204 protein-coding genes, 7 tRNA genes, 4 rRNA genes, 1 other RNA gene and 4 pseudogenes (2 of these 220 cut by a window edge) are annotated in these 230,686 nt (G+C 67.8%); 99 read left to right on the top strand and 121 right to left on the bottom strand.

Translation table 11 applies throughout. The features are described 5' to 3' along the window. The 8 genes from IM25_RS08455 to IM25_RS08420 form a co-directional block, all read right to left on the bottom strand. Nucleotides 1-373, bottom strand: a 16S ribosomal RNA gene (locus IM25_RS08455) (it extends 1,149 nt beyond the left edge of the window). Nucleotides 374-869: 496 nt separating this feature from the next. Then, on the bottom strand, nt 870-1,067 hold the full coding sequence (locus IM25_RS08450; RefSeq protein ID WP_006552400.1) for a hypothetical protein: 198 nt from the start codon (nt 1,065-1,067) through the stop codon (nt 870-872). Nucleotides 1,068-1,332: 265 nt separating this feature from the next. Next, nucleotides 1,333-1,408: transfer RNA gene (locus tag IM25_RS08445), tRNA-Thr, on the bottom strand. A 62-nt stretch (nt 1,409-1,470) separates the two neighbouring features. Further along, nucleotides 1,471-2,658: a DNA polymerase III subunit delta' gene (locus IM25_RS08440; protein ID WP_065995953.1), complete on the bottom strand. Its 1,188-nt coding sequence runs from the start codon at nt 2,656-2,658 to the stop codon at nt 1,471-1,473. 53 nt (nt 2,659-2,711) lie between these two features. Next, nucleotides 2,712-3,545, bottom strand: a complete 834-nt coding sequence (locus IM25_RS08435) for a DUF6597 domain-containing transcriptional factor (protein WP_232333427.1) — start codon at nt 3,543-3,545, stop codon at nt 2,712-2,714. Nucleotides 3,546-3,580: 35 nt separating this feature from the next. Beyond that, nucleotides 3,581-6,550, bottom strand: coding sequence for a type I DNA topoisomerase (topA, locus tag IM25_RS08430; RefSeq protein ID WP_065995952.1), 2,970 nt, complete (start codon nt 6,548-6,550; stop codon nt 3,581-3,583). A 93-nt stretch (nt 6,551-6,643) separates the two neighbouring features. Further along, entirely contained in the window at nt 6,644-7,249 is a 606-nt protein-coding gene (locus tag IM25_RS08425; RefSeq protein ID WP_019290213.1) for a hypothetical protein, read from the bottom strand. Between the two features lie 162 nt (nt 7,250-7,411). Next, nucleotides 7,412-7,615, bottom strand: coding sequence for a cold-shock protein (locus IM25_RS08420; protein WP_003935252.1), 204 nt, complete (start codon nt 7,613-7,615; stop codon nt 7,412-7,414). Between the two features lie 435 nt (nt 7,616-8,050). On the opposite strand from IM25_RS08420, the gene IM25_RS08415 reads away from it, so the two are divergent. After that, entirely contained in the window at nt 8,051-10,399 is a 2,349-nt protein-coding gene (locus IM25_RS08415; RefSeq protein WP_065995951.1) for a DEAD/DEAH box helicase, read from the top strand. A 164-nt stretch (nt 10,400-10,563) separates the two neighbouring features. Here the strand turns inward: IM25_RS08415 and IM25_RS08410 are convergent, their stop codons facing one another. From IM25_RS08410 to ssd, 7 genes are read right to left on the bottom strand one after another with little or no spacing between them, the layout of a single operon-like run. Then, nucleotides 10,564-10,923 (bottom strand): Rv3654c family TadE-like protein, encoded by a 360-nt coding sequence (locus IM25_RS08410; protein WP_065995950.1) that lies wholly within the window; start codon nt 10,921-10,923, stop codon nt 10,564-10,566. Next, nucleotides 10,920-11,294: a TadE family type IV pilus minor pilin gene (locus tag IM25_RS08405; protein ID WP_100167921.1), complete on the bottom strand. Its 375-nt coding sequence runs from the start codon at nt 11,292-11,294 to the stop codon at nt 10,920-10,922. Before IM25_RS08405 ends, IM25_RS08410 begins: the two co-directional genes overlap by 4 nt. 9 nt (nt 11,295-11,303) lie before the next feature. Further along, complete coding sequence (locus tag IM25_RS27580) at nt 11,304-11,522, bottom strand: DUF4244 domain-containing protein (RefSeq protein WP_050993523.1); 219 nt, start codon at nt 11,520-11,522, stop codon at nt 11,304-11,306. 46 nt (nt 11,523-11,568) lie between these two features. Next, nucleotides 11,569-12,144: a type II secretion system F family protein gene (locus IM25_RS08395; protein ID WP_033097954.1), complete on the bottom strand. Its 576-nt coding sequence runs from the start codon at nt 12,142-12,144 to the stop codon at nt 11,569-11,571. After that, nucleotides 12,141-12,938, bottom strand: coding sequence for a type II secretion system F family protein (locus IM25_RS08390; RefSeq protein WP_033097903.1), 798 nt, complete (start codon nt 12,936-12,938; stop codon nt 12,141-12,143). The genes IM25_RS08395 and IM25_RS08390 overlap by 4 nt, the downstream gene beginning before the upstream one ends. Further along, nucleotides 12,935-14,107, bottom strand: a complete 1,173-nt coding sequence (locus IM25_RS08385; protein ID WP_019290219.1) for a TadA family conjugal transfer-associated ATPase — start codon at nt 14,105-14,107, stop codon at nt 12,935-12,937. The genes IM25_RS08390 and IM25_RS08385 overlap by 4 nt, the downstream gene beginning before the upstream one ends. After that, nucleotides 14,104-15,174: a septum site-determining protein Ssd gene (gene ssd / locus IM25_RS08380; protein ID WP_065995949.1), complete on the bottom strand. Its 1,071-nt coding sequence runs from the start codon at nt 15,172-15,174 to the stop codon at nt 14,104-14,106. The genes IM25_RS08385 and ssd overlap by 4 nt, the downstream gene beginning before the upstream one ends. Nucleotides 15,175-15,517: 343 nt before the next feature. On the opposite strand from ssd, the gene IM25_RS08375 reads away from it, so the two are divergent. Next, entirely contained in the window at nt 15,518-16,372 is an 855-nt protein-coding gene (locus IM25_RS08375) for an HAD family hydrolase (RefSeq protein ID WP_442971914.1), read from the top strand. A gap of 448 nt (nt 16,373-16,820) precedes the next feature. Here IM25_RS08375 and IM25_RS08370 read toward each other — a convergent pair whose 3' ends face one another. Continuing rightward, nucleotides 16,821-17,570 (bottom strand): oxidoreductase, encoded by a 750-nt coding sequence (locus IM25_RS08370; RefSeq protein WP_065996503.1) that lies wholly within the window; start codon nt 17,568-17,570, stop codon nt 16,821-16,823. Nucleotides 17,571-17,768: 198 nt separating this feature from the next. Here IM25_RS08370 and acs point away from each other — a divergent pair, with 198 nt between their 5' ends. After that, entirely contained in the window at nt 17,769-19,700 is a 1,932-nt protein-coding gene (gene acs, locus IM25_RS08365) for an acetate--CoA ligase (RefSeq protein WP_065995948.1), read from the top strand. 60 nt (nt 19,701-19,760) lie between these two features. On the opposite strand, the gene IM25_RS08360 is transcribed toward acs, so the two are convergent. Further along, nucleotides 19,761-21,131: an MFS transporter gene (locus IM25_RS08360; RefSeq protein ID WP_006552417.1), complete on the bottom strand. Its 1,371-nt coding sequence runs from the start codon at nt 21,129-21,131 to the stop codon at nt 19,761-19,763. Nucleotides 21,132-21,331: 200 nt separating this feature from the next. On the opposite strand from IM25_RS08360, the gene nhaA reads away from it, so the two are divergent. Genes nhaA through IM25_RS08345 form a run of 3 tightly spaced genes read left to right on the top strand, consistent with a single transcriptional unit; the run spans nt 21,332 to nt 24,025 of the window. Continuing rightward, nucleotides 21,332-22,558, top strand: a complete 1,227-nt coding sequence (nhaA, locus tag IM25_RS08355; protein WP_065996502.1) for a Na+/H+ antiporter NhaA — start codon at nt 21,332-21,334, stop codon at nt 22,556-22,558. Next, complete coding sequence (locus IM25_RS08350; RefSeq protein WP_006552419.1) at nt 22,558-23,073, top strand: phage holin family protein; 516 nt, start codon at nt 22,558-22,560, stop codon at nt 23,071-23,073. The genes nhaA and IM25_RS08350 overlap by 1 nt, the downstream gene beginning before the upstream one ends. A gap of 16 nt (nt 23,074-23,089) precedes the next feature. Beyond that, nucleotides 23,090-24,025, top strand: coding sequence for an alpha/beta fold hydrolase (locus tag IM25_RS08345; RefSeq protein ID WP_065996501.1), 936 nt, complete (start codon nt 23,090-23,092; stop codon nt 24,023-24,025). 27 nt (nt 24,026-24,052) lie between these two features. Here the strand turns inward: IM25_RS08345 and IM25_RS08340 are convergent, their stop codons facing one another. From IM25_RS08340 to nth, 4 genes are read right to left on the bottom strand one after another with little or no spacing between them, the layout of a single operon-like run. Then, a complete protein-coding gene (locus tag IM25_RS08340; RefSeq protein ID WP_033097904.1) occupies nt 24,053-25,240 on the bottom strand; it encodes a MarP family serine protease in 1,188 nt (395 codons plus the stop codon). Then, a complete protein-coding gene (locus tag IM25_RS08335) occupies nt 25,237-25,935 on the bottom strand; it encodes an NUDIX hydrolase (protein ID WP_006552422.1) in 699 nt (232 codons plus the stop codon). Before IM25_RS08335 ends, IM25_RS08340 begins: the two co-directional genes overlap by 4 nt. Continuing rightward, on the bottom strand, nt 25,932-26,603 hold the full coding sequence (locus tag IM25_RS08330) for a TlpA family protein disulfide reductase (RefSeq protein ID WP_006552423.1): 672 nt from the start codon (nt 26,601-26,603) through the stop codon (nt 25,932-25,934). The genes IM25_RS08335 and IM25_RS08330 overlap by 4 nt, the downstream gene beginning before the upstream one ends. A gap of 4 nt (nt 26,604-26,607) precedes the next feature. Further along, complete coding sequence (nth, locus tag IM25_RS08325) at nt 26,608-27,402, bottom strand: endonuclease III (RefSeq protein ID WP_033097905.1); 795 nt, start codon at nt 27,400-27,402, stop codon at nt 26,608-26,610. 72 nt (nt 27,403-27,474) lie between these two features. On the opposite strand from nth, the gene IM25_RS26405 reads away from it, so the two are divergent. Together IM25_RS26405 and IM25_RS08315 are read left to right on the top strand one after the other, a co-directional pair. Next, entirely contained in the window at nt 27,475-27,747 is a 273-nt protein-coding gene (locus tag IM25_RS26405) for a hypothetical protein (RefSeq protein ID WP_033097906.1), read from the top strand. 191 nt (nt 27,748-27,938) lie between these two features. Continuing rightward, entirely contained in the window at nt 27,939-28,613 is a 675-nt protein-coding gene (locus IM25_RS08315) for a Crp/Fnr family transcriptional regulator (protein WP_006552426.1), read from the top strand. A 123-nt stretch (nt 28,614-28,736) separates the two neighbouring features. Here the strand turns inward: IM25_RS08315 and IM25_RS08310 are convergent, their stop codons facing one another. From IM25_RS08310 to IM25_RS26045, 3 genes are read right to left on the bottom strand one after another with little or no spacing between them, the layout of a single operon-like run. Next, nucleotides 28,737-29,525, bottom strand: coding sequence for an MBL fold metallo-hydrolase (locus IM25_RS08310; RefSeq protein WP_019290225.1), 789 nt, complete (start codon nt 29,523-29,525; stop codon nt 28,737-28,739). A 57-nt stretch (nt 29,526-29,582) separates the two neighbouring features. Next, entirely contained in the window at nt 29,583-30,047 is a 465-nt protein-coding gene (locus tag IM25_RS08305; protein ID WP_006552428.1) for a RidA family protein, read from the bottom strand. A 3-nt stretch (nt 30,048-30,050) separates the two neighbouring features. Beyond that, on the bottom strand, nt 30,051-30,215 hold the full coding sequence (locus tag IM25_RS26045) for a DUF4177 domain-containing protein (RefSeq protein WP_006552429.1): 165 nt from the start codon (nt 30,213-30,215) through the stop codon (nt 30,051-30,053). A gap of 50 nt (nt 30,216-30,265) precedes the next feature. Between IM25_RS26045 and IM25_RS08300 the strand changes: the two genes are divergently transcribed. Both IM25_RS08300 and IM25_RS08295 read left to right on the top strand, forming a co-directional pair. After that, nucleotides 30,266-31,282 carry an ArsA family ATPase gene (locus tag IM25_RS08300; RefSeq protein ID WP_442971918.1) on the top strand — a complete coding sequence of 339 codons (1,017 nt, stop codon included), beginning with the start codon at nt 30,266-30,268 and terminating at the stop codon, nt 31,280-31,282. Beyond that, nucleotides 31,279-32,409 carry an ArsA family ATPase gene (locus IM25_RS08295; RefSeq protein ID WP_006552431.1) on the top strand — a complete coding sequence of 377 codons (1,131 nt, stop codon included), beginning with the start codon at nt 31,279-31,281 and terminating at the stop codon, nt 32,407-32,409. The genes IM25_RS08300 and IM25_RS08295 overlap by 4 nt, the downstream gene beginning before the upstream one ends. Before the next feature lie 49 nt (nt 32,410-32,458). Here the strand turns inward: IM25_RS08295 and IM25_RS08290 are convergent, their stop codons facing one another. Beyond that, nucleotides 32,459-32,782 carry a WhiB family transcriptional regulator gene (locus IM25_RS08290; RefSeq protein ID WP_006552432.1) on the bottom strand — a complete coding sequence of 108 codons (324 nt, stop codon included), beginning with the start codon at nt 32,780-32,782 and terminating at the stop codon, nt 32,459-32,461. Nucleotides 32,783-33,075: 293 nt separating this feature from the next. On the opposite strand from IM25_RS08290, the gene IM25_RS08285 reads away from it, so the two are divergent. Next, entirely contained in the window at nt 33,076-35,502 is a 2,427-nt protein-coding gene (locus tag IM25_RS08285; protein ID WP_065995946.1) for a penicillin-binding protein, read from the top strand. Between the two features lie 23 nt (nt 35,503-35,525). On the opposite strand, the gene IM25_RS08280 is transcribed toward IM25_RS08285, so the two are convergent. Beyond that, nucleotides 35,526-36,002: a GatB/YqeY domain-containing protein gene (locus IM25_RS08280; RefSeq protein WP_006552434.1), complete on the bottom strand. Its 477-nt coding sequence runs from the start codon at nt 36,000-36,002 to the stop codon at nt 35,526-35,528. Nucleotides 36,003-36,068: 66 nt separating this feature from the next. Between IM25_RS08280 and IM25_RS27410 the strand changes: the two genes are divergently transcribed. The 3 genes from IM25_RS27410 to IM25_RS08265 all read left to right on the top strand — a co-directional run bounded on the left by IM25_RS27410 (nt 36,069) and on the right by IM25_RS08265 (nt 38,003). Then, nucleotides 36,069-37,022 (top strand): metallophosphoesterase, encoded by a 954-nt coding sequence (locus IM25_RS27410; protein ID WP_065995945.1) that lies wholly within the window; start codon nt 36,069-36,071, stop codon nt 37,020-37,022. Nucleotides 37,023-37,076: 54 nt separating this feature from the next. Continuing rightward, nucleotides 37,077-37,150: transfer RNA gene (locus IM25_RS08270), tRNA-Pro, on the top strand. A 331-nt stretch (nt 37,151-37,481) separates the two neighbouring features. After that, a complete protein-coding gene (locus IM25_RS08265) occupies nt 37,482-38,003 on the top strand; it encodes a YdcF family protein (RefSeq protein ID WP_033097908.1) in 522 nt (173 codons plus the stop codon). Nucleotides 38,004-38,012: 9 nt separating this feature from the next. Here IM25_RS08265 and IM25_RS08260 read toward each other — a convergent pair whose 3' ends face one another. Both IM25_RS08260 and IM25_RS08255 read right to left on the bottom strand, forming a co-directional pair. Continuing rightward, the gene (locus IM25_RS08260) at nt 38,013-39,761 is read right to left on the bottom strand and encodes a cholesterol oxidase substrate-binding domain-containing protein (protein ID WP_033097909.1); all 1,749 of its coding nucleotides are present in this window, start codon (nt 39,759-39,761) and stop codon (nt 38,013-38,015) included. 76 nt (nt 39,762-39,837) lie between these two features. Continuing rightward, complete coding sequence (locus IM25_RS08255) at nt 39,838-40,671, bottom strand: metal-dependent hydrolase (RefSeq protein ID WP_024102807.1); 834 nt, start codon at nt 40,669-40,671, stop codon at nt 39,838-39,840. A gap of 160 nt (nt 40,672-40,831) precedes the next feature. On the opposite strand from IM25_RS08255, the gene IM25_RS26040 reads away from it, so the two are divergent. Then, a complete protein-coding gene (locus IM25_RS26040) occupies nt 40,832-40,975 on the top strand; it encodes a hypothetical protein (protein WP_019290230.1) in 144 nt (47 codons plus the stop codon). 27 nt (nt 40,976-41,002) lie between these two features. On the opposite strand, the gene IM25_RS08250 is transcribed toward IM25_RS26040, so the two are convergent. From IM25_RS08250 to IM25_RS08230, 6 genes are all read right to left on the bottom strand, one after another. Then, the gene (locus IM25_RS08250) at nt 41,003-42,463 is read right to left on the bottom strand and encodes a catalase (protein WP_065995944.1); all 1,461 of its coding nucleotides are present in this window, start codon (nt 42,461-42,463) and stop codon (nt 41,003-41,005) included. A gap of 94 nt (nt 42,464-42,557) precedes the next feature. Next, a complete protein-coding gene (locus IM25_RS08245; protein ID WP_024102806.1) occupies nt 42,558-42,992 on the bottom strand; it encodes a Fur family transcriptional regulator in 435 nt (144 codons plus the stop codon). A 163-nt stretch (nt 42,993-43,155) separates the two neighbouring features. Beyond that, a complete protein-coding gene (locus IM25_RS26035) occupies nt 43,156-43,302 on the bottom strand; it encodes a hypothetical protein (protein ID WP_019290233.1) in 147 nt (48 codons plus the stop codon). 111 nt (nt 43,303-43,413) lie between these two features. Beyond that, a complete protein-coding gene (locus IM25_RS08240) occupies nt 43,414-45,363 on the bottom strand; it encodes a hypothetical protein (RefSeq protein WP_065995943.1) in 1,950 nt (649 codons plus the stop codon). Then, nucleotides 45,360-45,935, bottom strand: coding sequence for a signal peptidase I (locus IM25_RS08235; protein WP_050993525.1), 576 nt, complete (start codon nt 45,933-45,935; stop codon nt 45,360-45,362). Before IM25_RS08235 ends, IM25_RS08240 begins: the two co-directional genes overlap by 4 nt. A 108-nt stretch (nt 45,936-46,043) precedes the next feature. After that, on the bottom strand, nt 46,044-46,655 hold the full coding sequence (locus IM25_RS08230) for a SipW-dependent-type signal peptide-containing protein (RefSeq protein ID WP_052040110.1): 612 nt from the start codon (nt 46,653-46,655) through the stop codon (nt 46,044-46,046). 1,328 nt (nt 46,656-47,983) lie between these two features. Here IM25_RS08230 and IM25_RS08225 point away from each other — a divergent pair. Beyond that, nucleotides 47,984-48,169: a hypothetical protein gene (locus IM25_RS08225; RefSeq protein WP_019290238.1), complete on the top strand. Its 186-nt coding sequence runs from the start codon at nt 47,984-47,986 to the stop codon at nt 48,167-48,169. A 1-nt stretch (nt 48,170) separates the two neighbouring features. Here IM25_RS08225 and IM25_RS08220 read toward each other — a convergent pair whose 3' ends face one another. From IM25_RS08220 to IM25_RS27575, 7 genes are all read right to left on the bottom strand, one after another. Then, nucleotides 48,171-48,803 (bottom strand): hypothetical protein, encoded by a 633-nt coding sequence (locus tag IM25_RS08220; RefSeq protein ID WP_033097912.1) that lies wholly within the window; start codon nt 48,801-48,803, stop codon nt 48,171-48,173. After that, nucleotides 48,796-50,508: a GMC family oxidoreductase N-terminal domain-containing protein gene (locus tag IM25_RS08215; protein WP_065996500.1), complete on the bottom strand. Its 1,713-nt coding sequence runs from the start codon at nt 50,506-50,508 to the stop codon at nt 48,796-48,798. Before IM25_RS08215 ends, IM25_RS08220 begins: the two co-directional genes overlap by 8 nt. 26 nt (nt 50,509-50,534) lie before the next feature. Next, on the bottom strand, nt 50,535-52,040 hold the full coding sequence (locus tag IM25_RS08210; protein WP_033097913.1) for a flavin-containing monooxygenase: 1,506 nt from the start codon (nt 52,038-52,040) through the stop codon (nt 50,535-50,537). Then, complete coding sequence (locus IM25_RS08205) at nt 52,037-52,615, bottom strand: TetR/AcrR family transcriptional regulator (protein WP_033097914.1); 579 nt, start codon at nt 52,613-52,615, stop codon at nt 52,037-52,039. The genes IM25_RS08210 and IM25_RS08205 overlap by 4 nt, the downstream gene beginning before the upstream one ends. Nucleotides 52,616-52,758: 143 nt before the next feature. Continuing rightward, complete coding sequence (locus tag IM25_RS08200) at nt 52,759-53,820, bottom strand: aspartate-semialdehyde dehydrogenase (RefSeq protein WP_071936173.1); 1,062 nt, start codon at nt 53,818-53,820, stop codon at nt 52,759-52,761. 2 nt (nt 53,821-53,822) lie between these two features. Then, a complete protein-coding gene (locus IM25_RS08195; protein WP_006552446.1) occupies nt 53,823-55,088 on the bottom strand; it encodes an aspartate kinase in 1,266 nt (421 codons plus the stop codon). Nucleotides 55,089-55,166: 78 nt separating this feature from the next. Further along, the gene (locus tag IM25_RS27575) at nt 55,167-55,664 is read right to left on the bottom strand and encodes a DUF4185 domain-containing protein (RefSeq protein ID WP_442971913.1); all 498 of its coding nucleotides are present in this window, start codon (nt 55,662-55,664) and stop codon (nt 55,167-55,169) included. A gap of 220 nt (nt 55,665-55,884) precedes the next feature. Here IM25_RS27575 and leuA point away from each other — a divergent pair, with 220 nt between their 5' ends. Continuing rightward, nucleotides 55,885-57,696 (top strand): 2-isopropylmalate synthase, encoded by a 1,812-nt coding sequence (gene leuA, locus IM25_RS08185; protein ID WP_024102798.1) that lies wholly within the window; start codon nt 55,885-55,887, stop codon nt 57,694-57,696. Nucleotides 57,697-57,929: 233 nt separating this feature from the next. Continuing rightward, entirely contained in the window at nt 57,930-58,304 is a 375-nt protein-coding gene (locus IM25_RS08180) for an SHOCT domain-containing protein (protein WP_006552449.1), read from the top strand. Between the two features lie 22 nt (nt 58,305-58,326). Here IM25_RS08180 and IM25_RS08175 read toward each other — a convergent pair whose 3' ends face one another. After that, a complete protein-coding gene (locus tag IM25_RS08175; RefSeq protein WP_065995942.1) occupies nt 58,327-59,223 on the bottom strand; it encodes a LysR family transcriptional regulator in 897 nt (298 codons plus the stop codon). Between the two features lie 72 nt (nt 59,224-59,295). Between IM25_RS08175 and IM25_RS08170 the strand changes: the two genes are divergently transcribed. From IM25_RS08170 to IM25_RS26740, 3 genes are read left to right on the top strand one after another with little or no spacing between them, the layout of a single operon-like run. After that, nucleotides 59,296-60,333 carry an EamA family transporter gene (locus IM25_RS08170; RefSeq protein ID WP_033097916.1) on the top strand — a complete coding sequence of 346 codons (1,038 nt, stop codon included), beginning with the start codon at nt 59,296-59,298 and terminating at the stop codon, nt 60,331-60,333. After that, nucleotides 60,228-61,481 carry a Mur ligase family protein gene (locus IM25_RS08165; protein ID WP_024102795.1) on the top strand — a complete coding sequence of 418 codons (1,254 nt, stop codon included), beginning with the start codon at nt 60,228-60,230 and terminating at the stop codon, nt 61,479-61,481. The genes IM25_RS08170 and IM25_RS08165 overlap by 106 nt, the downstream gene beginning before the upstream one ends. Continuing rightward, on the top strand, nt 61,474-62,184 hold the full coding sequence (locus IM25_RS26740) for a type 1 glutamine amidotransferase (protein WP_033097917.1): 711 nt from the start codon (nt 61,474-61,476) through the stop codon (nt 62,182-62,184). The genes IM25_RS08165 and IM25_RS26740 overlap by 8 nt, the downstream gene beginning before the upstream one ends. A 4-nt stretch (nt 62,185-62,188) precedes the next feature. Here the strand turns inward: IM25_RS26740 and IM25_RS27450 are convergent, their stop codons facing one another. The 4 genes and pseudogenes from IM25_RS27450 to IM25_RS08145 all read right to left on the bottom strand — a co-directional run bounded on the left by IM25_RS27450 (nt 62,189) and on the right by IM25_RS08145 (nt 63,982). Continuing rightward, nucleotides 62,189-62,440, bottom strand: a complete 252-nt coding sequence (locus tag IM25_RS27450) for a hypothetical protein (protein ID WP_033097918.1) — start codon at nt 62,438-62,440, stop codon at nt 62,189-62,191. After that, nucleotides 62,332-62,643 (bottom strand): annotated as a pseudogene (locus IM25_RS27445) (alpha/beta fold hydrolase); the annotation flags it as partial. The pseudogene IM25_RS27445 and the gene IM25_RS27450, both read right to left, overlap by 109 nt. Before the next feature lie 203 nt (nt 62,644-62,846). Beyond that, nucleotides 62,847-63,326, bottom strand: coding sequence for a rhodanese-like domain-containing protein (locus IM25_RS08150; RefSeq protein ID WP_006552455.1), 480 nt, complete (start codon nt 63,324-63,326; stop codon nt 62,847-62,849). Continuing rightward, on the bottom strand, nt 63,323-63,982 hold the full coding sequence (locus IM25_RS08145) for a TetR/AcrR family transcriptional regulator (RefSeq protein WP_065995941.1): 660 nt from the start codon (nt 63,980-63,982) through the stop codon (nt 63,323-63,325). Before IM25_RS08145 ends, IM25_RS08150 begins: the two co-directional genes overlap by 4 nt. 233 nt (nt 63,983-64,215) lie before the next feature. On the opposite strand from IM25_RS08145, the gene IM25_RS08140 reads away from it, so the two are divergent. Beyond that, the gene (locus IM25_RS08140; protein WP_006552457.1) at nt 64,216-65,151 is read left to right on the top strand and encodes a metal-dependent hydrolase; all 936 of its coding nucleotides are present in this window, start codon (nt 64,216-64,218) and stop codon (nt 65,149-65,151) included. After that, entirely contained in the window at nt 65,151-66,299 is a 1,149-nt protein-coding gene (locus tag IM25_RS08135; protein ID WP_033097920.1) for a hypothetical protein, read from the top strand. Before IM25_RS08140 ends, IM25_RS08135 begins: the two co-directional genes overlap by 1 nt. A gap of 210 nt (nt 66,300-66,509) precedes the next feature. On the opposite strand, the gene fadD5 is transcribed toward IM25_RS08135, so the two are convergent. From fadD5 to IM25_RS08120, 3 genes are all read right to left on the bottom strand, one after another. After that, nucleotides 66,510-68,108: a fatty-acid--CoA ligase FadD5 gene (fadD5, locus tag IM25_RS08130; RefSeq protein ID WP_065995940.1), complete on the bottom strand. Its 1,599-nt coding sequence runs from the start codon at nt 68,106-68,108 to the stop codon at nt 66,510-66,512. Nucleotides 68,109-68,414: 306 nt separating this feature from the next. Further along, nucleotides 68,415-69,194, bottom strand: coding sequence for an enoyl-CoA hydratase (locus IM25_RS08125; protein WP_006552460.1), 780 nt, complete (start codon nt 69,192-69,194; stop codon nt 68,415-68,417). Continuing rightward, nucleotides 69,191-70,180 carry an NAD(P)H-dependent flavin oxidoreductase gene (locus IM25_RS08120; RefSeq protein WP_006552461.1) on the bottom strand — a complete coding sequence of 330 codons (990 nt, stop codon included), beginning with the start codon at nt 70,178-70,180 and terminating at the stop codon, nt 69,191-69,193. Before IM25_RS08120 ends, IM25_RS08125 begins: the two co-directional genes overlap by 4 nt. A 254-nt stretch (nt 70,181-70,434) precedes the next feature. Here IM25_RS08120 and IM25_RS08115 point away from each other — a divergent pair, with 254 nt between their 5' ends. The 3 genes from IM25_RS08115 to IM25_RS08105 are packed head-to-tail and all read left to right on the top strand — an operon-like array spanning nt 70,435 to nt 72,843. Then, nucleotides 70,435-71,712: a TetR/AcrR family transcriptional regulator gene (locus IM25_RS08115; RefSeq protein WP_033097922.1), complete on the top strand. Its 1,278-nt coding sequence runs from the start codon at nt 70,435-70,437 to the stop codon at nt 71,710-71,712. Next, nucleotides 71,709-72,341, top strand: a complete 633-nt coding sequence (locus IM25_RS08110; RefSeq protein WP_006552463.1) for a zinc-binding dehydrogenase — start codon at nt 71,709-71,711, stop codon at nt 72,339-72,341. Before IM25_RS08115 ends, IM25_RS08110 begins: the two co-directional genes overlap by 4 nt. 25 nt (nt 72,342-72,366) lie before the next feature. Beyond that, nucleotides 72,367-72,843: a DUF4334 domain-containing protein gene (locus IM25_RS08105; RefSeq protein ID WP_006552464.1), complete on the top strand. Its 477-nt coding sequence runs from the start codon at nt 72,367-72,369 to the stop codon at nt 72,841-72,843. A gap of 66 nt (nt 72,844-72,909) precedes the next feature. Here the strand turns inward: IM25_RS08105 and IM25_RS08100 are convergent, their stop codons facing one another. Then, nucleotides 72,910-73,767, bottom strand: a complete 858-nt coding sequence (locus IM25_RS08100; protein WP_065995939.1) for an oxygenase MpaB family protein — start codon at nt 73,765-73,767, stop codon at nt 72,910-72,912. Nucleotides 73,768-73,847: 80 nt separating this feature from the next. Further along, a complete protein-coding gene (locus tag IM25_RS08095; protein ID WP_167414234.1) occupies nt 73,848-74,597 on the bottom strand; it encodes a GntR family transcriptional regulator in 750 nt (249 codons plus the stop codon). 130 nt (nt 74,598-74,727) lie between these two features. Between IM25_RS08095 and IM25_RS08090 the strand changes: the two genes are divergently transcribed. Both IM25_RS08090 and IM25_RS08085 read left to right on the top strand, forming a co-directional pair. Beyond that, nucleotides 74,728-76,263, top strand: coding sequence for an aldehyde dehydrogenase family protein (locus IM25_RS08090; protein WP_033097924.1), 1,536 nt, complete (start codon nt 74,728-74,730; stop codon nt 76,261-76,263). A 4-nt stretch (nt 76,264-76,267) separates the two neighbouring features. After that, nucleotides 76,268-77,233: an oxygenase MpaB family protein gene (locus IM25_RS08085; RefSeq protein WP_006552468.1), complete on the top strand. Its 966-nt coding sequence runs from the start codon at nt 76,268-76,270 to the stop codon at nt 77,231-77,233. 97 nt (nt 77,234-77,330) lie between these two features. Here the strand turns inward: IM25_RS08085 and IM25_RS08080 are convergent, their stop codons facing one another. The 5 genes from IM25_RS08080 to IM25_RS08060 form a co-directional block, all read right to left on the bottom strand. Then, entirely contained in the window at nt 77,331-78,827 is a 1,497-nt protein-coding gene (locus IM25_RS08080) for an MFS transporter (RefSeq protein WP_232333425.1), read from the bottom strand. 96 nt (nt 78,828-78,923) lie between these two features. Beyond that, nucleotides 78,924-79,523 (bottom strand): TetR/AcrR family transcriptional regulator, encoded by a 600-nt coding sequence (locus IM25_RS08075; RefSeq protein ID WP_065995938.1) that lies wholly within the window; start codon nt 79,521-79,523, stop codon nt 78,924-78,926. Then, nucleotides 79,520-80,128 carry a recombination mediator RecR gene (gene recR / locus IM25_RS08070; protein WP_019290261.1) on the bottom strand — a complete coding sequence of 203 codons (609 nt, stop codon included), beginning with the start codon at nt 80,126-80,128 and terminating at the stop codon, nt 79,520-79,522. Before recR ends, IM25_RS08075 begins: the two co-directional genes overlap by 4 nt. Before the next feature lie 9 nt (nt 80,129-80,137). Beyond that, nucleotides 80,138-80,461, bottom strand: coding sequence for a YbaB/EbfC family nucleoid-associated protein (locus IM25_RS08065; protein ID WP_019290262.1), 324 nt, complete (start codon nt 80,459-80,461; stop codon nt 80,138-80,140). A gap of 104 nt (nt 80,462-80,565) precedes the next feature. Continuing rightward, a complete protein-coding gene (locus IM25_RS08060; protein ID WP_006552473.1) occupies nt 80,566-81,000 on the bottom strand; it encodes an SRPBCC family protein in 435 nt (144 codons plus the stop codon). Between the two features lie 148 nt (nt 81,001-81,148). Between IM25_RS08060 and IM25_RS08055 the strand changes: the two genes are divergently transcribed. Together IM25_RS08055 and IM25_RS08050 are read left to right on the top strand one after the other, a co-directional pair. Continuing rightward, nucleotides 81,149-82,609, top strand: a complete 1,461-nt coding sequence (locus tag IM25_RS08055; protein WP_033097925.1) for an FAD-binding oxidoreductase — start codon at nt 81,149-81,151, stop codon at nt 82,607-82,609. Then, a complete protein-coding gene (locus tag IM25_RS08050; protein ID WP_033097926.1) occupies nt 82,606-83,913 on the top strand; it encodes a class I SAM-dependent methyltransferase in 1,308 nt (435 codons plus the stop codon). Before IM25_RS08055 ends, IM25_RS08050 begins: the two co-directional genes overlap by 4 nt. A gap of 93 nt (nt 83,914-84,006) precedes the next feature. Here IM25_RS08050 and IM25_RS08045 read toward each other — a convergent pair whose 3' ends face one another. The 3 genes and pseudogenes from IM25_RS08045 to IM25_RS08030 form a co-directional block, all read right to left on the bottom strand. After that, a complete protein-coding gene (locus IM25_RS08045) occupies nt 84,007-86,154 on the bottom strand; it encodes a 3-hydroxyacyl-CoA dehydrogenase NAD-binding domain-containing protein (RefSeq protein WP_198162548.1) in 2,148 nt (715 codons plus the stop codon). Nucleotides 86,155-86,177: 23 nt separating this feature from the next. After that, nucleotides 86,178-87,392 (bottom strand): acetyl-CoA C-acetyltransferase, encoded by a 1,215-nt coding sequence (locus IM25_RS08040; RefSeq protein ID WP_006552477.1) that lies wholly within the window; start codon nt 87,390-87,392, stop codon nt 86,178-86,180. A gap of 609 nt (nt 87,393-88,001) precedes the next feature. Beyond that, a pseudogene (locus tag IM25_RS08030) lies at nt 88,002-88,995 on the bottom strand (FAD-dependent oxidoreductase); the annotation flags it as partial. 16 nt (nt 88,996-89,011) lie between these two features. On the opposite strand from IM25_RS08030, the gene IM25_RS08025 reads away from it, so the two are divergent. After that, entirely contained in the window at nt 89,012-89,728 is a 717-nt protein-coding gene (locus IM25_RS08025; protein ID WP_033097927.1) for a GntR family transcriptional regulator, read from the top strand. A gap of 8 nt (nt 89,729-89,736) precedes the next feature. Here IM25_RS08025 and IM25_RS08020 read toward each other — a convergent pair whose 3' ends face one another. The 3 genes from IM25_RS08020 to IM25_RS08010 all read right to left on the bottom strand — a co-directional run bounded on the left by IM25_RS08020 (nt 89,737) and on the right by IM25_RS08010 (nt 93,081). Beyond that, the gene (locus IM25_RS08020) at nt 89,737-90,387 is read right to left on the bottom strand and encodes a response regulator (RefSeq protein ID WP_033097928.1); all 651 of its coding nucleotides are present in this window, start codon (nt 90,385-90,387) and stop codon (nt 89,737-89,739) included. Further along, nucleotides 90,384-92,315, bottom strand: a complete 1,932-nt coding sequence (locus tag IM25_RS08015) for a sensor histidine kinase (RefSeq protein WP_065995937.1) — start codon at nt 92,313-92,315, stop codon at nt 90,384-90,386. The genes IM25_RS08020 and IM25_RS08015 overlap by 4 nt, the downstream gene beginning before the upstream one ends. Nucleotides 92,316-92,385: 70 nt before the next feature. Continuing rightward, complete coding sequence (locus IM25_RS08010) at nt 92,386-93,081, bottom strand: hypothetical protein (protein ID WP_052040111.1); 696 nt, start codon at nt 93,079-93,081, stop codon at nt 92,386-92,388. Between the two features lie 623 nt (nt 93,082-93,704). On the opposite strand from IM25_RS08010, the gene IM25_RS08005 reads away from it, so the two are divergent. After that, nucleotides 93,705-95,303, top strand: coding sequence for an FUSC family protein (locus tag IM25_RS08005; protein WP_033097930.1), 1,599 nt, complete (start codon nt 93,705-93,707; stop codon nt 95,301-95,303). Between the two features lie 40 nt (nt 95,304-95,343). Here the strand turns inward: IM25_RS08005 and IM25_RS08000 are convergent, their stop codons facing one another. Then, nucleotides 95,344-96,990 (bottom strand): hypothetical protein, encoded by a 1,647-nt coding sequence (locus IM25_RS08000; RefSeq protein ID WP_033097931.1) that lies wholly within the window; start codon nt 96,988-96,990, stop codon nt 95,344-95,346. Nucleotides 96,991-97,326: 336 nt separating this feature from the next. On the opposite strand from IM25_RS08000, the gene IM25_RS07995 reads away from it, so the two are divergent. Continuing rightward, entirely contained in the window at nt 97,327-98,799 is a 1,473-nt protein-coding gene (locus IM25_RS07995) for an MFS transporter (RefSeq protein ID WP_084294983.1), read from the top strand. Here the strand turns inward: IM25_RS07995 and IM25_RS07990 are convergent. Next, nucleotides 98,786-100,438: a PucR family transcriptional regulator gene (locus IM25_RS07990; RefSeq protein ID WP_065995936.1), complete on the bottom strand. Its 1,653-nt coding sequence runs from the start codon at nt 100,436-100,438 to the stop codon at nt 98,786-98,788. The two genes, IM25_RS07995 and IM25_RS07990, sit on opposite strands and share 14 nt — an antisense overlap. Before the next feature lie 328 nt (nt 100,439-100,766). Here IM25_RS07990 and IM25_RS07985 point away from each other — a divergent pair, with 328 nt between their 5' ends. The 8 genes from IM25_RS07985 to IM25_RS07950 all read left to right on the top strand — a co-directional run bounded on the left by IM25_RS07985 (nt 100,767) and on the right by IM25_RS07950 (nt 107,558). Next, on the top strand, nt 100,767-101,216 hold the full coding sequence (locus tag IM25_RS07985; protein WP_006552488.1) for a GlcG/HbpS family heme-binding protein: 450 nt from the start codon (nt 100,767-100,769) through the stop codon (nt 101,214-101,216). A gap of 41 nt (nt 101,217-101,257) precedes the next feature. Then, the gene (locus IM25_RS07980) at nt 101,258-101,977 is read left to right on the top strand and encodes a TenA family transcriptional regulator (protein WP_006552489.1); all 720 of its coding nucleotides are present in this window, start codon (nt 101,258-101,260) and stop codon (nt 101,975-101,977) included. An 84-nt stretch (nt 101,978-102,061) separates the two neighbouring features. Beyond that, entirely contained in the window at nt 102,062-102,448 is a 387-nt protein-coding gene (locus IM25_RS07975) for a Rieske (2Fe-2S) protein (protein ID WP_065995935.1), read from the top strand. Beyond that, nucleotides 102,445-103,668, top strand: coding sequence for an NAD(P)/FAD-dependent oxidoreductase (locus tag IM25_RS07970; protein ID WP_033097967.1), 1,224 nt, complete (start codon nt 102,445-102,447; stop codon nt 103,666-103,668). The genes IM25_RS07975 and IM25_RS07970 overlap by 4 nt, the downstream gene beginning before the upstream one ends. After that, nucleotides 103,665-105,119, top strand: coding sequence for an aldehyde dehydrogenase family protein (locus tag IM25_RS07965; RefSeq protein ID WP_065995934.1), 1,455 nt, complete (start codon nt 103,665-103,667; stop codon nt 105,117-105,119). The genes IM25_RS07970 and IM25_RS07965 overlap by 4 nt, the downstream gene beginning before the upstream one ends. A gap of 39 nt (nt 105,120-105,158) precedes the next feature. Continuing rightward, nucleotides 105,159-105,515: a Rieske (2Fe-2S) protein gene (locus tag IM25_RS07960; protein ID WP_019290278.1), complete on the top strand. Its 357-nt coding sequence runs from the start codon at nt 105,159-105,161 to the stop codon at nt 105,513-105,515. Then, the gene (locus tag IM25_RS07955) at nt 105,512-107,110 is read left to right on the top strand and encodes a gamma-glutamyltransferase family protein (RefSeq protein ID WP_033097934.1); all 1,599 of its coding nucleotides are present in this window, start codon (nt 105,512-105,514) and stop codon (nt 107,108-107,110) included. The genes IM25_RS07960 and IM25_RS07955 overlap by 4 nt, the downstream gene beginning before the upstream one ends. Nucleotides 107,111-107,138: 28 nt before the next feature. After that, complete coding sequence (locus IM25_RS07950) at nt 107,139-107,558, top strand: RidA family protein (RefSeq protein WP_006552495.1); 420 nt, start codon at nt 107,139-107,141, stop codon at nt 107,556-107,558. Nucleotides 107,559-107,637: 79 nt separating this feature from the next. Here the strand turns inward: IM25_RS07950 and IM25_RS07945 are convergent, their stop codons facing one another. Beyond that, nucleotides 107,638-108,216, bottom strand: coding sequence for a DUF2231 domain-containing protein (locus IM25_RS07945; RefSeq protein ID WP_033097936.1), 579 nt, complete (start codon nt 108,214-108,216; stop codon nt 107,638-107,640). Between the two features lie 130 nt (nt 108,217-108,346). Here IM25_RS07945 and IM25_RS26725 point away from each other — a divergent pair, with 130 nt between their 5' ends. The 3 genes and pseudogenes from IM25_RS26725 (at nt 108,347) to IM25_RS26715 (ending at nt 109,127) form a co-directional block, all read left to right on the top strand. Next, the gene (locus IM25_RS26725) at nt 108,347-108,490 is read left to right on the top strand and encodes a hypothetical protein (RefSeq protein WP_232333424.1); all 144 of its coding nucleotides are present in this window, start codon (nt 108,347-108,349) and stop codon (nt 108,488-108,490) included. Nucleotides 108,491-108,525: 35 nt separating this feature from the next. Beyond that, nucleotides 108,526-108,627, top strand: a pseudogene (locus IM25_RS27440) (PDDEXK nuclease domain-containing protein); the annotation flags it as partial. A gap of 239 nt (nt 108,628-108,866) precedes the next feature. After that, nucleotides 108,867-109,127, top strand: coding sequence for a PDDEXK nuclease domain-containing protein (locus IM25_RS26715; RefSeq protein ID WP_144376968.1), 261 nt, complete (start codon nt 108,867-108,869; stop codon nt 109,125-109,127). A 33-nt stretch (nt 109,128-109,160) separates the two neighbouring features. On the opposite strand, the gene IM25_RS07935 is transcribed toward IM25_RS26715, so the two are convergent. Beyond that, nucleotides 109,161-111,395 (bottom strand): DNA polymerase III subunit gamma and tau, encoded by a 2,235-nt coding sequence (locus tag IM25_RS07935; RefSeq protein ID WP_065996496.1) that lies wholly within the window; start codon nt 111,393-111,395, stop codon nt 109,161-109,163. Between the two features lie 131 nt (nt 111,396-111,526). Here IM25_RS07935 and IM25_RS07930 point away from each other — a divergent pair, with 131 nt between their 5' ends. Then, a complete protein-coding gene (locus tag IM25_RS07930; protein WP_157126943.1) occupies nt 111,527-112,108 on the top strand; it encodes a PadR family transcriptional regulator in 582 nt (193 codons plus the stop codon). A gap of 4 nt (nt 112,109-112,112) precedes the next feature. Here the strand turns inward: IM25_RS07930 and IM25_RS07925 are convergent, their stop codons facing one another. Beyond that, nucleotides 112,113-112,802: a GntR family transcriptional regulator gene (locus IM25_RS07925; protein ID WP_065995933.1), complete on the bottom strand. Its 690-nt coding sequence runs from the start codon at nt 112,800-112,802 to the stop codon at nt 112,113-112,115. A gap of 124 nt (nt 112,803-112,926) precedes the next feature. Here IM25_RS07925 and IM25_RS07920 point away from each other — a divergent pair, with 124 nt between their 5' ends. The 3 genes from IM25_RS07920 to IM25_RS07910 are packed head-to-tail and all read left to right on the top strand — an operon-like array spanning nt 112,927 to nt 115,834. Further along, a complete protein-coding gene (locus IM25_RS07920) occupies nt 112,927-113,823 on the top strand; it encodes a sulfurtransferase (protein WP_033097937.1) in 897 nt (298 codons plus the stop codon). A 59-nt stretch (nt 113,824-113,882) separates the two neighbouring features. After that, complete coding sequence (gene thiM / locus IM25_RS07915) at nt 113,883-114,728, top strand: hydroxyethylthiazole kinase (RefSeq protein ID WP_006552501.1); 846 nt, start codon at nt 113,883-113,885, stop codon at nt 114,726-114,728. Further along, entirely contained in the window at nt 114,728-115,834 is a 1,107-nt protein-coding gene (locus IM25_RS07910) for an LLM class flavin-dependent oxidoreductase (protein WP_065995932.1), read from the top strand. Before thiM ends, IM25_RS07910 begins: the two co-directional genes overlap by 1 nt. A gap of 21 nt (nt 115,835-115,855) precedes the next feature. Here IM25_RS07910 and IM25_RS07905 read toward each other — a convergent pair whose 3' ends face one another. From IM25_RS07905 to ffs, 5 genes are all read right to left on the bottom strand, one after another. After that, nucleotides 115,856-116,632, bottom strand: coding sequence for a trypsin-like peptidase domain-containing protein (locus IM25_RS07905; RefSeq protein WP_006552503.1), 777 nt, complete (start codon nt 116,630-116,632; stop codon nt 115,856-115,858). Next, nucleotides 116,629-117,201, bottom strand: a complete 573-nt coding sequence (locus IM25_RS07900) for an HhH-GPD-type base excision DNA repair protein (protein ID WP_033097970.1) — start codon at nt 117,199-117,201, stop codon at nt 116,629-116,631. Before IM25_RS07900 ends, IM25_RS07905 begins: the two co-directional genes overlap by 4 nt. A 22-nt stretch (nt 117,202-117,223) precedes the next feature. Beyond that, nucleotides 117,224-118,654, bottom strand: a complete 1,431-nt coding sequence (locus IM25_RS07895; RefSeq protein ID WP_065995931.1) for a hypothetical protein — start codon at nt 118,652-118,654, stop codon at nt 117,224-117,226. 309 nt (nt 118,655-118,963) lie between these two features. Next, nucleotides 118,964-120,256 carry an aminotransferase class I/II-fold pyridoxal phosphate-dependent enzyme gene (locus IM25_RS07890; protein ID WP_033097939.1) on the bottom strand — a complete coding sequence of 431 codons (1,293 nt, stop codon included), beginning with the start codon at nt 120,254-120,256 and terminating at the stop codon, nt 118,964-118,966. 47 nt (nt 120,257-120,303) lie between these two features. Further along, nucleotides 120,304-120,398: signal recognition particle sRNA small type (ffs, locus tag IM25_RS07885), an RNA gene on the bottom strand. 117 nt (nt 120,399-120,515) lie between these two features. Between ffs and IM25_RS07880 the strand changes: the two genes are divergently transcribed. Together IM25_RS07880 and IM25_RS07875 are read left to right on the top strand one after the other, a co-directional pair. Next, nucleotides 120,516-120,603, top strand: a tRNA-Ser gene (locus tag IM25_RS07880). An 85-nt stretch (nt 120,604-120,688) separates the two neighbouring features. Next, entirely contained in the window at nt 120,689-120,952 is a 264-nt protein-coding gene (locus tag IM25_RS07875; protein ID WP_006552507.1) for a hypothetical protein, read from the top strand. A 23-nt stretch (nt 120,953-120,975) separates the two neighbouring features. Here the strand turns inward: IM25_RS07875 and IM25_RS07870 are convergent, their stop codons facing one another. Continuing rightward, nucleotides 120,976-122,025 carry a GmrSD restriction endonuclease domain-containing protein gene (locus IM25_RS07870; RefSeq protein WP_033097940.1) on the bottom strand — a complete coding sequence of 350 codons (1,050 nt, stop codon included), beginning with the start codon at nt 122,023-122,025 and terminating at the stop codon, nt 120,976-120,978. Between the two features lie 139 nt (nt 122,026-122,164). On the opposite strand from IM25_RS07870, the gene IM25_RS07865 reads away from it, so the two are divergent. Continuing rightward, nucleotides 122,165-122,830, top strand: a complete 666-nt coding sequence (locus IM25_RS07865; RefSeq protein WP_019290292.1) for a YoaK family protein — start codon at nt 122,165-122,167, stop codon at nt 122,828-122,830. 53 nt (nt 122,831-122,883) lie between these two features. Beyond that, nucleotides 122,884-123,468, top strand: a complete 585-nt coding sequence (locus IM25_RS07860; RefSeq protein ID WP_024102753.1) for a TetR/AcrR family transcriptional regulator — start codon at nt 122,884-122,886, stop codon at nt 123,466-123,468. A gap of 53 nt (nt 123,469-123,521) precedes the next feature. Here IM25_RS07860 and IM25_RS07855 read toward each other — a convergent pair whose 3' ends face one another. Both IM25_RS07855 and IM25_RS07850 read right to left on the bottom strand, forming a co-directional pair. Further along, complete coding sequence (locus tag IM25_RS07855; RefSeq protein ID WP_006552511.1) at nt 123,522-124,259, bottom strand: 3-hydroxybutyrate dehydrogenase; 738 nt, start codon at nt 124,257-124,259, stop codon at nt 123,522-123,524. Further along, the gene (locus IM25_RS07850; RefSeq protein WP_033097941.1) at nt 124,256-125,644 is read right to left on the bottom strand and encodes an MFS transporter; all 1,389 of its coding nucleotides are present in this window, start codon (nt 125,642-125,644) and stop codon (nt 124,256-124,258) included. Before IM25_RS07850 ends, IM25_RS07855 begins: the two co-directional genes overlap by 4 nt. Nucleotides 125,645-125,767: 123 nt before the next feature. On the opposite strand from IM25_RS07850, the gene IM25_RS07845 reads away from it, so the two are divergent. The 5 genes from IM25_RS07845 to IM25_RS07825 all read left to right on the top strand — a co-directional run bounded on the left by IM25_RS07845 (nt 125,768) and on the right by IM25_RS07825 (nt 130,342). After that, nucleotides 125,768-126,667: a LysR family transcriptional regulator gene (locus tag IM25_RS07845; RefSeq protein WP_065996495.1), complete on the top strand. Its 900-nt coding sequence runs from the start codon at nt 125,768-125,770 to the stop codon at nt 126,665-126,667. Between the two features lie 9 nt (nt 126,668-126,676). Continuing rightward, complete coding sequence (gene gluQRS, locus IM25_RS07840) at nt 126,677-127,609, top strand: tRNA glutamyl-Q(34) synthetase GluQRS (RefSeq protein ID WP_033097942.1); 933 nt, start codon at nt 126,677-126,679, stop codon at nt 127,607-127,609. A gap of 86 nt (nt 127,610-127,695) precedes the next feature. Continuing rightward, nucleotides 127,696-128,622, top strand: a complete 927-nt coding sequence (locus IM25_RS07835) for a hypothetical protein (RefSeq protein ID WP_006552514.1) — start codon at nt 127,696-127,698, stop codon at nt 128,620-128,622. A gap of 110 nt (nt 128,623-128,732) precedes the next feature. After that, the gene (locus IM25_RS07830; protein ID WP_065995930.1) at nt 128,733-129,485 is read left to right on the top strand and encodes an RDD family protein; all 753 of its coding nucleotides are present in this window, start codon (nt 128,733-128,735) and stop codon (nt 129,483-129,485) included. 125 nt (nt 129,486-129,610) lie between these two features. Further along, nucleotides 129,611-130,342: a queuosine precursor transporter gene (locus IM25_RS07825; protein WP_033097971.1), complete on the top strand. Its 732-nt coding sequence runs from the start codon at nt 129,611-129,613 to the stop codon at nt 130,340-130,342. 19 nt (nt 130,343-130,361) lie between these two features. Here the strand turns inward: IM25_RS07825 and tgt are convergent, their stop codons facing one another. The 3 genes from tgt to IM25_RS07810 form a co-directional block, all read right to left on the bottom strand. Further along, entirely contained in the window at nt 130,362-131,621 is a 1,260-nt protein-coding gene (tgt, locus tag IM25_RS07820) for a tRNA guanosine(34) transglycosylase Tgt (RefSeq protein ID WP_198162547.1), read from the bottom strand. Continuing rightward, nucleotides 131,618-132,856 (bottom strand): MFS transporter, encoded by a 1,239-nt coding sequence (locus IM25_RS07815; protein WP_033097943.1) that lies wholly within the window; start codon nt 132,854-132,856, stop codon nt 131,618-131,620. The genes tgt and IM25_RS07815 overlap by 4 nt, the downstream gene beginning before the upstream one ends. Before the next feature lie 162 nt (nt 132,857-133,018). Continuing rightward, nucleotides 133,019-135,760: a calcium-translocating P-type ATPase, PMCA-type gene (locus IM25_RS07810; protein ID WP_065996493.1), complete on the bottom strand. Its 2,742-nt coding sequence runs from the start codon at nt 135,758-135,760 to the stop codon at nt 133,019-133,021. 148 nt (nt 135,761-135,908) lie between these two features. Here IM25_RS07810 and IM25_RS07805 point away from each other — a divergent pair, with 148 nt between their 5' ends. Then, nucleotides 135,909-136,328, top strand: coding sequence for a pyridoxamine 5'-phosphate oxidase family protein (locus IM25_RS07805; RefSeq protein WP_006552520.1), 420 nt, complete (start codon nt 135,909-135,911; stop codon nt 136,326-136,328). A 36-nt stretch (nt 136,329-136,364) separates the two neighbouring features. Next, nucleotides 136,365-137,231, top strand: coding sequence for a cation diffusion facilitator family transporter (locus IM25_RS07800; protein WP_170318520.1), 867 nt, complete (start codon nt 136,365-136,367; stop codon nt 137,229-137,231). Between the two features lie 4 nt (nt 137,232-137,235). Here IM25_RS07800 and IM25_RS07795 read toward each other — a convergent pair whose 3' ends face one another. Then, nucleotides 137,236-137,838, bottom strand: a complete 603-nt coding sequence (locus IM25_RS07795) for a LysE/ArgO family amino acid transporter (protein WP_006552522.1) — start codon at nt 137,836-137,838, stop codon at nt 137,236-137,238. Nucleotides 137,839-137,910: 72 nt separating this feature from the next. Here IM25_RS07795 and IM25_RS07790 point away from each other — a divergent pair, with 72 nt between their 5' ends. Then, on the top strand, nt 137,911-138,792 hold the full coding sequence (locus tag IM25_RS07790) for a LysR family transcriptional regulator ArgP (RefSeq protein ID WP_024102747.1): 882 nt from the start codon (nt 137,911-137,913) through the stop codon (nt 138,790-138,792). 80 nt (nt 138,793-138,872) lie between these two features. Here IM25_RS07790 and IM25_RS07785 read toward each other — a convergent pair whose 3' ends face one another. The 6 genes from IM25_RS07785 to IM25_RS07760 all read right to left on the bottom strand — a co-directional run bounded on the left by IM25_RS07785 (nt 138,873) and on the right by IM25_RS07760 (nt 147,320). Next, nucleotides 138,873-139,850 (bottom strand): MarR family transcriptional regulator, encoded by a 978-nt coding sequence (locus IM25_RS07785; RefSeq protein WP_033097944.1) that lies wholly within the window; start codon nt 139,848-139,850, stop codon nt 138,873-138,875. Between the two features lie 203 nt (nt 139,851-140,053). Continuing rightward, nucleotides 140,054-141,943 (bottom strand): ABC transporter ATP-binding protein, encoded by a 1,890-nt coding sequence (locus tag IM25_RS07780; protein ID WP_006552525.1) that lies wholly within the window; start codon nt 141,941-141,943, stop codon nt 140,054-140,056. After that, on the bottom strand, nt 141,940-143,667 hold the full coding sequence (locus IM25_RS07775) for an ABC transporter ATP-binding protein (protein ID WP_065996492.1): 1,728 nt from the start codon (nt 143,665-143,667) through the stop codon (nt 141,940-141,942). Before IM25_RS07775 ends, IM25_RS07780 begins: the two co-directional genes overlap by 4 nt. 94 nt (nt 143,668-143,761) lie before the next feature. Next, nucleotides 143,762-146,098: an MMPL family transporter gene (locus IM25_RS07770; protein ID WP_033097945.1), complete on the bottom strand. Its 2,337-nt coding sequence runs from the start codon at nt 146,096-146,098 to the stop codon at nt 143,762-143,764. A 67-nt stretch (nt 146,099-146,165) separates the two neighbouring features. Continuing rightward, on the bottom strand, nt 146,166-146,759 hold the full coding sequence (locus tag IM25_RS07765; protein ID WP_006552528.1) for an acyl-CoA-like ligand-binding transcription factor: 594 nt from the start codon (nt 146,757-146,759) through the stop codon (nt 146,166-146,168). Between the two features lie 96 nt (nt 146,760-146,855). Beyond that, complete coding sequence (locus tag IM25_RS07760; RefSeq protein WP_065995929.1) at nt 146,856-147,320, bottom strand: RrF2 family transcriptional regulator; 465 nt, start codon at nt 147,318-147,320, stop codon at nt 146,856-146,858. Between the two features lie 197 nt (nt 147,321-147,517). On the opposite strand from IM25_RS07760, the gene IM25_RS07755 reads away from it, so the two are divergent. Beyond that, nucleotides 147,518-148,465 carry a sterol desaturase family protein gene (locus IM25_RS07755; RefSeq protein ID WP_033097946.1) on the top strand — a complete coding sequence of 316 codons (948 nt, stop codon included), beginning with the start codon at nt 147,518-147,520 and terminating at the stop codon, nt 148,463-148,465. On the opposite strand, the gene IM25_RS07750 is transcribed toward IM25_RS07755, so the two are convergent. Continuing rightward, on the bottom strand, nt 148,446-149,132 hold the full coding sequence (locus IM25_RS07750; protein WP_006552531.1) for a YceI family protein: 687 nt from the start codon (nt 149,130-149,132) through the stop codon (nt 148,446-148,448). The genes IM25_RS07755 and IM25_RS07750 overlap by 20 nt on opposite strands. A 9-nt stretch (nt 149,133-149,141) precedes the next feature. Further along, the gene (locus IM25_RS07745; protein ID WP_112319922.1) at nt 149,142-150,686 is read right to left on the bottom strand and encodes an MFS transporter; all 1,545 of its coding nucleotides are present in this window, start codon (nt 150,684-150,686) and stop codon (nt 149,142-149,144) included. Between the two features lie 98 nt (nt 150,687-150,784). Between IM25_RS07745 and IM25_RS07740 the strand changes: the two genes are divergently transcribed. Beyond that, complete coding sequence (locus tag IM25_RS07740; protein WP_033097947.1) at nt 150,785-151,327, top strand: TetR/AcrR family transcriptional regulator; 543 nt, start codon at nt 150,785-150,787, stop codon at nt 151,325-151,327. A gap of 63 nt (nt 151,328-151,390) precedes the next feature. On the opposite strand, the gene IM25_RS07735 is transcribed toward IM25_RS07740, so the two are convergent. Continuing rightward, a complete protein-coding gene (locus IM25_RS07735) occupies nt 151,391-151,885 on the bottom strand; it encodes a metallophosphoesterase family protein (RefSeq protein WP_006552534.1) in 495 nt (164 codons plus the stop codon). A gap of 95 nt (nt 151,886-151,980) precedes the next feature. Here IM25_RS07735 and IM25_RS07730 point away from each other — a divergent pair, with 95 nt between their 5' ends. Next, a complete protein-coding gene (locus IM25_RS07730; protein WP_006552535.1) occupies nt 151,981-152,778 on the top strand; it encodes an SDR family oxidoreductase in 798 nt (265 codons plus the stop codon). A gap of 69 nt (nt 152,779-152,847) precedes the next feature. Continuing rightward, a complete protein-coding gene (locus IM25_RS07725) occupies nt 152,848-153,468 on the top strand; it encodes a hypothetical protein (RefSeq protein ID WP_232333423.1) in 621 nt (206 codons plus the stop codon). On the opposite strand, the gene IM25_RS07720 is transcribed toward IM25_RS07725, so the two are convergent. The 4 genes from IM25_RS07720 to IM25_RS07705 form a co-directional block, all read right to left on the bottom strand. Next, complete coding sequence (locus IM25_RS07720) at nt 153,422-154,225, bottom strand: alpha/beta fold hydrolase (RefSeq protein WP_033097949.1); 804 nt, start codon at nt 154,223-154,225, stop codon at nt 153,422-153,424. The two genes, IM25_RS07725 and IM25_RS07720, sit on opposite strands and share 47 nt — an antisense overlap. 250 nt (nt 154,226-154,475) lie before the next feature. After that, nucleotides 154,476-154,566, bottom strand: a tRNA-Ser gene (locus IM25_RS07715). A gap of 46 nt (nt 154,567-154,612) precedes the next feature. After that, a complete protein-coding gene (locus tag IM25_RS07710) occupies nt 154,613-155,089 on the bottom strand; it encodes a nucleoside deaminase (protein WP_019290311.1) in 477 nt (158 codons plus the stop codon). Beyond that, nucleotides 155,090-155,650 carry a tRNA adenosine deaminase-associated protein gene (locus IM25_RS07705; RefSeq protein WP_024102735.1) on the bottom strand — a complete coding sequence of 187 codons (561 nt, stop codon included), beginning with the start codon at nt 155,648-155,650 and terminating at the stop codon, nt 155,090-155,092. Nucleotides 155,651-155,698: 48 nt separating this feature from the next. On the opposite strand from IM25_RS07705, the gene IM25_RS07700 reads away from it, so the two are divergent. Next, the gene (locus IM25_RS07700; protein WP_065996491.1) at nt 155,699-156,661 is read left to right on the top strand and encodes a prephenate dehydrogenase; all 963 of its coding nucleotides are present in this window, start codon (nt 155,699-155,701) and stop codon (nt 156,659-156,661) included. Then, nucleotides 156,649-157,995 (top strand): amidase, encoded by a 1,347-nt coding sequence (locus IM25_RS07695; RefSeq protein ID WP_065995928.1) that lies wholly within the window; start codon nt 156,649-156,651, stop codon nt 157,993-157,995. Before IM25_RS07700 ends, IM25_RS07695 begins: the two co-directional genes overlap by 13 nt. On the opposite strand, the gene IM25_RS07690 is transcribed toward IM25_RS07695, so the two are convergent. After that, nucleotides 157,992-158,591, bottom strand: coding sequence for a putative glycolipid-binding domain-containing protein (locus IM25_RS07690; RefSeq protein ID WP_084294980.1), 600 nt, complete (start codon nt 158,589-158,591; stop codon nt 157,992-157,994). The genes IM25_RS07695 and IM25_RS07690 overlap by 4 nt on opposite strands. A gap of 86 nt (nt 158,592-158,677) precedes the next feature. Next, nucleotides 158,678-159,697, bottom strand: a complete 1,020-nt coding sequence (locus IM25_RS07685) for a hypothetical protein (protein WP_033097952.1) — start codon at nt 159,695-159,697, stop codon at nt 158,678-158,680. A gap of 157 nt (nt 159,698-159,854) precedes the next feature. Here IM25_RS07685 and IM25_RS07680 point away from each other — a divergent pair, with 157 nt between their 5' ends. Then, complete coding sequence (locus tag IM25_RS07680) at nt 159,855-160,970, top strand: GIY-YIG nuclease family protein (protein ID WP_231413647.1); 1,116 nt, start codon at nt 159,855-159,857, stop codon at nt 160,968-160,970. Between the two features lie 138 nt (nt 160,971-161,108). On the opposite strand, the gene rrf is transcribed toward IM25_RS07680, so the two are convergent. From rrf to IM25_RS07665, 3 genes are all read right to left on the bottom strand, one after another. Further along, nucleotides 161,109-161,225: ribosomal RNA gene (gene rrf / locus IM25_RS07675) — 5S ribosomal RNA — on the bottom strand. A gap of 109 nt (nt 161,226-161,334) precedes the next feature. Next, nucleotides 161,335-164,468 (bottom strand): 23S ribosomal RNA (locus tag IM25_RS07670). Nucleotides 164,469-164,769: 301 nt separating this feature from the next. Continuing rightward, nucleotides 164,770-166,291: ribosomal RNA gene (locus tag IM25_RS07665) — 16S ribosomal RNA — on the bottom strand. Together the 16S, 23S and 5S rRNA genes form the textbook arrangement of a ribosomal RNA operon. A gap of 635 nt (nt 166,292-166,926) precedes the next feature. On the opposite strand from IM25_RS07665, the gene IM25_RS07660 reads away from it, so the two are divergent. Both IM25_RS07660 and IM25_RS07655 read left to right on the top strand, forming a co-directional pair. Next, nucleotides 166,927-168,072 carry a DNA cytosine methyltransferase gene (locus IM25_RS07660; protein WP_033097811.1) on the top strand — a complete coding sequence of 382 codons (1,146 nt, stop codon included), beginning with the start codon at nt 166,927-166,929 and terminating at the stop codon, nt 168,070-168,072. A gap of 11 nt (nt 168,073-168,083) precedes the next feature. Beyond that, nucleotides 168,084-168,533 (top strand): very short patch repair endonuclease, encoded by a 450-nt coding sequence (locus IM25_RS07655; protein ID WP_033097812.1) that lies wholly within the window; start codon nt 168,084-168,086, stop codon nt 168,531-168,533. 30 nt (nt 168,534-168,563) lie between these two features. Here the strand turns inward: IM25_RS07655 and IM25_RS07650 are convergent, their stop codons facing one another. Beyond that, complete coding sequence (locus IM25_RS07650; protein WP_033097813.1) at nt 168,564-169,712, bottom strand: acyl-CoA dehydrogenase family protein; 1,149 nt, start codon at nt 169,710-169,712, stop codon at nt 168,564-168,566. Further along, nucleotides 169,712-170,944, bottom strand: coding sequence for an acyl-CoA dehydrogenase family protein (locus tag IM25_RS07645; RefSeq protein WP_033097814.1), 1,233 nt, complete (start codon nt 170,942-170,944; stop codon nt 169,712-169,714). The genes IM25_RS07650 and IM25_RS07645 overlap by 1 nt, the downstream gene beginning before the upstream one ends. Nucleotides 170,945-171,322: 378 nt before the next feature. On the opposite strand from IM25_RS07645, the gene IM25_RS26710 reads away from it, so the two are divergent. The 3 genes and pseudogenes from IM25_RS26710 (at nt 171,323) to IM25_RS27365 (ending at nt 171,823) form a co-directional block, all read left to right on the top strand. Further along, the gene (locus tag IM25_RS26710; RefSeq protein WP_230826342.1) at nt 171,323-171,562 is read left to right on the top strand and encodes a hypothetical protein; all 240 of its coding nucleotides are present in this window, start codon (nt 171,323-171,325) and stop codon (nt 171,560-171,562) included. Next, a pseudogene (locus tag IM25_RS26705) lies at nt 171,523-171,621 on the top strand (TIGR03619 family F420-dependent LLM class oxidoreductase); the annotation flags it as partial. The gene IM25_RS26710 and the pseudogene IM25_RS26705, both read left to right, overlap by 40 nt. Nucleotides 171,622-171,694: 73 nt before the next feature. Then, on the top strand, nt 171,695-171,823 hold the full coding sequence (locus IM25_RS27365) for a hypothetical protein (protein WP_019290319.1): 129 nt from the start codon (nt 171,695-171,697) through the stop codon (nt 171,821-171,823). A gap of 425 nt (nt 171,824-172,248) precedes the next feature. Here IM25_RS27365 and IM25_RS07635 read toward each other — a convergent pair. Beyond that, nucleotides 172,249-172,321: transfer RNA gene (locus tag IM25_RS07635), tRNA-Arg, on the bottom strand. 37 nt (nt 172,322-172,358) lie between these two features. Continuing rightward, nucleotides 172,359-172,450: transfer RNA gene (locus IM25_RS07630), tRNA-Ser, on the bottom strand. A gap of 148 nt (nt 172,451-172,598) precedes the next feature. On the opposite strand from IM25_RS07630, the gene hisC reads away from it, so the two are divergent. Beyond that, nucleotides 172,599-173,678: a histidinol-phosphate transaminase gene (hisC, locus tag IM25_RS07625; protein WP_065995926.1), complete on the top strand. Its 1,080-nt coding sequence runs from the start codon at nt 172,599-172,601 to the stop codon at nt 173,676-173,678. A gap of 100 nt (nt 173,679-173,778) precedes the next feature. Further along, nucleotides 173,779-175,476, top strand: a complete 1,698-nt coding sequence (locus IM25_RS07620) for a bifunctional metallophosphatase/5'-nucleotidase (RefSeq protein WP_033097816.1) — start codon at nt 173,779-173,781, stop codon at nt 175,474-175,476. Nucleotides 175,477-175,497: 21 nt separating this feature from the next. Here IM25_RS07620 and IM25_RS07615 read toward each other — a convergent pair whose 3' ends face one another. Continuing rightward, nucleotides 175,498-176,496, bottom strand: a complete 999-nt coding sequence (locus IM25_RS07615) for an alpha/beta hydrolase (RefSeq protein ID WP_065995925.1) — start codon at nt 176,494-176,496, stop codon at nt 175,498-175,500. Nucleotides 176,497-176,671: 175 nt separating this feature from the next. Next, on the bottom strand, nt 176,672-178,513 hold the full coding sequence (locus IM25_RS07610; RefSeq protein ID WP_065995924.1) for an NAD(P)/FAD-dependent oxidoreductase: 1,842 nt from the start codon (nt 178,511-178,513) through the stop codon (nt 176,672-176,674). Between the two features lie 147 nt (nt 178,514-178,660). Between IM25_RS07610 and IM25_RS07605 the strand changes: the two genes are divergently transcribed. The 3 genes from IM25_RS07605 to IM25_RS07595 all read left to right on the top strand — a co-directional run bounded on the left by IM25_RS07605 (nt 178,661) and on the right by IM25_RS07595 (nt 181,178). Beyond that, entirely contained in the window at nt 178,661-179,923 is a 1,263-nt protein-coding gene (locus IM25_RS07605; protein ID WP_019290322.1) for a helix-turn-helix domain-containing protein, read from the top strand. A gap of 81 nt (nt 179,924-180,004) precedes the next feature. Beyond that, entirely contained in the window at nt 180,005-180,403 is a 399-nt protein-coding gene (locus IM25_RS07600) for a flavodoxin domain-containing protein (RefSeq protein ID WP_033097819.1), read from the top strand. Between the two features lie 31 nt (nt 180,404-180,434). Continuing rightward, nucleotides 180,435-181,178, top strand: coding sequence for an MBL fold metallo-hydrolase (locus IM25_RS07595; RefSeq protein ID WP_033097820.1), 744 nt, complete (start codon nt 180,435-180,437; stop codon nt 181,176-181,178). A 245-nt stretch (nt 181,179-181,423) separates the two neighbouring features. Here IM25_RS07595 and IM25_RS07590 read toward each other — a convergent pair. Further along, nucleotides 181,424-181,511: transfer RNA gene (locus tag IM25_RS07590), tRNA-Ser, on the bottom strand. A 51-nt stretch (nt 181,512-181,562) separates the two neighbouring features. Then, nucleotides 181,563-182,033, bottom strand: coding sequence for a MarR family winged helix-turn-helix transcriptional regulator (locus IM25_RS07585; RefSeq protein ID WP_033097821.1), 471 nt, complete (start codon nt 182,031-182,033; stop codon nt 181,563-181,565). A 119-nt stretch (nt 182,034-182,152) separates the two neighbouring features. Between IM25_RS07585 and IM25_RS07580 the strand changes: the two genes are divergently transcribed. Beyond that, entirely contained in the window at nt 182,153-183,139 is a 987-nt protein-coding gene (locus tag IM25_RS07580) for an NAD(P)H-quinone oxidoreductase (RefSeq protein WP_065995923.1), read from the top strand. Here IM25_RS07580 and IM25_RS07575 read toward each other — a convergent pair. Beyond that, nucleotides 183,136-184,335, bottom strand: a complete 1,200-nt coding sequence (locus tag IM25_RS07575) for a cysteine desulfurase-like protein (RefSeq protein WP_006553481.1) — start codon at nt 184,333-184,335, stop codon at nt 183,136-183,138. The two genes, IM25_RS07580 and IM25_RS07575, sit on opposite strands and share 4 nt — an antisense overlap. 146 nt (nt 184,336-184,481) lie before the next feature. On the opposite strand from IM25_RS07575, the gene IM25_RS07570 reads away from it, so the two are divergent. The 3 genes from IM25_RS07570 (at nt 184,482) to glfT1 (ending at nt 186,878) form a co-directional block, all read left to right on the top strand. Continuing rightward, nucleotides 184,482-185,066, top strand: coding sequence for a bacterial proteasome activator family protein (locus IM25_RS07570; RefSeq protein WP_033097823.1), 585 nt, complete (start codon nt 184,482-184,484; stop codon nt 185,064-185,066). Between the two features lie 77 nt (nt 185,067-185,143). Further along, nucleotides 185,144-185,995 carry a galactan export ABC transporter ATP-binding subunit Wzt/RfbE gene (wzt, locus tag IM25_RS07565; RefSeq protein ID WP_085989319.1) on the top strand — a complete coding sequence of 284 codons (852 nt, stop codon included), beginning with the start codon at nt 185,144-185,146 and terminating at the stop codon, nt 185,993-185,995. Further along, entirely contained in the window at nt 185,988-186,878 is an 891-nt protein-coding gene (gene glfT1, locus IM25_RS07560; RefSeq protein WP_016692663.1) for a galactofuranosyltransferase GlfT1, read from the top strand. Before wzt ends, glfT1 begins: the two co-directional genes overlap by 8 nt. Before the next feature lie 12 nt (nt 186,879-186,890). On the opposite strand, the gene IM25_RS07555 is transcribed toward glfT1, so the two are convergent. Further along, entirely contained in the window at nt 186,891-187,385 is a 495-nt protein-coding gene (locus tag IM25_RS07555; RefSeq protein WP_033097824.1) for a hypothetical protein, read from the bottom strand. Beyond that, nucleotides 187,382-189,841 carry a molybdopterin oxidoreductase family protein gene (locus IM25_RS07550; RefSeq protein WP_065996490.1) on the bottom strand — a complete coding sequence of 820 codons (2,460 nt, stop codon included), beginning with the start codon at nt 189,839-189,841 and terminating at the stop codon, nt 187,382-187,384. The genes IM25_RS07555 and IM25_RS07550 overlap by 4 nt, the downstream gene beginning before the upstream one ends. A 143-nt stretch (nt 189,842-189,984) precedes the next feature. Between IM25_RS07550 and IM25_RS07545 the strand changes: the two genes are divergently transcribed. Beyond that, nucleotides 189,985-191,763 carry an AMP-dependent synthetase/ligase gene (locus IM25_RS07545; protein ID WP_033097825.1) on the top strand — a complete coding sequence of 593 codons (1,779 nt, stop codon included), beginning with the start codon at nt 189,985-189,987 and terminating at the stop codon, nt 191,761-191,763. Nucleotides 191,764-191,769: 6 nt separating this feature from the next. Here the strand turns inward: IM25_RS07545 and IM25_RS07540 are convergent, their stop codons facing one another. Further along, nucleotides 191,770-194,262 carry a response regulator gene (locus IM25_RS07540; protein ID WP_065995922.1) on the bottom strand — a complete coding sequence of 831 codons (2,493 nt, stop codon included), beginning with the start codon at nt 194,260-194,262 and terminating at the stop codon, nt 191,770-191,772. Nucleotides 194,263-194,650: 388 nt separating this feature from the next. Then, the gene (locus IM25_RS26020) at nt 194,651-194,818 is read right to left on the bottom strand and encodes a hypothetical protein (protein WP_157126942.1); all 168 of its coding nucleotides are present in this window, start codon (nt 194,816-194,818) and stop codon (nt 194,651-194,653) included. A 174-nt stretch (nt 194,819-194,992) separates the two neighbouring features. Here IM25_RS26020 and IM25_RS07535 point away from each other — a divergent pair, with 174 nt between their 5' ends. Next, a complete protein-coding gene (locus IM25_RS07535) occupies nt 194,993-195,406 on the top strand; it encodes a DUF2628 domain-containing protein (RefSeq protein ID WP_033097827.1) in 414 nt (137 codons plus the stop codon). Between the two features lie 129 nt (nt 195,407-195,535). Next, complete coding sequence (gene wzm, locus IM25_RS07530) at nt 195,536-196,384, top strand: galactan export ABC transporter permease subunit Wzm/RfbD (protein ID WP_006553471.1); 849 nt, start codon at nt 195,536-195,538, stop codon at nt 196,382-196,384. On the opposite strand, the gene IM25_RS07525 is transcribed toward wzm, so the two are convergent. The 3 genes from IM25_RS07525 to rfbB form a co-directional block, all read right to left on the bottom strand. After that, entirely contained in the window at nt 196,372-197,877 is a 1,506-nt protein-coding gene (locus IM25_RS07525; protein ID WP_033097828.1) for a glycosyltransferase family 39 protein, read from the bottom strand. The genes wzm and IM25_RS07525 overlap by 13 nt on opposite strands. 3 nt (nt 197,878-197,880) lie before the next feature. Beyond that, on the bottom strand, nt 197,881-199,785 hold the full coding sequence (locus IM25_RS07520) for a glycosyltransferase (protein WP_033097829.1): 1,905 nt from the start codon (nt 199,783-199,785) through the stop codon (nt 197,881-197,883). 143 nt (nt 199,786-199,928) lie between these two features. Next, the gene (gene rfbB / locus IM25_RS07515) at nt 199,929-200,936 is read right to left on the bottom strand and encodes a dTDP-glucose 4,6-dehydratase (protein WP_033097830.1); all 1,008 of its coding nucleotides are present in this window, start codon (nt 200,934-200,936) and stop codon (nt 199,929-199,931) included. A 33-nt stretch (nt 200,937-200,969) separates the two neighbouring features. On the opposite strand from rfbB, the gene rfbA reads away from it, so the two are divergent. From rfbA to IM25_RS07500, 3 genes are all read left to right on the top strand, one after another. Then, nucleotides 200,970-201,845: a glucose-1-phosphate thymidylyltransferase RfbA gene (rfbA, locus tag IM25_RS07510; RefSeq protein ID WP_006553467.1), complete on the top strand. Its 876-nt coding sequence runs from the start codon at nt 200,970-200,972 to the stop codon at nt 201,843-201,845. Further along, complete coding sequence (rfbC, locus tag IM25_RS07505; RefSeq protein WP_033097831.1) at nt 201,846-202,448, top strand: dTDP-4-dehydrorhamnose 3,5-epimerase; 603 nt, start codon at nt 201,846-201,848, stop codon at nt 202,446-202,448. A 71-nt stretch (nt 202,449-202,519) separates the two neighbouring features. Next, nucleotides 202,520-202,963, top strand: a complete 444-nt coding sequence (locus IM25_RS07500; protein WP_065995921.1) for a hypothetical protein — start codon at nt 202,520-202,522, stop codon at nt 202,961-202,963. A 47-nt stretch (nt 202,964-203,010) separates the two neighbouring features. Here the strand turns inward: IM25_RS07500 and IM25_RS07495 are convergent, their stop codons facing one another. Both IM25_RS07495 and IM25_RS07490 read right to left on the bottom strand, forming a co-directional pair. Continuing rightward, nucleotides 203,011-203,859: a DUF559 domain-containing protein gene (locus IM25_RS07495; protein WP_437441101.1), complete on the bottom strand. Its 849-nt coding sequence runs from the start codon at nt 203,857-203,859 to the stop codon at nt 203,011-203,013. 117 nt (nt 203,860-203,976) lie between these two features. Next, nucleotides 203,977-204,510 (bottom strand): GtrA family protein, encoded by a 534-nt coding sequence (locus IM25_RS07490; protein ID WP_232333422.1) that lies wholly within the window; start codon nt 204,508-204,510, stop codon nt 203,977-203,979. Nucleotides 204,511-204,529: 19 nt separating this feature from the next. Here IM25_RS07490 and IM25_RS07485 point away from each other — a divergent pair, with 19 nt between their 5' ends. Both IM25_RS07485 and IM25_RS07480 read left to right on the top strand, forming a co-directional pair. Next, on the top strand, nt 204,530-205,954 hold the full coding sequence (locus IM25_RS07485; protein WP_019290337.1) for an FAD-binding oxidoreductase: 1,425 nt from the start codon (nt 204,530-204,532) through the stop codon (nt 205,952-205,954). Further along, on the top strand, nt 205,954-206,715 hold the full coding sequence (locus IM25_RS07480; RefSeq protein WP_006553461.1) for a decaprenylphospho-beta-D-erythro-pentofuranosid-2-ulose 2-reductase: 762 nt from the start codon (nt 205,954-205,956) through the stop codon (nt 206,713-206,715). Before IM25_RS07485 ends, IM25_RS07480 begins: the two co-directional genes overlap by 1 nt. A gap of 60 nt (nt 206,716-206,775) precedes the next feature. Here IM25_RS07480 and IM25_RS07475 read toward each other — a convergent pair whose 3' ends face one another. Further along, nucleotides 206,776-207,096: a hypothetical protein gene (locus IM25_RS07475; protein WP_024102694.1), complete on the bottom strand. Its 321-nt coding sequence runs from the start codon at nt 207,094-207,096 to the stop codon at nt 206,776-206,778. A 155-nt stretch (nt 207,097-207,251) separates the two neighbouring features. On the opposite strand from IM25_RS07475, the gene IM25_RS07470 reads away from it, so the two are divergent. After that, nucleotides 207,252-209,180: a galactan 5-O-arabinofuranosyltransferase gene (locus IM25_RS07470; protein ID WP_198162546.1), complete on the top strand. Its 1,929-nt coding sequence runs from the start codon at nt 207,252-207,254 to the stop codon at nt 209,178-209,180. Here IM25_RS07470 and IM25_RS07465 read toward each other — a convergent pair. Continuing rightward, nucleotides 209,155-209,595, bottom strand: coding sequence for a DoxX family protein (locus IM25_RS07465; protein ID WP_033097834.1), 441 nt, complete (start codon nt 209,593-209,595; stop codon nt 209,155-209,157). The two genes, IM25_RS07470 and IM25_RS07465, sit on opposite strands and share 26 nt — an antisense overlap. A gap of 128 nt (nt 209,596-209,723) precedes the next feature. Here IM25_RS07465 and IM25_RS07460 point away from each other — a divergent pair, with 128 nt between their 5' ends. Genes IM25_RS07460 through IM25_RS07435 form a run of 6 tightly spaced genes read left to right on the top strand, consistent with a single transcriptional unit; the run spans nt 209,724 to nt 213,435 of the window. Next, the gene (locus tag IM25_RS07460; RefSeq protein WP_006553457.1) at nt 209,724-210,026 is read left to right on the top strand and encodes an SAV_915 family protein; all 303 of its coding nucleotides are present in this window, start codon (nt 209,724-209,726) and stop codon (nt 210,024-210,026) included. After that, nucleotides 210,023-210,298, top strand: coding sequence for a hypothetical protein (locus tag IM25_RS07455; protein ID WP_006553456.1), 276 nt, complete (start codon nt 210,023-210,025; stop codon nt 210,296-210,298). The genes IM25_RS07460 and IM25_RS07455 overlap by 4 nt, the downstream gene beginning before the upstream one ends. Further along, nucleotides 210,295-211,455, top strand: coding sequence for a hypothetical protein (locus IM25_RS07450; RefSeq protein WP_033097835.1), 1,161 nt, complete (start codon nt 210,295-210,297; stop codon nt 211,453-211,455). The genes IM25_RS07455 and IM25_RS07450 overlap by 4 nt, the downstream gene beginning before the upstream one ends. A gap of 32 nt (nt 211,456-211,487) precedes the next feature. Beyond that, nucleotides 211,488-212,123, top strand: a complete 636-nt coding sequence (locus tag IM25_RS07445; protein WP_065996488.1) for a hypothetical protein — start codon at nt 211,488-211,490, stop codon at nt 212,121-212,123. After that, the gene (locus IM25_RS07440; RefSeq protein WP_232333421.1) at nt 212,117-212,779 is read left to right on the top strand and encodes a hypothetical protein; all 663 of its coding nucleotides are present in this window, start codon (nt 212,117-212,119) and stop codon (nt 212,777-212,779) included. The genes IM25_RS07445 and IM25_RS07440 overlap by 7 nt, the downstream gene beginning before the upstream one ends. A 20-nt stretch (nt 212,780-212,799) precedes the next feature. Then, nucleotides 212,800-213,435, top strand: coding sequence for a hypothetical protein (locus IM25_RS07435; protein WP_065996487.1), 636 nt, complete (start codon nt 212,800-212,802; stop codon nt 213,433-213,435). Between the two features lie 14 nt (nt 213,436-213,449). Here IM25_RS07435 and IM25_RS07430 read toward each other — a convergent pair whose 3' ends face one another. Next, nucleotides 213,450-216,227: an FAD-binding and (Fe-S)-binding domain-containing protein gene (locus IM25_RS07430; protein WP_065995918.1), complete on the bottom strand. Its 2,778-nt coding sequence runs from the start codon at nt 216,225-216,227 to the stop codon at nt 213,450-213,452. Between the two features lie 130 nt (nt 216,228-216,357). Between IM25_RS07430 and IM25_RS07425 the strand changes: the two genes are divergently transcribed. From IM25_RS07425 to IM25_RS07415, 3 genes are read left to right on the top strand one after another with little or no spacing between them, the layout of a single operon-like run. Next, the gene (locus IM25_RS07425) at nt 216,358-219,654 is read left to right on the top strand and encodes an arabinosyltransferase domain-containing protein (protein WP_033097839.1); all 3,297 of its coding nucleotides are present in this window, start codon (nt 216,358-216,360) and stop codon (nt 219,652-219,654) included. Between the two features lie 44 nt (nt 219,655-219,698). Next, nucleotides 219,699-223,007 carry an arabinosyltransferase domain-containing protein gene (locus IM25_RS07420; protein ID WP_065995917.1) on the top strand — a complete coding sequence of 1,103 codons (3,309 nt, stop codon included), beginning with the start codon at nt 219,699-219,701 and terminating at the stop codon, nt 223,005-223,007. Nucleotides 223,008-223,057: 50 nt separating this feature from the next. Continuing rightward, entirely contained in the window at nt 223,058-223,492 is a 435-nt protein-coding gene (locus tag IM25_RS07415) for a hypothetical protein (protein ID WP_033097841.1), read from the top strand. An 82-nt stretch (nt 223,493-223,574) separates the two neighbouring features. Here IM25_RS07415 and IM25_RS07410 read toward each other — a convergent pair whose 3' ends face one another. The 3 genes in view from IM25_RS07410 to fadD32 are tightly spaced (at most 53 nt apart) and all read right to left on the bottom strand, a layout consistent with a single transcriptional unit that may run on beyond the window. Continuing rightward, nucleotides 223,575-225,116, bottom strand: a complete 1,542-nt coding sequence (locus tag IM25_RS07410) for an acyl-CoA carboxylase subunit beta (protein ID WP_006553448.1) — start codon at nt 225,114-225,116, stop codon at nt 223,575-223,577. A gap of 8 nt (nt 225,117-225,124) precedes the next feature. Continuing rightward, the gene (pks13, locus tag IM25_RS07405; protein WP_033097842.1) at nt 225,125-230,065 is read right to left on the bottom strand and encodes a polyketide synthase Pks13; all 4,941 of its coding nucleotides are present in this window, start codon (nt 230,063-230,065) and stop codon (nt 225,125-225,127) included. Nucleotides 230,066-230,118: 53 nt separating this feature from the next. Beyond that, nucleotides 230,119-230,686, bottom strand: partial view of a long-chain-fatty-acid--AMP ligase FadD32 gene (gene fadD32, locus IM25_RS07400; protein ID WP_006553446.1) — the final stretch only. Its footprint extends 1,322 nt past the window's final position; only the last 568 of its 1,890 coding nucleotides appear in the window; its start codon lies off the right edge, out of view; the stop codon is at nt 230,119-230,121.

Here is a 230,686-nt window from a genome sequence, read left to right as displayed (position 1 = left end):
CCCATTGTGCAATATTCCCCACTGCTGCCTCCCGTAGGAGTCTGGGCCGTGTCTCAGTCCCAGTGTGGCCGGTCGCCCTCTCAGGCCGGCTACCCGTCGTCGCCTTGGTAGGCCATTACCCCACCAACAAGCTGATAGGCCGCGGGCTCATCCTGCACCGAAAAACTTTCCACCCCAGAACATGCATCCCGAGGTCATATCCGGTATTAGACCCAGTTTCCCAGGCTTATCCCAGAGTGCAGGGCAGATCACCCACGTGTTACTCACCCGTTCGCCACTAATCCACCCAGCAAGCTGGGCTTCATCGTTCGACTTGCATGTGTTAAGCACGCCGCCAGCGTTCGTCCTGAGCCAGGATCAAACTCTCCGTTGAAGACTCACAATCACCCCCAAAAAAGGGGTAATCAGTCAAAGACAAAAGAGTCAAATCACTAGCATAAAAACTCAAACTAGCTCAAACACTGATCATCCCAGACGGAAGAATGAGACGATCAGCAAATACCCACCCCATCGAAACGATGGAGCGGAGTACCAAAAATATTTGGCACTGACATTCATCGGCACACTGTTGAGTTCTCAAAGAACACGCACACACCATCGCTCCCGAACCTTCCGGTTCGTTCACTCCGGGGTGACTGTTCATCCGAGGGCCTTCCGGCTCTCGGGCACGGCTCCAAACCTTACCAGAAGGTTTCGAACCAGTGAAATCTGCAGGCGCCTTCGTCCAACCTCGTTGTCCCGTTCCTCTCGGCCCGGGTCGGTGTCCGTGTCGCTCTGACCTGGAATAAGTTACGCGAACATCTCCGAGAACACCAAATCGCCAGGTCAAAGCTGGTTTATCGACTTACGAAGCGTCGTTGTGAGGGTGTTCAGGGGACCCAGTACTTCGCCGCGAGGTGCTGGACGATCGGATCGTCCTCGCCGGCCTGCTCCAGCATCGCGAGGTCGCTGCGGAGATCCATGAGGCGAGGGTCGTCCCCTTCGGCGTCGCCGATCGGCCGGCCTCCGTCCTCGGCGCGCTGCCGCAGGATCTTCTCCCGAACCCGGTCCTTCAACGACTCAGCCATGAGAGAAGCATGCTGCGCGGTGACGGGGTTGTCGAGGATTTCGGCGCCGTGTCCGAGACCGCTCTCGTGCGCGCCGATAGTCGCGGTCGCTTCGCGTCAACGGTCCTTGTCCCGGAAGACCCGGACGGCCATGGGCAGCACCACGGCGAGAGCACCGATGATCAGGACCAAGGAGAACAGTTCCATCAACATGTCTCCATCATCCGTGCGAATCGCACAGCGCGCAGAAACGTCGAAGGCCCCTCACCGTGGTGAGGGGCCTTCGTGGAGCTGCCTGTCGGAATCGAACCGACGACCTTTTCATTACGAGTGAAATGCTCTACCGACTGAGCTAAGGCAGCGAGCCTTTCGGCGTCCGAAGTCTAGCGGACTACCCCCACCCCGACGCAAACCGGCACTTCGGCTACCGGAACGCCGAGCTCAACCGGGCTGCGAGCGCCGCGAGAGCGAAGCGGGGTTTGACGTTCTGGGCGAGCGCCTCCCGGCAGTCGAGGATGGCCTCGATGCACTCGAGCAGCGACTCCGGCCGGGTCCTCGACGCGAGGTCGACCGCACGATCCGACATGTCCGGATGGTTGAGCGTGACCCGCGATCCGAAGGCGTGCACCAGCGCGTCCCGATACAGACCGGCGAGATCGATAAGCGCTCTGTCCATGATGTCGCGCTCGGTTCGCGTCTTCCGCGACTTCTGAGTGCGTTCGAGTTCCTTGAGGACCCCGGCCGAACCGCGAAGCGCACCCGCAGCCCCCTTGCCGGTACCGCCGGCACCGAGAGCGGTCCTGAGCTCTTCGGTCTCGTGCTCGTCGCGCTCCGCACTGATCTCCTTCGCCTCGGTCTCGGCACTGCGTCCGAGATCGTCGGCTGCGGAGTAGGTGGTGGCGGGGCGCAGGACCGCGCCGGCGACAGCGAGGGCACGTGTCCGGTTGTCGCGGGCGCCCTCGTCGGTGGCCAACCGTCGGGCCCGGCCGACGTGGCCTGCGCTGACGGATGCGGCCCACTGCGCCGTCTTCGGATCGATGCGGTCGGTGGCCTCGAGGACGCGCGCGATGGCGTCGGCGCTGGGAGTGACCAACCCGATGTGACGGCAGCGCGAGCGCAGCGTCACCGAGATGTCCTCTGGATCGACCGACGGCGCACACAGGAGGAAGACCGTTCGCTGCGGAGGTTCCTCGACCACCTTCAGCAGCGCGTTCGCGGCGCCTTCGGTGAGACGGTCGGCGTCCTCGATCACCACGACCTGCCATCGGCCCGTGCTGGGACGCCGCGACGCGACCTGCACGATGTCGCGCATCGACTTGACGCTGATCGTCAGTCCCTCGGGCACGCCCCGCCGTACGTCGCCGTGGGTGCCGGCCATCGTGGTGGTGCAGGCGTGGCATCGCCCGCAGCCGGAAGTTTCCTCGTCGGTGCACTGCAGGGCGGCGGCGAAACACAGCGCCGCGACCGAGCGACCGGACCCGGGAGGACCGGTGAACAGCCACGAGTGCGTCATCGCCGACCCGGTGTCGCCCCGACGGGCAGCTACCGCGGCCGCGACGAGTTCGGTCTCGACATCGCGTTGACCGACGAGACGATCGAAGACCCCGGGCATGCGCTCAGCCTAACGACCGGGTCCGACGGGTCCGGATCACGTGTCCGAAACGTTCAAGACGGCCGCACGTGCTCGGCCTCGACCTGCCCACCGAAGCACCCGAGGTACCGCACTTCGAGGTCACTCTCCCCGGTGGTCTGCGCCTGATGTGGGACACCGTCGAGTCCGTCCGCAGCTTCGATCCGGAGTTCGAGCCGTCGTCCGGAAGCACAGCGGCACTCACCTTCGACTGCGGTTCCCCCGAAGCGGTCGACGCGACACTTGCAGTGCTGGTCGAGGCCGGTGCACTTCGACGAAGACACCCTGGGACGCGTTCTGGGGACAGCGCTACGCGAGCGCGATCGATCCCGACGGAAACGCAGTACCCGCGACAACGTCTTCGGTCCGTATCCGTAGGCCCGGGCCGAGCGACGACGCAGTGTCCTGTCGCTCCAGCCGAGGGTCGCGGCGACTTCCGAGACGGCCGTGCCGGAGGCCAGCGCCAGCGCGAGGGCGGCCATCGGATCGTGTGCGTCGACCGCACCTCGGACGGCGTCGACCAGTGCAGCGACGGGATCGTCCTCGGCTCGAACCGCGAGGAGCCGCACACGACATGACGGCCACAGATCGTCGAGCGGAACCCGTCGATCGGTCAGCTCGCTCGCGTCGACACCGAAGAACCGCGGCCCCAGGCCGGGTTCGAACCGGACGGCCGTCAGCGGTCGATCCGCCATCAGATCGGAGAACTGGGACGTCGTGTCCGGGCCGGCGACGAGGAAGCCGTCGGCGTGCCGAATGAGGTCCATGTAGCCGTCCGGCAGCACGTGGGTTCCGCCCACGCGGGCACCGGACGGCCCGGACCGCCACAGTGTGACGCCGAGGATTCCCGACGGCAGTTCGCGGTACACACCGTGAGGCTATCCGCGTACCCCGACGGGAACCGTCAGTCCGTCGTCTTCTTCGCGGCAGCCTTCTTCGTCGTCTTCTTCGCCGCCGTCTTCTTGGCGGTGGTCTTCTTGGCGGTGGTCTTCTTGGCGGCAGTCTTCTTCGCCGCTGTCTTCTTCGCGGTCTTCTTGGCCGGACCGCGTGCCCGACGGTCGGCGAGCAGTTCGGATGCCCGCTCGTCGGTGATGGACTCGACCTCGTCGCCCTTGCGCAGGCTCGCGTTCGTCTCACCGTCGGTGACGTACGGGCCGAACCGGCCGTCCTTGATCACCATCTGCTTGCCGCTGACCGGGTCGGTGCCCAGCTCGCGCAGCGGCGGCGTGGCGGCGGCCTGCCGGCCGCGGCGCTTCGGCTCCGCGTAGATCTTCAGCGCCTCGTCGAGCGTGATCGTGAAGATCTGCTCCTCGTTGGCGAGCGACCGCGAGTCGCTGCCCTTCTTCAGGTACGGACCGTAGCGGCCGTTCTGGGCGGTGATCTCGTCGCCGGACTCCGGATCGACACCCACCACGCGCGGCAGCGACAGCAGTTTCAGGGCGTCTTCCAGGGTGACCGTGGACAGGTCCATCGTCTTGAACAGCGAACCCGTGCGCGGCTTCGGACCGGTCTTCTTCGCGGGAGCCTTCTTCGCCGCCTTCTTGGCGACGGCCTTCTTGGTGGCGGTCTTCGTGCCGCCCTCTCCCTCCGAGCCGAGTTCATCGACGGGGATGGGCGTGACGTCCGGCTCCGGTTCGGGCTCGGGTTCCGGATCGGGGATCAGCTCGGTCACGTAGGGACCGAAGCGACCCTCCCGCGCGACGATCTCGTAGCCGGTCGACGGATCGACACCGAGGACACGTCCCTCCTGCGGCGTCGAGAAGAGTTTCTCGGCGTACTCGAGGGTGAGCTCGTCCGGCGGCAGGTCGTCGGGCAGGTTCGCGCGCTGCGAGGTCGGCTCGGCGTCGGGGTTGTTCGGGTCGGTGACCATCCGTTCGAGGTACGGACCGAAGCGGCCCACACGCACGTGGATCTCGCGACCCTCGGAGTCGTCGAACAGGCGGATGGAGTTGATCTCGCGGGCGTCGATGTCCTCGAGGTTCTCCCCCACCAGCTTCTTCAGGCCGCCCTTGCGCGCGACCGACTCCTCGTGACCGTCGTCGCTGCCGAAGTAGAACCGCGTCAGCCAGTCGGTGCGCTGCCGGTGACCGGAGGCGATCTCGTCGAGATCGTCCTCCATCCCGGCCGTGAAGTCGTAGTCGACGAGCTGGGCGAAGTGCGCCTCGAGCAGGCCGATGACGGCGAACGCCACCCACGACGGGACGAGCGCGCTGCCACGCTTGTAGACGTAGCCGCGGTCGAGGATGGTCTTGATGATCGACGCGTAGGTCGAGGGCCGGCCGATCCCGAGCTCTTCGAGCGTCTTGATCAGGCTCGCCTCGGTGTACCGGGCCGGCGGGTTGGTGGAGTGACCGTCCGGATCGAGCTTCGTCGCGGTGACCGAGGCACCCTCGGACAGGTTCGGCAGGCGCGACTCCGCGTCGTCCGACTGACCACCGGCTTCCTCGTCGACACTCTCGACGTATGCCTTGAGGAAGCCCGGGAACGTGATGGTGCGGCCCGACGACGAGAAGGTGCACTCCTCGCCGGTGCCCGCGGTGCCGGTGATGCGCAGCGTCAGCGTGGTGCCCCGCGCGTCGGCCATCTGGGAGGCGACGGTGCGCTGCCAGATGAGCTCGTAGAGCTTGAACTCGTCGCCGTCGAGGCGCGCGTGCAGCTCGCCGGGGGTCGCGAAGACGTCGCCGGCGGGACGGATCGCCTCGTGTGCTTCCTGCGCGTTCTTGACCTTGCGGGTGTACTGGCGCGGCGTCGGATGGACGAACTCGGCACCGTACAGTTGGGTGGCCTGTGCGCGGGCCGCCGCGATCGCCGACTCGGACAGCGTCGTCGAGTCGGTACGCATGTAGGTGATGTAGCCGTTCTCGTACAGACGCTGCGCGGTGCGCATGGTGCGCTCGGACGAGAACCGCAGCTTGCGGCCCGCCTCCTGCTGCAGCGTCGACGTCATGAACGGCGCGTAGGGCTTGCGGGTGTACGGCTTGCTCTCGGCCGACGACACCGTCAACGCGACACCGGCGAGTGCCTCCGCGAGGCGGCGGGCGCGGTCCTCGTCGAGGACGACGACACCGTTCGACTTCAGGTTCCCGTCGGGCCCGAAGTCGCGACCCGAGGCGACACGGGAACCGTCGACGTTGACCAGGCGGGCACCGAACGACCGGGGGCTCGCGTCGGCGCCGGCGTCCATCGTGGCCGCGATGTCCCAGTACTCGGCGGACTTGAACGCCATGCGCTCGCGTTCGCGCTGCACGATCACGCGGGTCGCCACCGACTGCACACGCCCCGCCGACAGACGGGGCATGACCTTCTTCCACAGCACGGGGCTGACCTCGTAGCCGTAGAGACGGTCGAGGATGCGGCGGGGCTCCTGCGCGTCGACCAGGTCGTTGTCGAGGTCGCGGGTGTTCTCGGCGGCCGCGCGGATAGCGGGCTCGGTGATCTCGTGGAAGACCATGCGCCGGACCGGCACCTTGGGCTTCAGGGTCTCGAGCAGGTGCCAGGCGATGGCCTCGCCCTCGCGGTCGGGGTCGGTGGCGAGGTAGAGCTCGTCGGCGTCCTTGAGCAGGCTCTTCAGCTCCGAGACCTTGGTCTTCTTGTCGGCGCTGACGACGTAGAGGGGTTCGAAGTCGTGATCGACGTCGACACCGAGGCGCGCCCACGACTCGCCCTTGTACTTGGCGGGGACGTCCGCGGCACCGCGCGGCAGGTCGCGGATGTGACCGACCGATGCCTCGACGACGTAGTCGCGGCCGAGGTAGGGGGCGATCTTCCTCGCCTTGGTCGGGGACTCGACGATCACGAGCCGACGCGTGCCCGACGAACCGCCCGCAGTGCTCTTCTCCCGTGCTGCCACCGTGCCGCCCGCACCTTCCCTCATTGCCGACATGTCGCCTTGTTCGAAGACATGTATACCGACCCGTTCCCCAGACGCGGCCACACACAGGGTCGCACATCCTCGGGGAACGGCTCTTCACAAGTGATGATCACCCGGTTCCACGTGCGGCCAGATCCGTCGTGCCGCGTCGGCGTCCGGAGGTGCACCGATGTTCTCGACGAGCCTCGTCAGACGCCTCCGGCCGGAGATCCTCAACCCCGGTCCACCGGTGCCGTGCGTACCGATCAGGGTCGGTGCGATGCCGGCGCGCATGAGCGCCTGCGCCAGAACTGCATGAGTGTCGGGAGCCGTCGCATCCAGACCGAGAACATACTGTGCTCCCTCGACCTCCATGCGACCGGACGCGAGGAACCACGCCCGCTGGGCCCGCGAGGACGGGACCCAGCCGGTCGGGACCGTCTTGCCGTCGTCGCTGCTCCACTGGGTCGCGAGCGGGACGAGAGCGGGGTCGACGGATGTGCTGACGGTGAACAGCTCGCCGTCGACGGCGATGTCCGCCTCGACTCCCGTGTCGGTCACGAGCTGCCCGATCGCACGGGCGCGCCATTCGGCGTCGACCTCCACGGTCAGCACCGCGCCGTCGTCGGTGAGACGCGCACGGCCGTGTGCCGCGAGCAGGCCGCTCAGGTCGGCCAGGGCCGGCGGCATCGTGTCGGCCCCGAAGAAGGACAGTTGACTCACGGGTCCTCCTCTCCCGGCTCCGTGAGCGCGACGAGGCGGTGAGGTCCCACGACCGGTTCGCGCACACGTCCCGGAAATGCATCGTCCCCCATCACCTGAGGCGACGGGGGACGATCGGGCGAGGTGGTTGACCTTGCCCGGTTGCTCGCTCGAGCGGGTGGATCAGAGTGCGCGCACGCCGGTGGCCTGCGGGCCCTTGGTGCCCTGACCGACCTCGAACTCGACTCGCTGGTTCTCCTCGAGGGTGCGGAAGCCGGAACCCTGGATCTCGGAGTAGTGAACGAACACGTCGGCGGAGCCGTCCTCAGGAGCGATGAAGCCGAAGCCCTTCTCCGCGTTGAACCACTTCACAGTGCCCTGTGCCATGCTTTTCCTTCTCTTTCTAACACCGGATTCGACGAACCGCCGGGTACGCGATCCGCCAGGTCCCGGTTCCGACCGCTGTACTTCTCGAGTCCCCCGTTGGAAGAGCTAAAGCACCGCGCTCGCAACCATCGATCCTGCGAGCGTGCACTTTTCCAAGTCTACGAACACAGAAGCTGCGACCGGGTGTCAGTCAACCACGTTCTGGGCACGCGCAACAGTAGGAATGGGCACAAACGTGCCAATTCCCTGATCTTGTTCATGTCTCGGTAGCATTACCCACGGGTAGCTGTTGCTCCCATGTTACGGGAGGCCACTGTGGCCCCACTCGTCCCGGACCCGGGTCTCCCGCATCCGACACAGCCTCGCCGTATCCGACACATTCCTATCCGACAGACGTTTTCGACAGACACCTCGTCCGACCCAGCGGAGTACTGCGTGACCGGCTCGCCCTTCCTCCACAACGGCGACGCCACCGCCCCCACCTACGGTCGCGCGCTGCTCGACCGGCTGCTCGCCGGCACCCCGACGGGCGAGTCACCGCTGACCCACGTCGCAGAGATCCCGGCCCGGCCCGCCCACCACAGCGACTGGCCGCAGTGGGCGCACGAGGACGTCGTCCGGGCCTTCCGCGACCAGGGCGTCGAGCGTCCCTGGCACCACCAGGCGAGCGCCGCCGACATCGCGGCCGGCGGGGAGAACGTGGTGGTGTCCACCGGCACCGCGTCGGGCAAGTCGGTCGCCTACCAGCTGCCCGTCCTGAGCGCGCTCGCCGACGACCCGCAGGCCACCGCTCTCTACCTGTCGCCCACCAAGGCCCTCGGCGCCGACCAGCTGCGCGCGGTCACCGAACTGACCTCCGACATCGACGGCCTGTCGACCGTGTGCGCGTGTGCCTACGACGGCGACACCTCCACCGAGATCCGGCAGTGGACGCGCCGGCACTCGCGCTGGATCTTCACCAATCCCGACATGCTGCACCTGTCGCTGTTGCCCGCCCACGCACGATGGGCCCGGCTGTGGCGCCGCCTGCGGTACGTAGTCGTCGACGAATGCCACTCCTACCGGGGTGTGTTCGGCTCGCACGTCGCCCTGATCCTGCGTCGGCTCCGGCGCGTGGCCCGCCGGTACGGCGCCGATCCCGTCTTCGTCCTCGCCTCCGCGACGACCGCGGAACCGGGGGCAGCGGCGTCCCGGCTCATCGGAGCACCCTGCCGCGAGATCACCGAGGACGGCTCGCCGCACGGACCCCGCACGGTCGCGATGTGGGAGCCGCCCCTGCTGCGCGAACTCACGGGCGAACACGGCGCCCCGGTGCGGCGGGCCGCCGGGGCCGAGGCCGCGCGCCTTCTCGCCGACCTCGTCGTCGAGGGTGCCCGCACCCTGGCGTTCGTCCGGTCGCGTCACGGCGCCGAGCTCACGGCCATGGGTGCACGTCGGCTTCTCGCCGAGGCGGCACCGGATCTCGTCGACCGGGTGGCGGCCTACCGGGCGGGCTACCTCGCCGAGGACCGGCGCGACCTCGAGGCCGCGCTCTCCGACGGCCGTCTGCTCGGCGTCGCCAGCACCAACGCCCTCGAACTCGGCGTGGACATCGCTGGTCTGGACGCGGTGATCGTCGCCGGATTCCCGGGCACGGTCGCGTCCTTCCGTCAGCAGGGCGGTCGCGCCGGTCGCCGCGGGCAGGGTTCGCTCGTCGTGCTGGTCGCGCGGGACGATCCGCTCGACACCTATCTCGTGCACCATCCGCAGGCACTGCTCGACCGGCCGGTCGAGGCGACGGTCACCGATCCGAACAATCCGTACGTGCTCGGGCCCCAACTTCTCTGCGCCGCATCGGAACTGCCGATCAGCGATGCCGAGGTCGAGGAGTTCGGCGCGCTCGACGTCCTCACGGACCTCGCGGAGCAGGGACTGATCCGCCGCCGCCCGCACGGCTGGTTCGTCACCCCGGGAACGCAACCGCACGGTGATGTCGAGATCCGCGGCGGGATCGGCCGCCAGGTCTCGATCGTCGAGGGTGACACCGGTCGCATGCTCGGCACCGTCGACGCCGCCCGCGCCCCCGCGACCGTCCATCCCGGAGCTGTGCACCTGCACCAGGGTGAGACCGTCGTCGTCGACGAGTTGTATCTCGAGGACGGCATCGCCCTCGTGCACGCCGAGGACCCGGAATGGTCGACGAGCGCACGCGAGATCACCGACATCTGTTGCATCTCCGTCGACGAACACCGCGAGTTCGGACCCGTCACCGTCGCGTCCGTGGGGGTCGAGGTGACGCACCGGGTGGTCGGCTATCTGCGCCGCCTGCCGTCCGGAGAGGTGCTCGACCAGATTCCCCTCGACATGCCCGAGCACACGCTCGACACCCGCGCGGTGATGTACACGATCGACCCCGACCTGCTCGACCGGATCGGGGTGACCCCCGATCGCGTGCCCGGGGCACTCCACGCCGCCGAGCACGCCGCGATCGGCCTGCTCCCCCTGCTCGCGACGTGCGATCGGGGCGACATCGGCGGCGTCTCCACCGATCTGCACCCCGACACCGGGCTGCCCACCGTCTTCGTCTACGACGGACAGCCCGGCGGCGCCGGATTCGCCGAACGCGGATACCACCGGATCACCAAGTGGCTCACCGCGACCCGCGATGCGGTCGCGGCCTGCGAATGTGCCGCCGGATGCCCGTCGTGCGTGTACTCCCCCAAGTGCGGGAACGGCAACGATCCGCTCGACAAGTCCGGGGCGGTCGCCGTCCTCGATGCCGTCCTCGCTGCGATCGAGGGGTGACGGCGATTCAGGCCACCGGCGCGCCTACTCGGCCGGATCCGGGACGGGAACGGCTGCCAGCAGCCGCTTCGTGTACGGGTCGGGCGGCAACCGCTGGATGCGAGCACAGGCAAGCAACGAGCGCGAATGCGCTGGATACGGCCGCGAGCGACCGCCGACGGGCCTCATCGGGCAGGACCGGCTCCCGCGACGGCCGTCGCCTCCTTCCCGCCGAGGAGAGCCGACACCTCAGCGGTGACCTCGACGAGCGCATCCCACTCTTCGATCTCGCAGCGCCGCAATCGTACTCGCATCCGTGTGGTGATCGCCTCGCTCGCCTCGCAAGCCTCCACGACCCCGCGGTCCAGTGCCGAGGCGACCGCCACCGCCGCCAGGTCGGCCGCCGCCTGCGCACGATGACGTGCGACGACGACCGACCCGACGTGCAGCAACGTGGCCGTGATCGCGATGAGTCCGGCCATCACGGCGCAGCCGATCACACTCGCGCTCCCGTCGTCGCCGAGGAGGGACGGGCCCGACCTCATCGCGTTCCTTCCGGCTCGCGCACCGCCACCGCCTCGGCCGTGAGGGTCAGCAACGGGAGCAGCGGACTCTCCGCAGTCACGACCGCCACGATCAGATCTCCTTCCTCGCGTACCGCCACGCGTGCGTCCGGAGGCGCGACTCGCGTGGCCACATCGACCGCCCTCGCTTGATCTCCCCGCGCGGCGAGGCGGGCGGCTTCACGGGCGGCGTCATGGCACCGCACCTGGTACGCGATGCCCAGCACCGCGCCGAGGCACAGCACGAGCACCGTGACCAGGCTTGCGACGGCGAGAGCCGCTTCGACGGTGACCCCGCCTTCGTCCTCACGAACGAAAGCGCGTAACCAGCGTCGTCCGAGCATCTTTCGCATGCGTCGGTATCACACCGCCGTGTTCAGGGCACGCTCGACGATGCCCGTCAGCGCGGACACGATCGAATCGCCGGTCACCACGGTGTACAGCACCGCCCCGAAAGCCGCCGCCGCAATGGTCCCGATCGCATATTCCGCCGTCGACATGCCGTCGTCCTGCACGACGAGCCCGCCGAGGCGACCACGCAGACCGTGTGCGAACGCTTCGGTCACTGTTCGTTTCCCCATCTTCCGTCCCTCCCATCCGAGCGGCGCGGACCGTCCGCGCCGACGTTCACATCAGCCCCGCACCCAGGACGTCCCGCGCCAGGCCGACGACGACCGGCACGATGCCCAGGCACACGAAGGCAGGCAGAAAGCACAGACCGAGCGGCCCGCTCACGAGTACTCCGGCCCGATCGATCTCGGCGGCGACCCGGTCCTCCGTCTCGGCGCGATGCCGGACCGCGAGTTCGGCGACGGTGTCCGACAGGGGCGCACCGGATTTCGCGGATCGTCTTGCCGCGCGGGCGAAATCGTCCAGCGCGTCGACCGCTCCCGAACCTCCCCACGCATCGGCCGGATCGGCTCCGAGCGCCAATCGGTCGGCACCTCTCCGCAACGCCGCCGCGAGGTCGGGTGGAGCGGATTCCGCGACGACCCGCGCCGCAGAACCGGCGGGCATCCCTGCGCGCAGGCACGCCGCGAAGAGATCGAAGGCAGCGGGAAACGCGTGCGGGTCGGTCTCGGGTTTAGTTGTATCCGACTCGGCAGCAAGGGTTCTCGTGGAGAGCAAGCGGGTGGTTCCACGAGGGGTCGGTGCGACGACGAGAGAGGCCGCTCCCAGCAACACCGCCCACGTCGCGCTCATGCCCTCACCCGTGCCGCGATCCGGTCCGTCCACAGCAGACCCGCACAGACCAGCGCAGTGCCGACCACGAGCATGATGCCGCCGAGCCCACCGGCGAGGAGGATACCGAGCGGAGCAGCGCCCATGAGTTGCCCGAGACCCACCCCGAGCACCGGCAGTCCCGCCAGAACCGTCGCCGTGGCCCGAGCACCGGCAAGTCCGGCCTCCGTACGGGCACGGATCCGCATACGCGCGGCCAGATCGATACGCGCGGCCCCGAGCAGTTCGGCGAGGGCGAGACCGTGGCGGTCGGAGACGGCCCACGCATCGGCGACACGACCCAGACTGTCGGCGACACCATTCGAGGATGCTGTGGCCGAACGTAGTCCGTGTGCCGCCGACCCGCCGAGTCGCGCCCGGGCCGCAGCGACCCGGAAGGCATCGGCGACGGACCCGGCCGTCTCCCGGGCCGCCGTCTCGCACGCGTCGGCGGGATGCGTCCCCACCCGCAGATCGGCGATCACGGTGTCGAGTCCCGACAGCAACATCCGTCGTTGCCGATCGAGCTCAGCAGCGCGGCGCCGGGCTCGGCGACGCCACACCGCGGTCGTCGCGACGGTCGCGCCGGCCACAGCCGGTGTGATTCCCGCCCACACCACAACCGTCGCGAGCACGACGACCATCACCCCGACGACTAGGGCGCGCGGTATCGGGCGCGGCGCCGCGTCGGGCACCCCGCGTCGCAGTCGACGGCGGGCCGAGGACGACGGCAGGACGAACAGCGCCGCCGCGAGGCACAGGATCGTCGCGTTCACGGCGCATCCCGTCGACGCAGGATCCGCTCGAGGGCGTCCATGCCGTGCTCGTCGCCCCTGTCGTGGGTCCATGCCGGTGTGACGATCACGCCTGCGACGGGGTCCCGCTCGACCACGCCGATCCCCACGAGACGTCGCGCTCCGTCGCTGCCGCGGTGGACGTGCAGGATCACCTGCACCGCGGCGACGAGCTGGCTGTGCAGCGCCGCTCGATCGAGGCCGCCGAGTGCGGCGAGAGCCTCGAGTCGCGCGGGCACCTCGTCGGGCGAATTGGCGTGCACGGTCCCTGCGCCGCCGTCGTGACCCGTGTTCAGCGCGGTCAGAAGATCGACGACCTCGGCGCCTCTCACCTCGCCGATGACGATGCGGTCCGGTCGCATCCGCAGCGCCTGCCGCACGAGATCGCGGACGGTGACCTCGCCGACGCCCTCCACGTTGGGTGCCCGTGCCACGAGGCGCACCACGTGCGGGTGGGCCGGGACCAGTTCGGCGGCGTCCTCGACACAGACGATGCGTTCGGCCGGATCCACCGCGCCGAGCAGCGCCGCGAGCATCGTCGTCTTGCCCGCACCCGTGCCGCCGACGACGAGGAAGGCCAGGCGCGCGCGGACGATGCGCAGCAGCAACCGATAGGCGACCTCGGAGACCGCACCGCGATCCCGCAGTGCTTCGAGTCCCTGGGTCGTGGGCCGCAGGACCCGCAGTGACAGGCACGTCCCGGCCTGCGCGACCGGGGAGAGCACCGCGTGCAGCCGGACACCGAACTCACCGTGCCCGGGCAACCTGCCGTCGACCCACATCTGGGCGTCGTCGAGCCGACGCCCGGCGAACAGCGCCAATCGCTGCGCGAGTCGTCTGACCGCGGCCTCATCGGGGAAGGTGACCTCGGTCAGGTGCAGCCCGTTGCCACGATCCACCCAGACGCGATCGGGCGCGGTGACGAGCACGTCGGTCACGGCCGGGTCTGCCAGCAGATCCTCGAGCGGGCCCGCACCGGTCAGTTCGGTCTGCAGATGCCGCAGTGCCGCAAGCAGATCGGAGTCTCCGAGTACTCCACCGGATTCCGCGCGCAGGGCTGCGGCGACGCGGGTCGGAGTGAGCTCCCCGGTCTCGTCGGCCAGCCGGTCGCGGACCCGCGAAAGGAGGTCGTCCCCGAGGGTCCCGGTCATGCCGCACGTCCCGGGCCGGCGCGGTCGGCCCCGACGGCCGCCAGCACGTCGTGCGCCGCACCGAGCAACGGCGAGCGTGACCGCAGCCGCAGGCCCCCGCGTTCGAGCATCTCGCTCAAGCCCGGCTCGGGACGCATCGAGGTGAGCACGTCCAGGCCCACCGCGTCGGACACGTCGACGGCTCGCAAGCCACCGGGTGCGGGCCCGCGGACGACGACTCCGGCCGGTTCACCCCGCGCCGCGAGCGTGCGGGCGACCCGGGTAGCGGAGAGCACCGCACCGATCCGGGCCGGCACGACGACGACGGTGAGGTCGGCCAGTGCGATCACCGCGTCGGCGACCGGGTCGAAGCTGCGCCCCACATCGCAGACGACGGTTGCTCCCGCTCCGCGCACCCCGTCGACGACCGACTCTGCGGCGACGGCGGTGAGCCGATCGGTGTTCTCGCGGTCGGTGGACAGGACGCCCACCCCGGATGCCCATACGGGTACGGCGTCGCGCAGGGCACGCGCCGAGACCCGTCCACCGTCGACGGTGAGACCGGACCACCGCACTCCCGGACACTCCTCGAGACCGGTCAGGACGTCGAGTCCCGCGCCGAACGGATCGGCGTCGACGAGCAGGGTGTCGCGTCGTTCGTCGTTCCCCGCGGCCCAGGCGAGTGCGGCGGCGAAGGTCGACGCGCCCGCTCCCCCGCATCCTCCGACGACCGCGAGGACGGTGCCGGCACCCGTCGAGGGCTCGTCAGCGGCCGCGACGATCGAGAGCAGTTCCACCTCCTCGGACGGGAGGGCGAGGACGTGTTCGGCGCCGACGGTCGCGGCGCCCTGCCAGTCCGCCAGGCCGGCCGTCCCGCTGCACACGAGGATCACGCCGGGGCGGCGGGGATATCCGGCCGCGCATGCCGCTGCGGCGGACGCATCGAGGACGACGATCGCCGCGTCGGTCCACGCCCTGCGGGGCACCGGCACGGACATCTCGTGCAGTGTGCGGTCGGCCGCCGCGACCACACGATGGAGGTCGGCGACCAGCGCGGGATCGTCGACCAGTCCGAGGATGTCGTTCATGCCCGACAGGCTGCCCCGCTACGGGGTCGTGAGTGTCGCGGAAACGGCCTCGGAAGCCCCGCCTGTGGATGGATCAGGGGCCTGTGGACAACCCGGCCGTGCGCACCCTCGTCGCACCTGTGCGCAGGTCGGCGGGGGTAGAAGACAGTACGGAGACGTGCGGAAAAGGCCTCGGACAAAGCGACAGCCCTCGCCAGGGGGGAGGAGGCGAGGGCCGTCTGCGTTCAGCCCCGGGGGGTCGGGCTGAACACAACCCGAGTATCGACCCGGGCATTCGCGATAGTACACCGCTAGGCGCGACTGCTTGCAACTTCAAACACCGGCGCGGCGCGCCCCTATTGTGGTGGTCGTGACCGATACGTCCGTGAATCCGTCCCGACCGGCCCCGTCGACGGGGGGCTCACCGGACTCGGCTCGCATCGCAGCGTTCTTCGATCTCGACAAGACCGTCATCGCCAAGTCGAGCGTGCTGGCGTTCACCCGGCCGTTCTTCGAGGAGGGTCTCCTCAGCCGCCGGGCCGTGCTGCAGAGCACCTACGCCCAGCTCCTCTACCTGTTGTCGGCGGCCGATCAGGCCCGGGTGGACCGGATGCGAGAACACATCGCGCACATGTGCAAAGGATGGGATGTCGAGCAGGTCGGATCGATCGTCGAGAAGACCCTGCAGGACGTCGTGACACCGCTCGTCTACGCGGAGGCGAAGGATCTGATCGCCGATCACCGGGCCCGCGGTCACGACGTGATCATCGTGTCCGCATCCGGCCAGGAAGTGGTGACTCCGATCGCCCGGACACTCGGTGCCTCCCACAGCACGGGGAGCCGGATGCGGATCGTCGACGGCCGCTACGCCGGCGAGCTCGAGTTCTACTGCTTCGGGGAGGCGAAGGCGGTCGCGATCCGCGAGCTCGCCGAGGAGTACGGTTACGATCTCTCCCGCAGCTACGCGTCCTCCGATTCGGCCACCGCCCTGCCGATGTTGCTGGAGGTCGGCAATCCGCGCGCGGTCAACCCCGACCGCCCGCTGCGCCGGGAAGCAAACGAAAACGATTGGCCTGTTCTCACTTTCGCCCGGCCCGTACCGCTCGGACGTCGTGCCCGTCCGTCGCCGCGCGCCCTGGCGAAGCTCGCCGCGACCCTCGGAGCGACCGCACTGATACTGGGTGCCACCCGCCGACTGGCCAAGCGCCGGATGCGTTGACACTCAGGGTCACTCGCCGCGAAATCGAGAACAAACATTGCCGTCGGGGGCTTGCCGACATCTCGCGGACGGGGTAGAAAGGAGTTACGGAAGGACGGAAGGCCAAGACCGAATCGGAAGAGAAGATTCGATCTCCCGACTGTTCTTCCCAGCACGGACACCGAGTACCCACGCGAAGCCGATGCCACTATAAGGGCACGAGTGTTGTGGGCCTGCGAGTTCCGGATTTTCGAAGACGAGTACCCCGCACCCGTTGCGAGGACGAATCGACGATACCCGGATCATCGCCGAGGCCGTTGAATCACAACCCATTTCAGCACGCATGGTAACTCGGACCGCCCGTGCTAGCGGGTGGCGGAATCGATCTCGATCGATATGCCACCCGCTTTCGCGTGCAGGGGGTTTCGCGTACAGGCCGCGATTCGGCCGGCGAAGCCCCGCCCGGCACTCAGCCGGCGAACGCCTCGGCGATCGAGCCGGCCTCACGAGCCCCGGCCTCGAGCGACCCACAGCAGAAGAGCACCCAGCCGCCGACGCCCTCCACGGTTCCCGCCCCGAATCCGGCGACCCCGTCGCGGTAGGCCTGCAACCGGCGCATCCAGTGGACCTCCGGTACGCCCAGATTGCGCGTATCGAGTCCGGACGCGACGCACACGAGCCGGGACGCGGCCCGCGCCACGATGCCGTCGGCGACCCCGAAGGGCTTCAGGACGGACAGTTCACCGTGCACGACCGCAGCGAGAACGGGCGCCGGGGCGTTCGTCCCCCCGGTGACGAGTTGCGCGAGCCCGTCGAGACGCTCGGCGACCCCCGGCTCCGTCCGCGGACGACCCAGCTCCTCGGCGTCCTCCACGAGATCCGCGGCAGCGAGAAGGTGCAGGCGGGCCAGTGCCTGAAGCGGGGCACGTCGCCACGTCGCGACCATGTTGTCGAGCGCGTCGCCGTCGAGCGACTGCGCGACCCGCAGCGCTCCGGCCAGGATCGGATCGCCACTCTCCCCCGGCTGCGGAAGTTCCATCGACCCGCCGTCGATCGACGCCGAGGCGCGGGCGGCCCGCACCGATGCCTCCGCGGCGGGGTTCGCCCAACCACGCCGATTGGTTCGATGACGATGCACCTCCGCGAGCGCGTCGCGGGCACGGTCGGCGGCGTCGCGTACGCCCGGAAGGTCGACGAGAGGCTGAAGAGGGTCGGTCACGCCGACGACGGTACCGGCGCGCACGCGGTGGACGGACGAGAGGTTCACCGGTCGTGCCCGAATGCCGTTCGTCGCGCGAATTCGACCGATGAGCGAAAGTGACGGGGTTGCATATCGATGCAACGGTGCGGCGCCGGTCACAGATGATTACGCTCACAAGAGCCCGAATGGAACCATCCCGGAAAGAGGCCCTGCACCATGACGAGCGCAGCCCAGGAGCACGAATCGAGGGCGTCCCCGCCGAGCCCGGAGTTCACCGCCACGGCCAACGCCGGTCCGGAACTGCAGGCCGCGGCCGACGCCGATCGGCTCGGATTCTGGGACGAACAGGCGAAACGACTCGACTGGGCGGAGCCCTGGACGGAAGTGCTCGACTGGTCGAACGCTCCGTTCGCGAAGTGGTTCGTCGGCGGCAAGCTCAACGTCGCCTACAACTGCGTCGACCGGCACGTCGAGGCCGGTAACGGCGATCGGGTCGCCATCCACTTCGAGGGCGAGCCCGGCGACAGCCGGTCGCTGACCTACAACGACCTCCTCGCCGAGGTCTCCCGCGCCGCGAACACCTTCACCGAGCTCGGCCTGGTCGCCGGCGATCGCGTCGCGATCTACATGCCGATGATCCCCGAGGCCATCGTCACCATGCTCGCGTGCGCGCGCCTCGGCCTGACCCACTCGGTGGTGTTCGGCGGCTTCTCGTCGTCGGCGCTGCGCTCGCGCATCGACGATGCGCAGGCCAAGCTGCTCGTCACCGTGGACGGGCAGTGGCGGCGCGGCCAGGCCGCGCCGCTCAAGAACGCCGCCGACGAGGCCGTCGCCGACGCAAAGTCGATCGAGCACGTGCTGGTCGTCGCGCGCACCGGCATCGACGTGGAGTGGACCGAGGGACGAGACCTGTGGTGGCACGAGACCGTCGAGAAGGCCTCCCCCGAGCACGAAGCGCAGCCGTTCGACTCCGAGCACCCGCTGTTCATCCTGTATACCTCGGGCACCACGGGTAAGCCCAAGGGCATCATCCACAGCTCGGGTGGCTACCTGACGCAGGCGTCGTACACCCACCACTACGTCTTCGACCACAAGCCGGGCAAGGACGTCTACTGGTGCACCGCCGACATCGGCTGGGTCACCGGCCACAGCTACATCGTCTACGGCCCGCTGAGCAACGGTGTCACCCAGGTCGTCTACGAGGGCACCCCCAACTCGCCGAACGAGCACCGGCACTTCGAGATCATCGAGAAGTACGGGGTGTCGATCTACTACACCGCCCCGACGCTGATCCGCACGTTCATGAAGTGGGGTCGCGAGATCCCCGACGCCCACGACCTGTCGTCGATCCGTCTGCTCGGCAGCGTCGGGGAGCCGATCAACCCGGAGGCGTGGCGCTGGTACCGCGAGGTCATCGGCGCGGATTCGGCCCCGATCGTCGACACCTGGTGGCAGACCGAGACCGGCGCGATCATGATCTCGCCGCTGCCCGGCATCACCGCCACCAAGCCCGGCTCGGCGATGGCGCCGCTGCCCGGTATCTCGGCGAAGATCGTCGACGACGAGGCCACCCCGCTCGGCGCGGGCGGTAACGGCTACCTGGTGCTCGATCAGCCGTGGCCGGCGATGCTGCGCGGCATCTGGGGCGACGAGCAGCGTTACCGCGAGACCTACTGGTCGCGCTACGCCGAGCAGGGCTGGTACTTCGCCGGCGACGGTGCGCGTTACGACGACGACGGAGCGCTGTGGGTGCTCGGCCGCGTCGACGATGTCATGAACGTCTCCGGTCACCGCATCTCCACCTCGGAGGTCGAGTCGGCGCTCGTGTCGCACCCGTCCATCGCCGAGGCCGCGGTCGTCGGCGCGGCGGACGAGACCACCGGTCAGGGCATCGTCGCGTTCGTGATCCTGCGCGAGCACGTCGAGAACACCGGCGACACGCTCATCAAGGAACTGCGCGATCACGTCGCGGTGGAGATCTCCCCGATCGCCAAGCCCCGTCAGATCACCGTTGTGCCGGAACTGCCGAAGACCCGGTCGGGCAAGATCATGCGCCGCCTGCTGCGCGACGTCGCCGAGGGCCGCGAGCTCGGCGACACCTCGACGCTCGTCGATCCGGCCGTCTTCGACGCGATCCGCGGCAAGTAGCCGAACGACGAAGGCCCCTTCCGGATCGGATCCGGAAGGGGCCTTTCGCGGTCGGTACGACTACACCTCGTCGAGCGACCGGTCGCGGGTCTCCTTGACGACGAGCAGCGCGACGAAGGTCGTCGCCGCGGCGATCAGCAGGTAGATGCCCACCCAGCCGACGCCGTAGCTCGTGGCCAGCCACGTCGCGATGAAGGGGGCCACCGCGGCACCGAGGATGCTCGACACGTTGTACGAGATTCCGGAACCCGTGTAGCGGACGTTGGTCGGGAACAGCTCGGGCAGGATCGCACTCTGCGGCCCGAAAGTCAGACCCATGAGCAGCATGCCGACGATGAGGAAGAACAGCATGCGTCCGGAGCTCATGCCGTCGCTCGACAGCAGGAACTGGAAGCACAGGCCGAACACCATGATCGCGCCCGTGACGACCAGCAGGGTCGAGCGGCGACCGTAGCGGTCGGCGAGCCACCCGGCGACGGGAACCGCCGCGGCGAAGAACAGCACCGCGACCAGCTGCAGCACGAGGAAGTCCGCGTACTGGAAACCGGCACCGTGGCCACCTTCCTCGGGGGTCTTGCCCGTTCCGAAGCTCAAAACCCAGGTGGTCATGATGTAGAAGAGCGTGTACGTCGCGAGCATGACGAAGGTGCCGATGATCAGCTCACGCCAGCTGTTCTTGAACACCTCGGCGAGAGGCGTCTTGACCTTCTTGCCCTCGGCGACGGCCTTGGCGAAGACCGGCGTCTCTTCGAGCTTGAGCCGCACGTACAGCCCGATGATCACCATGATCGCGCTGAGCAGGAACGGAATGCGCCAGCCCCATTCGAGGAAGGCGCTCGACAGGTCGGGGTCGCCGTTGTCGTGGCCGAGCGCCAGCGTGATGATCAGGAACAGGCCGTTGGCGCCGATGAAGCCGATGGGTGCGCCGAGCTGCGGCCACATCGCCGCCCAGGCGCGCTTGCCGGGTTCGGCCGTCTCGGTGGCGAGCAGCGCCGCACCCGACCACTCCCCACCGAGACCCAGGCCCTGGCAGAAGCGCATGAGCGCCAGCAACGCCGGTGCGATGAGCCCGGCCTGGTGATAGGTCGGCAGCAGGCCGATGAGGAAGGTCGCGATGCCCATCGTCAGGAGCGAGCCGACGAGCGTGACCTTGCGGCCGATGCGGTCGCCGAAGTGCCCGAAGACGACGGATCCGACCGGGCGGGCGACGAAAGCGATACCGAAGGTCGCGAGGGAGGCGAGCAGCGCGGTCGTGCTGTTGCCCTGCGGGAAGAACAGGTGCGGGAAGACCGAGACGGCGGCTGTCGCATAGATGTAGAAGTCGTAGAACTCGATGGACGTGCCGACCATGCTGGCGACGACGATGCGCCGGCGCGGAACGCCTGCGACGAGCGAGGAACCCCCGTCCTCGACTCCGACCGATGTGCTCACTGAACCATCCCCACTACTCCACTCACATTCTGAGACCAGATCCCACTTACTAGGAAAGTGAACACCCGAGTTTCCGCCCACCGCAAATCGGACACCCCTACGGACGCCCTCCGTCCGGCGTTAGACTCTTCCCCGGTGTGCCGGGAAGTCTGGTCGGCGACGGTTCGCCCGTGCCCGTATCCGCCCAGCGAAAGACGCCCGTGTCCGACACCTCCTCACCCACCTGGACCGCACCTCTGGGTCGCTTCCTCCGCACCGAGACGGTCGGCGGTTCACTGCTGCTCATCGCCGCAGCGATAGCGCTGATCTGGGTCAACTCCCCCTTCGGCGACTCCTATGTCGCTCTGCGGGACTTCGAGATCGGCCCGGAGTTCCTGCACCTGCACCTCTCGGTCGGCGACTGGGCCAAGGACGGCCTGCTCGCCGTCTTCTTCTTCGTCGCGGGCCTCGAACTCAAGCGCGAACTCGTCACAGGCGAACTCGCCGATCGCAGGAAGGCGATCCTGCCCGTGATCGCCGCATGCGGCGGCGTGATCCTTCCTGCCGTCATCGCAGCCGTCGTGGGCTGGGGTGCGCCGGGAATGGACCGGGGTTGGGCGATCCCCGTCGCGACCGACATCGCCTTCGCTCTCGGCGTGCTCGCCCTCACCGGTTCGCGCATCCCCACCAGCGCCCGGGTGTTCCTGTTGAGCCTGGCGGTCGTCGACGACCTCATCGGCATCGCGCTCATCGCTATCCTGTTCACCTCGGGACTCGCCGTCGCGTGGCTGCTCGCCACAGTGGCCGCAGCGGCGGCGTACTGGTTCGCGCAGCAGAAGCGCATCACCACGCCGTGGTTGTATGTGCCGCTCGCACTGTTCACCTGGTACGCCATGCACAACGCAGGCATCCACGCGACCGTCGCCGGGGTCCTCCTCGGCCTGCTCACCCGTGTCCGCACCGATCCCGGGGAGGACTACGCCCCCGCCGAGCGGCTGGTCCACCACATCCAACCGTGGTCCGCCGGTCTGTGCGTCCCGCTGTTCGCCCTGTTCGCATCCGGTGTACCCATCGGTGCGGAGATGCTCGGCCAGGTGTTCACCGATCCTGTCGGCCAGTCCGTCGTCCTCGGACTGCTCCTCGGCAAGACCGTCGGGATCTTCGGCGCCACCTGGATCTCGATCCGGCTCGGTCTCGCCACCCGCCCGACCGGGCTGATGTGGGGAGACGTGCTCGCGCTCGCCGTGATCGGCGGCATCGGGTTCACGGTGAGCCTGCTCATCGCCGAACTTTCGCTCGGCGACATCCACGGTGGCGAGCCCGCCGAGATCGCCAAGGCCGCCGTGCTGGTGACATCATTGATCGCCTCTGTCCTCGGGTCGGCGCTACTGTTACGGCGTGGGGGCGCCCACCGCCAACGGAACGAACCAACCGAAGGGGTCGAGTAGTGAGCGTGACGAACGCGAATCGTCCGGAGAACGGAGTCCCGTCGAGCATTTCGGGCATCCCGTTGACGAAGGTGGACGCTCCGACACCCCGCGATGCCAGTGTGGGCGAACTGGTACGCGACGCAGCGACACAGCTGTCCACACTGTTCCGCGCCGAAGTCCAGCTCGCCAAGGCCGAGGTGACCGGCGAGGTCAAGAAGGGCGTGCAGGGCAGCCTGTTCTTCATCCTCGCGCTCGCCGTGCTGACCTTCAGTTCGTTCTTCTTCTTCTTCTTTCTCGCCGAACTCCTCGATGTCTGGGTGGCGCGCTGGCTCGCCTTCCTCATCGTCTTCCTGATCATGCTGGTGGTGACGGGCCTGCTGGCCCTGATCGGCTATATGCGGGTCCGGAAGCTGCGCGCACCGAACAAGACCATCGACTCGCTCAAGCAGACCGCGTCGATCCTCCCGAGCAGCCAGGACGGACACGATGCGGACGGCCCGCGCCACGCCGCGCCGCGCCGCGTCACCCGCTGACGAACCGGAACAGCCAGTGCCCGTCCCCGACCCGTCCACGGTCCGGTATCCCGGACCGTGGACGCATCGAGACATTCACGCCAACGGCATCCGCTTCCATGCCGTCGAAGCCGGTCCGCACGACCCGGACACACCTCTCGTGGTGTTCGTGCACGGCTTCGCCGACCTGTGGTGGTCGTGGCGTCACCAGCTCACCGCCTTCGCCGATCTCGGCTACCGGGCGGTCGCGGTGGACCTGCGTGGTTACGGCGACACGGACAAGCCGCCCCGCGGATACGACGGCTGGACGCTCTCGAACGACATCGCGGGACTGATCCGCGCGCTCGGGCACACCGAGGCGGTCCTCGTGGGCCATGCCGACGGGGGCCTCGTGTGCTGGGCGACCGCGGTGATCCATCCGCATGTCGTGCGGGCCATCGCGGTCGTCGACTCCCCGCACCCCATCTCGCTGCGCGACGCGACCCTGCGCGACCGCGCGCAACGCAAGGCTCTGGTGCCGACCTTCCTCGCCTACCAGCTGCCGTGGCGTCCCGAACGGAAGCTGGTTCGCGACAAGGGCCTGGAGATCGAACGGCTGATGCGTGTGCGGTGCGGCCCGGACTGGCGACGCACCGACGAGTTCGCCGATGTCGTCGACCGGCTGCGCACCGCGATCCGCATCCCGGGCACGGCGCACCTGACCCTCGAATACCAGCGCTGGGCGTTCCGCAGCCAGTGGCGTCCCGACGGTCGCCGCTTCATGAAGGCCATGGACGTCGAGCTCCCCCTGCCGATCCTGCAGCTGCACGGCGCGCTGGATCCCTACGTGCTCGCCGCGACCCTCCGACGCTGCGTGCGGCACGCCCCCGGACGGATCCTGAAACTCGTCGACGGGGCCGGCCACTACGCCCATCAGGAGAAGCCCGAAGCGGTGACGGCACTGCTCGCCGACTTCGTCCGCGGACTCGACTGATCTGCCCGTCCGCCGGACGGGCAGACGTCAGACGATGCAGGCGCCGGTCGCAACCGGCTGATTCACCCCGGCCATCTCCAGCTGCCGGCTCACCTCTGCACCGGTGAGAACGAAACCGGTGTCGGTGTTGTCGACCGCCGCGCCGAAGACCATGCCGAGGACATCGCCGGACGGATCGACCAGCGGACCCCCCGAGTTGCCCTGCCGGATCGTGCCGCGCACCGTGTACACCTCGCGTTCGACGGTGCCGCCGCGGTAGATGTCCGGGCCCTGCAGGTCGAGCGTCTCGCGGATCCGCGCCGCGCTCGCCGTGTACGGACCGCCGCCCGGGTAGCCGAGCACGATCGCGTCGTCACCCGACTCCGCCGGCTCCGGGGCGAAATCCAGCGGCTGCGCGGTCAGTCCCGGCACCGCGAGGATCGCGACGTCCACCTCCGGATCGAAGAGCACGACGGTCGCTTCGAGCGGGCCGCTCTCCGTATCGACGGTCACCGCTGCGGTTCCGGCCACGACGTGCGCGTTCGTCATCACCCGTTCAGGGGCCACGACGAAACCGGATCCTTCCAGTGCCTTCTGGCAGCTGGGTGCGACACCGTTGATGCGCAGCACGCTCGTCTGCAGCCGGGCCGGGACCGATCCTTCGAGGAGACCGCCGTCGGGTGCCTCCACCTCGGCGATCGGGGTACGCCCGAACGGCCCGATCACCTCGGGCAGACCCGAGGTGTCGAGCAACGCCGAGAACTCGTTGGGGATCGCACGCATCCAGTCGGGGGCGACGTCGTCGACGGTCCCGAGCACCTGGGATCCCCGCACGGCTGCGGAGACGGCGGGCTGGGTCGTGGCGGTCAGCGGGATGGCGAGCAGCCACGCGGCGACGAGCACCGCGACCGATTGCAGACCGGCACCGACGACGCTGTCGACCGCCCGCGCACCCGGACTGTGGATGCCGCTGCGCGCGGCACGTCCGAGCACCATGCCGGCCACCTCGCCGATCACCACCAGCACCACGATCAGAGCGATGCCGGCGAGGATGCGCATGCGCGCATCGTCGATGTGCACGAGCACGTGCGGGGCGATGAGGATGCCCGCGACCGCACCGAGCAGCACACCCAGGAAGGCCAGCGCCGAGGCGACGGCGCCCTGCCGGAGCCCGGAGGACGCGGCGATCAGGACGATCACCACGATGATCAGATCGATCCAGCCCGATCCGGTCATGATTCGACCACCCCCGTCTCCAGTTCGGCGAGTACGACGTCGAGGTCACGGACGTCGTGGTGATCCCACTCGATCTCCCACCCCGATACCGCGAACAGACCCGCGAGCACACCCGCGGTGAAACCCCAGACCAGCATCCCGTCCACCTGGAAGGCCGGGCCCTGATAGCCCAGACGGTGCCGGACCTGGAAACGGTTGTCGGGGTCGAGCAACTCGTGCAGCGACACCCGGACCACGCGGGTCGCCTCCTTCGGATCGACCACTCCGACCGGGCTCGGGGTCTCCCAGTAGGCGACCACGGGAGTCACGTCGAAGCCGGAAGGCGGGATGAACAGTTCGGGGAGCACGGCGAGCGGCCGGATCCCGGACGGATCCAGGCCGGTCTCCTCCTCCGCTTCACGAAGTGCGGTGTGGATGGCGCCGTAGTCCTCGGGATCGGCGGCGCCTCCGGGAAAGGCCACCTGCCCGCTGTGCTGCCGCAGCGTCGCGGCGCGCTGGGTGAGCAGGACGTCGGCGTCGGCGGGAAGTCCGCCGCGGGCCATCGGATCGGCCTCCGGCGACCCGCCGAACAACACCAGCACCGAGGCCTGCCGCACCCGCGCGTCGCGCGGGGCGCGACGGTTCAGGATCGGGTTGAGACCGTGCGGGTCGGTCGGCGACACCGAGGCGACACGCCGGAGCCATTCGGGGATCATGCGGCCACCCCCAGATGCTCCTCGACGACCGAGGCGACCTCGTCGGCCGACCGGAACGGGATGGGGAGCACGGCGGCGACCGACCCGTCGGCGCGGAGCAGCACCGTCACGGGAAGGACGGCGGGCGCGCCGACCGCGGCCTGTACGCGACCCGAGCCGTCCTGCACACCCGGCAGGTGCACGTCGTAGTCGGCGAGCCTGCCGAGGGCGTTCGACTCGTTCGGGTCGGTGTGGACGGTGACGACGGTGACCTCCTCGCCCACCCGGGCGGCGTAGTCCTGGAGGACCGGCAGTTCCTCGGCGCAGGGAGCGCACCACCAGGCCCACAGGTTCACCACGGCGGGCTTTCCGGCGAGGGCGGCCGCGAGGTCGACGGAGGATCCGTCGCTCACGCACTCGAAGACCAGACCGGCGAGCGGACCGGCGGGAGCGGGCGTGGACCCGCCCGGCTGCGGGCACGGATCGAGTGCGGCGGTCTCCCGCAGCGGAGCGAGGGCCTGCGCGCCGTCCTGGGGCCGGCGGTCCACGGGTGCGGTCGAGGGTGCGGCCGGTCCCGGGCCGGTGGCCGGCGGAGGGTCGCTGCGGTCGCGCGGCCAGATGGCGACGATCAATGCGATGACGACGACGAGAGCTGCCAGGCTCCAGCGGCCTGCTGTGGAAGGACGCACTCCGTCACCGCCCGGCCAGCTCGAGCAGGTGCTCGGTCTCCGGTCCCTTCACCAGCGTGGCCGCGGTCTGCGGATCGGTGGGCCCGGTCCCGTAGGAGGGGCAGTCCTTCGCGAGGACACACACCCCGCATGCCGGCTTGCGTGCGTGGCACACGCGCCGACCGTGGAAGATCACGCGATGGGACAGCAGCGTCCATTCCTTGCGCTCGATGAGCACACCCACCGCGTGCTCGATCTTGACCGGGTCGGTCTCGTCGGTCCATTCCCAGCGACGCACGAGCCGCTGGAAGTGGGTGTCGACCGTGATACCCGGCACATCGAAGGCGTTACCGAGGATGACGTTGGCGGTCTTGCGGCCGATGCCGGGCAGCGCGACGAGATCCTTCAGCCGGGCCGGAACCTCGCCGTCGTGCCGCTCGAGCAGGGCCTGGCCGAGACCGATGAGCGAGTTGGCCTTGTTGCGGTAGAAGCCGGTCGAGCGGATGTACTCCTCGAGCTCGGCGCGGTCCGCCTCCGCGTACGCGCGGGCGTCGGGATACCGGGCGAACAGAGCGGGGGTCACCTGGTTGACCCGCACATCCGTGCACTGCGCCGACAGGATCGTGGCGACGGCGAGCTCGAGCGGATTCGTGAAGTCCAGTTCGCAGTAGACGTGCGGAAAAGCCTCGGCGAGGCGCCGGTTCATCCGTCGCGCGCGACGGACGAGGGCCAGTCGCGACTCCGGTTCGCGAGCCTTTCCGTTCACTCGGCGCGGGGCCGTCTCGGGGCTCTCGGACTGGGAGGCATGCACCTGATCCACTCTACGTAAACACTCTCCCCAGGATCCGGCCCCGTGTCTCTTCCGAGACCTTGCGGGTGTTTACTTCCGGGTATGCAAGCTCTTGCTGTCGTCCTCTTCCCGGTGCTGCTCATGTTGTTCGCACTGTCCATGGAACGTGTCGAAGCGCGCTTGAGCCGGTTGTCCGTCCGTGAGCAGGAAGTGGAAGAGTTCCTCGACAAAGCGGACCAGGCCGATGTCGCGGCACTCGCTCGTGAAGGTTTCCCCGGGGCTTTGGCCCGCTTCCAGCGTCGCCGCCGCCGCGGACCGAGCACCGACGGAGCGGACGATTCGGACGGTCATCTGCGCGCGCGCCGCGCCAGCTGAACGACTACTTGCCGGTAGCCTCGAGGTACCGATGATCGGGTTCGTCGATCGTTTCCGTGGTATCGGTCACTCACTCGTGCAGCGCGCACGATAGACTGGGCGCTCGTACGCCTGACAGGTGACCTGCCCAGGAAGTCCGTCGACGTGCAGACCCGGCAGTAGATGACGAATCATTCCCAAAAGGAGCGCACGTGGACGAGGTCCTGGCCAGAGCAGGCATCTTCCAAGGAGTCGAGCCCTCGGCGGTTGCGGCGCTGATCAAAGAGCTTCAGCCTGTAGATTTCCCGCGCGGCCATGTCATCTTCAACGAGGGTGAGCCCGGCGACCGGCTGTACATCATCGTTTCCGGCAAGGTGAAGCTCGGACGTCGTTCGCCCGACGGTCGCGAGAACCTCCTGACGATCATGGGCCCGTCCGACATGTTCGGCGAGCTGTCGATCTTCGACCCGGGTCCGCGCACCTCCACCGCCACCACCGTCACCGAGGTGCGAGCCGTGAGCATGGACCGCGATGCGCTCAAGGCGTGGATCGACCAGCGCCCCGAGATCGCCGAGCAGCTCCTCCGCGTGCTGGCCCGTCGTCTGCGTCGCACCAACAACAGCCTCGCCGACCTGATCTTCACCGACGTCCCCGGTCGTGTCGCCAAGGCACTGCTCCAGCTCGCCCAGCGTTTCGGCACCCAGGAGGCCGGCGCCCTGCGTGTCACGCACGACCTGACGCAGGAAGAGATCGCGCAGCTCGTCGGCGCGTCCCGCGAGACCGTGAACAAGGCCCTCGCCGACTTCGCGCACCGCGGCTGGCTGCGTCTCGAGGGCAAGAGCGTGCTGATCTCCGACTCGGAGCGTCTGGCGCGTCGCGCTCGCTGACCCACGGACATACGAAAGGCCGGGACGCTCGCCGCGTCCCGGCCTTTCGTATGTGCGTATCCCAGCCGTAGCTGCTTCGACCCAGCCGTAGCTGCTTCGACCCAGCCGTCCGGCTGCTTCGACTCAACCGTGGCTGCGCAGGTACTCCAACTGCACGTTGACGGACTTCTCCGCCGCACCCCACAACGAGGGGTCGACGTCGGCGTAGACGTGCTCGACGACCTGCCGTGCGGTGGCTTCGGCGCCGAGGGTGCGCAGCGCACCGCGCACCTGCTCGAGCCGACCCTCCCGGTGCGCGAGGTACTCCCGCGCGATCGTCTCGAGGTCGGGCAGCTCGGGGCCGTGCCCGGGCAGCACCGTGTAGCCACCGCCGAGACCGATGAGCGACCTCAACGACCGCAGGTAGTCGCCGAGGTCGCCGTCGGAGTCGTCGAGCACGGTCGTGCCGCGGCCGAGGATGGTGTCGGCAGTGAGAACACTGCGGTCCTGCTCGATCACGAACGACAGCGAATCGGCGGTGTGCCCCGGGGTCGCGACGACCCGGATGCGCAGACCCGCCGCCTCGACGACGTCACCGCCGGACAGTTGCTGCCCACCGCCGTGGCGGTGTTCCGGCAGCACTGCGTGCACCGGGCATTCCGCGAGTTGCGAGAAACGCTCGGCACCCTCGGTGTGGTCGAAGTGGCGGTGACTGATGAGGGTCGCCGCCACCGGCACCTGCGCGATCCGCTCGAGATGGCCTTCGTCGAGGGGACCCGGATCGACCACGACGCACTCGTCGCTGCCGGGTGCCCGGAGGATCCAGGTGTTCGTTCCCTCGAGGGACATGATCGAGGGGTTCTCGGCCAGGATCACCGCGGCGTTCTCGGTGACCTGGCGCAGCTGCGCGTAGGCGGGGTGGACCAGCGCCATCACATGTGCCTCTCGTGTCGGATCCGTCGGGAGCCGCCTCCGATCGGGGAGGTGGCGTCAGCGTACTTCCACCATCAGCTCGACCTCGACGGGAGCGCCGAGGGGCAGTTCGGCGACGCCGACGGCCGAGCGGGCGTGCGCGCCGACCTCACCGAAGATCTCCCCGAGCAGTTCCGACGCGCCGTTGATGACGCCGGGCTGTCCGGTGAAGCCCTCGGCGGACGCCACGAAGCCGACGACCTTCACGACGCTCGCGATGTTGTCGAGTCCGACGAGACCGTCGACTGCGGCGAGCGCGTTGAGCGCGGCGGTGCGGGCCGCGGTCTTCGCCTCCTCCGCTGACACCTCGGCACCCACCTTGCCGGTGTGCGTCAGCTTCCCGTCGGCCAGCGGCAGCTGACCGGAGGTGTAGACGACGTCGCCATTGCGGACGGCGGGTACGTAGGCCGCCACCGGGGCGGCGACCGGCGGCAGGGTGATGCCGAGTTCGGTCAGGCGTTCGCTCCAGGTGTTGTGCGACACCGATCAGCCCTTCGGACGCTTGAGGTAGGCGACGTGCTGCTCACCGGTGGGGCCGGGCAGGACGGTGACGAGCTCCCAGCCGTCGGCACCCCACTGGTCGAGGATCTGCTTGGTCGCGTGCGTGAGCAGCGGCACGGTTGCGTATTCCCATGTGGTGGTTTCACTCATATCCTGACCTTATCCGGCACCGTTCACCGTCCACGACTTATAGGCTCGTGATCGTGGCATCTCCGACATCACATTCCGGCGAATGGCCGGCAGGCGCCTCCCAGGCGCGACTGCACTTCGTGTCCGGCAAGGGTGGCACCGGGAAGTCCACCGTGGCCGCGGCGCTCGCACTGGCGCTCGCCGCCGGAGGTCGCAAGGTTCTGCTCGTCGAGACCGAGGGACGTCAGGGCATTGCGCAGCTGTTCGACGTGCCGCCGCCCCCGCCGGTCGAGACGAAAATCGCGACCGCACCGGGTGGCGGTGAGGTCTCGGCTCTCGCGATCGACATCGAGGCGGCCTTCCTCGAGTACCTCGACATGTTCTACAACCTCGGATTCGCAGGTCGCGCGATGCGACGGATGGGAGCGATCGAGTTCGTGACCACGCTCGCGCCGGGTCTGCGCGACGTCATCCTCACCGGCAAGATCAAGGAGACCGTGGTACGGACCGACGCGTCGGGCGCACCCGTCTACGACGCGGTCGTCGTCGACTCCCCGCCCACCGGCCGCATCGGCAGCTTCCTCGACGTCACCAAGGCCATGGCCGATCTCGCGAAGTCCGGTCCGATCCGGTCGCAGAGCGAGGGTGTGGTCCGGCTGCTGCACTCCGACCAGACCGTCGTCCATCTGGTGACCCTACTCGAGGCTCTGCCCGTGCAGGAGACGGCCGACGCGGTGGAGGAGCTCGAGGCCGCCGATCTCCGGATGGGGACGGTCATCGTCAACCGCACCGCTCCCGAGCACCTGCCCGAGGAACTCGTCGACGACGTCGCCGCCGGCCGCATCGCCGGGCCCGCGATCCGGACGACGCTGGAGAAGGTGTCCATCAAGCTCTCCGACGACGATTTCGCCGGCCTGCTGACCGAGACCATCGAGCACGCCGCGGTACTCCAGGCGCAACAGGTGAGCGCCGCTCAACTCGACGAAGTGAAGGTGGCACGCATGTCCCTACCGGCCCTCGCCGACGGTGTCGATCTCGGTGGCCTCTACGAACTCGCCGACGTCCTTGCCGAGCAGGGTGTCCGATGAACGCACCGATCCGGAAGGTCCTCGACGTCGCCCGCATCCTGGACGACCGCTCGTCCCGGGTGATCGTGTGCTGCGGGTCGGGAGGTGTCGGCAAGACGACCACCGCCGCGGCGCTCGCGTTGCGCGCGGCCGAGCGGGGCCGTAGCGTCGTGGTGCTCACGATCGACCCGGCGCGGCGACTGGCACAGGCCCTCGGGGTCGCCTCGCTCGACAATTCACCGCAGAAGGTGGAGCTCGGGCCGGAGGCGAAGGGCGAGCTGCACGCGATGATGCTCAACATGCGTCGCACCTTCGACGACATGGTGCTCGAGCACTCGACGCCGGAGAAGGCCCAGCAGATCCTCGACAACCCCTTCTATCAGACCGTGGCGTCGTCTTTCTCCGGCACGCAGGAGTACATGGCGATGGAGAAGCTCGGTCAGCTCGCGCAGAGCGACGAGTGGGATCTCATCATTGTCGACACCCCGCCGTCCCGGAACGCGCTCGACTTCCTCGACGCTCCCCAGCGGCTCGGGGCCTTCCTCGACGGGCGGATGATCCGGATCTTCACGGCACCCGGGCGTGGCTTCGGCCGCCTGGTGACCGGCGCGATGGGGCTCGCGCTCAAGGCGGTCTCGACGATCGTCGGGAGCCAGATGCTGTCGGATGCGTCGGCCTTCGTGCAGTCGCTGGACTCGATGTTCGGGGGCTTTCGCGAGCGCGCCAACCGCACCTACCGGTTGCTGCAGCAGCCGGGAACCCACTTCATGGTGGTCGCGGCACCCGAACCCGATGCCCTGCGCGAGGCGTCGTTCTTCGTCGAACGACTGTCGGGCGATCGCATGCCGCTGTCGGGCCTGGTGCTCAACCGCACCCATCCGACACTGTCGGCGTTGCCGTCCGATCACGCCCTCGCCGCGGCGGACCAGCTCGCCGAGGAGGAGGGCGTGGACGCGAAGGCCGCTGAGGCCGTTCTCCGCATCCACGCGCACCGGGCCGTGATCGCCAAGCGGGAGCTGCGGTTGCTACGCAACTTCACCGCGGCGAACCCTGCCGTCCCCGTGGTCGGGGTGCCCTCGCTGCCCTTCGAGGTCTCGGATCTCGAGGCGCTGCGGGCGGTGGGCGAGCAATTGACCCGCGAGGCGTGATGTCTCGCGGGTCATGATCTCGGCGGTTCGTGTACCGGTGAGGTGGTGACTAGACCGCGCTCTGGTGCTGTCGCTGCGCCTGGAAGAAATCGGCCCAGGACTCGACCTCGGGATGCTGCTTGAGGAGAGCACGACGCTGCCGCTCCGTCATGCCTCCCCACACGCCGAACTCGACACGGTTGTCGAGGGCGTCCGCCCCGCACTCGAGCATCACCGGGCAGTGCCGGCAGATCACCGCAGCCTTGCGCTGCGCTGCGCCACGCACGAACAGTTCATCTGGATCGACTTCGCGGCAGCGAGCCTTGGAGACCCAAGCGATACGCGCTTCGGCCTGGTCGACGTCGAGTCGGGTCGTCGGGGTGGTCATGTGCATTCAGTTGCCCCTTTACTTTCCGAACGCCGGTTCGCGGTGTTCGAGGTCTGCGCCGTCCGTGTGCCGCAACGGCGCAAAACCTGCCCGTCAAGGTGTTATCTGCGTCACACTGATGTCTCAATCTAGGTAAACTGATGCCCACGCGCAAGGCGAACGAAACCTTTTCTGGTACGCACGTACAAAGTCCCACGTCGGAGGCGTTTTCACCTTGCCCGTCGTGCCACGCCCGCTCCCTGGAAACGGCCGGCCGGTCCCTCGCCACGTAGTGTGTAGGCGTGTCGATCCGAAGAACGGTGGCGAAGCTCGCTGGTTGCACGGCCCTCGGCGGCGTTCTCGTAGCAGGGATGCTCTTCCCGGCCGCGGGTGGTTTCGGGTATGTCTCGAACCGAGCCGCGGACACCGTCGACAACAGTTCCGCCGAGCTCGTCGAAGGTGTCGTCCCAGCCGTGACGACCATGGTCGACAAGGCGGGCGAGCCGATCGCGTGGCTCTACGACCAGCGTCGCTTCGAGGTGCCCAGCGACCAGATCTCCAACGAGATGAAACTGGCGATCGTCTCGATCGAGGACAAGCGGTTCCCCGAGCACCAGGGCGTCGACTGGCAGGGCACCATCCGCGCGTTCCTCACCAACACCACGAGCGGTCAGGTCGAGCAGGGCGCCTCCACGATCGACCAGCAGTACGTCAAGAACTACCTGCTCCACGTGATCGCGAAGACCGACGCCGAACGCCGCGCGGCGATCGAGACGACGCCGGCCCGCAAGATCCGTGAGATCCGCATGGCGCTGACCCTCGACGATCAGCTCACCAAGGACGAGATCCTCACCCGCTATCTGAACCTCGTCCCCTTCGGCAACGGTTCGTTCGGCATCCAGGACGCCGCCCAGACCTACTTCGGCATCGACGCCAAGGACCTGAACATCCCGCAGGCCGCGATGCTCGCGGGCATGGTGCAGTCCAGCTCGGCGCTGAACCCGTACACCAATCCCGACGGCGTGCTCGCCCGTCGCAACATCGTGCTCGACACGATGATCGACAACATCCCGGAGCGCGCCGACGAGATCCGCGCCGCGAAGGAACTGCCGCTCGGCGTGCTGCCCGAGCCCAACACGCTCCCCCGCGGCTGCATCGCTGCCGACGACCGCGGTTACTTCTGCGAGTACGCGCTGCAGTATCTCGAGAACTCGGGCCTGTCGCGCGAGCAGATCGACCGGGGCGGATATCTCATCCGCACGACCCTCGACCCCGAGGTCCAGAACTCCGTCAAAGAGTCGCTCGACCGGTTCACCAGCCCCACCGTCGACGACGTGGCCTCGGTGATGAACGTGATCGAGCCGGGCCAGGATTCGCACAAGGTCCTCGCCATGGGGTCGAGCCGCAAGTTCGGTCTCGACGCCGAGGCCAAGGAGACGGTCCAGCCGCAGCCCTACTCGCTGGCCGGTCACGGCGCCGGGTCGATCTTCAAGATCTTCACCGTCGCCGCCGCCATGGAACAGGGTCTCGGCACCTCCGCCGTGCTCGACGTCCCGTCCCGCTACAACGCCCGCGGTCTGGGCGACGGCGGTGCCCGCGGCTGCCCGGCCAACTACTACTGCGTCGAGAACGCCGCGCCGTATCCGTCGCGACTGTCGGTGACCGACGCGCTGGCACAGTCACCGAACACGGCGTTCGTCAAGCTCATCGAGGCGACCGGCGTCGACGCGGTTGTCGACATGTCGGTGCGCCTGGGTCTGCGGTCGTACCTGCAGCCCCGCACCTCCGGCTTCGGCGACCAGTCGATGGCCGAGATGCAGAAGAACCAGCACCTCGGCTCGTACACGCTCGGCCCGACGTGGATCAACGCGCTGGAGCTGTCGAACGTCGCGGCAACCCTCGCCTCGCACGGCAAGTGGTGCCCGCCCACCCCGATCGAGGGGGTGTTCGACCGCGAGGGCAAGCCCGTGCCGATCACGCAGCAGGCGTGCGAGCAGGCCGTCGAGCCCGGTCTGGCCGACACCCTGACGACGGCGATGAGCAAGGACACCGCCGCCGGCGGTACCGCTTCGGGTGCCGCGGGGTCGGTGGGCTGGAACCTGCCGGTCGCGGCGAAGACCGGTACTACCGAGTCGCACATGTCCTCGGCATTCCTCGGCTTCACCAACCGGTTTGCCGGAGTCGTCTACACCTACGGCGACTCCCCCACTCCCGGCCAGATCTGCTCGGGTCCGGTCCGCCCCTGCTACGACGGCAACCTCTTCGGCGGTACCGAACCGGCGCGGACATGGTTCTCAGCGATGCTGCCGGTGGCGAACAAGTTCGGCTCCATCGAACTGCCCGCCCCCGATCCCCGGTACGTCCGCGGCGCGGGCAACGCCCAGGTTCCGGACGTGACGGGCCTGTCGAAGGACCGCGCGGTGCAGCGACTGCAGGACGCCGGATTCTCGGTCTCGGAGGCGACGATCGCCGGTGAGGAACGCGCCGGAACGGTGACGGGTACGTCCCCGAGCGGCTCGGCCGTCCCGGGATCGACGGTCACGCTGTTCATCAGCGACGGATCGGTCCGCGTCGCTCCCACCACGAGCGCCACCCCGGCCCGCCCGCGCGACCGCGAGGTCCCCGACACGCCCCGCCGGTCGACGCCCGCGCCCATCCCGGGACGTGAGCTCGAGCAGAGCGAGTCGAGTCCGCCGGCGGAGGAGGAGTCCACTCCCACGACGACACCGAGCCGCCCCGACAACTGAGCCGCAGGGCTTCCACGGTCGGTTTACAGGCGTGAACGCACGGCTGCGGACAGGCGCTTGCCGTCGGCCTTGCCTGCCGCGATCTCGGTGGCGGCCTTCATCACCTGGCCCATGTTCTTCGGACCCGGCCGCGTGCCGAGTTCCTCCGCAACGCGCGCGAGGGCGGTGTCGACGACGTCGACTAGTTCGGCATCGGTGAGCGGGGTGGGCAGGTACTCGTCGATGATCCGCGCCTCGGCGTGCTCCTTGGCCGCGAGCTCTCCGCGTCCGTTCTCGGTGTAGACCTCGGCGGCCTCGCCGCGCTTCTTCGATTCCTTCGCGAGGACCTGGAGCACCTCGTCGTCGGACAGCTCACGCGCCTCCTTGCCGGACACCGCCTCGTTCCGGATCGCCGCGAGCAGCATCCTGAGGGTCTCGGTCCGCAGCTTGTCCTTGTCCTTCATCGCTGCGGTCAGGTCGGTCCGCAGCCTGGATTCGAGGGAGGATGTGGTGTCGCTCATGCCGGAAACGCTACGCGGGACAGGCGAACCACGTGCGAGGACCACGCACGGCGGTACGCTGGAGAAGTGCCTGACCTGTCTGCAATTCGCCGCGTAACCCTCGGTGCTGCCGGCGCCGCCGCTCTCGGCCTCGGTTACGCCACGCTGATCGAACGGAACGCGTTCACCCTTCGCGAGGTCACGGTGCCGGTGCTCGCGCCCGGCGCGTCGACACTGCGGGTCCTGCACATCAGCGACCTGCACATGACTCCCAATCAGAAGCTGAAACAGAACTGGTTGCGCGAACTCGACGGCCTCGAGCCCGATCTCGTCGTGAACACGGGCGACAACCTGTCGCACCCGAAGGCCGTTCCGGCCGTCGTCCAGGCCCTCGGCGGACTCCTCGCCCGCCCGGGTCTGTTCGTCTTCGGGAGCAACGACTACTTCGCTCCCGTGCTGAAGAATCCGCTGGCCTACTTCGACAAGGACCACGACCGCGTCTACGGGCCTCCGCTCCCGTGGGGCGACCTGCGTGCGGCGTTCACCGAACGTGGCTGGCAGGACATGACGCACGTGCGCCGCGACATCGAGATCGGCGGCGTGCGCATCGCCGTCGGCGGTGTCGACGACCCGCATCTCGACCGCGACCGGTACGAGACGATCGCAGGTGCGGCCGATCCCTCGGCCGATCTGCGACTGGGCATGACTCACTCCCCCGAGCCGCGGGTGCTCGATCGCTTCGCCGAGGACGGCTACGACCTCGTTCTGGCGGGCCACCCCCACGGCGGCCAGCTGTGCCTGCCGTTCTACGGCGCGCTGGTGACCAACTGCGGGATCGACCGGTCGCGGGTGAAGGGCGCGTCGCGCTGGGGTGCCCACATGCGACTGCACGTCTCCGCGGGTATCGGCACGTCGCCGTTCGCTCCCGCCCGGTTCTTCTGCCGTCCGGAGGCCACCCTGCTGACCCTCGTTCCGGCCTCGCGCGACACCGCGCAGCAGGCCAGCGGTGATTCGGCAGAGCGCGCCGGGTTACGTCGCTGACCAGCCGATTTAATCTTCTGCGGACTCGTGTTGTAAGCTGACCGAGGTTCAATACGGGGTGTGGCGCAGCTTGGTAGCGCGCTTCGTTCGGGACGAAGAGGTCGTGGGTTCGAATCCCGCCACCCCGACTCGTGGAAGAACTCGTCAGGGCACTTTCTCCTCACGGAGAAGGTGCCCTGACCGCATTCCGGGGCACCTTGTTCACCTCTCCGGAAAAGGACGTCCCCTCCCGTCAAAAAAGATTCTTCAAGTCTGTTTTTAGGGATTAAAACAGACTTGAATACCCTAAACTGAAAGGCGGCACCGCACTCGCGAGACGCTCCGACTCCGGTCGGGGGGAACGGAAATCAGCGGATGAGGCGACGACACAGGGCCTCCCAGCAGGGCGCGCCGGAGAACTCCGGAGGTTCCACACTCACCAGGCCACGACCACGGCGACGACGGTGGCTCGCCGTCCTCGTGCTCGTCGCGTGCGCGTTCATCGCCGCGGGAGTGCCCGTCTACGTGGCCCCGCAGATCGAGATCGAGAACCTCAGCCCGTATCGCCGGGCCGATGCGATCTTCGTCCTCGGCGGTGCGATCTACGAGCGCTATCCCTACGCGCTCGAACTCGCACTCGAAGGCTTCGCACCCGAGGTCGTGGTGTCGAATCCCAACGGCACGAAGGACGTCTGGCTGACGGACCTGTGCGACCACCCGCGCTACGAATTCCCCGTCACGTGCTTCGAACCGGACCCGCCGACCACGCGCGGTGAAGCGATGGAACTGCGTCGCCTCGCGGAGCAGCGCGGCTGGAACAGCGTCATCGTCGTGACGTTCGTGCCGCACGTCTCCCGCGCGCGCTTCATCCTCGACCGATGCTTCGACGGCGAGCTCATCATGGCCGCCAGCCCTGCCGACATCGCCCTGTCGTACTGGGCATGGGCGTACGCCTATCAGACCGCCGGCTACATGCGGGCCTTCTCGCACACGGGGTGCTGAAGCGGAACGTCAGGGCAGCAACCGGTCGAGGAACCGGTTGCTGAACACCCGATGCGGGTCGTACTGCTCGAAGGCCGCGAGCGCGGCGTCCCAGCCCTGCCCGGACGGCAATCCGGTGCGGTACATGGCCGGCACTGTGTCCCCGAGGAAACCAGGGTCGCGGTAGCCGCCCTGATCGTCGAACGCCCAGCCCTTCGACCACTCGGACCGGAAGGTTGCATAGTCGCCCGAATAGTGGGCGGCCATCCACTGCTCCATCTCGCGGAAGAAGGCCGGCATCCCGGCCGTTCCGGGGATGGAGACCACGTTCATCCAGATCGCGGTGTCCCAGTCGGGCCGGTCGGGGCGGGGACGCACCGGCGACAGGTCGGGCACACCGGCGGCGTCGACGAGCACCTCGTCGGCGTCGTCGACCTTGCACAGACGTACCTCGAACGGCATGTTCACCGGGTACTGACCGAGCGAGGCGTAATGCGTCATCCGCTCGTGCAACCACGTCGTGAACTCGTTGATGACGCGGGCGATGTTGTCGCGTCTCGTCACGACGACACCGCCACCGGCGACCACGCGCAGGGTCGCGGCGCGCAGGTAGAACAGCAGGTCCTTGGACCAGCCCCACAGATCGTTCGTGCCGGTCGCTGCGAGTCCCGCGGCCACCGCACCGAACTGTGACGCACCGAAGGCCGGTGTGACGCCCTGGGCGCCACGCACGACCTGTCCCAGCAGGTCGGTGAGTTCCTCGGGCAGGCTGTCCGAGAAGTAGTAGTTGTACGGGCCCTGCACCTCACGGGAGGCGGCGGGCTTCTCCGGGGAGACCGACCAGATCTTGAGCCAGGGCGTCTCGGTGAAGGGGAACCAGATCGCCTCGACCCGCCCGTGCTCCTCGACGAAGCGCTCGAAGGTGCGTCCCGGCGAGCCGGGCGGTGCGAACAGTTCGTGCCACGGGATGTCGGTGAAGCTCTGGCAGCGCACCCGGTAGTTCGCTCCGGCCTGCAGCGTCACCGAAGTGACGAAGGTGCGTCCGAGGTGGGCGAGCAGGGGTCTGATCTCCGGTTCGGCGCGGCGGAACTCGCGGAGTTCGTAGGCAGCGGCCGACGGGTTCCACACCACGGCGGTCAGAGCCAGGACGAGATTGGACAGGGAGCCGAACGACTGGCCGGGGATCACCGTCTCCCCCGCCGCCGGGTAGGTGGCTCCGTGGGCACCGATCGACAGTGCCCCCGCGATGGAGATGTCGCCGATGGCGGGCGAGTTGGCCCAGCCCAGTCCGTTCGCTTCGAGCGTGGTGAGGATGGATTCGATGCTCGCGCCCCCTCCGGCCGTCACGCGCGGAGGTGCGGCGTCCGCATCGACGACGACCTGGTTCAGCTGCGACATGGTGTCGACCAGCACGACGTTCTCGATGTCCTGCCCGGCCTCGAGGGTGAGCGGACTCCAGCTGTGCATCGATCCGCGGGGACGGATGCGGAAGCCGTGGGCGTGCGCCCAGTTCGCGAGGCGGACGACGTCGTCGGCGGTGCGCGCGGTCGCGGTCCACACCGCGTCGAACCGGATGGTCTTCGCCCAGTTGACGAACTGTTGCTGCGAGAGCGGGATGTCGGCCGGGAAGTCCGGCGGCGCCGGGATCGTGGCTGCCGGGTCGCCGAGCGGTACCGCACCCGCGAGCGTCCATCCCGTGCCTGCAAGGACGGCTGCTCCGGCGGCTGCTCCGAGAAGACCGCGACGGCTGAGGGTGGGACCAGAGGCTCGAGCGCTCACGAGGGCGGGTTCCGTTCTGTTCTGCGGGCGCGGACTCCGCGAAAATAGAACAAGTTCTCTCTATTCTCCAGTACCGCTACCGGTGTGCGGCACCCTCGCTCCAGAACGACAGACCCGACGCCTCCAACGTGCCGAGGATGTGTTCGGGAGCGCCGTCGACCGACCAGACCGCCATCGCGACCGCCGCCACGGTGAGGGCCGGACCGAGGATGCCGAGCTCGAACGGGCCACCCGCACGGATGGACAACGCCGACGGCAGCTTGATCTCCCACCAGCGCGACCCGCGCCAGGGCACGAACGGAGCGAGGAAGGGGATTCCCTCCTTGGTGATGGCGTCGCCGAGACAGTGCGTCGCGCATCCGAGGGCCACCGCGACCCCCAGGCCCGTCGACGCAACCTCCTGCGGGAACCACGTCCACGACAGGATCGACAGCACTGCCGCGCTCAGGGTGACGACCACCCACCCGCGCTTCTTCGCCCACGACCCGAACAACCCGCGCAGTGCGAGACCGAGAGTGACGAACAGGACCCCGATGATCGCTTCCCTGCCGAAGCTCGCGACGAGTGCCGAGACTCCGGCTCCGAGCAGTGCCGCGAACAGCGCGGTGTGCGTCATGGTGCGGTGCCCGCCGCGCCGCTTCCGGTCGCGGCTGCCCTTGGTGAGCGAGTAGTAGCCGAGCGAGACCGCGTCGATGCCCCTGGCGAAGGTCTGGCTCACGGGCCCGAACGACCTCGCGACCGTCGACTGTGCCGTGTCGAGATCCGGAAGCAGGGCCGCCCCCGAACACACCGCCGCGAAGGCGAAGGTCTCCGCGGTGGACGCGGGTGCACCCCAGTCGGTAGGAAGCAGATCTGCGACGACGAGCCCCACCAGCGCCCCGGATACTGCATGGGTAGGACCCATCACCATGTCGGACAACACCTTTCGACGAACGAGCGCGAACCCGACCCGGCGTGACGACGCCGGCCCCGGATCTCCAACCTAACAACCACAGCCGACACACCTGTCACACGCGTGTTCGAACATCCGATATGTTCGGCAGACGCCGGCAGGGGCGCCCACCGGAGAGGTGGACGGCCCTGGCGTCTGTGCCGGATTCCTCGTTTGCGAGGAAGATGGAGTTGTCGTCGTCGGATGGAGGGAGAGCGACATGGACACCACGCTGATCGTGCTGGCGCTGGCAGCCCTGATCTACTGGTGGGGACTGCTCTGATCCCGCCGCATCTCCCCCGGTGACGGGTCAGGCTCCGGCGCGCCCGCCCGCCTCGACCCGCTTGCCGAGCTCCTCGTCGACGTTGCGCCAGTACTCGAAGATCCGCTCGTAGAGCGCCTCCGAGGTACCGCCGAGGACGTGTCCGACGATGTTGTTCACGAGGCGTTCGCGCTCCGCGTCGTCCATCACGTCGCGGACGAGGGTGCCCGCCTGACCGAAGTCGTCGTCCTCTGGGTGCTGCACGTAGCCCGCGCGCACGGCCTCGGTTCCGAAGTTCCACAGACCTTCGTCGCCGGCCCGCTCGGGATCGGCATGCGGACCACCGAAGCTGTTCGGTGCGTAGACCGGGGTCTGCGGATCGTTGAAGGTGAAGGCCATGTTGCCCTCCTTGCTGTAGGAGTCGACACGGGCGGCCTTCGCGGAGTTCACCGGCAGCTGTGCGTGGTTGACGCCGATGCGGTAGCGGTGGGCGTCGGCGTAGGAGAACACGCGGCCGAGCAGCATCTTGTCGGGCGAGAAACCGATGCCCGGCACGACGTTCGACGGGGCGAACGCGGCCTGCTCGATCTCTGCGAAGAAGTTGCGCGGGTTGCGGTTCAGGGTCATCGTGCCGACCTTGATCAACGGGTAGTCCTTTTGCGACCACACCTTGGTCAGGTCGAACGGGTTGAACCGGTAGTTCTCCGCCTCCGCGACCGGCATGATCTGCACGTGGAGCGTCCAGCTCGGGAACTCGCCACGCTCGATCGCCTTGTAGAGGTCGGCGCGGTGGTAGTCGGGATCCGAGCCGGCGAGGCGGTCGGCCTCGTCCTGGGTGAGGAACTCGATGCCCTGGTCGGTCTTGAGGTGGTATTTCACCCAGAAGCGCTCACCGTCGGCGTTGATCCATTGATAGGTATGCGAACCGAAGCCGTCCATGTGGCGCCACGTGCGCGGCAGGCCACGGTCGCCCATCAGCCAGGTGACCTGGTGTGCGGTCTCGGGGCGCAGGGTCCAGAAGTCCCACTGCATCGTGTGGTCGCGCAGGCCGGAGCCGGGCAGGCGCTTCTGCGAGTGGATGAAGTCGGGGAACTTGATCGGGTCCTTGATGAAGAAGATCGGCGTGTTGTTGCCGACCAGGTCGTAGTTCCCGTCCTCGGTGTAGAACTTCAAAGCGAAACCGCGCGGGTCGCGCCAGGTGTCGGGGCTGCCCTGTTCACCGGCGACCGTCGAGAAGCGTGCCAGCATCTCGGTTTTCACGCCCGGCCGGAACAGCTTGGCCTTCGTGTAGGCGGAGACGTCCTCGGTGACGACGAACTCACCGAACGCGCCGGCGCCCTTGGCGTGCACGACGCGCTCGGGCACCCGCTCGCGGTTGAAGTGCGCGAGCTTCTCGACCAGGTAGTGGTCGTGGAGCAGGATCGGCCCCTGGGTGCCCGCGGTGAGCGACTCGTTGTCGCTGGCGACGGGGATACCGACGTTGTTCGTGGTGTAACGGGCATTCGTCATGGTGACCTCCGTATACGGATGTTCCGGGTCTCGGGACACGAAGCCGGTGGTTCGGCCCGCGGAGGGGCCGGACCACCGGTGAAGCGAGTGGGCGCTAGTCGGCGCGGCAATCGGGGCACAGGCCCCAGAAGGTGACCTCTGCTTCGTCGATGACGAAGCCGTGGTCGTCGGACGGTGTCAGGCAGGGCGCGGCCCCGACCACGCAATCGATGTCGACGACCGTGCCGCATGCGCGGCACACGAGGTGGTGGTGATTGTCGCCGATGCGGGTCTCGTACCGTGCGGGTGATCCGGCCGGTTCGATCCGGCGGAGCAACCCGTTCCCCACGCATGCCTTGAGTACGTCGTACACGGCCTGCGTCGACACCGAGCCGAGTTCGTCGCGCACGTGGGCGGCAATTCCGTCCGCATCGGAATGCGGATGCTCGGCAACGGTTCTCAGTACGGCAACGCGGGGAGCGGTCACCCGCAGACCCACGGAGCGCAGTTGCTCCTTGGGATCGAAGTGATGCTCGTGTCCTTGTTGCATGACACCAAGTATGCCCCTTTTCTGGAACAAGTCAAGAAAAGGGTCGGTGCGGTGCCCGTCACGCCCACTTCGGGTCTCCGATCGGATCAGAGGTCGGCGTGGTCGGCGCCCGCCGGCGCCCGGGATGCGTCGATGTCCGCCTGCAGGGTCTGCCACGCAGAGGTTACTTCGAGGCGAGTTCGGGGCAGCGGGATGCGCCGGAAAGGTCGCCGAGCTCGGATGCGGGGTCCTCGTCGAGTGCGAAGTAGCGGGCGGTCGTGCTCTTCACGGTGTCGACAGCACCTGGGCCGGGTTCGACGTCGATGCTCACCGACGCTGGGTGATCATGTCACTCGGCGTCGTGAGGACCGTGTGCCGCCGCTGTCGTATGCGTGCCCCGGCCCGGAATGTCGGCGAATTACCCGGTGGCACCGTCGAATTCTCACCGGGGTCCCGTAGTCGGATCAGAAGAATCGGTGGGGGCGTGGGGCTGCGGCACTGCTTCGGGGTCGTCGTCCGCCTCGGCCGGCGTCGGGTCCGAATTCGACGGGGCAGGCACACTGTCCGGGTCGTCGGCAGCCGATGATGGGTCGGGCGGTGCCGGCACGGTGGAGGTGGTCGAGACCGGCGGTGTGGCGGGGGCAGGGACCGGGAAGATCCATCCGGCTGTCGCGGGCGGTCGCAGCATCAGCCGTGAGCCGGGGGAGACCGGAGCGAGCAGAATCCATCCACTGGAGGTCGAGTCCGGATCCAGCACCGACGCGACCGCAGGGCCGGGAATGACACAGTGTCCTGCGGGTGCGTCGACCGGGGCGACGGTGCCGTCGGCGAGTATTTCCTGCAGGTCGGATCGGTTCAGCGAGGCCCAGCGGGTAGGTCCGGTGGTCGGGGAGGTCGTCACCTGCAGGTGTACTGCGGTGGCGCATCCGGGATCGGTGCGCACGTCGGTGATGGTGGCGGTACCGAGGTCGGTGCCGTCCTCTGCCAGGACACCGAACGCGGTGCCGAGTCCGACCTCGACCGGCTGTGTCGGACCGGCGGCCGGTGCCGAAGCCGCCGGGGATGACTCTGTCGGTGTCGGGGTGGCCATGTCGGCCGGCGTCGATGTCGTCGGCGTCTCGGTGGTGGGGCTGTCCGGCGCGTCGGGAGCAGTGTCGGTGGGGGTGTCTTCGGGTGTGGTGGGGGCGGTGGTCTTGGGACGAGCGTCGTCCGCGCGATCGCTCTCGTCGACGATGACCGGTGGGTCTTGTCCCTCGTCGGTCCCGGTCGAGGTCGGCTCCTGCGGTCCGGGCAGAGCGTCGAGAACGGTGGGGCCCGGCGTCGTGCACGGCTGGGTGAGCGTAGCGTCCGATTCCACGGCGGGGGCGATTTCAGGAGCCGGGATCGGGAGATCAGCAGGGGCGGGTGACAGCGGTTCGGATGGTGGTGTTGTCGACTCCGAGTCGCTGCTCGCGCTCTTCGGGTCGGGTTCGGTGGGTGCCGTCTCGGGGCAGCCGTCCTCGGCCGTAGTCGGCGGTTCGACAAGCCGGGCGGCGAGCAGACCGGTGGTCATCGCGATGCCGGAGGTGGGGAAGCCCGGTTCGGGGGAGGGGTCACGGAACAGGCCGCATTCGGCGGAGGCGACGAGCATGTCCACCTGCCACTCCAGGGTGCCGGTGAGCGCGCCGACACTGGTAGCGCGCAACCACAATTGGGAGCTGGCGCGATTGTGTTCCTGGATCCGCACATGCCGCAGCGTGCCGGTGTAGCGGAAGGCGGACAGGGTCGGTCGGACGGTGACGGATTGCTCGGTGTTCGCCGCAGGAATCGCCAGAGGGGTCCCGCGCACGGTGAAGGCGTTGCCGGTCAAGGTGGCCACCCCTGTCTGTCCTGGCCGACAGGCCGCAGTGGCCACGATCTCTCCGGCGCCGGAGGACATGAGGGTGCCCAGGCCTCCGAGGACGTTGACCTGCAGATCGGTAGCCCGCGAATCCGCATACGACCGAGGCGCCGGAGCCGGAGCCGACGAGGCGCACTCATTGGGGCTGGCGATCTCGGAGCGGCTACACGAGCGTCCCTGCCCGCCAGCGGTGACCAGGCCGAGCAGACCGCTGTCGCGGCCCTCGGTCCAGCCGCTGTCGGAAAAACGGATCGAGCTGTTGTTGGTAGTGAACGAGCGCACCGGCCCGAAGGTGCTCGGTGCGGTGACCAGCCGGTCGATGCTGCCGTAGGTCGACACCGCGCGGGCATAGGCCTTGTTCGCGGCGGTGCTGGTGCTAAAGACCGAGGTGCCGAGCACCTTGTCGCTCCACGCGGCCATCGTCGACCCGAGTGAACCGGGCATCGCGAGCAGTCCGAGCACGGCGAGGATCCCCACTGCGGCAAGCGCCGTCTGCAGTCGCCTGCGGGTCATGAACGTGTCTCCGGCAAGTCGGTATCGGTGTGAGGTGTGCTCTCGTCGCGGCGGGGCCAGAACGCCCATAGCACCAGCGCCGCGGCGGCGAGGGTGATCGAACCGAGCACGTACGGATTCGACAACCACACAACGACGTACGCGGCACCGGGGATCGACCACAGCACCTGCCGAACCTCCCGCACCCGGTACAGGCCCGGATCGGGGGTCGGGTTGGCATCACCTTGCATCTCGATCAGTGCTTCGCCGGGCAACTGGGGGTGTACGGCGATTACCCGGTGGGTCACCGGTAGCTGCCCGGGCCGGTCGACGGTGACGATGTCGCCGACCGCGATCTCCTCCGCCGAGATCGTCTGCACCACCGCCAGGGAGCCGGCCGGGATCGTCGGGGACATCGAGCCGGTCTTGAACATGATCAGCGAGATGTTCGACACCACGGCAGTGATCACCAGGATCACGCAGAGCACTCCGCCGGCGGCGAGCAGGTTCATCACCGCCCCGGCGAGAACGGATCCGAACGACCGCCGCGGCCGGTGCCGCTGAGCGCGGTGGGATGCGGACGGTGCCGCCATGAACATCTCCTGCACAAAAGAAGTCGTCGGTGAACGGCTCACACGGAAAGGGTTGGTGGCCGAACCTGCCCATGGAGCGGTCCGGCCACCCCCCGGGGGGCGGGAAGATCAGGCGTCGGTGCTGGTAGCGGCGAATTCCCACAGGATCGGCGTCGAGGTCACCGCTGCGGTGGCGGGGGCATTGGCGGCCAGTTCGGCGGAGAAACACAGCCAGCGATAGTCTCCGGCGCCGACGGTGGTGCTCAGCACCTGTGTGGACGCGGCCCCGATCGTGGTGCCGGCACCGAAGGGCGCACCGGCGCCGCACGCCGGGGCGGCGGCGCCGGTGCCGAGCTCGGCCACGCGTACGGTCACCAGGTTCGCCAGCGCCGAGGTGTCGGCGTTGGTTTTGGTCACGGTGATGTCGGCGCCGAAATTGCCTTCGACTTCCTGCAGGCCCACCAGCTGATAGACCGGCTCGGCCGGAACCAGGGCGTTGGCCTGCTGGGTGAAGGTCATCGTCCCGGCCGCGTCAGCGGTGAGGTATTCGGCCCAGGTGCTGCCGCCGTCGAAGGAGCCCTGGATGTTGAACGAGCTACCGCCGGTGCCGAATTCGGAACTTCCCCAGACGGTGTCGCTCCAAGCGGCCAGGGTGACGGCAGCGCCGACCCCCAGGACGAGGCCGGAGGCCAGGACGGCGCGGATCTTACGACGCTTGCGGGTGGAGTCGACAGAGGTCATCTCATCACTTCTCTAGAACGGGAGACAGAAAGTCGGCGGCGATACAGGCCTGCCATAACGACTATGGCAAAACAGACCGGTCTCGTTACAGCTTTCAAAAAATAGGATTATGGCGTGCGCCACGAAAGCGAATATCAAGATCGACAATTCGTCGATGTCGCTTTAGGTGTAAATGTCCACATAAATACGCACGAACCCGTAGGGGCGAACTCTCGCCTGCATCAAAGTTCACGAGAGCACCCCCTCCGGTGACGGTGCCCGACACGTCGGTTCCGCCACTCGCGGCGACGAACCTCTGCGGCGCGCCACCGATCACCACCTGGCCGGCGACGCGGCACTTGGCGCTGTCGGATCGGCTGCTCGACGGTATCGCGATGAGCTGTCCGCACGTGATCCTCATCGGGCATTACAGGGTGAGACGATCCCGACAAACAACTACAGACCTGCTCCGGAAAGTTCGCACAGCGGGCTCGGCACTACACCGGGTCTGCTGTGCCGCCAAGACCGGCCGAGGAAGCATCGTCACCTCCCCTCGACTGGGCAGGCATATCGCCACGCGACATACCGAGGACACGAGTCGGTAACGAACAGGCCGCTTCGGCATCATTCAGGTGTCGAAGGCGACACGGCGGGGATTGCTGGACCAGCCTCCGACACCGAATGCACAATCCGATCCCGAACTGCCCCAGAAGGAAATGCATATGCTTCTCGGATCTCTCGCCCTGACCCTTGGCCGCCTGCCCGCAGGATTGGGCATCGCGCTCTGACCGCCCCTCTACCACGCATCCGCGGTCACCTTTGCGTCCCAACGCCGATGCAGGTCACAGGGGCATAGTTCGAGGAGGTTTCATGGTCTCGCCTCGTCGTCATCCCTCCCCGGAGCTACCGGCCCAAGTGCTGACCATGAGCGATCTCGAAGCAGTACTGTGGCCGTTGACCGGGCTCGCCCCGACCGAGAGCGATCTCGCGGCGGTCGGGTCTCTGCTCGCCCCTGCCACACCCGGGGGCGAGTCCTCATCTGGGGATGCCCCCGGCGACATAGCTACTCGCCGATGACATGCGCGGCGCACCTCACTCGAGGGACGCGTCGCCGACCGGATGAAGTGTTATCGCCGGCGGATGGGTATACGTTCGCGGCGGCCGCACGGGCCCCTGCCGAGTGCGGCCGCCACCACTCACCGTCGATTTTTCGGGTACCCCGAGTTCCCCGACAGGTGAGTGATTCCCTGGCGGGTCGAAGGATGGTCCCCGGCGCCCCGTCGGGGACCATCACCTTTCTGCTGCTGGGCTGTGCGTGCAGCGGACGACACCGTGGCCACTCTCGGCGCGTGGAGGACAGGACGCCAGCCATCGGCGACGCCGCCGATGCGATGACCGACGATGAGCTCGAGATCGCGATTGCGGCGCTGCACGCCCGTGAGCGGGAACTTCTCGTCGCCGTGGACAGCGAGGCGGCGTTCAATCTGATGGGCACGAAGTTCGTTCTGCTGTCCACGTTGGAAGGCACCGGCTGACCTACATACGCGACACGACTCGCGACGCGCCCGTGGACATCCGTCCGGAGGTGATGACGATGCCGTGGTGGGTGCCGGGGCAAAGCCAGCGGCTCAGCGTCGGTCCCTCCGCCGCGACGGTCACCCGCGCGTAACGGAACTTCCCCCGCAGCCGGGCGGTGGCGCGTTCGACGGCGCCGCCGGGGATCGGCTGGGCGAAGGTCAGTCCACCTGTGATCGGCAGTTCCGGGCCCTTCGGCGCGGCCGAGGTGGCCACGCTCCATCGGGCGCCGGTCGCGGAGAAATCGCCGAGGACGTCGCCGTCGAACTTCGCGAGCACCTTCGGCAGCTTCCAGTGTTCGCGACCACCGTGTACCGACGGCTCGGAGTCGACGGCGATGAACGGCACCGCCATCGCCGGGATCAGGTCGCGGCGCAGCACCGGGCTGGCCAGCACCTCGCGGTACGGCCCGACCGGCGAGTCGAGGTAGTCGACCATCATCGCGAGGGTGATGGGCAGGGTCGCGCCGGTCGGCCCGTACTGGGAGGCGTCCGGGGTGCTGCGATGCCACCACAGGGCGGCCCGCACGGAGGCCGGCCATGGCGGTGGCGGCGAGACCGGATAGTCGGTGCGTTCGTCCTCGCTCTCAGGCACTGTCCAGAGCACGGGCGCTCTCCTTCCGAACGGGGGTGATGGGCAGTCGCAGCGCCGCCGGGGCCTCGACGGGCACGACCGGACGCACGGGCTGCACGGGCTGCACGGGTTCGTAGGCCGACCCGAGCGGAGGCCGGTTGTCCTTCTCCCCCTTGTTCGGCCACAGCGCCAGCGCACGTTCGGCCTGCGCGGTGATCGTGAGGGACGGGTTCACGCCGAGGTTGGCGCTCACCGCGGAGCCGTCGACGACGTGCAGACCCTTGTGCCCATAGACACGCAGGTACGGGTCGACGGTGCCGGTACGCGGCGAATCGCCGATCGCGCCCCCGCCGAGGAAGTGCGCGGTCATCGGGATGTCGAACAGGTCGGCGATCGAACCACCGGCGTCGCCGTCGATCTTGTCGGCGACGCGGCGGACCGCTTCGTGGCCCACCGGAATCCACTCGGGCGGCGGAGTGCCCGGCCCCTGCTTGCTGGTCAGGCCCCGGCCGATCGGCGTGCGCCGGGTCGCGAGCTCGAGAGAGTTGTCGTCGGTCTGCATCACGAGAGCGATGACCGTGCGCTCGGACCAGTTCCGGACCGACAGCGAGCGGAGGAAGGCGGCGGGATTCTTCGCGGCGACACCGAAGAACTTCAGCAGTCGCGGCATCCGCGTGCCACCGTCGACGAGCAGCGCCTGGAGCAGACCGATCAGGTTGCTGCCCTTGCCGTACCGCACCGGTTCGATGTGGGTGTGGTCGTCCGGGTGGAAGGACGACGTGATGGCCACGCCCTTCGTGTAGTCGACGACGCGATCCTGCGCGGTCGCGGCGAGCACCGCCTCGGAGTTGGTGCGCACCACGGTGCCGAGGGCCGGAGACAGGTTCGGCAGGTCGCCGGTCTCGCGGCTCGCGAGCAGCAGGCGCGCCGTACCGTAGGTACCGGCCGCGATCACCACCTGGTCGGCGGTGAAGACCTTGCGGCGCTTCCTGATGCCGTTCGTGCTGCGGGTGTGGACCTCATACCCACCACTGGTACGGGGCACCACACGGGTCACCGTCGTGAGGGCGTGGATGTGCGCGCCGGCCTTCTCCGCGAGGTAGAGGTAGTTCTTGACGAGCGTGTTCTTCGCTCCCACACGGCAACCCGTCATGCAGCTGCCGCACTCCGTGCAGCCGGTGCGGTCGGGGCCGGCTCCACCGAAGAACGGGTCGGGCACCGTCCTGCCGGGCTCGTCGAAGAACACACCGACCGGGGTGGTCGTGTAGGTGTGGCCGACACCCATCTCGTCGGCGACCTGGCGCATCACCTCGTCCGCGGGCGTGATGCTGGGATTGGGGCGGACGCCGAGCATCCGTGCCGCCTGGTCGTAGTACGGCGTCAGTTCCGCTTCCCAATCGGTGATGTGACCCCACTGCGGGTCGCGGAAGAAGGGCGTCGGCGGCTTGTACAGGGTGTTGGCGTAGTTCAGCGCCCCGCCGCCCACACCGGCTCCCGCCATGACGAGCACGTTGGGCAGCAGGTGCATGCGCTGTACCCCGTAGCATCCCACCTGCGGCGCCCACAGGTACTTGCGCAGCCGCCAGCTCGTCTCGGGCAGCTCGTCGTCCTCGAAACGCCGTCCGGCCTCGAGAACTCCTATCTTGTATCCCTTCTCGGTGGCGCGCAGTGCTGCGACGCTGCCGCCGAATCCGGATCCGATGACGAGGACGTCGTAATGGGTCATGCGCCCGCTCCTGCCGTCGCTCTGCTTCATGCGCCCGCCCCTGCCGTCGCTCGGTGTTCCGTGTAGCTCTCCGGGTCGAACTGCTTGGTCCGCGCCCGGTACTGCCACGTGAAGGTCGGCCACATCACGGAATTGCGGCCCTTCTCGTCGATGTACCAGCTGCTGCAGCCACCCTGGTTCCAGACCGTGTTGTTCAGCGCCGGGTCGAGATCGGCGGTGTAGCGGCGCACCGCGTCGTCGCGCACCTCCACGGCCGAGATGCCGTGACGCTCCATCGTGCGCAGCGCGTCGGAGATGTAGTTGGCCTGGGATTCGAGCATGTACACGATCGAGCTGTGGCCGAGATTGGTGTTGGGGCCGTACATGAGGAACAGATTGGGGAAGCCGGGCACGGTGATGCCGAGATAGGCCGAGGGGCTGCCGTCCCAGGTCTCGGCGAGGGTGCGGCCGTCGCCACCGCGGATATGGTGCGCGACCGGCGGTTCCGTCGGCGTGAAACCGGTACCGAAGATGATGGTGTCGACCGGGTACTCGGTGCCCTTGTCGTCGACGACACCGTTCTCGGTGACCGCTGCCAGACCGGAGGACACCACGTCCACCTTCGGGCGGGTGATGGCCGGGAACCAGTCGTTGGACAACAGGATCCGCTTGCAGGTGATCGCGAAATCGGGGGTCAGGCGCTTGCGCAGCTCAGGATCGCGCACGTTCTTGCGCAGCACCTGGCGTGCCCGGACCTCGAACAGCGGCAGGAGGTACTTGCGGGCGAAGGGCTTCGTCATGCCGACGACGTAGATCTCCCTGTGCCCGTACACGAATCCGCGCATGAGCTTCTGAGCCAGGGAGAAGCGCCGGTAGAGCGTGCGGACCGACCGCGCGATGACGTGGTCGTGCTTGGGCATCACCCAGGAGGCCGTGCGCTGGAACAGCGTGAGATGTTCGACGCGGTCGACGATCGCCGGCACGAACTGGATGGCCGACGCGCCGGTACCGATGACGGCGACACGCTCACCCGTGAGGTCGTGGTCGTGATCCCACTCGGCCGAATGGAACTTCTTGCCGCGGAACAACTCCAGGCCGGAAACCTTCGGATAGGTGGGTGTGGAGAGGGCGCCGGTCGCGGCGACGAGCACGTCGGCCGTCAGGTCGCCACGGGAGGTGGAGATCCGCCACACGGCACGCTCGGCGTCCCACTGCGCCGCGCGCAGTTCGCACCCGAACATCGTCCGGTCGGTCACGCCCTGCTCACGTGCAACACGGCGGAGGTACGCGTAGATCTCCTCCTGGGTGCCGTACGCTCGCGACCAGTCGGGTTCGGGCGCGAAGGAGAACGAGTACAGCGCGCTCGGAACATCGCATGCGGCACCGGGATAGGTGTTCACGCGCCAGGTTCCGCCGACGTCGTCACCGCGCTCGAGGACGAGGACGTCGGCGTCGGGGTTCTCGCGCAACAGCGTTGCAGTCATACCGATGCCACCGAAGCCCGCGCCGACGACGAGCGTGTGCACGTGATCGGGAAGCAGTGCGAGACTCATTTCATCACCAGCGCCTTCCAGACCGGGAGCAGGCGCTCCCGGAATTCTCGATCGGATTCGGGGGTACGCATCAGGGCCGAGACGGCGAAGCCCCGGGCGATCTCGATGCTGAGGTCGATGTGGTCGGGCGAGACCCGGTCGCCCATGATCTCCAGGCAACCCGTGCGGAGCGCGTCCGACACCTTGTGTTCGAGCGGGATCATCGCCTCGTGCAGGGACGGATCGGTCCGCGCCGCGACCCACAGTTCGAGCGCTGCGGCGAAGAGCGGGCCGGAGAAGGCATCCATGAGCGTTTCGAAGCCGTGCTCCGGATCGGGTCGTGTCTCGAGGATCTCCTGCAGCCGCCTGTCGACGAGGTGCCCGACCGCCGCGACGACAAGGCTCTCCTTCGTCGGGAAGTGGTGGAGCTGGGCGCCTCGCGAGACTCCGGCACGTTTGGCGATGCCCTGCGTGCTGGTTCCCGAATAGCCATGCTCGACGAGCGAGTCGACCGCGGCGTCGAGCAGCTTGGCTCGCGTCGCGGCTGTGCGTTGCGCCTGGGTGCGACCACCGTTCGGCGCAGTGTCCTGGATCACGCATCGCAGCGTAACGGGAAAACAACAAACAGTCCAGACTGCTTGTAAATATTTCTCGGGTATACCGGATCAGGCCCAAAACGCGACGGAGCGGGTGGACCCGAAGAGGTCCACCCGCTCCGTCGAGAAGGCCGGAAGGTCGCCTAGACGAGCAGCTCAGCGATCTGGATGGTGTTGAGAGCAGCACCCTTGCGCAGATTGTCGCCCGAGACGAAGAGCGCGAGACCGCGGCCCTCAGGAGCACCCGGATCCTGACGGATGCGGCCCACGAGCGAGACGTCGTCGCCCGCTGCGGCGAGCGGGGTCGGCACGTCGACGAGGCGGACGCCCGGAGCGTTCGCGAGCAGCTCCTGCGCACGCTCGACCGACAGCGGCCGCTCGAACTCGGCGTTGATCGACAGCGAGTGGCCGGTCACGACGGGAACGCGCACGCACGTGCCCGACACGAGCAGGTCCGGCAGGCCGAGGATCTTGCGCGACTCGTTGCGCAGCTTCTGGTCCTCGTCGGTCTCACCCGTTCCGTCGTCGACGATCGAGCCGGCGAGCGGCACGACGTTGAACGCGATGGGCGCGACGTACTTGTTCGGGGCCGGGAAGTCGACGGCGTCGCCCGCGTGGACGAGCTTGTCGGCCTCGTCGGCGACGGCACGCACCTGGCCGACGAGTTCCTCGACGCCCGCCAGTCCGCTACCGGAGACCGCCTGGTAGCTCGACACGATCAGGCGCTGGAGTCCGGCCTCGTCGTGCAGTGCCTTGAGCACCGGCATCGCGGCCATCGTGGTGCAGTTCGGGTTGGCGATGATGCCCTTCGGTGGGTTCTTCACCTGCTCCGGGTTGACCTCGCTGACGACGAGCGGAACCTCGGGGTCCTTGCGCCATGCCGACGAGTTGTCGACGACGATCGCACCGGCGGCCGCGAAGCGCGGAGCCTGTTCCTTGGAGAGGGTGCCACCGGCCGAGAACAGCGCGATGTCGATGCCCTTCAGATCCTCGTCGGAGGTCGCCGCGACGTCCTCGACCACGATCTCCTCACCGCGGAACGGTAGCTTCTTGCCGGCCGAGCGGGCCGACGCGAAGAACCGAACCGTGTCGGCCGGGAAGTTGCGCTCCTCGAGCAGGGTGCGCATGACGATACCGACCTGCCCCGTGGCGCCTACGACCGCAATGGTCTTGCCCGTCGCTTCGCTCGCCTGATTGGTGGTCACGATTACCGCCCCGTTCCTGCGTGCACGACGGCCTCTTCGTCGCCGCCGAGCTCGAATGCCGCGTGCAGAGCGCGCACGGCGTCGTCGAGTTCGTTGTCATCCACGAGCACGGAGATGCGGATCTCCGACGTCGAGATCAGGTCGATGTTGATGCCGGCGTCGGCGAGAGCCTCGCAGAACTTGGCCGTGACGCCGGGGTGGCTCTTCATGCCGGCACCGACGAGGGAGACCTTGCCGATGTGGTCGTCGAAGAGGACCTGGGTGAAGCCGATGTCGCCCTGCTGCTTGGTGAGGAGCTCGACCGCGCGCGGGCCGTCACTCTTCGGGCAGGTGAAGGTGATGTCGGTCTTGCCGGTCTCGACCTTCGAGATGTTCTGCAGCACCATGTCGATGTTGATCTCGGCGTCGGCGACGGCGCGGAACACCTTGGCGGCGTAACCGGGGGTGTCGGGGATACCGACGACGGTGATCTTCGCTTCGCTGCGATCGTGCGCAACGCCGGTGATCAGGGCCTCTTCCACAGGGATGTCCTCCATCGATCCGGACACCATGGTGCCGGGCTTGGTGGTGTACGACGAACGAACGTGCACGGGCACGTTGTAGCGGCGGGCGTACTCCACGCACCGCAGCATGAGAACCTTCGCGCCGCACGCGGCGAGCTCGAGCATCTCCTCGAAGGAGACCTTCTCGAGGCGCTGCGCGTCCTTGACGATGCGCGGGTCCGCGGAGAACACGCCGTCGACGTCGGTGTAGATCTCGCAGACGTCCGCGTTCAACGCGGCGGCGAGTGCGACGGCGGTCGTGTCCGAACCGCCACGACCGAGAGTCGTGATGTCCTTGCTGTCCTGGCTCACACCCTGGAAGCCGGCGACCAGCACGATGCTGCCCTCGTCGAGGGCGGTGCGCACACGGCCGGGGGTGACGTCGATGATCTTCGCCTTGCCGTGACTGCCCGTGGTGATCACGCCCGCCTGGGAACCGGTGAACGACCGGGCCTCGGCGCCGAGCGAGTGGATCGCCATCGCGACGAGGGAGTTGGAGATGCGCTCACCGGAGGTGAGGAGCATGTCCATTTCGCGGGCCGGCGGGGCCGGGCACACCTGCTGTGCGAGATCGAGGAGTTCGTCGGTCGTGTCTCCCATAGCCGAGACGACGACCACGACGTCGTTGCCCGCCTTCTTGGTCTCGACGATCCTTTCAGCGACGCGCCGGATCCGCTCGGCCGTCGCGACCGAGGATCCTCCGTACTTCTGGACGACGAGTGCCACGCTGGCCAACCTCCGGGTCTCGGGAACAAGTCCAGTGGCCCAGCTTACCGACCCCGGCTTCCATCGACCCGGGGCGTCTCAGGAAAGTGTCGTGCGCAACAGGATGACGTTGTAGTCGCCCCACCGCGAGGCGGTGAAGTAGAGATCCGTATCCGTGGACCACGGGTGGATGAACGGAGCGTAGAGACCACCGATCTCGCGGTGGGGGACCAGCACGCGGGCCTCGCTCCACGGCCCCTCGGGTCTCGCGGACGTCCTCATCTCGATCGTGCCGTTCGCCTCGTTGCCGTAGAGCATGACGAACTCACCGCCCAGGAACTGCACCGACATCTCCCCGACGGCGGGTGGCACGTCCGGTGTGGCAGCTGCTGCACCGTTCGCGGGAGTGCCCCGAGCCGCGGTCCTGATGATCCCGTGCCGGTGATCCCGTGCCGAAGGATCCGGAGCCCGAACCCGAGCCGGGGAGTTCCCGAGTCGCAGGGTTGGGCGTGCGCCGCGGGGGGCGGAGACCGCTATGAGTCCGAGTGCGAGCAGTGCAGGTACCGCTGTCAGGCACGTTCGTATCGATCGGGTCACGACATCACCGCCGCCCGGTCACACGGGACGCATGCGTGTGGGAGGTGCCACTTGGTCGAGGTGGGGTATGGCGCGATACACTGCTGGGCATGCAGCGCGTGCTTCTCCTCGGCCGCCGCGGCGGGATCTGACCAGACCGGCTTCCCGTCGCGGGGTTTCGACGCGCCGGTCGATATTCGATCTGGGCCCACAGGTCCCCTTTTCTCTTTGGAGTTACGTCATGTCACCCGCCGACGCTTTCACCTCCGGCTCGCGCACCATCACGCCGCCGAGCAAGCCGGCCCCGGCCGACCAGCCGTCGTGGAACAAGCAGAAGAACTCGTCGATGCCGACCTACCGGTACCGGCCGTTCGCCGAGGAAGTCGAGTCGATCTCGCTGCCCGACCGCACCTGGCCCGACAAGATCATCGATCGCGCCCCGGCGTGGTGCGCCGTGGACCTGCGCGACGGCAACCAGGCGCTGATCGACCCGATGAGCCCCGCCCGTAAGCGGCGCATGTTCGATTTGCTCGTACGCATGGGCTACAAGGAGATCGAGGTCGGTTTCCCGTCCGCGAGCCAGACCGATTTCGATTTCGTCCGCGAGATCATCGAGGACGGCGCGATTCCCGACGATGTCACCATCCAGGTGCTGACGCAGTCCCGCCCCGAACTGATCAAGCGCACCTTCGAGGCGTGCGCCGGGGCGCAGAACGTGATCGTGCACTTCTACAACTCGACGTCGATCCTGCAACGTCGCGTGGTGTTCCGCGCCGACAAGGAGACCGTCGAGAAGATCGCGACCGACGCCGCGGAGCTGGTGCTCGAAGAGGCGAAGAACCACCCCGACACCAACTGGCGCTGGGAGTACTCCCCCGAGTCGTACACCGGAACCGAGCTGTCGTACGCCAAGGATGTCTGCGACGCGGTCGTCGAGACCTTGGGCGCGACCCCCGAGAACCCGGTGATCATCAACCTGCCTGCCACCGTCGAGATGGCCACCCCCAACGTCTACGCCGACTCGATCGAGTGGATGCACCGCAACCTGGCGAAGCGCGACTCGATCATCCTGTCGCTGCACCCGCACAACGACCGCGGCACGGGTGTCGCCGCGGCCGAGCTGGGCTACCAGGCCGGTGCCGACCGCATCGAGGGCTGCCTCTTCGGCAACGGTGAGCGCACCGGCAACGTCTGCCTGGTGACCCTGGGCATGAATATGTTCAGCCGTGGCGTCGACCCGCAGATCGACTTCTCGAACATCGACGAGATCCGCCGCACGGTCGAGTACTGCAACCAGCTGCCCGTCCACGAGCGCCACCCCTACGGTGGCGACCTGGTCTACACCGCCTTCTCCGGCAGCCACCAGGACGCGATCAACAAGGGCATCGACGCGATGAAGGTCGACGCCGAAGCCGCCGGTGTCGACGTCGACGACCACACCTGGGCCGTGCCCTACCTGCCGATCGACCCGAAGGACGTCGGCCGCACCTACGAGGCCGTGATCCGCGTGAACTCGCAGTCCGGCAAGGGCGGCATCGCGTACATCATGAAGCACGACCACGGCCTGAACCTGCCGCGTCGCCTGCAGATCGAGTTCTCGCAGGCCGTGCAGAAGGTCACCGACGGTGATGGTGGCGAGGTCAGCCCCAAGGAGATGTGGGACATCTTCCACGAGGAGTACCTGGCCCCGGTCTCGCCGCTCGAGCGCATCCGGCAGAAGGTCACCGCGGCCGAGACCGACGACGGTGAGGACAGCATCGCCGCCGTGCTGAAGGTCGACGGCGTGGAGAAGGAGATCTCCGGCAGCGGCAACGGCCCGCTGGCGGCCTTCGTCGACGCCCTCGAGTCGCTGGGTTACCAGGTGGCCGTTCGCGGTTACGCCGAGCACGCCATGTCCGCCGGCGACGACGCCAACGCCGCGGCCTACGTCGAGGCCGACGTCACGCGTCCCGACGGCACGACCGTCCTGGTGTGGGGCGTGGGCATCGCCCCGTCGATCACCACGGCGTCGCTGCGCGCGATGGTCTCCGCGGTGAACCGCTCGCACCGCTGATCCGTCTCCGAACCGAATGCGGTGGACCCATGAGGGTCCACCGCATTCGTCGTTTTCGGGGATTTTCACCCCGACAATTCATCTCGCAAATACCGTTTCGGGCAATTACCGCACTCTCCGGAAAGATACAGTTCCGAATGTTCGACGAGAACGAACCCGTTCACGGGTGATATCCGTCGAATTCCGCAATTTTCGTCCCGCAGAGTCGTTCTGCTCGAACCCGGAGTGTGCGTATGGAGTTCATGGACATCATCTGGTACATCATCGTCTGCTTCGCATTCATCGCGTACCTCATCATGCTGTGGATGATCATCGGGGATCTGTTCCGCAACCGCGAACAGTCCGGCTGGGTCAAGGCGATCTGGATCGTCTTCCTGTTCGTCTTCCCGTGGCTCACGGGCCTGATCTATCTGATCGTCCACGGCACCGGAATGGCAGAGCGCTCCGCGAAGGAGGCCGCGCAGTACAAGGCCGTGCAGGACGACTACATCCGCTCGGTCGCCGGCAAGTCGCCCGCCGAACACATCGCCGACGCGAAGAAGCTGCTCGACGAGGGTGTCATCGACCAGGCCGAGTTCGACGCACTGAAGGCCAAGGCACTCGCCTGATCCCGCGCGACCACCCGTTCGTTCACATCGACAGCTTCCGTGCCGCTGCGGTCCGGAAGCTGTCGAGCACGGCACCCACGGCTGGGCGTCGCGACGCTCCCGGGCGGGTGACGAGCTCGTAGAGCCGCGCCGCACGTACACCGGCCAGCGGCAGGCGCACCAAGGCGGGATGCAGAACCGAGTACCGCGGCAGCAGGGCCACCCCGTGCCCCGCCGCGACGAGTTCCTCGATGACACGGAAGTCGTTGATGCGGTGCACAACCCGAGCACGGATGCCCGTCACCGCCGCGACGGAGAGCAACACGTCGTCGACGGGGAATCCACCCCGCACGCTGATCCAGCGCTCCCCCCCCAGTTCGTCGACCTGCACGCGGTCCTGCGCCGCGAGCCGGTGCCCGGGAGGGAGGACGACATCGATCGGTTCGCGCATGAGCGTCTCGACGTGGACACGCGGACCGGACAGCGGAGCCGAACGCTCGTCGCGGTGGGTGAGCACCACGTCGTAGTCGGCGAGCAGTGCGGGCGCGGCCGAGGCCGGGACGTCCTCGTCACTCACGTCCAACTCGACGCCGATCGCCCCGGCCGCCTCGAGCACGGCCGACAGCAGGAGTGCTGCCCCGGAGGGGAACGACGCCACGCGCACCCGTCCGCGGGGCGACCGCGCATAGGCGGTCATCTCGTCGGCGGCCCGGTCGAGGGCGTCGAGCACCTCGTCGGCGCGCACCACGAGCGCACGACCCGCATCGGTGAACCGCAGGCGTCGGCCGTCGGGTTCGAGCAGGGGCACTCCCGCCTCCCGGGCGAGCACCTTGAGCTGCTGCGAGACGGCTGACGGTGTCATCGACAACGCTGCGGCTGTCGCAGCCACGGTTCCGCGGTCGGCGAGTTCGCGCAGTATTCGCAATCGCACGACATCCATGTAGTAAAACTACACACTTTCTTCAGGAACATTCGCTTGTCCTGATTGTTTCCTGCGCAAAGAATTGACGGCATGTCGTTCCGGGACCGTCTGCTCGCGTTCACCGTCGTGGTGCTCTGGGGATGCAACTTCCTCGCGATCAGACTGGGCCTCGACCACTTCCCGCCGTTCTTCTTCGCCGGACTGCGCTTCGCGATCATCGCCGTCCCGGTCCTGCTGTTCGTCCCGCGCCCCGCCGTTCCCCTGCGCTGGCTCCTGCTCTACGGCGCCGGGTTCGGCTTCGCCCAGTTCGCCTTCCTGTTCTGGGCGATGGAGGCCGGTCTACCCACGGGCCTCGCGTCGCTCGTACTGCAGTCGTCCGCGCCCTTCACGGTCCTGCTCGCCGTACTGTTCCTGCGCGAACGGCTCGACGGTGTCCGCCTCGCCGGTCTCGTCGTCGCCGTGTCCGGCATGGTGATCGTCGCCGTAGGGCAGGGCGCCGCGGACGCGAGCCTGATCCCCATGACCCTCGCCGTGCTCGCCGGTCTGTCGTGGGCGGTCGGCAACATCGCGACCCGCAAGGCGGGCGCTGCCGACCCCATGCGCCTGATGCTGTGGATGTGCGTCGTGCCCGTGCTCCCCTTCTTCGGGATCTCCTGGTTCGCCGAGGGCCCGCATGTCTGGTCCACCCTCGGCACCGCCGTCACCACCGTGGACGGGGGCCTGGCGCTGGCCGGACTCATCTACGTCGTCCTGGCGGGCACGATCGCCGGCACCGGCATCTACGCCTCGCTGCTGTCGCGCTATCCCGCCGGGACCGTCGCGCCGCTCTCCCTCATGGTGCCGGTCGTCGGGTTCACCGTCGCGTGGATCACGCTCGGCGAGCGACCGGCACCGTCCTCCCTGATCGGCGGTGTGATCGTCATCGTCGGAGCCCTCGCCGCCCAGGGCGGACACCGCAGTGTGACGAGCAGGACGCTCCTCCGGCGACACAACGCTCCCGCGCCTGTGGAACACTCGCCGACGTGGGAACCAGCACAGGAATCACCGCACGTGGACGGCTCGCATTGCGCGCAGCCCGAGCCGCCGCGTGGGCGTCCCAGAAGGCCGGACGCGGTAAGGGCTCGATGATCGGAGGGCTCGTCGCCCTGAAGATCGACCCGGCACTGATGAAGCAGCTCGGCCACGGCCGGCAGACCGTGCTCGTCACCGGGACGAACGGCAAGTCCACAACGACCCGTATGACGGCCGCCGCGCTCGAGACGATCGATTCGGTCGTCACCCAGGCGGACGGCGCGAACATGGACGCCGGGATCGTCGCCGCGCTCGCCACCGATCTCCGGGCGCCGCTCGCCGCGATCGAAGTCGACGAACTCCACACCCCGCACGTCGCCGACGCCCTCGAGCCCCGCGCGATCGTGCTGCTCAACCTCACCCGCGACCAGCTCGACCGGGTCGGCGAGATCAACATGATCGAGCGGAAGCTGCGTGAGGGCCTGAAGCGGCATCCCGACGCCGTGATCGTCGCGAACTGCGACGACGTGCTCGTCACGTCCGCCGCCTACGACAACCCGAACGTCGTGTGGGTCGCCGCCGGCGCCGGCTGGGCCAACGACTCGGTGAGCTGCCCGCGCACGGGCGAGCCGATCGCTCGCGAAGGCGACCACTGGTACAGCACCGGCTCCGACTTCGCCCGGCCGACACCGGACTGGTGGGTCGACGACGAGAACCTGTACGGACCGGACGGCCTCGTCCTCCCGCTGAAGCTGACCCTCCCCGGTCGCGCCAACCGGGGCAACGCCGCCCAGGCGGTCGCGGCCGCCGTCGCCCTCGGTGCCGATCCGGCGAAGGCCGTCGCTGCCGCCTCGGTCGTCGAAGAGGTCGCCGGTCGCTACAAGACGGTGCAGGTCGGACCGCATTCGGTGCACATGCTGCTCGCTAAGAACCCCGCCGGCTGGCAGGAGGCCCTGTCGATGATCGACCCGACCGTCGACGGCCTGGTGATCGCCGTCAACGGTCAGGTGCCCGACGGTGAGGACCTGTCGTGGCTGTGGGACGTCCGCTTCGAACACTTCGAAGGCGTGCAGGTGGTGGCAGCCGGAGAACGCGGCACCGATCTCGCCGTCCGCCTGACCTACGCGGGTGTCGAGCACACGCTGGTGCCGGATCCGCTGAAGGCCATCGCCTCGTGCCCTCCCGGCCGCGTGGAGGTGCTCGCCAACTACACCGCGTTCCGCGATCTCAACACCGCCATCGCCAGGAGAGCTGCCCATGTCTGAGTCGACCGTCCGCATCGGACTCGTCCTGCCCGACGTGATGGGCACCTACGGCGACGGAGGCAACGCCCTGGTGCTGCGCCAGCGCCTGCGGATGCGCGGTCACGACGCCGAGATCGTCGAGATCGGACTGAACGATCCCGTCCCCGAGTCCCTCGATCTCTACACCCTCGGTGGTGCCGAGGACGCCGCGCAGCGACTGGCCACGCGGCACCTGCAGCGTTATCCGGGTCTGCAGCGCGCCGCCGAGCGCGGAACGCCCGTGCTGGCCATCTGTGCCGCGATCCAGGTGCTCGGCCACTGGTACGAGACGTCCTCGGGCGAACGCGTCGACGGTGTCGGCATCCTCGACGCGACCACCTCACCGCAGCAGACCCGCGCGATCGGCGAGATCGTCATCCGCCCCACCCTCTCCGGCCTCACCCAGCCGCTGACGGGATTCGAGAACCACCGCGGTGGAACGACTCTCGGGTCCGATGCCACCGGACTCGGCCGCGTCGACCGCGGTGTCGGCAACGGCGTGGGCGACGGACTCGAAGGTGCCGTGCAGGGTTCGGTGATCGGCACCTATCTGCACGGTCCCGTGCTCGCCCGCAATCCCGAGCTCGCCGATCATCTCCTGATGCGCGCTCTGGGAGTCGACTCGCTGCCGCCGCTGGATCTGCCCGAGGTCGATCTGCTGCGGCAGGAACGGTTGCGCGCCTGAGTGATCAACCGTGCGCGGCGATGTGTTCGAGGACCAGCCGCGCGAGCTTCTCCGGCTCCTCGTCGGGAATCCAGTGGCTCGTACCGACGAGCGTTTCCCGTCGGTACGGCCCACTGACGTAGTGGGCCGTCGCGTCGACCCCGGCGGATCCGATCGCCCGCTGGTGAAGAACGAGCGCATGAACGCCGTCGGATGCGGAACGGACACCGCCGTCACGGTGCGGACGAGATCGGGACGATGCGCCGCGAGCACCCACGCGACGGCGGCTCCCCAGTCGTGGCCGACAACGTGCGCGCGACCACCGGGTACCGACTCGATGAGCGCCGCGACGTCGCCGACGAGCAGGTCGAGGCCGTAGTCACGGCGGCGGGGTGGTGGGGCGCCGGGCGAGTAGCCGCGCTGATCCGGGGCGAAGGTGCGAACCCCGCGGCGTGCAAGTGGGGCGCGACCGCCTCCCAGACGCCCTGTGCAACCCCTGCTGCAGTCGCGGCGATCGGCCCCGAAACCTCCCCTGAACAGGGGTTCGGCCCGGTGATTCGCTTTACGCGTTCTCCGGGCCGGATCTCTGCTTCACGAGCTTCTCTCTGTCGTCCGCGGACGTCTCATAAGCTCGATTCGCACCTTCGATGTTAGCTACATCACAGTGCGAACGCAAGCCCTTTTCACGACGCCGGCCGGACCGGGGCGAGGGGGAATCCCAGAGTCGCCCAGTCGTGCAGTCCCCCGCGGTAATAGGCGAGCGCGGACGAGGGATATCCGGCATCGATCAGCTTCCGGATCGCATCGGGCGACTGAGGGCACTGGGGACCGTTGCAGAAGACGATCGTCGTCCGGGCGGGGTCGAGCTCACCCCTCCTCTCGACGATATCCTCGTGCGGGATGTTCACGGCACCGGGGAGGCTCACCCCGCTCCGGGAATCGGGCACCCGCGTGTCCACCAGCGCAGCGCCCCGGTCGAGCAGTTCGATCACCTCGAGTTCACCGACGGTCGCCACGCCCGCCGCCACCTGCATCGGCTGCACCTCGCCCCAGGTCGTCTCCACCACCGTGCGGTCGGCTTCACCCTCCAGCGGGCGGGGAACGTTCTGGGGATCGCCGTCGCGCGTACGATCGGCACGCCTGATCTGCTGCTCGTTCGTCACGAGCCGGACTCTACGGGAGAGCAGTCGCGCTTCGCGAGATTGCCGGAATCCCACTCCCGCTGGGCGAGCATCGCCGTACCCATCCATCGTCGCAGGTAGCGGCGCAGATCGTCGTCGGAGCGTGGCGGGGTTCCCGGCGAGACGAAGAACGACTGCATCGTGCGCAGCACGTACTCGACCAACTCCGCGAGGGAGTCGTCGTCGTAGCCGTGTTCCTCCCAGTCGACGTCGAACCGCTTGATCATCGCCATGCCGAACATCCACGCCTCCTCCGAGGCGATCGCTTCGGGATGCGGGTTCGAATAGGTGCTCGACAGCAGGATGCCGAGATGCGGGGTGCGACGCCCCTCCGCGAGCGTGTAGACCACACCTTCGGTCATGGCCTCGACCGGATCGTCGAGTCCCGCGACCTGCCGGGTGAGTCGTTCCAGGAATCCTTCGACCGAGGCGATGGCGGCCGCACGCATGAGGGCGTCCGCGCTGGGGAAATAGCGGTAGACCGTCTGGCGGATCACCCCGAGGGACTGGGCCACATCGGCGATGTTGATCTCCGCGCCGGTCCGGTCGATCAGGTCGACGGCAGCGGCAACGATCCGCTGCGACGCCTCTTCGTCGTCGGCGGGAGGACTCCCACCCCACCCACGTCTACGTGCCACTTCGCGCTTCCTCGAGCCGTCGCCTGGAGAAGGCCCGACGGTAACACAGCCGACCTCGGTGGATGTGGTGCGAAACGGGCTCCCGCGGGCGAATGGGACACCTATCATACACATGACGCATTTCGTGTATGGTCACGTCGATCGGGGCCTCCCGGCTCGTTAGAGGTCCTCCCGACCGTGTCCCGAAACAGGTCCCCAGCCAGCCCGGCGTCGACGAGACGAGGTACCGCCCCATGACGAACCTGCAGGTCCGCAAGATGCGTTTCGCATTCGCGGATTACGACGTGCCGTTCCTGTGGAACGAGGAGAACCCGGCCTTCTCGAGCATGGCCAACGCCGTCTCGTTCCTCGCGATCGGCTTCGAGAAGATGATCGTCAACATGATCCGCGAGATCACCCCGCGCATCACCGATCCCGAGGTCCTCGAAGAGGCCAACGCCTTCATGTACCAGGAGGGGCAGCACTCCACCGCCCACCGGCAGCACGTGAAGGGACTGATCAAGAGCTATCCGGGGTTGCAGGAGACGCTCGACGACGTCATCGGCGCCTTCGACAAGCTCACCGCCGAGACTTCCCCCGAATACCGCCTCGCGTACACCGCCGATCTCGAGGCGACCTTCACTCCCGTCTTCAAGCTCATGCTCGACAACGACGCGGCGCTCTTCCGCCCCGGCGACGACCGGGTCGCCTCGTTGTTCATCTGGCATTTCGTCGAGGAGGTCGAACACCGCAGTTCGGCGCTCATCATCTTCGACGCGGTGGTCGGCAGCGATCTGTACCGCATGCGGCAGGCCCCCTCGGTGTTCAAGCACGTGCTCGACGTCATCGCCATCGCGTGCGAGGGCTTCAACAAGCATGTGCCGCTGCAGGAACGGAAGATCGACACGATGTCGATGTTCGCGTCGCACCGCCGTAAGCAGAACCTGCGGCGCCGGTTGCCGTTCCTCCAGTACCAGGATCACGGCCCGATGCCGCGCGCCTTCGACGTCCTGCCGCTCGGCGAACAGCTCGTCGCGCTGGTGGGCATCATCCGCAGCCAGATGCCCAAGCACAATCCCGACCACGAGAAGCTGCCGGCCCTCGCCGACGTGTGGTTCCGTCGATTCGACGAAGGCTACGACGTCTCGCACTGGTACACGGCGGAAACCGTGGGCGGGAGGAACAACTGATGTCGGACCTGTGCTCGCCCACCTTCGAGGACCTCTCGACCCGCCTCGGATTCTCGTGCGACGAAGCCGGGGGGATCTTCGAACTGCGCAGTCCGTTCGCGCTGGAGAACTGGACGCTGCCCGTCCTCGAGCTGACCATCGTGCTCGGGGCGGTGCTGATGCTCGTGTACGCGATCGTCCGGTTGCGGCGCACCGGTGACGCCACGAACCTCGTCGTCTGGCTCGGCACCCTCGCGTTCCTGTTCATCATCGAACCGCTGCTGTACTTCCCCGACGCCTTCGGCGTGGAGGACTACCTCGACACGATGTTCGCGCACAACGTGTTCACCGTCGAGTTCATGTGGGGACGCCTGCCGCTGTACATCATCGCGATCTACCCGATGATGGCGACGATCGCGTTCGACATCGTTCGGATGCTCGGGGTGTTCCGGCAGTACGGCACCGTCGTCGGCGCCGTCTGCGTGGGCTTCGTCCACCACGCCTTCTACGAGATCTTCGATCACCTCGGACCGCAGCTGCGGTGGTGGGAGTGGTCGCTCGACAACCCGATCAACCAGCCCTTCTTCGACTCCGTTCCGCTCCCGAGCGTCGTGGTCTTCGCTGCCCTGTGGCCGATGTCGCTCGCATTCTGCGCGCAGTTCTTCGTCGGCCGGCACATCGACGCCGGTCGCACCTTCGGCGGGCTCGAACTGACCTGGCGCACGGTCACCGTCGGACTACTCGCGTCCGTGGGTGTGGTGATCCTCCCTGCGCCGGCGACCGTCATCGGCATGGGCAGCACGACGGTTCGGGCAACGATCTACGCGGCCGAACTCGTGATCCTGTCGATCGTGGCGATCTACGTGCTCTCACGCCAGTGGTCCCGGCTGCGGAGTACACCCACGGATCGGCCCTATTCGAACGACCTCGTCCGCTGGTACGCCGTCGCCTATCTCGTCGTGATGACCGTGCTGTGGATCGGTGCTCTGCCCGACTGGTTCTCCGCCGTCGACGGGGTCACCGAGGCAGGCGACCCGATCGGTAGCCTGTGGTACACAGTCGCATGCTTCGCGGTCGCAATCGCCTGTGTCGCTGCGACCTTCACCGTCCCGCGCAGGGCCGATACGAGCCCGGACGACACCGCGTCGAAGACGCTCACCGAGGCCTGACGAATTCGGTGGTGCCCGACGTTCCGCTACGACGGAAGCCGGCCCGCGCTACCGCGCGTCGGCTCCGTCGAGCAACCACCGGTCGTCGACCCTCTTCAACGTGATGACGAAGCGGGTCGCGTCGGTGCGTCCCTCCGGCACGACGATGAACGAGGACACGGACCGCAGTGGTCCGGTCCCCGTTCGTTCGTACGAGGAGTGAGCCGGGGATCAGCCCTGGGCGACGGCGGGGAGACCGCCGCGGAGTTCACCCTTGACGACCTTGCCGCTCGCGTTGCGCGGCAGGGCGTCGACGATCACGACCTCCTTGGGGTGCTTGTACCGTGCGAGGTGCTCGTCCAGGTACGGCTGGAGCTCGTCGAGGGGGAGGTCGTCGTTGCCGGGCTTCAGCGCGACGACGGCGACGGGCACCTCGCCCCACTTCGCGTCGGGGCGACCGATGACCGCGGCCTCGAGCACCTTGGGGTGCCCGAACAGGACGTTCTCCACCTCGGCGCAGTAGATGTTCTCGCCACCCGAGATGATCATGTCCTTCTTGCGGTCGACGACGTAGACGAAGCCCTCCTCGTCGACGCGCACGAGGTCGCCGGAATGGAACCATCCGCCGTAGAATGCCTCGCTGGTAGCGGTGGGGTTGTTCCAGTACTCGCGCATCATGGTGGGACCGCGGTAGACGATCTCGCCGACCTCACCGGGAGCGACGTCGTTCATCTCGTCGTCGACCACACGCGCCTGGATTGTGGGGATGACCCTGCCCACGGAGCCGAGTTTGCGGATGGCGTCGTCGCCGTCGAGCACGCAGGTGATGGGCGACATCTCGGTCTGGCCGAAGACCGCCACGTTGAAGGCATCGGGGAAGGTCTCCGCCATGGCCCGCAGGATCGTGTCGGAGCTCGGCGCCGCACCCCAGGAGATGTTGCGCAGCTTCAACTTCCGCGGCTCGGCCTGCTGCGCGGCGCACATCGCCTGCCACTGCACCGGCACGAGAAACAGGCTGGTGACGTTCTCGGCCTCGAGCACGTCGAGCAGTTCCTCCGGGTCGAAGGCGCCGACCGGGTGGATGACGGTGGGCGTGCCGAGCATCAGGCTCGGCGCGATCGAGCCGAGGGCCGCGATGTGGAACATCGGCGACGCGCAGAAACCGATGCCCGATTCGTCGAACAGACGGAAGGCCCGGATGCAGGTGAGCGACTGCGCTTCGAGATTGGAGTGGGTGAGCACGGCGCCCTTGGGCCGGCCCGTCGTGCCCGAGGTGTACATGATGAGCGCGGGCGTGTCGTTCGGGATCTCCACCGGCGGGTGGGGTTCGCCCTCTTCGGCGACGAGTGCCTCGTAGGAGAGCGAGTCGCCTTCCGGCTCGACTCCGACCGTGATGGACAGTTCGATGCCCTCCGCCTGGCCACGCGCGGCGGCGGCGAGCGGGACGAGCGGCCCCTCCGCGACGATCGCCGTGGCGCCGGAATCGCCCACGAGGAAGGCGACCTCGGGTGCGGTGAGGCGGAAGTTCACCGGCACGGCGATGGCACCGAGGGCGTTGGCCGCGAGCACGATCTCGACGTACTCCGGACGGTTGAGCATGAGGATGATGATGCGGTCGCCGAAGCCGATGCCGCGACGCGAGAGTGCATCGGCGAGCTTCTCGACACGCGCGTCCAGCTGCGACCAGGTGATGGTCTCGCCGCGGAATCGGAAGGCCGTGCGATGGGGAATCATCAGGGCGTGGCGCGCCACCTGATTGTTCCAGTTGTTGCTACGGAAGCGGGTGGCGTCGGAGCCGACCGCTTCGGAAACGACAGAGGGGGGAACCATCGATGATCCTCTCGTGACGTGGCGGGAGGGCGGGCACGGCCTGTTCCGAGCCGTCGATGTGTGAGGCACATTACAGACCCGGAACGGTTTGGGCCAGAGCTTTTGTTAACGGAGATTCCACGAATGCGGACCGCCTCGCTCCAGGCGTCGTCGCCGAGCGAGAACGTGTGAAAGAGGCAGAAAACACTGGTCGAGCGTTGGTTTCACCGGACGGGAGCGGGTGTTCGACGAGCACGTCGGTCCCTGCTCCCGTCCGGAAAGTTCCTTGTCGATCCTCCTAGAACCATGCCGGGAAGGATCGTCCCGTCAGGCGAAGCGAGCGGGACGCTTGTCCAGCATCGCCATGGCACCCTCCGCGAAGTCGGCTGAGCCGAGGAGCTCGACCTGACCGTCCTTCTCCCGCGCGAGCACCGCGTCGAGCTCGCCGAGCGTCGAGGCGTTGAGGGCCCGCTTCGTCAGTTCCAGGGCACGTCGCGGACCGGATGCGGTCCGCGAGGCGACGGCGTCGACGTGCGCGGCGAGTTCGGCGTCGGGCAGGGTGCGGGCGACCAACCCGAACCGGTCGGCGTCCTGCGCGGACACCCGCTCGCCGAGCAGTGCCATCTCGGCGGCCCGGGCCCGCCCGATCGCGGCCGGAACCAACAGGCTCGCGCCGCCGTCGGGCATCAGTCCGATGTTGACGAAGGCGAGCAGGAAGTACGCGCTCTCGGCCGCGTAGGTGAGATCGGCCGCGAGGGCGATCGAGACCCCGACGCCCGCCGCGGGACCGTTGACCGCCGCGACGACGGGCACCGGGACGGATGCGATCGTCCGGACCAGTTCGTTGGCGGTGTCCATGACGACACCGGGGTCCTGCGGATCCGCCGCTCCCGCAGCCAGGTCCGCGCCCGTGCAGAACGCCGATCCCTCACCGGTGACGACGATCGTACGGACGCGTTCGTCGTCGCCGGCCGCCTTCACCGCGTCGCTCAGCGTCTTCATCGTGGTCAGGTCGATCGCGTTCATCCGGCGCGGACGCGTGATGGTCAGTCGCAGGATGCCGTCGGCGAGTTCGGACCGCAGGCTCTCGGTGGTGGTCGAGGTCATGCGCGCACCGCCCGATCTGCACCGGCGATGTCGTTCAGGCGACCCGTGATGATGGCCTCCGCCTCGGCGACCATGCGGTCGACCAGTTCTCCGACGGTGGGGATGTCGTGGATGAGCCCCTGGCTCTGCCCGGCCGTCCAGATGCCGGCGTCGAGTTCGCCGTCCTCGAAGACCTTGCGGCCTCGGGCGCCGGCGACCAGGTGGGCGATGTCGCCGAATTCGGCTCCGCGCGATTCGATCTCGACAACCTCTTCGCTCACCGCGTTGGTGGCGACACGAGCGGTGTTGCGCAGCGTGCGGAAGATGAGCTTCGTGTCGAGTTCGGTGTTGCGGACGATCTGCTCCTTGACCTCGTGGGCCACGGGCGATTCGACCGTGCACATGAAGCGGGTGCCCATGTTGACACCGTCGGCGCCGAGCGCGAGTGCCGCCACGAGCCCGCGGGAATCGGCGATGCCGCCCGACGCGATCACGGGAATACTGAGCTTGCTCGTCGCGGCGGGGATGAGGATCAGGCCCGGAACGTCGTCCTCGCCCGGGTGCCCGGCGCACTCGAAGCCGTCGATGCTCACGGCGTCCACGCCGATGCGCTCGGCCTTGACCGCGTGCCGCACGCTCGTGCACTTGTGGATCACCTTGATGCCGGCATCCTTGAAGTGCGGCAGGTGGTCGGCCGGGTTGAAGCCGGCGGTCTCGACGATCTTCACGCCCGAGTCGATGATCGCCTGGCGGTACTCGGCGTACGGCGGCGGATCGATCGACGGCAGGATGGTGAGGTTGACACCGAACGGCTTGTCGGTGAGTTCGCGTGTCCGTTCGATCTCGCGGACGAGATCCTCCGGGGTGGGCTGGGTCAGTGCAGTGATGAAGCCGAGCGCTCCCGCCTCCGCCACGGCGGCCACGAGTTCGGCGCGGCCGACCCACATCATGCCTCCCTGGACGATGGGATGCTCCACCCCGAAAATCTCGGTGAATCGGGTTCTCACGAGTCCTCCTCGGTCCTTCGAAAAGTGCCGCTGTCGTGACGGTTCCGTATGCGCCCAGCGGTGACGCAGCTGAAGAATTGGTGCTAACTTTGCGGTCTGGGTGCTGGCTTGTCAATACGTTCTGCCCTGCAGTTTTGGCCATTCTTACCCAAAAGTAGTGTTTCTCCGCAGGGGGTTCGACTGTTACCTTTGAGGCCGACGAACATTCACCGCGACATCGCGGCCGGCAACAGGATCCACGACGAGGAGGCAGGGTGCCCGAACAAGCGCAGGCCGGGGCACGCACAGCCGCCAAGACCGGCACCCCGACCCCCACCGTGCGGCGCCGGCCGAAGAACCGCAAAGCACAGATCGCCACGGTCGCGGCCGAGGCGTTCAGCGAACGCGGCTACCACGGCGTGAGCATCGACGAGATCGCCACTGCCGTCGGCATCTCCGGCCCCGCCCTGTACCGGCACTTCCCGAACAAGTACGCCCTGTTCCACCACGCCGTGGTCACCCTCGCCGACGCCCTCGGTGCCGCCCTCGCGGAGTTCGACGAGCAGAGCGGAGCGAACGCCACCGGACTCGCCGCCGCCGAGGAGCTCGAACGCAAACTCCTCGCGCTCATCCGCACCACGATCGAGAACCGCCGGACGGGCGGGTTGTACCGCTGGGAACGCCGCTACCTCACGGGTGAGGACCACAGCGAGATCCGCTCGAAGACGCGGGCACTCAACCGCCATCTCGCCCGCACGGCCGCGCGGCTGCGGCCCGATCTCACCGACGACGACTACGTGCTGCTCAGCAGCGCGATGCTCAGCGTCATCGGCTCCATCACCACTCACCGCGTTCCACTGTCCAACCAGCGCCTGCAGCAGCTGCTGCTCGACGCGTGCACAGCGGTCGCGGCAACCGACCTGGTGCCCGACATCGACGAACCCGCACCGACTCCCGAGCCGGGCGGGTTGTCCGTGGCGAACAAGCGCGAGGTCCTCCTGCACGAGGCCGTGCTGCTCTTCGACGCCCGGGGCTATCACGAGGTGAGCATCGAGGAGATCGGTGCTGCGGCAGGTATCAACGCGTCCGGCGTCTACCGTCACTTCGCGAGCAAGGCCGATCTGCTCGCCGCCGCCTTCCACCGGGCCGGTGATCGCGTCGCGATGATCATCGGCGAAACGCTCACCGACTCGACGACCTCCGCGCAGGCCCTCGACGTCCTCACCGAGGCGTACGTCCGGATGTCGTTCGAGAACAGCGAACTGATGTCGGTGTACTTCGCCGAGATCGGCAACCTGCCCGCGCACCATCGCAGCGACCTGCGGAACATCCAGCGGCTCAACATCGAGGAATGGGCCCGTCTGGTCGGGGAGCTCCGCCCCGAGCTGCCCGCCGTCGAATGCCGTTTCCTCGTGCACGCCGCGCTCAACCTCGTGCTCGACACCGGCAACCTCGTGCACTTCCTGCCCACCCCCTCCCGGCAGCGCAGGGTGCAGCAACTGATGCTCTCGGTACTGCTCGGCGACACCGGTTCGCCGGAGGCGGTGGGATGACCCGCACCAGGGCCGCAGCGGTACTCCGCGAGTACGGTGCACCGCTGAGGCTCGAGACCGTGACCGTGCCCGAACTGCGCGACGACGAAGTGCTCGTACAGATCCACGGGGTCGGGATCTGCCACACCGACCTCACCGCCGCCACGGGAGGCGTTCCCGTCCCGAGGCCCGTCGTACCGGGACACGAGGGTGCCGGAGTCGTCACGGAACAGGGTTCGACGATCGTCGTCTTCGATCTCGGCGCCGTCGGCACGGCCGCGGTGATGACAGAACGGATTTCCTTGTGCGAGAACATCATCGTCGTCGCCCCCGATCCACGACGGCACGGGCTCGCGCGATCGCTCGGGGCCACCGAGGTCCTCTCCCCCGACGATCACGACGACCTCGGACGCCATCTGCGTCGCCTCACCGGCGGTGGAGCCGGCGATGCGGTGGAGTCCGTGGGCGCCCAATCCGTGATCCGGCAGGCACTGTCGTCGCTGACCAGCCCCGGTGTCTCGTTCCCGAGCTGGCCGCGCCGTGGCGCGACGGGCACTTTCCACTCGACGAACTCGTGCAGACCTTCGATTTCACGAAACTCGACGACGCTCTCGCCGCTGTCGCCTCCGGCGAGATCATCAGAGCCGTAATCACCTTCGACATCCGGGGGAACACATGAACGTCGTCCAGCGACTCGAGGAACTGCGCGCCCGCACCGACCGGATCGATCCTCGCGAACTCGATGCCCTCTGGGAGCATCTCGCTCCGGCACGACTCGACGATCTCGTCGGATACCGGTGGAAGGGTTACAGTTTCGACACCGGGCACCGCACCCACACACTGCTCGGCAGGTCGCGGTGGTACGGAAAGACGTTCGCGTCGGTGTCCGAGGTCCAGCCGCTCGTGTGCTACGGCGAGGACGGCGAGTTGTTCTCCGACACGAAGACCGGACGCGGCGAAGCGAGCCTGTGGGAGATCGTCTTCCGCGGTGAGGTGACGGCGACGATGGTCTACGACGGCATGCCGGTCTTCGACCACTTCAAGAAGGTCGACGACGACACCGTCGTCGGGGTGATGAACGGCAAGGGCTCGCTGGTGTTCGACGACGGCGAGCACTACTGGTTCGGTCTCGAACGCGACACCGCCGTGTGATCGTCGGACGGGAAACGCACAGTGGCCGGACGCGCGTCCGGCCACTCGGCGTTCTCGGCGGAGAGCTCAGATGACGTGTCCGTGCGCCTTCATCCGGCGGCGCATGTCGTTGAGGTAGTAGGTGGCCGACAGCTGTCGGATCGGCCTGGGCACCGCGCGGTAGATCGGCGGGGCCACCTTCCAGAACAGGTCGAAGCGCCGCTGGTCGCGCGGGCTCCACGGCAGCGCGAATTCGTCGCGCATGCGTTGCGGGAGAAGACCGATCGTCATGAAGCGCTGCAGCGGCACGAGGGCGCGAACGGGAAGCGGGGCGTCACCGCCGGTGAGGAGATCGCGGGTGAACGAACGCACCTTCCGGTCGACCTCGAAGGTCGCGATCATCTCGTCCCAGTACCTGTCGAACTCCTCCCGCGTCTTCGGCCACATGTCGGCCTCGACCTGCAGGGCCGTGCCGTAGACCGCGGACTGGCGGTAGATGCGTTCGATGTCGGCATCGGTGACAGGCCCGAACATCCGCCGGTACATGTCGACACCGTTACGGTACAGCGTTGCGGCGACCCACAACTGGAGTTCGGGATCGAAGGCGTTGTAGGTCTCCGAGCGCACCGGGACGTGCGCCTTGTTGACCATCCGGACGATCTGCTTCTTCTCCTCGGGAGTACCGAGCGTGACCGCGTAGACGTAGGTCATCGTGGTGCGCAACCGGTCGAGCGGCCGCTGCAGGGTGGTGCTGTGATCGGCGACGCCGTGCCCGACACCGCGCGATGCCAGCTGCAGGAGGACCGTCGCGCCGGCGCCGAGCAGGAGCATCGACTCTCCGACGAAGTCGGCCAGTTCGACCGAGCCCGCCGGAAGCGGAGCGTGGGTCGCCACCGGTTCGTCGGTGGTGACGGTGGGGACGCGCTCTTCGGCGTGGGTCGTCATCGGAGGTCTCCTGATGGTGAAAGCACTGGTGCAGCACTGTCATACAAATTGCGCACACCCGTACTCAGATATGCAAGTGCCTATCCGGGAGGCGAATCGACACCCGCTCGCTCGCGGTGGGCGACCAGACGCGCGGCCGCGTCCTCGAACTGCACCAGCGTCTGCGTGATCACCTCGCTGTGGTCCTGCGCGGCGATCGCCTCGATCAGCTTCGTGTGCGATCGGATGGCGAGCGTTCCCCACTCGGCGTCGCGCGCGTAGAGGCGGTACGGAATCGTGCGCGCGGCTGCGTTGAGGAACCACGCGAGCTTGGGGCTGTCGGCGATGCGGTTGAGCTCACGATGGAAGTCGAACTCCGCGTCGGCGATCCGCTCGATATCGGGTGCCACTCCCTCCGGGGCAACGACGAGCCTGCGCAGCCTCTCGTTGAGTTCGGCCAGACGCTCGAGGTCGGCCGGCGTAGCACGGTCGACCGCTCGGAGCGCGAGCTCGACGGCGATCTGCCCCTGCAGCCAGAAGATGTCGTCGATGTCGCCGCGCGTGAGGGGCGAGACCCGGTAGCCGCGGTTCGGGGCGGATTCGACCATCCCCTCCCCGCGCAGCGTCAGCAGCGCCTCCCGGACCGGGGTGACGCTGACGCCGAGTTCGACGGCGGTCTCGTCGAGCCGGATGAAGTCGCCCGGACGCAACACGCCGGACATGATCGAGCCGCGGAGGTGACCGGCCACCTCGTCGGAAAGCTGCGGACGGCGCCGTACGGCCCCCTCCGAACGTCGGGATGCCGCAGCGTGATCCGCCGCTGTCCCGGGGCTACGTGTCGGTGCCGCCATCGTGTCTCCTGTAGGAATCCGGACAACTGCGCACGGGGGTTGTCCAATTGTCCCGCGAACGCCTAATGTGATGTCCACTACAGCTATCACATCAAATATATGTGATGTGGTTCACCAGGAAGTGTCGAACATGACCCAGAACCTCACCAGTCCGAAGAACGCGAAGAGCAGCTCGAACAAGGCATCCACGGCAGCGAACACCGACACCTTCGCCAGCCTCGACCCCCGGAACGGCGAGATGATCGCCGAGTATCCGGTCGCCGACGAGGCCGCCGTGGGCGCGGCCGTCGAGCGCGCCCGCGTCGCCGCGCGCTGGTGGGAGGCGCAGGGCTTCCGCGGCCGCCGCGACTGGCTCCTCGAGTTCAAGAAGGCCATCGCATCCGACGCGACCTCGCTCGCATCGGTGGTGGCGAAGGAGACCGGTAAGCCCTTCGGCGACGCCTTCCTCGAAGTCATGCTGGCGGTCGAGCACCTCGACTGGGCGGCCAAGAACGCCAAGAAGGTGCTCAGGCCCCGCAAGGTGCCCTCGGGCGTCGCGAGCTTCAACCAGGCCGCAACCCTCGAGTACAAGCCCCTCGGTGTCATCGGCGTGATCGGCCCCTGGAACTACCCCGTGTACACCCCGATGGGTTCGATCGCCTACTCGCTGGCCGCCGGCAACGCCGTCGTCTTCAAGCCGAGCGAGCTCACCCCCGGTGTTGCGAAGTGGCTCGAGGACAAGTGGAACTCGATCGCCCCCACCCAGCCGGTCTTCCAGGTCATCACCGGTCTCGGTGAGACGGGTTCGGCGCTCGTGCGTTCGGGTGTCGACAAGGTCGCCTTCACCGGCTCCGGCCCCACCGCCCGCAAGGTCATGGCGGTGTGCGCCGAGTCGCTCACCCCGCTCGTCGCCGAATGCGGCGGCAAGGACGCGATGATCGTCGCGGCCGACGCGAACATCGACGAGGCCGTCGAGTTCGCCGCCTTCGGCGCCTTCGGCAACGCCGGCCAGACCTGCGCGGGCGTCGAGCGCATCTACGTCGAGGAGCCTGTCTACCGCGAGTTCCTCGACAAGCTCACCGCCACCGTCCGGCGCGCGAAGCCGGGCGGCGACGAAGACTCCACCTACGGCCCTATGACGCTTCCGCGCCAGGTCGACATCGTGCGCAGTCACATCGAGGACGCCCTGAAGTCCGGTGGCAAGGCCGTCCTCGGCGGACTCGATTCGGTGCAGGAGCGCATCGTCGAGCCCGTCATCCTCACCGACGTGCCCGAGACCTCGGCCGCGGTGTGCGAGGAGACCTTCGGCCCGACGGTCGTCGTCAACAAGGTTCGCGACCTCGACGAGGCCGTCGAACGCGCGAACGGCACGAACTACGGTCTCGGTGCGTCGATCTTCACGCGCAACAAGAAGAAAGGCCGTCAGCTCGCCGAACGCCTGCGCAACGGCATGGTGTCGGTCAACTCGGTGCTCGGCTTCGCCGCCATCGCCTCGTTGCCCTTCGGCGGCATCGGCGAGTCCGGCTTCGGCCGCATCCACGGCGCCGACGGCCTGCGCGAGTTCAGCCGTCCCAAGTCGGTCACGGTGGCGAAGTTCAGCTCGCCGCTCAAACTCATGAGCCTCGAGCGTCCGGAGCGCGATCTGAAAATCTCGCGAGCGATGCTCCAGTTCATGCACGGAAGGTGAGCCGATGACGACCACTCCCCCGCGCACTCGCAGCCGAAAGGCCGCCGTCGTCGCGAAGCCCGAGGCACGCATCGAGAAGGCCGGTACGTTCCCACCCCCGAACAGGGACCCGCACCCGAAGCGTGGGCGGATGGGCTGGGTCGAGGTGATCGAGGAGCTCGACCCGGTCACGCAGCACCAGGACATCGTGCGGATCACCGCCGGTTACGAGTTCCCGTGGGACTACCAGCGGTCGCTCGAGTTCGCCCTCTTCCGCACGTACTGCGTGCCCAGCATCTCGGAGTTGCTCGCCCGCACCGGCGAGTTCGAGAAGCGGCCGCAGAAGCGGTACGACGACACGGCGCTGCTGATGGCCGAGCTGGTCGAGCACGGCTACGACGCCGAGCGGGGACGCGAGTCGCTGCGCAACATCAACCGGATGCACGGCAAGTACTCGATCGACAACGACGACATGCTGTACGTCCTGTCGACCTTCGTGTACGACCCGCTCGACTGGATCGACCGCTACGGGTGGCGTCGCCTGCACCCGAAGGAGCGGCTGGCGTCGTTCTACTTCTACCGCCAGGTGGGCATCCGGATGGGCATCAAGGACATCCCGGAGTCGTTCCAGGAGTTCCACCGGTTCAAGCTCGAATACGAGCGCGAGAAGTTCACCTACAGCGACGACAACCACGCCATCGGCACCTACACGCTGCGCCTGTTCCAGTCGTGGTACCCGAAGGTGCTGAACAAGGGCATCGAGAAGGTCGTTTTCGCGCTGATCGACGACCGCATGGCGTCGGCGTTCGGTTTCCCGAAGAGCTCACCGCAGGTGACGGAGATCGTCGAGGGCGCGCTGCGGGCACGGTCGGCGTTCGTGCGGCGACTGCCGAAGCGACGCGTGTCGCTGTCGGCGGGCAACGCCACCAACCGGACGTATCCGGGTTACCCCCTCGGTTACCGTCCGAACGATCTGGGCGTCGAACACTGACGCACCGACAGACCTGGGGGACAGGAGGGGCGGCCCCGCATTCCGGTTTCACCACCGGGGTGCAGGGCCGTAACTGTTCCGGGAGGGCGGGCCGGGGTCAGTTCTCGACGGGCCGCAGGGCCTGCTTCGACGGGAGTGCGAAGCCCGAGACGAAGACGACCACGGCGCAACCGGCGCACACGAGGTAGGCGATCACGAAGCCCGCGGTGCCGATGCCGAGCCCGCCCCCGAGGGTGTGAGCCGCGAGCACCGAGGCGACGACCGCGCTGCAGACGGTGCTGCCCACGGTGCGGAGCAGGACGTTGACGCCGTTCGCCGCGGCGTTCTGCGACAGCGGCACCGCGCCGAGGAGGAGCACCGGCAGCGTGCAGTACACGAGCGACGTGCCGATCGCCGCGACGAAGATGGCGGCGACGACGAGCCACAGCGGCTTGCCGGGCACCGCGTGGACGCTGTAGCCGGCGAGCAGGAAGACCGCTCCGGTCATGATCGTGATCTTGGGTCCGAAACGTTCGGTGATCCGGGAGGCCACGATCGCGAAGATCATCATCGCGAAGCTCGCGGCGAGCTGGCAGGCCGCGGCCTGGAGGATGGTCAGGTCGTATCCGGCTCCGTGCCCGGACGGCGCTTGCAGCAACTGTGTGGTGATGAGGGTGTTGCCGTAGAAGGCGAACCCGACGAGCAGTGCCGACAGGTGCGGCGCGAGGACGGAACGGCGGGCCGAGACACGCAGGTCGACGAGCGGGGTGCGGTTGCGCAGCTGCTGCACTCCCCAGAGCACGAACAGCAGCACCGACGCGGCGAACGAGAGCAGCACTGCGGGGCTCGTCCAGCCCCACGTGCTGCCCTGGGTGATGGGCACGAGCAGGCACACCAGGGCGGCGGACAGGCCGGCGGCGCCCACGGCGTCGAAGCGACCGCCGGTGCGGGTGTCCGATTCCGGGATGACGATCCACGCCGCGAGGGCGACACCGGCGCCGATGGCGGCGGTGGTCCAGAAGAGCAGGTGCCAATCGGCGAACTGGACGATGGCGGCAGCGAACGGGATACCGACCGCGGTGCCGATGCCGAGGGTGGAACTGAGCATCGCGATCGAGCGCTCCACGTGCTCACGGGGCAGGACCTCGCGAAGGATCGCCATGCCGATCGGCAGCACCGCCGCGCCGGCGCCCTGCAGGCCACGGGCGACGATGAGCAGTCCGATGTCCGAGGTCAGCGCGCAGATCAACGAGCCGAGTGTCATAAGCGAGAACGCGATGAGGAGCATCCGCTTCTTGCCGATCATGTCGGCGAGACGGCCGAAGATGGGCGTCATCACCGCACCGACCAGCAGGGTGCTCGTCACCAGCCACGAGACGGCGGTGGTTCCGGCGCCGGTGAAGCCCGGCATGCTCGGCAGGAGCGGCACCATAACGGTCTGCATGATGGCCTGGAAGACGGCGCCGACCGCGAGAACCGGGAAGACGAAATGCCGCAGGTTGCGCGTCTTCTTCTCCGCCGGTCCGCTCACCTTCGTCGTTCCGGACGCTGAGCGCGTCGGCGCGGCGGCGGACCTACCCGCCACGTGCAGGCGCAGGGGGAGCGAGATCGACATCGACACCCCCTCTCGCCAAACAGGTAAATAGCCGTTCACCACATTAGGTGAACGGCTATTTACCCTCAAGAGTAGTGACCAAGGTCATTCGTGCCGCTAAGAACCGTCTCCGTCGAGCAACCGCTGAACCAGCGGCGCGTACATGGCCACAACTTCCTCGACCGTGCCGGTCGCGCGCTCCTGCATCATGCGGCGCCGCATGATCGCCAACCCCATCACCGCCGACATCGCCAGCTCGGCCCGGAGACGGGCATCCGACCCCGGCAGCCGCGCGGCGAGCGCGTCGACCATCTGCGCGGAGTAGTTGTCGCGGAGCATGCGGTTGCTCTCCTCGCTGCCCCCGCTCATGAACAGGATGTTCATCGACAATGGCTTGTAGGGGTCGAGCGGGCGGGCGAGCATCGCGACCATCCGCTCCCCCAGGCTCTCGAGCGGCCCGTCGAACAGCACCTGCGCGCCGTACTGGAAGTCGACGAGCTCCTCGTACAACTGCTCCTTCGAGCCGAAGTACTTGATGATCAGCGGGGCGCTGACCCCCGCTTCCTCCGCGATGTCCTTGAGCGTGATGTCGCGGTAGGGGCGCGTCGCAAACGCCTTCCCCGCAGCCTCGATGATCAGCTTCCGGGTCTCGTCGGAAGTCCGGCGACGCTTCTCGGGCTCACCCCGGTGCGATGCCTCCGTGCTGCGCACGGTCACATCGCCCGCCTCCCCGACAACGCTCGCCCGAGCGTCAGCTCGTCGGCGAACTCGAGATCGCCGCCCATCGGCAGACCCGACGCGAGGCGGGTGACGCTCAGCCCCGGGAAGTCGCGCAGCATACGCACCAGATAGGTGGCCGTCGCCTCGCCCTCCGTATTGGGGTCGGTCGCGATGATCACCTCGGAGACGTCGACGCCGTCCTCCTGGTTGCCGATGCGGGTGAGCAGTTCGCGGATGTGCAGCTGGTCGGGGCCGACGCCATTGAGCGGGTCGAGCGCACCACCGAGGACGTGATAGCGCCCCCGGAACTCCCGGGTGCGTTCGATCGCCTGCACGTCCTTCGGTTCCTCGACCACGCAGATCACCGTGCGGTCGCGGCGAGGATCGGAGCAGATGCGGCAACGCCGCTGGTCGGAGACCGTTCCGCAGACCTCGCAGAACTGCACGCCGTCGCGGATCCGCTGCAGCGCCGCCTGCAGGCGGTCGATCTCGGGCGGCTCGACCGAGAGCAGATGGAACGCGATGCGCTGGGCACTCTTCGGGCCGACGCCCGGAAGCTTGCCCAGCTCGTCGATGAGGTCCTGTACCGGTCCTTCGTACAACGCCGACCTCTAGAAACCGGGCAGGCCGGGGATTCCGCCGCCGAGCCCACCCGCGAGCGGACCGAGCTTCTCGGCCGCGATCTCCTGGGCCTTCGCCGAGGCGTCGGCGATCGCACCGACCACCAGATCCTGCAGGGTCTCGACGTCCTCGGGGTCGACGACCTTCGGATCGATCTTCACGGACACGACCTCGCCCGTGCCCTTCACCGTCGCGGTCACGAGGCCACCGCCGGCCTGGCCGGTGACCTCCGCCTGCGCCATCTCGTTCTGCGCAGCGACGAGTTGCTGCTGCATCTGCTGGGCCTGAGCGAGGAGTTGCTGCATGTCGGGCATTCCACCACCGGGTTGCACGGCACGTCCTTTCTGCACGTTTGTGATGCCAGCCTAGTCGCCGCGCATCGGGGTGGACACAGACGCCGAGGTCGACCGAACCGGGCTCAGTCGACTTCCTTCTTCAGGTTCTCGAGCACCTGCTGCTGGATCTTCTTCAGGCCGAGCGGCGCGAACGTCTTCTCGAAGAAGCCCTTGACGCCACCGGCACCCTTCCACTGAGTGAGCACGACGACCGTCGAACCCGTCCCGTTCGGCACGACGCTGTAGGTCGTCACGAGCGTCGAGTTCGCGTCCGTCTCCGTGACGGTACTGCCCTTCACCGACACGGTGGCCTGCACGTCGCGCTGACGCTTCTCCGTGGCCTGGAGGATCCAGTGCACGACGGTGCCGTCGCCGCGACCACCGGAGATCACGCGGTAGTCGCGGTAGTGCTCGGTGAGGATGCGCGGGCGCACGGTCTCGTAGTCGGCCAGGGCGGTGAGCACCACCTCGGGAGCTGCCGCCAACTGGATCGAACTGCTTGCGCTGACCTGTGCCATGAACGACTCCTTCTGCTTCTTCCGCGCTGATGCGGGCTCGAATGTGCCTGTGACGACAGCATCCATCCTGCCCTGCGCGTTCCGGGACGGATGCGACCGCCGGGTCTATTGTGGACGTGCCACTGATGCGCCGCTCCGGAGGAGTCGAATGCAGATGCCGAGATCGTCAGGTGTGAAGGTCCCGTACGGGGAGGCGGTACACCGCCAGGGTGTAGACCGCCTGCTGCGCTCGTACAGCGCGATTCCGGCCGACGCGCCCGTGCGACTCGCGAAGAAGACGTCGAACCTCTTCCGGGCACGCGCCGCGGCGAACGCGCCGGGGCTCGACGTCTCCGGTCTCGGCGGTGTCATCTCCGTCGACCCGCAGGCCCGCACCGCCGACGTCGCCGGCATGTGCACCTACGAGGACCTCGTCGACGCGACCCTGCCCTACGGCCTCGCACCGTTGGTCGTCCCACAGCTGAAGACGATCACGCTCGGCGGCGCCGTCACCGGGCTCGGCATCGAGTCGACGTCCTTCCGCAACGGCCTCCCCCACGAGTCCGTGCTCGAGATGGACATCCTGACCGGGTCCGGCGAGATCATCACGGCCCGCCCGGAGGGTGAGCACGCCGATCTGTTCCACGGCTTCCCCAACTCGTACGGTTCGCTCGGGTACGCCACGCGCCTGCGCATCGCACTCGAACCGGTGAAACGTTTCGTCGCACTGCGTCACCTGCGTTTCGACACGATCGCCGATCTGCAGTCCGCCCTCGCGCGGATCGTCGACGAACGGACCTGGGACGGCACACCGGTCGACTATCTCGACGGTGTCGTCTTCTCCGCGACCGAGAGCTACCTGACGCTCGGCACACAGACCGACGAGCCGGGTCCCGTCAGCGATTACACCGGGCAGGACATCTACTACCGGTCGATCCAGCACGTCTCCGTCAACCGCCCCAAGGAGGATCGGCTCACGATCCGCGACTATCTGTGGCGGTGGGACACCGACTGGTTCTGGTGCTCCCGGGCTTTCGGCGCCCAGAACCCGAAGATCCGCCGGATGTGGCCGAAGCAGTTGCTGCGCAGCAGTTTCTACTGGAAGCTCATCGCGCTCGACCACAAGTATTCGGTGGCCGACCGGATCGAGGCACGCAAGGGCAATCCACCCCGCGAGCGCGTCGTGCAGGACATCGAGGTCCCGCTCGAACGCACGCAGGAGTTCGTCGAGTGGTTCCTCGACGAAATTCCCATCGAGCCGATCTGGTTGTGCCCCTTGAAGTTGCGCGACATCGAGTCGTCCCCGGACGCCGGCCGTCCGAGCACCTCGGACGCCCAGCGTCCCTGGCCGCTGTACCCGCTCGAGCCGAAGCGCGCCTATGTGAACGTCGGGTTCTGGTCGTCCGTTCCCATCGTGCCCGGCGCCGAGGAGGGCGCCGCCAACCGGCTGATCGAGAAGAAGGTCGCCGAACTCGACGGGCACAAATCGCTCTACTCGGACTCCTACTACTCGAAGGACGAGTTCGAGAAGCTCTATTACGGCGGCGGTGAATACCCCGCTCTCAAGCAGAAATACGACCCTCGGTCCCGTCTACTGGACCTGTTTTCGAAGGCGGTGCAACGAAAGTGACCATATTCAGGACCGAGAACGATCGGTCCACCGAGGACAGGCTCGCGCTCGCCCAGATCGTGGAGATCGTGACCGGCGGCGACATGCCGTTGCGCTTCACGGCCTACGACGGATCGGCGGCCGGTCCCGAGGACTCTCCCTACGGTCTACATCTCGCGTCGCCCAAGGGCGCGACGTACATCGCCACGGCCCCCGGCGATCTGGGTATGGCACGGGCGTACATCTCGGGCGATCTCCAGGCGAAGGGAGTGCATCCCGGCAACCCCTACGAGTTGCTCGCCTCGCTCGGCGACCTGCACTTCGAGCGTCCCCCGGCACGTATCCTCGCGCAGATCGCCCGGTCGCTCGGCACCGAACTGCTCAAGCCGATCGCACCGCCGCCGCAGGAGCACCTGCCGCGCTGGCGCCGCATCGCCGAGGGTCTGCGGCACTCGAAATCGCGCGACGCCGAGGTCATCCATCACCACTACGACGTGTCCAACGAGTTCTACGAGTACGTTCTCGGCCCCTCGATGACGTACACCTGCGCCGTCTTCGAATCCGAGAATCAGAGCCTCGAGGACGCCCAGGAGAACAAGTACCGTCTGGTCTTCGAGAAGCTGCGGTTGAAGCCGGGCGACCGCCTGCTCGACATCGGTTGCGGCTGGGGCGGGATGGTGCGTTACGCCGCTCGGCGCGGTGTGAAGGCCCTCGGCGTGACGCTCTCCAAGGAGCAGGCCGAATGGGCGCAGAAGGCCATCGTCGAGGAGGGCCTGAGCGACCTGGCGGAGGTCCGGCACTCCGACTACCGCGACGTGCCCGAGGAAGGATTCGACGCCATCTCGTCGATCGGCCTGACCGAGCACATCGGTGTCGCCAACTATCCGGCCTACTTCCGGTTCCTCCACGGCAAACTGCGGGTGGGCGGTCTGCTGCTCAACCACTGCATCACCCGGCCGACCAACAACACCCGCGCCAAGGCCGGCGGGTTCATCGACCGGTACGTCTTCCCCGACGGGGAGCTCACCGGTTCGGGTCGCATCATCACCGAGGCGCAGAACATCGGCTTCGAGGTGATGCACGAGGAGAACCTGCGCGAGCACTACGCCCTGACGCTGAAGGGCTGGTGCGAGTACCTCGAGAAGCACTGGCAGGCCTGCGTCGCCGAGGTCGGTGAGGGCACGGCCCGCCTGTGGGGCCTGTACATGGCAGGCTCGCGCCTCGGCTTCGAACGCAACGTGGTCCAGCTGCACCAGGTGCTCGCGGTCAAGCTCGGCGACGACAAGAAGCCGCAGACGCCGCTGCGCCCCTGGTGGGTCGCCTAACCGACCCCATCGGCGCGAAAACAGAAGAGCGCGAACGGGAAGGGCTCCCGACGCCGTGGCGTCGGGAGCCCTTCCGTGCAACCGTCGTGTGCGTCAGCTGCGCAGCGACGCCGGCGGGTTGAAGCGCTCGCCGTACTTGGCGGCGAGTTCCTCGGCGCGCTTGACGAAGCCTTCCTTGCCACCCGGGTAGCCGACGATGTACTGAGCGACACCACCGGTCCAGGCCGGGAAGCCGATGCCGAAGATCGAGCCGATGTTGGCGTCGGCGGTGGTCTCGAGAACACCCTCGTCGAAGCACTTCTGGGTCTCGATCGCCTCGGCGAAGAGCATGCGGTCGATCAGATCCTGCAGCGGCACATCGAGGGTCGCCTCGGTCTTGAAGTGATCGCGCACACCCTGCCAGATGCCCTGACGCTTGCCGTTCTCGTCGTACTCGTAGAAGCCGGCCTTCTCGAGACGACCCGGACGACCCTGCTCGACCATCCAGTCGACCACGTCGAGTGCGGGATGACGCGTGGTGCCGAGCTTGGTGTCGCCCTGCTTGGCGGCCTCCTCGGATTCCTTCGCGATCTTCTGCATGAGCTTCATGTTCAGCTCGTCGGTCAGCTGCAGCGGCGGAGCCGGGTAACCCGCCTGCGAACCGGCCTGCTCGATGGTCGCGGGCTCGATGCCCTCGCCGAGCATGGCGATGGCCTCGTTGACGAACGTGCCGATCACGCGCGAGGTGAAGAAGCCGCGGCTGTCGTTGACGACGATCGGGGTCTTGCGGATCGCGAGCGTGTAGTCGAACACGCGGGCCAGGGCCTCGTCGGAGGTCTTCTCACCCTTGATGATCTCGACCAGAGGCATCTTGTCGACCGGCGAGAAGAAGTGGATACCGATGAAGTCCTCGGGACGCTTGACGCCGGTCGCGAGACCGGTGATGGGCAGCGTCGAGGTGTTCGAGCCGAGCAGCGCGTCGGGATCGACGATGTCTTCGATCTCCTGGAACACCTTGTGCTTGAGCTCGGTGTTCTCGAACACTGCCTCGATGACGAAGTCGACGCCCGCGAAGTCGGCGGGGGCGGCCGTCGGCGTGATGCGGTCGAGCAGAGCCTTCGACTTCTCCTCGGTGGTCTTGCCACGCGAGAGAGCCTTGGCCTCGATCTTCTCCGAGTAGTTCTTGCCACGCTCGGCGGCCTCGAGGGTGACGTCCTTGAGGACGACCTCGTAACCGGCCTTGGCGGAGACGTAGGCGATGCCGGCGCCCATCATGCCCGCACCGAGAACGCCGATCTTCTTGATCTCGCGCTTCGGCACGTCCTTCGGACGCGAAGCGCCCGAGTTGATGGACTGCATGTCGAAGAAGAACGCCTGGATCATGTTCTTCGCGACCTGGCCGGTGGCGAGTTCGACGAAGTACCGCGACTCGATGGTCGACGCATTGTCGAAGTCCACCTGCGAGCCCTCGACGGCGGCGGCCATGATGGCGCGCGGAGCCGGCATCGGGGCGCCCTTGATCTGCTTGCGCAGGTTCGCGGGGGAGGCCGGAAGGTTCGCGGCGAAGGCCGGGCTGGAAGGGGTGCCGCCGGGGATCTTGTAGCCCTTGACATCCCACGGCTGGATGCCGCCCTCGGGGTTGGCCTTGATCCATTCCTTGGCGGCCGGAACGAGTTCCTCGACGCTACCCACGACGTCGTGGACCAGGCCGATCTCCTTGGCCTTGACCGCGTTGTACTTGTTGCCCTGCAGCAGAACCGAGAGCAGCGCCGTCTGGATGCCGAGCAGGCGCACGGTGCGGGTGATGCCACCGCCACCGGGGAGCAGGCCGAGGCTGACCTCGGGCAGACCGATCTGCACGCCCTTGACATCGGCAGCGATGCGGCGATGCGTCGCGAGGGCGATTTCGAGGCCGCCACCGAGAGCCGCGCCGTTGATGGCGGCGACGACGGGCTTACCGAGGGTCTCGAGACGACGCAGGTCGGCCTTGATGCCCTGAACCTCGTCGAACGCGACCTGCGCGTCGTCGGGGCCGATCGCGATGATGTTGCGCAGGTCGCCGCCGGCGAAGAAGGTCTTCTTCGCGGAGGTGATCACCACACCGGTGATGGAGTCCTGCTCCTCGTACAGACGGTCGACGGTGGCCTTCATCGACGCCTTGTACAGCTCGTTCATCGTGTTGGCGCCCTGGTTCGGATCGTCGAGTGTCAGCACAACGATGCCGTCGGCGTCCTTATCCCAGGAAATCATGTTGTCGCTCACTGTTTTTCGAATTCCTTCCGGTGTCAGACGCGCTCGATGATGGTGGCCACACCCATGCCGCCACCGATGCACAGGGTGACGAGGGCGCGCTTGGCTCCGCGGCGCTCGAGCTCGTCGATCATGGTGCCGGTGATCATGGCGCCGGTGGCGCCGAGCGGGTGGCCCATCGCGATGGCGCCGCCGTTGACGTTGAGCTTCTCGTCCGGGATGTTCAGGTCCTTCTGGAACTTCAGGACGACGGAGGCGAACGCCTCGTTGATCTCGAACAGGTCGATGTCGTCGACCGTCAGGCCCGCCGAAGCGAGAACCTTGTGCGCGGCCGGCGTGGGGCCGGTGAGCATGATCGTCGAGTCGGCACCGGAGGTGGCCGTGGCGACGACGCGGGCACGCGGGGTCAGACCGAGGTCCTTGCCGGCCTGCTCGGAACCGACGAGCACGAGTGCCGCGCCGTCGACGATGCCCGAGCTGTTGCCGCCGTGGTGGACGTGATCGATCTTCTCGACGAAGTGGTACTTCTGCTGTGCCACGGCGTCGAAGCCGCCCATCTCACCGATGGTCGCGAACGACGGCTGCAGCTTGGCCAGACCCTCGAGGGTCGTGTCCGGACGCATGTGCTCGTCCTGATCGAGGATGGTCAGGCCGTTCTGGTCCTTGACCGGCACGACCGACTTGGAGAAGTAGCCGCCCGACCAGGCTGCCGCCGCGAGCTGCTGCGAACGCAGTGCGTAGGCGTCGACGTCCTCGCGGGTGAAGCCCTCGATGGTCGCGATGAGATCGGCGGAGATGCCCTGGGGAACCAGGTAGCTGTCGTAGTTGGTGGCGGGATCGAGCATCCACGCGCCACCGTCGGAGCCCATGGAGACACGCGACATGGACTCGACGCCGCCGGCGAGAACGAGCTCGTCCCAGCCGGAGCGGACCTTCTGCGCAGCCATGTTGACGGCTTCGAGGCCCGACGCGCAGAACCGGTTGATCTGCACGCCGCCCGTGGTGGCCGGCAGGTTCGCGATGGTGACAGCGGTGCGGGCGATGTCGGCACCCTGATCGCCGACGGGGCTGACGACACCGAGGATCAGGTCGGAGATACGGTTCTCGTCGAGATCGGGGAATCGAACACGCAGCTCGTCGATCAGGCCCGTAACCAGGGAGATCGGCTTGACGGAGTGCAAAGAGCCCGTCTTCTTGCCTCGGCCGCGTGGTGTTCGGATGGCTTCATAGATGAATGCCTCGGTGGTCACAGTGCGCAGGTTCCTTCCCGTGCTTGCGGAGCGACAGCACCCACGGCCCTGCAGAGGGCCGCCGTGCCCAACCTCTCCTACGATAGAAGCGGGCACCCCTCGGCCGTAAGGACCGAAGCGATCGGTGTCCGTGACCGAACCGAACGTCCGCAAACCCCTTACGGGACCACCGCCGCCCGCAGGCGCGGCGCCGCATACAGGACTTCTCGCAGCGCATCGAGGGGGACAGGGGTGCCGACGAGCCCGCGAGCACGAGGCGCCCGCCCACATCGAGGCGCGACACCAGCGACGCGATCGCATCCGCCGAACCCGAGAAGTCGAGACGGACGTCGTCGGTACCCGTGCGCAGCAGGGCGGTGAGGATCATGTCGGGGTAGGGGCATCCGCGACCGGCGCCGGCGGGTGTGAGAGCGAGGTCGGCGAGGTCGGCGAGGTCGTGCCAGCCGAGTACATCGAGCAGCCTGACCTGGGTGGATCGGCTGAATCCTGTGGTGAGTACGACTTTCACGCCGGCCTCACGCAGCTGCGTGATCGCCTTGCCGGTGCCCGTGCCGGGGGCGGCGGCGACGTCGCCCTGGTCGACGAATCGGGGCGTCCGGTTCCGGGATGTCAGAGGCCGAGCAGGTCGGCGGTCTCCTCGCCGAGATAGAGGCCGAGGGTCATACCGCGGCCACCCGGGCCGGCGACGACCCATACGTCTTCGTCGGCCTCCGCGCGGTGCACGAGCGCGTGGGGTCGATGCACTGGCTGTACACCCCGGCCCAGCGCCGGACGACGCGCGGCAGTCGGCGGCCGAGGAACTCCTCCGTCACTGCGACGAGGTGGTCGTAGGGTTCTTCGTCGACGTCGAAGTCGAACGGTTCGTCGTAGGCGTGGGTGTCGCCGGCGGTGAGGCCGCCGTGCAGACGCTGGACGCACGGCAACTGCATGCGATGCTGCGCGGCGACGGGTCGTTGCTCCTCGGAGGCGGTGAGCTCGTCGAGGGCGGTACCGGCGAATCCCGGGTAGTAGCGCAGGCTGTCGCCGTCGGCGATCGACGTGGTGAGGTCTTCGCCGAGCGGTGCGGTCTGCATCATCTGCAGCCGGACCCTGCGCAATGGCAGGTCGCGGGCGAGGCCACCGAGTGTCGCGCCGGGACAGACGAGAACGAGGTCGGTCTCGTGCACGGTGCCGTGGTCGTCGCGCACTGCACGGTCCCGCGGGCCGTGCGGGAGACGTCCCGGGCCTCTGTGGACAGCAGGAACCGGTAGCGGCCCGAGATGGCGAGATGTTGCCGGATCGCCGGGAGCGCGATGCGGGATTCGACGGCAGCGTCCGTGCTGCAGTGCAGTGCCGCGAGGAAGTTACCGCGTAGCGCGGGGTTACGGCGGCGCGTCTCGTCCGCATCGAGCAGGGCGAATCCCCGTCGCTGCGCGTCGTCGCGTGCGACCGCTTCCTCCGCGACGGCGATCTCGGCGGCGGTGCGCGGCAGCGTCAGCGAACCGTTCGCGCGGAAACCGACGTCGGAAACGCGGGCGCCGAGGTCCTCCCACAGCTCGCGGGACCGCAGGGTTAGGGCCGGTTCGTCGAACTCCCGGTGAAACAGTTGGTGTAGACCGGAATTCGGTTACGCTGGATGTGTGGCCACCGTCGTTCGCGAAGCGCGCACCCTCAAGCACCAGATCGTGCGCCGCCAGGTCGAGTGCCTCCTCGACCAGCTCAGCGTGGGAGATCAGGTCCCCTCCGAACGCGATCTCGCCACCCGGTTCGACGTCGCCCGCGAAACCGTCCGCCAGGCACTGCGAGAACTGCTCGTCGACGGCCGCATCGAACGGCGGGGCCGCAGCACCGTCGTCGCCGGCCCGAAGATCGTCCAGCCCCTCGTCATCGGTTCCTATACCCAAGCCGCCCTGCTCGAAGGGCGCAGCGCTGGGCGTGTGCTCGTCGCGTGGACCGACCTCGTCGCCGACGACGAACTGGCCTGCCGCCTCGGTCTCGAACCCGGCGATCCCGTCCTCGAACTCGAACGTGTCCTGCTCACCGACGGAGTGCATGTCGGACTCGAACGCACGCGCCTTCCCGCACACCGCTTTCCGGATCTGCGCCGGACGCTCGATCCGTCGTCGTCGCTGTACGCCGCGATCCGTTCCTACGGGATCACGTTCGCGCGGGCGGTCGAGCGGATCGAGACCACGCTGCCGGATGCGCGCGAGGCGGCGCTGCTCGACGCCGACACCCGCACACCGATGCTGCTGCTCGAGCGGATCTCCTACGACGAGAACGACGTCCCGATCGAGCATCGCCGGTCGCTCTACCGCGGCGACCGGATGTCGTTCGTCACGACCGTCACTCCCTGAGCAGCAGGTCAGTCGACGCCCAGGCCTGCTTCCCGCGCACGGACGATCGCGCTCGCCCGGTCGGCTGCGCCGATCTTGCCGAGGATGTTGGACACGTGGTTGCGCACCGTCTTCTGGCTGAGCACGAGTCGGCGGGAGATCGCGGCGTTGTCGAGTCCGCGGGCCACGAGGTCGAGGATCTCCCGCTCCCGTCCGGTCAGATACGGGAAAACTGCCGACGTGTTGCGGGAGTTCGCTACCGCCGCAAGGGCTTTCGCCGCGACCGCCGCACCGACGATCATCTCACCGTCGGCCACGGCCCGGATCGCCCGTTCGACCCCCGACGGATCGGCCCCTTTGACGAGATAACCCGAGGCACCGGCACGGATGGAGGCGATGAGGATGTCCTCGTCCTCGTGCATCGTGACCATCAGGATGCGGGTGCCCGGCGACTTCCGGAGGATGCTGCGGGCCGCGTCGATCCCCGATCCGTCGCCGAGTTCGATGTCCATGAGCACGACGTCGACATCGCCGATCACGACCTCGAGGGCCTCCCCCACCGAACTCGCCTGGCACACGACATCGATCCCGTCGAGAGTGCCCAGCAGTGCCGCCATACCGAGGCGGAAGACGGGATGGTCGTCGACGACCGCAACGCGTATCGCTCCGTTGTCGCTCATGATTCGGACCAGGGTAGCCGCGCCCGCACCACGACACCGCGCGGGTCGCCGGGTTCGATGCCCACCGTTCCGCCGACCTCCCGGGCCCGTTCCCGCATGCTCTGCGTCCCCACACCGATTCGTGCGTCGGTCGCGAGTCCTCGTCCGTCGTCGACGATGTCGAGGGCCAGCACGTCGCCCTCCGCCGCGACCCGCACCGTGCATTCGTCGGCACCGGAATGCCGTCGCGCGTTGATGACCGCCTCGGAGGCGATGCCGTAGGCGGCCCACGCGATCGGCCCGGACATCCCGGCGGGGAGGTCGGACCGCAGGTCGACGCGGAATCCCGCGCGGGCGTGGGTGATCACGAGTTCATCGAGTGCGGCGGTGAGGCCGAGTTCGTCGAGAACCGGGGGCAGCAGACTGCGCGAGAGCTCGCGGACACCGTCGACGTGCCGATCGAGTTCGCGGAGCAGTTCGTCGACGAGTCCGGCCGCGGCGTCCGGGTCGGTGGTGACGAGATTGCGTGCGCCCTGCAGGCCGAGCCGCACCCCGGCGAGCGACGGGCCGAGACCGTCGTGCAGTTCGCGGCGGATGGTGCGGCGTTCCTCGAGTCTCACCTCGGTGAGGCGGCGACGCGCGTTTTCGAGGTCCTCCGCCGACCGCAGTACGACGAGCCCGGCGTCGACGACGGTCGCGAGTTCGGTGAGCGCCCGCCGGCTGCGTGCCCCGAGCGATTCGCCCGGAGGTGCGGTGACGGCGAGGGTGGCGTCGCCGTTACCGACCGGAACCTCCTCGACGGGTCCGGTCGCGGTCCCCCAGCGTGCGATCACGTCGCCGCCGCGGCGCACCTCGACCGATTCGAGACGCAGTGCGGTGCCGATTCCGGCGGCGAGTTCGCCCAACAGCAGGTCGGGCGAATCGGCACCGGCGAAGTGCCGCCCGAGGATCCGGACGGCGCGTGCCGGGTCGACGCCGTCGCCGTAGACGAGGCGGTGCACCTTCCGGCGGAGCCACATCCGCACCGGCTGCACGGCCAGGGCGACGGCGGTGGCGGCGACCGCCTGGGCGAAGACCGATTCGTTCGGGAGCACCAGCGACACCGCGACCGTCACCGCGAGATAGGAGGTGACGAGCACGGCGGTGAGACTGCCGGCGAGCGCGGCGCGACCCACCGCGAGGTCGATGCCCCAGAGTCGTTGGCGCAGCACGACGGCAAGGATCGCGACGGGATAGAAGGCCTGCGTCGCGAGGTGGAGCAGCGGTGTGAGCATCCACGGCACGTCCGGGACCGCCAACGGGATGTACGAGGCTGTCATCAGGGCACTGCCGAGCGCGAGCCATCCCGTCCCGGATCGTCCGCCCGCCGAGGCGTGACGGCGACGCCACTCGACGTGCCCGGAGGTCAGGAAACCCACGGCCACAACGGGTCCGACGAACCAGATGTCGGCGATGTCGGTGAAGGTGCGCGCCCAGAAGAACCAGGCGATCGTCAGGACACCGACGCCGATCCCGGCCCGCACCACGGGATCGGCCGGGCGGTCGCGGACGAGCCACGGCACCACCAGGAACAACGCGAGTGTCCCGGGGATCCAGGTGGTGTTCTGCAGCGGACCGAGGAATCCGACGGGCAGTTCGGGGCGGACGAGGGCGAGCTGGGTCCAGCTGTAGGACATCGCTGCCACACCGACGCCGATCGACGCGACAGCCAGCAGGATCGGCACGGCGTGGATCCGGCGGGCGAGGATCACCCCGGCGACCGTCCCGTAGACGGCGGCTCCGACGACGTCGACGAGGAAGAACAGCTGGTCGGAATCGAGCGCGGGCCGTGCCGCGACGAACACGACGACGGCCGCCACGGCGAGCAGCCAGGAGACGACGGCCACGACGGCGGCGGGTACCGGAGCCCCGGTACCCGCCGATCCGGTCGTCGTGACGGTGTCCTTCATGGTGCGGTGAGTATGCACCGCCGTGTCCTTGACGCGGCAGGTATACGCCGCTGAGCCGCTCGCAGTGGCACTAACGTGCACGCCGGTCCGCGAGGGCGAAGCCGACTCCGGCCATCAGCACCCACACCGGGCCGGTGAAGCCGGCCATGTACTGCAGTGGGGAGATGCCGAGGAGCAGTGTCAGACCACCGAGGACGATGCTCGCCCAACCGATCCACCGGGGCGCCGCGCGGTGATGCAGGACCGCGACCGCGACCGCGACGCCGCTGACACCGGCACCGACCCACAGCCATGGGATGGTGCCCATCCAATGCGAGGCGAAGACCGCCACCTCGGGCACCATCTGATCGGTGTTGCCGAGGCCGAACAGCAACTCGGTGTCGAGTCCGGTGCCCATGAGGGTCGCGACCGAGGTGAGCACGAGACCGAATGCCGCGACCGTCGGCACGAGGCTGAATTCCGGAGTGCCTGCGCGCAGTCGGCGCTGCAGTCCGGCGGCGAAGACGAGCAGCAGCGTCGTCGACACCATCAGCGTCAGGTGCATGACGAGCATGGGCGTGCGCTGCCCGGCGAACTCGGTCATGATCGCCACCGCGTTGCCGGCGGTGCGCTCGTTGTATGCCGCGCTCATCGCCATGCTCGCCTGGATGCCCACGACGCCGGCGAGGCCGGCGACCGCACCCGTCCACGCCCAGAGCGAACCGGGGCCACGACGATCGGGAGCGATCGGCGCGAGGGGTTCGGTCTCGGTGCCGAGAGTGTTCATGAAGGTCCCTTCGGATCGATGCGACGCCCTGCGCGTCGTAAAGGAACGATCCGGTGCCCGATGTCCCGGGTGGAAGGGACGACTGTCCCGACCTTCCGGGATCGCCGCCGGCGTCCCTCGTCGGGCAGACGTCGTGCACCTACCACAACCGAGGGGAGGTTGTGTGCGATTCTCCCGACGGAAACGCACACAACCTCCCCCACGACCGAGGATGCCGACGCGGATATTTCCGTGGGCTGCCGGATCCGCGTCGCCCCGAATTCACTCAGGGATTTCGGGTGCGGCGCTCGTCCGCCGAATGAAGAGCGGCGACGGACGCGAAGGCCGCAGCCAGTACCGGTAACAACAACACAACATTGAGTGCCATGGAATGTCCTTTCACGGGGCCGGGTGAATTTCTCCCGACTTCGAAACAGGCGCTCCCCTCTTCTATCCTATTTACGAGAAATATGCGAGTCGACGCATTTTCCACCGGCGAATTCGATACGTTCGCAATTCGCACGTCGCGGAATTCCGGGTCGGATATTCCGTGGGGAAATGCGGCGGATCCGCCCAGTGACCTGCGCCTCATGCGCGCCTGCCGGCGGTAAGCAGTGCCCCGTCGGTTCCTAGGGTGGTACGACGTGGCGGAAGCGAGCGGAGATCATCGGGTCGTCGACCTTCCGCTGCCCACCCCCGCCCCGTTGCGGACGGCGATGCTGTCGGTTCCCCGGCAAGGACGCCGGTGGCCCGGCGCCGCGCGCGCAGCCGCCACGGTCGCGGTGCCCGGTCTCGTGGGCGTCGCTCTCGGATTCGGCGCCGTCTCCGCCATCGCCACACTCGGCGCTTTCGCCGTCGTCTACGGCGAGCAACGCCCCTATCGCGTCCGTGCCCGAGCGGTCGCCGTCATCGGGACGGTGCTCGTGACACTGGCGACGATCGGCGCCCTAGCAGGTTCGGTCGTCCACCACGAACTGGCCGCGGGCGGGTCGGCGTGGTGGTACCTGGTGGTCGTCGCGGCGATGACCGCGACCGTCGCGGTGTGCGCCTTCGTCGTCGACGCCCTGCGGATGGGTGCGCCCGGCGCCTTCCTGATGTTGCTGTCCCTCGAGATCGCATCCGCTCTCCCCGCGCTGGGAGTGTCCGTCCCGACGGTCTCGGCGTGGACCGCGATCGGCGCCGGAACGGCCGTCGTGGCCTCCATGTCCGGTGCCCCGTTCCGGCCGCGAACCCCGGAACGCACCGCCGTGGCCGCGGCGGTCGCTGCCGTCGACGCGGTCTTCGAGGAGAACTCACCCGGCAATCGCCGCGCCGCGGTCCACGATCTGCACGCGGCCTGGCAGTGCCTGCACGACGCCGGACTCATCGATTCGGGGCATCCGCTGGAGCAGACGCTGCGCGCGGCGCACCTCCGATGCGCGGAGACACTGGACGAGCGTCCGCGGGACGAGGCAGTTCCCGAGGACGATCTGCGACTGCGGACCCCGCTGCGACGCCCGTCCGTGCGGTACCGCCTCGCGCGCGCCGCGCACCTGCGCAGCCGGTCGGCGACGATCGCGGTGCGCCTGCTCGTCGCGGGACCTCTCGCCGGGACGATCGCCATCGCGCTGGGCGTCGGACGTCCCGACTGGGCGGTCATCACGGCCGCGATGATCCTGCATCAGGGACCGGATCGGATCCTCGGCTCCTACCGGGCGGCGCACCGCTTCCTCGGCACCGTGCTCGGACTCGTCCTGGTGGCCTGCCTGACGCCTTTCCATCCCGGTGGTGTCGCCCTCGTCGTGGTGCTGGCCGCGGTGATGGCCGGCACGGAAATGTTCCTGGTGCGGAACTACGGCCTGGCGATGGTCTTCATCACCCCACTCGTCGTCGTCCTCGGCGGGTTGGGTGCCCCCGGCGATCTGGTGACGGTCGCGCGCGACCGCTTCCTCGAGACCGTTGTCGGCGTCCTGGTCGCGCTCGCGGTGCTGTGGGGCGTACTTCCCCGGGCCCACCGTCGCGTCCTCGACTTCGCCGACGGCCGCGTCCGCGACGCCGTCACGAGAATCGCCGCGTCGACGGACGTCCGCGAGCTGCCCGAACTGCGCCGCGATCTCGAGTTCGACCTCCACGCATCCACCACCGCGGCCGTCATCGCCGCGCACACCGAGCCGGCGTGGACCCGGGAACGCTGGATCGAGCACCGCCGTCTCCACGAACTCGGCTACCGGATCCTGACCCTCCCGGAACGACCGGGCCCCTGAAGCAGGGACCCGGTCGCTTCCGTCGGAATACGCGCCGTCGTCAGAACACCAGGACTGCGAAGACGGTCGAGAGGATCAGCCCCGCCATCACCGGCAGGAAGCACTTGCGGGCGAGATCGAGCACGGGCACCCGGGCGAAACCGGCCACCGCGACCAGCGAGGACCAGGCGATGATGACGCCGCCACCGGCCCAGATGTTGCCCATCTGACCGATCGCCGCGAGCGTCGAGGGGTCGACGTCGACGGCCGGTCCGAGAGCACCCGACAGCGCACCGGTGAGGGGCAGTCCGCTGAATCCGGACCCGTCGAGCCCGGCGACGAGGCCGATGAGCAGGATGCCGAAGGACGTGATGAAGGCGTTCTGCGGAAGGTGCGACTGCACCGTGGTCACGAGGTCGAACAGGATAGCCGGGCCTGCGGCGTCGGCGGAGATGCCGAGGATCGGTCCCGCGAACTCCGGATTGCCGATGAAGAAGAAGCCGGCGATCGGGAGGACGCAGCCCATGGCCTTGAAGGCGAAGACCAGGCCGTCGACGAGATGGTCCGAGGTGGTCTCGAGGAAACCTCCGCGGTCGGTCGACGCTGCGGCGGCGAACAGGATCAGCGCTGCGATCCCACCCACGATCGCGGCGGCGTCACCACCCTGCAGTGGCGGCACGACCTCGGTGAACTTGCCCAGCATCAAGTAGACGATGAACGCGAGGTAGGCGAGCGGCACGAGCATCGCGAACGCCTTCGCGGTACCGCGGCGTTCCTTCTCCGCCGCGGAGTCGGGGTCGGCGATCGGGTCGGACGGCGCCACGAGCACCGCCGTGGCCGTCGCCGCCTGCTCTCCGCCGCCGCTGGGGCCACCGGCGGGTTCCGGCCGACGCGGAGGACGGGAGCCACCCCCGTCGCCCGAGGAGTCGCCACGGGTCTCGCCGATGCCGCGGTCGGCTGTGTCACCGATGCCGCGGTCGGCTGTGTCACCGATGCCGCGGTCGGCTGTGTCACCGATGCCGCGGTCGGCTGCGGCCTCCCACTCGACGAGGAGGTCGGGGGACGGTGCACGCCAATGCCGCTTCTGCACGAGGTAGGTGATCAGCAGAGCCGTGCCGCCGACGATCAGGGACAGGACCATGGCTTTGTCCGCCACGGCGTCGGCCTCGACGCCGGCCGCCGATGCGGAGATACCGGGCGCCACCTTGATGATGTAGTCCGAGGACAGCGCCATGCCCTGGCCGCAGATCGCGATGACCATGCCCACCGACAGCGGGGACATGCCCGCGCGGATCGCGACGGGGATGAGCACCGCGCCGACGAGGGGCACGGCCGGGGTGGGCCAGAAGAACAGGGAGATCACGTAGGTGACCGCGGCGAGGACGAGGAAGCTGCTGGTGCCCGCACGCATGACCCGCCGGAACGGCGCGACCATCATCCGGTCGGCGCCGAGCTGGCGCAGCGCGCCGAGCATGGCCGTGACCATCGCGATGATGAGGAAGATGTTGAACAGTTCCTTCGCCGCGACGAGGCTCGCATTGAAGATGGCCGACAGTCCCGTGACGATGCTGCCGGAGAACGTCAGTGCGGTCAGGAAGGTTGCGACGACTGCAGGAACGACGATGTTCTTCCGCAGGGCCATGGTGGCCAGGATGACGAGGATGCCGGCCAGGTAGACCCAGTGCGCGGCGGTGAGTTGTACGTCCAAGGCGATTCCTTCGACAGGGGGTGGAACGAGTCGGGCTGTGTTCGTGGACGGTGAATGGGAACTCGATGTATTGGGGGAACTTTCCGCTACGGCCCGTGCTCGGTCAACGAGAACGGTGCACAGTGCCCGCCACGCTAGTTGTGCACTGTGTTCCACTTTTGCGATTTCGTGACGACGAAGCGCTCCGGTGTGAAATATTGCTACGAACATGTGTCGCGCGCCCCGCGCCGCCCCGCGCCGCCCTCACGACGTCGTCGAATATGCACCCTGCACCGGCTTACGCGGATCCGATGTGCACCTTCACTCCGCGATGGCGATGCATCCGACGGTAGCGCAGTGCGAAAGTGGTTCGACGGTACGAACCGTGCCGCGCAGTTCCCCGAGGTTCCGGAGAGTTCGATGACCACTCGCACCGATACACCGGCAGCGCCGGCAGCCGAGACGGATACGGGCACTCCCCTGGCCCTGTCCGCCCTGCTCGCCGGAACCCTCGTCGGGACATTGAGCAACAACATCATCAATGTCCCACTGCCACAGATACTTTCCGACTTCGACGCGAGCCTCGAAGACGGCGCACTCCTGGCCGTCGGCTTCCTTCTCACTTTTGCTGCGACAATGCCCCTTGCAGGGTACATCGGTGACCGATACGGTCGGCGTCGCGTCTACTGCGGTGCCCTGCTCGGCACCGCGATCTGTGCGGCCGGAGCGGCGACGGCGCCGACCCTCGAGATCCTCGTGGTCTGGCGCGCCCTCGGCGGAGTCGCGGCGGCTGCATTTGCGCCTGCTGTCATGGGGTTGATCGCGTGGCTGTTCGGCGCGCATCGACGCGCACGCGCGGTGGGCGCGTGGGCCACCGTGAACGGACTCGGTCAGGCCATCGGCCCCACCCTCGGCGGTTTTGTTGCGGGACATTGGGGTTGGCGATGGGTATTCGTCCCGATGATCCCGATTGCACTGATCGGTCTTGCCGGGACGTTGCGCTGGATCCCGATCTTCCCCGGCCGCCGGATGACCCTCGACGTGCCCGGTGCGATCGCACTGACCCTCGGTTCCGCCGGAGTCGTGCTGGGACTGAGCATGTTCGGACAAGCAGGTGTTCCCACGTCCGTCGCGGGGATCGCCCTGGCGGTCTCGATCGTCGTACTGGTCGGTTTCGTCGTGCACTGCCTACGCGCGGACGTGCCGTTCGTCGACGTCCGACTGTTGGTCGAGAGCAGATTCGCGCGGAGCGCGGCCGCCGCCTTCGCGCAGATGTTCTGCCTGGGCGCCGCTCTGCTGGCGGTGCCGCTGCGGTTGCACGCGACGGGCGCGTCGACGGCCACGGCCGGGGCGATCCTGTTCGCACTGCCCGCAGTCATGGCGGTCCTCGCACCGGTGGTCGGCCGCACTGTCGATCGCGTCGGCGGACGGCACATGTTGCGGGCGGGACTGGTGGTGCTGCTCGTCGGTCAGATCGCGCTTGCCGTCGTCCTCTCGGCGGACGAACCGCGGCTGTGGCTCGTCGCGACCGTCCTGGCGATCACCGGTGCCGGCATCGCCGCCGTGCAGACCCCCGCGGCGGCCGGCTCGACGCGGTCCCCGGCGGGCGAGCGCGGGACGGGCCTGGGGGGGTTCAACCTGATCCGCTTCGGCGGCTCCGCCGTCGGGGCCGCGTGGGTGACCGTCGCGCTCGGTTCGTGGACGGTCGGACCGCTCTTCGCGGTGTGCGCCGTGGTCGTATGCGCGGGGTTCGCCGCGTCGTTCCTGGGGGCCGACCCCGAGGATCACGCACCGACCGGCTCCGAGTCGACCGCTCTCAGCGGTAGTTGATCTCGTTCTCGACCGAGGTGCGCAACCGGTCGAGAAGCTCGAGGCGGACGGCGAGCCAGGCCGTGAACTGGTTCTCCGGCAGCCGGACGTCCATCCCCATCGCACGGGAGATCCGGTCCAGCTTCGACAGCATCGTGTTGCGGTGGACCGACAGCTCCCGCGCCGCCGCGTTGACGTTCCCGCCGGCCGCGAGATAGGCCAGCAGGGTGTCGTACAGGTCGGTGCCGGGCTTGAGCGTCCCGAATACGTCGCCGACGAATCTGCGGCTGCGATCGGTCTCGGCGACCAGCTCGAGCACACCGTAACCCCGCAGGTCGCGGTAGGCCACCGAACCCGACATCCCGAGCCGCTGCCCGATGCCGAGCGCCACGCGGCCCTGCCGGTAGCTCTCCCGGATCTGGTCCACGCCGACGGCCGGAGCGCCGTGGGCGACGGGCACCGGACGCACGCGCCGGCGGGACAGGTCCTGCGACACCGCGTCGGCGTATTCGGCGATCTCGAGTTCGACGTCGCTCGGGTCGCGGTAGCGGAGCGACCGCACCACCACCAGGACGTCGCCGATCACCGTGACATACGAGCGCACCGACGGGTGGGGCAGGACGCTCGCCGCGTACCGGGCCAACCGCAACAGTCCACCGGATTCGTCGCCACCCGGACCGGCCGGGTTCTCCCCGTAACCGGGCGCGACGAAGACCGCGAACGACGAGGTGAGATCGATGTCGTGGTACTCGGCGCGCGCCTGCATGTCGTGCTGGCTGGTGAAACTGCCGTGCACCAGCGCCTGCACGAAATCGCCGCGGGCCCGTTCCTCGGCCTCGTCGACACTGCGTTGCCGCAGCATCTCCGATCCGATGATCGCCGTCGCCTGTTCGGTGACGACCGCGTGCTGGGCCAGCTCGTGCGGTCCGGGAGACGCGCCCGAGGCGAGCACGACCACCCAGCCCTCGAACCGTTTGCCGAGCCGGATGGTGCTGGCCGTGCACGTCCAGGGTGTGCCTCCGACGACCTCCTCCAGCACGCGGGTGTCGTGGGGGGCGTGACGTTCCGCGGCCGTCACCGTCGACAGCTGCTTGTGCAGTATCGCCGAGATCTCTTCCGCCCTAACGGCATCCACGCCGTGGAAGGCGACGGCCTGACCACGTGCATCGAGTGCGATCGCCGGATGCTGTGCGAGCGCCGAGACCTCCTTGACGAGCAGGGTCAGTCCCGCGCCGCGGTGCAGCAGACCGGCGAGCGTCGAGTGCACGTGCGCGGAATAGCGCATGACGTGCACTTCCTGCATCAGCGACCGCTCGGCGAGCAACCGGTTGAGTGCCGCGAATCCGACGGGCAGGTCGAGTTCGATCACCACCAGTCCTGCCGGCCAGGACATTCCGGCGGGCACCGCGCCGTCGACGACCAGGGCCGCCGCGTCGCGGGCCGCGAGCGCGGACAGGGCGTGCGCGCTGTCGGCCAGTGCCTCCGGCCGCATGTACACGGCGACGCCGGTGAGATCATCGAATCGGCCGACGACCTCGCCGAACGGCAGCACCCAGGTGAGCGCCCGGTCGAGATCGGCCTCCCGATCCACGACCCGGGCGCCCTCCATGAGCGGTTCGTCGAGCAGCCCTCGGACTGTCAGACGCGGGCTCGATTCCATGGGGACCTGCTTCCATCGGGAGCATCGGCGGGCTGTGAGGGGGTGGGCCCGTCGACACCGTGGCGGTGTGCACTTTCTACACCAGATACCAGAGTCATGCGCCCCAGACGCATGTGCACTGTGTACACCGAATCCCGAAAACGACGGTGATCCTGACCGTCCCCATCGGCGCACGGCCCTGTTAGAAATGAGCCACGCCGGACACCCCGCTCCACCGCTCCGGCCCCCGCCGACACTTCAGCGACGCGACATCGGCGGGACGCACACGGATCCCGACGCGGACCAGGAATCGTCCGACTCTCCGACCCGACTCCGAAAGTGGAGACCAATGCATCGAATCCACCGCATCACCCTCGACGACGCACTCCCCCTGCTGGCCGCCGGCCGCGCGAAGGCCGAGGAGATCGGCGTGAAGCAGACCCTCTGCGTCTGCGACGAGAGCGCGAACGTCATTGCTCTGCACCGGCTTCCCGGCGCCCGCCTCACCGGCGTCGAGATCGCCATGGCGAAGGCGTTCACCGCCGCCGGCCACGAGCGCGCCACCCACCTGTTCAACGAGGGTCCCAACGGACCCGCACTCCCCGGCAACGAAGCGTTCGGCATCAGCCACATGCTCCCCGGGAAGTTCGCGATCTTCGTCGGCGGCTTCCCCCTCGTCTACGACGGACAGATCGTCGGCGCCGTCGGCATCAGCGGCGGCAACGGCGAGCAGGACAAAGCGGTCGGCGCCGCCATGATCGCCGAATTCGAAGCCCTGACCTCCGCGATCAACGCCTGATCGCATCCCCCCGCACGACCTCCTCATCGAAAGGCATCATCATGACCGAACTGCTCGGACGCGACGAATTCCGCGCCGCACTCGAAGACGCCATCAAGGGACGCGAAGCGAAGAACGCATCGTTCAGCAAGGCGTGGGCCGAGGGCAAGCTCGAGAAGCACCACTTCGCCCGGTGGGCCGAGAACCACTACCACTACGTCGGCCCCTTCGCCGACTACCTGGCGAACATCTACTCCAACACCCCCGATCACTTCACCGACGCCAAGGACTTCACCCTCCAGAACATGTACGAGGAGGAGCTGGCCGACATCCGGCACACCGACCTGCTCATCAAGTTCGCCGAGGCGTGCGGCACCACCAAGGAGCGCGTCGAGGATCCGAACAACATGAACGCGGTCACCCGCGGACTGCAGGCCTGGTGCTACGCGGTGTCGCAGCGCGAACACTTCGTCGTCGCCACCGCGGCCCTGGTCGTGGGCCTCGAATCGCAGGTGCCGAGCATCTACAAGAAGCAGATCGTCCCGCTCCGCGAGGTGTACGGCTTCACCGAGGACGAGATCGAGTTCTTCGACCTGCACATCACCTCGGACGTGGTGCACGGTGAGCGCGGCTACCAGATCGTCCTCGACTGCGCCGACACCCCGCAGCTGCAGCAGCGCTGCCTGCAGCTCGTTCGCTGGGGAGCGGAGATGCGTTTCTCGTACACGAAGGGCCTGTACGACACGTACGTCGCCCCCGATCTGGAGCTGGCGTCCGCCTGATCCGATGCGCGGGAGCGGAAGTCGCTCGCGGCTTCCGCTCCCGGTCTCGCACACGAGCGAAGGAGAAGCATGTCCACCGAAATCATGGGCAGCGGGACCGCCGGCACCGACACCGCCGCGGAGTCCCCGACCTGGGTCGCCGTCGCCACGGTGAAAGAGGTGCCCCGCCGCCGCAAACTCCGCGTGGAGGTCGACGGCCTCGCGATCGCACTGTTCCATGCGAACGACCGCATCTACGCCTTCGCCGACCTGTGCATCCACCAGGACCGTTCGCTCGCGAAGGGCACGCTCCTGCACGGCCGGGTCATCTGCCCCGGCCACCAGTGGCGCTTCGATCTCGAGACCGGATACGAAGAGGACCAGGCCCTCTGCCAGCCGGTCTATCCCGTCCTCGTGCGCGACGAGACCGTCCTCGTCGACCCCACCCCGCGTCCGGCACAGGCCGCATCCGGAAAGGAGTGCTCGGCATGACCGTTCGCACCGTAGTCACAGTGGGCGCCGGCCAGGTCGCCGCCGTCGCCGCACGCACCCTGCGCCGCCGCGGCTTCGACGGACGCATCGTGCTGCTCGGCGACGAGCAGCACGCCCCCTACCAGCGCCCACCCCTGTCGAAGGAATTCCTCGCAGGCCGCGAAGGAGTCGACTCCCTCGCACTGCTGACCCGGAAGTGGCTCGACGTCAACGACATCGACATCCGAACGGGTGTGTCGGTTCAGCGCATCGACACCGCGACCCGCACCGTCGAGTTCGACGGCGGCGAGATCGCCGCCGACGCGATCGTCCTCGCCACGGGCGGACGCCCCCGCACCCTCACCACCACCGGATCCCGGCCCGATCTCGTCCACTACCTGCGCACCCTCGACGACGCGACCGCCCTCGCAGCCCGCCTGACCCCGGGTTCGAGTCTCGCGATCGTCGGCGGCGGCTTCATCGGACTCGAGATCGCAGCGACCGCAAGATCTCTCGGCGTGACGGTGACGGTCCTCGAACAGGCCGAACACCTCCTCGGAGGCATCCTCGGCGAGCAGGTCGGCCGGCACTGCGCCGAACTGCACCACCGCAACGGTGTCGACCTGCGCGCCGGCACGGGCGTCGCCTCGGTGACCACCTCCGATGATGGCGTGCGGATCGAGACCACCACCGGGATCGTCGAGGCCGACGCCGTGGTCGTCGGCATCGGCATCGTCCCCAACACCGACATCGCGGCGGCGAGCGGACTCGCCGTCGACGGCGGGATCGTGGTCGACGCCACCGGGCGCACCTCGGTCGAGAACATCTACGCGGCAGGCGATGTCGCGAAGCGGTTCTCTCCGCGCGAAGGCCGGCACGTGCGCGTCGAACACTTCGACAACGCGAACCGCCAAGCCGCGGTCGTCGCCGACGCGATCGTCGGGCGGCAGTCGCTCTCCGACGACCCGCACTGGTTCTGGTCCGATCAGTACGACACCAACATCCAATTCGCCGGATCGGCTTCCGGAACAACCGAACTCGTCGTCCGCGGTGACACCGACAGCGGAGAGTTCTCGGTCTTCTACCTCGCCGGCGACGTTCTGACCGCTGCCTTCGCGATGGACCGCGGCGAGGACATCATGGCGGCCCGCGAACTCATCGGCCGCAGGGTCGACGCAGCGCTGCTCGCCGACGAGGACACCGATCTGTGGGAGATGTACGAGGAGGTCGAGCCCGCATGACGATCACCGGACTGAACCACATCGACGGCAACTGGGTACCGGCCGCCTCCGGCGCGGTCTTCGAACGCCGCACCCCCGCCGACGAGACCGATCTGATCGGCACCTTCCCGGACTCCGACGCCATCGACGTCCGCAACGCCGTCGATGCTCTCGACAAGGCCGCGCCCGAATGGGCCGCCACCCCGCCCGAACGCCGCGCCGCGATCCTCGAAGCAGCCGCCGACCACCTCGCCGCACACTCGGCCGAACTCGTCGACGAACTGATCCGCGAAGAGGGCAAGACCCGCGCCGAGGCGTCGATGGAGGTGACTCGCACCCCCATGAACCTGCGCTTCTACGCAGGTGAGGCACTGCGCGCCACCGGTGCGACCTTCCCGGCCCCCGGATCCACGACGATCTACACCGTGCGCGAACCGATCGGGATCGTCGGTGCCATCACACCGTGGAACTTCCCGCTCAACATCCCCTCCCGCAAGCTCGGTCCGGCGCTCGCCGCCGGCAACACGGTGCTGTTCAAGCCGTCCGAGATCACCCCGCTGATGGGGCAGCGACTCGTCGAGGCCCTCCTCGCCGGTGGTCTGCCGCCCGGCGCGATCGCACTCGTCCAGGGCGACGGCAAGGCAGGCGCGGCCGTGTCCGGCGACGAACGGGTCGCGGCCGTGACCTTCACCGGCTCCACCGAGGTCGGACGCGCCATCCACCGCAGCGTCGGCCCCGACCGGCGCGTGCAGCTGGAGATGGGCGGCAAGAATCCCGTCGTCGTGCTGGCCGACGCCGACCTCGACGCCGCAGCCGCACTGATCGTCAAGGGCGCCTTCGGGTTGTCGGGCCAGGCGTGCACCGGCACCAGCCGGGTCGTCGCCGTCGACGCAATCCACGACGAGTTGCTCGAGAAGGTCGCCGAACGCACCCTCGCACTGCGGGTGGGACCAGGTTCGGGTGCCGCCGTCGATGTCGGCCCGCTCGCGGGTCGCGGTCAGCTCGACAAGTTCCTCGAGTACGTCATCATCGGCACGGACGAAGGCGCACGGCTCGTGTGCGGCGGCGTGCGATGCGAGGACGACGCGCTGCGAGACGGATTCTTCGTGCGGCCCACAGTGTTCGCAGATACCGCCCCGGGGATGCGCCTGCTCACCGACGAGATCTTCGGCCCGGTCCTGGCCTTCCAGCGCGCCGGCTCCTTCGACGAGGCCCTGGCTCTGGCGAATGACACCGCCTTCGGGCTCAGCGCCTCGGTCGTCACCCGGAGTCTGTCCGCTGCACAGCGTTTCATCGCCGGGTCGCGGACCGGGCTCGTGAAGGTCAACCAGCCCACGACGGGAATGGCCATGAACGCGCCGTTCGGCGGCTACAAGCAGTCGAGCACGCAGACCTTCAAGGAACAGGCCGGCCCCACGCTCATGCAGTTCTACCAGTCCGAGAAGACCGTCTACCTGTCCCCCGACGCCTGACCGGCGACACCGACCCTCGACAAGCCTGGAGGAAAGACCATGGAGTTCAAGCGAGTGGCCCGATCCGGGCAGGTGCCCGAAGGCATCGTCCGCCGGTTCTACGCCGAGGACTACGAGTTCGCCATCTCCCGACTGGACGGCAAGGCGTACGCGACGTCCAACTACTGCTCACACCTCGACTGCCTGCTGTCGTCCGGCAAGCTCGTCCAGGACGGCATCGGATGCTCCTGCCACGGAAGCGCATTCGACCTCGAGACCGGTGAGCCGATCTGCCCGCCGGCCACCGAGCCCATCAAGACCTATCCGTGCGAGGAGCGCGACGGCGAGATCTTCGTCGGGATCGCCCCCGCCGAGCCGCCGGAAGGACCCCGTCGACGTCGGATGCGGTCGGCATGAGTCGGCGCGCGACACGACCGGCGACGGTCGCGACCGGAGGCATGGTCGCGTCGAGTCATCCGCTCGCGAGCCTCGCCGGGGTCCGCGTCCTCGAGGACGGTGGCAACGCCGTCGACGCGGCCCTGGCGATGGCAGCGGTCACGTGGCTGACCCTGCCCGGGCAGTGCGGCATCGGCGGCGACGCGTTCGCCGTGGTCCGCGAGCCCGACGGGTCGGTGTGGACCGTCAACGGCAGCGGTTACGGACCCGACGGCGGTACACAGGATTTCTACCGGGCACGGGGACTCGACACGATCCCGCTCGACGGGGCGCTCGCCGTCGCCGTTCCCGGCGCCCCCGCCGCGCTGGCGGCACTGCACCGGCGGGGAGCGAGCAGGTCGCTGCCCGAGCTGTGGGCGCCGGCAGCCCGGATCGCCGAGAGCGGCCTGCCGTGCTCGGCGAAGACCCGAACCGACGTGCAGACCGCTCTGCATGCGATCCGCGGCGACGCCGGACTCGCCTCGGTGTACGCACCGGGCGACCGGGTCCCGCGCCTCGGCGACGTGCTTCCCCAGCCCGATCTGGCCCGCACGATCCGTGCCCTGGCCGAGGATCCGGCATCGTTCTACACCGGCACGCTCGCCGAACGCTGCGTGGCTGCGCTGCAGGGGGGCGGAGCACCGTTCAGCGGCGACGAATGGCAGGCCGGGGCGTCAGTGGACGCGGAGGCGGCGCTCACCGGCAGCTATGCCGGTCACGTCGTGCACCAGACCCCGCTCCCCACACCGGGATGGATGGTGCTGCACCAGGCCGCCCTGTGCGACGACGCGCTCGGCACCCACCCTGTGCTCGGCGCGGCATCGATCGACCGGATGGCCCGCGCGGCCACCGTCGCCTTCGAAGACAGGCTCCGCTGGTGCTCGTCGGACAACGACGGGGTCGCACGGGTGCTCGATCCCGCGAACATCGCAGCCGGTCGCGCACGGATCGACGGGCGTGCACCGGCCGAGGCGTTCGCCGTCTCCGCCGGGGACACGACGTCGTTCGTCGCCGTGGACTCCGAGGGGCGGGCGGTGTCGTTCATCCACTCGCTGGCGTTCACCTTCGGAGCGAAGCTCACCGTGCCCGGCACCGGCATCGTGCTCAACAACCGGCTCGGTCGCGGTGCCTACCTGATCGACGGGCATCCGAACGAGGTGGCGCCGCGCCGCAAGCCCCTGCACACACTCAACGCGTGGATCGTCACCGACTCGGCGGGGGAGCTGCGGCATGTGGGCAACACGCCCGGTGGCGACGGCCAGGTGCAGTGGAACATGCAGTTGCTGTCGCACCTGCTCGACCACGGTCTCGACCCCCAGGAGGCGGTCTCGGCGCCGCGCTTCACCGTCTTCCCGGGATCGGACGCCAACGTGCTCGGCGAACCGACCGCATTGCGGATCGAAGGCGACGTCGCCGACGGCGTGTGCGACGAACTGCGCGAACTCGGCCACCTGGTGGAAGTGCTCGAACCACTCGACGCCGAGGGCAGCGCGCAGGTGATCTCGATCGACGACCGCGGGGTGCTCTCCGGCGGCAGCGATCCACGACAGGAGGGGGTGGCTCTGGGTGTCCTCTGACATTGCTTCGCCATGGGTGTCCACTGATGTGACCGCTGTCGCACCGCGTCCGCAGGGGCGATACGTCCCGGCCGTGTTGGCCGGCGACACCGTCCGCACGGCGGGCATGACCCCACGGCGAGACGGCGAGCTGATCCTCACCGGACGGGTCGGCGCGGAGGTCACCGTCGAACAGGCCCGGGCCGCCGCGGTCGTCGCGGTGGGCAACGCGTTGGCAGCGATCCGCGCGACGCTGCCGGAGGGCACGTCGTTCCGGCCGGTCGAGATGGTCGTCTACGTCGCGAGCGCGCCCGGTTTCGTCGATCTGTCGGTGGTCGCGGACGGCGCGTCGGACCTGATCGAACGCGAACTCGGTGTGGATGCGCTACCGGCGCGCACCGCCGTCGGCGTCCACACCCTGCCCGGCGGGGCACCGCTCGAGATCGCGCTGACCGCCGTGTGCGGATAGACGGAGGTTCACAATCCTGGTGGTCGACCATCAGGGTTGTGAGCCTCGTTTCTCGGTTGTGAACCTCGGGGACGAGTGCTCAGCGCTTGGCGCCGATGTCCTCGAGTTCGGCTGCAAGATCGACACTCTCGGACGGTCGCTGCCACCGATACACTCCGCCACCCTGGGCGTAGGAGAGGTGACCGCCGAGAGCGCCACCGACTCCGACCGCGCCGAGACCGATCAAAGTCCACATCGTCCCCGCCCGGTCGTGGCGGGCACGTCGCGCGCGATAGGACGTCGCCATGCAGATCACCCCGATCGCGTTGGACACGGCGTGCACCGCACCGACCCTGCGCTGAGGGGCATCCTCCAGGGTGGAGAAGTCGGTGTAGCCGGTGACGATCGTCGGGACCGCCGCGCCCAGTCCCAACGCGACGAGTCGCCGGGACGCGGTGCGCTGCCCGGGCAGCGCGTCCAACGCCGCCGCGGACACCCACGACCCGATCGGGACGGTGACGAGGAGCGGATGGACGGGGTGTCCGAGCCAGGAACCTCGGAGCAGGTCGTCGACGACGGAGCCGTCGAGGACTCGCCGTATGCGCTGCGCGATGCGCTCGGCGGGCCGATCCACAGCGTCGAACGATTCGACGGCGCGCAGGAGTTCGTGCAGGTTCATGATGAGGCGATACCCGTCGGCAACAGATACGAATCGCCGGGTGAGCGCGATGCGACGGCACCCTTCGATCGCTGGCCATGACGACGGCGGCATTCGTATTTCTGTCGTATCCCGAGGGCACCATGTGGCCGTGACCGAGAAGACCATCGGCTTCCCGAGGACTATCCGCAATTCCTGGACGAACTCGAAGCACAGGTTCGTCGACCAACTGGCCAGGGACCTGCGCTCCGAGTTTCCACACATGCGCGGTCTCTCGCGCCGCAATCTCTTCTAAATGCGGTCCTTCGCGGACGCCTGGCCCAGGAAATAGTGCAACAGCCTGTTGCACAATTGCCATGGGGACATGTGACGGTCCTTCTCGACAAGCTCGACAACCGAGAGCTTCGCGACTGGTACGCAGCTCGCGCAGCAGAACACGGGTGGTCGCGTCACGTTCTGACTCATCAGATCGTCGGGCAGTTACATCGCCGTGTAGGTGCCGCGCCGTCGAATTTTCCGGACCATCTTCCTCCACAGGACTCCGACCTCGCACAGCAACTCGTCCGCGGCCCGTACATCTTCGATTTCCTCGATCTCGACGAGCGGGCCGCGGAACGAGAACTCGAAGCGAGCCCGAGTACGCCGGCAAACTCGGTTTCTACGTCTCCTGGGTGGACGAGAACCTGCGAGTCGCGGACCGGCACGCACCGACGATCGGGATCCTGCTGTGCGCGGGGCGCAACGACCACGTGGTGCGCTATTCGCTCGCGGGCACGACCGCTCCCTTGGCGGTTGCGAACTACACCTACGACACCCTGCCCGAACCCATCCGCGAACTTGTGCCTACCGACAGCGAACTCGCCGACGCGGTCGATGCGACCTGGGACGAGCTCACGACGGACCGCACCGACGGAGACAACCTGCAGACCTGACACCGTTCGTCGGCAACTCCAGGCCCGGTACGACTACTTCTCGTCGAGCGGTTTCGCTCCCAGCACGTCCTTGAGCAGTTCGATCGCGACTTCTTCAGGATCGCGGCGCGTCGACGGGTCGCCGGGCGTGGCGGCCTCGGCGAACATCTCCTCGACGTCCGCCTCCGTCATCTGCGACGGGTCGGGCGGCGGTGCGTCGTAGCCCGGGCCCGGATCGTCGGGAAGGTCGGGGGCTTCGGGCGGCGGGATGTCGTCGACGCTCTCCACGGACGGACGCGTGAACGTCGGGGCAGCCGACGGTGCGGCCGCCGGTCGCTGCGGCGCGGCGGGGGCTTCGGCGGGTGCGGGCGGCGCGGCATTCTTCGCCTGGCTCGGCCGGGAGAAACGCGGTTGACCCGCCGGGCGCGAATTCTTTTCGGGCGCCGGGGTTCTGGCAGGCGCCTCCGCAGCAGCGGATCCGTGGACGCAGGTGACCTCGAACTCTCCACCGAAGACCGCCTTCAGCGCATCGGCGATGACCGTGGCGTTGCGCGCGTCGGCGAGTCGCTTCGCGAGCGGAGCGGAGTCGTGCACGAGCACGACGCGGGTGCCGTCGACCGATCGGACGGTGGCGCCCGAGAGCATCACCTCGACGGTGCGGCTGCGTTCGCGGACCTTCGCGCGCACCTCCGACCACACGCCCCGCATCTGGGCTGCGTCGGGACCGCCTGCCGCGCGGGCGGGTTCGGGCTCGGGAGCAACCGGCTCCTCGGGGGCGGGCGGCGGAACCTCCTGCGCGGCAACCTCGTCGGGCACACTCTGCGGCTGTGGAGCCTCCGGGACGACGGGAGGTTGCGCGGCGGCGGGAGGCGGTGTCGGGGCAGGTGCCGGCTGGGCCGGTTCGGGCTGCACCGGTGCCTGCTGGGCAGGGGGTTGCTGGGCAGCTTCCGGCTGCGGCTGAGCAGTCTCGCGGGGCTGAGCAGTCTCGTTGGACGGTGCGGCAGGCGCCGCCTCCGCTGCCCGGCGCTGGGAGGGACGCTGGAAACGTGCCGCGGGTTCGTCGGGCGAGATGGGCGGTGCGGCAGGCGCGGCGGGGACTGCCACCGGCTTCGGCGCGACCCCTCCCGCCGGGGCTGCGACGATGCCCTGCTCGAGTCGTTCGAGGCGTTGCAGGACAGCGGTTTCCGCGTCGGACGCCGCGGGGAGCAGCATGCGCGCGCACATCACCTCGAGCAGCAGACGCGGCGACGTCGCACCGCGCATCTCGCCGAGCCCGGCGTGCACGATCTCGGCGTAGCGGGTGAGGGTGGCCGGGCCCAGGCGGGTCGCTTCGTCGCGCATCCGCTCGAGGACGTCGCCGGGTGCGTCGACGAGTCCGCGCTCGGCGGCGTCGGGGACGGACTTCATGAGGATGAGATCGCGGAGCCGTTCGAGAAGGTCGACGGCGAAGCGACGCGGGTCGTGCCCGGCGTCCATGACCTTCTCGACGGTGCCGAACAGCGCCGCGCCGTCGCCGGCCGCGAGCGAATCGACGGCCTCGTCGATGAGAGCGACGTCGGTGACGCCGAGCAGCGACAGGGCGCGCTCGTAGGTGACGCCCTCGGGGCCGGCACCGGCGAGGAGCTGGTCCATCACCGACAGCGAGTCGCGGGGGGGTCCACCGCCGGCACGGATGACCAGCGGATAGACCGCGTCCTCGACCGGCACGTTCTCCTGGCCGCAGATCTGCTCGAGCAGACCCCGCATCGCCGTGGGAGCGAGGAGCCGGAAGGGATAGTGGTGCGTGCGCGACCGGATGGTGGGCAGCACCTTCTCGGGCTCGGTGGTCGCGAAGACGAAGATGAGGTGCTCCGGCGGCTCCTCCACGATCTTGAGCAGGGCGTTGAAGCCCTGCGTGGTGACCATGTGCGCCTCGTCGATGATGAAGATGCGGTAGCGCGATTCGGCTGGAGCGTAGAACGCGCGGTCGCGGAGTTCGCGGGTGTCGTCGACACCGCCGTGGCTCGCGGCGTCGAGTTCGGTGACGTCGAGGTTGCCTCCACCGCCCGGGCCGAGCGACACGCACGACCGGCACGTTCCGCACGGAGTGGACGTGGGGCCGGTCTCGCAGTTGAGCGAGCGGGCGAGGATGCGCGCCGAGGACGTCTTGCCGCATCCACGAGGACCCGAGAACAGGTAGGCGTGGTTGATGCGGCCCGTGTCGAGCGCCGTGCTGAGGGGCACGGTGACGTGCTCCTGCCCCACCACCTCCGCGAAGGTCGCAGGTCGATACTTCCGGTACAGAGCCACGCGCCGAGCGTACCGGCGGCTCCCGACATGCACGGAGGTCGGTCCGTTGACATCTGTGGCCGAGACCACTGTTGCGTTAACGATATATCGAGATCTATCGTGACCGTATCGACATAGAAGGAGACGCACAGATGCGAACCCACGAACATCCCCGCGGCCGTCGCGGACACCACCCGCACGACGAACCCGGCTTCCGCCCGCACCGCGGTGGCGGCGGACGGGGACACGGCGGCCCGCGAGGAGGACGACGCGGCCGAGCACAGCGAGGCGACGTCCGCGCGGCCGTGCTGCGCCTGCTCGGCACCGAACCGATGCACGGCTACCAGCTCATGGAAGCGATCGCCGAACGGACAGGCGGCGCCTGGCGCCCCAGCCCCGGCGCGATCTACCCGACGATCTCCCAGCTCGAGGACGAAGGACTCGTCACCGTCGAGAAGGAGGGCGGACGCAAGCTCGTCTCACTGACGGATGCGGGCCGCACGTACATCGACGATCCGGAAAACGAGCTCCTCGACCCCTTCGCCGCTCACGATCCCGATTCCGACGCCCCCGACCTGCGACTCGCACTGCGCGAACTGCAGGTCGCGACGCGGTCGGTCGCGATGGGCGGTTCCGACGCCGAGGTCGCCGCGGCACACGCGGTCCTCACCGGAGCCAAGAAGTCGCTGTACCGGATCCTCGCCGGCGACATCGACACGTCCGATCAGGAGTGAAGGCTCAGCCGCGGGCGAAGAGGCGGATGCGCTGCTCGCGGCTGCGCTCGAGATGAGCACGCATGTGTTCGCGGGCCGCGGACTCGTTCCGCGCCCGCAAGGCGTCGAGGATCTGCGCGTGCTCCCGGTTGAGCAGATCGGGCTCGCCGTAGTTGGACGGCGGCCCGGAGTCGTAGATCCGCAGCTGGGTGGTCAGACGCACGAGCAATGTCGTGATCGTCGTGTTGTGCGCGGCCTGCCACAGCGCCTCGTGGAACCGGAAGTTCCCGATGCGCACCGCGCCGTCGTCGGTGGCTGAGCAGCACGAATCGTGCAGTCGCTCGAGCCGGGCCATGTCGAGATCGGTGTGCCGGATCGCCGCGGCGCCGGCCGCCTCGGATTCGAGCGCGACGCGCGCCGCATAGATCTCGATGACGTCCTCGGGGGTGCCCGAACGCCCCCGGAAGCCGCGACTGGCCCGTTCGAGCAGACCGTCGTGCGCGAGCCAGTTGAGCGCCTCGCGGATGGGGGTGCGGGACGCCCCGTAGGTCTCGCTGAGCTGGGTCTCGTGCAGAGCGGCGCCGCGTGGGAACTTCCCCGCGAGGATGTCCGAGCGCAGGCGCAGGTACTGCTTGGAGGTCTGGTCGTCGCGCCCGGTGGGCGATTCGACGAGAAGAGAGCTCTCCAGCTCGGCCGTCGCGTCCTGCTCGGTCATCTACACCCTCCGTAGGCATGCCGTTTACGTGCGCCGATTATGCCACCGTGGACTTACGAATACTTGCGTATACGTTATTCGTCGTTTAGCGTCGCTCCTCGAACACGACGAGAGGACCCAACGCGTGACCGAGGCGGCTTTCCGGGACGAACAGGTGCTGATCAGCGCCGAAGAGCTCGCGAGCGACCCCGGCGCCCACACGGTCCTGCACGCCACGGTCACCTTTCCGAAGCCCCGTTTCGACGGCGACTACCGTCCGGAATCCGGCTACGCGACCTGGCGCGCCGCGCACATCCCGGGCTCCGTCCACGCCGACCTGCTCGGCGGATTCAGCGCCCCCGGCACCGACCTGCACTTCTCCCGCCCCGCCCCGGACGACCTCGCGGCCGCCCTGACCGAACTCGGCGTGACCCCCGACACCGACCTCGTGATCTACGACGACGGCGGCATGACCTGGGCGTCCCGGCTGTGGTGGATGCTGCGCAACATCGGTGTCTCCGCCCGCGTCCTCGACGGCGGCTTCGCCCGCTGGACCGCGCTCGACCTGCCCGTAGAAACCGGCGACGCCGCCGAGCGCACTGCCACCACATCCCGGACCGGGCTGCCCGACCACGGCCTGTGGCGCGATCGCGACGACGTGCTCGCCGTGGTGTCCGGTGACGCACCGGGCACCCTCGTCTGTGCGCTCGACGCCGAGCAGTTCGCAGGCACCGCCACCACTCGTTACGCGCGCCGCGGGCACATCGGCGGGAGCCGGAACCTGCCGGCCAAGAGCCTGCTCGCCGACGGCGTCCTGCGGAGCACCGATCGGATCGCCGAGCTGGCCGAGCAGGCCCTCGCCGATACCTCCCGGCCCCTGATCCTCTACTGCGGTGGCGGCGTCTCGGCCTGTCTGGTGGCGCTCGCACTGGTCCGGACGGGCCACGACGACATCGCCGTCTACGACGGATCCCTCGAGGAGTGGACCGCCGACCCCGCACTCCCCGTGCGGACACTCGGAGAAGGGAAGGGCGACGCATGATGCGATGTCCGCGATCCTGACCGGCTTCGTCCCCTCCCCTCCTCCCGACAGGATCTCCCGTGACCACGACCCCCACCGTCGATGATCTCGCCGTCACCCTCGACGCCCTGCGCGCGCAGACGCCGCTGGTGCACTCGCTGACCAACATCGTCTCGGCCAACTTCCTCACCAACGTACTGCTCGCCGCAGGCGCCAGTAACGCGCACATCGACAACGCCCACGAGGCAGGCGATTTCGCGCGCATCGCCGGTGGAGTGCTCGTCAACCTCGGCACGCCCTTCGACGAGACCTCGGTGGCCTTCACCCGCGCGGCCGAGGCCGCGCACGACGCCGGCACCCCGTGGGTCCTCGATCCCGTGGGCGTGGGCGGACTGGCGTGGCGCACCTCGCTCGCCGCCGACCTGCTGAAGTTCCGTCCCACCGCGATCCGCGGCAACGCCTCCGAGATCATCGCGCTGGCCGGTCTGGGCGGTGACACGCGCGGCGTCGACAGCGCCGACGAGGCCGCTGCTGCCGTGCCTGCCGCGCTCGCGCTGCTCGACCGCGCGGACGCCGTGTCGGCCTCCGGTCCCGTCGACTACCTCGTCGGCCGCGACCGCGACGGCGGGATCGTCGGATTGCGCATCGCCGGTGGCAGCGCCATGTTGCCGCGCGTGACCTCCACCGGATGCTCCCTCGGTGGACTCGTCGCGGCCTATCTCGCGGTCGCGGAGACCCCTCTCGTCGGCCTCGCGGCCGCCCACACGCACGTCGCCGTGGCGTCCGAGATCGCCGAGGAGAACTCCACCGGCCCCGGCTCCTTCGCCGTCGCCTACCTCGACGCCCTGTTCGCCGTGGACGCCGGCACGCTGCGCGCCCGCGCCCGCGTCGAACCGTTCGAACTCCCCTCGAAGGACACGAAGTAATGCCCATCAAGACCTTCTGGTATCTCACCCAGGCCGACGGCGACTACCCCTGGAGTCCCGGCGGGTTGTACCCGGTGGACGGGCAGCGGCAGATCGAACTCGCGAAGACCATCGACGACGGCGGCTTCGAAGGTGCGCTCGTCGCGACCTGGCCGAACGACCCCTTCATCTCGGCGACCTGGGCTGCGGCGCACACCAGCCGGATGAAGTTCCTCGTCGCGATCTACGCGAACATGACGCCCGCGCGACTGCTCGCCGAGAAGGCCCTGACCTTCGACGCGTTCAGCGGCGGTCGCCTGATGATCAACTCGGTCAACGGCCGGGAGAACATCCTCACCAAGTACGACATGAACGTCGAGCACGACCGTCGGTACGAGCTCGGTGAGAAGTACTGGGCGGAGTTCCGGCGCATCTATGCCGAGGGCACCGCGTCGAACTTCCCCAACACCCCGCTGCGCATCGATGCTCCTGCGGACCACTCGGTCCCGCTGTGGGGAACGGGCGCCTCCCCCGCCGGTCTGCAGAACGCCGGCAAGGTGCTCGACGCCTACCTGATCATGCTGCGCGAGACCTCGTTCGTCACGGAGAAGTTCACCGCTGCACGCGAATCCGCTGCAACGGAGGGGCGCGAGTACACCGATTTCGGCGCTCTGTCCGGCGTCATCGTGCGTCCGAATCGGGACGAGGCACTCGAACGGTTCCGGTCGCTGTTCGAGAAGGCCGGCATCGAGCAGATCCAGGACGTGCTCGACCGGGCGGTGCGCCGCCGCACGCACGGCAAGCAGGATCTGAAGACCTTCACCGCGCGCGACGCGCAGCGGCAGGGCTGGGTCGACACCATCAACGCCGGCAAGCTGCCCGAACCCGAGGACCTGTATCTCGGCGACGGCCTCTACGCGGGCATCACCGCGTGGTCACCGCTGGACATCTTCGCCACGGGATCGTCGGCCGTCTACTACGTCGGCGACCCGGACGAGATCACCGGCCACGTGCGCACCCTGCGCGACGCGACCGGACCGACCTCCCTCATCCTCGCCGGATGGCCGCTCATCGACGAGGCGAAAAACGTTGCTGAACACCTGATTCCACGTTTCGAGAAGCTCTGACGGTAACGCGGGCGGGATCGGTCAGGGGGTGTCGACGAGACGGAACCCCGAGCCGATCCCGTCGCGCGCGTCGATCTCGGCGAGGATCCGGTCGGCCCGCTGGTAGGCGGCGAACCTCGTGTCGGGAACCTGCCGGTCGTCGGAGACCGCGGTCTGCGGGAACCGGTAACCCACCGACAGTCCCATCCATTCGCCCGTCTCGGTACGCACGAGCGGCCCGCCGGAATCGCCCGGTCGCATGAGCAGCGGCGAGGACATCAGGTTCCCGTCCACCCGCACATCGCCGGTCGCGCAGGCCACCGACGTGCTCCGCCCTGCCGCGCAATGTGTTCCGGCCGGCAGCTCGCCTTCGCCGAACGCCGCGACCGATTCGAGCACGACTCGCTCTCCCCGGTCGTTGGGCACCGACGTGTTCGATCCCCGCACGCGGGTCTCGTCGAGCAGGACCACCGCGTAGTCGGCAATCTCGTCGGTGGGGAATCCCAGCTGATCGACCGAACCCGTACTCGCGACGTCCGTTTCGGTTCCGATCGGCCCTCGGTGCTGCTCCTCGACCTTCCAGACGGGCGACGATCCCGTCTGGTAGCAGTGCCCCGCCGTGATCGCGACGAGCCGACCCGCGTCGTCGTGCCCGACCGCCGCCACCGAACACCAACCCGGTGTCGGCTCCGCGGAGAACACGATCCCGTCGCCGGGCCGGAGGACGACCCGGTCGTCTCCCCCGCCGGCCGAGGCCACGCCCACGGTTCCCCCGGCGAAGGCGACGGCGGCGCCGCACACCGCTGCGACGCGTCTCATGACTTCTTCGCTACCTTCATCGACTTCTTGAACTCGCGCACCTCGCGCAGCGACTGCTCGTCGACGACGTCGGCGATCGACCGGCGCGCATCCTCGTGCCCATAGTCGCCGGCGGCCTCGCGCCATCCCTCGGGCCGCACACCCATCTGCTTGCCGAGCAGCGCCAGGAAGATACGTGCCTTCTGGTCGCCGTAGCCCGGCAGCTTCTTCAGCCGCCGCAGCACTTCCTTGCCGTCCGGGTCGCCGGACGTCCACAGTGCGGAGGCGTCGCCGTCGTAGTCCTCGACGATCGCCGCGCACAGCGCCTGGATCCGCTGTCCCATCGACTTGGGGAACCGGTGGACGGCCGGTTGCTGCGCGCACACCGCGATGAACTCGTCGGGGTCGGCCGACGCGATGCGGTACACGTCGAGACCGCCGAGACGGTCGGCGAGCTTCTTCGGTCCCGCGAACGCGACCTCCATCGCCACCTGCTGGTCGAGCAGCATGCCGATGAGAAGCGCCAGCGGGTTCTCGGCCAGCAGTGCGTCGGCGTCGGGATCTCCGACCAGGTTCAGCGTCGAGGACATGCAGACGATCATGCCCTGCGCGTCAGGGGCGGCGCCACACGACCACCGCGATCACGATGCCCAGGGTGAGCGCGATCGACGTGGTCAGAGCATGCAGCCAGTGCGGGAACAGCGTCGGTTGCGAGGTGTCCGGAACGGCGGCCAGGGCGGCGAACAACGCCACGACGGCGATGACCGACGCCGCCGCGGACCAGCCCTTGGCCAAGCGGGTATGCCTCGCACCGCGCAACTCGGCACTGCGCAGCAGGGCGTGCTCGACGATGTCCACGGCCTCGGACAGTTCCGCGTCGAGTTCGGCCAACTCGTCGGCGACCCGGCCGGCCATGAGTGCTCGCAGCTGGGTGGGTTGCGTCCACGAGTGGAACCGGTCGTCGTGGATCGATTCCTTGCGCAGCAGGGCCCGTTCCATCCGGCGCGCCTGCATGATCGCGATGTCGTCGAGGACCGTGGCCAGCCGCTCGCCGCCGAGCCCGTCGGGGGGGCGCAGATGCTCCATGGTCGTCCAGTAGTCGGCGGAGGCCCGGGCCCGCACCGCCACCCACGGGATGAGCCCGTAGATCATCTCGCGGGTGCCGTGCCCGACATAGTCGCTGCCGAGGGCGGTGGCCTCGAGGTCGAACAGAACCGCACCGGAGTCCTCCCGCACGGCGATGGTGGCTCCCGGCTGCACGGGCCGGTCCACCAGCGGAACCCGGTCCCACTTCCACAACACACCCCAGGACCGTGCCGCCGCGCGGGCCTCCGGTCCGATGCGCGGGCCGTCGACGAGCGAGCGGACGCGTTCGCCGCCGCTCGAGACCACTTCCACGACCATGCCCTCGGCGACCTCGCGATCGCCGACTCCCCGGTGGCGGTGGACGACGAGTTCGTGCAGGGGCTGATAGGTCGTCGGCGCACACAACCGCCTGTTCAGTCCGGGAAACACGTCGTTCAGGCAGGCGTCGGCGGTCAGTTCGAAGGGCGCGAGGAACTCGCCGAGCACCGGGCGCAGACCGGCGCCGTCGCGGTCCTGCAGCGGGTCGCTGCGCCAGTCGACGAGCGGCGACCCGTGGTCCGACAGCGATTCCAACGCCAGGACGAGACCGTGGCCGGGGACATCCCACAGCGACACGCACGTCGCGGGGTGTCCCACATACGGTCGGGTCGTGTCCGGCGCCTCACGCAGCGACCCCGTCGACGCACCGAACGAGATCTCCGGTCGTGTCGGGTCGACGACGTGCCGGAACGCGAGCAGGCACGGCGGACGCACACCGTGGTCCGTCTCGGGCTGCTCGGCGATGCGTGCCGGCAGGAAGGGCTCCACCTTCTCGACGGGTGGGACCCGCGGGGGCGTCTCGGGCGCCGCCTCGATGTCGAGCGCCAGTAGGAACACCTTCAGTACACCGAGACACCCCGTGACAGATCCGACGGCCGATACGCCGACTCCGGAATTCACGAGAGCGCGGTTTTCCATCACACTCACCACTTCCGAACCCGCCGCACGGTATGCGGCGACCCTGACCAGCGAGTATGTCAGGTCGGTAGGGGAAAGCAAGTCGCGGTGACGGCGGGCACCGAGAATGCCCCGACCAGGACCGATCCGAGTTGTCCACCGCCCGTCCACGTGTTGTGCACAACTTTATCCACAGGCTGGGAACAAACTCACACCCGGAGTGCAGATTCTTGTCGGCGGAGGTACGCAACAAAGAATCGAGGCTCGCAACGCCGGCAGTGACTGCCGATGTTGCGAGCCTCGTCCTCGCGTTGCGTACCTACCCACGCACTACTTGTCGGCGAGCGCCTTCTCCGCTGCGGCCAGCAGCACGCAGGTCGCGACACCGTCCATGGCCTTCTCGAGCTCACCGAGCGAAGGGAAGCTCGGTGCGAGGCGGATGTTCTTGTCCTCGGGGTCCTTCTTGTACGGGAACGCCGAACCGGCACCCGTCAGCGCGATCCCCGCCTCCTTCGCCAGGGCGATGACGCGGGCCGCCGTGCCCTCGACGACATCGAGGCTGATGAAGTAGCCGCCCTCGGGCTCGGTCCACGACGCGACCTTCGACGTGCCGAGACGCTCCTCGAGGATGCGGCGCACGAGCGCGAACTTCGGCGCGAGGATCTCGCGGTGCGTGGCCATGTGGGCACGCACACCGTCGGCGTCGCGGAAGAAGCGCAGGTGACGCAGCTGGTTGACCTTGTCGGGACCGATGGTCTTGATGCCCAGGTACTTCTGGTACCAGGTGAGGTTCTCGGTGGAGCTGCCGAAGAAGCTCACGCCCGAACCGGCGAAGGTGATCTTCGAGGTGGACGCCAGCGCGAACACGCGGTTCGGGTGACCGGCCTGCGCGGCCAGACCGAGGATGTCGATCGCGGGCGCGAGGTGCTCGGTGAGCGGGTGCACCGCGTAGGCATTGTCCCAGAAGATGCGGAAGTCGGGAGCGGCCGTCGGTATCGACACCAACTCGCGGGCGACCTCCTCGGAGTACACCGCGCCGGTGGGGTTCGAGTAGGTCGGCACAGCCCACATGCCCTTGATCTGCGGGTCGTTCGCGACGAGATCGGCGATGAACCGCACGTCGGGGCCGTCCTCGCGCAGCGGCACGGGGATCATCTCGATGCCGAGCGACTCGGTGATCGCGAAGTGCCGGTCGTAGCCGGGCGCCGGGCACAGGAACTTGACGACCGACTCCTGCGACCACGGGCGCGGCGAGTCGACGGTGCCGTGCAGCAACGACCAGACGACGAGATCGTGCATGATCTCGAGGCTCGCGTTATTTCCTGCGACGAGGTTCTCGACCGGGATGTTCAGCAGCTCGGCGAAGATCGCGCGCAGCTCGGGCAGGCCGGTGAGGCCGCCGTAGTTGCGGGTGTCGGTGCCGCTGCCGTCGCGGAAGTCGTCGGCACCCGGCAGCGACAGCAACTCCGCGGAGAGGTCGAGCTGCTCGGGCGAGGGCTTGCCGCGGGTCAGGTCCAGCGTCAGCTTCTCCGACTTCAACCGTTCGTAGTTGGCGGACTGGCGCTCGTGCTCTGCAACGAGTTCCTCATGGCTCATCAACCCGTACTGGGTCTGCGTAGGCATGCGGAGGGACCTTTCACCGTGCACGGTGACACGGGCATCGGCGGAAATTAAGAGGACCCCGCGCACCCGGCAGAGCCCGTTGACCCTTGCTGCCTTCCGGCCCTGGGGGAGTTCACAGGATGCGCGCCGCGCGGGATCCATCGGCAAGTGTAGAGGAACGAGCGCCTCGGCGGCGAACCCGCCCCCGCAGCACCCCTGGAATCAGGGTGCGACGTGCCCGTTTGGCAAGTTGGGGTCTCCATTCGGTATGCTTCCCCACGGAGGATTCGCCTAGTGGCCTATGGCGCTCGCCTGGAACGCGGGTTGGGTTAACGCCCTCAGGGGTTCAAATCCCCTATCCTCCGCCACGGAACCCCGTGGGGCGCACAGCGTCCCACGGGGTTTCTGCTTTTCCGGTCCCCCTGTTCGCGTACCGGGCCGATCTCGGGCACGATGCGTCTCGTGACCGCGGACGACAATTTCCCGCTCGGCGGCGACGCCGACCACGAGCAGGCTTCGGTCTGGGTGGAGATGCTGGACCGGGAGATCGACGAGGTGTCCGCAGCCATCGAGAAGACCGAACAGAAGGCCCTCGCCGAACACCGGGTGGGGGCCGTGGACCGGGCGCGCCGGTTCGACGCCGAGGTCGAGCGGCTGGGCGCCCAGCTCCGCGAGCTGCACCGCATGCGCCGCAATCTCACCCACCGCTTCAGCTGACCGAGAGATCACGGCGGTGTGTGCTACTCGCAGGCGACGCCGTCCCCGTCACCGTCCATCTTCGGCCGGTAGCCGGGCTCTCCCACATACAGCGGTGCGGCTCCCGCGGCCCGGGCCGCCGCGCAGTTCTTGTAATACACCTCCGCCGGAGCAGGGGCCGGCTCGGCGGGGGCGGGCGCAGGGACAGGGGCAGGAGCCGGCGAGGGTGCCGGCGCAGGTGCGGGCGCCTGGCGCGTCGTCGTGGTGGGCGCGGGTGCAGCTGCGGGAGCCCCACCTCCGCATTCGGTGAGGACCCGCGCCATCGCGTCGTGCTCGGCCTGCGTCACCCACAGGCCGTAGATCGCCTTGACCTCGATCTGCCGCGCGACATACGTGCAGCGGTACGCGCGGTTCGGCGGCAGCCAGGTGGCGGCGTCGCCGTCGCTCTTCTGCTGGTTGGTCGGCCCGTCCACGGCCTGGAGGTTGCGCGGGTCGTTGGCGAAATCGGCCCGGGTGCCCGCGTCGAGTTGCTGCGCGCCCTTCTGCCACGCGTCCGACAACGCGACGACGTGGTCGATCTGCACCGCGGTCGAGGTGTCCTGCCCGCGGGTGAACGCGATCGTCGTACCGGTGTACAAGTCGTTCAGGGTTCCCGACGCGACGACGCAGTCGCGGGTACCGGGCCGGTAGACGATATCGACGAGGTCGCGTCGCAGGATGTCGTTGCGGGTGTCGCAGCCGTTGCCCCCGAACTCCACCGACACGTCGTCGCTCCACGCCTGGCCGAACAGGTCGCGGCTGTACCCGGTCTTGGGCGCGCGCCCCTTGATCGGCAGGGTCGCCAGCCGGGCCAGGGCCTCCGACGAATCCGCCGACGCTGCCGGGTTCGGTGCGGTCGTCGAGGTGGAGCGCGTCGTGGTGGGGGACGGTGTCGTCGTGGGGGTTTCGGAGCTCGGCACCGGGGACTGTTCGGAAGTCGCCGCCGGAGCGACGGAAGTGTCCTCGGTGGTCGAATCACAACCGGTGAGGGTCAGACCCGCGACCGTCGCGACGACGAGCAGGGACAGCCGGGACGACAAGCGGGGCAAGGACATCGAGGGAACTCCTGAGAACGACGGCGCCGGACGGCTCCCCTTGTCCATCGCGCCCACGACGCCCGGTCGTTACACCACGTAAGCATCCGGGAGCCGACGTGGTCGGCATCCCGGAGGGAACGGTTCCTACTATCGTCTGGTGGTCGGTTACGGCAGGCAGTTGCAGGGACTCGCGATCGCGCTGTCCTCTCTCGCAGGGTTCATCGATGCCCTCGGGTTCATCACCCTGGGCGGTGTGTTCGTGTCGTTCATGAGCGGCAACTCCACGCGCTTCGCGGTCGGCACGGCCGACGGTGCGTGGCAGACGGTGGCGCTCATCGGCGGTGTGCTCGCGCTGTTTGTGCTCGGAGTGATTCTCGGCAGCGTAGTGGCGGAACTGACCGACCGAGACCGGCGGACCCGCAAGATCGCGGTCCTCGCAACCGTGACGGTGTTGCTGACGGTCGCCGCCGCGGCCGTCCTGGTGGACTGGACGCCGGTCGCCGTGATCGCGATGACCTTGGCCATGGGAACGGAGAACTCGGTGTTCCGGCGGCTCGGGGAGACGACCGTCGCCCTGACCTACATGACGGGTGCGCTGGTCAAGATCGGGCAGCGGATCGCGGCGGCGTTCTTCGGTGGTCCGCGCTGGAGCTGGCTGCCCTATCTGGGCCTGTGGGGCGGCCTGGTGACGGGCGCCGTTCTCGGCGCGCTCGCCCACCGGGTGCTGGGGCTGCACGCCCTGTGGATCGCAGCGGCGTTCGCAGCCGCGCTCACGGTGTCGGTCCGTTTCCTCTCAGATCGCGAGCTCACCGACGGGGTGTGATTCCCGCCTCCCCGTACGTTCGTATGGTGGAGAGCTCGGCTACGGTGCTCCCCATGCGCACGCGCCCCTACATCACCACCAGCCCCACCAGGCTTGCTGCGGCCCTGCTCGACGTGGCCGCACGCAACGGTCTCGACGCGGCGAGTGTGCGGGAGGTGGCCAACGAGGCAGGGGTCTCGATCGGGGCGGTGCAGCACCATTTCCCAACCAAGGACGAGATGCTCGCGTACTCGTTCCGCACGCTCTCGGACCGGGTGCTGAACCGGCTGACGAACGTCGATCCCGACATCGATCCGGCGCGCACCCTGTTCTCCGCGCTCAGCCAGCTGCTCCCCCTCGACGAGGAACGTGGCAGCGAGGTGCACGTGATGTCGGCGTTCGCCGTGCGGGCGGTCACCTCCCCCACGCTGAGCGCCATCCGCACCGCCACCCTGTTCACGATCCGCACGGGCATAGCGCGCGTATTGATCCGCGCCGGTACACCCGACCCGGAGACCCGGGCCGCTCTGCTGCTCTCGGCCGCGAACGGGCTCGCACTCGACGCGGCGGCGAGCCCCGAGCTCTACCCGCGCGAGTATCTGACCCACGCTCTGCACGCCCAGGTCCAGCTCGTCCTCGACGGCGCCGACGCGCACTGACCCGCGCCCCGGAATCCGGGACGCGGGTCGGTGATTGCAGTCGGACCGTCCTGTCAGTGGGCCGACCAGCCGCCGTCCATCGTGTACGACGCGCCGGTGACCATCCCGGCTTCGTCGGAGGCCAGCCACGACACGAGCGAGGCCACCTCCTCCGGCTCGACCAGCCGGGTCACCGCCTGATCGGTGAGCAACACATCCGAGAGCACGCGATCCTCCGGGATGTCGTGCGCGCGGGCCTGTTCCGAGATCTGCTTCTCCACCAGCGGGGTGCGGACGTAACCCGGATTGACGCAGTTGCTCGTCACGCCACGGGGACCGCCTTCGAGCGCGACGACCTTGGAGAACCCCTCGAGGCCGTGCTTGGCGGTGACGTACCCGGCCTTGAACGCCGACGCCCGCAGCCCATGGACCGACGAGATGTTCACGATCCGGCCGAAGCCCCGCTCGTACATGCCGGGCAGCGCGGCCTTCACGAGCAGGAAGGGCGCCTCGACCATGAGCGTCTGGATGCGGCGGAAGTCGGCGAGGGCGAAGTCCTCCACCGGCCGCACCACCTGGATGCCGGCGTTGTTGACGAGGATGTCGACGTCGAGGCGGAGACCGTCGAGGCCGTCGGTGTCGAGCAGGTCGACACCCCACGCCTCTCCCCCGATCTCGTGGGCGAGCGTCTTCGCGGCGACCTCGTCGACGTCGGCGACGGTCACGCGGACTCCCTGCCGGGCGAGGGCGCGGGCGCAGGCCGCCCCGATCCCGCCGACACCACCGGTCACGAGTGCGGTGCGGGCCCTCATGCCGAGATCCTGGCGTTCTCGGCGGCCTTCTTCTGGGCGACCGTTTCCGCGTCCGCGGCGTCGATGTCGCGCAGCGAGATGCCCTTCGTCTCCCGGGCCACGATCACCGCGACGATCGTGATCAGCGACGAGCCGAGCAGATAGAAGGAGATCGGGACCGACGACTCGAAGCGGCTGAGCAGACTCGCGGCGATGATCGGGGCGAGCGACCCTGCGACGATCGAGGTGACCTGGTAGCCGAGGGAGACGCCCGAGTAGCGCATGCGGGTCGGGAACATCTCCGCCATGATCGCCGGCTGCCCCGCATACATGAACGAGTGGAAGACGAGTCCGATGACGATCGCCGAGATGATCCACGCACTGTTGCCGGTGTCCATCATCGGGAAGGCGAGGAAGCCCCAGGCACCGGCGGTGACGGCACCGATCATGTAGACGGGACGGCGTCCCAGCGTGTCCGACAGTCGTCCGACCATCGGGATGATCACGAAGTGCACGGCGTGCGCGGCGAGCATCCACCACAGGATGTGGCTGGTGTCGGCACCGACGACGATCTTCAGATAGGTGATCGAGAAGGTGACGACGAGGTAGTACATGACGTTCTCGGCGAACCGCAGGCCCATGGCCGTGAACACGCCGCGCGGGTAGCGCTCGAGCACCTCGAAGACGTTGAACGACGTCTCCTTCAGCTTGTCGGCCTCCTGCTGCGCCTCGAGGAAGATCGGGGCGTCGGTGACCTTGGTGCGGATGTAGTAGCCGATCAGCACGATGACGGCCGAGAGCCAGAACGCGACTCGCCAGCCCCACGACAGGAAGGCCGATTCGGGCAACGTGGTGGTGAGGACGAGCAGGACGATCGTCGCGAGGAGATTGCCCATCGGCACACCGGCCTGCGGCCACGACGACCAGAATCCGCGCGAGCGATTGGGGCTGTGTTCGGCGACCAGCAGTACCGCGCCGCCCCACTCGCCGCCGACCGCGAAGCCCTGGATGAACCGGAGCGTCACGAGCAGTGCCGGCGCCCAGTACCCGATGGCACCGAAGGTCGGCAGGCAGCCCATCAGGAAGGTCGCGACGCCGACCATGATGATGCTGGTCTGCAGCAGCTGCTTGCGTCCGAACCGGTCACCGAAGTGGCCGAAGACGATCCCACCGAGCGGCCGGGCGACGAAGCCCACGGCGTAGGTGACGAACGCCGCGATGATCGCGTCGAGTTCGTTGCCGCCGTCGGGGAAGAAGACTTTGGCGAAGACGAGGGTCGCGGCGGTGCCGTAGAGGAAGAACTCGTACCACTCGACGACGGTGCCCGCCATGGACGCACCGACGACCCTGCGCAATGCCGACGGTGAACTCTCCGGTCCATCCGTTCGTGCCTGTTCGACGCTCATGCCTGCACCCTCCCGGGACGCTGTGTGACGGGGAACACTTCCAAACACATATGCCGAGTATCGGTACGCACATTTGCATCCACAATGACGCGATTCGCAGATGCGATCTGCAAAACTGCACACATGAGCGTGCCCTCGGCCGATGACCTCCTCGTCCTGCTCGCCGTCGGGCGCAGTGGCAGGGTCACCAGCGCCGCCGACGACCTGGGCGTCAACCACACCACGATCTCCCGGCGGATCGCTGCGCTCGAGCGCAGCCTCGGCGGTCGCGTGCTCACGCGGTCGGCGGCGGGATGGGAACTGACCGACCGCGGTCGCGAGGCGCTCGAGGCCGCCGAACGCATCGAGGCCGCGGTCGGAAGTCTGCGGAACCCCCGGGGTGAGCGCCGCCTCGAGGGCGTCGTGCGTATCTCCGCCACCGACGGCTTCAGCGCCTACATCGCCGCCCCGGCCGGCGCGCTCGTGCGGCAACGCCATCCGGGTATCTCCGTCGAGATCGTCGCGACCACCCGTCGCGCCTCACAGCAGCGGTCCGGCATGGACATCGAGGTGGTCGTGGGACGCCCGCAGGTGCATCGGGCCGAAGCGCACCGTCTCGCCGACTACAACCTGGGCCTGTATGCCTCGCGCGATTATCTCGCCACGCACGGCTCCCCGTCGTCGGTCCGCGACCTGCGTGAGCACACCCTCGTGTACTTCATCGATTCGATGCTGCAGGTCGACGATCTCGACGTCGCGCGGCGCATCGCCCCCGACATGCAGGATTCGATCAGCTCGACGAACGTGTTCGTGCACGTCGAAGCGACCCGCGCCGCCGGAGGACTCGGTCTGCTGCCGTGCTTCATGGCCGATCGGCACCCCGATCTCGTCCGGGTCCTGCCCGGCGAGGTCGAGGCGCGTCTGGCCTACTGGCTCCTCGCACGCTCGGAGACGCTGCGGCAGCCGGAGGTCGCGGCCGCGGTCGCGGCGATCCGGGAGGTCGTGCACGCCCAGCGAGCGGTACTCCTGGGGGTCGCTCGATAGAGTGCACGGGTGTCACTTTCGGACGAGGACGAAGCAGGAGCGGGTCGCTTCGCACCGAGTCCCTCCGGCGACCTGCACTTGGGCAATCTGCGCACCGCCGTCCTGGCGTGGTTGTTCGCGCGGTCGACCAACCGTCGGTTCCTGGTCCGCGTCGAGGATCTCGACCGGGTGCGTCCCGGCGCGGAGCAACGCCAGCTCGCGGATCTCGCGGCGATCGGTCTCGACTGGGACGGCCGGGTGGTCCACCAGTCCCGCCGCCGGCGCCTGTACGACGAGGCGATCGCGCGGCTCGAGCAGGCCGGTCTGACCTACGAGTGCTACTGCACCCGACGCGAGATCCTCGAGGCCACCTCCGCACCCCACGCCCCTGCGGGCGCCTATCCGGGCACCTGCCGCAACCTCACCGACGAGCAGCGGGCCGAGCGCCGGGCCTCCGGCCGCGCCCCGGCGATCCGGTTGCGGGCGACCGAGGAGTGGTTCACCGTCCACGACCTGCTGCACGGAGATTTCACGGGCATCGTCGACGATCTCGTGTTGCGCCGCAACGACGGAACCCCCGCGTACAACCTCGCAGTGGTGGTGGACGACGCCGACCAGGGCATCGATCAGGTGGTACGCGGAGACGACCTGCTCACTTCCGCGCCCCGGCAGGCCTGTCTCGCACACCTTCTCGGACTGTCGGAACCCGTCTACGCGCACGTGCCGCTCGCGCTCGGCAAGGAGGGTAAGCGACTGGCCAAACGGGACGGCGCGGTGACACTGGCCGATCAGCTCGCGCTCGGTCACACGGCCGCCGACGTGCTGGGCACGATCGCCGTGTCGCTGCGACTCGCCGACCCCGGCGAGCCCGTGTCGCCGGAACTGTTGCTGGACCGCTGGAATCCCGTGAGACTCCCCCGCGATCCGTGGGTGTTCACCCCGTCGGAGGAAGGCATCCGATAGGACACGATGCGGACATAGCGGATGCGGACCCGAGGTGATGTCCGTACTCTCTCGGAAGTGTCCGATCCCGGAGACGAGAGGCAGCCATGACCACCGGTGGTTACGACCCGAATCAGGATCCGAAGAACCCGGGTGGTTATCCGCCACCCGGAAGCTATCCGCCGCCCTCGGGCGGTGGCACTCCCCCGCCGGGTGGGAACTATCCGCCGCCCGGCAACTACCCCCCTCCGGGGAACTACCCCCCGCCCTCGGGTGGCAACTACCCGCCGCCGGGTGGGTCCTACCCGCCGCCGGGGAACTATCCGCCTCCCCCGTCGGGTGGTGACTACCCGCCCCCCCCGGGTGCGTACGGCGCCGGGAGCTTCGGTGGTCCGCCTCCGAATCAGCTGAATGTCGGCGACGCGATCTCCTACGGCTGGTCGAAGTTCAGCGGTAACGCCGGCGTGTGGATCGTCTTCATGCTCGCCGCGTTCGTCATCCAGGGCCTGATCAGCGGCATCTTCAACGGGTTCGACTTCACCGGTGAGGCGACGGACTTCACCTTCCTGAGCGCCATCGGCAGCATCGTCTCGGCGATCGTCGGATACCTGATCCAGGCCGCCTTCGTGCGCGGTGCGCTGGCCGAAACCGACGGGCAGCGCCCCGCTTTCGGGACGTTCCTCCAGATCGGCCCGATCGGTGCGGTCATCCTCGCAGGTCTGCTCGTGGGCATCGGCACGTCGATCGGTCTCGTGCTGTGCATCCTCCCGGGCCTGGTGTTCGCGTTCTTCGCGTGGTGGACGATGCAGTTCGTCATCGATCGCAATCAGGATGCCGTCACCGCGATCAAGTCGAGCTTCAATGCCGTCAAATCGAATGCGGGAACGCTGGTGTTGCTCGCCCTCGCACTGCTCGGCATCAATCTCCTCGGTGCCCTGTTGTGCCTGATCGGCCTGCTGGTCACCGTGCCGGTGTCGATCATCGCCGTCACGTACGCCTACCGGGTCACCACGGGTGGTCCCGTAGCGGCCTGACACAACCCCGGCGGGACCCTCCCGTCGCATCCGTAGGCATATCTACCGACGCGCCACGGCACGCTGTACCGTGGCGCGTTGCCATGCCGATCGCGACAAGGGAGACATAAGTGACCACTGGTGGCTATCCACCCCCTCAGCAGGATCCTCGGGCGACGGGCGGTCATCCCGGCGCCCCCTCGTACGGCGCCACCCCGCCCGATTACACCCAGCAGTTCCCGCAGTACGGCGCGCCCCAGAACGGTGGCCCCCAGTACGGCGCTCCTCAGTACGGAACCCCGCAGAACGGAACGCCCCAATTCGGTGCGCCCCAGTTCGGCGCTCCTCAGTACGGTGCACCCCCGTACGGGGCGCCGCAGGATGGTGGGTTCGGCGGCCCGGGATTCCCCGGCCCGGATCCGAATTTCGGTGCCGGCACCCGGGGGGAACTGCTCCCGCGTCTCGGCGCCCGCATCATCGACGGCCTCATCGTTGGTATCCCCATGGGGATCCTGAGCGCGATCATGATCCTCGCGAGCGGTGGAAGCGGTTTCGTGGACTTCTTCATGACGGTCGTCAGCGGTGTCGTCGCCTTCGGCTACTGGACGTACATGGAGTCCGCTCGGGGCGCGACGATCGGCAAGAAGCTCCTCGGCTTGTCGGTCGCCGGCCCTGCCGGTGGTAACCCCACCCTCGAGCAGGCCGCCAAGCGCAACGCCTTCGTCGCGCTGCAGATCCTCACCGGCGTCCCGCTGCTGGGCTTCCTCGCCGGTCTGCTGTCGCTCGCCGCATACATCGGTATCGCGGTCACCATCGAGCAGGACGGCAACAAGCAGGGTTTCCACGACAAGTTCGCCGGCGGCACCCGGGTACGTAAGTCCTGATCTCCCGTGCGCTCCGGGTCCCGTCCTCGTCAGGACGGGACCCGTTCGTCGCATATGGGGTGTTCGCGCACGTACAGACGGTCCGCAACTTCGTGATCACCCCGCGGAGATGCTTGGATGTCCGGGTGACCGAGCACGGATCGAACACCTCCCCCGCCCTCTTCGACCACGCCGCCTTCGCGCGCGTGGGACGCAGCCCGTACACGGGGATCGTCGTGCTGTTCACCGCGGTGCTGATGATCTCCAACATCTCCGCGACGAAGGGCATCGCGTTCTTCACCGGCTCCGAACTCACCGTCGGGCCGCTGCAGATCCTGCCGATCATCACCGACGGCGGGTTCTTCCTGTTCCCCCTCGCCTACATCCTCGGCGACGTGCTCAGCGAGGTGTACGGCTTCGCGGCCACCCGCCGCGCCGTCTTCTACGGCTTCGGGGCGGTCGCGCTGTCCGCGCTGTGCTTCTGGATCACGCAGCAGCTGCCCCCGGCCGACTTCTACGCCGGTCAGGAGTCCTTCGAGAACGTCCTCGGTGTGGTGCCCCGGATGTTGATCGCCGGGCTCGCCGGGTACGCGGTCGGGCAGTTGCTCAACTCGTACGTGCTCGTCCGCATCAAGGAACGCACCCGGGAGAAGCACCTGTGGGCGCGGCTGATCGGGTCGACCGTCGTCGGCGAGTTCGCCGACACCCTCATCTTCTGCTCGATCGCCGCAGGGGCCATCGGCATCACGACCTGGGCCGACTTCGTCAACTTCGTGATCGTCGGGTTCCTGTGGAAGACGCTGGTCGAGATCGTCGTGCTCCCGGTGACCTACCGCGTGATCGCGTACGTCAAGAAGCGCGAACCCTCCTACGCCTGACGACTCACGCCCTGACGACTCAGGCCCGACGCCGGCTCGCGTAGAACCGGCCGAGCGTCTCGGCCTTGAACTCGGCAAGCGTGCCGTTCTCCATGTTCGCCCGGATGTCGTCGACGAGGCGCACCGTGAACCGTTCGTTGTGGATCGTGCACAACGTCGAGGCGAGCATCTCCTTCGCCTTGAACAGATGGTGGATGTACGCGCGCGTGTAGTTCCGGCAGGTGTAGCAGTCGCAGTTCTCGTCGATCGGCGTGAAGTCGCGCCGGTGACGGCTGGTGTTGATGTTGAACCGGCCGTCGGGGTGGTAGATCGCGGCGTTGCGCGCGACCCGCGACGGATTGACGCAGTCGAAGGTGTCGACGCCGTGCTCGACCGCGACGAAGATGTCGTCGGGTTCGCTGATGCCCAACAGGTGTCGCGGCTTGTGCTCGGGCAGCTCCTCGGTGCACCACCGCACGATCGTGCCGAGATTGTGCTTCTCGAGCGCACCGCCGATGCCGTACCCGTCGAATCCGCGGCCGGTCTCGCCGACGATGGACTCGAGGCCCCGGCAGGCCTGTCGTCGCAGGTCCTCGTACTGCGCGCCCTGCACGACGCCGAACAACGCCTGGTAGGGGCGGCGAGCGCGTTCGGCGGTGAGCTTCTCGTGCTCGGCGATGCACCGCACCGCCCACGCCTGGGTCCGTTCGAGGGAGCGTTCCTGGTAGCCGCGGGTGTTCATGAGGGTCGTGAGCTCATCGAAGGCGAACATGATGTCGGCGCCGAGCTCGTGCTGGATACGCATCGACACCTCGGGGGTGAACCGGTGCCGCGACCCGTCGAGGTGCGATTTGAAGGTCCCCCCGTCGTCGTCGACGGGGGCGAGCCGCTCCTTGCCCTTGGCGATGACGTCGTCGTTCTGGACACCGACGGACTCCATCGCGATGACCTTCTTGAACCCGGCTCCGAGCGACATGACCTGGAAGCCGCCGCTGTCGGTGAAGGTCGGACCGGGCCAGTTCATGAACTTCCCGAGCCCGCCGGCCTCGTCGACGATGTCGGAGCCGGGCTGCAGGTAGAGGTGGTAGGCGTTGGCGAGCAGCGCCTGCGAGCCGAGCTCGGCCATCGTCTCGGGCAGCACCGCCTTGACGGTCGCCTTCGTGCCCACCGGGACGAAGGCCGGGGTGCGGATGTCTCCGTGCGGGGTGTGGATCGTGCCCGTGCGGCCGAGTCCGTTGTCGAGACGCGCTCCGACCGTGAAGAAGGGATCGGGCGGGGTCGGAATGCTGGAATCGGTCACTTCCGTATCCAATCACGTCGGGAAGGTGCGGCCTTCTCGCGGCGGCGGACGGAGATCGCGAACACGGCGACACCGGCGAGCGCCAGCAGCACACCGACCGCGGCGGGAGCGGTGTAGCCGAACCCGGCCGCGATCACGACCCCGCCGATCCACGCACCGAACGCGTTGGCCAGGTTGAACGCGGCGTGGTGCAGCGACGCCGCGAGCGTCTGGGCGTCCTCGGCGACGTCCATCAACCGCACCTGCAGGGCCGGGCCCACCGCGGCGCATCCGACACCCAGGCCGAAGACCATCACGAAGGCGGTCCACGGGTTGTGGGCTGCGGCGACGAACAGCGCGAGCAGCACCGCGAGCGAGGTGATCGACGCGTAGACGCCGGGGATAACACCGCGGTCGGCGACGCGACCACCGATGGCATTGCCGACGACCATGCCCACGCCGAAGAGCATCAGCGCGACCGGCACCAGCGATCTCGACACTCCGGCGACGTCGGTCAGCGTGGTGCTGATGTAGGTGTACACCGCGAACACACCACCGAAGCCGATGACGGCCACGGCGAGCGTGAGCCAGACGGTGCTGCTCTTCAACGCCCCGAGTTCGACCCGCACGCTGGTCGTCGGTATCGACAGTGTCGGCACCCAGGCGGCGAGAGCGACGACGGTGGCCACTCCGATCACCGCGACCAGCACGAACGCCGCGCGCCAGCCCAGCGCCATGCCGAGCCACGAGGCAGCGGGCACCCCGACGACGTTCGCCACCGACAGCCCCATCATCACCAGCGACACCGCCCGCGCGCGGCGACCGGGTCCGGCGAGGTGCGCCGCGACCAGTGCGGCGACCCCGAAGTACGCGCCGTGCGGCAGGCCGGCGACGAAGCGGGAGACGACGAGCAGACCGTAGCTCGGGGCCAGCACCGTGGCGGCGTTCCCGAGGGTGAATGCGACCATCAGCGCGACCAGCAGTGTCTTGCGCGGCACGCGGGCGGCGATCGTCGCGATGAGCGGGGCACCGACGACGACACCGGCCGCGTAGGCGGAGACGACGTGGCCCGCGGTGGGTTCGGAGACCCCGATGCTCGTCGCGATCTCGGGGAGCAACCCCATGGCGACGAACTCGGTGGTTCCGATCCCGAACCCACCGAGGGCGAGCGCCCACATCACGAGCGTGCGCGCGGGATGTCCGGAGTCGGTGTGGGCAGGATCGTCGAGTGGGCGGCCGGAAGCCGTGGTGGTCATCGGTGAGGAAACCTTCGATCTGTCGAGGGTCCCGGAGCCGGAGGTCGTGCGGGCCGGGACGCGGGCGCGCTGGGGGAGCGACGCGGGGGCAGCCTCCATTCTGGGGCAGTCCGGCCTCACACTTCTCCCCGCGGCGACGTGAGTTCCGCCATCTCCTGATCGTCAGGTGAGGAAGGTCGTATCCGCCCGCTCGGCCCTGCGCGCCTCGATCCTCCTGGCGACGAACTTGCCGATCTCGTCCACCCACAGCACGGACGAGCCGACGGCGACCGCGAGCAGCCACTGCTCGGAGGTGAGCGAGGTGGTGTCCATGAAGCCCTGCAGGGCGCCGAGTTGCACGACGCAGATCTGAAGGACGACGACGGCGCCGATCGCGATCCAGATGGTGTGGTTGGTGAACGTCTGCGCCGAGAACACCGATCCGAGATCCGAGCGCACGTTGAACAGGTTGAACACCTGGTAGAAGACGAATGTCGTGAACGCGAGGGTGGTGGCGAACAACGGGTCGGATGCACTGTCGGGGAACAGTTCCGGCCCGAAGTGCAGGACCGCGATCGTGCCCACCGTCATCACGATGCCGAGGCCGAGGATGCGCTGGACCCGGGAGCGTTCGAGCAGCGCCTCGTTCGCGGGCCGCGGTCGTCGCCGCATCGCGTCGGGGGCGGTCGGGTCGACACCGAGCGCGAGCGCCGGCGGTCCGTCCATGATGATGTTCACCCACAGGATCTGCAGTGCGCTGAAGGGCGCGCCACCCGCGAGGCCGAGCACACCGGCCGTCAGGAAGATCAGGACGAAGCCCCACGCCGTGGTGAGCTGGAACTTCACGAATTTGATGATGTTGTCGTAGATTCCGCGTCCCTCGGCCACGGCGGCGACGATGGTCGCGAAGTTGTCGTCGGTGAGGATCATGTCCGCGGCGCCCTTGGAGACGTCGGTTCCCGTGATGCCCATGGCCACACCGATGTCGGATTGTTCGAGCGCGGGAGCGTCGTTGACGCCGTCGCCCGTCATCGCGACGATCTGCCCGTCGGCCTGCAGCGCTTCGACGAACCTGATCTTGTGTTGGGGCGCCACGCGGGCGAGGACACCGAATTCCTTTGCCCTCCGGCGCAGTTCGTCGTCGGTGAGTTTGTCGAGATCCGCACCGGAGGCAGCCGACCCGCGGATTCCGAGTTCCTCGGCGATCGCGGAGGCCGTCACCAGATGGTCGCCGGTGATCATGTGCACCGAGATGCCCGCCTCGTGGGCGACGGCGATCGCATCCTCGGCTTCGGTCCGCGGCGGGGCGACGATGCCGACGATCGCGTGGATCGTCAGGTCGGCCACCTTCTCCTGCAGGGCATCGGTGTCGCCGCGGGGAACGGCGTCGAGGTCGCGCCCGGCGATCATGAGAGTTCGCAGACCTTCCGACGCGAGCGCCTCCACGGCCCGGTGGATCCTCGCGCGACCGTCGTCGTCGAGTGGAATCGGACCGTCGGGACCGGCGATCGAGGTGGCACGGTCGAGGAGCACACCCGGTGCACCTTTCGCGAAACAGCGGTATCCGCCGTTCGGCAGGGTGTGGAAGGTGGCCATGTACTTGTAGTCCGAGTCGAACGGCACCTCCGCGATGCGGTTCAGCGCGGCCCGCGCACCCTCGACGTCGATGCCGCCCTTCTCGGCGAGCACCACGAGGGCACCCTCGGTGGGATCGCCGACCAGTATTCCGTTGCGCACGGTCGCGTCGTTGCACAGTCCCATCCCGAGCAGTGCGTCCGTGAAGTCCGGTGCGGGCAGGCCGTCGCCGACAAGGATCTTGCCGTCGGTTCCGTACCCGGTGCCGGTGACGCGGAAGGCACGACCCGCGACGAGCAGTCGCTGCACCGTCATCTCGTTGAGGGTGAGGGTGCCGGTCTTGTCGGTGCAGATGTGGGTGGTGCTGCCGAGTGTCTCGACCGCGGCGAGTCGTTTGACGATCGCGCCGCGGGCCGCGAGGCGTGAGGCTCCCATCGCCAGGGTGAAGGCGACGACGGCCGTGAGCCCTTCGGGGATCGTCGCGACCGCCAGCGACACCGCGGTGACGAGGAGATCCGACCAGGTCTGCCCCCGCAGCAGTCCGAGGACGAACACCAGCGCCACCGTCACGATCGCGATGATCGTCAGGGCCTGGGCGAGCTGGCCGATGCGTCGTTGCAGCGGCGTCTGTTCGACCCCTGCCGATCCGAGAAGGGTTGCGATGGCTCCCATCTCGGTGCGCATGCCCGTTCCGGTGACGATCATCGCGGCACGTCCGCGTGTGACCTCGGTGTTCATGAACAGCATGTCGGTGCGGTCGCCGAGCGGTGCGTCGGGATCGTCGACGACGTCGACCTGTTTGTCGACGGGCTGGGATTCGCCGGTGAGGGCGGCCTCGGCGACCTGCAGCCGGACGGCGGTGACGAGTCGGCCGTCGGCCGGGACGGTGTCGCCGGCCTCGAGGAGCACCACGTCTCCGGGGACGAGTTCGGCGCGCGGCACCTCCGTCCCGCGACCGTCGCGCAGCACCCGGCTGGTGGACACCGACATCTTCTTCAACGCAGCGAGGCTGCTCTCGGCCCGGGATTCCTGCACGTAGTTCAGCACGGTGTTGAGCGCGATCACCGCGAAGATGACGACGGGGGTCTCCCACTCACGGGAGACGGTGGCGCTGACCACCGCCGCGACGACCAGAACGAGGGTCATCCTGTCGGCCAGCAGCGACAGCACGCGTCGCCAGGTCGGCACCTTCTTCGCCTCGTCGAGCAGGTTCGGGCCGTACTCGCCGCGGCGTCGTTCGACCTCGTCCGCGCTCAGTCCTCGTTGCGGATCGACCTCGAACGCCTCGGCGACGTCGGTCGCGGCGCGGGTGTGCCAACTCGAGGTGGTCGCGGGAGCCTGTGCGGACATCGGCACTCCTCGTTCGGGCTGCTCTCGGCGGATCGGGCGAACACGGTCCTGACGGCCGGTTTCACCGTAACCGGCGGAGCGTTCCACTGCGCCGGAAGCCGGTTCGTGATGTGCTGGATACGGCAGCGGAACCGGAGGAGTGAACGCGATGCGCGACAACCCGAACACCGACGATCCTGTCGTCCCCCTCGACGAGGACCAGTGCTGGGACCTGCTCGCGACGGGCAAGGTGGGCCGCCTCGTCACCGTCGTCGGCGGACGACCGGAGATCTATCCCGTCAACTACGTCACCGACGATCGCACGGTGTACTTCCGCAGCGGTGAGGGCAGCAAGCTCTCCGAACTGGCGGTGCACCCGCAGGTGGCCTTCGAGGTGGACGAGATCCGCGAGGACTCCGCATGGAGCGTCGTGCTGCACGGACACGCCCGGATCCTCCGGAGCTTCGACGACGCGGCGCGGATCGACGCCCTCGGACTGTCGCCGTGGGTTCCCACCCCGAAGTACGACTACGTCGCGCTGACGGCCACCGACCTCACCGGGATGCAACTCACGCTCGTCAAGCGCTGACCGGTGGTGCCCTCTGCGCAGCAGCACCGCCTGTTGATGCGGTTCATGCTGCTGTCGGTGGCGACCGCGCTCGCGACGATGCTGCTGAAGGCATCGGCGGCGTGGATCACCGGATCCGTGGGTCTGTTGTCGGACGCACTCGAATCCGGGGTCAACCTCGTCGCGGCGCTCGTCGGTCTCGCGGCGCTACGTCTCGCCGCGAAGCCGGCCGATGCGAACCACGATTTCGGGCACGGGAAGGCCGAGTACCTCTCCGCCGCGGTCGAGGGCACCATGGTCTTCGCCGCCGCGACGGTGATCCTGTGGACCTCGGTCGAGCGCCTGATCTCACCGCAGCCGGTGACCGAGGTCGGACTCGGTCTCCTCCTGTCGGCCGGATCGTCGGCGCTCAATCTCGTGGTCGGTCTGCTGCTCATCCGGCAGGGTCGGGCACACCGGTCGATCACGCTGGTCGCCGACGGGAAACACCTGCTGACGGACGTGTGGACGTCGGCGGGCGTGCTCGTCGGCGTCGCGCTGGTCGCGCTGTCCGGGTGGGACGTGCTCGACCCGATCGTGGCGATCCTCGTCGCCCTGAACATCCTGCGGATCGGTTTCGGCCTCGTGCGGCAGGCGGTCGTCGGCATGCTCGACGCGGTTCTTCCCCCGGAGGACGTGACGGCGGTGAACGCCGTCCTCGACCGCTATCGGGAACCGGGGGTGGTGACGATCCTGCCGCCGCGCACCCGCGAGTCGGGACGTCAGCGCTTCGTCTACCTCGTCGTGCGGGTGCCGGGCGACTGGACGGTGCGGGCCGGGCACGACCTGCTCGACCGAATCGAGGCCGATCTCGCCGAGGCGCTGCCCGGTGTCGTGGTGTTCAGCCATCTCGAGCCCGACCGCGCCCCCACGGGACGCAGATGAGTGATCAGGACGAGGCGACGAGTCCGGCACCGAGGCCGAGCATCAGGACCGCGACGCCACCGTCGAGGATGCGCCACGAGGACGGCTTGGCGAACCAGGCGCGCAGATAGCGGGCCCCGTACCCGAGGGCGGCGAACCACACGACGCTCGCGGTGATCGCCCCGGCACCGAACCACCACCGGCCGGGGTTGCCGTAGTGGTTGGCCACCGAACCGAGCATGAGCACGGTGTCGAGATAGGTGTGCGGGTTGAGCCAGGTCAGCGCCAGACAGGTCAGCAGAGCCGCGCCGATGGTGACGGCACCGCCCGGGGCAGCGGACAGTGCCGACGGCTTCAGCGCGCGACGTGCCGCGAAGAGTCCGTAGCAGATGAGGAAAGCGGCACCCGCCCAACGGATCACGTCGATCGCGCCGGGAGCGCGGTCGAGGATCGTCGCGATCCCGGCGATGCCCGCGGTGATGAGCACGGCGTCGGAGATCACGCAGATCGCGATCACAGGCAGCACGAATCGTCGCGCGATCGCCATGCGCAGGACGAAGGCATTCTGCGCACCGATGGCGGCGATGAGGGACAGACCTGTGACGAATCCGGCGACGACGAGTGACATGGCATCGACGCTAGGAATCCTGTCGAGATAAGAACAGTTGATTTTGCTGTACCTGCATTAGAGTTTCTTAATGTGGATCTCGACTTCGCTCAACTTCGCACTTTTGCAACGGTATTGGACGAGGGCACTTTCGAGGGTGCGGCGGCTGTTCTTCGCGTCACACCGTCCGCGGTGAGCCAACGCATCAAGTCGCTCGAACAACACGTCGGTCAGGTACTGCTGCGACGGACCCGGCCCGTCAGCGCGACCGCGGCCGGCGAAGTGGTGATGCGGCTCGCCCGGCAGGTCGCGCGGCTGGAGCAAGACGCCTCCGAGGAACTCGGTCTCGGCGCCGACACCGGGAGTTACGCCACGATCCCGCTCGTCGTCAACGCCGACTCGATGTCCACCTGGATGCTGCGCGCCCTGGCCCGGATGCCCGTGCGCTACCGAGCCCTGTTCGAACTGCACCGCGAGGACGAGTTCCACTCCACGGATCTGTTGCGCGACGGAACCGCCATGGCAGCGGTCACCTCCGTCCCCGAACCCGTGCAGGGCTGCACGTCCGAGAAGCTCGGCGCCATGCGCTATCACGCGATGGCGAGCGTGGACTTCGCCGAACGCTGGTTCCCCGAGGGCATGACCCCCACCGAACTGCGGGAGGCCCCGATGCTCACCTTCGACCGCAAGGACGACATGCAGGATCGCTTCGTCCGCAAGCGGACCCGGCGGCGGCTGAATCCGCCGCGCAACTACGTTCCGGGCGCCCTCGAATTCGTCGAGGCCGCGCGGCTGGGGTTGGGCTGGGCCATGCTCCCCGACGCGATGGTCGCCGACACGACCGATCTCGTGAGCCTGGCCCCGGACGACCCGATCGCCGTGCCGCTGTACTGGCAGCGGTGGCGGCTGGACTCCCCCGTGCTCGACGCGCTGACCGATGCGGTCCGTCGCACCGCGCGCGAAGTGCTGCACTGACCTCCCGGAATCCGACCTTCCGAAAAGGGAGCGGCCTGACGCCCCACCTCGGTCAGCGGCATGCGCCAGACCTTGTCGTCTCACCGCGCCTGCATCGCGCCGATCGGGTCGACATACATCACCCGCGACGCCGCACCGAGCGCCGCCGCCGACCGCAGATCGTCATCGGCTTCCGAGAACCGCAGCGGCACATCGTTGTACGACGACTGCTGCCGGTAACCGTCGGACACGTCCTCGCGCTCCCGTCCATGTCGGGTGAACAGCTCACCACCGACGGTCACCACGTCGGGATTGACGACGTCGCGCACCAGCGCGACCGCACGGCCGAGGAGCACCGCCTGGTTCGGCGACGGGTCGGTGCCACCGGCACTCCCCGGTTCGAGTACAGCACAGAACGATTCGATGTCGTCGGCCGAGGACCGTGCGAGGCCGTCCACGAGCCACGCCATCGAGATCGATTCCTCCGCACACAGATACAGCCAGCTCTCGGGTCGTCGCCGGAAGGCGCTCTCGCACCGGCGGTATTCGACCTCCGCGACCGCCTCCACGTACGGAACGACCGTGTACGGCGTGGGCACGATCGCCCGGAACAACACGTCCACGGGCGCTTCGCACCAGCCCAGTCGCGGGTGGTCGAGCGCCCCTCGGTGCTCGTCGTACAGACCACCCACCGCGAGCCCTGCCCACAGCGGCTGCCTGCCTCGCTGGTGGGACTCGTGCACCCGCAGCGCCGCACCGATCGCGGCGAAGACGTCGAACACCGACGCCGGTGTCGCGAAGGTCGTCCGGTGCAGTTCCCGTCCGAGCAGGTCGCCGGAAACCACCCGGGTCTCCCGCTCCCCCAGATGGATACCGGCGAGGAAACCCCGTTCGGTGTCCACCTCCACCGGCACGTGCGGCCGTCCCACCCGTCCCCGCGGAGCGAGATCGGGGCGGTCGCGCAGCAACCCGTGCTCGAGCAACGACGTCACCGCCCGGTTGACCGTCGACGCCGACAGGCCCGTGAAATCGGCGAGCATCGTGCGCGTCGCCGGTCCCCCACGTCGCAGATGCTGCATGATCCGCCCCGCCGGTGTGGTCTCGTCGACCCGGAAGACCCCCGGTCGTCCAGATCGCACGGAGACCCCCGGTCGCGCAGAGCGCAGGAGATCGAGAGGTGACCGTACCGCTGTTGTCCGCACCTCCGTCATGGCCAGAAGTGTCCCGTCCCGCCCGCGAGGACGGAATGTTTTGTATCAGGCCGCGCCGAAGTCTCCCGCGTTCACTCCACGAGTGCCTTGAACTGCGCGTCGTACAGCCTCGCGTACGCACCGGCCGCCTCGAGCAGCCCCTCGTGGGTGCCCTGTTCGACGATCCGTCCGTCCTCCATCACCACGATGCGGTCGGCGTTCCGGATGGTCGACAGGCGGTGAGCGATGACGAAGCTGGTGCGGTCGTCGCGCAATCGCGCGGTGGCCTGCTGGACGAGCAGTTCGGTGCGGGTGTCGACCGAGCTCGTCGCCTCGTCGAGGATGAGGATCGACGGCTTGGACACGAACGCCCGCGCGATCGTGATGAGCTGACGCTCACCGGCGCTGAGGTTGCCGTCGTTCTCCTCGTCGATGATCGTGTCGTAGCCGTCGGGCAGGGCCCGCACGAAACGGTCGACGTAACTCATCCTGGCCGCGGACATGATCTGGTTCTCGGTGGCGTACGGATTGCCGTAGGCGATGTTCTCGCGGATGGTGCCGCCGAACAGCCAGGTGTCCTGCAGGACGATGCCGATGCGCGAGCGCAGTTCGTCGCGGGACATCGAACGGATGTCCACGCCGTCGACGAGGATCCGGCCCGCGTCGACCTCGTAGAAGCGCAGGATCAGGTTGATGAGGGTGGTCTTGCCGGCGCCCGTGGGTCCGACGATCGCGATCATCTGACCCGGTTCGGCCCGCAACGACAGGTTCTCGATGAGCGGCCGATCGGGGGTGTACGAGAAGGCGACGTTCTCGAACTCGACGAGTCCGTGCCGGCTCCACGGCATCGTCGGCGCCGCGACCTCCGGTTCCTCCTCCGGTTCGTCGAGCACCGCGAACACCCGCTCGGCCGACGCCGACGCCGACTGCAGGAGGTTGACCATCGCGCCGATCTGCGCGAGCGGCTGCACGAGCTGACGCGAGTACTGGATCATCGCCTGGATCTCACCGAGCGTCGCGGTGCCCGACGCGATCCGCAGACCACCGAGCACGGCGATGACGACATAGCCGACGTTGCCGAGGAAGGTCACGAACGGCATCACCAGTCCGGACACGAACTGCGCGCGGTAGGAGGCCTGGTACAGCGACTCGTTGGTGTCGGTGAAGCGTCGCTGCACCTCCGCGGTCCGGCTGTAGGCGGTGATGAGCTCGTGCCCGGTGAAGGCTTCCTCGATCTGCCCGTTGAGCTTGCCGGTCGTCTCCCACTGCGCGAGGAAGTGCTTGCGCGAGCGACGCGCGATCACTGCCGTCGCCACGACCGACGCCGGAACGGTCAGGATCGCGACGAGCGCGAGCATCGGCGAGATGAACAGCATCATCACCACGAGACCGAGCAGCGTCAGCACCGCGAGGACGAGCTGGGAGATGGACTCCTGCATGCCCGCCGCGACGTTGTCGATGTCGTTGGTGACGCGGCTGAGCAGGTCGCCGCGCGAATGCGTGTCGAAGTACCGCAGCGGCAACCGGTGGATCTTGCGTTCGATCCGCGACCGCATGTCGCGCACGACGCGCTGCACGATCTCGTTGAGGCCGTAGGCGGCGACCCAGATCAGACCGGACGAGAGCAGGTACAGCGCCAGGACGATGACGAGGATCCGGCCGAGGGCCGAGAAGTCGATGCCGAGTCCGGGCACCACGTCCATCCCCGAGACCATGTCGGCGAACTGGTCGCGGCCCTCGGCGCGCAGACCGGCGACGGCTTCTTCCTTGGTCTGTCCGGCGGGGAACTGCATGCCCACCACCCCGTCGAAGATGACGTCGGTGCCGCGGCCGAGCACGAAGGGCGCCACCGACATGCTCACGACGCCGAGGAAGGCGGAGAGCAGCACCGAGTAGACGGCGTAGCGGTGCGGGTGGAGCAGGCCGAGCACCCGGCGGACGGTGCGCAGACGCGACGGTGCCGCCGCTTCCGGAGTCGTCATATCGTGGCCATCCTCTGCGACTCGACGATCTCCGAGTACGTCCGGCACCGGCCGAGCAGACCGAGATGCGTCCCGGAATCGACCATGACGCCGTTGTCGAGGACGACGATGCGGTCGGCGTCCTGCACGGTGGAGACCCGCTGCGCGACGATGAGCACGCACGCGTCGCGCGTCTCGGGTTCGAGCGCCGCGCGCAGGCGGGCGTCGGTCGCCGGGTCGAGTGCGGAGAAGGCGTCGTCGAACAGGTAGATGGCGGGCCGGCGGACGAGGGCGCGAGCGATCGCGAGGCGCTGCCGCTGCCCGCCGGAGACCGTGGTGCCGCCCTGGGAGAGGACCGTGTTCAGTCCGTCCTCGGTCTTGTGGACGAAGTCGGCGGCCTGCGCGACCTCGAGGGCGTGCCACAGTTCGTCGTCGGTGGCGTCGGCGCGTCCGTACCGGAGGTTGTCGGCGATGGTGCCGGAGAACAGGTAGGCCTTTTGCGGCACGACGGCGATGCGCGAGCGCAGCACGTCGGTGTCGAGCGCCCGGACGTCGACACCCGCGACGAGCACCTGCCCGGCGGTGACGTCGATGAGCCGCGGCACGAGGCGCATCATGGTGCTCTTGCCCGATCCGGTGCCGCCGATGATCGCGGTGGTGGAACCGGGGTCGGCGCGGAACGACACCCCGCTGAGCACGGGAGCGTCGGCACCGGGATACGAGAAACCGGCATTGCGGAGTTCGAGGGTGACGCGGGTCGGGAGTTCGCGGACCGGTTCGGCGGGCGAAGACACCGTCGGTTCGGTGTCGAGCACGTCGAGGATGCGCTCGGCGCAGACCGCGGCGCGCGGAGCCATGATCGCGACGAACGACGTCATGAGCACGGCCATGAGGATCTGGGCGATGTAGGTGATCATCGCGGTGATGGAGCCGACCTGCATCGCACCGGAGTCGATACGGTGGGCGCCCACCCACAGGACGCCGACGGTGCTCACATTCGAGATCAGCAGCACCGCCGGGTACAGCACGGAGTTCACGCGGCCGACGCGCAAGGCGGTGGCGGTGAGGTCGTCGTTGGCGCCGTCGAAGCGGGCCTTCTCGGTTTCGTCGCGCACGAATGCCCTGATCACGCGGATGCCGGTGATCTGCTCGCGCAACACCCGATTCACAGAGTCGATGCGCTTCTGCATGACCCGGAAGCCGGGCAGCATGAGCGCGATGAGCGCGGCCATGGTGAAGATCAGCACCGGGACGGCGACGACCAGCACGAGCGAGGTGCCGGGGTCCTGGCGGATCGCCATGATGACGCCACCGATCCCCATGATCGGGGAGGTCACGACGATGGTGCAGGTCATCAGCACGAGCATCTGAACCTGCTGCACGTCGTTGGTGTTGCGGGTGATCAGCGACGGGGCACCGAACGTCCCGAACTCGCGCGCCGAGAACCGCCCCACATCCCGGACGAGCGCGAGCCGCACGTCGCGGCCGAAGCCCATCGCGGCGCGCGCCGCGAAGTAGACGGCACCGGTCGCGGCGCCGACCTCGACGGCGCTGATGACGAGCATCAGCAGACCGGTCCGGACGATGTAATCGATGTCCCCGGTCGCCACGCCGTTGTCGATGATGTCGGCGTTGAGACTCGGGAGCAGCAACATGCCCCCGGTCGCGACCAGCTGCAGGAGTACGACCCCCGCGAGGGCACCCCGATAGGGCGCCATGAAGCGGCGCAACAGCCGTAGCAACATGGGCATTACGCTACCTGCGACTCCCTGCAGCAATCTTCACGATCCATCCGGGCGGCCACGCACCGCGTCGGGTACGTGGCCGCCCGGGGGTTCGTCACACGCGTGCGGATTCCGGTGCGGGCTCGGTGGCACCGAGCTCGCGGGTGAGCTTCTCGCCCTCGACGTCGACGTTCGGAAGGATCCGGTGGAGCCACTTCGGCAGCCACCACGCCTTGTCACCGAGTAGCGCCATCACCGACGGGATGATGACCATGCGGACGATGAAGGCGTCGAAGAAGACCGCCGCGGCGAGTGCGAAACCGATCGACTTGATCAGCGAGTCCGGTTCGGCGATGAACGCCGCGAACACCGAGATCATGATGATCGCCGCTGCGCTCACCACGCGCGCGCCGTGTGCGAAGCCGCTGCGGACGGCCTCGAGTGCGCTCGCGCCGTGGACGTAGTCCTCACGCATACGCGTCACCAGGAACACTTGGTAGTCCATCGCAAGACCGAAGACGACGCCGATGAGGATGATCGGCATGAAGCTCACGATGGGCTGCGGGTTGGCGATCAGGCCGCCCCAGCCCTCCTGGAAGACCGCGACGGTGGCACCGAAGGTCGCCAGGACGCTGAGCAGGAAGCCGAGGGTTGCGGTGAGCGGCACCAGGATCGAGCGGAACACCAGCATCAGCAGGATGAAGGCGAGGCCGACGACGACCGCGAGGTACGGAGCCAGTGCGCTCTGGAGGCTGTCGGAGACGTCGCCCTCGAGCGCGGTCTGGCCGGTCACGCCGTAGGACAGGCCGAACTCCTCGTTCAGCTCGGTCTCGCCGTCGCGGATGCTCTGGACGAGGTCCATCGTCGCGGGATCGGTCGGGCCGCTGCGCGGAGTGACGAGGATCTGGGCGGTGTCTCCCGCCTCGTTCACCGCGACGATCTGGGCGTTGACGACCTCGTCGTTCTCGTACAGCTTGCCGACGACGGCACCGAACGCGACTGGGGCCTCCACGTCGGCGTTCTGGGTGTCGACGACGACGACCAGCGGGCCGTTGCGTCCGGGACCGAATCCCTCGTCGACCAGGTCGTAGGCCTTGCGGGCGCTGGTCGCCGGGTCGGCGGTGGCCTCCGACGGCAGGGCGAGGTTCAGTCCGGTGGCGGGCAGCGCGAGCGCACCGAGGAGGACCACACCGGCGATGAGCGGGATGGCCGGGCGTCGCGTGATCAGGCCGACGAACTTGGCGCCCGCCTTGGGGGTGTCGTCGTCGGAACCGCGCTTGTTCAGGAACGGGATGCGGCCGGCGAAGGCCTTCTCCCCGAACAGTCCGAGCACGGCGGGCAGCAGCGACACGGCGATGAGCACGGCCATGAGCACCGTGAACGCGGCAGCGTAACCCATGACCGACAGGAACGGGATGCCGACGACGCTCAGCGCCATGAGGGCGATGATGACCGTCAGGCCGGCGAAGACGACCGCGGAACCGGCGGTGCCCACGGCACGGCCGGCGGCCTCGGTGCGATCAGAGGTGATGGTGAGTTCGTGCCGGAAGCGCGAGACGATGAACAGCGAGTAGTCGATCGCCACGGCCAGACCGATCATGACCGCCAGCGTCGGGGTCATCGAGCTGAGGTCGGCGAAGCCGGAGGCGATGGTGATGCCGAGGCTGCCGATGCCGACGCCGACGAGTGCGGTGACCAGCGGAAGTCCGGCGGCGACGAGCGAGCCGAAGGTCAGGGTGAGCACGATCGCGGCGATGCCGATGCCGATGAGTTCGGCGGTGCCACCGGGCATGCCCATCTCGGCGGCAGCCGTACCGCTGACCTCGACGGTCAGGCCGGCGTCACGGCCGATCTCGGCGGCGTCGAAGATCTGGTCGCGCAGGGCCTGGTCGACGTCGGTGATCTCGCCCTCGAACGGGACGGTGACGAAGCCGACGGTGCGGTCGGCGCTCAGCGGCGACAGGGCCTGGGCGTCGGACAGCGCAGCCTCTTCGGAGGTGCCCTGCTGCGCGGCGACGGCCTTCATCTGCTCGACGAGACCGGCGTCGGCGAGGACCGGGTTGACCAGCGCGCCGGCCTGTTCCTCCGGCGAGGCGGTGGCGGGGTCGACCTTGGCGGGCGGCGAGACGCGGTCGATGCCGCGGACCGCGGCGAGGACCTCGTCGACGGCGGCCAGGTTCTCGGGGTCGTCGAGCGTCTGCCCGTCGGGCGCGGCGAAGACGTAACGCGCGCTGAGCCCGTTCATCGGATCTTCGGTCGACGGGAACCGCTCCGCCATGAGGTCCTGGGTCTTCTGCGCGGGGGTGCCCGGAAGCGTGAACGCGTCCGTGGTGGGCCCGGACAGGGTTGCTGCACCGACCCCGAAGAGCACGAGCAGCGCGATCCAGAAGGACAGCACTGCGCCCTTCCGTCGGTGGGCGAACTTGCCCAGCCGGTACAGGTAGGTCGCCACGGGGCACCCTTTCTATGTCGGAAGATCCTGGTGGGGTCGGATGGTCGGAACGGGCAGAGGTCCGGAATCAGGAGAATCCGCGTCGGAGCTGGTCGAACGCCTCGCGGATGAGCTCTTCGACCGACCGGTCCGTCGTCCCGGTCGCGTGTGTCTCCATGGCCGCGCGCACGGCGCCCATGGCGGCGTAGTTCAGCAGCGAGGGGTACAGGTCGGCATCGGGGTCGGTGCCGGTGCGTTCGGCGATGATCTCGACGAGCAACTGCGACGAACGCCGCTCGACCTCGATCTGCCGGGACAACAGCACGTTGCTCTCCTCGAGCAGGGTGATGCACGCGACGATCTCGCCGAACGGCCAGTCGGGGTTCTGCACGACGTCCAGGGCCACCGTGAGCAGCGAATCCATGATGTCCTCGTCGGCGGGACGATCGCGCAGCAGGTCGATCCACTCCTCGACCCGAGTCTCGAGATACGCGAGGACGGCGTCTTCCTTGCTCGCGAAGTAGTTGTGGAAGGTGCGGGTCGAGACACCCGCGCGCGCTGCGATCGCATCGGCCGTCACGGCGGCCAGACCGTGTTCACGAGCGAGTTCGGCCGCGGCGGTCGCGAGAGCCGCACGAGTGGCCGCCTTCTTGCGGTCGCGCAGGCCGGGAGTGATGGTCACTCCATCCAGGTTACTGATTTTGCAGAGTTCTGTAAGTTTGCAGAGTCATGCAAATTTATGACATCACCCACAGGCGTTCCCGGCCTATCGCGGGCTTCACACCCGGCGACGCTCCCAGGCGCCCGGATCCTTCGTAAGATCCTCTACGAAACCGGGGAGGTCTCCCGTGACGACATCCGCGAGCGATACCTCTTCGAGCACGGCGCGCAGGTTCACACGCACCGCGATCCACACGTCCTGCAGCCGTTCGGCCGCCCCGCTGTAGACGACGTCCTCGGGCCGCTCGCCACGCACCGACGCCAGCGGGCCCTCGACCGTGCGGATGATGTCGGCAATGGAGATCTCGGTCGCGGGTCGCGGGAGCCAGTAACCGCCCTCCGGTCCCCGCCGGCTGTTCACCAACCCACCGCGACGCAGGTCGGCGAGAACGGCCTCGAGGAACTTGTGCGGGATGGTCTGCGCCGTCGCGAGGGTCTCCGCCTTCGTCAGGCGACCGTCCTCGATCGCCGCGAGTTCGAGCAGGGTCCGCACGGCGTAGTCGACCCTCGCGGTGATGTGCATGCCATGCCTCTCGCGCTGCCTGATGTCGTCGGCCGGCCCGTCTCGACGGGACGGGTCAATTCCTACCAGCAATACCGAACCACCCGGAATCGTGAGGACGCGAGTCGCCACCCGGGTCCCGATTCGAGGGCCCTGGTGATGCAAGCCACACCAGCGGTAATGTGGACGGTTGTTCACAGCTATCGGAGGTCGTTGCGATGTGGGAAACCCTGCAGGAATCGTGGGGGTCGCTGCTCGACCCCCTCCACGATCCGGTGACCCTGGCGATTCCCGCCTTCCTCACCTTCCTGATCCTCGAATGGATCGCGGCCCGCACCCTCGAACACGTCGAGCCGGGCCCCGACGGACGCACCCGCCCCCCCCGCGGCGGCTACGAGAAGCGGGACGCACGCGCGAGCATCTCGATGGGTCTGGTCTCCATCGTCACGAGCGCCGCATGGAAGGTGCTGGCCCTCGTCGGATATTCGGCCCTGTGGGTCTACGTCGCGCCGTGGCACCTGCCCGCCGACGCCTGGTACACGTGGGTGATCCTGCTCGTCGGCATCGACGTCCTCTGGTACTGGTACCACCGGATGGCGCACCGCGTCCGCCTGGTCTGGGCGACCCACCAGGCGCACCACTCGAGCGAGTACTTCAACTACGCGACCGCGCTGCGCCAGAAGTGGAACAACAGCGGCGAGATCATCATGTGGCTGCCGCTCCCCCTGATCGGCATCCCACCGTGGATGGTTTTCGTCGGCTTCTCCGTCAGCCTCGTCTACCAGTTCTTCGTGCATACCGAGCGGGTCGGCACGCTCCCCCGCCCGATCGAATTCGTGTTCAACACGCCCTCGCACCATCGGGTGCACCACGGCTCCGATCCCGACTACCTCGACCGCAACTACGCGGGCATCCTCATCATCTGGGACCGGATGTTCGGCACCTTCAAGGCCGAGGACCACCGGCCCACCTACGGGCTCACCAAGTCCGTCGGCACGTACAACATCTGGGATCTGCAGACGCACGAGTACCGGGCGATCGCCCGCGACTGGCGTACGGCCGGGACGTTCCGCGACAAGCTCGGTTACGCCTTCGGCCCGCCCGGCTGGGCGCCGAAACAGACCCACGAGGAGGAGACCGAGAACGTCAGTTCTGCTCGAACGTGACGAGGAAGTCGACGCTGCCCGCGCCGTCGACCGTCACGAATCCGAGGTTCGGCGGCTCCACGCCGTAATCGGTCCAGGTGGTGGGGATGCTCCCCGACGCCACGAGACGCTCACCCGTGCGCAGGACGTCGACGTCGACGGTCACGGGCCGTTCGGCGCCGCGCAGGGTGAGCGTGCCGGTCGCGGTGACGGAACCGATGCTGCCGTCGTCGGGCAGGGACGTCAGATCCACGGGCTCGGTGAGGGCGAACGTCGCCGTCGGGTGCGCCGCGGTGTCCATCACCCGAGTGCGAAACTGGCCGTCGCGCTGGCCACTGTCGGTGGTGATGCCCTCAACCTGCACGACGACCTCGGCGGCCTCGAGGGTGCCGTCGGTGATGGTCGCCGAACCGGAGACCTGATCGGTGCTGCCCACCACGGTGACGTCGGCCCCGCGCAGGATCTCGTGCACCGTGTAGCCGGCGGCGGTGCGGTTGGGTTCGGCACCCTCGACGACGGTCCACTCCCCGTCGAGCTCACCGGTCGCGGCTTCGGCACCTTCGGTCGAGACGGACGCGGCGGGCGCGTCGTCCTCGGCGATGAACGTCCCGTATACCCATGGGGCGACGAAGAAGCCGAGCAGCGCCACGACCACGACGGCGACGAGCGCCCACACCAGTTTCCGCATCCTGCAAATTTAAACGATGTCGGATTCCGTGTGGGGTGCTACGTCACTGCGGGGGCGCAACGTGAGCCACGCGATTCCGGCGGAGGCGATCATGAGGACCACCCCGATCCCGGAGGTGATCGTGACGCCGCTGTCGAACGCCGATCCTGCTGCGGCGAGCAACGCGTCGGCCCGGTCGGCGGGCAGGTTCCCGGCCACGGCGTGGGCGCCGCCGAGCGTCTCCCGAGCAACCTCCGACTGTTCCGTGCTCAGCCCGGCAGGGAGCAGGAGATGCGCAGTGTAGGACGCGGAGAGCACCGACCCGAGGATCGCCGTACCGAGCACGGCACCCATCTCGTAGGCCGTCTCCGACACCGCCGACGCGGCACCGGCCTTCGCGGGCGGGACACTCGACACGATGAGGTCGTTCGACAGCGTCTCCGCCGCACCGATACCCGCGCCGAGGACCGCGAACGCCACGATGATCGGGGTGAGCGCCGACGGTGAGGCGAGCAGGAACACCAGCGCGTAGCCGGTCGCCGAGAGCAGGAGCGCGCAGACGATGATCGACGACGGCTGCACCCACCGCACGAGCGCGACGACCGACATCCCGGCCACGACCATCACCGCCAGTCCCGGGACCAGGCTCAGTCCGGCCTCCATCGGGCTCTGTCCGATCACGAGTTGCAGATGCTGGGACACGAAGAACAGGAAGCCCACGAGGGAGACGACGGACAGCAGGTTCACCGCGACGGCACCGGAGAAGGTGGGCACGCGGAACAGACGGACGTCGAGCATGGGGTTCGGGCGCTGCAACTGCCGGCGCACGAACGCGACGAGCGCGACCACACCGACCACGGCCGGAACGACGGCGACGGCACCGAGGCCACTGTCGGCGATCTTCTTGATCGCGAAGACGATCGGCGCAAGGGTCAGCAGTGACAGCGCGATGCTCACGATGTCGATGCGGCCCGGATTCGGGTCCTTCGACTCGGGGACGAACATCGGCGCGAGCACGAGCAGCGGGATCAGCACCGGCACGGCCAACAGGAAGACCGAGCCCCACCAGGCATGTTCGAGCAGGAATCCGCCCATGATCGGCCCGAGTGCAGCGCCCGCCGCGAAACACGAGGCCCAGATCGCGATGGCGAGACGGCGCTGGGTGGCATCGAGAAAGATGTTGCGCAGCAACGACAGCGTGGACGGCATGAGCATGGCCCCGAAGAAGCCGAGTGCACCGCGGGCGGTCACGAGCAGTTCCGCGGAAGGTGCGTAGGCCGCAGCGACCGAGACGGCGGCGAATCCGGTCGCGCCGATGAGCAACAGGCGGCGTCGCCCGATGCGGTCGCCGAGGCTGCCCATCGCCACCAGCAGACCTGCGAGCACCAGCGGGTAGATGTCGATGATCCACAACTGTTGCGCAGCGGTGGGCTGCAGCGCGGAGGAGATCCCGGGCAGCGCGAAGGCCAGGACGGTGTTGTCGACCGACACGAGCAGCACCGGAAGCATCAGTACCGCGAGCGCGACCCAGTCCCGAGGAGCCGCCTTCGTCACGGTGGGTTCCGAAACAGGCACAGATGTCGCCACGGATATCGAACTTTCGCGAGAGAGGAATCGAACCGTCGTTACTGTACCAGCTGGACGGTACAGTAACCACGTCGTACGATCGGGCCGTGCCACCTGCCCCTGCCGCCCGCGCCAAACTTCTCGACGCCTTCGTGGCGATCCTGCTCGAGCAGGGCGAGCGCGCCGCGACACTCGAGTCCGTCGCCGCGGCGGCGAACGTGTCCAAAGGTGGTCTGCTCTATCACTTCCCGTCCAAGGACGCCCTCGTCGCGGCTCTCGCCGAACACCTCGAGACACTCGCAGCCGACGACGCCGAACTGATGCGCACGGCTCCCGAAGGACCGGCGACCTACTACATCCGCACCTCGGTCTTCGCCGACACCCCGCTCGACCGGGCCATCGTCGCCCTGACCCGCCTGAGCCAGACCGCGAACCCGCGCGCCCAGCAGGCGCTGCGCCGCATCCATCAGGGCTGGTTCGAGGCACTGTCCGACGAGGTCACCGATCCCGCTGCGGCACGAGCGGTGATGCTCATCGGCGACGGGCTCTACTACGGCGCCGCCATGTCGGGCGAGACAAGCACGACGCCGCCCGAGGACGTCGACGAACTCCTGAAAGTCGTGCGGAAACTGATCGGCCCGAGCGACTGAGTTCGGGGAGGTTGCGTGCGTCCGTTCGCGAAAATACGCACACAACCTCCCCTTCGATCGCCCTCACCCGAGCCGATGCAGTTCGACGTCGCGGAGCACGCCGTCGTCGATGGTCGCGGTCATGTAGGTGCAGTACGGCTGCCGACGCCGGTCGGTGGGTGACCCCGGGTTGAGCAGGCGCAATCCGCTCGGCGCGGTCGTGTCCCAGGGGATGTGCGAGTGGCCGAAGACGAGGACGTCGGTGTCGGGATAGGCCGCGGCCATCCGATTGTCGCGCCCGGTCGACGCCCCGGTCTCGTGCACCACCGCGACGCGCACACCGTCGAGGGTCACCCGCGCGACCTCCGGCAGCCGTTCCCGCAGGAGCGGACCGTCGTTGTTGCCCCAACACGCGACCAGCTGCCGGGACCGCTCTTCCAGCGCGTCGAGCAGTGTCACGTCCATCCAGTCGCCCGCGTGGATCACCACGTCCGCGCGGGCCACCTCGTCCCACACCTGCGACGGCAGGTCGCGGGCGCGCGTCGGTACGTGGGTGTCGGCGAGCAGCAGCAGTCGCATGGCCCCAGTCTGCCGTGGGGTCACAGTCTGCCGTGGGGTCACGGTCTGCCGTGGGTTCGCAGTGTGCCGCGGGCGCTCATGGGTAACCACGACGCATGACCACTCCAGCTCACGACAGACTCGCCATCGTCACCGGCGCCGACTCCGGCATGGGCAAGGCGACCGCCGAACTGCTCGCCACCGAGGGGTTCGACGTCGGCATCACCTTCCACACCGACGAGGCCGGGGCCGAGGACACCCGCGCCGGGGTCGAACAGCGCGGACAGCGGTGCTTCGTGGCCCGACAGGACCTGACCAGCCCGGACACCGCCGATGTGATCGACGAACTCACCGGAAAGCTCGGCGGTCTCGGGGTGCTGGTGAACAACGCCGGCACCGGACACCGCGACGAGGTGCTCGACCTGTCCTTCGAACGGTGGCGGGAGATGCTCTCCACCGACCTCGACGGCCCGTTCCTGTGCTCCCAACGCGCCGCGCGACACATGATCGACTCCGGGGGCGGCGGCCGCATCGTCAACATCACGAGCGTCCACGAGCACATCCCCCGCTACGGCGCCTCCGCCTACTGCACGGCGAAGGCCGGCCTCGGCATGCTCACGCAGTGCCTCGCCCTCGAATGGGCCCGCTACGGCATCACGGTCAACTCGGTGGCTCCCGGTGAGATCTCCACGCCCATGACCGGCATGGACGAATCCGAGGCCTTCCACGAGGAGCGACCGGGCAACCCCACCGGACGTCCCGGGCACGTCAACGAGGTCGCCTCCGTCGTCGCCTTCCTCGCGTCCCCACGCTCGTCGTACCTGACGGGGCGCTCGATCCCCGTCGACGGCGGCCTCATGTTGATGGCCGCGCACGGACACGACATGAACGACGGGAGTTGGCGCGAACTCTGACGACGACCGGCCGCCCATCCGCTAGCGTCCACCGGCGGATCGGTGGTCGACTCGGAATGGGGGAACTGGATGCGCACGACACCGCCTGCGGAGCGATTCGGGCCGGGAACGGCGAGGGGTTACCGAGCGACCCATCGTCCCGAGGTGTGGGGAGCGCTGATCGGCGCGGGTGGCGCGTCGGCCTTCATGCTCGTGAACGGTGCCACTCTGGGATCACCGTGGACCTGGATCGTCGTTGTCGGATGGTTCTGCGCCATCGCTGTTTTCGTCTGGGCCGTGCTCATACGACCGCGGAGTTTCGAGCAGTTGGAGCCGCCCTCGAAGCAGGCATCGACGATCTACCTCGTGTCGGTCGCGGCCATGGTCGTGCTGATCGTCGGTGGCGCAAGGCTTCTCGCGTTGTTCGATCGTTCGGAACTGACGGTCGCGTGGGTGGTCTGCGTCGTCGGTGCGCACTTCGTTCCCTTCGCACGGGCCTTCGGCCGCGCGATGTTCCGGGTCATGGGCTGGGGAATGCTGGTGATCGGAATCGTCGGTCTGGCAGGAGGTCTCGCATCGCCTGCCGTGGCAGCCGTCGCCGGTGTCGCGGCGGGGCTGTGGATGTTCGCCGTGATGGCCGCCGACGCCGTCGGCCGACCTCTCGTCACCGGGCGTCGGCCCGACTCCACAGTTCCTCGAGCGCCTCGTTGACTCGTTCCGGCTGCTGGACGTGCGGGTAGAAACCGGGAACTTCGAGCAGTTCTCCCCCGATCCGGTCGGCGACGACCCGCGCCGTGACCGTCAGCGGATCTCCCGCCAGCCGCTTGTACTCGTCGGGTGCGCCCGCCCAGTCACCGACGACGACGAGCTTCGGCCACGGCGCCGCCGCGAGCGACTCGAGGGGGATGTCGGCGTCCCAGCACGGTCTCTCCCGCATCGACGTCGCCGCTGCGCGTAGTCGCTTCGGGGTGGGTTCCGTCGGCGGCATGCCGACGCTCTCCGTGATGAGACGCAGATAGTCCTCCGCAGTGAGCTCGGGCGGGAGCGTCACCTGGGACGCGCGAGCGCGGACGAGGTTCTCGGCGACCACCGGTTCGCTCTCCGCAACCTTCAGGCACCCGGGCTGGATCAGGCACAGCGACCGCACCAGGTCCGGCCGTTCCACCGCCGCGAGCATCGCTGCGACCGCACCGTACGAATGTCCGACGAGATGGGCGCCGTCACCGAGCAGTTCGACGATGTCGGCGGCGTCCACCTCGTAGTCGGTGCGATGGGCCCCGTCGAGATCCGGCGAGTCGCCGTGCCCGCGGCGGTCCATCAGGATCAGCCGACGTGACGCCCCCAAGGGCCGCTGCCGACCGAATCCGTAGGTCTCGTCGTCTCCCCAGGCCAGCACCCCGTGCACGAGAACGGCCGGCGGGACGTCGGATTCGGCGGGGCCGACGATCGTCGAGCAGACGCGATTCACAGTTCCCCTTCCGATTGCGAGCATGCAGACGCGAACCTATCGGAAGACCTGGGCGGATGCAGGTAGCCCGACCCACACTCCCTCGGGCGCTTCGTCGACTCCGCAGTCCACTCGCAATCAAGTTCGCTATCCGCCACAGCAATTGCTGCGGCGGATAGCAAAAGCCGTAGCGGATGCTTCGGACCCCGGCCTTGGCGACCTGCAGACATGAGAAAAGCCCCTCACCTGCACTAACAGGTAAGGGGCTCTCTGGCGGTGGCGGTGGGATTTGAACCCACGGACGGGGGTTACCCGTCACGCGCTTTCGAGGCGCGCTCCTTCGGCCGCTCGGTCACGCCACCGCTGACGACTCTAGCGGATTGCAGGCCTCATCCTGAAATCGCCTGGTCACAGCTCCGAAGCCGGCCCTCGATGTTCCCGGAAGAACGCCTCGAGCACGGCCGCGCACTCGGCTTCGAGCACACCACCGCGCACTTCCGGACGGTGCGTGAGGCGCCGATCGCGCACCACGTCCCACAGCGACCCGACGGCGCCCGTCTTCGGCTCCCACGCCCCGAAGACCACCCGCGATACCCGGGAGAGCACCGACGCTCCCGCGCACATCGTGCAGGGTTCGAGGGTCACGGCGAGGGTTGCGCCCTCGAGACGCCATCCGTCGCCGTAGACCTGCGCTGCCGCGCGCAGAGCGAGCACCTCGGCGTGCGCTGTGGGGTCGCCGGTGGCCTCGCGGGAGTTCGCCGCTCGCGCGATCTCGGTGCCGTCCGGCCCGAACACCACCGCGCCCACCGGTACGTCACCGGCGGGCGCGGCAGCGGCGGCCTCCAGCGCGACCCGGATCAATGCCTCGTCGTCGCGCAGCCCCATCTAACGGAGCTTGTCCAGGGTGTTACCCAGGACGTCGTCGAAACCGAGTCGCTGGGCGATCTCGTCGAGTTGCTCGTCGGGATACAGGTCGGTCTCCGACAGGATCACCGAGAGCACCGGCTCGGGCAGACCCATGTCGGCCAGGATGCCGAGGTCGCCTTCCTCCCACGGCTCGATGTCGTCGAGCTCGTCGGGATCGATATCGGGGATCTCGATGTTCAGCGCATCGAGGACGTCGGCGGCGATGTCGTAGTCGACGGCCATCGTCGCGTCGGACAGCAGCAACCTCGTTCCCGCAGGTGCGGGACGCACGATGATGAAGAATTCGTCGTCCACATTCAGCAGACCGAAGACTGCGCCGGAACTTCTCAGCTCCCGCAACTCGGTCACTGCGGTATCGAGACTCGTCAGTGCGGCACCGGACAACACCCGGCACTTCCAACGACCTTCCTCCCGCGTCACGGCGACGGCGAAGCCGTCGAGGTCGTCGCTCGAATTCCCGGCGGGGTTCCCGCTCTGGGTCACGGAAGGGCTCTTGTTCCCTACACGCTGTGCAGCCATGGGCGCAACGGTAGTCGGCCACGTCCGGTGAATGAAGCCCAGCACGGGATATGCCAACCTGATGAGGTGTCCTCAGCCGTCTCTTCCCCGCCCGTCTGTGTCCTCGGCCTCGGTCTGATCGGTGGTTCTCTGCTGCGCGCCGCCGCGGCCACCGGAAGGCAGGCGTGGGGTTACAACAGGTCGTCGCAGGCCGTGGAGGCCGCCGTCGCCGACGGCTTCGACGCGTCCACCGACCTCACGGCCACGCTGCGTCGCGCAGCCGACACCAGCGCCCTGGTGGTGATCGCGGTGCCGATGCCGGCAGTGGGCAGCATCCTCGAGGCGGTGGCCGAGCACGCCCCCGAGGTCGCGCTCACCGACGTGGTGAGCATCAAGGCGGAAGTGGCCGCTGCCGTCGCCGCTCACGGCCTGTCGCGGCGTTTCGTGGGTGGACACCCCATGGCAGGTACGGCGGAGTCCGGCTGGACCGCTGGGACCGCCGACCTGTTCCGCGACGCGGTGTGGGTGGTGACCGTCGACGACGGCACCGATCCCGAGGTGTGGCGGCAGGGCGCCGACCTCGCGCTCGACTGCGGCTCCGTCGTCGTGCCCGCCGAATCCCGGGAGCACGACGCGGCGGTCGCGCGAGTCTCCCATCTCCCCCATCTCCTCGCCGAAGCGCTGGCCCTCTCGGGCGCCGGAGGCGGCGATCTCGCACTCGGTCTCGCCGCCGGCTCCTTCCGGGACGGCACACGGGTCGCCGCGACGGCCCCGGCCCTGGTCGACGCGATGTGCGAAGGCAACGCGGAAGCCCTGCTGGTCGCGCTGGACGAGACACTCGAGGTGCTGAGAACGGCCCGGGAGCAACTGGCCGACCGCAGCACCTCCGAACTCACCCGCGCCGGTCACGCGGCTCGGACCCGCTACGAACAGCGCCGTCGCGACCCCATCGTCGGCACGCAGCCCGGCGACGAGGGCTGGATCGCAGCGTTCCGCGAGGCCGGACGACGCGGTGGAGTGTGGACACGATGAACCTCCGCGACATCGCCTCGGCGCTGACCACCGGCAAGACGACCCCCACCGAACACGTCCGCTCGGTTCTCGCCGAACTCGACGCCCTCGTCGGGACCCCCTGGGGGAACACCGTCGCCGCCCGCAACGACGAGGCGACGCTCGAAGCCGCAGCCCTCGCCGACGAGCAGATCGCCGCCGGGAGCTGGATCGGCCCGTTGCACGGCGTCGCGGTCGCGGTGAAGGACAACATCGACGTCGCCGGGTTCCCCACCCGCTGCGGCAGCGCGGTCCTCGCCGATGCGCCTCCGGCCCGGCGCGATGCTCGCGTCATCGAGAAGCTCCGCGAAGCCGGAGCCATCGTGGTGGCGAAGACCCATCTCCACGAGTTCGCCTACGGGCCCACCGGGTCGATCAATGTGTCCGGCGCGGCCCCCCACCCCCACAACCCGGACCTGATCAGCGGTGGTTCGTCGTCGGGCTCCGCAGTGCTGGTCGCGAGGGGCGTCGTGCCCGTCGCGCTGGGAACCGACACCGGCTGCAGCGTCCGTACCCCGGCGGCACTGTGCGGGATCGTCGGATTCAAGCCGGGCTTCGGTGCCCTGCCCGAGCAGGGCGTGTTCCCGCTGTCGACGACCTTCGACCACGTCGGTCTGCTCGCCGCCGACGCTCTGGACGCCTCACTCGCGTGGGGCGCCCTTCCGGGCATCGCGCACCTGCGCACCCCGGTCTCCGAACTGCGCATCGGACGCCTGCGGGGCGGCATCTGGGATCTGTCACCCGTCTTCGACGAGGCCGTCGAGACGGCGTGCCGCACCCTCACGGATCTGGGCGCCCGCGTCGTCGACGTGGAACTGCCCGAGACCGACGAGATGCTCGAGCTGTATCCCGTGGTCACCGGCTCGGAAGCATACGAGACGCATCGCGCGTGGTTCGAAGCCGATCCCGACCGCTACCAGCCTCCGACGGCCGCTCTGCTCGCCGCGCAACGCGACCGGCCGGCCTACGAATACATCCACGCGGCCCGGGCGGTGGCGCGACTACGTCACGACGTCGTGCACCGCCTCCGCACCGTGGACAAGCTCGACGCGCTGATCACCGTCACTACCGGCGTGCGTTCGGCGCCGCTGACGAGCGATCCCGTCGAGCTGCGCGCACCGCTGCTGCAGATGTGTATCCCGTTCAGCGTCCTCGGTGTCCCCGCCCTGTCGGTGCCGGCTCCTGACGGCGGGGCGTCGCCGGGCGGACTCCAGATCGTCGGCCTCACCGGCGGCACGCACGGGCACGGCAGCCACCCCGCCGAATCGGCCGCGTTCGCCGTGGCGATGGCGGTGGAGGCGTCGGGACAGCCCTAGATGCGGGAGGCGAGTCCTCGGTACTCGAGGACGAAGCCGTCCTCGTCGACGGTCACCGACGACGACGAGCGCGGCGACAGCACATGGATGCCGTCGGACGCACTGCTGTAGACGACCGTCGCCTCCTCGATGCTGAGATCGATGAGGTTGACGTAGACGACGGGCACCTCCACGTCGTCGGCTCCGGCCTGCAGGTCGTGCCGGCGGATGGGCAGGGCGTTGAAGAACGGGCTGAACACCACATCGACGTCCAACGCCCCGCCGAAGGTGGACCGCTGATGGTCGATGCCGTTGTCGGACATCCAGATGCCCTCTTCGGACCGAGTGAGGGACATGTGCCGTTCGCCCGAAGCGAGGGTGGTGCGCACCGACAATCGGCGGGGGACACCGTTCTCATCCGTCACCAGGTCGTACGACGCGCTGAAGGCCGGATGGTCGGTGCACTCCGCACCCACGATGCGACCGGACGCCTTGATGCGGCGGCCGGAGAGCTGTACTCGTACCGACTCCATCCGAGACGCATCGGCCGCACGCCACGTGAGTAGCGCGGGCCACGTCGACGCGGAACCGGTGGCGTCAGAGGCTGGGGTGCTCACGGTCTATACGGTATGCGACGAAGCGCACACGGTGGGCAGCGGTGCCGTGATTCGTCCACAACACGGTTGCGGCGGGGCCCACCTGCTCACGCCGTGTCCGGCAACGCCTCGTGCCGGGACATCTGACGCAGGTGGTGTGAGAACACCGACAGCGCCGCGGCGCCCACGGCGACGTTGAGCAGCGCCCCGAACTCCTGGACGGCGAACTCCAGCACGTCGACGAAGAAGACGGTGATCAACGCGGCCGTCCGGAGCGCACGGATCGCCCACCTCCGCCTGCGCCACAAACCCACCGATCCCACCACGCACAGCAGGACGGTGACGCCGGAGCCGACGAGCTGGATCACGGTCACCACGTTGCTCGTCCGCGCGGCGAGATCCTCCTCCAAGGTCGCAGCGGCATTGAGGAGAATGCCGACGGAGAAAACGGTGAGCAGGGCTGCCGCGACGCGGACGCTGCGCTCACCTCGCAGTCGCTCCGGCAGCCGGAGCGACACCCACGAGAAGCGCGACGGTACCTCCCGGCACCGGGCGAGCAGGAGATCGATCTGTTCGACGACCTCGGGATCGACTCCACCCTCACGTGCGCGTTCGAGCTGCACTCGCGCCTGGTCGCGATCGGTCGGGGTCAGGCCGTGGGCGAGCCCGTCCGTCGCCGTGAGCGCGGCGTTGGCGAGATACTCGTCGGGCGACGGCCCGCGACGGAGGTGCACCGCTCGATTGACGACGAGCAGCAACACGACCACCACGTACATGATCGCCACCGAGGGTCGGTAGAAGTAGTCGTTGGTCTTCGTGACGAACTTGCCGACCTCGTCGAGGAAGAGACCGAACCCGATACCGCCGAGCAGCACCGCGATGCGGTCGGGCGCCCTGCCGATGAAGGTCAACGAGACCATCAGCGCGGCGACCATGAGCAGACCGCCCCACAGCACGTGAGCGATGTGCAGGACCGACCCGCCGACCTGCGGATAGCCCGTCAGATGCAGGTACAGACGGGTGACGAGGATGGTCGCGACCGTGATGATCAGAAGTGCTTCGACCTGCGCGGACGACGCGGTGTCCCGCAACAACCGAGAACGGGAACGGGTCCGCACCGCTGTCATGGCACGCGAGCTTATCCGGCTCGGGTTCTCCTCGGGTTCTTCCTCCGGATTCGGCGGCGCGGCGCCTGCGCGGAGCGACTCCCCAATCTTGTGTGTGGCCTAGAGTCGCTCTATGCGCACAGTGTGGACAGTTCCTCCGAACATTGCCCAAACTCTGTTGGAATCTCCCGAGATCCAGATGTTCCTGACCAGCAACGAGTTGCCGGATACAGCGGACGATCCACGCCAGAGACTTGCGGAGTTCACCCACGCGCTCGGCGCCCTCAGCCGTCACATCGGACGCACCTTCGGTTCCGTGGACGCAGCCAACCGCGAACTGTTCGGCGGCTCCGCCGGCAAGGTCCCCGTGGCACTGCGCCTGACCGTCCTGCGGGCTCTCGTGAACCATGTCGAAGACCGCGCCCCCAGCCCGAAACTGCTTCCGAAGAACATCTGCGACCAGCTCGGCGCCTACGTCTACGCCCTGCTCGACCCTCGCGACCGGAGCATCTTCTACGTCGGCGCCGGACGCGGAAATCGCATCTTCACCCTCGTCTGGACGGCGCTCGGAGAGACCTCGAAGCTGACCGAGGCCGGCGAGAAGACACCGCTGGCCACCCCCGAGACCGAGGCGGCTCTGCGGCGCATCCGAACCGTCTACGAGTCCGGCTACGCGGTGGAGCATTTCGTCGTGGCCGACGCGCTGAACCCGAAGACCGACGCCGACCACACCGCCGCAGTGACGGCCGAAGCGGTCATCGCGGCGCTCGGACTGACCGAACCGCACCGCGGCGAATGCGTACTCACCAACCTGGCGGGCGCAACCGAGGAGTCCGAAGCCGATCGCACGGCGATCCCGATCGCGGAGCTCGTCCGTCAGTACTCGGCCTCGCCTGCTCCCGAGCTGCCGACGCCATGTGTGGTGCTGCGGGTCAACGAAGCGAAGAAGGCGTCGCCGGCTGCGGTGCGCGAACTCGCGTCCAAGCCGTGGCCGGCAGGATCGGCGGCGCGTGGAATCGACGGACTGCCGATCATCGTCGTCGCCGACAACATCGTCCGCGCGGTCTACCGCGCTACCGGGTGGGAGGCAGCCGCTCGCACGGAGGAGAACGGCGGCACGATCCTCTACCGGTTCGTTGGGGAGGCCGACGAAGAGCTCGAGGGCAAGTTCGTGAACACTCGCGTCACGCCGGACCGGCTGGGTCTCAAGCGTTGGCCGTCGCACGGTTGGGCTCCGCGTCTGACGCGTGCACTGCCGCGGCCGGTCGCGCGTCCGAAGGCACCGCGCCCCTGATTCTCCGGCTGCTTCCCGGTTCGTCTGCGGACCGGGAAGCAGCTCGTGCCGGTTCTCGAAAACCGTTGGGCCGGCACATTTTCTGCATAAGAAAACACGAAAGGGGACCCACAGTGTGGGTCCCCTTTCGGAACGGGTGTTCGGCGGTGTCCTACTCTCCCACACCCTGTCGAGTGCAGTACCATCGGCGCAGACAGGCTTAGCTTCCGGGTTCGGAATGGGACCGGGCGTTTCCCTGTCGCTATGACCGCCGTAACTCTATGAAACAATAGTCCACGCAGATTCCTCGAATCACCTGCTGCTGCAGGATTTTCGGATCTGTGTGTGTTGTTTCAGATACCGCACAGTGGACGCGTAACATCTTCGTGGTAAGTCCTCGGCCTATTAGTACCGGTCACCTCCACCCATTGCTGGGCTTCCAGTTCCGGCCTATCAACCCGGTGGTCTGCCGGGGGCCTTACCCCCTCGAGGGGGTGAGAAACCTCATCTTGGAACAGGCTTCCCGCTTAGATGCTTTCAGCGGTTATCCCTTCCGAACGTAGCCAACCAGCCATGCCCCTGGCGGGACAACTGGCACACCAGAGGTTCGTCCGTCCCGGTCCTCTCGTACTAGGGACAGCCTTCCTCAAGTTTCTAACGCGCGCGGCGGATAGAGACCGAACTGTCTCACGACGTTCTAAACCCAGCTCGCGTGCCGCTTTAATGGGCGAACAGCCCAACCCTTGGGACCTACTCCAGCCCCAGGATGCGACGAGCCGACATCGAGGTGCCAAACCATCCCGTCGATATGGACTCTTGGGGAAGATCAGCCTGTTATCCCCGGGGTACCTTTTATCCGTTGAGCGACACCGCTTCCACATGCCGGTGCCGGATCACTAGTCCCGACTTTCGTCCCTGCTCGACCTGTCAGTCTCACAGTCAAGCTCCCTTGTGCACTTGCACTCGACACCTGATTGCCAACCAGGCTGAGGGAACCTTTGGGCGCCTCCGTTACATTTTGGGAGGCAACCGCCCCAGTTAAACTACCCACCAGGCACTGTCCCTGAACCAGATCATGGTCCGAGGTTAGAGGTCCAATACGATCAGAGTGGTATTTCAACAACGACTCCACCCATACTGGCGTATGAGCTTCACAGTCTCCCACCTATCCTACACAAACCGAACCGAACACCAATACCAAGCTATAGTGAAGGTCCCGGGGTCTTTTCGTCCTGCCGCGCGTAACGAGCATCTTTACTCGTAATGCAATTTCGCCGAGTCTGTGGTCGAGACAGCAGAGAAGTCGTTACGCCATTCGTGCAGGTCGGAACTTACCCGACAAGGAATTTCGCTACCTTAGGATGGTTATAGTTACCACCGCCGTTTACTGGGGCTTAAATTCTCAGCTTCGCGGATTGCTCCGCTAACCGGTCCTCTTAACCTTCCAGCACCGGGCAGGCGTCAGTCCGTATACATCGTCTTACGACTTCGCACGGACCTGTGTTTTTAGTAAACAGTCGCTTCTCTCTGGTCTCTGCGACCACCCCAGCTCGGACCGCAAGGGCCGTCACCGAGCGTGGTCCCCCTTCTCCCGAAGTTACGGGGGCATTTTGCCGAGTTCCTTAACCACAGTTCTCTCGATCGCCTCGGTATTCTCTACCTGACCACCTGTGTCGGTTTGGGGTACGGGCCGTGTACCAACTCACTAGAGGCTTTTCTCGGCAGCATAGGATCACTGAATTCCCCTCAACGGGTACGCATCACCTCTCAGGCTTGATGAATGGCGGATTTGCCTACCATTCGCCCTACCGGCTTACACCAGGTACTCCATCACCTGGCCCAGCTACCTTCCTGCGTCACCCCATCGCTTGACTACTACAATCAGGGTCCCGTGCAGCCATCCCCACAGTTCCCGAAGGAACAGCGGAAACTTTTGGACGGTTAGCACAACTGATTCGCCATTGGGCGCGGATACACGGGTACGGGAATATCAACCCGTTGTCCATCGACTACGCCTGTCGGCCTCGCCTTAGGTCCCGACTCACCCTGGGCGGATTAACCTGGCCCAGGAACCCTTGGTCATCCGGCGGACGAGTTTCTCACTCGTCTTTCGCTACTCATGCCTGCATTCTCACTCGCGCAGCCTCCACACCTGGATCACTCCGGCGCTTCCACGGCTGCACGACGCTCCCCTACCCACCCACACCACTGCACACGTTCCCGCAGGAACGAATGGGTGTTGTGTGAGTGCCGCGGCTTCGGCGGTGTACTTGAGCCCCGCTACATTGTCGGCGCAGAACCACTTGACCAGTGAGCTATTACGCACTCTTTCAAGGGTGGCTGCTTCTAAGCCAACCTCCTGGTTGTCTCAGCGATCCCACATCCTTTTCCACTTAGTACACGCTTAGGGGCCTTAGCCGGCGATCTGGGCTGTTTCCCTCTCGACTACGAAGCTTATCCCCCGCAGTCTCACTGCCGCGCTCTCACTCACCGGCATTCGGAGTTTGGCTGATTTCGGTAAGCTTGTGGGCCCCCTAGACCATCCAGTAGCTCTACCTCCGGTGAGAAACACGCGACGCTGCACCTAAATGCATTTCGGGGAGAACCAGCTATCACGGAGTTTGATTGGCCTTTCACCCCTACCCACAACTCATCCCCTCAGTTTTCAACCTAAGTGGGTTCGGGCCTCCACGACGTCTTACCATCGCTTCACCCTGGCCATGGGTAGATCACTCCGCTTCGGGTCTAGAACATGCCACTACATACGCCCTATTCGGACTCGCTTTCGCTACGACTACCCCACACGGGTTAACCTCGCGACATGCCACTAACTCGCAGGCTCATTCTTCAAAAGGCACGCCATCACCCACCACGAACTGAATCGTGCATCGGCTCTGACGGATTGTAAGCGCACGGTTTCAGGTACTATTTCACTCCCCTCCCGGGGTACTTTTCACCTTTCCCTCACGGTACTAGTCCGCTATCGGTCACCAGGGAGTATTCAGGCTTATCGGGTGGTCCCGACAGATTCACACCGGATTTCACGGGCCCGGTGCTACTCGGGTACTTCTCACGAGAGCCGGCAAGTTTTCGTCTACGGGATTCTCACCCTCTACGACAGGCCGTTCCAGACCACTTCGACTAACCAACCGGTTTCTTACTCTCGCCCGTCATGACAGTGACGGGAAGAAAAGCCCCACAACCCCACGGATGCAACGCCTGCCAGCTATCACACACCCATGGTTTAGCCTCATCCGCTTTCGCTCGCCACTACTCACGGAATCACATGTTGTTTTCTCTTCCTGTGGGTACTGAGATGTTTCACTTCCCCACGTTCCCTCCACACACCCTATATATTCAGATGCGGGTAACACGACATCACTCGTGCTGGGTTTCCCCATTCGGAAATCCTCGGATCACAGCTCGGTTGACAGCTCCCCGAGGCATATCGCAGCCTCCCACGTCCTTCATCGGCTCCTGGTGCCAAGGCATCCACCGTACGCTCATAAACACTTACAACAAAGATGCTCGCGTCCACTGTGCAGTTCTCAAACAACACACAACAACCCCTACCAACGCCGGCCACACGGCCAACCGCCTTCGTAAGTCATCGTCGCTGATCAAACACATTGCGTGTTCTCTCAGGACCCAACAGTGCACCGATATAACCACCGCGACGAGGATCTGTATCCCCGCCATACGCGGTGATGATTGTCAGCGTTCCACCCATGAGCACCACCGGATTACCTGTGAATCCGTAATGGCTCTGCCTGCTCCCCCAGCACCTACGTGCTGGTCCGAGACAGGAGATGCTCCTTAGAAAGGAGGTGATCCAGCCGCACCTTCCGGTACGGCTACCTTGTTACGACTTCGTCCCAATCGCCGATCCCACCTTCGACGGCTCCCTCCCACAAGGGGTTAGGCCACCGGCTTCGGGTGTTACCGACTTTCATGACGTGACGGGCGGTGTGTACAAGGCCCGGGAACGTATTCACCGCAGCGTTGCTGATCTGCGATTACTAGCGACTCCGACTTCACGGGGTCGAGTTGCAGACCCCGATCCGAACTGAGACCGGCTTTAAGGGATTCGCTCCACCTCACGGTATCGCAGCCCTCTGTACCGACCATTGTAGCATGTGTGAAGCCCTGGACATAAGGGGCATGATGACTTGACGTCGTCCCCACCTTCCTCCGAGTTGACCCCGGCAGTCTCCTGCGAGTCCCCACCATCACGTGCTGGCAACACAGGACAAGGGTTGCGCTCGTTGCGGGACTTAACCCAACATCTCACGACACGAGCTGACGACAGCCATGCACCACCTGTCTACCGGCCACAAGGGAAACCACATCTCTGCAGTCGTCCGGTACATGTCAAACCCAGGTAAGGTTCTTCGCGTTGCATCGAATTAATCCACATGCTCCGCCGCTTGTGCGGGCCCCCGTCAATTCCTTTGAGTTTTAGCCTTGCGGCCGTACTCCCCAGGCGGGGCGCTTAATGCGTTGGCTACGGCACGGATCCCGTGGAAGGAAACCCACACCTAGCGCCCACCGTTTACGGCGTGGACTACCAGGGTATCTAATCCTGTTCGCTACCCACGCTTTCGCTCCTCAGCGTCAGTTACTGCCCAGAGACCCGCCTTCGCCACCGGTGTTCCTCCTGATATCTGCGCATTTCACCGCTACACCAGGAATTCCAGTCTCCCCTGCAGTACTCGAGTCTGCCCGTATCGCCTGCAAGCCCGCAGTTGAGCTGCGGGATTTCACAGACGACGCGACAAACCGCCTACGAGCTCTTTACGCCCAGTAATTCCGGACAACGCTCGCACCCTACGTATTACCGCGGCTGCTGGCACGTAGTTGGCCGGTGCTTCTTCTCCCACTACCGTCACTTGCGCTTCGTCATGGGTGAAAGAGGTTTACAACCCGAAGGCCGTCATCCCTCACGCGGCGTCGCTGCATCAGGCTTGCGCCCATTGTGCAATATTCCCCACTGCTGCCTCCCGTAGGAGTCTGGGCCGTGTCTCAGTCCCAGTGTGGCCGGTCGCCCTCTCAGGCCGGCTACCCGTCGTCGCCTTGGTAGGCCATTACCCCACCAACAAGCTGATAGGCCGCGGGCTCATCCTGCACCGAAAAACTTTCCACCCCTCGCCATGCAGCAAGAGGTCATATCCGGTATTAGACCCAGTTTCCCAGGCTTATCCCAGAGTGCAGGGCAGATCACCCACGTGTTACTCACCCGTTCGCCACTAATCCACCCAGCAAGCTGGGCTTCATCGTTCGACTTGCATGTGTTAAGCACGCCGCCAGCGTTCGTCCTGAGCCAGGATCAAACTCTCCGTTGAAGACTCACAATCACCCCGAAGGGGCAATCAGTCAAAGACAAAAGAGTCAAATCACTAGCAAAAAAACTCAAACTAGCTCAAACACTGATCATCCCAGACGGAAGAATGAGACGATCAGCAAATACCCACCCCATCGAAAATGATGGAGCGGAGTACCAAAAACATTTGGCACTGACATTCATCGGCACACTGTTGAGTTCTCAAAGAACACGCGCACATCATCACGCTTCGGACTGACGTCCGAAGCGCTCTGAGGCAACTGTTCCAGCCTACTTCCTCGTCCTCACGAACGCAAGTCCGTGTGGTTTTCGGAACCAGGGGCGGCTCGAAACCTTACCAGAAGGTTCGTGGCCATCAAATTCGCAGGCGCCTTCGTCCAACCTCGTTGTCCCGTTCCTCTCGGCCCGGGTCGGTGTCCGTGTCGCTCTGACCTGGAATAAGTTACGCGAACATGTCCGAGAACACCAAATCGCCAGGTCAAGGACTGTTTTGGTCACCTGGTGCCCGTCACGAGAGGGGTAGGGCCACCCCTCCATCGTGGTGCTCGTCGCGTCCGCTCACGGATCCCCCTACTTCTCGAGTAACGTTCACCGTTGAGCTGAGCGAGGAAGGGTGCCGTGACGTCGACGGGGAACATGGTGGGGTTGTTCGCCGGTATCGGCGGACTGGAGCTCGGACTCGGGCGACACGGGTGGAACACCGAACTCCTCTGCGAGATCGAGCCGGGTGCTCAGGCAGTACTACGCACGCGCTTCCCCGACGTTCCGCTCCATCCGGACGTCACGCGTCTCCGCTCTCTTCCCCGCGATACGGAACTGGTCGCCGCAGGTTTCCCGTGCCAGGACCTCTCCCAGGCCGGACGCACGGCCGGCATCACGGGATCGAAGTCCGGGCTGGTCGACGAAGTGTTCCGTCTCGTGAAGCGTAAGAACGGCCCGCGCTGGCTCGTCGTCGAGAACGTTCCCTTCATGCTGCAGCTCGGCCGCGGTGCGGCGATGCGCCACATCACCGACGCGCTCGAGGAGCTCGGCTACATGTGGGCCTATCGCGTCGTCGATGCCCGCGCGTTCGGTCTCCCCCAGCGTCGGCACCGCGTCCTGATGGTCGCCTCACGCACGGACGATCCCCGCACGGTGTTGTTCGGCGAGGACGCCGGCATGCCCATGGAGGGCAATCCCGATCTGTTCCCGTGCGGCTTCTACTGGACCGAGGGTGTGCGCGGTCTCGGATGGGCCGTCAACGCCGTGCCCACGCTCAAGGGCGGTTCGACTCTCGGTATCGCAAGCCCTCCGGCCGTGCGGCTGCCGTCCGGCGAGATCGTCACCCCCGGCCTGACCGATGCGGAGAGGCTCCAAGGATTCGACGCCGACTGGACCGCACCTGCCGTCGAGGCGCCCGGTGTCCGTGCCGGGCATCGGTGGCGTCTGGTCGGCAATGCCGTCAGCGTGCGGATGGCGTCGTGGGTGGGCCACCGCCTGAACAACCCCATCGCCTACAGCTCCGACCACGAGACCCCGCTGCTTCCGGGCGACACCTGGCCGACCGCCGCGTGGGGTGCCCGCGGACAAGCGTTCCGCGTGCACGAGTCGCAGTGGCCCGTCCAGGCTCCCTACGAGGACCTCGGCGGTTTCCTCCTCGACGCCCGTCTGTTGTCGGCACGGGCGACGGCAGGTTTCCTCCGACGCGCACGCTCCGGCAACCTGCGTTTCCTGCCCGGATTTCTCGAGGACGTCGAGAACCATCTCGAACGCATGGGTGGCTTCCCGCGAGTGGCGGCCTGAAAGCCATTGTGATGGTGTCGTCGGATCGGCCCGGGACGGATCCGCGTACGAGTGCGCGGATGAGCCGGCAGCGCCGACGCGACACCGTTCCCGAAGTGGCGTTGCGCAAGGAACTGCATCGCCGGGGGCGGCGGTTCTTCGTCGACCGAGCTCCCCTGCCCGGTATGCGACGCCGGGCCGACCTCGTCTTCCCTCGTCGTCGGGTCGCGGTCTACGTGGACGGATGCTTCTGGCACAGCTGCCCGCAGCACGCGACGTTCCCGAAGAACAACGCCGAGTGGTGGGCGGCCAAGCTCGCCGCCAACGTGCAGCGCGATCGGGACACCGATGCACGTCTGCAGGCCGCGGGCTGGACGGTGGTGCGGGTGTGGGAGCACGAGGATCCCGTCGTCGCCGCGACGCATGTGGAGGATGCTCTGTCGGCTCCTCCGGAAACGGATGCAGGGCCGGCGCAGGTGTGATCCCCCGCACCGGCCCCGAGACCTATCCGATCAGCCCTTCGTGAGTTGCGCGTACCGCGCGACGTGCTGTTCGGCGGTGCCGAACTCGTACTCGATCGCGGTCAGTCGCTTGAAGTAGTGCCCGACGGCGAGCTCCTCCGTCATGCCCATGCCGCCGTGGAGTTGGACGGCGTTCTGGCCGACGAAGCGTGCCGCACAGCTGATCGTCGCCTTCGCGGCCGAGACCGCGCGTGCCCGCGTGGCGTCGTCGCTGTCGAGATGGAGAACGGCCAGGTAGGCGGCGGACACCGCCTGCTCGACCTCCATGTACATGTCGACCATGCGGTGCTGGAGCGCCTGGAAGCTGCCGATGGGCTGACCGAACTGCTGACGTTGCTTGGCGTACTCGACGGTGTCGGCGAGCACCTTGCGCATGAGGCCCACCGCTTCGGAGGACACGGCGGCGGTCGCTTCGTCGATGCCGCGTGAGACGGACGGCCATGCGCCTCCCTCCTCGCCGAGCAGCGAGTCGGCGGGTAGTCGCAGACCCGAGAAGACGATGTCGGAGGCGCGTCGGTCGTCGATCGTGCGGTAGGAGTGGATCTCCACACCGGTCGGCGGGTTCGCGGGGTCGAAGTCGACGAGGAACAGCGAGATGCCGTCGGTGTCGGTGCGCTCGCCCGACGTGCGGGCGGTGACGAGCAGGTGCGTTGCGAGCGGAGCGCTGGTGACGACGGTCTTCTCACCGTCGATGACCCACTCGTCGCCCTCGCGACGCGCGGTGGTGGACACGTCGTGGAAGACGTATCCGGAGGTGGGCTCGGTCGCGGCGAACGCCGTGACGGCTTCACCGGCAGCGATCGCCTCGAGGACGGACCGGGCTCGATCGGCCCCTGCACGACCGAGCAGCCCCCCCCCGAGGACGACCGTGTCGACGTACGGTTCGATGACGAGTGCGTGCCCGAGTGCCTCGGACACCACCATCAACTCGACCGGTCCGCCGCCCATCCCTCCTACCTCTTCCGGAAGCGTGGCCCCGAGGATTCCGAGATCCTCGGCGAATGCCCGCCACACCTCCGGTTGCCAACCTTCGCCGGTGGTCGCGACCTTCCGGCTTTGCGCCAGGTCGTAGCGACCGGCGAGGAACTTGGTGACCGAATCACGAAGGAGCTCCTGCTCCTTGCTCAAACCGAAGTCCATCAGAGCCCCAATGCTGCTTTGGCGAGAATGTTTCGCTGGATCTCGTTGCTGCCGGCGTAGATCGACCCGGCACGGTCGTTGAAGTAACGCAGCGGCGCGACGGCCTGCCATTCCTCACCGCTGACGTAACCGTCGGCGGGCGGCACGTAGTCGGCCACCGGACCGCCGGGCGCGGTGATGTGCGGCTGGTAGACCCGACCGCGCGGACCGGCCGCTTCGAGGGTCAGCTGGGTGATCGTCTGGCTGAGTTCGGTGCCCAGGATCTTGAGCATCGACGACGCGGGACCGGGATTCTTGCCCGCGGACAACGCTGCGAGAGTGCGGTATTCGAGGATCTCGAGCACTTCGGTGCGGATACGCGCCTCGGCGAGCTTGGCGGAGAACGCCGGATCGTCGATGAGTCTGCCACCCGACGGACCGGGCTGTTCGGCGGCCGCCTCGGCGATCCGTTCGGCCATGACCTGCAGGGCCGGCGCTGCCGCCGCTCCCCCGCGTTCGAAGACGAGCAGGTACTTCGCGACGGTCCAGCCGTCGTCGATCTTCCCGAGCACGTTCTTCTTCGGGACACGCACACCGTCGAAGAAGACCTGGTTCTGTACTTCCTCACCGGACGTCATGACCAGAGGGCGGATCTCGATGCCGGGCGAGGTCATGTCGATGAGCAGGAAGGTGATGCCCTGCTGCTTGCGACCGGTCTTCGACGTGCGCACGAGCGCGAACATCCAGTTCGCCTCGGTGGCGTGCGTGGTCCAGATCTTGCTGCCGGTGACGATCAGGTCGTCGCCGTCGTCGACCGCCGCCATGCTGAGCGAGGCGAGGTCGGAGCCGGCCTCGGGCTCGGAGTAGCCCTGACAGAAGAAGACCTCGCCCGTGAGGATCCGGGGCAGGAAGTAGCTCTTCTGTTCTTCGGTGCCGTAGGCGACGATCGCGTGCGCGACCATGCGGATGCCCATCGGCGACAGGTTCGGGGCGCCCGCGAGGATCGACTCGCGGCTGAAGATGTAGTGCTGCGTCTGCGTCCAGTCGCATCCGCCGTACTCGACCGGCCAGGCCGGCGCCGCCCAACCACGCTCATGGAGGATGCGCTGCCACTCCATGCTCGCTTCGTGGTCGGAGTACACGCTCGTCGCGAGTCGGCCGGCCCGCCGCAGTTCGGACGTCAGCTTCTCCTCAAGAAACGATCGCACCTCGTCTCTGAAGGCGGCGTCGGCCTCTGACCACGCAAGTTCCATGTCTTCTCCCCGGAGAGCGCGACCGCCGTTGCCGGACCATCGTGCGAATTGTCGTTAACTTTTTGAGAGTGGTACGAAATCTACTTCCACCCCAGCGGGCTCGTCAATAGACGGATATCACCTGCGGTACCGGCAGGATCTCCGACCGGGGACACGAACGATCGAGTCCCCGACTCCAGGTGGAGGGTCAGCTCGACACGAAGACGGAACGTTCACTCGTAGCGCAGGACCGGGGACGGTGGCGTTTCACCTCATGACTGCGGTCACATACTCTGATAGAACCTTGTTCCCGATAATGTAAACGTCACTCTTTCATCGTCGGCGCGCATCGAAAATTCGGAGGGCATTCGAGTGAAGTTCCGGAGCGGGACCGCATTCATGAAGGCCACGGAGATGCCGGCCGCCGCCCGCATGCTCGACGACGCCGGATTCCACGGCCTGCTCGTCTCGGACCACCTCATCTACCCGAAGGAGTTGAAGACGGTCTACCCCGGGCACGAGAGCGGCAAGCCGTTCTGGTCGCCGGAGACCGGGTCTCCATCGGACTGTCCGCGGGATGGATGCGCGAGGAGTTCGAACTGCTCGGCCAGGACTTCGACAACCGCGGGCCCCGGCTGAACGAGATGATCCGGGCGCTGCGCGAACTGTGGAAGGGAGGATGGGTCTCGTTCCGGGGCGAGTACTACGACATCCCCGAGATGACCATCGAACCCCACCCGCCGAGCCCGGTACCGATCCTGTGCCGGCGTCATGGTGTCGCCGTGGGCCAACTGGGAGGCCACCCACTCGGGCGACCACGATCACCTCCTCGGCACCGCCGAGCAGTACCGCGCGCCGATCGAGGACTTCGCCGAGAGGATCATCGCGAAGCTCACGTGAGCGCAACCGGAAACAGTAATCCTCGAACGAGAAAACCCTCACCGACAGGATCGATGAGGGTTTGGTCTGTGTGCCCGAAGGGGTCGAACCTAGCCTGTCAGGCGGACGTAACCGTCCGGTCGGCACCTCTGCCGCCAACTCGTCGTACCAGATCATGACGTCGTCGTAGTCGGGAGCGCCCTCCGGTGTCGCGACATTGTCACGGAGGCACTGGGCAAGAATCTCCATCTGTTTGTTGGACCAGGACCGATCTTGCACACCCTCCTGCAGTCCGGGGAAGTCACGTGACGCCCCTTGCGGAGTGAAGATAGCCACAAAGATGTCGCTGAAGCCGGTCAGCAAGCCGTGTCGATTCTGTGTCGTGGCGACTCCGTAACCAGATACGAGAAAACCCTCACCGGAGTACCGGTGAGGGTTTTCGTGTGTGCGCCCGAAGGGATTCGAACCCCTAACCTTCTGATCCGTAGTCAGATGCTCTATCCGTTGAGCTACGGGCGCATGTGTATTCAATTGTCGTTGGTGAGGCTACACCAACTGGCGGAGGCGAGAGGATTTGAACCTCCGGTCCCCGGTAAGGGGGACAACTCATTAGCAGTGAGTCCCATTCGGCCGCTCTGGCACGCCTCCTCGGGGATTCGATGCTCTCGAACCGCCGGATCGAAACATTACACATGCCCCCAGGGGAAACGCAAAACGCCTGTTCAGAGGCGTGTAGATGGACGGTCTCCCCCATCCTGCCGACCGGCGGTCTCACGACGAGGCGCATAATCGGCTCGTGACTCCACGGCCCCGCCCCGACCTCGAATCGATCCCCGCCTACGTTCCGGGCCGCTCGTTCCCCGGTGCGGTGAAGCTCGCCAGCAACGAGACGACCATGGGTCCGCTCCCCAGCGTCCGGGAGGCGATCGCCGACGCTGCCGCCGGCCTCAACCGCTACCCCGACAACAGCGCGACGGAGCTCATCGCGGCACTGTCGGAACGACTCGGCGTCCCGACCGAGCAGATCGCCGTGGGCTGCGGATCGGTGAGCCTGTGCCAGGAGCTCGTGCAGATCACGTGCGATGCGGGCGACGAGGTGATCTTCGCGTGGCGGTCGTTCGAGGCGTACCCGATCATCGCGGCCGTCGCCGGCGCGACCGCCGTGCGCGTCCCGAACACCGCGGACCACGGTCACGACCTGAAGGCCATGCTCGCCGCGATCACCGACCGCACGCGGCTGATCTTCGTGTGCAATCCCAACAATCCCACCGGGTCGCTGCTGGGCAAGGAGGAGCTCGCGCAGTTCCTCGACGCCGTCCCCGAGCACATCGTCGTCGCCCTCGACGAGGCGTACTTCGAGTACGTCCGCCCCGAGCCCGGTGAGGATCTGGCCGACGGTCTCGAGCTCGCGGAGGGTCGCCGCAACGTCGTCGTGCTCCGCACCTTCTCCAAGGCCTACGGTCTCGCCGGTATCCGCGTCGGATACGCGGTCGCCGACCCGTCCGTCGTGACGGCGCTGAGCAAGGTCCACACCCCATTCTCCGTGAACTCGCTCGCCCAGACGGCTGCCGTGGCCTCGCTCGCCGCCGCGACCGAGTTGCTCGCGCGCACCGAGGGCGTCGTCGCCGAGCGGGAACGGGTCCACGCGGCACTCGTCGAGGCCGGCTACGAGGTGCCCACAAGTGCCGCGAACTTCCTCTGGCTGCCGCTGGGTGAACGCTCCGCCGCGTTCTTCGAAGCCGCAGCGGAGGCAGGCGTGGTGCTCCGCAACTTCACGGGCGAGGGCACCCGGGTGACGATCGGCGACCCGCATGAGAACGATCTCTTCCTCGACTTCGCAACCGGGCAGGGACGGGCACTCGCCGGCATCGGCTGATCCTGTGACGAGACCCAACCGTTATAGCTGGGTATCGGTGGCGTGATCCGGCCCTGACAGACTCGGGCGGTCGGATCGGGTCGGGTGGCGGAGGAACTGCATGGGGGCAGGCAAGGTGCGGCGCGCCCTGTCGACCTGCGCAGTCGTCGGCTCACTGGTCGCCTTCGGTGGTGCGGCACCTGCCGGAGCCGCGCCGACGAGCACAATCCCCTCGAACGCCGTCCCGCTCCGGGTGATCGCATTCGGCGACCTGCACGGAAATCTGCTGCCCCCGCAGGGACTGCACGGCGAGGTCGTCCGGTCGGACGGCGTCTCGGTCCCCGCGGGGGGGGCGGCCTATCTCGCCGCCTACGTCCGGCAGCTCAGGGAACAGGCCGACAACTCCGTGCTCTACGCCGTGGGCGACACGTGGGGTTCGTCGCCGCTCGAGTCGGGCCTGTTCCACGACGAGCCGACCATCGCCCTGCTCGACGAACTCGATCTCACCGCCGCGACCCTCGGCAACCACGAACTCGACCGCGGCTACGCCGAACTCGAGCGACTGCGGGACGGCGGTTGCCACCCGAAGGAAGGGTGCATCTACACCGAACCGTTCGAGGGCGCGAACTTCCCGATCCTCGGCGCCAACCTCACCACGACGGACGGCACACCGGCCGCACTCCCCTACAGCATCGACTACGTCGACGGACTGCCCGTGGGCGTCATCGGTGTCGTGCCGAGCAACACCCCCGACATCATCCGGCCCGACGCGATCGCGGGACTGCAGTTCGAGGACGAGATCGCCGCTGTCAACCGCACCGCAGACAGCCTCGGTGCGCTCGGCGTCCGTTCGATCGTGGTGCTCTACAAGGGCGACATCGGGGCCATCGACGGCGACGATCCGTGTCCGAGCGGGGACGACGGAGCGGCGGCGATCGCGACGTCCGTCTCCCCCGACGTGGACCTCATCGTCACCTCCGACGGCGACCGGCACTTCAACTGCACCTACACCGACCCGGCGGGCAGGCCGCGCACCGTCGTGCAGGGTGCTTCGCACGGGCGCATCCTGTCGGTCGCCGACCTCGTCATCGACCGGCAGAGCCGGGAGGTGCTGCGCGACCGAACCGTCGTGTTCACGCAGGTCGTCACGCACGACATCGATCCGGATCCGACCACTCTCGAGTTCGTCGACCGGGCAGTCGAGAAGTCGGCGGAGGTCGCGAACCGGTCCATCGCGCGCATCGGCGCCGACGTCACGCGCAGCGAGAGCCCGAGCGGAGAGTCGGCGCTGGGCAATCTGGTGGCCGACGCACAACTCGCGGCGACGCGGCATCTCGGCGCGCAGATCGCGCTGATGAACCCCGGCGGACTCCGCGGCGACCTCCTCGCCGGCGACGGCACCGTCTCGTACCGGGAGACCTACGCCGTGCAGCCCTTCGGGAGCATGCTGCAGGTGCTCGACCTCACCGGAGCCCAACTCGACGTGCTGCTCGAGCAGCAGTTTCAGGACAGCCCGGTCGGCTCGGAGGTCGAACGCATCCTGGCGCCCTCGCACAATCTGACCTACACGCTCGACCGCCTGGCGCCGCGCGGCGAACGGATCCGTTCGATCACGATCGACGGCGAGGCCGTCGACCCCGAGCGTGTGTACAAGGTCGTGATGAACAACTTCCTGGCCGGCGGCGGAGACGGTTTCACCGTGTGTACGGAAGCGCACGGACTGGTCGGCGCGGGCAAGGATCTCGACGCCCTCAACAACTATCTGGCGACCCGCTCACGCGTGGAGCCGCCGGCCGTCGACCGCATCCGCCTCCACTGAGACGGTGCCGTCGACGCGCGATCAGCGGAGTCGGAGTGCGTCGGCGAGGGTCGGCCACGCGGCCTTGATGTCGTCCTGCCAGTAGCCCCACGAATGCGTGCCCCACGGGCGGTAGACGACCTGCGCGGGGATACCGAGTTCGCGGAGGCGACGGTCGTAGGTGACGGTGCACACGAAGGTGCCGATCTCGAGCGGCGCGCCGACGGTGAGCACGTCCTGGCCGGCGCCGAGATCGTGCGGGCCGAGCAGGCCGTTGCCGGTGCTGAGGAAGACCTCCTTGCCGCGCAGCTTCTCGGCGTGCAGGTAGGAGTCGTGCTCCTCCCATCGGGCGTCGTCGGGCGGTCCCCACATGTTGTCGGGGTTGCCGCCCTTGTACGCGACGGTTCCGCGGACGGTGTCGCGGGAGCGGTCGCTGGAGGTGTCGTAGCAACCGCTGAGCGCCGCGACTCCCTGGTAGAGGTCGGGATTGCGGGTGATCAGGGACATCGCCCCGGTGGCGCCCATCGACAGGCCCGCGACGGCGTTGGTGCCGTTGCCGTCGAACTCGGCGTCGATCAGCGGGGGTAGTTCCTCAGTCAGGAAGGTCTCCCACTTGTTGATCCCGAGCACGGGGTCGGGGTTGTTCCAGTCGGTGTAGTAGCTCGCGGTGCCACCCACGGGAAGGACGACGTTGGTGTTCTTGTCGGCGAAGAACTCCGCGATGTCGGTGCGTTGGGTCCACGTGCTCTCGCGGAATTCGGACTCCTCGCCGGCGCTGACGCCGTCGAGCAGGTAGAGGGTGGGGCGCGCCCCCGCCGAGGCCGGGTGCAGCACCTGCACCGGCACGACCCGGTTCATCGCGGCCGAGTGGACGAACAGCTTCGTCTGCCTGTCGCCGACCCGCTCGACATGGTCGATCCTGGCCGACACCGGCTGCACGTGCGCCGGTTGTGCATGGATCGGTTGGGCATGGGCGATCGTCGTGCCGGAGACCGGCACCATCAGGGCCACCGCTACAGCCGCCGCGCGTCTCTTCACCATCGAACTCCCCGTCCCCCGACGACCTGCAGTGATCTCACAGTCACTACCTGTACCCGGTCAAGCGGACCTGCACGCGACCCTAATATTCACCCTCCTATTCGTGACGAATCGGAGGATCCACGGCCGCGTCGCCCCCGCCGGGCGGCGGGAGCGACGCGTGGGAGAGCTGTGTCGGTCAGCGGAGGTGGTGCACCTCCTGCAACCCGTAGACCGGGGTCGGGAGGCCCTCGTAACGCGCCTTGAGTTGCAGCGCCAAGTAGAGCGAGTAGTGCCGCGACTGGTGCAGGTTGCCGCCGTGGAACCACAGGCCGTCCTGCTGCGTGGGCTTCCACATGTTGCGCTGCTCACCCTCCCAGGGGCCGGGGTCCTTGGTGGTGTCGGAGCCCAGGCCCCAGCACTTGCCCACCTTGTCGGCGACCTCCTGCGAGATCAGGTCGGCGCCCCAGCCGTTCATCGAGCCGTAGCCGGTCGCGTAGACGACGAGATCGGCCTCGAGTTCGGTGCCGTCCTCGAGGATCACCGACGTCTCGGTGAGTTCGCGGACGTTGCCGTGGGCGAGCTTGATGTCGCCGTTCGCGACGAGTTCCGAGGCACCGACATCGATGTAGTAGCCGGATGCGCGACGCAGGTACTTCATGAACAGGCCCGAACCGTCGTCACCCCAGTCGTGCTGGAAGCCCGCCTTCTCGAGCCGGTCGTAGAACTCGGCGTCGCGTTCGCGGATCTTCTCGTAGATGGGGATCTGGAACTCGTGCATGATCCGGTACGGCAGGGACGCGAAGGTCAGGTCGGCCTTCTGGGTGGTGACGCCGGCGGCGAGGGCCCGCTCGGAGTACAGGTCGCCGAGACCGAGATCCATCAGCGAATCGGACCGGACGATGTGCGTCGACGAGCGCTGCACCATGGTGACGTCGGCGCCCACCTCCCACAGGGCACCGCAGATGTCGTGGGCACTGTTGTTGGCACCGATCACGACGGCCTTCTTGCCGGCGTAGGCGTCCGGACCCGGGTGGGCGCTGGAGTGGTGCTGCTCGCCGCGGAACAGGTCCATGCCGGGGAAGTCGGGGATGTTCGGCTTCCCCGACATGCCGGTCGCGATGACGAGCTGCTTCGGCCGGAGGACCACCGGTTCGCCGTCGCGCAGGACGTTGACGGTCCATTCGCCCGTTGCCTCGTCGTAGCTCGCGGAGGTGCACTCCGACTTCGACCAGTAGGGGACCTCCATCACCTTCGTGTACATCTCGAGCCAGTCCGCGATCTTGTCCTTGGGCGCGAAGACCGGCCAGTTGTCGGGGAACGGCATGTACGGCAGGTGGTCGTACCAGACGGGGTCGTGCAGACACAGCGACTTGTAGCGGCTGCGCCACTGGTCGCCGGGACGGTCGTGCTTGTCGAGCACGATTGCGGGAACACCGAGCTGACGCAGGCGCGCACCGAGCGCGATACCGCCCTGACCACCACCGATGATCACGATGTAGGGCTGACGCGTGTAACCGAGTTCGCGTTCCTCGATCTCGCGCTGCTCCGACCACGTGACCCTCTGCTTGTCGGCGCCGTGCTTCGTGCCGCGGGGACGACGCGTGCCCTTGTTCTCCTCGTATCCCTTCAGCTCCTGCATCGTGGTCAGCAGCGTGAAGGCGCGGTCCTGGCCGCTCTCCTCGTCGCGCTTGAGACGCAGGTGGCCGACGCCGCGACCGACCGCGGTCTCGAACGCGATCCAGGCGCTGAGTACGCCGTCGTCGTCGCTCGCTGGTTCGGTGGTGCGGAAGCCGCTGGGATCGGTGTCGGCGAGTCGCGCGTGCAGCATGTCCGAGACGCCCTCGCGTCCCTCGACGGTCTTGAGGTTCCAGGTGAAGGCGACCAGGTCGCGCCAGAAGGAATCGGTGCCGAACAGGCCCGCAGCGGCGTCGACATCGCGCTGTGCGAGGGCGGTTTCGAAAGCTCGCAACCAGGCATCGACGCGTTCGTCGGGCGTCGCGGTGCCGGAGGTCGTGGGCTTGTCGAGGGTGTCGGTCATGGTGAGTCCTTTCCCGTGGTGATGTGATCCAGGACACTCCTCGCGGCCGGTTCCCCGCAAGCGTTGCGTCACGTTGCACGGCGCCCCACTTGTGGCGCAGCACACATTTGCCACCTATGCTCCGAGGACGACGACGAAGAGGAGACCGTGACCACGTTCAGCGCGATCGCGCCCGGCACCGACCTGTCGCGCTACGCGCGCGAGTTGACGCGGATGCACGACGCGGTCATCGGCGGCGCCCGGTCACCCATGCGACCCCGTCCGCTCGTGTCCCGTTCGTGGCAGCGCGTGCTCGACGCGGGCCTCGATCCCACCGGCACCAACGAACGCAGCCGGCTGCCCGTCGCGGAGATCGAGCGACGTCGCCGCGCGTCCGCCCTCTCCGCGGTGATCGGCGATCTCGAGCAGGTCATCACACCCGTCGCCGACGCCTCGCATCTGCTGCTGGTGGTGACCGACGCCGACGGCGTGATCCTCTGGCGCAGCGGTTCGGCACCGATCCGGTCACGCGCCGACGCCCTCGGTTTCCAGGAGGGAACTGTGTGGACCGAGTCGACCGTCGGCACGAACGCCATCGGCACGGCGCTCGCGGAGGCCGCGCCCGTGCAGTTGTTCTCGGGTGAACACTTCGAGACGACCCAGCATCCCTGGTACTGCACCGCTGCGCCGATCCACGATCCGATCCGCGGCGACCTACTGGGCATCGTCGACGTCAGCGGTCCCGCGCTGACCCTGCACCCGGCCATCATCGCCCTCGTCGACACCGCCGTCCGGCTCGCCGAAGCACAACTGTGGCGACGGCACGAGGTGCGACTCGAACGGCTGCGCACCGAGGCTGCTCCGTTGCTGTCGTCGACGCGGGGACCGGTGCTGCTCGTCGACGAGGACGGTTGGGTCGCGCACGCCTCCGGTATCGCCGCCGAGCGGGTCGCGGTTCCGCGGCACGCACGCCCACTGACCGTTCCCGGTATGGGACTGTGTGTGCCCGAGCGGCTTTCGCACGGCTGGCTGATCCGCGGCGCGGCCTCGTCGTCGCGCATGCGGATGGTGCTGCACGTGTCGTCGTCGCCCACAGTGGAGGTCTTCGGGGACGACGACTCGTGGCACAGCATCGTCACCGCACGTCAGGCCGAGATCCTGCTGTTGCTGCACGAGCGCGGCCCGGACGGCATGACGGTCGCAGCGCTCAGCCGGGCCCTCTACGGGGACGACGACCATGCCGTGTCGGTCCGCGCCGAGGTGTCGCGACTGCGACGCGCGATCGGGGACGTGATCGAGAGCAAGCCCTACCGGCTCGCCACCACCGTCGACCTGTCGCTGGATCTCGGTGCGGACGAACGCCTCGCCGACTCCGAGTTCGTCCGCCGGTCGGGGGCGCCGGGGGTGCGGGCACTCGGCGTCTACCGCTGACACGGCCGGGGGCATGTTTCCGCCCCTCGGGGACCGGGAACGCACCAGTGAACCCAAGTCGCCGAACATGCTGGAGACACAATGACCGTTCTCGTCGTCACGGACAGCCCCGAAGGTCCGGCACAGAAGATCGCCCGGCTCGTCGCCGACACGCTGGGAGAGCGGGACATCGACGTCACCGTCGGTGACACCTCCGATCTCGAGCGGTCGGAAGAGTTCGAGGGCGTCGTCTTCGGAGGCGAGGTCGACGCCGGCGAGTACTCGCCCGACACCGTCGAACTGTTGTCGTCGCGGGCCTCCGGGCTGAGTCAGCAGCTCGTGTGGTTGTTCGCGGTGGGCGACGAAAGCACCGAGGACACAACAGATCTGGTGTCCGAACTCGCCGCGCTCGACTACCGGTCGTTCAGTCCGTCCGCAGGCGAGGACGAGGTGCGGTCGTGGGCCGCCTTCATCGCCGACGAGATCGACGGACACAGCTGAACCCGCACGTTCACCCGAGCGAAGGGCCGCCATGCTCCACACGGATGTCGCGCCGGGCGTGCATCGCCTCGCGCACGCCGACGTCAACGTCTACCTGATCGAGGACGACGCCGGAGTGACCGTCGTCGACACGGGACTACCCGCGACCGCTGGTCGCATCGAAGAGGCGATTTCACGCATCGGTCGCCGGATCGACGACGTGCAGGGAGTCGTCCTCACGCACGCCCACTTCGATCACGTCGGGTCGGCGAAGCGGCTGCGTGAACGGTGGCGGGTTCCGGTATGGGCGCATCGCGACGAGAAGTTCCTCGCCGCCCACCCCTATCGTTACCAGCACGAACGCAACCGGCTGCTCTATCCCGTTCGATATCCCGCCTGCATCCCCGTTCTCGCCCGGATGACCGTGGCCGGTGCGCTGTGGGTGCGCGGGGTCCACGACGTGACGCTCTTCCAGGACTCCCAACCGCTCGACCTGCCGGGCCGCCCCGTCCCCCTGCACACACCCGGCCACACCTACGGGCATTGCGCGCTGCATCTCCCGGACCGCGACACCGTGATCGTCGGCGACGCCATCGTCACCCTCGATCCGTACACGGGCAGGCACGGTCCGCAGATCGTCTCGGGTGCGGCGACCGCCGACAGCAGGAGGGCCCTCGCCTCGCTGGCGGCCATCGCCGGCACCGGCGCGAAGCACGTCCTCGTCGGCCACGGTGAGCCCTGGCACGACGGTGCGGCCGTGGCCGTGGAACGAGCGGTGGCCGCCGGACCGAGCTGACAGATGTGATCGGTCCACGGGAACCGGGGACATGCCCGCACTGCGCGGGCACACCGGCCGCATGAATGCTCTCGGTGCCACTCTTCTGACCGGCGTCGCCGACCCGAAGCTCGGGGCTTTCTCACGGTTCGACGGAAGCTGGGGACGAGGGGCGCACCTGGATCCTCGAGGAGAAGATGGTCGCCACCCGGCGGTAGAAACGAGAAGAGGCTCCGACTCCCTGACGGGTGCCGGAACCTCTTCCGTGGCGGAAGCGGAGGGATTTGAACCCCCGTTGGTGTTACCCAAGCTCGCTTTCAAGGCGAGTGCATTCGGCCGCTCTGCCACGCTTCCGTGGCAGATCCTAACCGCTCCGCGCAAGCAGGGCATAACCGATTCGCGACCTCAGCGGTCGGCCAGAGTGTGCTCGACGCGCGCGAAGACCCGCGCCAGCATGTCGAGCTCGTCGGCCGACAGCAGGTCGATGAGGTAGTTGCGCACGTCGTCGACGTGGGTGGGGGCGGCCTCCGCCAGACGCCGCCTGCCTTCGTCGGTGATGGTGGCGAGCACACCGCGACCGTCGTCGGGGCACGAGCTGCGCACGACCATCTTCTCCTGCTCCATCCGCCGGATCTGATGGGTGAGCCGGCTGCGTGAGGAGAGCACGCCGTCGGCGAGATCGCTCATGCGCAGGGCGCCGTCGGGGGCTTCGGAGAGCATGACCAGGATCCGATATTCCGCCAGCGACAGGTCGTGTCGGTCGTTGAGAGACCGACTGAGGGCGCTCATGAGACGGTTGTTGCCGTCCATGTAGAGACGCCAGGCCTCCTGCTCCTTTGCGGTCAGCCACTTGGGTTCGTCTCGTTCGCTGGTCACGCCGGGAGTGTAATGCCGACGGCCCGATCCGGTTACCGCACGGTAGCTTCGAGCAGGTGAGCGCGCGGCGAGCGGCGTGATCGTCTCCTCACTGCCCCGCACGCGATAGCGTCGAACACATGTATGCAATCGTCGCCACCGAACCCGGTGGTCCAGAAGTTCTCCGGTGGACCGAGCAGCCCGACCCGGACCTGCCTCCCGGGCACGTACTTCTCGATGTCGCGGCGACCGCGGTCAACCGCGCCGACCTGCTGCAACGGCGCGGCCTCTACCCGCCGCCCCGGGGGGCGAGCGACATCCTGGGCCTCGAATGCTCCGGAGTGATCTCCGAACTCGGCGAGGGTGTGACGGGCTGGAACATCGGCGACAAGGTCTGTGCCCTCCTCACCGGTGGCGGTTACGCCGAGAAGGTCGCGGTCCCTGCCTCCCAGCTGCTGCCCGCCCCGAAGGGCATGGACATCGCGGTCGCCGCGTCGCTTCCCGAGATCGCGTGCACGGTGTGGTCGAACGTCGTGATGACCGCCGGCCTGAAGCGCGGCGACGTCCTGCTCGTCCACGGTGGCGGCGGAGGCATCGGCACGCATGCCATCCAGGTGGGCAAGGCGCTCGGCGCGAAGGTGGCGGTGACGGCCTCGGCCGGCAAACTCGACCGCTGCCGCGAACTCGGCGCCGACCTGGCGATCGACTACCGCGAACAGGACTTCGTCTCCGAGGTGCGCACTGCCTTCGGTGGCGCCGACGTGGTGCTCGACAACATGGGTGCGAAGTACCTGTCCCGGAACATCGACGTCCTCGCTCCGGACGGACGGCTCGTCGTCATCGGCATGCAGGGTGGCACGAAGGGTGAACTGCACCTCGGCAAGTTGCTCGCCAAGCGCGGTCACGTCATCGCGACCGGTCTGCGCGGCCGTCCGGACTCGGGGCCGTCGGGCAAGAGCGCGATCATCGACTCCGTGCGCGCCGATCTGTGGCCGCTCATCGAGGAGGCGAAGGTCCATCCCGTCGTGCACGCCGAGCTGCCGATCACCGAGGCGGCACAGGCGCACGAACTGCTCGACAGCCCCGAGACCGTCGGGAAGGTCGTGCTGCGGATCGAACGGAACTAGAGGTTGCGGAGCTCACGGACGAGCTGATCGACCTCGAAGCTCGTGGTGTAGGGGGCGAGGCCGATGCTCACCGCTCCCCCTTCGTCGCTGACGCCGAGGGAGTCGAGGAGCCGGCTCGATCCGCGGGTGCTCGCCACCGTCGCGATGCGGCGGTCGGCAAGATGCGCGGCGACCTTCTCGGCCGGGACCCCGTCGACGGTGAAGCTGAGGGTGGGGACGCGGCTCGACGCGCGGCCGAGCACGATCACGCCGGTGAGACTGTCGAGCTGTCGCATCAGACGGTCGAACAGCACGTCCTGGTAGTTCTGCATCGAGCTGATCGAGATGTCGAGACGCTCGCGGCGGGAGCCGGTGGCGTCGTCGTCCAGTGAGGCCATGAAGTCGATGGACGCGGGGATACCGGCGAGCAGACCGAACTGGTGACCGCCCACCTCGAGGCGTTCGGCGCCGCGCGCGTGCGGGTTCAGCGACATGGCCGGAACCCGTTCGAGATGCGCGGGGTCGGAGAAGACGAGCGCACCGATCTGCGGGCCGCCCCACGAGGCGATGTCGACGGTGATGACGTCGGCGCCGAGATCGTCGATGTCGACGTGGGCGTAGGGGGCAGCGCCCGCGGCGTCGACGACCATGAGCCCACCGACCTCGTGGACGAGATCCGCGACGACCCGCACGTCGGGCGCGGTGCCGACGATCGACGACGCCGCGGTGAGCGCGACGAGCCGGGTGGTGGGCGTGACGAGTTCCTCGTACTGCCAGGTGGGCAGCTCGCACGTCTCGATCTCGACCTCGGCCCAGCGCACCTGCGCGCCGTAGCGGCTCGCGACCCGCAACCAGGGAGCGATGTTCGCCTCGTCGTCGAGCCGTGAGAGCACCATGCCGGTGCCGAGCCCGAGGCGGGAACTGAGTGCTTCGGCGAGCCAGGCGAGCAACACCGCGTGGCTCGGGCCCAGGACGACCCCGTCCGGATCGGCACCCACGAGTTCCGCGACCGCGACGCGCGCCTCCTGGAGGATCGCGGCGCTGCGACGTGACGACAGGTGCCGTCCGGTCGACGACGCGGCCGAGTTGCGGAAGGCAGTGGACACGGTGCGCGACACCACATCGGGGATCTGCATACCGGCCCGTGGATCGAGATGGATCCACCCGTCCCCGAGCGAGGGGATCAACCCCCGGATCCGGGCAACGTCGTAAGCCATGGCAGACACTCTAGGTCCCGATGTCAATGGGACGCGCCGTACCTGCACTCGGCGTTGCCCTCTCGGTAGGCTCGATCGGGGTACCCGGCACTCCGGGTCCCTCGGGTAACCGGGCACCCCCGAGGTGGGAAAGGGAGAATGGAGCCATGACACATCCGGACAACGACCAGGTTCTCGTGATCGGCCCCGACGGCCGGCCCATCCGTGTCTCCCGCGAGGAGGCGGCCCGCGTGGAGGCCGACGTCCGGCCGGAGGAGGAGAAGACCGAGAACGGCGGCGAATCCCTGGCCGACATGGTCGAGCAGCCGGCGAAGGTCATGCGGATCGGCACCATGATCAAACAGCTCCTCGAAGAGGTGAAGGCCGCGCCGCTCGACGACGCCAGCCGCACCCGGCTCAAGGACATCCACCTGTCGTCCATCCGCGAACTCGGTCAGGGCCTCGCCCCCGATCTGCGGGAGGAACTCGAGCGGCTCGCGCTGCCCTTCGGTGAGGACGCGGTGCCCTCCGACGCCGAGCTGCGCATCGCGCAGGCTCAGCTCGTCGGTTGGCTCGAAGGTCTGTTCCACGGCATCCAGACAGCGCTGTTCGCTCAGCAGATGGCGGCTCGTGCCCAGCTCGAGCAGATGCGTCAGGGAGCGCTTCCTCCCGGCGTCGCGCAGGGCGGTCGCGGCCAGAACGATCAATCGTTTCCCGGTCAGACCCACCCCGGAACCGGCCAGTACCTGTAGTCCCACCGGGTACGCCCCGGGACTCGGGTATCGGCGCGACGGGTACGCTCGGGTCCCGTGTCAGCGTCTGGAGCAGCATCGTGAGTCGGGTCAGCATCGAAACGCGCGGCGCGTGCGTCGACTTTCCCATCTTCGACGCCAAGACCCGGTCCTTGAAGAAGGCCTTCCTGGGTAAGGCGGGCGGGGCGATCGGCCGCAACGACTCCGATGTCGTGGTCGTCGAGGCTCTGCGCGACATCACGATGTCGTTGAAGGAAGGCGACCGCGTCGGGCTCGTCGGCCACAACGGTGCCGGCAAGTCCACGCTGCTGCGTCTGCTCTCCGGGATCTACGAGCCCACGCGCGGCCACGCTCGGGTGAAGGGTCGCGTCGCGCCGGTGTTCGACCTCGGCGTCGGCATGGACCCGGAGATCTCCGGCTACGAGAACATCATCATCCGCGGCATGTTCCTCGGGATGAGCCGCAAGCAGATGCTGGCCAAGGTCGACGAGATCGCGGACTTCACCGAGCTCGGCGACTACCTCAACATGCCGCTGCGCACCTACTCGACCGGTATGCGGGTGCGTGTCGCGCTCGGCGTGGTCACCAGCATCGATCCCGAGATCCTGCTGCTCGACGAGGGCATCGGCGCGGTCGACGCGGAGTTCATGAAGAAGGCGCGGGTGCGTCTGCAGGATCTCGTCGCGCGCTCGGGCATCCTCGTGTTCGCCAGCCATTCGAACGAGTTCCTCGCCCAACTGTGCGACCAGGCGATGTGGATCGACCACGGCCAGATCCGCGAGCAGGGCGACATCGAGCACGTGGTGCGCGCCTACGAGGGCGACGAGGCCGGCGATCACGTGCGCACGATCCTCCACGAGCTCGAGCGTGAGCGGATCGCGAAGTCCGCCCCCGACGCCGCGGCCTCGACGGGTTCGAACGGTGGCTGACGAACGGATCATCGGCGTCGTCGTCACACACCGCCGACGCGAACTGCTGGCGGATTCGCTGAAAGTTCTTGCCTCGCAGTCCCGTCCGCTCGACCATCTCGTGGTGGTCGACAACGGCGACGAGGACGCGGTGCGTGAGCTCGTCGACGCGGTGGACCTGCCCACGAGTTATCTCGGCTCGAAGCACAATCTCGGTGGAGCAGGCGGCTTCGCCCTCGGCATCCTGTACGCGCTGTCGCTGGGAGCCGACCGGGTGTGGCTCGCCGACGACGACGGCCGCCCAGAGGGACCGGACGTGCTCGCGACGCTGCTCGACTGCGCGCAACGCAACGGCCTGGCCGAGGTGTCGCCGGTCGTGTGCGACATCGCGCAACCCGACCGCCTCGCCTTCCCGCTGCGTCGCGGTGTGGTGTGGCGGCGGTGGCGGCACGAACTCGGCGACGAGGACCTGTTGCCCGGCATCGCCTCGCTGTTCAACGGTGCGCTCTTCACCGCCGCGGCGATCGACGCGGTGGGTGTGCCCGACCTGCGCCTGTTCGTCCGTGGCGATGAGGTCGAGGTGCACCGGCGTCTCGTCCGCTCGGGACTGCCGTTCGGCACCTGCCTGCAGACGGCCTATCTGCACCCGGACGGTGCCGACGAGTTCAAGCCGATTCTCGGCGGCCGGATGCACACGCAGTATCCGGACAACGACACCAAGCGCTTCTTCACCTACCGCAACCGCGGCTACCTGCTGTCGCAGCCGGGACTGCGCCGGTTGCTGCCCCAGGAATGGGTGCGGTTCGGCTGGTACTTCCTGATCACGCGCCGCGACCCGGCCGGTCTGCGCGAGTGGATCCGGTTGCGCAGACTCGGGCGCGAGGAGAGATTCGAACGCCCCTGACGGTGCCGTCGCTCAGTCGGTGATGACCGTCTGCGCCGCGATCTCCTTGAGTTTCGCGTTCGCCCAGCGCAGTTGGCGCAGGGTCTGCGGATGGCAGCGTTCGGAGAGGGCGAGCAGTTCGCGGTCGCTCAGGGCCTGCGCCGTCTGGGCGAGGATCTCCCAGTCGAGTGAGACCCCCGCCGCCATGCGGTGCACGGTGCGCAGGTCCCGCAGCAGCAGGACGCTCGGGGTGTGTCGGCGTCCGAGCATCTCGCTTCCCTTCCGCCGCACCTCAGCGAGCACCTCGTGGACGCCCTGAGGCTCGTCGTCGAGGTCGAGGTCGAGGTCGTAGTCGTGGCCGGCGCGGGCGAGTTCGCGCACATGCTGCTGCGACCAGCCGGCGATGTCACGCGCAACGTGGAAGATCTCGTGGTCGACCTTGTGCCGGTCCGCCGTGCGCAGCAGTTCGGTCGCCAGGTCGTTCTCCGAGCGGTGCAGTTCGCGGATCGCCAGGGAGACCTTGTTCATCGCGGTCCTCCGTCGTCGAGCGTCTCGGTGATCTCGGCGTCCGGTCCACCCGAGGTGGCGGGCACGCTGCCGGAGACCGGTGCCGAGGCGGTGGTGGTCGGTGCCGCGGACGGCCCGCCCTCGGCGACGGCGACCCGTTCGACGCGCGCGGCGCCCGACTTGAACAGGGGTTGCTTCGACGCCGGGTCCCAGTCGGTGAAGGTCAGTTCGTTGGCCGCGCGCCCCTCGAGCGCCGGTTCGTGGCCCGCCGGGGTGTCCCAGTAGCCGTAGTGGAACGGCAGGAACAGCACCCCGTTCCGGATCCCGCTGATCCGCAACCGCGCGGTGACGTGCCCGCGCGGGGTGTCGATCCGCAGCAGGTCGCCCTCCGCCCAGCCGTGCCGCTCGGCGTCGCCCGCCGACATCTCCACCCACACCTCCGGTGCCGCGCGTTGCAGTTGCGGGGCGCGGCCGGTCTTCGTGCGGGTGTGGAAGTGGTAGAGCGTGCGGCCGGTGGTGAGTAGATAGGGATACTCGTCGGAGACCGTCTCGTGCGGGGGAAGATACTCACCCGCCTTGATGATCGCCTTGCCGAAGGGGTTCAGCGCCCGGTACTCGGTGGGTTCGACCGGCGCTCCGGTGACCATGTCCCGTCCGTAGTTCTCGCAGTAGTCCGGTGCGGCCCAGAACTTTCCGCCCTCGTAGAGACGTTCGGTCCCGTCGGGTGCGTCGGCGTTGCACGGCCACTGGATTCCGCTGCCGCCACGTAGTTGTTCGTAGGTGATGCCCGTGTAGTCGCAGGGCCGCCCGGCCGTGCACTCCTTCCACGCCTCGAATGCCTCCTCGGGCGTGGACCACTTCACGAGCGGGTCTCCGTCCTTGTCACGCAGATCGATCCGGCGCGCGTAGTCGACGAAGATGTCGAGATCGGGTCTGGCCTGTCCGGGTGGTTCGACGGCCTTCTCCGACAGGTGCACGGTCCGGTCGGTGTTGGTGAACGTCCCGGTCTTCTCACCCCAGGTCGCAGCGGGCAGGACGACGTCGGCCAGCTGCGCGGTCTCCGACAGGAAGATGTCCTGCACAACGAGGAAAAGCCTGTCCTGGGAGAGGATCTCACGCACCCGGCGCAATTCCGGCAGGGACACCGCCGGGTTCGTCCCGCTCACGTAGAGGAAGCGGATCGAGCCGTCCTCGACGTACCGCATCATCTGCATGAGGTGGGTCGGCGCGGTGTAGTGCGGGATCCGCATCGGATCGATGTTCCACACCCGGGCGAGGTCCTCGACGTGCGATTCGTTGGCCCAGTTGCGGAAGGCCGGCAGGTCGCCGTCGGCGCCGCATTCGCGGGTGTTCTGCGCGGTGGGCTGCCCGTTCATCTGGAGGACTCCGCAACCGGGCCTACCGAGCATGCCGCGCACGAGATGGATGTTGTTCACCTGCACGGCAGCCGCGGTGGCCTGATGGGACTGGTAGAAGCCCTGCAGGACCGTCGAGAGCAGCCGCTCCGCCGTGCCGAGCAGTCGAGCGGTCTCCCGCAGATCCTCGATGGGGACGTCGCAAATCTCGGCGGCCTTCTCGAGGGGATAGTCGTCGAGTTGGGTGCGCAGTTCGTCGAATCCGACGGTGTGGTCCTCGATGTATTTCTCATCGATCCACCCGCGTCGCAGGATCTCGTGCAACAGCCCGTTCATGAGGACGACGTTGGTGCCCGGGCGCGGGGCGAGGTGCACCGTCGCGGCCCGCGCGACCGGCGTCCGCCGCGGATCCACACAGATCACGGCCGGCGGATTCGGTCCGGCGAGCCGATCGAGGACCCGCGTCCATGTCACCGTCTGCGTCTCGGCCATGTTGTGTCCGTAGAGCGCGATGACGTCGGCATGATCGATGTCGGTGTAGGAGCCGGGCTGGCCGTCGCACCCGAAGGACTGTTTGAGGGCGGCTGCCGCCGTCGCTGTACACAGCCTCGTGTTGCCGTCCATGTGGTTGGTGCCGATGCCACCGTGACCGATGAGCGCGAGGGTGTAGTACTCCTCCAGGAACAGCTGCCCGGTGGTGTAGAAGCCGACCGAGCTGGGGCCGCGCTCGTCGAGCAGTTGTTTCGTGCGACCGGCGACGGCATCCATCGCGGTGTCCCAGTCGGTCTCGACGAGTTTGCCGTCGCGGCGGATCAACGGCACGGTGAGCCGGTCCTCCGAGTGGTTCGCCTGCCAGCCGAACAGGTCCTTGGGGTCGAGCCGCCCGTGGTTGACCCGGTCGACGGCGCGTCCGCGCACCCCCACCATCCGCCCGTCCTTGACGGCGATGTCGAGGCCGTCGCCGTTGGAATGCAGGATGGTCGCCGACTGCACCCACCTGTCGACATCGTCCTCGGTCAGTCCGTCGGCGAGATAGGTGTCGACGCGGGTGGGCCAGCGTTGCCCGGGTCCGTAGGGTGTGCGCGAACCCCACGGATCCGCGATGCGATCCACGGTGGTCATGCTCCCGGCGGTACCCGGGGCGAGCAGGAACAAACACTTGCCTGCATCGCCTGTCGATTCCGGCGCAACAATCCGGCAAATCCGACCACGGATGTACGCACTTCGTCCTACACTTTCGCCACACTCGACCTCGGGAGCCAGTGATGACCCCTCGTGCCACCTCACCGTCGACCCTCTGCGAAGCCTTCCAGACCACCGCCGCGGCGTACCCCGACAAGGTCGCGCTGCGCACCCCCGACGACTCCGTCTCCTACACCTGGCGTCAGTACGCGCAGCGCGTCGAACGCCTCGCCGCCGGACTCGCCGGCCTCGGCGTGAGCCGCGGGCACACCGTCGGCCTCATGCTCACCAACCGGCCCGAATTCCACCTTCTCGACACCGCCGCGATCCACCTCGGCGCGGTGCCGTTCTCGATCTACAACTCACTGACCGCCGAACAGATCTCGTACGTGCTCGGCAACGCCGGCAACCACGTGATGATCGCCGAGGAACAGTTCGTCCCCGTCCTGCGGCAGGCGCTCGGCGACACGAAGGTCGAGCACCTGGTGTGCATCGACGGCAAACCGGAGGGCACCATGTCCCTCGACGACCTCGAGGCCGCCGCCGATCCGTCCTTCGACTTCGAGGCCTCGTGGAAGGCCGTGCAGCCGTCCGACCTGCTGACCCTCATCTACACCTCCGGCACCACCGGGCCGCCGAAGGGTGTCGAACTCACCCACGCCAACCTGCTCGCCGAACTCGAGGCGACGAGCTCGTATCTGCCCACCGGCCCGGACGACCGGATCCTGTCGTATCTGCCCGACGCGCACATCGCCAACCGCTGGGGCTCGCACTACTCGAGCCTGTACAGCGGCATGCAGATCACCACGCTCGACGACCTCAAGCAGGCCATCACCGTGCTACCGAGCCTGCGGCCGACGCTCTTCGGCGCCGTCCCCCAGGTCTGGTACAAGCTCAAGGCCGCGATCGACAAGACCCTCGCCGAGGAGTCGAGCCCGATCAAGAAGAAGCTCGCGTTGTGGGCGATCGACGTCGGACGCAAGCGCGCCCGGCTGCAGTCCGACGGCAAACCGGTCCCCCGCACCCTCGAGGTGCAGCACGCGGTGGCCGACAGGCTGGTGCTGTCCGCGATCCGCGGCAAGCTCGGCCTCGACCAGGTCCGGGCCGCTGTCACCGGTGCCGCCGCGATCTCGCCGGAGGTCCTCGAGTTCGTTCTCGCCCTCGGCATTCCGTGCTCCGAGGTGTGGGGCATGTCGGAGACCTCGTGTGTGGTCACGATGAACCGGCCGGGTGCCATCCGCATCGGCACCGTCGGGCAGGCCGTGCCGTGTGCGCAGCTCAGGATCGCCGAGGACGGCGAACTGCTCGTCTCGGGTCCGCTGCTGATGAAGGGCTACCGGAACGACCCCGAGAAGACCTCGGATGCAATCGATTCCGACGGTTGGTTGCACACCGGCGACATCGGTGAGATCGACGCGGACGGATACGTGCGGTTGATCGACCGGAAGAAGGAGATCATCGTCAACGCGGCGGGGAAGAACATGTCGCCCGCCAACATCGAAGGCGCCCTGCGTGCCGCTTGCCCGATGCTCGGTGGCGCCGTCGCCATCGGCAACGACCGCCCCTACAACGTCGCACTGCTCGCGCTCGATCCCGATGCCCTGGCCGTCTTCGCCGAACAGCACGGTCTCAGCGGCACCCACGAGGAGCTCTCCCGGCATCCGGTGGTCCTCGAATCGATCGCGAAGTCGGTCGAGGAGGCGAACAGCAAGCTGTCGCGGGTCGAGCAGATCAAGAAGTACACGGTGCTGCCGACGATCTGGGAACCCTCGGGCGACGAGCTGACCCCGACGATGAAGCTCAAGCGCAAGCCCATCGACGCGAAGTACGCGGAGGAGATCGACAAGCTGTACGCGGGCTGATCACGACTATCTCGACGAATTGCTGAGCGAGGCGGTGTAGTCGCCGACGATCTGCTCGGCGATCTCCCGCACCTTGACGTTGCGGTGCTGGGAGAAGGCGACGAGCTTGTCGAAGGCCGTGTCGGCGTCGCACTTGAACGTGGCCATCATCAGTCCCACGGCCTTGCTCATCGTCGACCGGGTCTCCAACGCCGTCTTCAACTGGTCGGATTCGCGCTCCCGCGCGGCGAGCATCTGTTCACGCAGCCACGACAATTCGAGGTTCACGCGAACGCGGGCGACCAGCTCGTCGGGGTGGAACGGTTTGGTGATGTAGTCGTCGGCGCCGGTGCGCAGACCACCGATCGTGGCCTCCGCGCCGGCGCGTGCCGTCAGGAGGATGACCGGCAGCCGGGAGGTCGCCGGGTCGCGGCGGATCTCCTCGAGCAGCTCCACTCCGTCCCGCCCGGGGAGCATGATGTCGCTCAGCACGAGATGCGGCGGTCGCGACCAGATCCGCTCGAGCGCGGTGTCGCCGTCCCCCACCGCATCCACGTGCCAGTTCTGGCGACGCAACAATTGCGTCAGGTAGTCGCGCATGTCCGCGTTGTCCTCGATCACCAGGATCCGCGGCAGCGCCTCCCCGCCTTTCTTCTTTGTGGTGGAATCGGTTTCGGCGATGGTCTCCCTGTCCCACTGCTGCGTTTCGGCGACGTACAACGCGCCCAGGTCTCCCGGGACGGTTCCCGCGGGCGACTCGGAGGGTGGGCCGACGACGCGGGGAACGGACACGGTGAACGTGCTGCCGCGCCCGAGCTCGCTGGACACGGTCGCGTCGCCGCCGAGGGCCCGGACCCAGTCCCGGACCAGGGACAGGCCGAGACCGATTCCTTCCTGGCTTCGTCCGCCGACACTCTCCACCCGATGGAACCGTTCGAAGACTCGACCGAGTTCCGATTCCGGGATGCCGACACCGGTGTCGGCGACCTTCAGGACGAGCCGATCGCCCTCGACGTCCAGATCCACGTCGACCGATCCCGAGGGGGTGTACTTGATCGCGTTCGAGAGCAGGTTCAGCACGATATGAGCCCATGTCTGGGGATCGAGCTGGGTCTGCTCGGCCGCCGCGTCGGCGATCCGGCTGCGCAGGTCCAGGCCCGCACGGTGGGCCGCGTCGGCGAACAGGTCCACGCATTCGGCCGTGAGCGCCGCCGGGTCGGTCGGTTCCAGGGGCTTGCTCGACGGGTCGGTCTCGGCACGGGTCACCTCGAGCAGTGCGTCGACAAGTCGCCGCAGCCGGACCGCGGCGCGCTGCGAGGCTTCCAGTGAGTGCCGCTGCGGGTCCGTCAACGCCGTTGCTTCGTCGAGCACACTTTGCAACGGGCCGAGGAGCAGCGTGAGCGGCGTGCGGAACTCGTGGCTGATCGATTCGAAGAACCGCGTCTTGGCGGCGTCCAGCGCCGCGAACGCATCGGCCCGGCGACGCTCGGCATCCATCGCTGACGCATCGCGCAGCAGCCCCGAAATCTTCGTGACCACGAGGTCGACGAAGGTCGAGTACGCGGCGTCGAACACCCGGTACGGACTCAGTCCGACGGCGAGGACACCGAGCGGGAAGTCGTGTCCCGGCGCCGTCAACGGCACGAGGAGGAGGGTGCCGATCGGATGGTCGCCGAGGGCCCGCTGCGGGTCGAGCAGATCCGGGGAACGCTCGGCGACGCCGGAGACGACGAAGGGTTCGGAGGCCCTGGCGGCCTTCGACAGCAGCTGGTCCTCATCCGGTCCGAGCAGGGCACCCGAGAAGCCGGGCTTCGTCCCCATTACGGCGAGCTGCTTCCAGTTCGGTTGCGGATCATCGGGATCCACCACCCGGCTGTCGAGGAACAGCGCGGCCAGGGGAATGTCCTGATGGCTCGGAGCGAGCGCGTCCAGCGCGTTCCGGCACGTGTCGATCACCGACAGGCCCGAATCGGTGATCGCCACCGTACCCAGGCGGCTCAGAGCCTCCAGACGACGCTCACCGAGTACCCGTGAGGTGACGTCGGTGGTCGCGACGAAGACCCCCGCGACCTTGCCGGACTCGTCGCGGATCGGGCTGTAGGAGAAGGTCCAGTAGGTTTCTTCCTCGTAGCCGTGGCGCTGCATGAACAGCAGTTCTTCCTCGGCGAAGGTGGCGGTGCCCGCCATCGCCCGTTCGACGCGCGCGCCCACCTCGTCCCACACCTCGTGCCAGCATTCCGGCGCCGGTTGCGCGACCGCCGCGGGGTACTTGTCGCCGAGGACGGGGATGATCGCGTCGTTGAAGATCTGCACCAGCTGCGGCCCCCACCACAGGAGCATCGGCACCTCGGACGGCAATACCGTCCGCACTGCCATGCGCAGTTCCGCCGGCCAGGACTCCACCGGCCCCAGAGGGGTGGCCGACCAGTCGGTCTTCCGAAACCGTTCCAGGCATTCTCCCGGCCCCGCGAACAGGCGTTCCGCCGACCACGCCTCTCCCGACTCGGCTGCCGCCCTCATGCCCCGTCACTCCCCTCTCCGGTACGTCCCGCCCGCCGTCATTCTCCCCCGATATCGCGCAGAACGACGCCACATGGAGGACATGCGTCCTCCTTTCCCCAGGTGGGCGGCATGGGTGGAAATGGTGGTACGTCGGCGGACGCTGGGAACAGTGAAGGCGGCGGCTTCGGCGTCGGGGCCCGACCCGCCGGCGCCTACGTCATCAGCGGTGGGAACGTGTCGGGCGACCCGCCGTGGACGTCAACCGTCTGGTGCGCTCGATCGCGGGGGGTGGTGATCACCTTCCTGATCACGCGCACTGTCGTCGACCGTCCGCCGAGTCGAACCGTTGGTGTAGTACAGGACCGACCGTTGCCCGTATTGCGCTTCCGGACGGTCCCGTAGAACTTCACCGATGGCGGCCTGCCTGCACTTCCTTCGACGCGCGCTCGGCCTCCACCACAACTGAGGGCGAACCCTCGGCGCGCTCGTCGCCGGTGCATGGCTCGGCGAGACGCAGCAGGTGCAGATACAACCGATGTCGGAACTGTACGAGCGGCTGGGCGACTCCGGCCATATGGACGACGGCGCCTGACGAGAAGCCGAGCGAGTCCGACGTTGTGTGCGAGGAAACGCCGAGAACTCGACAACAACGTCGGACTCGATTGCACCCGATCGTGTTTCCCGCGTGACAGATGTGCATACTGTTGCGGGTCGTTCAGGGGGAACGACCGCGACGATCGGGGGGATCATGACCGACCTCAGCATGCCCGCAGCCGGCTCCGACAGGTTCGAGGGTCTGAGCGAGACGTGGCGGTTCCGCTTCGAATTCTTCGCCGCATACGGCGTCCCGGGATCGCTGAAGACGTCTCCCGAATACACCGCGGCCTTCCGCGCCCTGCCGCTGCGGCAGCGCATGAAGCTGAACATGAATCTGCTCGGGTTCCTGTTCGGCATCTTTTATCTGCTGTATCTACGGTTGTGGAAGAAGGCGCTGGTGGTGTTCGGCGTCGGCCTCGTGCTGGGTCTCCTCGTCGTCGCGCTGGCGCTGCCCTCGACCGTCGACACCGCTCTCACACTCGGCCTGTGGCTCTACGCCGCGAGTCGCGTGAACGTCTACCACTACGAGAACCGGGTACTCGGCCGTCAGACGTGGGGCCTGTAGCCCCGGCTCCGGCGTGCACTTCTCGTCGTGAATACCGCGCACGATCGAAAGGACCTGCACACGCACGGCGGTCCCGTCGACCCCGCGCCCCGGCAGGTCACATTTACGCCGCGGGTAGGCTCGGGACCCGTGTCTGATGCCCTCACCGTCGACGACGAACCCATCGAGTCGTCCTCACGTTCGTTCCGGCGCGCGTTCCAGGATCTGCGCGAAGGCTTCAACCACCGCGAACTGTGGTTGCTGCTCGGCTGGCAGGACATCAAGCAGCGCTACCGCCGATCGGTGCTCGGCCCGTTCTGGATCACGATCGCCACGGGTGTGTCGGCGATCGCGATGGGTGTGCTCTACGGCACGCTGTTCAACCTCGATGTCCCGGAGTTCCTGCCGTACGTCGCGCTCGGCTTCATCATCTGGAACCTGATCCAGGGGTCCATCCTCGAGGGCGCGGACGTGTTCATGTCCAACGAGGGCCTGATCAAACAGCTGCCGACGCCGCTCAGTGTGCACGTCTACCGGCTGGTGTGGCGGCAGATGATCCTGTTCGCGCACAACATCGTCATCTACATCGGCATCTTCATCTTCTTCCCACGTCAGCTGTACTGGACGGCCTTCCTCGCCATCCCGGCGCTGGCGTTGATCGCGATCAACGCGGTGTGGGTGTCGCTGGTGTTCGGCATCCTCGCCACGCGCTACCGCGACATCGCGCCGCTGCTCGGCAGCATCGTCCAGCTGCTGTTCTTCATGACACCGATCATCTGGACGGAGAAGACGCTCGAGGGCACCGGCAACGAGGGGCGGGCGCGGATCGCGGAAATCAACCCGCTCTACCACTTCCTCGACATCGTGCGGACCCCACTGCTCGGCGGCGACCAGCAGCTCTACCACTGGGTCATCGTCCTGATCATCACCGTCGTCGGCTGGGGTATCGCCCTGCTCGCGCTGCGCAACTACCGCTCGCGCGTCGCCTACTGGGTCTGAGCCGGTTCGAGCCGGACCAGCTGTGAACGGTGGATCGGCTCCCGGTCGGTGATCCGGAAACCGACGGCCTCGAGCTCCCGGTAGGTGTCGGTCTCGGTGAACCGGTGGGGTTCGAACCGCCACCACACGTTGTTCGGGTGCCACACCCGGAAGCCGGTCTCGCGCTCGCCGTCGGCGACCACCCACAGCACCTCGCATCGAGCCGCCGCGCGTCGGGCGAGTTCCGGCGGCGGAGCGTCGGTCGACCACAGGTTCACGCGGTCGACGGCGTCGTAGCCGAGCCCCACGTCGTCGAGTCCTGCCACCGCGTCGGGCCGGGCGTCAACGACCGCGCGCAGTGAGGTCGGTGCCCACGAGACGCGCGGTTCGAAAGCGACACAGTCGCCGGGTTCGGAGCGTTCGACCAGCCGGTCGGCGATCACGCTGTAGTCCATCCCGCCGGCCTTGCCGAACGGCTGTCGCTGCTGCACGTAGGCCGGCGCAACGCTGACGGCGACCGCAGTCAGCACCACCAGCATCGACCACCAGCGGGTTGCGATGCGGGCCGCCGCCCAGCCCACGAGCAGCACCATCGCGGGAACCGTGAACGACAGATAGCGCTCGAGGTACATGTTGTCCTCGAGCAGCGAGTAGCCGAGCAACAGCACCATGGGCACGGCGAAACCCGGCACAGCGAGCCACAGCAGGGTCCGCTCCCCAGGCTCCGCGCCACGACGGCACGCGGCGATCACCCCGGCGACGACGATCGCGGCGAACAAGGTGGCCGTCCACGGGGCCTGCGGGAACCACTGATCGAGAGCGATCGTGCGGACGATCGTCGAGTCGAGCGGAGGAATCCAGGCGACCTGCTTGGCCTGCGAATAGGCGAGCAGGACGAACGGCGTCGACAAGGCCGCGCCCACCCCTGCGGACAACAGGAACGCACCGCGCCCACGACCACGGACCAGCACGGTGAGGAGATGCGCGACAACGACCGTCGCGGAGTACACGAACATCACCGTCGCGACCGGCAGGACGACGGCGTACAGCGCCCACCACCGTCTACGGCCGGTCGCGCAGCCGAGCGCGACCAGCAGCGACAACACCGCGACCAGCGCCGCAGCGAAGGCATAGGACCGCGCTTCGGTGGCCGCCCAGGTCACCCGCGGCGACAGCGCGAACAGCACCCCGGCGGCGATCCCCACGCGACGACCCGCCAGCACCTGGCCGGTCGCCGTGACGGCTGCGGCACCCACCCCGAGCGCGAGCACACCGGGCAGGCGGGCGGTGAACTCGTCGACGCCCACGAGGGAGAACCAGTAGTGCAGCAGCAGATTGTGCAGGCCGTGGACGGCGTCGATCCGGGTGTGGACGCGGAGCATCCCCTCGACCGACCGGTCGGCACTCGAGATGGTGGCGGCCTCGTCCCACCACAGCGAGGGGACCCACGAGAACGCCCCTGCGACGAGCACGGTCGCAACCCCGATCAGCAGGGGAAACGACCATGCCCTCACGGTCTACCCGTCGATGCCGTACAGGCGCGCCCAGTTCTCGCGGCTCGTGAGCTTGGGGAGCGCTTCCTGCCAGACCGTCTTCATCCGGGGCGCTTCCTTGCGAAGCTGCCAGCACACCTTCGCGGCCTGCTTCGCGAGGTCGACGGCGGTGTCCTTGTCGCGGTGACGCACCCGCACGGCGTTCTGCGAGGCGTCGGTGACGACGGCCTTGTCGAACAGCGACACGTGCCACCATGCGGCGAAGTGCGCGGGCACGGTGACCGTCCGGCGGTCGACCTTACCCGCGAACTGCTGCACGGCACGCTTGAGCAGCACCAGGCCCTCGCGCTTCTTGTCGGGCTCGAACTGCCACACCGACATCTGCGTGTGCGGGTCGGATTCCTTGCCCACCTGCGCGGCCGGCAGCGGCTTCGTCTCGGGATAGCGGTCGCGCAGTTCGCGCAGTTCCTTCAGCACCGACTGGCCGCCGTCGTAGAGGAAGTCCGGTCCGGCGAGGAAGTCCTCCGCGGCCTTGATGAAGGTCGCGGCGAGACCGTACTGCATCGAGACGATGAGCTCACTGATCTTGCGGAACAGGTACTTCGACATGTCGTTCCCGTCGAAGCGCCCGTAGATGGACGAGACGATCAGACCGTTGCGGATGCTGAAATAGCGCGCCCAGTCGTCGTAGTCCTTGAGGTAGAAGTCGGCGTGCCACACACCCGCATTGGGCAGGGTGACCGTCGGGTGACCCGCGTACCGGGCGCGGATGCCGTATTCGATGTCGTCCCACTGGAAGAACAGCGGGATGGGCAGGCCGCAGTCGGCGATGATCTCGGCGGGCAGCAGGCAGGTCCACCAACCGTTCCAGCCGGCGTCGAAACGCATGTCCTGCTTCTTCTTCACGAGATCGATGCCCATGCGTGCACCCGGAGTCAGTGCGCCGGCGGTGATCTCGTCGAGCACCTCACGCTCGGCCGAGACGTGCAGGACCTGCGGGTTGCTCAGCGACAACATCTGGGCGCCGACGATCGTCGGCTGCACCGTCATGTTCGCGAAAGCGTTGAGACGCAACACCGATTCGGGCTCGCACAGGATGTCGTCGTCCATGACGATGACGTTGGCGTGCTCGGCCTTGGCGGAACCGGTGATCTCGTACATGCCACGCGAGAAACCACCCGCACCACCGAGATTCGGCTGGGTCAGGTAGATGAGCTTGTCGCCGAGCTTGTCGGCGACCTCGGCGAACGCCGAGCGCGAACGCACCTGGTCGGTGCCCTGGTCGACGATGCACACCGCTTCGATGTCGGCCATCGCCCCGTCGTCCGAGGCGAGGGTGCCAACGGTGACGGTGCAGTCGTCGGCGCGGTTGAACGTGCAGATGACGACGGCGGCGGGTCGCAGGCGCTCGGGTGCGGCGACCGTCCAGCGCGCGTCGGAGACGAGCACCGATCCGTTGCTGGCGTCGACGGCGAACCACATCGCACCGCCGTCGACGAACCGTTCGATCGGCAGTTCGAGGTCGAGCTCGCCCGAACCCGACACCGTCTCGACCGTCACGATCCGCTCGCGTCCGCGCGCGTCGGAGGCCCACACGGTGAACTTCGCGGTACCGGAGCAGCCGTAGGTGAGCTGCAGGTTGACGGTCTTCACGTCGGTCCAGCGCTGCCAGAACGTCGCGGGGAAACGCCCGAAGTAGGTGTTGGTGTGGGCGGTCGCGCCGTCGGCGAGCTGCAGCCCGTAACGGTCGGACGCTGCGTCGCCCTTCGTGTGGACGTACATCTTCTCCGGCACGCGCGGCGACAGGGATGCGAAGACGCCGCGCTGGACGATCAGCCGATCGCGACGCACCGGCTCGGTGAGAACCTCGTCCAGCGTGTCCGCGTCATGTCCGATCGTGCTTGTGTCGCCGGCAGCTGCCTGCTCCATCGGGCTACTCCCCGCTCGTGGTCGATCCGCTGTTTTCGATGCGACAGTAGCAGCGGAAACAGGAGCTCCACGGTTGTGTGCGTCGTGCACCAGTGTTTCGACCCATTCGCGAATTGTGCCGGGATCACCCCGAACGGCGCGGGTTATCGGCCCAGAACGCGCTCGACGCGCCTGTAGGCGGCCTCGGTGGCCTGTTTCTGTGGCGTCCACCACTGCTCGTGGGCGCGGTACCAGTCGATGGTCGCGGCCAGTCCCTCACGGAAGTCGCGGTAGCGGGGCTGCCAGCCCAGTTCGGTGCGCAGGCGGGTCGCGTCGATGGCGTAGCGCAGGTCGTGGCCGGGGCGGTCGGTGACGAAATCGAACTCGCTGCGGTCCTTGCCGCACAGCTCGAGGACGGTTTCGACGACGGTGCGGTTGTCGGTCTCGCCGTCCGCGCCGATCAGGTAGGTCTCGCCGAGTTGCCCGTGTTCGATGATCGTCCATACCGCGCTGTTGTGGTCGTCGACGTGGATCCAGTCCCGCACGTTGGTGCCGGTGCCGTAGAGCTTGGGGCGCACACCGGTGAGCACGTTGGTGATCTGGCGGGGGATGAACTTCTCCACGTGCTGATACGGGCCGTAGTTGTTCGAGCAGTTCGAGATGGTCGCGCGGACGCCGAACGAGCGCACCCAGGCGCGTACCAGCAGGTCCGAGCCGGCCTTGGTCGACGAGTAGGGGCTCGACGGATTGTAGGCGGTGGTCTCGGTGAACTTGATCGGATCGTTCAGCGGCAGGTCGCCATAGACCTCGTCGGTGGAGATGTGGTGATAACGCACGTCGTACTTGCGGACGGCCTCGAGCAGGGTGAAGGTGCCCACGAGATTGGTCTGTACGAACGGTGCGGGGTTCGCCAGGGAGTTGTCGTTGTGGGATTCGGCGGCGAAGTGCACCACCAGATCGGTGTCGGCGACGAGCCGGTCGACCAGCTCGGCGTCGGCGATGTCACCTTCGACGAAGGTGATCGTGTCGGCGACGGGGTCGAGGGAGGCGCGGTTGCCGGCGTAGGTGAGCTTGTCGAGCACGGTGACCTGCGTGTCGGGTCGTTCCGCGACGGTCTGATGGACGAAGTTCGCGCCGATGAACCCGGCACCACCGGTGACGAGCAGCCTCATTGGCGCAAGCCTACTCATGCGAGACTGTCCGACATGCGCGGAATCATCCTCGCGGGTGGGACGGGCTCGCGTCTGCATCCGATCACCCAGGGCGTGAGCAAGCAACTCGTGCCCGTCTACGACAAGCCGATGATCTACTACCCGCTCTCGACGCTCATGCTCGCCGGGATCCGCGACATCCTCATGATCACCACCCCGCACGACGCCGGACAGTTCCGCTGGTTGCTCGGCGACGGTTCGCAGTTCGGCGTGAACATCACCTACGCGATCCAACCCTCACCCGACGGCCTGGCACAGGCCTTCGTGCTCGGCGCCGACCACATCGGAACCGAGCCGGTCGCATTGATCCTCGGCGACAACATCTTCTACGGCCCCGGCCTCGGCACCCAGCTCAAGCGCTTCGCTCACATCGACGGTGGTGCGGTGTTCGCGTACCGGGTGTCCGATCCGTCGGCCTACGGGGTGATCGAGTTCGACTCCACCGGCCGCGCCCTGTCGCTCGAGGAGAAACCCGACGACCCGAAGTCGAACTTCGCGGTGCCCGGGCTGTACTTCTACGACAACGACGTCGTCGAGATCGCCCGGTCGCTGAAGCCGTCGGCGCGCGGGGAACTGGAGATCACCGACGTCAACCGCACCTATCTCGAAGCGGGGAAACTGCAGGTCGAGGTGTTGCCGCGCGGTACCGCCTGGCTCGACACCGGCACCTTCGACTCGCTGCTCGACGCGTCGAACTACGTGCGCACCATCGAACAACGTCAGGGATTGAAGATCGGTGCGCCCGAGGAGGTCGCGTGGCGCCTCGGGTTCATCGACGACGAGCACCTGCGCGCCGCGGCCGAGCCGCTGGTGAAGTCGGGCTACGGCAGCTACCTGCTGGATCTGCTCGAACGAGGAAAGGACCGCTAGGTGCACTACCGCGAACTGAAGGTCGCCGGGGCGTGGGAGATCACGCCGAAACAGTTCGGCGACGACCGGGGCGTGTTCCTCGAATGGTTCAAGCAGGAGAGTTTCACCGACGCCGTCAGCCGGCCCCTGGAGTTGGCGCAGGCGAACTGCTCGGTCTCCGCCGCCGGGGTGCTGCGCGGCATCCACTACGCGGATGTGCCTCCCGGACAGGCGAAGTACGTCACGTGCGTGTCGGGGTCGGTGCTCGACGTCGTCGTCGACCTGCGGGTCGGGTCGCCGACCTTCGGGCAGTGGGATTCGGTGCTGCTCGACACGAAGGACCGGCGCGCGATCTTCCTGTCCGAGGGCCTCGGCCACGGTTTCCTCGCCCTCGAGGACAACTCGACCGTCGTCTACCTGTGCTCGACGGGCTACGACCCCGACCGTGAGCACGAGGTGAACCCGTTCGATCCGGAGATCGGGATCGATTGGCCGACAACGGGACCTGACGGCAGGTCGCTGACCTACGAACTGTCGGCCAAGGACCGGACGGCACCCACCCTCGCCGACGCCCGCGAAGCGGGTCGTCTCCCGCACGCACAAGACTCAGCCACCGATCCGTAACATCTTGGGACTCTTGCCGATAGCCAGGGCAGTGCTTCCGCACCGACATACCGAAGAGACAGGATCCGACCGTGAACTTGAAGACCCCCCTCGGACGGGTAGCGAGCGTCGGCGTCGCAGCCGCCGTTACCGCCGGCCTCGCTGTTGCCGGAACTTCCACCGCTTCCGCGGACTCGAACTGGACCACGTTCACCAATACGGTGGGTCTGCACCTCGATACGGGTTCGAGCGGGTATGCCGGCAACGCAACCCCGTTCATCGATGCACCGGTCGTGCTCCGAACCGACCCCGCCTCTCCCGAACTGCCGCTGTGGGTCGGTGGTATCGGCTCCCCGTTCTGCCCGTGCACCGTGCACTGGCACAACGAGACCACTGGTGAGCGCGGGAGAGTACGTGCCAACAGCACTCTGCTCCCCTCGGAAACGGGTGCCGGGGAGATCTCGGCATACGTCACCATCGACGGCAACGTCAGCGTCACCGCCGTTCGTGGCGTCGCCAACTGGACCGCCCGATAGCAGATCTGGTTGTTCCGACGGCGTTCAGCGCGGTCGGAACAACCAGATCATCGGGTGCGGCCGAGTGCCGCACGGATCCGGCGTACGACGCCGTCCGGGTCCTGCGTCAGCATGTGCCAGGTGAATCGCAGAACGTGCCATCCTGCGTTGATCAGGACGTTCTGTCTTTCGATGTCGTGGCAGTGACGGTCTGCGTCGCGATGCCACACCCAGCCGTCGATCTCTATCGCCACCCGTTCGGCCTCGAACGCGACGTCGATCTCGTATCCACAGCTCATCACGTGTGCACGCCAGCCGGTGAACCCTGCCTGACGTAGCAGCCGATGGAAGATGCGTTCGGCCTGGGAATGCCCGCCGTCCCGGGCGGTGCACAACAATTTCTCCGCAGCGCGCGACCCACGACGTCCCGGATTCCTCAGGTGGGACCGCTCCAGCAGAGCCAACGACGTGTGTCGTTGAAGTGCTCTGTCCATGAGGACGGAACCCTCTTTCAGCTCGACCGCTGCCTCCAACACCGTGAGAGGTACACCTGTGACCCGCAGCCCGCGCACGGTCACGATGTCGTCGGCGGGCAGGTCCCTGCGACGGAGGTGCACATTCCCGTTTCTCACGATGGCCCGCCCATGTGGGACGGTGACGAAGTAACGGGCGGGAGGCCTGTCGAGGATTCCGTGCCACCACGCGGCGCTCGGACCCCATGCCGTCGCCGCACGTCCCGCACCGTAGACAGCGGCGCGAAGGTGCACCGAAGGGGTCCGCTCCCGATCGGCACGGAGATACACACCGGGAACCAGTGAGACCCATTCACCCGACCGCACGTAGTGATCGATGATTGCGATGCTCAGACCGCACCGCACCGCCTGATCGCGGGTGACGACACCGTCCTGCCTGGCCATGATCGCGTGTGCTCGGGAGCGTGACATATCCGGTTCGACGCCGCAGGAGCCGGACCGGTTCCACACAGCTCGGATCTGGTTGGTCCGACCGTGTATGTCGCCGTCGAACCAACCAGATCAGCGCAGGCGGAAGATCACGACCCGCTGGACGACGAAGTTGATCACCGTCGCGACGCCTTGGGCGACGACGAAGGCGAAGGGCGTGACCCACCACTCGTCGCCGAGGGCTTCGTTGAGTACACGGTTGATGCCGACCTGTGCGGCGAACGTCACTGCGTAGAGGACCACCACGGCTGCGAAACGGACGCGGCTCGGCGGGGCTTTGAAGGTCCAGCGGCGGGTGATCAGGTAGGCGGTGGTGGTGCCGGCCACGAACGACAGCGCCTTCGCGACGTCGCGCGTGACGCCCAGTGCCATGAGCAGGACGTACAGGCCGTAGTCGACGATCGCCGAGAACCCACCGGTCAGGACGAACCGTGTGAGCTGCGTCTTCAGGTCCAGCGCTTCGTCGGCCGTCGAATCGGTCAACGGCAGTTCGGGAGCCAGTGGGGCGTGATGCTCCGGCAGCGGCTGCACATGGTCGTGGGATTCCGGCACGCAGACGAGGGTAACGCCCGTGAGCAACAGCATCTTGCCGGGTGACCAGGACACACGGGTAGCCTTTATCCCGATGTCCACGACAGCTACGGAGCAGGCGAGCGAGCCGCTCCCCACCCAGACCCGCACCCTGACCGGCTGGGGGCGCACTGCGCCGACCACCGCAGAGGTGCTGTCCACCCCCGACGTCGAAGTGATCGCCAAGGCGGTCGCGCGGGTCGCGGAAGACAACGAGTCGAAGCCGTCGCACCTGCGGCGCGGCGTGATCGCACGCGGGCTCGGACGCTCCTACGGCGACCCCGCGCAGAACGCGGGCGGGCTCGTCGTCGATATGACGGCGCTGAACAAGATCCACAGCATCGACCGTGACTCCCGCAAGGTCGTGGTGGACGGTGGTGTGAGCCTCGACCAGCTCATGCGCGCCGCGCTGCCGTTCGGTCTGTGGGTGCCCGTCCTGCCGGGCACGCGCCAGGTCACCATCGGTGGTGCGATCGGTGCCGACATCCACGGCAAGAACCACCACAGCGCGGGCAGCTTCGGCAACCACGTCAAGTCCATCGACCTGCTCACCGCCGACGGCCAGGTCCGCACGTGCACCCCCACCGGGCGCAACGCCAAGCTGTTCTGGGCGACCGTGGGCGGAATGGGTCTGACAGGCATCATCCTGCGCGCGACCATCGAGATGACCCCCACGGAGACGGCGTACTTCATCGCCGACAGCCGCCGCACCGAGTCTCTCGACGAGACGATCGCCCTGCACAGCGACGGTTCGGAAGCGAACTACGACTACTCCAGCGCATGGTTCGACGCCATCTCGCCGGAGCCGAAGCTCGGCCGCGCCGCAGTCTCCCGAGGCAACCTCGCGAAGCTCGACCAGCTGCCGAAGAAGCTGCAGAAGGACCCGCTCAAGTTCGACGCGCCGACCCTGCTGACCCTGCCCGACGTATTCCCCAACGGGCTGGCCAACAAGTTCAACTTCTCGGTGATCGGTGAGCTGTACTACCGGAAGACGAAGAACGCCGACAACCAGGTCCAGAATCTGACGGCGTTCTACCACCCCCTCGACCTGTTCGGGGAGTGGAACCGCGGCTACGGACCCAACGGCTTCCTGCAGTACCAGTTCGTGGTGCCGCCGGAAGCGGTCGAGGAGTTCAAGAAGATCATCCGCGACATCCAGGCGTCGGGACATCACTCGTTCCTCAACGTGTTCAAGCTGTTCGGTGAAGGGAACAAGGCTCCGCTCAGCTTCCCCATCCCCGGCTGGAACATCTGCGTCGACTTCCGGATCAAGCCGGGCCTGAACGAGTTCGTGCGCGAACTCGACAAGCGGGTCCTCGAGTTCGGTGGTCGCCTCTACACCGCGAAGGATTCGCGGACCGACGCGGAGACCTTCCACGCCATGTACCCGCGGATCGACGAGTGGCTGAAGGTGCGCCGCTCCGTCGACCCCACGAACGTCTTCGCCTCCGATATGTCCAGAAGGTTGGAACTCCACTGATGATCAACGCCGTCGGCAATCCCCAGACCCTGCTGCTGCTCGGTGGCACCTCCGAGATCGGCCTGGCCATCGTCGAGGAGTACCTCCGCAAGGCACCGGCCCGCGTGATCCTCGCGGCCCTGCCCGGCGACCCGCGTCGTGAGGACGCCGTCGCCCAGGCGAAGTCCGCGGGTGCGACGCAGGTCGACCTGATCGACTTCGACGCGCTCGACACGGCGAGCCACCCGGCCGTCATCGACCAGGCGTGGAAGGACGGCGACGTCGACATCGCGATCGTCGCCTTCGGTCTGGACGCCGACGCCGAGGAGCTGTGGCAGAACCAGAGCAAGGCCGTGCGGGTCGCGGAGGTCAACTACACGGCCGCCGTCTCCGTGGGTGTGCTGGTGGGCGAGAAGATGAAGGCGCAGGGCTTCGGGCGCATCATCGCGATGTCGTCGGTTGCCGGCGAGCGCGTCAAGCGCGCCAACTTCGTCTACGGTTCCACCAAGGCCGGCCTCGACGGCTTCTTCCTCGGACTCGGTGAGGCGCTGCGCCCGTTCGGGCCGCGCGTGACCGTCGTGCGCCCCGGCCAGGTGCGCACGCAGTTCAGCGCGCACGTCGACGAGGCCCCGCTCACCGTGAACAAGGAAGATGTCGCGAAGCTCGCTGTCGCGGCCTCCGATCGCGGCAAGGAGATCGTCTGGGCGCCGGGCACCTTCCGGTTCGTGATGATCGTGCTGCGTCACCTGCCGCGCGCGATCTTCCGCAAGCTGCCGATCTGACAGACGTGCACCCTCTGCCCCGCCGGACCCGTTTCGGCGGGGCAGTCGTCTTTTCGGGGTCTACCGGACGTAGCCGGTTCCGCTGTGGATCATCCCGGGCGGCCCGTAGCACCAGTGGTTGATCGACCCTTCGTTCACGAAGACACCGTTCACGATGCCGTCCTGCCCCGCCTCGTTCGTCGCGTAGCCGACACCCGGCGCCCCGACGACGATGCACTGGTAGGGATCGACGCCGTGGTGGTCGTACAACCGGCCGTCGATGGGACCGCCGGGCGCACCCGGTTCGATCACCGGATACGCCGAGGCCTGCGCCGCCCCGAAGACGAGGAGAGGTGCCGTCGCGAGCGTTGCGAGGGCCGCACGAACTGCTTTACCTGTCATGATCTGAGCCTTCCGTTCGGATTCCCCGGGCGGTACCGACGGCCCGGTTTCCCGACGCAACTTCCAGGATGAAGGTCCCGACCGGTGGACGGCGGCGTTTTGCGGCGCGGATCGGGCCACCACTCGTCTCGCGGACGCATCTCTATGCTCGTGGGGTGCTCGCCGACACTCCTGTAGCAGTAGCCCCGTTACGCCGTGCCGTCTCGACGCTCGTGCAGTTCGTCTGCGCAGCGCTCGTCGCAGCACTCGTCGCCGCGGTGGGGCTGTTCGCTTTCGACCGTGTGCAGTGGCCGGCGTTCAATTCGTCGAACGTGACGCAGGCCGTCACCACCGTGATGCAGTTCGCGGCACTCGCCGTGCTCGGCCTGTCGATCTATCTGTTGCGTCGCCGCAGATGGGTGACGGGGGCGCGGGTGCTGTCGTGGGCGGCGCTGTCCGGCCTGGTCACCGCGACCCTCGGGATGCCGCTCGCCGCGACCCGCCTCTACCTGCACGGCATCTCCGTCGACCAGGAGTTCCGCACCCAGTTCCTCACGCGACTGACGGACAGCGCGGCGTTGCGCGACATGAACTACGCCGACCTGCCGTCGTTCTATCCGGCCGGGTGGTTCTGGATCGGTGGCCGTGTCGCGGATCTGCTGGGTATGGATGGCTGGGAAGCGTTCAAGCCGTATGCGATCGGTTCGCTGGCGGTCGCGGCGGTCGTCGCGCTGGTGCTGTGGTCCGAATTGGTCCGCTCCGATCTGGCGGTGCTCGCCGCCACCGCGACGACGCTGGTCGTGCTGGCCTACGGTTCGCCGGAACCCTACGGAGCGGTGATCGCCGTGCTGGTCGCGCCGGCGTTGGTGCTGGCCTGGGGTGGTTTCCTGCCCGCTACACGCGGTGGCCGGGGACGACAGGGCTGGGGTGCCGTCGTGGGGACGGGCCTGTTCCTCGGTCTCGCCGCGACCTTCTACACCCTCTATCTCGGTATCGCGGCGTTCGCGGTGACGGTGATGGCCGTCGTCGCGGCGTACCTCGCGCGTCGCGCCACCGGGTCGTGGCGGGCGGGCCTTCCGGTGCTCGTCCGTCTCGTGGTGATGGCGTCGATCGCGGTGCTCGTCGCGTTGATCGTGTGGGCGCCGTTCGTGTTCGACGTGCTGGGCGGTAATCCCCCGTCCGAGTCCGGGACCGCGACCCACTATCTCCCCGATGCCGGTGCGCGACTGCCGTTGCCGATGTTCCACATGTCCCTGATCGGACTGTTGTCGTTGCTGGGCACCGTGTGGCTCGTGGGCCGGGCGTCGTCGTCGCATCGGGCGCAGGCGCTCGGGCTCGGGGTGATCGCGGTCTACCTGTGGTACCTCGCCTCGATGGCGTTGACCGCCGTGGGCAACACCCTGCTCGCGTTCCGTCTCGAGGTCATCCTGCTCGTACTGCTCGCTGCGGCAGGCGCATTCGCCTTCGTCGACTTCTCGCGTTGGATCAGCCTGGCGACCAGCGAGAATCCGCGCGTGCGCAGGGTTCTCGTGGCGGTGGGTGCTCTCGGTGCGCTGGCGTTCACCCAGAACATCCCCCCGGTGCTCGGGAGCGAGATCACCGTCGCCTACACCGACACCGACGGGGCCGGTGAACGCGCCGACCAGCGCCCCGCCGGTGCCGCGTCCTATTACGCCGAGGTGGACGACGTCCTGCTGTCGCAGTTGGGCGGCGAGCGTGACGACCACGTGGTCCTCACGGCCGACACGTCTTTCCTCGCCTACTACCCATACTTCGGTTTCCAGGCCCTGACCTCGCACTACGCCAACCCGCTGGCGGAGTTCTCCGCGCGGGCCGCAGCGATCGAGGAGTGGTCGGAACTCTCCTCCCCCGGCGAACTGCTCGCCGCCTGGGAGGAGTTGCCGTGGAGAGCCCCCGACGCCGTCGTCTTCCGGCAGGGCGCCGAGGGTTACACGCTGCGTCTGGCCGAGGACGTCTACCCGAACGATCCCAATGTGCGGCGGTACACGGTGACCTTCCCCAAGGAACTGTTCGACGATCCCCGCTTCACCGTGACCGAGGTGGGGCCGTTCGTCGTCGTCACCGCGACGGGCGAACCGGCATGATGCGACGAACTCCGGTGTCGCGCAACCACAATCCACCCCATACCAGAATTCCGGTGTAGATCGGGAAGAGAGTCGTGCTGACGATCGGCTGTTCGGTGAGCAGATTCGTCGCGACAGCACCACCGAGATAGCCGGTGAGGAGTACGGCGCCAAGGATCGCGGTGGGCGGCAGGACGTAGGCGATCAGGCAGATCAGCAGGACCACGCCGAACACGCGGTTGAGGCTCGGATCGAACCCGAGATCGGCCATCGCTTCCTGCACCTGCGAAACGTTGGCGATGTGGATGATCGAGTCCCACAGCAGAAACAGGACGACGAGACCGCTGACGATCAGGCCTGCGATGCGAGCGGCGCGTGAGGGTGCCGCGGTGATGTCGTCGCGGGTGCCGGTGGTGGATGCGGTGAAGGTGTTCATGACGGCCTCCTGGTAGGTGGGCAGCGGTGCTGTCGCAGATACCGACCGGGCAGGAGCCGGAAACTCATCGCCGCTGCGGTAAGGTCGCGGCGAGTCGTACGGGGGGTACGACGGAATCGGGGGATTCGATGAGCGACGTTCTGTATGTGCCGATCCGACGCCGCGACAGTTCCGGGCACGTTCGGCTCGAGATGCGCACACTGCCCGACGGCCGGCTGGCGTTGCCCGCCTACACCTCGCCGAAGGAACTGGCCCGCTGCTGCGGACCGCAGCAGCCGTGGATGGGCGTCGACAGCACAGGGCTGCAGGAGATCCACCGGACCACCGGGTACGACGTGGTCCTGCTCGACGGCCGACAACCACCGCCACCCCCGATCGCGGACGACGACCGTCCGTTCGAGGACCCGCTCGGCAGGAGAGCGACCCGGTGAGCATCGACATCGGTGACCTCGACACGGTCGCGAAGCTCCTGGCGACCGGAGCAATGGGAATCGACGAGCTCGGATCCGATCCCGCACCGATACCCGACGCGGGTGCCGCCACCGCACTGCTCGTCGACGCTCTCGGGTCGATTGCTTCCGCGCTGGACGCGGCGGTCCGGTCGCTGGCCAACGCAGCGGACGCCACCCAGGACAGTCTGCGCGCCTACCAGGACGCCGAGTCGCACACTGCTCAGGAGATGGCGAAGGCCGGTGAGGGATGAGCCTCGACACCCGAGTCTTCGGCGACCCCACCTCCTGCTACGCATGCGCGGATTCGCTCACTGCCCTCGCCACGGGTGTGCACGACCGACTGAAGGTGGCGCGCGACGGACGCACCGAGTCCGAGTACGAATTCAGAAGCCCTGCGGGAGATGCGTTCCGCACGACGCTCGACCGCGTCATCACGGGGACGACCGAGGCCGCAGACCAGATCGACGTGATCGCCGCTGCCCTGCGCGCATTCGCCGACGGACTCGTCACCGCCCGGTCACGCATGTCGCAGGCCGAGGCGACAGCGGCGGAAGCCGGTATTCCCGTGGAGTTCGGCGTCGGGATCGGTGAGCCACTCAACGTCGATCCGAACTCGTACGACATTGCACCCCAGGTACTTCGGGTGAAACAGATCGCAGCCTACGAGGCGGCTGCGGGGTTCGTTACGGAAGGTCGCGCGGCCGAAACTGCAGCGCACAGCGCGCTCGCGGAAGCCTTGCGCGGCCCGACGACGATTCTGAAGGACGCAGAAGCCCAGTGGGAATGGCTCTTGGCCCATTCCGTGGGCGGATACATAGCGACGACAGTCTCCGAGCTGTCGAAATGGGGCAACGAAGCCGCTACGCGAGGTGCGACGCTCGCCCGGCTGCGTGAGCTTGCCGCGGAAGCGGCGCGGTTGGGTGATCCGTACCCAGAAGCTACTGCGGCCAGGGCTGTTCGGGCCTTCCAAGGGGGTGCGGACGATGCTGCACGATTCGCTGCGGAGAACTCTCGACTGCTTGCCGGGCTCGGTGACAACAAGGTCATCCGATTTCTTGGCAGCAGTTTCGGCGAACATATCCCTAAAGGGACCGAACTGGCGCATTTCGGGTCGAAAGTTCCTGTCGTGGGTGGAATTTTGACCGCCGCCCAGACATATGGCGACGTCATGAATGCCGAAACAACGGGAGATGCCGTAAAGGCGGTCGCAAAGGATGTCGGTGGATTCGTCGCTGGAACGGTTGCAACCGAGTTGATTCTTGCAAGTGCGGCCGGTGGTCCCGTCACTTTGCTTGCGGTCGGCGCCGGGGTCGGTGTCGCGTTTGGTGTGGGCGAAGTAATCGAACACTGGGACGACATATCCGGTGCCGTCGGTTCGGCGGCGCGCTGGGCTGGAAACCTGTTCTGAGGACGAGAATGAACGAGGACAATCTCCCTCCCATGCCTGACACGATCACCGGTGTACCTCGCCCGCCTCACGCACCACGCATTCATAACGGCATCGAGTACACACCGACCGACCGACAACCACGAAAACCACCGGAAGCACCGGACCATCTCGGTCCCACTCTCGAATGGTTCCAACCTCACGTCCGCGAAAAATACATCAGCGCATTTACCCTGATGACCATTACGGTCGCGTTCTTCACAATCTCCAACGGGGATCTTCGCTGGATTCACTGGTGGGGTGCGTGGCTCATCATCACTGCGGGTGGCTGGCTGATGTTTCGCGGGATCAGGAACCATTGGACGGCAGCAGGATCCACATGGGTGCAATGTCGCGACAGCTGGGTCGACACCTACCACCTCACCCGTATACGTTTCTCCGCAGACGGGCCGAACCGCGTTCTTCGTTTGAAAGACGCTCACGGCAACGAGATCCACTCGTTCAAGATCAGCGACATTCAAGGAAACCCTGACCTGTGGGATCTGGTCTACAACGGCATCCTCCACTCCGTCGCGTCGGACAACTGCGACATCGACGCCAAGCCCCGCCACATCCTGAAGATCCCCTACGAACTCGGGCCGCGCCCAACCAGAAGCGAACGCATCAGAGGACGACGCCGCAGATGGTGAACCCCATCGATCTACCACCGATGCCGGATTCGATCACAGGCGAACCCCGCCCACCCCGGGCGCCCCGCATCTACCACGGCACGGAATACACACCAGTCAAGCGCTCCCCACGAAACCCACCGAAGGCACCGGATCACCTCGGACCCACCCTCGAATGGCTCCAGCCCAGCCTTCGCGACCAGTACGGCGATGCCGCGATGCTCGCCGGACTACTCTCGGTATTCGGGACGATCAGCGCAGGGGGATTCAGCTGGGTCCTCGAATGGTGGGCATGGGGTCTGCTCGCGCTCTTCCCATGGATGATGTTCCGGACCTCCGGAAACCACTGGACAGCAGCCGGTGTCAGTTGGGTGCAGTGGCGCGGCAGTTGGGTCGACACATACAAACTCACCCGCATCCAATTCTCCGCTGACGGCTACAGCCGTGTTCTTCGGTTGAAAGATGCCCACGGCAACGAAATCCATTCGTTCAAGATCAGCGAGATCCAGCGCAACCCCGACCTGTGGGACCTCGTCTACAACGGCATCCTCCACTCCGTCGCCTCCGGCAACTGCGACATCGACGCCAAACCCCGCCACATCCTGAAGATCCCCTACGAACTCGGGCCGCGCCCAACCCGTAGCGAGCGCATCAGAGGACGGGGGCGTAGAGGGTGAACGCTGCCGACCTGCCACCGATGCCGGATTCGATCACAGGCGAACCCCGCCCACCCCGGGCGCCCCGCATCTACCACGGCACGGAATACACACCGCTCGAACGTAACCCACGGAACCCACCAGATGCACCGGAGCATCTCGGCCCCGTTCTCGAATGGCTCCAGCCCACCGTGCGCGACCGATACATCGGCGCATTCCTCATAGCGGCAATCTTGGTCGTGTACCTCACCGTCATCAATGGAGACTTTCGCTGGATCCACTGGTGGATCATGTGGGTCATCATCCCTGGAAGTTCACTATTGTTGTTCTTCGGCAAGGGAAACCACTGGACCGCAGCCGGTGCCACCTGGGTCCAATGGCACGACAGCTGGGTCGATACCTACCATCTCACTCGCATCCGCTTCTCCGCTGATGGGCCCAGTCGTGTCCTGCGACTGAAAGACGCCCACGGCAACAAAATCCACTCGTTCAAGATCAGCGAGATCCAACGCAACCCCGACTTGTGGGACCTCGTCTACAACGGCATCCTCCACTCCGTCGCGTCCGGCAACTGCGACATCGACGCCAAGCCCCGCCACATCCTGAAGATCCCCTACGAACTCGGACCGCGCCCCACCCGAAGCGAACGCACCAGAGGACGGCGGCGTAGAGGGTGAGGACGTCTCCGGGCCTACGGCAGTCGTGAGGCCAGCAACTCCGCCAGATGCGTGCCGCGCCGCGTCGTGAGGTCGCTCAGCTGGGTACGGCACGAGTAGCCGTCGGCGAGGATCACCGCGTCGTCGGATGCCGCCTCGACCGCCGGCAGCAATTGGGTTCGCGCGACCGCCACCGACACGTCGTAGTGCCCGCGTTCGACTCCGAAATTCCCGGCCAGGCCGCAGCAGCCGGCGAGGCGCTGCACGTCGGCACCCGCGCGTCGCAACAGGGCGGCGTCGGCGCCCCATCCCATGACGGCGTGGTGGTGGCAGTGGGGTTGTGCGACGATCCGTGTGCCGTCCAGCGACGGCGGTTCCCAGTCGGCGAGGAGTTCGGCGAGGGTCGTGGTGCTGTCGGCCACGAGGCGAGCAGGTGCGGACCCGAGCAGTTCGACCGCGTCGGAACGCAGGACGGCGGTACACGACGGTTCGAGACCGACGATCGGCATGCCGCTGCGGAAGAGTTCGGCGACGGTGCGGCCCAGGATCTTCCGGGCCTGGTCGAGCTGGCCGGTGGTGATCCACGTCAGGCCGCAGCAGCGGGGTTCGTCGGTGAGGTGCACGCTGTGTCCGGCGGCTTCGAGCACGCGCACGGCGGCAACCCCGATCTCCGGGGTGAAGTACTCGGTGAAAGTATCGACGAACAGCAGCACCGGATCGCCCGTGCGGGATCGTCGCGAGAGGGTGTCGGCGAACCACTTCCGGAAGGTGCGGGGCGCGAACCTCGGTACACGGCGGCGGCGGTCGAGACCGGCGACGGTCAACCCGAGCGGGGCGACCCCCGGAGCGCGGACAAGGGCGTTGACGGCGCGTGGTGCACGGGAGGCGATCGCCGCCCACTGCGGCAGCCTGCCGAGACCGTAGTGACTGGCGGGGCGCCTCCGTCCCCGGTAGGTCTGGTGCAGAACTTCGGATTTGAGGGTCGCCATGTCGACTCCGGTCGGACAGTCCGACAGACATCCCTTGCACGACAAGCACAGATCGAGCGCCTCGTGCACTTCCGGCGACTGCCACGACTCGGCGACGAGGTGACCGTTGAGCATCTCCTGCAGCACCCGGGCACGTCCTCGGGTGGAGTCCTTCTCCTCACGGGTCGCGAGGAAGGACGGGCACATCCCCCCGCCGGTGCCGGTATTGTCGGCGCGGCACTTGCCGACCCCGGTACACCGGTGCACTGCCTGCGTGAAGTCGCCACCGTCCTCGAGATAGCGGAAGGCCAGGCCCTCCCGGATCTTCCCGGCCGCCGGGACGCGCAGGTCGGCGTCGACGGGCCGCGGGTCGACGAGCACGCCGGGGTTGAGGACGTTCTCCGGATCGAAGACCGACTTCACAGCCCCGAACAGTGCGAGCGCGTCGGGTGAGTACATCACGGGCAGCAGTTCGCTCCGGGCACGCCCGTCGCCGTGCTCCCCCGACATCGACCCGCCGTATTCGGCGACGAGTTCAGCTGCCTCGAAAAGGAATTCGCGGAACAGACCCGGAACCTCGAGGGGGATGTCGAGGCGGATGTGGATGCAGCCGTCGGCGAAGTGCCCGTAGGGGTAGCCGGTGACGTCGTATCCGGCGAGCAGTTCCTCGAAGTCGCGGAGATAGTCGCCGACGCGGTGGGCAGGGACGGCGGCGTCCTCCCAGCCCGCGTGCGCGGGCAGTCCCTTCGGGCTTCTCGCCGACAGGCCGGACCCGTCCTCCCGGATACGCCACAGCGCAGCGGCACGCGCCTGGTCCTCGACGTGCAGCAGGTCGGTCGCGGCGGCGGCCTGAGCGAGCGCACATGCCCGGTCGCGGACCTCGTCGGCGTCGTCACCTGCCAGTTCGACGAACAGCCACGCTGCGCCGGAGGGAAGGGGCGGTACCGCGGCCGGTCCGCGCCGGGCGCGGACGATGTCGACGATCCGCGAGTCGAGCCCTTCGCATGCTGTGGGCCGGAAACCCAGTAGTCCGTGCGCGGCGTTCCCGGCGGCGACGATGTCGGGATAGCCGAGCACGACCATCGTGCGGAAGGCGGGATCGACGACCAGCTGCACCGTCGCCTCGGTCGTGATCCCGAGCGTGCCCTCGCTACCGACGAACAGCTTCCGGACGTCGAAACCGTTCTCCGGCAGCAGATGCTCGAGTGCATAACCCGACACCTGCCGGCCGAAGCGGCCGAATTCGGTGCGGATGGTCGCGAGGTCGCGGGCGACGATCTCCCGCAACGGTTCCAGCACCGGATCCTCGCCGGGCAGCGACAGCGGGTGCCCGGTGCCGGTGAGTACTTCGAGGGCGACGACGTTGTCGGATGTGCGGCCGTAGCCGAGCGCACGCGCCCCGCACGCGTTGTTGCCGATCATCCCGCCGATCGTGCACCGGTTGTGGGTGGACGGATCGGGACCGAAGCGCAGACCGTGCGGTGCCGCGGCGCGCTGCAGTTCGGCCTGCACGACACCCGGTTGCACCCGCGCGGTCCGGGTCTCTGGGTCGACGGAGAGCACCCGGTTCAGGTGACGCGAGAAGTCGATGACCACGCCAGGCCCGACAGCGTTGCCCGCGAGCGAGGTGCCGGTGCCGCGGGAGGTGAGGGGGACACCTTCCCGGCGGCACACGTCGAGGGTCGTGGCGACGTCGTCGATCGATCGGGCGCGCACCACGGCCTGTGGCGGGACGCGATAGAGAGAAGCGTCGGACGAGTACAGCGCGCGCGTGGTCGAGTCGTCGCAGACCTCCCCGATGCCCGCCGCGCGCAGAGCGCGCCCGATCGGGGTGGAAGTCCTCATAGACAGCGATGCTAGTGGCGGGAGGCATCGCTCCGGACGTGGTCGGACAGAACCGCGGAGTACCCGCGAGTGGTGCGAGCGGAGCGGCACGCGCCGGCCCCGTGACGGGACTCGCCTAGCATCGACGCTTGTGCCAGCCGATACCGCTTCGCCCGGGAAAACCGATTCGCCCGACCCGACATCGCGCGTCCGCACAGCTCGGATCGTCGCGATCGTGTCGGGACTGCTCGGGTTCGTGCTGGCTCTGACCCTTCCGTTCCTGCCGGTCCGGCAGGAAACCGGCGAACTGCAATGGCCGCAGAACGGCAGCATCGACAGTGTCGAGGCGCCGCTCGTCACCTACGCCCCGCTCACGCTGCGGGCCAGCGTGCCGTGCGCGGCAGCAGCGCAGCTCGGTTCCGACGGCGGCACCCTCGTCTCGACCATCCCGTCCGGCTCCCCCGACGCCACGGCGGAGGGCCTGGTGATCCGCGCGATACCCGGTGAGGACGGCGCTCCCGGCACCGTCGAGGCCGTCCTGCGCAACTCGGTGCTCGTCTCGGCGCCGCTCGACGAGCCGTGTACGGCCGTGACGGTCGCATCGAACTCCGAACGCACCGCCGCCGAGATCGTGGGCGCCGACCCGCCGGTGGCGATCGAGCTCGAGGGCGACGAGCGGCCGCAGATGGTCGGTGTCTTCAGCGACCTCGGCGGCCCGGCCGGCGCCTTCGAACCCGACGGTGACGACTCCACCGAGCGGTTGTCGGTGCGCGCCGAGCTCGACTCGCGGTTCACCTCGACCCCCACGGTGCTCAAGCTCCTCGCGATGATCGTGTGCGCGCTCGCGACGCTGGTCTCCCTCGTCGCTCTGCATCGACTCGACGGGATCGACGGGCGCCGCGCGCGCCGGTTCCTGCCGGCCCGCTGGTGGCGGTTCACCCTCGTGGACGCGGTGGTCGTGAGCACTCTGCTGCTCTGGCACATCATCGGCGCGAACACCTCGGACGACGGCTACATCCTCAACATGGCGCGGGTGTCCGGCGACGCCGGATACATGGCCAACTACTTCCGCTGGTTCGGTGTGCCCGAGGCGCCGTTCGGCTGGTTCTACGACGTGCTCGTCGTGTTCGCACAGGTCTCGACGTCGAGCGTGTGGATGCGCCTGCCCACGCTCATCGCGGCGATCCTGTGCTGGATGGTCATCAGCCGCGAGGTCATCCCCCGGCTCGGCGTCGCTGTCCGGCACAGCCGGGTGTCGCTGTGGACGGCCGGGCTGGTCTTCCTCGCCTTCTGGCTCCCCTACAACAACGGTCTGCGCCCGGAGCCGATCATCGCGGTCGGTGCGCTGCTGACCTGGTGTTCGATCGAACGCGCCATCGCGACCGGGCGCATGCTGCCCGCCGCGATCGCGGTCCTCATCGCGGCCTTCTCTCTCGCCGCCGGCCCGACCGGCCTGATCGCGGTGGCCGCACTCGTCGCCGGGATGCGCCCGCTGGTGAAGGTTCTTATCGCGCGCCGGCATCTCGTCGGTGTCGTCGCGCCCCTCGCGCCGATCCTGGCGTCGGGCACCGTCGTGCTCATCGCCGTCTTCGCCGACCAGACGCTCGCGTCGGTCCTCGAAGCGACCCGCGTGCGTTCGGCCGTGGGACCGAACGTGCCGTGGTTCGACGAGCGACTGCGGTGGGACGCACTGCTCACCGTCTCCCCCGACGGTTCGCTGGCCCGCCGGTTCGGCGTGTTCGTGATGCTGTTGTGCCTGGTCGTGTGCGTCATGCTGATCCTGCGCAAGGGCCGCATCCCGGGCACCGCTATCGGACCCTCGCGCCGCATCCTCGGCATCGTCTTCGCGTCGTTGCTGCTCATGATGCTCACGCCGACGAAGTGGACACACCACTTCGGTGTGTACGCGGGCCTGGCCGCGTCGGTGGCTGCGCTCGCCGCGATCGGAGTGGGCTCGGTCGGCATCCGATCGGCCCGCAACCGGGCGCTGTTCACCGCCGGGGTGCTGTTCGTCCTGGCGATGGCCTTCACCGGTTCGAACGGCTGGTGGTACGTCTCGAGCTACGGCATCCCGTGGTGGGACAAGCCGCCGTCGATCTCCGGTTACGCCTTCTCCACGGCACTGCTCGGCCTCACGGTGCTCGCCCTGCTCCTCGCCGCGTGGTTCCACCTGCGCGAGCCGTTCACCACGCCGCGACCCGACCGCAACGGCAGGGTGCGGGCCCTGGCGTCGGCGCCGCTCACGCTGGTCGCGGCGGCGGTGGTGGTGTTCGAGGTGCTGTCGCTGCTCAAGGGCGCGGTCTCGCAGTACCCGGCCTATTCGATCGCCAAGTCGAACGCGGCGGCCCTCACAGGCAACTCCTGCGGACTCGCCGACGAGGTGCTCGTCGAGTCCGAACCGAACGCGACCATGCTTCAGCCCCTCGACGGTGATGCGGGCGAGGCCCTGGGTGCGGGCACGGCCGTCGGTTTCACCCCGAACGGCGTGGCCCTCGACCTCACCGCCGACGCGGAGACCACCACGACCGGTGGCGCCAACACCGTCGACAGCGAGGAGGGCGGCACCACCACATCCACCAGCGCCGGCACCGAGGGCGGTCGCACCAGCGACGAGGGCATCAACGGCAGCACCGTGAAGCTGCCCTTCGGCCTCGACCCGCAGACCACGCCCGTCCTCGGCAGCTACCGCTCCGGCGTGCAGCAGTCCGCCGAACTCGAATCCGGCTGGTACGCGCTGCCGGAGCGCACCGACGAGACACCGCTGCTGGTCGTGACCGCGGCGGGACGCATCCGCTACGTCGACCCCGACGGTGTCATCACCCCCGGTCAGGACGTGCTGCTGGAGTTCGGTTCGTCATCCGGGGACGACGTGACGCCGCTGGCCACGCTCGCCCCGATCGACATCGGCCCGTCGCCGTCCTGGCGCAACCTGCGCGTGCCGAGCGACGCGATCCCGGCCGACGCCGACGCCGTGCGGATCGTCGTCGACGACGGTGACCTCTCCCCCGACCAGTGGGTCGCGGTCACGCCGCCGCGGATGCCGCGCATGCAGACCCTGCAGGAGGTCGTCGGATCCGACGCCCCGGTCCTCATCGACTGGTCGGTGGGTCTCGCCTTCCCGTGCCAGCGACCCTTCGGGCACCGCAACGGTGTCGCCGAGGTCCCCGAGTACCGCATCCTCCCGGACCGGGTCGGGGCCGACGCGACGAACGGCTGGCAGGACGACATCGGCGGCGGACCGCTCGGCTGGATCCCGCTTCTGCTGAACGCCGAGGCCGTCCCCACCTATCTGAACCACGACTGGGATCGCGACTGGGGATCGCTCGAGCAGTACCGTCCGATCGACCCGGATGCCTCCCCCGCGGAGGTCACCACCGACGTGACGACCCGCTCCGGCCTGTGGTCGCCGGGCCGCATCCGTGACGGGGTCCCCGTCCTGCTGGAGTAAGGGCGAGTGCCGTCACACCACGTCGCCGGATACCATCGACTCCCGTGCCCGACGACGTGACGACCTCACCCGCGCCCGCTCCGACCGCCCCCCGGTCGATGGGCGAGGACCTTCGCACTCGGTACCGGACTGCGCGACTCGTCGCCGTCGTCGCCGGGTTGCTCGGCATGATCTTGGCGCTGGCCACACCGTTTCTCCCGGTCCGCGTGACCGAGGCGACGATGTCGTGGCCGAAGGACGCGGCGGCGACCGACGTCGAACTGCCGCTGATGTCGCAGGTCCCCCTCCAGCTCCGCGCCACCGTGCCGTGCAGCGCCGTCGCGGAGATGCCCGGCGACGGCGGGATGCTGCTCGCGACCGCCCCCACCAACGGGCAGGACGCCGCCCTCAACGCGATGTTCGTGCGGGTCGGCGCCGAGAACGTCGACGTGCTCGACCGCAACGTGGTGGTCGCGACCGCGCCGCGCGCCGACGTCGAGTCGGGTGCGTGCAGCGAACTGCAGATCTTCTCCGACTCCGAACGCACCACCGCCGAGTTCGTCGGCCTCTCGGACGAGAACGGCAACCCGCGGTCGGGTGAGCTCACCGGCGACCTGCGGCCGCTCGTCGTGGGCGTGTTCAGCGACCTGCCGACCGCGGCTCCCGGCCTCGACGTCACCGTCGATGTCGATTCCCGGTTCACGTCGTCGCCGACGCTGGTCAAGTCCCTCGCGATGGTCCTCGCGGTGCTGTCGACGGCACTCGCGCTCGGCGCGCTGGCCAAGCTCGACGGCACGGACGGTCGCGGTCACCGCCGCTTCCTGCCGTCCCGCTGGTGGAAGTTCACCGGCGTCGACGTCGTCGTGGTCCTCACGCTCGTCGGCTGGCACTTCTTCGGCGCGAACACCTCGGACGACGGCTACCTGCTGACCATGGCCCGGGCGGCGGAGAACTCCGGCTACATGGCCAACTACTTCCGCTGGTTCGGTGTCCCCGAAGCTCCCTTCGGCTGGTACTACGACGTGCTGGCGGCGTTCGCGAAGATCTCCACGGCCAGCCCATGGATGCGCATCCCGGCACTGATCGCCGGAATCCTGTGCTGGATGGTCATCAGCCGTGAGGTGGTGCCGCGTCTCGGCCGGGCCGTGCGGCACAACCGCATCGCACTGTGGACCGGCGGACTGGTCTTCCTCGCCTTCTGGCTGCCCTACAACAACGGTCTGCGGCCCGAGCCGATCGTCGCGCTCGGTGCGCTGCTGACCTGGTGCTCGATCGAACGCGCCATCGCGACCGGTCGTCTGCTGCCCGCCGCGACGGCGGTGTTCATCGGCGCCTTCACCCTCGCCGCTGCACCGACGGGCCTGATGTGTATCGCCGCGCTCATCGCCGGCATCCGGCCGATGACGCGGATCATCGTGCGCCGCCACCGCGAGGTCGGCCCCCTGCCACTGCTCGCCCCGATCGGCGCCGCCGGGATGCTCGTGCTCGTCGTGGTGTTCTCCGACCAGACCCTCGCCGCGGTCCTCGAGGCGACCCGCGTGCGCACCATCATCGGCCCCAACGAGGAGTGGTGGAACGACTTCCTCCGCTACTACTACCTGATGGTGCAGACCGTCGACGGTTCACTGCCGCGCCGCTTCGCGTTCCTCACGATGCTGCTGTGCCTGTTCACGACGCTGTTCGTGCTGCTGCGCCGCCGCCGGATCCCCGGCGTCGCCGTGAGCCCGACCTGGCGTCTGCTCGGCATCGTCTTCGGCACGATCTTCTTCATGATGTTCAACCCCACGAAGTGGACCCACCACTTCGGGGCGTACGCAGGCATCGCCGGATCGCTCGCGACGGTCACCGCCGTCGTGGTCTCCGCGAGCGCATTGCGGTCGCGGCGCAACCGCACGATTTTCCTCGCCGGAGTGCTGTTCGTCCTGGCGGTGTCGTTCGCCGGCATCAACGGCTGGTGGTACGTCTCGAGCTACGGCGTGCCGTGGTTCGACAAGACCGTCTCGCTGAGCGGCTACCAGTCGAGCTCGCTGTTCCTGGTCCTGTTCGGTCTCGCCCTGGTGCTCGTCGCGTGGCAGTACCTCCGCGAGGGCTACGCACCGCCGCCGGAGTCGGCCGAGACGAAGAAGGGCCGGCGGATCCGCGCCCTCGCGGCTGCGCCGCTCACGGTCGTCGCCGCGGTGATGGTGCTGTTCGAGGTGCTGTCGCTGCTCAAGGGCGCGGTGTCGCAATACCCGGCGTACTCGCTCGCTCGCTCCAACATCGGGGCGGTCGCCGGGCAGACCTGCGGTCTCGCGAACGACGTGCTCGTCGAGGCCGACCCCAACGAGGGACGCCTCGAACCGATCATCGACCCCGCCGATCCGCCGGCAAACGACGACCCGCTCGCCGGTGCGGCGCCGCGCGGTTTCACTCCCGACGGCGTGCCGTCCGACCTGACCGCCGACTACGTCGAGGTCAAGCCGGGTCAGGGCAACACCGACAACCAGAGCGTCGGCCCGACCTTCGAGACGGGCGCGGGCGGCGGCACCACGGGTGGTTCCGGTGAGCAGACCGTCAACGGCAGCACCGTGCGTCTGCCCTTCGGGCTCGACCCGTCCGTCACCCCGGTGCTCGGCAGCTACCAGGAGGGTGTGCAGGAACCCGCCGCGCTCACCTCCAGCTGGTACGCCCTTCCCGGGATCACCGACGAGACGCCGCTGGTGATCATCTCCGCGGCCGGTCGCATCTGGTCGTACGACGACACCGGTGCACTGACCTACGGCCAGTCGCTGCTCGTCGAGTACGGCACCCGCCAGGCCGACGGCAGCGTCGAGGCGAAGGGCACCTACCTGCCGCGCGACATCGGCCCCGCACCGTCGTGGCGGAACCTGCGTGTGCCGCTCGCCGACCTGCCCGACGACGTCGACGCCGTCCGCATCGTCGCCAACGACCCCAACCTCACCGGCGACCAGTGGCTGGCGTTCACGCCGCCGCGCGTCCCCATCCTCGAGCGGCTCGACGCCCAGCTCGGTTCCGAGCAGCCGCTCCTGCTGGACTGGGCCGTGGGTCTGCAGTTCCCGTGCCAGCGGCCGTTCGACCACTGGGCCGGTGTGGCCGAGATGCCGAACTACCGGGTCCTCCCCGACCGTCCGCTCGCGGTGTCGTCGACCGACACCTGGCAGTCGGCCGACAACGGTGGCCCGCTCGGCTTCGCGGAGGTCCTGGCGCGACCCGAGCAGGTGCCCACCTACCTCGAGAACGACTGGGGGCGCGACTGGGGTTCGGTGGAGCGGTACGTGCGCTTCTACCCGAATGCGCAGCCGGCCGAACTGACCACCACCGAGGTGACGAGGTCCGGGTTGTGGAAACCCGCGCCGATGCGCGTCTACGAGTGACGGATGAGGCGCGAGTAACGGAAGTGACGCCGACGGGCGACACACATGGCATGACGACCTCGAGAAAGATCGCATTCACGGCAGCCCTGGGCGCGGCGCTCGCGCTCGGTGTGGTCACCGCTCCCGCAGCGTCCGCGGAGCCTGTGGCGGCTACGACCCTGAGCCCTGTGATCGGCGCGGTCGGTGGCACCGGTTCCGCAGGGTGGGGAGGTCTCCTCGTCAACGAGGGCGTGACCGTCGGTGTGGACCCCGAGCGTCCCGGCTTCTCACGATTCGGCAGCAGCTTCCAGTGCCCGTGCCTCGTGAACTGGACGAACGTCACCACCGGACAGCGTGGCACCGTCACCCTGCCGATCTACCCGCCCATCCCCTCCGCAGGATGGGAATACCCCTGGTTCGAGACCGGCTCCGGACGTATCGAGGCGGTCGTGACGACCACCGACATCACCTTCCTGCCGGGCCGGGGTTCCTGGACCGTGCCCTGACCCCCGGCCCGGTGGGGCGGCGTCGGATACACACGACGGGGCCTGTGCACGCACTGGTGCACAGGCCCCGTCGGCAACGGCTCTACAGCGGCAGCAGGTGATGCTTCCGCGGGTTCTTGAACACTTCCTTGTCGCGAAGAAGGTTCAGCGCCTTGCGGATCTCGAGACGGGTGGTCGACGGCTCGATCACCGCGTCGACGTATCCGCGCTCGGCCGCGATGTACGGCGTGGCCACGTGCTCGTTGTAGAAGTTGATGAGCTGCTGGCGCACCGCCGGAGCGTTCTCGCCCGCGGCCTCGATCTGCCGGCGACCGATCACCGCGACAGCCGATTCGGCACCCATCACGGCGATACGCGCGGTGGGCCACGCGAAGTTGATGTCGGCGCCGAGCTGCTTCGACCCCATCACGGCGTAACCGCCGCCGTAGGCCTTACGGACTACGACGGTCACCTTCGGGACCGACGCCTCGACATATGAGAACAAGAAGCGGCCGCCACGCTTGATGACGCCGATCTTCTCCTGCTCGACACCGGGCAGGAAGCCGGGGGTGTCGACGACGAACACGAGCGGGATGTCGTAGGCGTCGCACACGCGCACGAAGTGCGCGGCCTTGTCGGCAGCAGCCGCATCGAGCGCACCCGACAGGTACAGCGGCTGGTTCGCCACCACGCCCACCGCCCGGCCGTCGACGCGGGCGTAGCCGGTGATGATGTTCGGCGCGGTCTGTGCGCGGACCTCGAGGAACTCGCCGTCGTCGAAGATCTTCAGCAGGATGTCCTGCATGTCGTAGCCGGAGTTGTCGGCGTCGGGCATGAACGTGTCGAGTTCGAGATCGTCGGGCGTGAGCTCCGGTTCGAGACCGGGATTGATGATCGGAGGCTTCTCCTGCGCGTTGGACGGCATGTAGCTCAGGTACTGCCGCACCCACTCGAAAGCGGCCTTCTCATCCGGCGCGACGTGGTGCACGTTGCCGTACTCGGCCTGCTGACGGGCACCGCCGAGCTCCTCGAGGCTCACGTTCTCACCGGTGACCGCCTTGATGACGTCCGGGCCGGTGACGAACATGTGGGCGCCTTCGGTGGCGACCACGACGTCGGTGTTGATCGGCGCGTAGACCGCACCACCGGCGCAGTTGCCGACGATCACCGAGATCTGCGGGCACAGACCCGACAGCGGCTCGTGACGCTTGCCGATCTCGCCGTACCAGGCGAGCGAGGTGACGGCGTCCTGCACGCGGGCACCACCGGAGTCGTTGATGCCGACGACGGGGCAACCGATCTTGAGGGCGAAGTCGAGGACCGCGGCGACCTTGCGGCCGAACATCTCACCGACGCTGCCGCCGAAGACGGTCTGGTCGTGGGAGAACACCGCGACCGGGCGGCCGTCGACCGTGCCGTGCCCGACGACGACGGCGTCGCCGTACATCGCATCGTCGCGGCCCGGCATCTTCATCAGCGCGCCGATCTCGACGAAACTGCCCCTGTCGAGCAGCATGTCGATGCGCTCACGAGCGCTCGGGATGCCCTTCTTCGCGCGCTTGGCGATCGCGAGTTCGCCGGCAGGCTCCTTCGCGATCTCCAGCTTCTCGCGCAACTCGGCCAGCTTCTGTGCCGTGGTGCTCACTTCTTCGTTCAGCTCCTCGAGGCCTCGATGTCGGCCAGCTTGCGGGTCAGGTCTTCCCCCACCTTCGAGATGTACGGCTCGTCGACGATCTGCAGGTGATCGCCGCCGACGTGCACGACCTCGAGATCCGCGACGACCTCACCCCACCCACCGTCGGGCAGCCGGGTCCCGAAGGCCGGCTCGAGATCGATCGCGTCGTCGTGATACTTGTCGGCCATGTACAGCACGACCTTGCCGTCGTAGGGCAGCAGCTCCGCGGTCTGGATGGCGCGGTTGTCGAGCCACGACGTGCGCTGGTGCTCGATGATGCCGCCGGGGATCTGCGCCCCGCTCAGCTCGAGCAGACCCATCAGGATGCCGATCTGCTCCTCGTCGCTGCCGGCCTCGGCCAGCAGGTCGTAGGGCAGCGGCGCGTCGACCCCGTAGGTCTTCTTCGCGAACGCCGAGTAACGCTGCCAGCGCTTGCGGATCTCGTCGGGCGTGTCCTCGACCTTCTCACCGGCCATGACGGTGTCGATGAGACCGACGAGACGCACGTCCTTGCCCTCCTCGCGGAGCAGACGGGCCACCGCGTAGGCCAGGACACCGCCGAGCGACCAGCCGCACAGCACGTACGGGCCGTCGCCCTGGATCTCCTTGATGAGCGGCAGGTACGCCTGTGCGCGGGTTTCGATCGGGCCCTCGGTGCGCTCGAAACCGAACACCGGGGTGTGCGCGGGCAGGCGGCGCAGCAGCGGCTCGTACGCGACCGTCGAACCACCCGCGGGGTGGAAGACGAAGACCGGCACGGTGTCCGATCCCTCGGCGCGGGGCCGCAGGGTGCGCACGAGTCCGTCGATGCGATCGGCGGATTCGAGATGCTGACGGACGGTCTCGGCGAGCTGCTCGACGGTCGGGGCGGAGAGCACGTCGTCGACGGTGATCTCACCCTCGGCCCGCTCGGTCAGCCGTGCCGCGAGCTTCTCGGCGACATCGCGGTCGAGCTTCGGCAACCGGTTGAAGATGCCCTTGGCCGACTTGCCCGTGACCACGGCCCACGAGGCGAAGGTCAACCGTTCCGCGGCGTCGCGCGGCGGCACGTCGACACCGCTCGACTCCTGCTCGGGCTCGGCCGTCTCGGGCGCGGTCTGTGCTTCGGCTTCGGCTTCGGCTTCGGCTTCGGCTTCGGCTTCGGCTTCGGCGAGAATCTGCTCGGCCTCGCCCACCGCGGTGGTGTCCTCGACCTCGGGAAGATCGTCCTGCTCCGCAGCGGCGGCGCGTTCGGCTGCCTTCTCGGCGGCCTGCTGCTCGGCGAGCTGCGCGACCTCCTCGCGGTTCTCGACGGCGTATCGCAGGTACTTCGCGACGTCGCGCAGGCTCGCGTCCTTGACCGCCGACAGCTGCAGCTGCGGGATGTCGAACTCGTACTCGACGCGGTTCTTGATGCGGACCGCCATGAGCGAGTCGAGGCCCAGCTCGATGAGCGGGATCTCGGCGGGCAGATCCTCGGGCGCATAACCCATGGACTCGGCGACGATCAGCGTCAGGCGGTCATCGAGGCTCTGCGATCCGTTGGGATCCCACTGGTCGCCGAACGACTCGACGACCTCGGGAAGCTCCTCGGCCTGCGCGGCCGGCTTCGCGGCCACCGCGACGGGCGCGGGCAGCGGCTCACCGGATGTGACGACACCCTCGTGGACGAGCGTGAAACCGTCGCCGGTGTTCGCGTGCACCTGCAGTGACGCGCCACCCGGGTGCCGGGTGAGCGTCGTGGTGAGGGTGCCGGTCGCGGGAACGTCGGTGTGCGGGATGGACGCGGTGAGCGTGACATCGGACAGCACCTGCGAGGCCGCCGCGACGACCAGCTCGGCCGCATCGGTGACGGCGGATGCCTGCACCTCCCACACGTAGCGGCCGTCGGGCAGTGCGACCCGGGCGCCGGGCGCGCGGCCGTTGCCGGAGGTGCCGATGCTGGCGTCGACCCAGTACGGCTTGCGCAGGAAGGCGGTGCGCGGCAGGTCGGCGTAGTCGCCTTCCGGCAGCAGCGTCCTCAGATCGACGGACTGCCCGTGCACGTACAACTGCGCGAGCGCGGTCAGCACACCGAGGGACTCGTCCTCCTTGCGCTTGAGCGTCTGGATGAACTGGCCGTCCTGCACACCGGCGTCGAAGGCCGTCGCCGCGACCGACATGAGCGTCGCGGGGTTGGCGTTGAGCTCGACGAAGGTGGTGTGCCCGTCGGACAGCGCCTGCCGGATCGCCTGCGTGAAGTACACGCTGTGGCGCATGCCCTTGGTCCAGTACTCCACGTCGTGGATGCCCTCGTGACCTGCACGGTAGAGGGTCTCCTGGTCGACCGACGAGTACAGGTCGACCTTCAGACGGTGCGGTTCGATGCCGGCGAGCTCGGCCGCGAGCTCGCCGAGGATCGGATCGACCTGCGAGGTGTGGCTCGCGCCCTTGGTCTGCAGGACCCGGGCGAACTTCTCCTCGGCCTCGGCACGCGCGACGATCGCGTTGACCTGCTCCTGCGGGCCACCGATGACGGTGTGCGTCGGCGCCGCGTAGACGCAGACCTCGAGCTGCGGGAAGTCGGGCAGCACGTCGGTGATCTCGGCGGCGCTGTACTCGACGAGCGCCATGAGGCGGATGTCGTCGCCGGTCAGGCCGGATTCGGCCTCACCCATCAGACGCGAACGCGAGCAGATGACGCGCACGGCGTCCTCGAGCGAGAGTCCGCCCGAGATGTAGGCGCCGGCGGCCTCACCCATCGAGTGGCCGACGACCGCGGCGGGCTCGGCACCGTGGTGGCGCAGCAGCGCGGCGAGACCGATCTGGATCGTGAAGATGCCGACCTGCGCCGTCTCGACGTCGTAGTCCTGCGCGTCGTCGAGGAACTTCTCCTTCATGGAATAGCCCGACTCGTCGTAGATCAGCTCGTCGACCTCGTCGACGGCCGCCGCGAAGACCGGGTTCTCCAGGTACAGCTGCTTGGCCATTTTGCGGTGCTGGGCACCGAAGCCGGAGAGCACCCACACCGCGCCCTTGGAGGCGGGAGCGTCGGCGGTGAACACGCCCTGCGCGGGCTTGCCGGCGGCGACGGCACGCAGACCGGCGATCGCCTCACCGTGGTTGCTCGCCACGACGATCGCGCGGGACCGGCCGTGATTGCGACGAGCGAGCGTGCGGGCGACGTCGGCGAGCGGCGTCGTGCTGCCCTTCTCGGTCTCGAGCCAGTCGGCGAGATCGGCGGCGGCACGGCGGCGACGCGACGGCATCGCAGCGGAGACGGCGAGCAGGACGGGCAGCTCGCGGGCCTGCTCGGTGGTCTCCGCGGCGGGGATCTCCTCCGGCAGGACCTCGACCTCGGCCTCGGACGCTTCGAGCCCCTCGGGGCCGGTGTACTCGCGCACGACGACGTGCGCGTTCGTGCCACCGAAACCGAAGCCGGACACACCGGCGACGGCGCGACCGGTGTAGCGCGGCCACTTCGCGCCCTCGGGGATGACCTTCAGGTGCGCGCTGTCGAACGGGATGTACGGGTTGGGCGCCGTGTAGTTGAGCGTCGGGGGCAGCTGATCGTTCTGCATCGCGAGAACGACCTTGATGAGACCGGCCGCACCCGCGGCGGACTCGAGGTGACCGAAGTTGGTCTTGGCCGAACCGAGCAGGACCGGCTTGTCGTCCTCGCGGCCACGACCGACGACGCGGCCGAGCGCGTCGGCCTCGATCGGGTCGCCGAGCACCGTGCCGGTGCCGTGCGCCTCGATGTAGTCGACACCGGACGGCAGGATCTGCGCGTCGCGGTAGGCGCGGCGCAGCACGTCGACCTGCGCTTCGGGGTTGGGAGCGGCCAGGCCGTTGGAGCGGCCGTCCTGGTTGACGGCCGAACCGGCGATCACCGCGAGGATGTCGTCGCCGTCGCGCTCGGCGTCCTCGAGACGCTTGAGCACGACGAGACCCCCGCCCTCGGCGCGGATCATGCCGTCGGCGTCGGCGGAGAACGCCTTGATGCGGCCGTCGGGTGCCATGACGCCGAGTTCGTCGAAGCCGAGGGTGCCGGCCGGGGCGAGCAGCATGTTGACGCCACCGGCGAGGGCGACGTCGGCTTCGCCGTTACGCAGCGCACGTACGGCCTGGTGCACGGCGACCAGCGACGACGAGCACGCCGTGTCGAGCGTGACCGACGGGCCGTGGAAGTCGTAGAAGTACGACACGCGGTTCGCGATGACCGCGGTGGAGGTGCCGGTGAGCGCGTAGGGATGCGCTGCGGACGGATCGCCGACCGCGAGGAGCATGTAGTCGCTCGCCGAGCTGCCGATGAACACACCGACCGAGCCGCCCTTGAGGTCGCTCGGCGGGATGTGCGCGTGCTCGAGTGCTTCCCAGGTCAGCTCCAGCGCGAGGCGCTGTTGCGGGTCGACCATCTCGACCTCGCGCGGCGACATCGCGAAGAACTCGGCGTCGAAGCCCTTGACGTCGTCGAGGTAGCCGCCCCTGGTGTTGGCGTTGCGGATCGACTCCCACACGGCGGGATCGTTCTCGAACTCCGACCAGCGGCCCTCGGGCAGATCGGAGATGCCGTCGCGTCCGGACGCGAGCAGCTCCCACATCTGTTCGGGGGTGTCGACGTGGCCCGGCAAACGGGTGGACAGACCGACGATGGCGACGTCCTTCGAACCCGCCGCGGCACCGACCGTGTACAGGGCGGAGTCGTCCTCAGCGGGTGCCTCGGGCTCACCTTCGATGATGCGCGTCGCGAGCGACGCGATCGTCGGGTGCTGGTAGGCGATCGTCGCGTTGAGGGTGACACCGAGGAGTTCCTCGATCTCACCCGCCATGGCGACGGCGTCCCGGGAGGACAGCCCGAACTCCTCCATCGGACGATCGTCCGAGATCTGGGAGACCGGCTGCCCGGTCGCGTCGGCGATCCAGTTGCGCAGCCATTCGCGCAGCTGCGCAACCGTCATTTCAGTGTCAGACATCAACCCACCACGCTACCCGGGAAAGAGGACATTCGTTCTTACACGCTGTCCGGGAAGGCCTGCTGCTGGTAACCACCACGCAGCGTTCCCTCGACATATGCGGTCTTGCACGCCCGACGCGCGATCTTTCCGCTGGACGTACGGGGGATCGAACCGGCCGGCACGAGCAGCACGTCGCGGGCGGTGACACCGTGCCGGGACGAGATCGCGGCACGTACCGCGTCGGCGATCGGCTGCGGATCGGCCTTGCCGGCGCCGGGAGCGCGCTCGGCGACGATCACGAGCTGCTCCGACGAATCGTCGGCATCGAACTGCAGGCCGGAGGCGTCGTTGTCGAACACCTCGCGCGGCAGCTGGTTGGCCGGCACCGCGAACGCCGCGACGAAGCCGGGACGCAGCGCGGAGCTGGCCTCCTGCGCCGAGAACTCGAGGTCCTGCGGGTAGTGGTTGCGGCCGTCGACGATCACGAGGTCCTTGACGCGACCGGTGATGTAGAGCTCGCCGTCGATGTAGACGCCGTAGTCGCCGGTGCGCAGCCACTTGCTGTCGTCCGGGGTGCCCTCGGCGTGGCTGCCCTCGGCCAGACGCTTGGTGATGCGGTTGTGG

This window comes from Rhodococcus sp. p52 (genome assembly GCF_000763325.2).
GTDB lineage: Bacteria > Actinomycetota > Actinomycetes > Mycobacteriales > Mycobacteriaceae > Rhodococcus > Rhodococcus pyridinivorans.
The sequence above is the reverse complement of the archived record's forward strand: the minus strand, read 5'-3'. Positions and strand labels throughout refer to the sequence as shown.

Coding starts and splice junctions, on each gene's coding strand:
- IM25_RS08450 (WP_006552400.1), bottom strand. CDS start 1,067: ATGGCTGAGTCGTTGAAGGACCGGGTTCGGGAGAAGATCCTGCGGCAG.
- IM25_RS08440 (WP_065995953.1), bottom strand. CDS start 2,658: ATGCCCGGGGTCTTCGATCGTCTCGTCGGTCAACGCGATGTCGAGACC.
- topA (WP_065995952.1), bottom strand. CDS start 6,550: ATGAGGGAAGGTGCGGGCGGCACGGTGGCAGCACGGGAGAAGAGCACT.
- IM25_RS08420 (WP_003935252.1), bottom strand. CDS start 7,615: ATGGCACAGGGCACTGTGAAGTGGTTCAACGCGGAGAAGGGCTTCGGC.
- IM25_RS08410 (WP_065995950.1), bottom strand. CDS start 10,923: ATGAGGTCGGGCCCGTCCCTCCTCGGCGACGACGGGAGCGCGAGTGTG.
- IM25_RS08405 (WP_100167921.1), bottom strand. CDS start 11,294: ATGCGAAAGATGCTCGGACGACGCTGGTTACGCGCTTTCGTTCGTGAG.
- IM25_RS27580 (WP_050993523.1), bottom strand. CDS start 11,522: ATGGGGAAACGAACAGTGACCGAAGCGTTCGCACACGGTCTGCGTGGT.
- IM25_RS08395 (WP_033097954.1), bottom strand. CDS start 12,144: ATGAGCGCGACGTGGGCGGTGTTGCTGGGAGCGGCCTCTCTCGTCGTC.
- IM25_RS08385 (WP_019290219.1), bottom strand. CDS start 14,107: ATGACCGGGACCCTCGGGGACGACCTCCTTTCGCGGGTCCGCGACCGG.
- ssd (WP_065995949.1), bottom strand. CDS start 15,174: ATGAACGACATCCTCGGACTGGTCGACGATCCCGCGCTGGTCGCCGAC.
- acs (WP_065995948.1), top strand. CDS start 17,769: ATGACGAGCGCAGCCCAGGAGCACGAATCGAGGGCGTCCCCGCCGAGC.
- IM25_RS08340 (WP_033097904.1), bottom strand. CDS start 25,240: ATGACCGGATCGGGCTGGATCGATCTGATCATCGTGGTGATCGTCCTG.
- IM25_RS08335 (WP_006552422.1), bottom strand. CDS start 25,935: ATGATCCCCGAATGGCTCCGGCGTGTCGCCTCGGTGTCGCCGACCGAC.
- IM25_RS26405 (WP_033097906.1), top strand. CDS start 27,475: ATGCAAGCTCTTGCTGTCGTCCTCTTCCCGGTGCTGCTCATGTTGTTC.
- IM25_RS08310 (WP_019290225.1), bottom strand. CDS start 29,525: ATGGCGCTGGTCCACCCCGCCTACGCGCAGCTGCGCCAGGTCACCGAG.
- IM25_RS26045 (WP_006552429.1), bottom strand. CDS start 30,215: ATGAGTGAAACCACCACATGGGAATACGCAACCGTGCCGCTGCTCACG.
- IM25_RS08295 (WP_006552431.1), top strand. CDS start 31,279: ATGAACGCACCGATCCGGAAGGTCCTCGACGTCGCCCGCATCCTGGAC.
- IM25_RS08290 (WP_006552432.1), bottom strand. CDS start 32,782: ATGCACATGACCACCCCGACGACCCGACTCGACGTCGACCAGGCCGAA.
- IM25_RS08280 (WP_006552434.1), bottom strand. CDS start 36,002: ATGAGCGACACCACATCCTCCCTCGAATCCAGGCTGCGGACCGACCTG.
- IM25_RS08255 (WP_024102807.1), bottom strand. CDS start 40,671: ATGGTGATGGGTCCTACCCATGCAGTATCCGGGGCGCTGGTGGGGCTC.
- IM25_RS08250 (WP_065995944.1), bottom strand. CDS start 42,463: ATGACGAATGCCCGTTACACCACGAACAACGTCGGTATCCCCGTCGCC.
- IM25_RS08245 (WP_024102806.1), bottom strand. CDS start 42,992: ATGCAACAAGGACACGAGCATCACTTCGATCCCAAGGAGCAACTGCGC.
- IM25_RS08240 (WP_065995943.1), bottom strand. CDS start 45,363: ATGACCCGCAGGCGACTGCAGACGGCGCTTGCCGCAGTGGGGATCCTC.
- IM25_RS08235 (WP_050993525.1), bottom strand. CDS start 45,935: ATGGCGGCACCGTCCGCATCCCACCGCGCTCAGCGGCACCGGCCGCGG.
- IM25_RS08230 (WP_052040110.1), bottom strand. CDS start 46,655: ATGACCTCTGTCGACTCCACCCGCAAGCGTCGTAAGATCCGCGCCGTC.
- IM25_RS08215 (WP_065996500.1), bottom strand. CDS start 50,508: ATGACCCATTACGACGTCCTCGTCATCGGATCCGGATTCGGCGGCAGC.
- IM25_RS08210 (WP_033097913.1), bottom strand. CDS start 52,040: ATGAGTCTCGCACTGCTTCCCGATCACGTGCACACGCTCGTCGTCGGC.
- leuA (WP_024102798.1), top strand. CDS start 55,885: ATGTCACCCGCCGACGCTTTCACCTCCGGCTCGCGCACCATCACGCCG.
- IM25_RS08180 (WP_006552449.1), top strand. CDS start 57,930: ATGGAGTTCATGGACATCATCTGGTACATCATCGTCTGCTTCGCATTC.
- IM25_RS08175 (WP_065995942.1), bottom strand. CDS start 59,223: ATGGATGTCGTGCGATTGCGAATACTGCGCGAACTCGCCGACCGCGGA.
- IM25_RS08170 (WP_033097916.1), top strand. CDS start 59,296: ATGTCGTTCCGGGACCGTCTGCTCGCGTTCACCGTCGTGGTGCTCTGG.
- IM25_RS26740 (WP_033097917.1), top strand. CDS start 61,474: ATGTCTGAGTCGACCGTCCGCATCGGACTCGTCCTGCCCGACGTGATG.
- IM25_RS08140 (WP_006552457.1), top strand. CDS start 64,216: ATGACGAACCTGCAGGTCCGCAAGATGCGTTTCGCATTCGCGGATTAC.
- IM25_RS08135 (WP_033097920.1), top strand. CDS start 65,151: ATGTCGGACCTGTGCTCGCCCACCTTCGAGGACCTCTCGACCCGCCTC.
- fadD5 (WP_065995940.1), bottom strand. CDS start 68,108: ATGGTTCCCCCCTCTGTCGTTTCCGAAGCGGTCGGCTCCGACGCCACC.
- IM25_RS08125 (WP_006552460.1), bottom strand. CDS start 69,194: ATGACCTCGACCACCACCGAGAGCCTGCGGTCCGAACTCGCCGACGGC.
- IM25_RS08110 (WP_006552463.1), top strand. CDS start 71,709: ATGACCCGCACCAGGGCCGCAGCGGTACTCCGCGAGTACGGTGCACCG.
- IM25_RS08105 (WP_006552464.1), top strand. CDS start 72,367: ATGAACGTCGTCCAGCGACTCGAGGAACTGCGCGCCCGCACCGACCGG.
- IM25_RS08100 (WP_065995939.1), bottom strand. CDS start 73,767: ATGACGACCCACGCCGAAGAGCGCGTCCCCACCGTCACCACCGACGAA.
- IM25_RS08095 (WP_167414234.1), bottom strand. CDS start 74,597: ATGGCGGCACCGACACGTAGCCCCGGGACAGCGGCGGATCACGCTGCG.
- IM25_RS08090 (WP_033097924.1), top strand. CDS start 74,728: ATGACCCAGAACCTCACCAGTCCGAAGAACGCGAAGAGCAGCTCGAAC.
- IM25_RS08085 (WP_006552468.1), top strand. CDS start 76,268: ATGACGACCACTCCCCCGCGCACTCGCAGCCGAAAGGCCGCCGTCGTC.
- IM25_RS08080 (WP_232333425.1), bottom strand. CDS start 78,827: ATGTCGATCTCGCTCCCCCTGCGCCTGCACGTGGCGGGTAGGTCCGCC.
- IM25_RS08065 (WP_019290262.1), bottom strand. CDS start 80,461: ATGCCCGACATGCAGCAACTCCTCGCTCAGGCCCAGCAGATGCAGCAG.
- IM25_RS08060 (WP_006552473.1), bottom strand. CDS start 81,000: ATGGCACAGGTCAGCGCAAGCAGTTCGATCCAGTTGGCGGCAGCTCCC.
- IM25_RS08055 (WP_033097925.1), top strand. CDS start 81,149: ATGCAGATGCCGAGATCGTCAGGTGTGAAGGTCCCGTACGGGGAGGCG.
- IM25_RS08020 (WP_033097928.1), bottom strand. CDS start 90,387: ATGAGCGACAACGGAGCGATACGCGTTGCGGTCGTCGACGACCATCCC.
- IM25_RS08015 (WP_065995937.1), bottom strand. CDS start 92,315: ATGAAGGACACCGTCACGACGACCGGATCGGCGGGTACCGGGGCTCCG.
- IM25_RS08010 (WP_052040111.1), bottom strand. CDS start 93,081: ATGAACACTCTCGGCACCGAGACCGAACCCCTCGCGCCGATCGCTCCC.
- IM25_RS07990 (WP_065995936.1), bottom strand. CDS start 100,438: ATGGAATCGAGCCCGCGTCTGACAGTCCGAGGGCTGCTCGACGAACCG.
- IM25_RS07985 (WP_006552488.1), top strand. CDS start 100,767: ATGCATCGAATCCACCGCATCACCCTCGACGACGCACTCCCCCTGCTG.
- IM25_RS07980 (WP_006552489.1), top strand. CDS start 101,258: ATGACCGAACTGCTCGGACGCGACGAATTCCGCGCCGCACTCGAAGAC.
- IM25_RS07975 (WP_065995935.1), top strand. CDS start 102,062: ATGGGCAGCGGGACCGCCGGCACCGACACCGCCGCGGAGTCCCCGACC.
- IM25_RS07970 (WP_033097967.1), top strand. CDS start 102,445: ATGACCGTTCGCACCGTAGTCACAGTGGGCGCCGGCCAGGTCGCCGCC.
- IM25_RS07965 (WP_065995934.1), top strand. CDS start 103,665: ATGACGATCACCGGACTGAACCACATCGACGGCAACTGGGTACCGGCC.
- IM25_RS07960 (WP_019290278.1), top strand. CDS start 105,159: ATGGAGTTCAAGCGAGTGGCCCGATCCGGGCAGGTGCCCGAAGGCATC.
- IM25_RS07955 (WP_033097934.1), top strand. CDS start 105,512: ATGAGTCGGCGCGCGACACGACCGGCGACGGTCGCGACCGGAGGCATG.
- IM25_RS07945 (WP_033097936.1), bottom strand. CDS start 108,216: ATGAACCTGCACGAACTCCTGCGCGCCGTCGAATCGTTCGACGCTGTG.
- IM25_RS07930 (WP_157126943.1), top strand. CDS start 111,527: ATGCGAACCCACGAACATCCCCGCGGCCGTCGCGGACACCACCCGCAC.
- IM25_RS07925 (WP_065995933.1), bottom strand. CDS start 112,802: ATGACCGAGCAGGACGCGACGGCCGAGCTGGAGAGCTCTCTTCTCGTC.
- IM25_RS07910 (WP_065995932.1), top strand. CDS start 114,728: ATGCCCATCAAGACCTTCTGGTATCTCACCCAGGCCGACGGCGACTAC.
- IM25_RS07905 (WP_006552503.1), bottom strand. CDS start 116,632: ATGAGACGCGTCGCAGCGGTGTGCGGCGCCGCCGTCGCCTTCGCCGGG.
- IM25_RS07900 (WP_033097970.1), bottom strand. CDS start 117,201: ATGTCCTCGACGCTGAACCTGGTCGGAGATCCCGACGCCGACGCACTG.
- IM25_RS07895 (WP_065995931.1), bottom strand. CDS start 118,654: ATGGAAAACCGCGCTCTCGTGAATTCCGGAGTCGGCGTATCGGCCGTC.
- IM25_RS07890 (WP_033097939.1), bottom strand. CDS start 120,256: ATGCCTACGCAGACCCAGTACGGGTTGATGAGCCATGAGGAACTCGTT.
- IM25_RS07875 (WP_006552507.1), top strand. CDS start 120,689: ATGCGTCTCGTGACCGCGGACGACAATTTCCCGCTCGGCGGCGACGCC.
- IM25_RS07870 (WP_033097940.1), bottom strand. CDS start 122,025: ATGTCCTTGCCCCGCTTGTCGTCCCGGCTGTCCCTGCTCGTCGTCGCG.
- IM25_RS07860 (WP_024102753.1), top strand. CDS start 122,884: ATGCGCACGCGCCCCTACATCACCACCAGCCCCACCAGGCTTGCTGCG.
- IM25_RS07855 (WP_006552511.1), bottom strand. CDS start 124,259: ATGAGGGCCCGCACCGCACTCGTGACCGGTGGTGTCGGCGGGATCGGG.
- IM25_RS07850 (WP_033097941.1), bottom strand. CDS start 125,644: ATGAGCGTCGAACAGGCACGAACGGATGGACCGGAGAGTTCACCGTCG.
- IM25_RS07845 (WP_065996495.1), top strand. CDS start 125,768: ATGAGCGTGCCCTCGGCCGATGACCTCCTCGTCCTGCTCGCCGTCGGG.
- IM25_RS07835 (WP_006552514.1), top strand. CDS start 127,696: ATGACCACCGGTGGTTACGACCCGAATCAGGATCCGAAGAACCCGGGT.
- IM25_RS07815 (WP_033097943.1), bottom strand. CDS start 132,856: ATGACCACCACGGCTTCCGGCCGCCCACTCGACGATCCTGCCCACACC.
- IM25_RS07810 (WP_065996493.1), bottom strand. CDS start 135,760: ATGTCCGCACAGGCTCCCGCGACCACCTCGAGTTGGCACACCCGCGCC.
- IM25_RS07805 (WP_006552520.1), top strand. CDS start 135,909: ATGCGCGACAACCCGAACACCGACGATCCTGTCGTCCCCCTCGACGAG.
- IM25_RS07800 (WP_170318520.1), top strand. CDS start 136,365: ATGCGGTTCATGCTGCTGTCGGTGGCGACCGCGCTCGCGACGATGCTG.
- IM25_RS07795 (WP_006552522.1), bottom strand. CDS start 137,838: ATGTCACTCGTCGTCGCCGGATTCGTCACAGGTCTGTCCCTCATCGCC.
- IM25_RS07785 (WP_033097944.1), bottom strand. CDS start 139,850: ATGCAGCATCTGCGACGTGGGGGACCGGCGACGCGCACGATGCTCGCC.
- IM25_RS07780 (WP_006552525.1), bottom strand. CDS start 141,943: ATGACGACTCCGGAAGCGGCGGCACCGTCGCGTCTGCGCACCGTCCGC.
- IM25_RS07775 (WP_065996492.1), bottom strand. CDS start 143,667: ATGTTGCTACGGCTGTTGCGCCGCTTCATGGCGCCCTATCGGGGTGCC.
- IM25_RS07760 (WP_065995929.1), bottom strand. CDS start 147,320: ATGCACATCACCGCGAGGGTCGACTACGCCGTGCGGACCCTGCTCGAA.
- IM25_RS07755 (WP_033097946.1), top strand. CDS start 147,518: ATGTGGGAAACCCTGCAGGAATCGTGGGGGTCGCTGCTCGACCCCCTC.
- IM25_RS07750 (WP_006552531.1), bottom strand. CDS start 149,132: ATGCGGAAACTGGTGTGGGCGCTCGTCGCCGTCGTGGTCGTGGCGCTG.
- IM25_RS07735 (WP_006552534.1), bottom strand. CDS start 151,885: ATGCGACTGCTGCTGCTCGCCGACACCCACGTACCGACGCGCGCCCGC.
- IM25_RS07730 (WP_006552535.1), top strand. CDS start 151,981: ATGACCACTCCAGCTCACGACAGACTCGCCATCGTCACCGGCGCCGAC.
- IM25_RS07725 (WP_232333423.1), top strand. CDS start 152,848: ATGCGCACGACACCGCCTGCGGAGCGATTCGGGCCGGGAACGGCGAGG.
- IM25_RS07710 (WP_019290311.1), bottom strand. CDS start 155,089: ATGGGGCTGCGCGACGACGAGGCATTGATCCGGGTCGCGCTGGAGGCC.
- IM25_RS07705 (WP_024102735.1), bottom strand. CDS start 155,650: ATGGCTGCACAGCGTGTAGGGAACAAGAGCCCTTCCGTGACCCAGAGC.
- IM25_RS07685 (WP_033097952.1), bottom strand. CDS start 159,697: ATGACAGCGGTGCGGACCCGTTCCCGTTCTCGGTTGTTGCGGGACACC.
- IM25_RS07660 (WP_033097811.1), top strand. CDS start 166,927: ATGGTGGGGTTGTTCGCCGGTATCGGCGGACTGGAGCTCGGACTCGGG.
- IM25_RS07655 (WP_033097812.1), top strand. CDS start 168,084: ATGGTGTCGTCGGATCGGCCCGGGACGGATCCGCGTACGAGTGCGCGG.
- IM25_RS07650 (WP_033097813.1), bottom strand. CDS start 169,712: ATGGACTTCGGTTTGAGCAAGGAGCAGGAGCTCCTTCGTGATTCGGTC.
- IM25_RS07645 (WP_033097814.1), bottom strand. CDS start 170,944: ATGGAACTTGCGTGGTCAGAGGCCGACGCCGCCTTCAGAGACGAGGTG.
- IM25_RS26710 (WP_230826342.1), top strand. CDS start 171,323: ATGAAGGCCACGGAGATGCCGGCCGCCGCCCGCATGCTCGACGACGCC.
- IM25_RS27365 (WP_019290319.1), top strand. CDS start 171,695: ATGGTGTCGCCGTGGGCCAACTGGGAGGCCACCCACTCGGGCGACCAC.
- IM25_RS07620 (WP_033097816.1), top strand. CDS start 173,779: ATGGGGGCAGGCAAGGTGCGGCGCGCCCTGTCGACCTGCGCAGTCGTC.
- IM25_RS07615 (WP_065995925.1), bottom strand. CDS start 176,496: ATGGTGAAGAGACGCGCGGCGGCTGTAGCGGTGGCCCTGATGGTGCCG.
- IM25_RS07610 (WP_065995924.1), bottom strand. CDS start 178,513: ATGACCGACACCCTCGACAAGCCCACGACCTCCGGCACCGCGACGCCC.
- IM25_RS07600 (WP_033097819.1), top strand. CDS start 180,005: ATGACCGTTCTCGTCGTCACGGACAGCCCCGAAGGTCCGGCACAGAAG.
- IM25_RS07595 (WP_033097820.1), top strand. CDS start 180,435: ATGCTCCACACGGATGTCGCGCCGGGCGTGCATCGCCTCGCGCACGCC.
- IM25_RS07580 (WP_065995923.1), top strand. CDS start 182,153: ATGTATGCAATCGTCGCCACCGAACCCGGTGGTCCAGAAGTTCTCCGG.
- IM25_RS07575 (WP_006553481.1), bottom strand. CDS start 184,335: ATGGCTTACGACGTTGCCCGGATCCGGGGGTTGATCCCCTCGCTCGGG.
- IM25_RS07570 (WP_033097823.1), top strand. CDS start 184,482: ATGACACATCCGGACAACGACCAGGTTCTCGTGATCGGCCCCGACGGC.
- IM25_RS07555 (WP_033097824.1), bottom strand. CDS start 187,385: ATGAACAAGGTCTCCCTGGCGATCCGCGAACTGCACCGCTCGGAGAAC.
- IM25_RS07550 (WP_065996490.1), bottom strand. CDS start 189,841: ATGACCACCGTGGATCGCATCGCGGATCCGTGGGGTTCGCGCACACCC.
- IM25_RS07545 (WP_033097825.1), top strand. CDS start 189,985: ATGACCCCTCGTGCCACCTCACCGTCGACCCTCTGCGAAGCCTTCCAG.
- IM25_RS07540 (WP_065995922.1), bottom strand. CDS start 194,262: ATGAGGGCGGCAGCCGAGTCGGGAGAGGCGTGGTCGGCGGAACGCCTG.
- IM25_RS26020 (WP_157126942.1), bottom strand. CDS start 194,818: ATGGCCGGAGTCGCCCAGCCGCTCGTACAGTTCCGACATCGGTTGTAT.
- IM25_RS07535 (WP_033097827.1), top strand. CDS start 194,993: ATGACCGACCTCAGCATGCCCGCAGCCGGCTCCGACAGGTTCGAGGGT.
- IM25_RS07520 (WP_033097829.1), bottom strand. CDS start 199,785: ATGGAGCAGGCAGCTGCCGGCGACACAAGCACGATCGGACATGACGCG.
- rfbB (WP_033097830.1), bottom strand. CDS start 200,936: ATGAGGCTGCTCGTCACCGGTGGTGCCGGGTTCATCGGCGCGAACTTC.
- rfbA (WP_006553467.1), top strand. CDS start 200,970: ATGCGCGGAATCATCCTCGCGGGTGGGACGGGCTCGCGTCTGCATCCG.
- IM25_RS07495 (WP_437441101.1), bottom strand. CDS start 203,859: ATGGCCAGGCAGGACGGTGTCGTCACCCGCGATCAGGCGGTGCGGTGC.
- IM25_RS07485 (WP_019290337.1), top strand. CDS start 204,530: ATGTCCACGACAGCTACGGAGCAGGCGAGCGAGCCGCTCCCCACCCAG.
- IM25_RS07480 (WP_006553461.1), top strand. CDS start 205,954: ATGATCAACGCCGTCGGCAATCCCCAGACCCTGCTGCTGCTCGGTGGC.
- IM25_RS07475 (WP_024102694.1), bottom strand. CDS start 207,096: ATGACAGGTAAAGCAGTTCGTGCGGCCCTCGCAACGCTCGCGACGGCA.
- IM25_RS07465 (WP_033097834.1), bottom strand. CDS start 209,595: ATGAACACCTTCACCGCATCCACCACCGGCACCCGCGACGACATCACC.
- IM25_RS07460 (WP_006553457.1), top strand. CDS start 209,724: ATGAGCGACGTTCTGTATGTGCCGATCCGACGCCGCGACAGTTCCGGG.
- IM25_RS07450 (WP_033097835.1), top strand. CDS start 210,295: ATGAGCCTCGACACCCGAGTCTTCGGCGACCCCACCTCCTGCTACGCA.
- IM25_RS07445 (WP_065996488.1), top strand. CDS start 211,488: ATGCCTGACACGATCACCGGTGTACCTCGCCCGCCTCACGCACCACGC.
- IM25_RS07440 (WP_232333421.1), top strand. CDS start 212,117: ATGGTGAACCCCATCGATCTACCACCGATGCCGGATTCGATCACAGGC.
- IM25_RS07435 (WP_065996487.1), top strand. CDS start 212,800: ATGCCGGATTCGATCACAGGCGAACCCCGCCCACCCCGGGCGCCCCGC.
- IM25_RS07430 (WP_065995918.1), bottom strand. CDS start 216,227: ATGAGGACTTCCACCCCGATCGGGCGCGCTCTGCGCGCGGCGGGCATC.
- IM25_RS07415 (WP_033097841.1), top strand. CDS start 223,058: ATGACGACCTCGAGAAAGATCGCATTCACGGCAGCCCTGGGCGCGGCG.
- pks13 (WP_033097842.1), bottom strand. CDS start 230,065: ATGACGGTTGCGCAGCTGCGCGAATGGCTGCGCAACTGGATCGCCGAC.